This window comes from uncultured Algibacter sp., from assembly GCF_947495925.1.
Lineage (GTDB): Bacteria > Bacteroidota > Bacteroidia > Flavobacteriales > Flavobacteriaceae > Algibacter_E.
Genome location: NZ_CANMAU010000002.1, coordinates 1 through 230686, shown reverse-complemented (window position 1 = coordinate 230686; position 230686 = coordinate 1). Strand labels below are relative to the sequence as shown.

General features: G+C 33.4%; 200 protein-coding genes and 2 tRNA genes (1 of these 202 cut by a window edge). 83 read left to right on the top strand and 119 right to left on the bottom strand.

Going from position 1 to position 230686, the window contains the following annotated elements; genetic code table 11:
- From Q0857_RS04360 to Q0857_RS04345, 4 genes are all read left to right on the top strand, one after another.
- Positions 1 to 424 carry the final stretch of a porin gene (locus tag Q0857_RS04360; protein ID WP_298532556.1) on the top strand. It extends 779 nt beyond the left edge of the window, so 424 of the gene's 1203 nt are visible here — the last part of the coding sequence; the start codon falls outside the window, past its left edge; the stop codon is at positions 422 to 424.
- A 71-nt stretch (positions 425 to 495) separates the two neighbouring features.
- On the top strand, positions 496 to 2835 hold the full coding sequence (locus Q0857_RS04355; protein ID WP_298532555.1) for an inorganic phosphate transporter: 2340 nt from the start codon (positions 496 to 498) through the stop codon (positions 2833 to 2835).
- Between the two features lie 128 nt (positions 2836 to 2963).
- Entirely contained in the window at positions 2964 to 3245 is a 282-nt protein-coding gene (locus Q0857_RS04350; RefSeq protein ID WP_298532553.1) for a pyrimidine/purine nucleoside phosphorylase, read from the top strand.
- A gap of 85 nt (positions 3246 to 3330) precedes the next feature.
- A complete protein-coding gene (locus Q0857_RS04345) occupies positions 3331 to 4158 on the top strand; it encodes an OmpA family protein (RefSeq protein ID WP_298532551.1) in 828 nt (275 codons plus the stop codon).
- A gap of 81 nt (positions 4159 to 4239) precedes the next feature.
- On the opposite strand, the gene gdhA is transcribed toward Q0857_RS04345, so the two are convergent.
- Positions 4240 to 5583, bottom strand: a complete 1344-nt coding sequence (gene gdhA, locus Q0857_RS04340; RefSeq protein WP_298532550.1) for an NADP-specific glutamate dehydrogenase — start codon at positions 5581 to 5583, stop codon at positions 4240 to 4242.
- A gap of 202 nt (positions 5584 to 5785) precedes the next feature.
- Here gdhA and Q0857_RS04335 point away from each other — a divergent pair, with 202 nt between their 5' ends.
- Complete coding sequence (locus Q0857_RS04335; RefSeq protein WP_298532548.1) at positions 5786 to 6589, top strand: glutamate dehydrogenase; 804 nt, start codon at positions 5786 to 5788, stop codon at positions 6587 to 6589.
- A 207-nt stretch (positions 6590 to 6796) separates the two neighbouring features.
- Here the strand turns inward: Q0857_RS04335 and Q0857_RS04330 are convergent, their stop codons facing one another.
- A complete protein-coding gene (locus Q0857_RS04330) occupies positions 6797 to 7261 on the bottom strand; it encodes a DinB family protein (RefSeq protein WP_298532547.1) in 465 nt (154 codons plus the stop codon).
- Between the two features lie 58 nt (positions 7262 to 7319).
- Between Q0857_RS04330 and Q0857_RS04325 the strand changes: the two genes are divergently transcribed.
- The 4 genes from Q0857_RS04325 (at position 7320) to Q0857_RS04310 (ending at position 8704) form a co-directional block, all read left to right on the top strand.
- Positions 7320 to 7706, top strand: coding sequence for an arsenate reductase family protein (locus tag Q0857_RS04325; protein WP_298532545.1), 387 nt, complete (start codon positions 7320 to 7322; stop codon positions 7704 to 7706).
- Between the two features lie 77 nt (positions 7707 to 7783).
- Positions 7784 to 8152: a YtxH domain-containing protein gene (locus Q0857_RS04320; RefSeq protein ID WP_298532543.1), complete on the top strand. Its 369-nt coding sequence runs from the start codon at positions 7784 to 7786 to the stop codon at positions 8150 to 8152.
- Positions 8152 to 8514 (top strand): hypothetical protein, encoded by a 363-nt coding sequence (locus tag Q0857_RS04315; RefSeq protein WP_298532541.1) that lies wholly within the window; start codon positions 8152 to 8154, stop codon positions 8512 to 8514. Before Q0857_RS04320 ends, Q0857_RS04315 begins: the two co-directional genes overlap by 1 nt.
- Entirely contained in the window at positions 8501 to 8704 is a 204-nt protein-coding gene (locus Q0857_RS04310) for a hypothetical protein (RefSeq protein WP_298532539.1), read from the top strand. The genes Q0857_RS04315 and Q0857_RS04310 overlap by 14 nt, the downstream gene beginning before the upstream one ends.
- 89 nt (positions 8705 to 8793) lie before the next feature.
- Here the strand turns inward: Q0857_RS04310 and Q0857_RS04305 are convergent.
- A tRNA-Asn gene (locus Q0857_RS04305) sits at positions 8794 to 8867 on the bottom strand.
- 71 nt (positions 8868 to 8938) lie between these two features.
- Positions 8939 to 10285: an RIP metalloprotease RseP gene (gene rseP / locus Q0857_RS04300; protein ID WP_298533118.1), complete on the bottom strand. Its 1347-nt coding sequence runs from the start codon at positions 10283 to 10285 to the stop codon at positions 8939 to 8941.
- Between the two features lie 170 nt (positions 10286 to 10455).
- On the opposite strand from rseP, the gene Q0857_RS04295 reads away from it, so the two are divergent.
- The 3 genes from Q0857_RS04295 (at position 10456) to feoB (ending at position 13531) form a co-directional block, all read left to right on the top strand.
- On the top strand, positions 10456 to 11130 hold the full coding sequence (locus Q0857_RS04295; protein WP_298532537.1) for an SCO family protein: 675 nt from the start codon (positions 10456 to 10458) through the stop codon (positions 11128 to 11130).
- Positions 11131 to 11202: 72 nt separating this feature from the next.
- A complete protein-coding gene (locus Q0857_RS04290) occupies positions 11203 to 11439 on the top strand; it encodes a FeoA family protein (protein ID WP_298532535.1) in 237 nt (78 codons plus the stop codon).
- A complete protein-coding gene (feoB, locus tag Q0857_RS04285) occupies positions 11432 to 13531 on the top strand; it encodes a ferrous iron transport protein B (RefSeq protein ID WP_298532533.1) in 2100 nt (699 codons plus the stop codon). Before Q0857_RS04290 ends, feoB begins: the two co-directional genes overlap by 8 nt.
- Before the next feature lie 198 nt (positions 13532 to 13729).
- Here the strand turns inward: feoB and Q0857_RS04275 are convergent, their stop codons facing one another.
- Entirely contained in the window at positions 13730 to 14260 is a 531-nt protein-coding gene (locus Q0857_RS04275) for a DUF4251 domain-containing protein (RefSeq protein ID WP_298532530.1), read from the bottom strand.
- Between the two features lie 89 nt (positions 14261 to 14349).
- Between Q0857_RS04275 and Q0857_RS04270 the strand changes: the two genes are divergently transcribed.
- The 8 genes from Q0857_RS04270 (at position 14350) to Q0857_RS04235 (ending at position 22709) form a co-directional block, all read left to right on the top strand.
- A complete protein-coding gene (locus Q0857_RS04270) occupies positions 14350 to 15240 on the top strand; it encodes a family 16 glycoside hydrolase (protein ID WP_298532528.1) in 891 nt (296 codons plus the stop codon).
- Positions 15241 to 15362: 122 nt separating this feature from the next.
- Positions 15363 to 16022 carry a metal-dependent transcriptional regulator gene (locus Q0857_RS04265; protein WP_298532527.1) on the top strand — a complete coding sequence of 220 codons (660 nt, stop codon included), beginning with the start codon at positions 15363 to 15365 and terminating at the stop codon, positions 16020 to 16022.
- Positions 16009 to 18318, top strand: a complete 2310-nt coding sequence (locus Q0857_RS04260; RefSeq protein WP_298532525.1) for a TonB-dependent receptor — start codon at positions 16009 to 16011, stop codon at positions 18316 to 18318. The genes Q0857_RS04265 and Q0857_RS04260 overlap by 14 nt, the downstream gene beginning before the upstream one ends.
- 9 nt (positions 18319 to 18327) lie before the next feature.
- A complete protein-coding gene (locus Q0857_RS04255; RefSeq protein WP_298532523.1) occupies positions 18328 to 19233 on the top strand; it encodes a zinc ABC transporter substrate-binding protein in 906 nt (301 codons plus the stop codon).
- Positions 19234 to 19325: 92 nt separating this feature from the next.
- On the top strand, positions 19326 to 20063 hold the full coding sequence (locus Q0857_RS04250; protein WP_298532522.1) for a metal ABC transporter ATP-binding protein: 738 nt from the start codon (positions 19326 to 19328) through the stop codon (positions 20061 to 20063).
- A 3-nt stretch (positions 20064 to 20066) separates the two neighbouring features.
- Positions 20067 to 21194, top strand: a complete 1128-nt coding sequence (locus Q0857_RS04245) for a metal ABC transporter permease (RefSeq protein ID WP_298532520.1) — start codon at positions 20067 to 20069, stop codon at positions 21192 to 21194.
- Positions 21187 to 22347 carry a metal ABC transporter permease gene (locus Q0857_RS04240; protein ID WP_298533116.1) on the top strand — a complete coding sequence of 387 codons (1161 nt, stop codon included), beginning with the start codon at positions 21187 to 21189 and terminating at the stop codon, positions 22345 to 22347. The genes Q0857_RS04245 and Q0857_RS04240 overlap by 8 nt, the downstream gene beginning before the upstream one ends.
- Before the next feature lie 2 nt (positions 22348 to 22349).
- Positions 22350 to 22709 (top strand): YraN family protein, encoded by a 360-nt coding sequence (locus Q0857_RS04235; protein WP_298532518.1) that lies wholly within the window; start codon positions 22350 to 22352, stop codon positions 22707 to 22709.
- 5 nt (positions 22710 to 22714) lie between these two features.
- Here the strand turns inward: Q0857_RS04235 and Q0857_RS04230 are convergent, their stop codons facing one another.
- Both Q0857_RS04230 and mfd read right to left on the bottom strand, forming a co-directional pair.
- The gene (locus Q0857_RS04230; RefSeq protein ID WP_298532517.1) at positions 22715 to 24049 is read right to left on the bottom strand and encodes a TlpA disulfide reductase family protein; all 1335 of its coding nucleotides are present in this window, start codon (positions 24047 to 24049) and stop codon (positions 22715 to 22717) included.
- Between the two features lie 19 nt (positions 24050 to 24068).
- The gene (gene mfd, locus Q0857_RS04225) at positions 24069 to 27407 is read right to left on the bottom strand and encodes a transcription-repair coupling factor (RefSeq protein ID WP_298532515.1); all 3339 of its coding nucleotides are present in this window, start codon (positions 27405 to 27407) and stop codon (positions 24069 to 24071) included.
- Positions 27408 to 27736: 329 nt separating this feature from the next.
- On the opposite strand from mfd, the gene Q0857_RS04220 reads away from it, so the two are divergent.
- Together Q0857_RS04220 and Q0857_RS04215 are read left to right on the top strand one after the other, a co-directional pair.
- The gene (locus Q0857_RS04220) at positions 27737 to 28168 is read left to right on the top strand and encodes a TerB family tellurite resistance protein (RefSeq protein WP_298532513.1); all 432 of its coding nucleotides are present in this window, start codon (positions 27737 to 27739) and stop codon (positions 28166 to 28168) included.
- Positions 28169 to 28466: 298 nt separating this feature from the next.
- Positions 28467 to 30185, top strand: a complete 1719-nt coding sequence (locus Q0857_RS04215) for a DUF5597 domain-containing protein (RefSeq protein ID WP_298532511.1) — start codon at positions 28467 to 28469, stop codon at positions 30183 to 30185.
- 24 nt (positions 30186 to 30209) lie between these two features.
- Here the strand turns inward: Q0857_RS04215 and Q0857_RS04210 are convergent, their stop codons facing one another.
- The 9 genes from Q0857_RS04210 to metG form a co-directional block, all read right to left on the bottom strand.
- On the bottom strand, positions 30210 to 32327 hold the full coding sequence (locus Q0857_RS04210) for a Tex family protein (protein ID WP_298532509.1): 2118 nt from the start codon (positions 32325 to 32327) through the stop codon (positions 30210 to 30212).
- A 355-nt stretch (positions 32328 to 32682) separates the two neighbouring features.
- Complete coding sequence (locus tag Q0857_RS04205; protein ID WP_298532507.1) at positions 32683 to 33201, bottom strand: ferritin; 519 nt, start codon at positions 33199 to 33201, stop codon at positions 32683 to 32685.
- 114 nt (positions 33202 to 33315) lie between these two features.
- Entirely contained in the window at positions 33316 to 33702 is a 387-nt protein-coding gene (locus Q0857_RS04200; protein ID WP_298532505.1) for a cupredoxin domain-containing protein, read from the bottom strand.
- Positions 33703 to 33763: 61 nt separating this feature from the next.
- A complete protein-coding gene (locus Q0857_RS04195) occupies positions 33764 to 34312 on the bottom strand; it encodes a carboxymuconolactone decarboxylase family protein (RefSeq protein ID WP_298532503.1) in 549 nt (182 codons plus the stop codon).
- 109 nt (positions 34313 to 34421) lie between these two features.
- A complete protein-coding gene (locus Q0857_RS04190) occupies positions 34422 to 34598 on the bottom strand; it encodes a hypothetical protein (RefSeq protein ID WP_298532501.1) in 177 nt (58 codons plus the stop codon).
- A 94-nt stretch (positions 34599 to 34692) separates the two neighbouring features.
- The gene (locus tag Q0857_RS04185; protein WP_298532499.1) at positions 34693 to 35532 is read right to left on the bottom strand and encodes a helix-turn-helix domain-containing protein; all 840 of its coding nucleotides are present in this window, start codon (positions 35530 to 35532) and stop codon (positions 34693 to 34695) included.
- A gap of 110 nt (positions 35533 to 35642) precedes the next feature.
- Positions 35643 to 36344, bottom strand: coding sequence for an OmpA family protein (locus Q0857_RS04180; protein WP_298532497.1), 702 nt, complete (start codon positions 36342 to 36344; stop codon positions 35643 to 35645).
- Positions 36345 to 36381: 37 nt separating this feature from the next.
- On the bottom strand, positions 36382 to 36861 hold the full coding sequence (locus tag Q0857_RS04175; RefSeq protein WP_298532495.1) for a lipocalin family protein: 480 nt from the start codon (positions 36859 to 36861) through the stop codon (positions 36382 to 36384).
- 214 nt (positions 36862 to 37075) lie between these two features.
- Positions 37076 to 39142 (bottom strand): methionine--tRNA ligase, encoded by a 2067-nt coding sequence (metG, locus tag Q0857_RS04170; RefSeq protein WP_298532493.1) that lies wholly within the window; start codon positions 39140 to 39142, stop codon positions 37076 to 37078.
- 174 nt (positions 39143 to 39316) lie between these two features.
- Between metG and Q0857_RS04165 the strand changes: the two genes are divergently transcribed.
- Positions 39317 to 40336: an LD-carboxypeptidase gene (locus Q0857_RS04165; RefSeq protein ID WP_298532492.1), complete on the top strand. Its 1020-nt coding sequence runs from the start codon at positions 39317 to 39319 to the stop codon at positions 40334 to 40336.
- 69 nt (positions 40337 to 40405) lie between these two features.
- On the opposite strand, the gene Q0857_RS04160 is transcribed toward Q0857_RS04165, so the two are convergent.
- The 3 genes from Q0857_RS04160 to Q0857_RS04150 all read right to left on the bottom strand — a co-directional run bounded on the left by Q0857_RS04160 (position 40406) and on the right by Q0857_RS04150 (position 43132).
- Positions 40406 to 41680 carry an APC family permease gene (locus Q0857_RS04160; protein ID WP_298532490.1) on the bottom strand — a complete coding sequence of 425 codons (1275 nt, stop codon included), beginning with the start codon at positions 41678 to 41680 and terminating at the stop codon, positions 40406 to 40408.
- Positions 41681 to 42026: 346 nt separating this feature from the next.
- The gene (locus Q0857_RS04155) at positions 42027 to 42479 is read right to left on the bottom strand and encodes a DUF1569 domain-containing protein (RefSeq protein WP_298532488.1); all 453 of its coding nucleotides are present in this window, start codon (positions 42477 to 42479) and stop codon (positions 42027 to 42029) included.
- Between the two features lie 98 nt (positions 42480 to 42577).
- Entirely contained in the window at positions 42578 to 43132 is a 555-nt protein-coding gene (locus Q0857_RS04150) for a hypothetical protein (RefSeq protein ID WP_298532486.1), read from the bottom strand.
- Positions 43133 to 43255: 123 nt separating this feature from the next.
- On the opposite strand from Q0857_RS04150, the gene Q0857_RS04145 reads away from it, so the two are divergent.
- A complete protein-coding gene (locus Q0857_RS04145; protein WP_298532484.1) occupies positions 43256 to 44113 on the top strand; it encodes a helix-turn-helix domain-containing protein in 858 nt (285 codons plus the stop codon).
- Between the two features lie 132 nt (positions 44114 to 44245).
- On the opposite strand, the gene Q0857_RS04140 is transcribed toward Q0857_RS04145, so the two are convergent.
- On the bottom strand, positions 44246 to 44998 hold the full coding sequence (locus tag Q0857_RS04140; protein WP_298532482.1) for a TerB family tellurite resistance protein: 753 nt from the start codon (positions 44996 to 44998) through the stop codon (positions 44246 to 44248).
- A gap of 120 nt (positions 44999 to 45118) precedes the next feature.
- Between Q0857_RS04140 and Q0857_RS04135 the strand changes: the two genes are divergently transcribed.
- The 6 genes from Q0857_RS04135 to Q0857_RS04110 all read left to right on the top strand — a co-directional run bounded on the left by Q0857_RS04135 (position 45119) and on the right by Q0857_RS04110 (position 48834).
- Positions 45119 to 45529: a BrxA/BrxB family bacilliredoxin gene (locus Q0857_RS04135; RefSeq protein ID WP_298532481.1), complete on the top strand. Its 411-nt coding sequence runs from the start codon at positions 45119 to 45121 to the stop codon at positions 45527 to 45529.
- Positions 45530 to 45668: 139 nt separating this feature from the next.
- The gene (locus Q0857_RS04130; RefSeq protein WP_298532479.1) at positions 45669 to 46064 is read left to right on the top strand and encodes a hypothetical protein; all 396 of its coding nucleotides are present in this window, start codon (positions 45669 to 45671) and stop codon (positions 46062 to 46064) included.
- Between the two features lie 27 nt (positions 46065 to 46091).
- Positions 46092 to 46829 carry a 1-acyl-sn-glycerol-3-phosphate acyltransferase gene (locus tag Q0857_RS04125; protein ID WP_298532477.1) on the top strand — a complete coding sequence of 246 codons (738 nt, stop codon included), beginning with the start codon at positions 46092 to 46094 and terminating at the stop codon, positions 46827 to 46829.
- Positions 46830 to 46840: 11 nt separating this feature from the next.
- Positions 46841 to 47836, top strand: a complete 996-nt coding sequence (locus Q0857_RS04120; RefSeq protein ID WP_298532476.1) for an acyl-ACP desaturase — start codon at positions 46841 to 46843, stop codon at positions 47834 to 47836.
- Position 47837: 1 nt separating this feature from the next.
- Positions 47838 to 48176 (top strand): n-acetylglutamate synthase, encoded by a 339-nt coding sequence (locus Q0857_RS04115; RefSeq protein ID WP_298532474.1) that lies wholly within the window; start codon positions 47838 to 47840, stop codon positions 48174 to 48176.
- Between the two features lie 4 nt (positions 48177 to 48180).
- On the top strand, positions 48181 to 48834 hold the full coding sequence (locus Q0857_RS04110; protein WP_298532472.1) for an HD domain-containing protein: 654 nt from the start codon (positions 48181 to 48183) through the stop codon (positions 48832 to 48834).
- A 28-nt stretch (positions 48835 to 48862) separates the two neighbouring features.
- Here Q0857_RS04110 and Q0857_RS04105 read toward each other — a convergent pair whose 3' ends face one another.
- Positions 48863 to 49735, bottom strand: coding sequence for an AraC family transcriptional regulator (locus Q0857_RS04105; protein WP_298532470.1), 873 nt, complete (start codon positions 49733 to 49735; stop codon positions 48863 to 48865).
- Positions 49736 to 49938: 203 nt separating this feature from the next.
- On the opposite strand from Q0857_RS04105, the gene Q0857_RS04100 reads away from it, so the two are divergent.
- Together Q0857_RS04100 and Q0857_RS04095 are read left to right on the top strand one after the other, a co-directional pair.
- A complete protein-coding gene (locus Q0857_RS04100) occupies positions 49939 to 50532 on the top strand; it encodes a hypothetical protein (protein ID WP_298532468.1) in 594 nt (197 codons plus the stop codon).
- Positions 50533 to 50941: 409 nt separating this feature from the next.
- Positions 50942 to 51553, top strand: a complete 612-nt coding sequence (locus tag Q0857_RS04095; RefSeq protein WP_298532466.1) for a hypothetical protein — start codon at positions 50942 to 50944, stop codon at positions 51551 to 51553.
- 61 nt (positions 51554 to 51614) lie between these two features.
- On the opposite strand, the gene Q0857_RS04090 is transcribed toward Q0857_RS04095, so the two are convergent.
- Positions 51615 to 52688: a PA0069 family radical SAM protein gene (locus Q0857_RS04090; protein ID WP_298532463.1), complete on the bottom strand. Its 1074-nt coding sequence runs from the start codon at positions 52686 to 52688 to the stop codon at positions 51615 to 51617.
- Between the two features lie 220 nt (positions 52689 to 52908).
- Here Q0857_RS04090 and Q0857_RS04085 point away from each other — a divergent pair, with 220 nt between their 5' ends.
- Positions 52909 to 53883, top strand: coding sequence for a DUF4421 family protein (locus Q0857_RS04085; RefSeq protein WP_298532461.1), 975 nt, complete (start codon positions 52909 to 52911; stop codon positions 53881 to 53883).
- Positions 53884 to 53943: 60 nt separating this feature from the next.
- On the opposite strand, the gene Q0857_RS04080 is transcribed toward Q0857_RS04085, so the two are convergent.
- From Q0857_RS04080 to Q0857_RS04055, 6 genes are all read right to left on the bottom strand, one after another.
- On the bottom strand, positions 53944 to 54726 hold the full coding sequence (locus Q0857_RS04080) for an enoyl-CoA hydratase-related protein (protein WP_298532459.1): 783 nt from the start codon (positions 54724 to 54726) through the stop codon (positions 53944 to 53946).
- Positions 54727 to 54766: 40 nt separating this feature from the next.
- Positions 54767 to 56224, bottom strand: coding sequence for an ATP-binding protein (locus Q0857_RS04075; RefSeq protein ID WP_298532457.1), 1458 nt, complete (start codon positions 56222 to 56224; stop codon positions 54767 to 54769).
- Positions 56225 to 56476: 252 nt separating this feature from the next.
- Positions 56477 to 57025, bottom strand: coding sequence for a CopD family protein (locus tag Q0857_RS04070; RefSeq protein WP_298532455.1), 549 nt, complete (start codon positions 57023 to 57025; stop codon positions 56477 to 56479).
- Positions 57026 to 57028: 3 nt separating this feature from the next.
- The gene (gene hemH / locus Q0857_RS04065) at positions 57029 to 58063 is read right to left on the bottom strand and encodes a ferrochelatase (protein WP_298532453.1); all 1035 of its coding nucleotides are present in this window, start codon (positions 58061 to 58063) and stop codon (positions 57029 to 57031) included.
- Positions 58064 to 58127: 64 nt separating this feature from the next.
- Entirely contained in the window at positions 58128 to 58289 is a 162-nt protein-coding gene (locus Q0857_RS04060) for a hypothetical protein (protein WP_298532452.1), read from the bottom strand.
- 65 nt (positions 58290 to 58354) lie between these two features.
- Positions 58355 to 59254, bottom strand: coding sequence for an AraC family transcriptional regulator (locus Q0857_RS04055; RefSeq protein ID WP_298532450.1), 900 nt, complete (start codon positions 59252 to 59254; stop codon positions 58355 to 58357).
- Positions 59255 to 59442: 188 nt separating this feature from the next.
- Here Q0857_RS04055 and hemA point away from each other — a divergent pair, with 188 nt between their 5' ends.
- The 12 genes from hemA to Q0857_RS03995 all read left to right on the top strand — a co-directional run bounded on the left by hemA (position 59443) and on the right by Q0857_RS03995 (position 70216).
- Complete coding sequence (gene hemA / locus Q0857_RS04050) at positions 59443 to 60708, top strand: glutamyl-tRNA reductase (RefSeq protein ID WP_298532448.1); 1266 nt, start codon at positions 59443 to 59445, stop codon at positions 60706 to 60708.
- A 143-nt stretch (positions 60709 to 60851) separates the two neighbouring features.
- Positions 60852 to 62438, top strand: a complete 1587-nt coding sequence (hemC, locus tag Q0857_RS04045; RefSeq protein ID WP_298532446.1) for a hydroxymethylbilane synthase — start codon at positions 60852 to 60854, stop codon at positions 62436 to 62438.
- Positions 62439 to 62509: 71 nt separating this feature from the next.
- Entirely contained in the window at positions 62510 to 63535 is a 1026-nt protein-coding gene (gene hemE, locus Q0857_RS04040) for a uroporphyrinogen decarboxylase (protein WP_298532444.1), read from the top strand.
- 153 nt (positions 63536 to 63688) lie between these two features.
- On the top strand, positions 63689 to 64447 hold the full coding sequence (locus tag Q0857_RS04035) for an EI24 domain-containing protein (protein ID WP_298532442.1): 759 nt from the start codon (positions 63689 to 63691) through the stop codon (positions 64445 to 64447).
- A complete protein-coding gene (locus tag Q0857_RS04030; RefSeq protein ID WP_298532440.1) occupies positions 64437 to 64982 on the top strand; it encodes a GNAT family protein in 546 nt (181 codons plus the stop codon). The genes Q0857_RS04035 and Q0857_RS04030 overlap by 11 nt, the downstream gene beginning before the upstream one ends.
- Positions 64983 to 64986: 4 nt before the next feature.
- Positions 64987 to 65334, top strand: a complete 348-nt coding sequence (locus Q0857_RS04025) for a 5-carboxymethyl-2-hydroxymuconate Delta-isomerase (RefSeq protein WP_282122798.1) — start codon at positions 64987 to 64989, stop codon at positions 65332 to 65334.
- A gap of 3 nt (positions 65335 to 65337) precedes the next feature.
- Positions 65338 to 66240, top strand: coding sequence for an oxygen-dependent coproporphyrinogen oxidase (gene hemF, locus Q0857_RS04020; protein WP_298532438.1), 903 nt, complete (start codon positions 65338 to 65340; stop codon positions 66238 to 66240).
- A complete protein-coding gene (locus Q0857_RS04015) occupies positions 66231 to 67214 on the top strand; it encodes a DUF4421 domain-containing protein (RefSeq protein WP_298532436.1) in 984 nt (327 codons plus the stop codon). The genes hemF and Q0857_RS04015 overlap by 10 nt, the downstream gene beginning before the upstream one ends.
- Positions 67214 to 67600 (top strand): YchJ family metal-binding protein, encoded by a 387-nt coding sequence (locus Q0857_RS04010; RefSeq protein WP_298532435.1) that lies wholly within the window; start codon positions 67214 to 67216, stop codon positions 67598 to 67600. Before Q0857_RS04015 ends, Q0857_RS04010 begins: the two co-directional genes overlap by 1 nt.
- Before the next feature lie 8 nt (positions 67601 to 67608).
- Positions 67609 to 68598 carry a porphobilinogen synthase gene (gene hemB / locus Q0857_RS04005; RefSeq protein WP_298532433.1) on the top strand — a complete coding sequence of 330 codons (990 nt, stop codon included), beginning with the start codon at positions 67609 to 67611 and terminating at the stop codon, positions 68596 to 68598.
- A gap of 23 nt (positions 68599 to 68621) precedes the next feature.
- On the top strand, positions 68622 to 69743 hold the full coding sequence (locus tag Q0857_RS04000) for a CNNM domain-containing protein (protein ID WP_298532432.1): 1122 nt from the start codon (positions 68622 to 68624) through the stop codon (positions 69741 to 69743).
- Positions 69743 to 70216 carry a methylated-DNA--[protein]-cysteine S-methyltransferase gene (locus Q0857_RS03995; protein ID WP_298532430.1) on the top strand — a complete coding sequence of 158 codons (474 nt, stop codon included), beginning with the start codon at positions 69743 to 69745 and terminating at the stop codon, positions 70214 to 70216. Before Q0857_RS04000 ends, Q0857_RS03995 begins: the two co-directional genes overlap by 1 nt.
- Here the strand turns inward: Q0857_RS03995 and Q0857_RS03990 are convergent.
- Positions 70213 to 70647, bottom strand: a complete 435-nt coding sequence (locus Q0857_RS03990; protein WP_298532428.1) for a cupin domain-containing protein — start codon at positions 70645 to 70647, stop codon at positions 70213 to 70215. The genes Q0857_RS03995 and Q0857_RS03990 overlap by 4 nt on opposite strands.
- A 156-nt stretch (positions 70648 to 70803) precedes the next feature.
- On the opposite strand from Q0857_RS03990, the gene Q0857_RS03985 reads away from it, so the two are divergent.
- The 4 genes from Q0857_RS03985 (at position 70804) to Q0857_RS03970 (ending at position 74915) form a co-directional block, all read left to right on the top strand.
- Complete coding sequence (locus Q0857_RS03985; protein WP_298532426.1) at positions 70804 to 71316, top strand: TetR/AcrR family transcriptional regulator; 513 nt, start codon at positions 70804 to 70806, stop codon at positions 71314 to 71316.
- A 63-nt stretch (positions 71317 to 71379) separates the two neighbouring features.
- The gene (locus tag Q0857_RS03980) at positions 71380 to 72525 is read left to right on the top strand and encodes a serine hydrolase (protein ID WP_298532423.1); all 1146 of its coding nucleotides are present in this window, start codon (positions 71380 to 71382) and stop codon (positions 72523 to 72525) included.
- The gene (locus tag Q0857_RS03975) at positions 72522 to 73235 is read left to right on the top strand and encodes a 3'-5' exonuclease (RefSeq protein WP_298532421.1); all 714 of its coding nucleotides are present in this window, start codon (positions 72522 to 72524) and stop codon (positions 73233 to 73235) included. The genes Q0857_RS03980 and Q0857_RS03975 overlap by 4 nt, the downstream gene beginning before the upstream one ends.
- On the top strand, positions 73236 to 74915 hold the full coding sequence (locus tag Q0857_RS03970) for an ABC transporter ATP-binding protein (protein WP_298532419.1): 1680 nt from the start codon (positions 73236 to 73238) through the stop codon (positions 74913 to 74915). It abuts the gene before it with no gap.
- A gap of 373 nt (positions 74916 to 75288) precedes the next feature.
- Here the strand turns inward: Q0857_RS03970 and Q0857_RS03965 are convergent, their stop codons facing one another.
- From Q0857_RS03965 to Q0857_RS03930, 8 genes are all read right to left on the bottom strand, one after another.
- Positions 75289 to 75942, bottom strand: coding sequence for a 3-oxoacid CoA-transferase subunit B (locus Q0857_RS03965; protein ID WP_298532417.1), 654 nt, complete (start codon positions 75940 to 75942; stop codon positions 75289 to 75291).
- A gap of 97 nt (positions 75943 to 76039) precedes the next feature.
- Complete coding sequence (locus tag Q0857_RS03960) at positions 76040 to 76741, bottom strand: CoA transferase subunit A (RefSeq protein ID WP_298532415.1); 702 nt, start codon at positions 76739 to 76741, stop codon at positions 76040 to 76042.
- Between the two features lie 129 nt (positions 76742 to 76870).
- On the bottom strand, positions 76871 to 79216 hold the full coding sequence (locus tag Q0857_RS03955; protein WP_298532413.1) for a transglycosylase domain-containing protein: 2346 nt from the start codon (positions 79214 to 79216) through the stop codon (positions 76871 to 76873).
- Positions 79217 to 79277: 61 nt separating this feature from the next.
- Positions 79278 to 79772 carry a gliding motility lipoprotein GldH gene (locus Q0857_RS03950; RefSeq protein ID WP_298532411.1) on the bottom strand — a complete coding sequence of 165 codons (495 nt, stop codon included), beginning with the start codon at positions 79770 to 79772 and terminating at the stop codon, positions 79278 to 79280.
- Positions 79759 to 81024, bottom strand: a complete 1266-nt coding sequence (locus tag Q0857_RS03945) for a regulatory iron-sulfur-containing complex subunit RicT (protein WP_298532409.1) — start codon at positions 81022 to 81024, stop codon at positions 79759 to 79761. Before Q0857_RS03945 ends, Q0857_RS03950 begins: the two co-directional genes overlap by 14 nt.
- Before the next feature lie 117 nt (positions 81025 to 81141).
- Complete coding sequence (locus tag Q0857_RS03940; protein WP_298532407.1) at positions 81142 to 81372, bottom strand: ferredoxin; 231 nt, start codon at positions 81370 to 81372, stop codon at positions 81142 to 81144.
- A complete protein-coding gene (locus Q0857_RS03935) occupies positions 81372 to 82616 on the bottom strand; it encodes a peptidase U32 family protein (RefSeq protein ID WP_298532406.1) in 1245 nt (414 codons plus the stop codon). Before Q0857_RS03935 ends, Q0857_RS03940 begins: the two co-directional genes overlap by 1 nt.
- A 10-nt stretch (positions 82617 to 82626) precedes the next feature.
- On the bottom strand, positions 82627 to 83700 hold the full coding sequence (locus tag Q0857_RS03930; protein WP_298532404.1) for a rhodanese-related sulfurtransferase: 1074 nt from the start codon (positions 83698 to 83700) through the stop codon (positions 82627 to 82629).
- A gap of 367 nt (positions 83701 to 84067) precedes the next feature.
- Between Q0857_RS03930 and recA the strand changes: the two genes are divergently transcribed.
- The 3 genes from recA to Q0857_RS03915 all read left to right on the top strand — a co-directional run bounded on the left by recA (position 84068) and on the right by Q0857_RS03915 (position 87350).
- Complete coding sequence (recA, locus tag Q0857_RS03925; RefSeq protein ID WP_298532401.1) at positions 84068 to 85069, top strand: recombinase RecA; 1002 nt, start codon at positions 84068 to 84070, stop codon at positions 85067 to 85069.
- Between the two features lie 253 nt (positions 85070 to 85322).
- The gene (locus tag Q0857_RS03920) at positions 85323 to 85865 is read left to right on the top strand and encodes a sigma-70 family RNA polymerase sigma factor (protein WP_298533114.1); all 543 of its coding nucleotides are present in this window, start codon (positions 85323 to 85325) and stop codon (positions 85863 to 85865) included.
- Positions 85866 to 87350, top strand: coding sequence for a hypothetical protein (locus Q0857_RS03915; protein ID WP_298532399.1), 1485 nt, complete (start codon positions 85866 to 85868; stop codon positions 87348 to 87350).
- An 84-nt stretch (positions 87351 to 87434) separates the two neighbouring features.
- On the opposite strand, the gene Q0857_RS03910 is transcribed toward Q0857_RS03915, so the two are convergent.
- Entirely contained in the window at positions 87435 to 88172 is a 738-nt protein-coding gene (locus Q0857_RS03910) for a 1-acyl-sn-glycerol-3-phosphate acyltransferase (protein WP_298532397.1), read from the bottom strand.
- Positions 88173 to 88235: 63 nt separating this feature from the next.
- On the opposite strand from Q0857_RS03910, the gene Q0857_RS03905 reads away from it, so the two are divergent.
- From Q0857_RS03905 to Q0857_RS03895, 3 genes are all read left to right on the top strand, one after another.
- Positions 88236 to 88472 carry a GlsB/YeaQ/YmgE family stress response membrane protein gene (locus Q0857_RS03905; protein WP_298532395.1) on the top strand — a complete coding sequence of 79 codons (237 nt, stop codon included), beginning with the start codon at positions 88236 to 88238 and terminating at the stop codon, positions 88470 to 88472.
- Between the two features lie 85 nt (positions 88473 to 88557).
- Complete coding sequence (trpS, locus tag Q0857_RS03900; protein ID WP_298532393.1) at positions 88558 to 89526, top strand: tryptophan--tRNA ligase; 969 nt, start codon at positions 88558 to 88560, stop codon at positions 89524 to 89526.
- 14 nt (positions 89527 to 89540) lie between these two features.
- Positions 89541 to 91013 carry a hypothetical protein gene (locus Q0857_RS03895; protein ID WP_298532391.1) on the top strand — a complete coding sequence of 491 codons (1473 nt, stop codon included), beginning with the start codon at positions 89541 to 89543 and terminating at the stop codon, positions 91011 to 91013.
- Here the strand turns inward: Q0857_RS03895 and dprA are convergent.
- Entirely contained in the window at positions 91010 to 92113 is a 1104-nt protein-coding gene (gene dprA, locus Q0857_RS03890; protein WP_298532389.1) for a DNA-processing protein DprA, read from the bottom strand. The genes Q0857_RS03895 and dprA overlap by 4 nt on opposite strands.
- Positions 92114 to 92217: 104 nt before the next feature.
- Here dprA and Q0857_RS03885 point away from each other — a divergent pair, with 104 nt between their 5' ends.
- From Q0857_RS03885 to Q0857_RS03875, 3 genes are all read left to right on the top strand, one after another.
- Complete coding sequence (locus tag Q0857_RS03885) at positions 92218 to 93153, top strand: SPOR domain-containing protein (RefSeq protein ID WP_298532388.1); 936 nt, start codon at positions 92218 to 92220, stop codon at positions 93151 to 93153.
- A gap of 66 nt (positions 93154 to 93219) precedes the next feature.
- Entirely contained in the window at positions 93220 to 93729 is a 510-nt protein-coding gene (locus tag Q0857_RS03880; protein ID WP_298532386.1) for an acyl-CoA thioesterase, read from the top strand.
- A gap of 55 nt (positions 93730 to 93784) precedes the next feature.
- Positions 93785 to 93997, top strand: coding sequence for a hypothetical protein (locus tag Q0857_RS03875; RefSeq protein ID WP_298532385.1), 213 nt, complete (start codon positions 93785 to 93787; stop codon positions 93995 to 93997).
- A 159-nt stretch (positions 93998 to 94156) separates the two neighbouring features.
- Here Q0857_RS03875 and Q0857_RS03870 read toward each other — a convergent pair whose 3' ends face one another.
- The 25 genes from Q0857_RS03870 to Q0857_RS03755 all read right to left on the bottom strand — a co-directional run bounded on the left by Q0857_RS03870 (position 94157) and on the right by Q0857_RS03755 (position 115402).
- A complete protein-coding gene (locus Q0857_RS03870) occupies positions 94157 to 95386 on the bottom strand; it encodes a peptidoglycan DD-metalloendopeptidase family protein (RefSeq protein WP_298532384.1) in 1230 nt (409 codons plus the stop codon).
- Positions 95383 to 96153: a DUF4292 domain-containing protein gene (locus Q0857_RS03865; RefSeq protein ID WP_298532382.1), complete on the bottom strand. Its 771-nt coding sequence runs from the start codon at positions 96151 to 96153 to the stop codon at positions 95383 to 95385. Before Q0857_RS03865 ends, Q0857_RS03870 begins: the two co-directional genes overlap by 4 nt.
- Complete coding sequence (locus Q0857_RS03860) at positions 96153 to 97517, bottom strand: tetratricopeptide repeat protein (RefSeq protein WP_298532380.1); 1365 nt, start codon at positions 97515 to 97517, stop codon at positions 96153 to 96155. Before Q0857_RS03860 ends, Q0857_RS03865 begins: the two co-directional genes overlap by 1 nt.
- Complete coding sequence (locus Q0857_RS03855; protein WP_298532379.1) at positions 97510 to 97824, bottom strand: antibiotic biosynthesis monooxygenase; 315 nt, start codon at positions 97822 to 97824, stop codon at positions 97510 to 97512. Before Q0857_RS03855 ends, Q0857_RS03860 begins: the two co-directional genes overlap by 8 nt.
- Before the next feature lie 16 nt (positions 97825 to 97840).
- Positions 97841 to 98860, bottom strand: a complete 1020-nt coding sequence (locus Q0857_RS03850) for a sugar phosphate nucleotidyltransferase (RefSeq protein WP_298532377.1) — start codon at positions 98858 to 98860, stop codon at positions 97841 to 97843.
- Positions 98861 to 98904: 44 nt separating this feature from the next.
- Complete coding sequence (gene dut, locus Q0857_RS03845; protein WP_298532376.1) at positions 98905 to 99339, bottom strand: dUTP diphosphatase; 435 nt, start codon at positions 99337 to 99339, stop codon at positions 98905 to 98907.
- Positions 99336 to 100802: a polysaccharide biosynthesis C-terminal domain-containing protein gene (locus Q0857_RS03840; protein ID WP_298532374.1), complete on the bottom strand. Its 1467-nt coding sequence runs from the start codon at positions 100800 to 100802 to the stop codon at positions 99336 to 99338. Before Q0857_RS03840 ends, dut begins: the two co-directional genes overlap by 4 nt.
- Before the next feature lie 163 nt (positions 100803 to 100965).
- Positions 100966 to 101532, bottom strand: a complete 567-nt coding sequence (locus Q0857_RS03835; protein WP_298532372.1) for a hypothetical protein — start codon at positions 101530 to 101532, stop codon at positions 100966 to 100968.
- On the bottom strand, positions 101517 to 102008 hold the full coding sequence (locus Q0857_RS03830) for a sigma-70 family RNA polymerase sigma factor (protein WP_298532370.1): 492 nt from the start codon (positions 102006 to 102008) through the stop codon (positions 101517 to 101519). Before Q0857_RS03830 ends, Q0857_RS03835 begins: the two co-directional genes overlap by 16 nt.
- Before the next feature lie 4 nt (positions 102009 to 102012).
- A complete protein-coding gene (locus tag Q0857_RS03825) occupies positions 102013 to 102858 on the bottom strand; it encodes an alpha/beta hydrolase (protein WP_298532368.1) in 846 nt (281 codons plus the stop codon).
- A 136-nt stretch (positions 102859 to 102994) separates the two neighbouring features.
- Positions 102995 to 103855: an ATP synthase F1 subunit gamma gene (gene atpG / locus Q0857_RS03820; protein ID WP_298532367.1), complete on the bottom strand. Its 861-nt coding sequence runs from the start codon at positions 103853 to 103855 to the stop codon at positions 102995 to 102997.
- 46 nt (positions 103856 to 103901) lie between these two features.
- Positions 103902 to 105482, bottom strand: a complete 1581-nt coding sequence (gene atpA / locus Q0857_RS03815; protein ID WP_298532365.1) for a F0F1 ATP synthase subunit alpha — start codon at positions 105480 to 105482, stop codon at positions 103902 to 103904.
- A gap of 29 nt (positions 105483 to 105511) precedes the next feature.
- Positions 105512 to 106048, bottom strand: a complete 537-nt coding sequence (gene atpH / locus Q0857_RS03810; protein ID WP_298532363.1) for an ATP synthase F1 subunit delta — start codon at positions 106046 to 106048, stop codon at positions 105512 to 105514.
- Positions 106049 to 106052: 4 nt separating this feature from the next.
- Positions 106053 to 106553, bottom strand: a complete 501-nt coding sequence (locus Q0857_RS03805; protein ID WP_298532361.1) for a F0F1 ATP synthase subunit B — start codon at positions 106551 to 106553, stop codon at positions 106053 to 106055.
- Between the two features lie 76 nt (positions 106554 to 106629).
- Positions 106630 to 106821 (bottom strand): ATP synthase F0 subunit C, encoded by a 192-nt coding sequence (atpE, locus tag Q0857_RS03800; RefSeq protein ID WP_046746066.1) that lies wholly within the window; start codon positions 106819 to 106821, stop codon positions 106630 to 106632.
- A gap of 33 nt (positions 106822 to 106854) precedes the next feature.
- Positions 106855 to 107886: a F0F1 ATP synthase subunit A gene (gene atpB, locus Q0857_RS03795; RefSeq protein ID WP_298533112.1), complete on the bottom strand. Its 1032-nt coding sequence runs from the start codon at positions 107884 to 107886 to the stop codon at positions 106855 to 106857.
- 147 nt (positions 107887 to 108033) lie between these two features.
- Positions 108034 to 108402 (bottom strand): DUF6168 family protein, encoded by a 369-nt coding sequence (locus Q0857_RS16925; RefSeq protein WP_367278076.1) that lies wholly within the window; start codon positions 108400 to 108402, stop codon positions 108034 to 108036.
- A 26-nt stretch (positions 108403 to 108428) separates the two neighbouring features.
- Complete coding sequence (locus Q0857_RS03790) at positions 108429 to 108671, bottom strand: AtpZ/AtpI family protein (RefSeq protein ID WP_298532359.1); 243 nt, start codon at positions 108669 to 108671, stop codon at positions 108429 to 108431.
- Positions 108619 to 109053 carry a polymer-forming cytoskeletal protein gene (locus Q0857_RS03785; RefSeq protein ID WP_298532357.1) on the bottom strand — a complete coding sequence of 145 codons (435 nt, stop codon included), beginning with the start codon at positions 109051 to 109053 and terminating at the stop codon, positions 108619 to 108621. Before Q0857_RS03785 ends, Q0857_RS03790 begins: the two co-directional genes overlap by 53 nt.
- 18 nt (positions 109054 to 109071) lie before the next feature.
- Positions 109072 to 111627, bottom strand: coding sequence for a hypothetical protein (locus Q0857_RS03780; RefSeq protein WP_298532355.1), 2556 nt, complete (start codon positions 111625 to 111627; stop codon positions 109072 to 109074).
- Between the two features lie 282 nt (positions 111628 to 111909).
- Positions 111910 to 112605 (bottom strand): ABC transporter ATP-binding protein, encoded by a 696-nt coding sequence (locus tag Q0857_RS03775; RefSeq protein WP_298532353.1) that lies wholly within the window; start codon positions 112603 to 112605, stop codon positions 111910 to 111912.
- A gap of 24 nt (positions 112606 to 112629) precedes the next feature.
- The gene (locus Q0857_RS03770) at positions 112630 to 114102 is read right to left on the bottom strand and encodes a DUF5687 family protein (protein WP_298532351.1); all 1473 of its coding nucleotides are present in this window, start codon (positions 114100 to 114102) and stop codon (positions 112630 to 112632) included.
- A gap of 47 nt (positions 114103 to 114149) precedes the next feature.
- Positions 114150 to 114557 (bottom strand): DUF2059 domain-containing protein, encoded by a 408-nt coding sequence (locus Q0857_RS03765; protein ID WP_298532349.1) that lies wholly within the window; start codon positions 114555 to 114557, stop codon positions 114150 to 114152.
- A 249-nt stretch (positions 114558 to 114806) separates the two neighbouring features.
- Complete coding sequence (locus tag Q0857_RS03760) at positions 114807 to 115064, bottom strand: hypothetical protein (RefSeq protein ID WP_298532347.1); 258 nt, start codon at positions 115062 to 115064, stop codon at positions 114807 to 114809.
- Positions 115064 to 115402 (bottom strand): PadR family transcriptional regulator, encoded by a 339-nt coding sequence (locus Q0857_RS03755; protein WP_298532345.1) that lies wholly within the window; start codon positions 115400 to 115402, stop codon positions 115064 to 115066. The genes Q0857_RS03760 and Q0857_RS03755 overlap by 1 nt, the downstream gene beginning before the upstream one ends.
- Before the next feature lie 114 nt (positions 115403 to 115516).
- Here Q0857_RS03755 and Q0857_RS03750 point away from each other — a divergent pair, with 114 nt between their 5' ends.
- From Q0857_RS03750 to Q0857_RS03705, 10 genes are all read left to right on the top strand, one after another.
- Positions 115517 to 116572 carry a ferredoxin--NADP reductase gene (locus Q0857_RS03750; RefSeq protein WP_298532343.1) on the top strand — a complete coding sequence of 352 codons (1056 nt, stop codon included), beginning with the start codon at positions 115517 to 115519 and terminating at the stop codon, positions 116570 to 116572.
- Between the two features lie 423 nt (positions 116573 to 116995).
- Positions 116996 to 120064 carry a TonB-dependent receptor gene (locus Q0857_RS03745; protein ID WP_298532341.1) on the top strand — a complete coding sequence of 1023 codons (3069 nt, stop codon included), beginning with the start codon at positions 116996 to 116998 and terminating at the stop codon, positions 120062 to 120064.
- 13 nt (positions 120065 to 120077) lie between these two features.
- Positions 120078 to 121655, top strand: a complete 1578-nt coding sequence (locus Q0857_RS03740) for a RagB/SusD family nutrient uptake outer membrane protein (protein ID WP_298532340.1) — start codon at positions 120078 to 120080, stop codon at positions 121653 to 121655.
- A 129-nt stretch (positions 121656 to 121784) separates the two neighbouring features.
- Positions 121785 to 125048 (top strand): VCBS repeat-containing protein, encoded by a 3264-nt coding sequence (locus Q0857_RS03735; protein WP_298532338.1) that lies wholly within the window; start codon positions 121785 to 121787, stop codon positions 125046 to 125048.
- Positions 125049 to 125104: 56 nt separating this feature from the next.
- Positions 125105 to 129310, top strand: a complete 4206-nt coding sequence (locus tag Q0857_RS03730; RefSeq protein WP_298532336.1) for a two-component regulator propeller domain-containing protein — start codon at positions 125105 to 125107, stop codon at positions 129308 to 129310.
- Positions 129288 to 131615, top strand: a complete 2328-nt coding sequence (locus tag Q0857_RS03725; protein ID WP_298532335.1) for a sulfatase-like hydrolase/transferase — start codon at positions 129288 to 129290, stop codon at positions 131613 to 131615. The genes Q0857_RS03730 and Q0857_RS03725 overlap by 23 nt, the downstream gene beginning before the upstream one ends.
- A 587-nt stretch (positions 131616 to 132202) precedes the next feature.
- On the top strand, positions 132203 to 133840 hold the full coding sequence (locus Q0857_RS03720; protein WP_298532333.1) for a hypothetical protein: 1638 nt from the start codon (positions 132203 to 132205) through the stop codon (positions 133838 to 133840).
- 480 nt (positions 133841 to 134320) lie between these two features.
- Complete coding sequence (locus Q0857_RS03715) at positions 134321 to 137305, top strand: SusC/RagA family TonB-linked outer membrane protein (protein WP_298532329.1); 2985 nt, start codon at positions 134321 to 134323, stop codon at positions 137303 to 137305.
- A gap of 17 nt (positions 137306 to 137322) precedes the next feature.
- Positions 137323 to 138888 carry a RagB/SusD family nutrient uptake outer membrane protein gene (locus Q0857_RS03710; protein ID WP_298532328.1) on the top strand — a complete coding sequence of 522 codons (1566 nt, stop codon included), beginning with the start codon at positions 137323 to 137325 and terminating at the stop codon, positions 138886 to 138888.
- Between the two features lie 177 nt (positions 138889 to 139065).
- Positions 139066 to 142404: a VCBS repeat-containing protein gene (locus tag Q0857_RS03705; RefSeq protein ID WP_298532327.1), complete on the top strand. Its 3339-nt coding sequence runs from the start codon at positions 139066 to 139068 to the stop codon at positions 142402 to 142404.
- Positions 142405 to 142410: 6 nt separating this feature from the next.
- Here Q0857_RS03705 and Q0857_RS03700 read toward each other — a convergent pair whose 3' ends face one another.
- Entirely contained in the window at positions 142411 to 143445 is a 1035-nt protein-coding gene (locus Q0857_RS03700; RefSeq protein ID WP_298532326.1) for a glycosyltransferase family 9 protein, read from the bottom strand.
- Between the two features lie 46 nt (positions 143446 to 143491).
- A complete protein-coding gene (locus Q0857_RS03695; protein WP_298532325.1) occupies positions 143492 to 144097 on the bottom strand; it encodes a DUF4254 domain-containing protein in 606 nt (201 codons plus the stop codon).
- Between the two features lie 69 nt (positions 144098 to 144166).
- Here Q0857_RS03695 and upp point away from each other — a divergent pair, with 69 nt between their 5' ends.
- Entirely contained in the window at positions 144167 to 144826 is a 660-nt protein-coding gene (gene upp / locus Q0857_RS03690; protein WP_298532323.1) for a uracil phosphoribosyltransferase, read from the top strand.
- Here the strand turns inward: upp and Q0857_RS03685 are convergent.
- On the bottom strand, positions 144815 to 145738 hold the full coding sequence (locus Q0857_RS03685; protein WP_298532321.1) for a DUF6427 family protein: 924 nt from the start codon (positions 145736 to 145738) through the stop codon (positions 144815 to 144817). The two genes, upp and Q0857_RS03685, sit on opposite strands and share 12 nt — an antisense overlap.
- Before the next feature lie 72 nt (positions 145739 to 145810).
- Between Q0857_RS03685 and Q0857_RS03680 the strand changes: the two genes are divergently transcribed.
- Positions 145811 to 146038 carry a uracil phosphoribosyltransferase gene (locus Q0857_RS03680; protein WP_298532319.1) on the top strand — a complete coding sequence of 76 codons (228 nt, stop codon included), beginning with the start codon at positions 145811 to 145813 and terminating at the stop codon, positions 146036 to 146038.
- Here the strand turns inward: Q0857_RS03680 and purD are convergent.
- Positions 146033 to 147304: a phosphoribosylamine--glycine ligase gene (purD, locus tag Q0857_RS03675; protein WP_298532317.1), complete on the bottom strand. Its 1272-nt coding sequence runs from the start codon at positions 147302 to 147304 to the stop codon at positions 146033 to 146035. The two genes, Q0857_RS03680 and purD, sit on opposite strands and share 6 nt — an antisense overlap.
- Before the next feature lie 127 nt (positions 147305 to 147431).
- On the opposite strand from purD, the gene Q0857_RS03670 reads away from it, so the two are divergent.
- Positions 147432 to 148745, top strand: coding sequence for a phenylacetate--CoA ligase family protein (locus tag Q0857_RS03670; RefSeq protein WP_298532315.1), 1314 nt, complete (start codon positions 147432 to 147434; stop codon positions 148743 to 148745).
- Here the strand turns inward: Q0857_RS03670 and Q0857_RS03665 are convergent.
- The 18 genes from Q0857_RS03665 to Q0857_RS03580 form a co-directional block, all read right to left on the bottom strand.
- On the bottom strand, positions 148729 to 149508 hold the full coding sequence (locus tag Q0857_RS03665; RefSeq protein WP_298532313.1) for a glycosyltransferase family 2 protein: 780 nt from the start codon (positions 149506 to 149508) through the stop codon (positions 148729 to 148731). The two genes, Q0857_RS03670 and Q0857_RS03665, sit on opposite strands and share 17 nt — an antisense overlap.
- A gap of 2 nt (positions 149509 to 149510) precedes the next feature.
- Positions 149511 to 150920, bottom strand: a complete 1410-nt coding sequence (locus Q0857_RS03660; protein WP_298532311.1) for an exopolysaccharide biosynthesis polyprenyl glycosylphosphotransferase — start codon at positions 150918 to 150920, stop codon at positions 149511 to 149513.
- 79 nt (positions 150921 to 150999) lie between these two features.
- Positions 151000 to 152352: an undecaprenyl-phosphate glucose phosphotransferase gene (locus Q0857_RS03655; protein ID WP_298532309.1), complete on the bottom strand. Its 1353-nt coding sequence runs from the start codon at positions 152350 to 152352 to the stop codon at positions 151000 to 151002.
- Positions 152353 to 152551: 199 nt separating this feature from the next.
- Positions 152552 to 153244 carry a WecB/TagA/CpsF family glycosyltransferase gene (locus Q0857_RS03650; protein WP_298532308.1) on the bottom strand — a complete coding sequence of 231 codons (693 nt, stop codon included), beginning with the start codon at positions 153242 to 153244 and terminating at the stop codon, positions 152552 to 152554.
- The gene (locus tag Q0857_RS03645) at positions 153241 to 154389 is read right to left on the bottom strand and encodes an O-antigen ligase (RefSeq protein WP_298532307.1); all 1149 of its coding nucleotides are present in this window, start codon (positions 154387 to 154389) and stop codon (positions 153241 to 153243) included. Before Q0857_RS03645 ends, Q0857_RS03650 begins: the two co-directional genes overlap by 4 nt.
- Before the next feature lie 4 nt (positions 154390 to 154393).
- Complete coding sequence (locus tag Q0857_RS03640; RefSeq protein WP_298532305.1) at positions 154394 to 154987, bottom strand: hypothetical protein; 594 nt, start codon at positions 154985 to 154987, stop codon at positions 154394 to 154396.
- A gap of 638 nt (positions 154988 to 155625) precedes the next feature.
- Positions 155626 to 156495, bottom strand: a complete 870-nt coding sequence (locus Q0857_RS03635; protein ID WP_298532303.1) for a glycosyltransferase family 2 protein — start codon at positions 156493 to 156495, stop codon at positions 155626 to 155628.
- Positions 156485 to 157492 carry a nitroreductase family protein gene (locus tag Q0857_RS03630; RefSeq protein WP_298532302.1) on the bottom strand — a complete coding sequence of 336 codons (1008 nt, stop codon included), beginning with the start codon at positions 157490 to 157492 and terminating at the stop codon, positions 156485 to 156487. Before Q0857_RS03630 ends, Q0857_RS03635 begins: the two co-directional genes overlap by 11 nt.
- A complete protein-coding gene (locus Q0857_RS03625; protein WP_298532300.1) occupies positions 157485 to 158726 on the bottom strand; it encodes a hypothetical protein in 1242 nt (413 codons plus the stop codon). Before Q0857_RS03625 ends, Q0857_RS03630 begins: the two co-directional genes overlap by 8 nt.
- On the bottom strand, positions 158713 to 159795 hold the full coding sequence (locus tag Q0857_RS03620) for a polysaccharide pyruvyl transferase family protein (protein ID WP_298532299.1): 1083 nt from the start codon (positions 159793 to 159795) through the stop codon (positions 158713 to 158715). Before Q0857_RS03620 ends, Q0857_RS03625 begins: the two co-directional genes overlap by 14 nt.
- A 99-nt stretch (positions 159796 to 159894) precedes the next feature.
- Positions 159895 to 160683, bottom strand: a complete 789-nt coding sequence (gene rfbD / locus Q0857_RS03615; protein WP_298532297.1) for a dTDP-4-dehydrorhamnose reductase — start codon at positions 160681 to 160683, stop codon at positions 159895 to 159897.
- Positions 160673 to 161224 carry a dTDP-4-dehydrorhamnose 3,5-epimerase gene (rfbC, locus tag Q0857_RS03610; protein WP_298532296.1) on the bottom strand — a complete coding sequence of 184 codons (552 nt, stop codon included), beginning with the start codon at positions 161222 to 161224 and terminating at the stop codon, positions 160673 to 160675. The genes rfbD and rfbC overlap by 11 nt, the downstream gene beginning before the upstream one ends.
- Positions 161224 to 162090: a glucose-1-phosphate thymidylyltransferase RfbA gene (gene rfbA, locus Q0857_RS03605; protein WP_298532294.1), complete on the bottom strand. Its 867-nt coding sequence runs from the start codon at positions 162088 to 162090 to the stop codon at positions 161224 to 161226. The genes rfbC and rfbA overlap by 1 nt, the downstream gene beginning before the upstream one ends.
- A 10-nt stretch (positions 162091 to 162100) precedes the next feature.
- The gene (gene rfbB / locus Q0857_RS03600) at positions 162101 to 163150 is read right to left on the bottom strand and encodes a dTDP-glucose 4,6-dehydratase (protein WP_298533110.1); all 1050 of its coding nucleotides are present in this window, start codon (positions 163148 to 163150) and stop codon (positions 162101 to 162103) included.
- A gap of 1 nt (position 163151) precedes the next feature.
- Positions 163152 to 164201, bottom strand: a complete 1050-nt coding sequence (locus Q0857_RS03595) for a hypothetical protein (RefSeq protein WP_298532292.1) — start codon at positions 164199 to 164201, stop codon at positions 163152 to 163154.
- A gap of 8 nt (positions 164202 to 164209) precedes the next feature.
- Positions 164210 to 165898 (bottom strand): hypothetical protein, encoded by a 1689-nt coding sequence (locus Q0857_RS03590; RefSeq protein ID WP_298532290.1) that lies wholly within the window; start codon positions 165896 to 165898, stop codon positions 164210 to 164212.
- Between the two features lie 37 nt (positions 165899 to 165935).
- Positions 165936 to 167429 carry a GH3 auxin-responsive promoter family protein gene (locus tag Q0857_RS03585; protein WP_298532288.1) on the bottom strand — a complete coding sequence of 498 codons (1494 nt, stop codon included), beginning with the start codon at positions 167427 to 167429 and terminating at the stop codon, positions 165936 to 165938.
- A complete protein-coding gene (locus Q0857_RS03580; RefSeq protein WP_298532286.1) occupies positions 167430 to 168299 on the bottom strand; it encodes a M23 family metallopeptidase in 870 nt (289 codons plus the stop codon). It lies immediately after the preceding gene.
- Positions 168300 to 168472: 173 nt separating this feature from the next.
- On the opposite strand from Q0857_RS03580, the gene tatA reads away from it, so the two are divergent.
- The gene (gene tatA / locus Q0857_RS03575) at positions 168473 to 168655 is read left to right on the top strand and encodes a twin-arginine translocase TatA/TatE family subunit (protein ID WP_298532284.1); all 183 of its coding nucleotides are present in this window, start codon (positions 168473 to 168475) and stop codon (positions 168653 to 168655) included.
- 74 nt (positions 168656 to 168729) lie between these two features.
- Here tatA and Q0857_RS03570 read toward each other — a convergent pair whose 3' ends face one another.
- From Q0857_RS03570 to Q0857_RS03555, 4 genes are all read right to left on the bottom strand, one after another.
- Positions 168730 to 169707, bottom strand: coding sequence for a DUF4837 family protein (locus Q0857_RS03570; protein WP_298532282.1), 978 nt, complete (start codon positions 169705 to 169707; stop codon positions 168730 to 168732).
- Positions 169708 to 169730: 23 nt separating this feature from the next.
- The gene (locus Q0857_RS03565) at positions 169731 to 171326 is read right to left on the bottom strand and encodes a lytic transglycosylase domain-containing protein (RefSeq protein WP_298532281.1); all 1596 of its coding nucleotides are present in this window, start codon (positions 171324 to 171326) and stop codon (positions 169731 to 169733) included.
- A gap of 79 nt (positions 171327 to 171405) precedes the next feature.
- Entirely contained in the window at positions 171406 to 172593 is a 1188-nt protein-coding gene (gene pgk / locus Q0857_RS03560; protein WP_298532279.1) for a phosphoglycerate kinase, read from the bottom strand.
- 118 nt (positions 172594 to 172711) lie between these two features.
- Positions 172712 to 173779 carry a DUF2652 domain-containing protein gene (locus Q0857_RS03555; RefSeq protein ID WP_298532277.1) on the bottom strand — a complete coding sequence of 356 codons (1068 nt, stop codon included), beginning with the start codon at positions 173777 to 173779 and terminating at the stop codon, positions 172712 to 172714.
- A 237-nt stretch (positions 173780 to 174016) separates the two neighbouring features.
- Here Q0857_RS03555 and Q0857_RS03550 point away from each other — a divergent pair, with 237 nt between their 5' ends.
- Positions 174017 to 174883 (top strand): GNAT family N-acetyltransferase, encoded by an 867-nt coding sequence (locus tag Q0857_RS03550; protein WP_298532275.1) that lies wholly within the window; start codon positions 174017 to 174019, stop codon positions 174881 to 174883.
- 112 nt (positions 174884 to 174995) lie between these two features.
- Positions 174996 to 176150 carry a DNA polymerase III subunit delta' gene (locus tag Q0857_RS03545; RefSeq protein WP_298532273.1) on the top strand — a complete coding sequence of 385 codons (1155 nt, stop codon included), beginning with the start codon at positions 174996 to 174998 and terminating at the stop codon, positions 176148 to 176150.
- A gap of 42 nt (positions 176151 to 176192) precedes the next feature.
- Here the strand turns inward: Q0857_RS03545 and Q0857_RS03540 are convergent, their stop codons facing one another.
- The 3 genes from Q0857_RS03540 to Q0857_RS03530 form a co-directional block, all read right to left on the bottom strand.
- Positions 176193 to 177047, bottom strand: a complete 855-nt coding sequence (locus Q0857_RS03540) for a DUF4249 domain-containing protein (protein ID WP_298532271.1) — start codon at positions 177045 to 177047, stop codon at positions 176193 to 176195.
- A gap of 4 nt (positions 177048 to 177051) precedes the next feature.
- Entirely contained in the window at positions 177052 to 179427 is a 2376-nt protein-coding gene (locus Q0857_RS03535) for a TonB-dependent receptor (protein ID WP_298532269.1), read from the bottom strand.
- Positions 179428 to 179587: 160 nt separating this feature from the next.
- On the bottom strand, positions 179588 to 180490 hold the full coding sequence (locus Q0857_RS03530) for a LytTR family DNA-binding domain-containing protein (protein ID WP_298532267.1): 903 nt from the start codon (positions 180488 to 180490) through the stop codon (positions 179588 to 179590).
- A 122-nt stretch (positions 180491 to 180612) separates the two neighbouring features.
- Between Q0857_RS03530 and Q0857_RS03525 the strand changes: the two genes are divergently transcribed.
- Positions 180613 to 182412 carry an arylsulfatase gene (locus Q0857_RS03525; RefSeq protein ID WP_298532265.1) on the top strand — a complete coding sequence of 600 codons (1800 nt, stop codon included), beginning with the start codon at positions 180613 to 180615 and terminating at the stop codon, positions 182410 to 182412.
- Positions 182413 to 182531: 119 nt separating this feature from the next.
- Here Q0857_RS03525 and Q0857_RS03520 read toward each other — a convergent pair whose 3' ends face one another.
- The 5 genes from Q0857_RS03520 to Q0857_RS03500 all read right to left on the bottom strand — a co-directional run bounded on the left by Q0857_RS03520 (position 182532) and on the right by Q0857_RS03500 (position 190005).
- A complete protein-coding gene (locus Q0857_RS03520; RefSeq protein WP_298532263.1) occupies positions 182532 to 183053 on the bottom strand; it encodes an OmpH family outer membrane protein in 522 nt (173 codons plus the stop codon).
- Between the two features lie 226 nt (positions 183054 to 183279).
- Entirely contained in the window at positions 183280 to 184131 is an 852-nt protein-coding gene (locus Q0857_RS03515; protein WP_298532261.1) for a class I SAM-dependent methyltransferase, read from the bottom strand.
- A gap of 88 nt (positions 184132 to 184219) precedes the next feature.
- Complete coding sequence (gene mnmG, locus Q0857_RS03510; RefSeq protein WP_298532259.1) at positions 184220 to 186091, bottom strand: tRNA uridine-5-carboxymethylaminomethyl(34) synthesis enzyme MnmG; 1872 nt, start codon at positions 186089 to 186091, stop codon at positions 184220 to 184222.
- A gap of 76 nt (positions 186092 to 186167) precedes the next feature.
- A complete protein-coding gene (ybeY, locus tag Q0857_RS03505; RefSeq protein WP_298532257.1) occupies positions 186168 to 186584 on the bottom strand; it encodes an rRNA maturation RNase YbeY in 417 nt (138 codons plus the stop codon).
- Positions 186577 to 190005 carry a DUF4175 family protein gene (locus Q0857_RS03500; RefSeq protein ID WP_298532255.1) on the bottom strand — a complete coding sequence of 1143 codons (3429 nt, stop codon included), beginning with the start codon at positions 190003 to 190005 and terminating at the stop codon, positions 186577 to 186579. The genes ybeY and Q0857_RS03500 overlap by 8 nt, the downstream gene beginning before the upstream one ends.
- A gap of 107 nt (positions 190006 to 190112) precedes the next feature.
- Between Q0857_RS03500 and Q0857_RS03495 the strand changes: the two genes are divergently transcribed.
- From Q0857_RS03495 to Q0857_RS03475, 5 genes are all read left to right on the top strand, one after another.
- Positions 190113 to 190943 carry a hypothetical protein gene (locus Q0857_RS03495; protein ID WP_298532253.1) on the top strand — a complete coding sequence of 277 codons (831 nt, stop codon included), beginning with the start codon at positions 190113 to 190115 and terminating at the stop codon, positions 190941 to 190943.
- A gap of 113 nt (positions 190944 to 191056) precedes the next feature.
- A complete protein-coding gene (gene gltX / locus Q0857_RS03490) occupies positions 191057 to 192571 on the top strand; it encodes a glutamate--tRNA ligase (protein ID WP_298532250.1) in 1515 nt (504 codons plus the stop codon).
- Between the two features lie 124 nt (positions 192572 to 192695).
- Complete coding sequence (locus Q0857_RS03485; RefSeq protein WP_298532248.1) at positions 192696 to 193499, top strand: DUF2490 domain-containing protein; 804 nt, start codon at positions 192696 to 192698, stop codon at positions 193497 to 193499.
- A gap of 171 nt (positions 193500 to 193670) precedes the next feature.
- Positions 193671 to 194594 carry an SPFH domain-containing protein gene (locus Q0857_RS03480; protein ID WP_298532246.1) on the top strand — a complete coding sequence of 308 codons (924 nt, stop codon included), beginning with the start codon at positions 193671 to 193673 and terminating at the stop codon, positions 194592 to 194594.
- 35 nt (positions 194595 to 194629) lie between these two features.
- On the top strand, positions 194630 to 195475 hold the full coding sequence (locus Q0857_RS03475) for a hypothetical protein (protein ID WP_298532244.1): 846 nt from the start codon (positions 194630 to 194632) through the stop codon (positions 195473 to 195475).
- 52 nt (positions 195476 to 195527) lie between these two features.
- Here the strand turns inward: Q0857_RS03475 and Q0857_RS03470 are convergent, their stop codons facing one another.
- From Q0857_RS03470 to Q0857_RS03460, 3 genes are all read right to left on the bottom strand, one after another.
- Positions 195528 to 196688, bottom strand: a complete 1161-nt coding sequence (locus Q0857_RS03470; RefSeq protein ID WP_298532242.1) for a GNAT family N-acetyltransferase — start codon at positions 196686 to 196688, stop codon at positions 195528 to 195530.
- 64 nt (positions 196689 to 196752) lie between these two features.
- Positions 196753 to 197232 (bottom strand): DUF1761 domain-containing protein, encoded by a 480-nt coding sequence (locus Q0857_RS03465; RefSeq protein WP_298532241.1) that lies wholly within the window; start codon positions 197230 to 197232, stop codon positions 196753 to 196755.
- 79 nt (positions 197233 to 197311) lie between these two features.
- On the bottom strand, positions 197312 to 199312 hold the full coding sequence (locus tag Q0857_RS03460; protein WP_298532239.1) for a glutamine--tRNA ligase/YqeY domain fusion protein: 2001 nt from the start codon (positions 199310 to 199312) through the stop codon (positions 197312 to 197314).
- Positions 199313 to 199453: 141 nt separating this feature from the next.
- Here Q0857_RS03460 and Q0857_RS03455 point away from each other — a divergent pair, with 141 nt between their 5' ends.
- From Q0857_RS03455 to Q0857_RS03445, 3 genes are all read left to right on the top strand, one after another.
- On the top strand, positions 199454 to 199663 hold the full coding sequence (locus tag Q0857_RS03455) for a zinc ribbon domain-containing protein (RefSeq protein ID WP_298532237.1): 210 nt from the start codon (positions 199454 to 199456) through the stop codon (positions 199661 to 199663).
- Positions 199663 to 200025 carry a dihydroneopterin aldolase gene (folB, locus tag Q0857_RS03450; RefSeq protein ID WP_298532235.1) on the top strand — a complete coding sequence of 121 codons (363 nt, stop codon included), beginning with the start codon at positions 199663 to 199665 and terminating at the stop codon, positions 200023 to 200025. Before Q0857_RS03455 ends, folB begins: the two co-directional genes overlap by 1 nt.
- Positions 200026 to 200073: 48 nt before the next feature.
- A tRNA-Cys gene (locus Q0857_RS03445) sits at positions 200074 to 200144 on the top strand.
- Positions 200145 to 200177: 33 nt separating this feature from the next.
- Here the strand turns inward: Q0857_RS03445 and Q0857_RS03440 are convergent.
- The 18 genes from Q0857_RS03440 to Q0857_RS03355 form a co-directional block, all read right to left on the bottom strand.
- Positions 200178 to 200858, bottom strand: a complete 681-nt coding sequence (locus Q0857_RS03440; RefSeq protein WP_298532233.1) for a LysE family transporter — start codon at positions 200856 to 200858, stop codon at positions 200178 to 200180.
- Positions 200859 to 200986: 128 nt separating this feature from the next.
- Positions 200987 to 202465, bottom strand: coding sequence for a T9SS type A sorting domain-containing protein (locus Q0857_RS03435; RefSeq protein WP_298532231.1), 1479 nt, complete (start codon positions 202463 to 202465; stop codon positions 200987 to 200989).
- A 408-nt stretch (positions 202466 to 202873) separates the two neighbouring features.
- Positions 202874 to 203809, bottom strand: coding sequence for a glycosyl hydrolase family 17 protein (locus Q0857_RS03430; RefSeq protein WP_298532229.1), 936 nt, complete (start codon positions 203807 to 203809; stop codon positions 202874 to 202876).
- A gap of 26 nt (positions 203810 to 203835) precedes the next feature.
- The gene (locus Q0857_RS03425; RefSeq protein WP_298532227.1) at positions 203836 to 205398 is read right to left on the bottom strand and encodes an MFS transporter; all 1563 of its coding nucleotides are present in this window, start codon (positions 205396 to 205398) and stop codon (positions 203836 to 203838) included.
- A 16-nt stretch (positions 205399 to 205414) separates the two neighbouring features.
- Positions 205415 to 206917, bottom strand: a complete 1503-nt coding sequence (locus tag Q0857_RS03420) for a glycoside hydrolase family 30 protein (RefSeq protein ID WP_298532225.1) — start codon at positions 206915 to 206917, stop codon at positions 205415 to 205417.
- Between the two features lie 2 nt (positions 206918 to 206919).
- Positions 206920 to 207930, bottom strand: a complete 1011-nt coding sequence (locus tag Q0857_RS03415) for a glycoside hydrolase family 2 TIM barrel-domain containing protein (protein WP_298532223.1) — start codon at positions 207928 to 207930, stop codon at positions 206920 to 206922.
- A gap of 14 nt (positions 207931 to 207944) precedes the next feature.
- Positions 207945 to 209240, bottom strand: coding sequence for a glycosyl hydrolase family 17 (locus Q0857_RS03410; protein ID WP_298532221.1), 1296 nt, complete (start codon positions 209238 to 209240; stop codon positions 207945 to 207947).
- 6 nt (positions 209241 to 209246) lie between these two features.
- On the bottom strand, positions 209247 to 211085 hold the full coding sequence (locus tag Q0857_RS03405) for a glycoside hydrolase family 3 N-terminal domain-containing protein (RefSeq protein ID WP_298532218.1): 1839 nt from the start codon (positions 211083 to 211085) through the stop codon (positions 209247 to 209249).
- Between the two features lies 1 nt (position 211086).
- Complete coding sequence (locus tag Q0857_RS03400; protein ID WP_298532216.1) at positions 211087 to 214545, bottom strand: hypothetical protein; 3459 nt, start codon at positions 214543 to 214545, stop codon at positions 211087 to 211089.
- A 70-nt stretch (positions 214546 to 214615) separates the two neighbouring features.
- On the bottom strand, positions 214616 to 214978 hold the full coding sequence (locus Q0857_RS03395) for an MFS transporter (protein WP_298532213.1): 363 nt from the start codon (positions 214976 to 214978) through the stop codon (positions 214616 to 214618).
- A gap of 368 nt (positions 214979 to 215346) precedes the next feature.
- Positions 215347 to 217008: a family 16 glycosylhydrolase gene (locus tag Q0857_RS03390; protein ID WP_298532211.1), complete on the bottom strand. Its 1662-nt coding sequence runs from the start codon at positions 217006 to 217008 to the stop codon at positions 215347 to 215349.
- Positions 217009 to 217019: 11 nt separating this feature from the next.
- The gene (locus tag Q0857_RS03385; protein WP_298532208.1) at positions 217020 to 219077 is read right to left on the bottom strand and encodes a hypothetical protein; all 2058 of its coding nucleotides are present in this window, start codon (positions 219075 to 219077) and stop codon (positions 217020 to 217022) included.
- A gap of 19 nt (positions 219078 to 219096) precedes the next feature.
- Positions 219097 to 220584, bottom strand: a complete 1488-nt coding sequence (locus Q0857_RS03380; protein ID WP_298532205.1) for a RagB/SusD family nutrient uptake outer membrane protein — start codon at positions 220582 to 220584, stop codon at positions 219097 to 219099.
- A 14-nt stretch (positions 220585 to 220598) separates the two neighbouring features.
- Complete coding sequence (locus tag Q0857_RS03375; RefSeq protein ID WP_298532202.1) at positions 220599 to 223598, bottom strand: TonB-dependent receptor; 3000 nt, start codon at positions 223596 to 223598, stop codon at positions 220599 to 220601.
- Between the two features lie 231 nt (positions 223599 to 223829).
- Entirely contained in the window at positions 223830 to 226643 is a 2814-nt protein-coding gene (locus Q0857_RS03370; RefSeq protein ID WP_298532200.1) for a triple tyrosine motif-containing protein, read from the bottom strand.
- A gap of 168 nt (positions 226644 to 226811) precedes the next feature.
- The gene (locus Q0857_RS03365; protein ID WP_298532197.1) at positions 226812 to 227486 is read right to left on the bottom strand and encodes a head GIN domain-containing protein; all 675 of its coding nucleotides are present in this window, start codon (positions 227484 to 227486) and stop codon (positions 226812 to 226814) included.
- Positions 227487 to 227555: 69 nt separating this feature from the next.
- Positions 227556 to 229754 carry a ribonuclease R gene (gene rnr, locus Q0857_RS03360; protein ID WP_298532194.1) on the bottom strand — a complete coding sequence of 733 codons (2199 nt, stop codon included), beginning with the start codon at positions 229752 to 229754 and terminating at the stop codon, positions 227556 to 227558.
- Between the two features lie 194 nt (positions 229755 to 229948).
- Positions 229949 to 230686 (bottom strand): T9SS type A sorting domain-containing protein (locus Q0857_RS03355; protein ID WP_298532191.1); only part of this gene is annotated, 738 nt, incomplete at its 5' end.

Sequence of the window (230686 nt, the reverse complement as noted above, 5' to 3'; positions counted from 1 at the left end):
GCTTATTGATGATGAACAAGGGCTTTATCAAACTGACATTAATACTGTTTTTGTAGATGGCATGTTAAAATATAAAGGTAATTCTTTCATGTTTGAATACGCAAATAGGACAGCCGATGACCCTATAGTTAAAAATTCTGACGGAACAGAAACTGGTCAGTACGTTCGCATTGGACATTCAATTAACCTTCAAGCGGGACATTTATTCCCTTCTAATTGGGAAATTGCGGGACGTTATACTAACACCTATATGGAGTTCCCTATTTTAGCTAATGCCCATAACACCACAGACATGTATACCTTAGGTGTATCAAGGTTTATTGTTGGACATAAACTAAAAATACAATCTGATGTCAGTTATTTAGATATTTCACCTAACAGTGATAATATTATGGTTAGACTACAAATGGACATACATTTCTAAAAAATAACAATTACATAACACAATACTGAATTATGCTTAGGATATTTGCAAACTTATTTCAATTAAACACTATGGATAACATCTATTTGTATATGATTATTGCCTTGGCCATTTTAGCTATTGCTGATTTGGTTGTTGGTGTTAGTAATGACGCTGTTAACTTTTTGAATTCAGCTATAGGATCAAAGGCAATATCATTTAAAACCATAATGATTGTTGCAAGTATCGGAGTTGCTGTTGGCGCAGTATTTTCTAGTGGCATGATGGAAGTTGCTAGAAAAGGAATTTTCAACCCTGGAGAATTCATGTTTAATGAAATCATGATAATTTTCATGGCGGTTATGATTACAGATATTCTGCTATTAGATTTCTTTAATTCAGTAGGTATGCCAACATCTACAACAGTATCAATAGTTTTCGAATTATTAGGAGCCGCAGTGGCTATGGCTTTAATAAAAATAGGACATAATAGTGGGGATTTTAGTGATGTTATTAATTATATAAATACATCCAAAGCTTCTCAAATTATATTTGGCATATTGCTATCTGTAGTCGTCGCATTCTCTATAGGAGCAATTGTTCAATGGATTTCAAGAGTACTTTTATCTTACAATTTTGAAAAGAAAGCACATTGGGTAGGAGCCCTATTTGGTGGTTTTGCTTTGACTGCTATAACCTATTTCATTTTTATGAAAGGCTTAAAGGGGACATCTTACGCCAAAGAATCTTTTGATATTCTTGGAGGTGGCACCATGAAGGACTTTTTGGAAAGCCAGGTACTCTCTATTGTTGTAGTGTGTTCTTTATTTTGGTCACTATTATCTTATATTTTAATAGCTTTTGCAAAGACCAATATTTATAAACTAATTATAATTGTTGGAACCTTCGCATTAGCTCTGGCTTTTTCAGGTAATGATTTAGTGAACTTTATTGGAGTTCCTGTCGCTGCATATAACGCCTTTTTAGAGTGGACTGCTTCTGGGCTACCTGCAACTGAATTTTCAATGGAAGTCTTAGCAAAAAAGGTCCCTACTAACAATTGGTTATTATTGGCCGCAGGTATGATTATGGTCTTAACACTTTGGTTTTCTACAAAAGCAAAAAACGTTGTTAAAACATCATTAGATCTTTCAAGTCAAGGGGAAACAAAAGAAAGATTTCAACCTAACTTTCTATCTAGAGGTTTCGTAAGATCTGCTATGTTAATGTCTCAAATGACGAGTTTTATGTTACCTGATTCTTGGCAGAAAAAAATTGATAGACAATTTGAAACTCCTGCGATAGCTATAACTGCAACCAAGAAAATTGAACTACCCGCATTTGACATGGTGAGAGCTGCGGTAAATTTAATGGTAGCCGCTGTTTTAATTTCAATTGCAACATCTTACAAACTTCCACTTTCAACAACTTATGTGACTTTTATGGTTGCCATGGGAACATCATTAGCAGATCGAGCTTGGGGAGCAGAAAGTGCTGTATATAGAGTTGCTGGAGTAATAAATGTTATAGGAGGGTGGTTTTTTACTGCTATAAGTGCTTTCTCAGCAGCAGCTTTAGTGGCCTATTTACTTAATTTAAACATCCACGTGATGTTTCCCATCCTATTAGCTATAGCTTTCGCCTTATTAGTAAGAAGTACTATAGTTCATAACAAAAAATCTAAGGAAGTTAGAGCTAGTGATAGTCTCAAAAAAGCTGAAAGCAGCTCAATTCAAGGAGTTATTGTTGAAAGTGCAGGTAATATTGCTAATGTGGTTAAACGAGGAAACAAAATATATACGAACTCCATCAACGGTCTTGCTAAACAAGATTTAGCTCTACTCAAAAAGAATAATAAGCAAATTGTAAAGTTATCTCAAGAAGTTGAAGATTTAAGAGATAATATTTTCTATTTCATAAAAAACTTAGACGACTCAAGTGTAGGCGCAAGTAATTTTTATATTAATATTTTAGGCTACTTACAGGATATGACACAATCCTTAGAGTATATTTCTAAAGTAAGTCACAAACACGTCAACAACAACCACAAGAAACTTAAATTCAATCAAATAAAAGAATTAAAGGAAGTTGACGATGCTCTTGAGAAATTATTCAATGGGACTAAAGAATCTTTCGATACGCAGTCTTTCGAACAAATAGGTAGTATTTTGGGAAGCAAGGATAAGCTTTTTAGCTTAGTTACAGAAAAAATTCAAAAACAAGTGGAACGAACACGGACTGAAGAATCCAGTCCTAAAAACACTACACTTTATTTTGGAGTTCTGTTAGAAACGAAAGATTTATTGAATGCTACTATGAACTTATTAGAAGAATACCATGAAGCTCATGATAGTTCGGTAAAACCTGCGACAATTGAAGTTATAGAACCAACAACAGGGCAAGAAAACTCGCAAATCAAAAAAGAGGAATAACAAAGTTTATATATACTTTAAAAAGCTTATAGTTTTTAATAAAAGCTATAAGCTTTTTTATTTCACATAACCGTTAAACTAAAATTAAACGCTTAGACATACAACCTTATAAACAAAATTTAAAATTTATGATATCAACGAACGAATATTTTGAAGGCCATGTAAAATCTTTAGGTTACACTTCTGCTAAAGGAAAATCTACAATCGGTGTTATGGAACCAGGAACTTATGAATTTGGAACTTCAACACATGAAACCATGCAGGTAATAGAAGGCGAAATGACTGTTAAACTGCCTGGAAATTCTGAATGGAAGACTTTTGGACTAGGAGAATCTTATGAAATTAATGCAAATGAAAAGTTTCAAGTAAAAGTCTCAATACAGACAGCTTATTTGTGTCAATATAAATAATGACAGATATTTCATAAAAAAAAAGCCTCCCAAAATCTATCTACTCCTTTTTTACGTAAATGGTTTAAACCTAAAGTTATTAATTATGAAAAAAATTTCAATCTTATTGCTATCAGTTCTTGTGTTTTCATGTGTTTCAAAAAAGAAATATATGGCATTAGAACAAGAAAATGGAGAGATTAAAAGTGAGTTACAAAAAACACAAGTTGAAAAAGAAGACTTAGAAGCTAAATTTGCTGAGATAGAAAAGCGTGTTGACGCTTACAATGCAAAAATAAGCTCTCTTAAACAAGAAGGTGACGCTAAGTTAGAATCTAAAGATGGTGCTGTTATTTCAAACAACACTAAGGTAAAAATGCGTGAAACATTGAAAAATGTTGACCCAGCAAAACTTAGTCAAGCCAAAACTTTAAAAGATTCTATGAATTTAGCCGTAGCTTATAATCTTGAAAAGACCATAAGTGAAAGTAACATTAATGAGGATGAAGATTTTGCAGTAAATATTAACGAGACTGTTGTTATGATTTCAATTGCAGACAACATGTTATTTAATACAGGCAGCTACAGATTAAGCTCTAAAGCTGACCCATTATTGCAAAAATTAGCAGATGTAATTAATTCAGAAGAAAGTTTAGATGTTATGGTTGAAGGGCATACAGATGCAAGAACTATTAACACTGAATTTATTGCAGACAACTGGGATTTAAGTGTTTTAAGAGCGACTTCGGTAGTACGTAAACTACAAAGTAAATATAACGTAGCTCCTGAGAAATTGATTGCCGCTGGTAGAAGTAGTTACCAACCCCTAGCTGATAATGACACTAAAGAAAATAGAGCAAAAAACAGAAGAACTAGAATTATAATTCTTCCAAATATTGACAAGTTCTTTGCGTTAATGGCATCTGAAAATTAAAAATAATATATTTAGTTTTAATAAAAAAAGCTTCTCAAAATTTGAGAAGCTTTTTTATTAGCCATATTTAAACTGAACATTTTAGACAATACCTTGCGCTAGCATCGCATCGGCAACTTTAACGAAACCAGCAATATTTGCCCCCTTTACATAATCTACATAACCATCTTCATCTTTACCATATTCAAGACATGACTTATGTATATCGGACATGATATCTTTTAATTTATTGTCGACTTCCTCTCTTGACCATTTAAATCTTAAAGAATTTTGAGTCATTTCTAAGCCTGATGTTGCAACACCACCAGCATTTGATGCTTTTCCTGGAGCAAATAATATCTTAGCTTTTTGAAAAGCATTGATTGCTCCAATAGTAGATGGCATATTAGCACCTTCGCTAACACATATACATCCGTTTTTTATAAGTACTTCGGCATCATCTTTTTTAAGTTCATTCTGAGTGGCGCAAGGAAATGCAACATCGCATTTCACTTCCCAAGGTGTTTTGCCTTTTACAAATTTCGCATTAGGATATGTATTTAAATACGCTCTAATTCTACCTCTTTTTACATTTTTAAGTTCCATGACAAAAGCCAACTTCTCCTCATCTATACCTTCTTCATCATAAATATACCCAGAAGAGTCAGATAACGTTAAAACTTTTCCTCCTAACTGTAAGGTTTTTTCGGCTGCATATTGAGCTACATTTCCTGAACCCGATATAACAACATTTTTGCCTTGAATCGAATCTTCTTTTGTTTCCAACATCTTTTGCGCGAAATACACATTGCCATAACCAGTAGCTTCAGGTCTAATTAAAGAACCTCCCCAAGACATCCCTTTACCAGTCAAAACACCGGTAAATCCATTGCTTATCTTTTTATACATTCCAAACAGAAAGCCGATTTCACGTGCACCAACACCAATATCACCAGCGGGTACATCTGTGTTATGCCCAATATGCCTAAATAATTCTCCCATAAATGCATGACAGAATCTCATAATCTCATTATCGCTTTTCCCTTTAGGATCAAAATCGCTACCTCCTTTACCACCTCCCATGGGCAACGTAGTAAGACTATTTTTAAATACTTGCTCAAAAGCTAAAAATTTCAGTATACTAAGGTTCACTGTCGGGTGAAACCTAAGCCCTCCTTTATAAGGACCTATTGCAGAATTCATTTGTACTCGATAACCTCTATTAACTTGAATTTCCCCCTCATCATCTACCCAGCAAACTCTAAAGGATATAACACGTTCAGGCTCGACCATTCTTAATAAAATATTTTTACCGTAGTAAATATCATTATTTACTATATAAGGTATTACTGTCTCTGCAACTTCCTGAACAGCTTGCAAAAATTCTGGTTCTTGACCATTTCTTCCCTTTACGAGATCTAAAAATGCTTCAATATTATTTTTCATACATATAAATATTACATTATTATTTATTGAATACGTAATTTATTGATGCAAATATACATTATCTTCAAAATAATACGTGTTTTTTTCCCAATTTCATAATTAAATATTATTTAGAAATTCCATTAATATTTTAATATTTGTTTCTAATGTCAGTTTTTATATATTTGTTCGTAATTAATGCCTCCAAAAAAAACACCTTTTTATGCTAAAACTTAAACACTTAGTACTTGGTTTTTGCTTGTTAATATTTACGCAGATTTCCAATGCACAGTTTGGTTTATATCACGAAATTGGAGTAATAGCAGGTCCGGTACAGTTTAGATCAGATTACGGACAAAGTAACGACTCCAAAACTAATTTTGGTAATTCTGGTTTTGGTGTTGGTATTATTCATTATTTAAACTTTACATATGCAGATTCCAATATCTCTTCCTTTACTAATACGTATTTTAATGATCACTTTAAAGTAAGAAGTGAACTATCATATAATACGAGCAAATTGGAGCATTTTGGTGAATGGGTCGATCCTTCAAAAACAAGTGAAGACGCTAAAAGACTAAGAGGTCATACTGGAAAAGCTAACAACCTTGATATTGGTGCTCAACTTGAATTTTCTCCTCTAAACTTAAGTGAGTTTCAAGGATATGGGCACAAATTTTCACCATTTATTAGTTTAGGTTTACATTACACTTTTTCATCTGCCAGTGTAGCGACTACATATCAAAATCCTAATTCGCAAGCAATTGGTGACGTAAATGACCCAAGTAATTTTTATTCAGGATGGGAAGCAGGATCTGTAGATGTATCTAAGTCTAATTCATGGTCAATGGTTACCAGTGCTGGAATAAGCTACAAGCTTACAAGAGTTTCTGATTTAATGCTCGACTTCAGATTTCAATACTACTTTAATGATTGGGTTGATGGATTAAATCACCAATTACCGAGTAATAAAAATAATGATTGGCTAGTTTGGATTAATATTGGATACGTTCACTATTTAGATTAGGCATTACTTTACTAACATTACCTTATTATAAAAACCTTATTTGATAAGTAGATTTTAAACTTGTTAATTAAGTTTGGGAGTCTCCATTCTAAATTATTAATGAAATAGGAAACTATAGTCCTTTACAGCATATTTTTATTTATTCTCTTTGGAATTTCAAATTTCCTTTAATTGATAATTTACTACTCCTAAAAAATAAAATCGAATTTAGTTTTTAATGGCCTTTAATAAGGCTAAAACATAACCGTAATGAATACCTTCATGCGCAAGTATAAAATGCAAAGCCTCATCAATATTATTTAAGGTATTACCTGTTGTAGAAACGGTATATGTGTTATAACTCTTAAAAACACCTTTTTCATAGTCTTGTTTTGTTCTTTCAACGGTAGCTAATAATAATGATTTAATTTCATGCACTTCTTCTTCAGAAACAATCCCTTCAGGTTTAGAGTCTTTTTTATATTTATTAATCATCGTTTCAGAAAGATTTGTTTCTAAGCCAGATAACTTATACGCCAGTAACTGTTCTGAAACAACAACATGACCAATATTCCATATTATGTTATTATTAAACCCTGATGGTATTTTATTCAGAACTTCAGAAGAGTTCTCTTCAATAATTCTATTAAAAATTCCTCTAATATTTTTTAATACTTGAAATGTAAAATCCATTTTAATATATTTTTCGCTAAATATAGTTTTAATTTGTTTTTTCCAAACCATATTTATTATGAAAAAAATATATTATCTAAAAACATGCAATACTTGTTCAAGAATTATTAAGGAACTAAATATAAGCTCAGATTTTATCTTTCAAGAGATAAAGTCTGAACCAATAACTGTTGATCAATTAGAAGGATTAAAAACTATAGCTGGAAGCTATGAAGTACTATTTAGTAAACGCGCTAAGCTTTATAAAGAAATGGATTTAAAAAATCAAAAACTGGAAGAACGTGATTACAAACATTATATTTTAGAACATTATACTTTTTTAAGTAGACCTGTTGTAATTATTGAGGATAAAATTTTTATAGGTAACTCAAAAAAAACGATTGAAGCTCTCAGAGCTGTACTAATTGAAAAAAAGATTTCTAAAATTAATTCGAACCCCTTATAATATTTTACAGTTGGCCACTGACAAAAACTCAAATATTTTAAGTAAATTTAAAACAAAAAAAGGATTAATTATATATTATGAGCAATAATGGAGGTACTATTTTAGGATTATTGGCTGGCGGAGCTATTGGTGCCGCATTAGGATTATTATTTGCTCCTGATAAAGGAAGTAATACGCGAAAGAAAGTTTTGGATGAAGCTCTTTTGGCTAAACAAAAACTTTCTGAAACAGTAAACGAACTAAAGGATAAAATAGAATCTGAAACTCATTTTAAAAAAGAAACTCTGGAGGAACAATTTGGCTCTATTCTGACTAATGCTAGCTATAAAGCCGATGATATTATTTCAAGCTTAGAAAAAAAACTGGCGTTGCTAAAAGAACGAAATAAGGAATTCCAAAAAGAAACAATAGAAAACAAAACAATTAATGAAGAACCTGTAGGTTAATGGGAGTAATAGATTCAATAAACGAAACCAATAGAAAAGCTGCTGAAGTTGGCGAAAAGTTTTTAAATAAATCTTATGACTATTATAAACTAAAAATCTTTCAGCAAATTACTATTTCTGTGAGCATGGTTTTTAAAATTTTCGCTATTGGAGGTATCATATTTATTGGCCTAACTTTTCTCTCTATAGCCGCAGCATTTAAAATAAGTGACATCACGCATAGCAATACTATTGGATTCTTAATAATTGGAGTAGTATACCTCCTAATATCTCTTATCGTTTTTCTTTTGAGAAAACACATAAACAACTTCATTATTAAATCACTCTCTAAGCCTTTTTTCAGCCAAGATGAAAACATATAAAAACTTTGAAAGTATTGAACGTGACCTTAAAATTTTGAATTTAGAGCGTAAAATAGCTTTAGAAGAGATTAAACATTTAAAGCATGATTATGAAGACTGCTTAAAACTTCCCAATTGGATGCAATCAGGAATGGATATTCTTAACAAAATAAGCACATTGTTATTGTTTAAAAAGGCTATTAAAAAATAGCTTTATTTATAACAATATCGAATTAAACAAAACTGAAGCGATTAAATAAAAAAAGCCATTCAATTTCTTGAATGACTTTTCTAATTGTGCTCCTTCTCTAGGGCTCGAACCTAGGACCCTCTGATTAACAGTCAGATGCTCTAACCAACTGAGCTAAGAAGGAGTGTGCTTTTCACTTAGCGAGTGCAAATATATATTGTTTTTTACTTTATACAAATATTTTTCTTAAAAATTTTACTCAAAAATCGCTTTATAAATATCATTTCCATTTGCAAATAAAACCAAGGCTAATAAAATAAAGACTCCTACCATTTGTGCATACTCCATAAACTTGTCTCCTGGCTTTCTTCCAGATATCATTTCATATAACAGAAACATAACATGTCCACCATCTAGAGCAGGAATAGGTAGCAAGTTTAAAACCCCAAGCATGATAGACAAGAAGGCTGTTATACTCCAGAATACTTGCCAACTCCATGTACTTGGAAAAATATCATAAATAGCTTTAAAGCCTCCTACTCCCTTGTATGCCCCAGTACTCGGACTGAAAATAGCACCCAATTGGTCCCAATATGAAGATAATTTATCTTTTGCTTTGGTCAATCCAACCGGGATTGATTCAAAAAACCCATATTCCCTTACATCAAAATTATAATACCCTAGTGCTTCTAAAGTTTTCGACGTAGAACTCGCTGCATATACCAAACCTAATTTGCCATTATCGCTAATTTGTAAAGGCAAGGTTTTTTCTTGTTCATCCCTTAAAACTGTTGCAGAAACATTCTGCCCCTTAAATTTTTCTAAACCAAGTTTTATTTCATCAGCATATTTGCCTCTAAAATCATTCAAGCCTACAATAATATCTCCTTTCTTAATACCACTTGCTTTATTATGCGAACTATCTGGCACTTCCACAACTATAAAAGGTTCTCTAAGTTTAATAAAACCTTTTTCTTTCGAATCCATTAATTGCGATAAAAAATCCTCAGGCATATTAATTTTAGATTGACTGCCATCTCTTTCAATTAATATTTCTTTTCCAAATAATACTTTCTCAGATATTTCAGAAAACGTTTTAATTTTGTCACCATCAACAGCTAATATCTTATCTCCAGTTAATAACCCAGCCTTATTTGCCACTGCACTTTCAACTAAAAGTCCATCCTTAATATTTTCATTTGGTAAAAATGTGTCACCATAAAAGTAGCTCATCCCAATATAAATTAAGATAGCAAGTACAAAGTTCACGGTAACGCCACCAAGCATTATAATTAAACGTTGCCATGCTGGTTTCGACCTAAATTCCCATGGTTGAGGCTCTTGCGCCATTTGCTCTGTATCCATGCTTTCATCAATCATACCTGAAATCTTAACGTAACCACCTAAAGGCAGCCATCCAATTCCGTACACAGTATCTCCAATTTTCTTTTTAAATAAGGAAAACTTAACATCAAAAAATAAGTAAAACTTTTCTACTCTAGTTTTAAATGCCTTTGCCGGAATAAAATGTCCTAATTCATGTAAAATAATTAGCAACGACAGGCTTAATAGAAACTGAGATATTTTTATAACAAACTCCATAAATGAAAGAATCTTTTTTGTAATCGCACAAAAGTAAGGTTTTAAACCAACTTGGGGAAAACAAATAACCAATGCACTAAGATTTAACATCTTTTTAAGCTTCAATATCAATATTCAAGTCTAATATTCATTGTATTTTTGCACTAAATTCTTTTTAAGAAAACCACGATATGCTTTCATTTTTCAAGGATTACAAGATTTTCGCCATTGTTTTTGGAGTTATTTCTATAATAATTATCTGCCTTATTTATAGCACTCTAAATGTTTACAAGCCACTTCCTATATACCAACCTGCTATGGTAAGTACGGAATTAGTAGATAGTACCATTCAACATCAAAAAAAATATCATAAAATAGCCGATTTCTCATTAGTAAATCAAAATGGCCAGACCATAACGCAAAAGGACTACCAAGATAAAATCTATATCGCCGATTTCTTTTTTACAACCTGCCAAACCATTTGTCCTATTATGACGAATCACATGGCCATAATTCAGAAAGAAATAATTAGCGATGATGATATCCTTTTACTTTCACATTCTGTAACTCCTGAAATTGATTCCGTAGATCAACTAAAACGTTATGCTTTAAAAAAAGGAGTAAATGACAAAAAATGGAACTTGGTTACTGGAGACAAAAAAGAAATTTACAAGCTTGCAAGAAAAAGCTATTTAGCGGTAAAAGACAATGGTGACGGTGGCTCTTTTGATATGATTCATACTGAAAATTTTATGCTTATTGATAAAAAAAGACAAATTAGAGGCTTTTATGATGGCACTAATCCTGAGGAAATAGGCCGCTTATTAGATGATATTAAAATCCTAAAACGCGAGTACAAAAAATAGTTTTGTCTGAACTATTTTTTTAGGGATATTTTTTATATTATTTTTGGTTCTTTAAAATCAATCTAAATAAGCTTGCAGGATACTTTAGCAGAATTAAAACGGGGAGAAAAGGCTATAATTACTGATGTTTCTTCTTTTCATATCCCATTAAAACTCCTAGAAATGGGTTGTTTACCTGGCACCCCAGTAAAACTTGTTCAATTGGCACCTTTTCAAGACCCCATGTACTTAAATATTAATGGGTCTCATTTAGCAATCAGAAAAGAAACCGCTGCTCACATATTAATTGAAAAAGTAACTAATGAGTAAACAGATCAATGTAGCGCTTATTGGGAATCCCAATACAGGAAAAACCTCAGTCTTTAATGCACTTACTGGGTTAAACCAAAAAGTAGGGAACTACCCAGGGATAACCGTTGAAAAAAAAGAAGGTGTTTGTAAATTACCTAGGGGCGTTAAAGCTCATATTATTGATTTACCAGGAACCTACAGTTTAAATGCCTCTTCGCTAGATGAAAATGTTGTCATCGAATTATTATTAAATCAAAATGACAAAGACTTCCCAGATATTGCTGTGGTTATCACTGACGTAGAAAACTTAAAACGAAACTTACTTCTTTTTACACAGATAAAAGATTTACAAATCCCAACACTGTTAGTCATTAACATGGCTGACCGCATGAGCTACAAAGGCATTTCACTAGATATTGAACACTTAGAGGAACAGCTACATACCAAAATAGCTTTGATAAGCACACGAAAGAACGAGGGTATTGACAAGTTAAAACAGCTAATTACAAATTATAAGGATATTTCTGTAAAAGCGTGTTTAGACATAAAATCCATTGACACTAACTATTTTGAAAACCTGCATAAAGCCTTTCCTAACCAACTACTATACAAACTTTGGCTAGTAATTACCCAAGATGTAAATTTTGGAAAAACCAGCAGGAATGAATTTGATGCGGTATCCGATTTTAAAACTAAAAGTTCCACAGATTTAAAGCGTTTACAGCAAAAAGAAACCATAAAACGCTATCAGTATATTAATAATGTTCTCAAAGCTGGACAAACTATTGACGCATCGAAAGCCAAAGATTTAAGATCAAAACTAGATCGGGTTTTAACGCATAAGTTCTGGGGATATGTTATATTCTTTTTTATTTTACTCACCATATTTCAAGCGATTTATGATTGGGCTAACGTACCAATGGATTTGATTGATAGTGCATTTGCCTCGCTGAGTGAATGGACTAAAAATATGTTACCGCCAGGAGCGTTTACAAATTTGATTTCTGAAGGTATTATCCCTGGGCTTGGTGGGATTGTTATTTTTATTCCACAGATAGCCTTTCTATTTTTGTTTATAGCAGTGCTAGAAGAAAGTGGCTATATGAGTCGCGTCGTTTTCTTAATGGATAGAATCATGCGCCGATTTGGCTTAAGCGGAAAAAGTGTTGTACCCCTTATATCTGGAACCGCATGCGCTATACCAGCCATTATGGCCACACGAAATATTGAAAGTTGGAAAGAACGTTTAATTACTATTTTAGTCACGCCTTTTACCACATGTTCCGCAAGGTTACCTGTTTATTTAATTATTATTTCATTAGTAATTCCTGAGGGCCGATTTTTTGGATTAGGGTATCAGGCATTAACCCTAATGCTCTTGTATTTGCTAGGGTTTGGAACAGCCGTATTATCGGCTTATGTCCTAAACAAAGTCCTTAAAATTAAAAGCAAGTCCTTCTTTGTTATTGAAATGCCTAATTACAAACTTCCCTTATTCAAAAATGTAGCGTTAACAGTCATTGAAAAGACTAAGGCCTTTGTTTTTGGTGCTGGTAAAATCATTTTAGCAATTTCAATAATTCTTTGGTTTTTGGCTTCTTATGGCCCAGGGGAAGCGTTTAATAATGCAGAAGAAATAATTAGGACTGAATACGCTTCAGAACACTTAGAAGAGGCTGAAATACAAAAGAAAATTGCATCTCACAAATTAGAACATTCTTATATTGGTATTACTGGGCGAGCTATTGAGCCTTCCATTAGACCCTTGGGTTATGATTGGAAAATAGGCATTGCGATTGTAAGTTCATTTGCAGCACGCGAGGTATTTGTAGGTACTTTAGCAACCATATACAGTGTTGGAAATGATGATGAAGAGACAATAAAGAATAGAATGGCCGCAGAAACAAACCCCACCTTAGGAGGACCGCTATTCACATTTGCTTCGGGTATCTCGCTTTTGTTATTTTATGCATTCGCCATGCAATGTATGAGTACTCTAGCTATTGTTAAAAGAGAGACAAATAGCTGGAAATGGCCTGTTTTACAATTAATTATAATGACAGTTTTTGCTTATATTGTAGCACTGATAGCGTTTCAGTTTTTAAAATAAGTATTATTAATATCAGACTAAGTGCCTATGAATACTATAATTCAAAACATACTTGTCTTCGCAGCTATAGCTGCTGCTATCGCTTTTCTGATGAAAAAATTTATATGGAAAAAAAGCACTGCTAAAAAAGCTTGTGGTAAAGATGACTGTGGATGTCATTAATGGGCAGTGATAGGCTTTAAAATAAACAGCAAAAATTTATAAACCCTTGGATATATCTCCATTATAGGTCATTAAACTCTTTCTGTTACTCATTATGGTTAAGGTTGAATTCCCTGCTGTTCCGGTTATATTAATTTCATAAGTATCATTACTATCTTTAACCACAACCTGTATTTTATATTTACCTTTTGTTTTATCAATATTGTATTTTTCGGGCTTGCCTTTGAATGTTAATCCAACATCAGCACTCCCATAGTGTCCTGCCCCAGTAGATTCACCAAAAAAGGGCATACTACTATCCACGAGTTCAGGACTAAACTTTAAATAATTTTGATTCGTAGTAAGATCTATTGACCTACCTCTGCTCGATATAGCTCTACGTCCAACAAACACAAAGGTTTTACTTTCTACTAAAGCTGAAAACTCCTTTTCCTGTTCAACTTTCTTTTGCTGTTTCAATTCTTTTTTAGTCAACTCTTGAGCAAACCCATTATAAGATAGTAGTCCCACCATAATCAACAATACAACTGTCTTTAAACAAAGGATTTCACTTTTAAATGTCTTCATTACCATAATTGTTTTTATTAAGAGATAAACTTACTTAAACTTACAATTTTTTCAGTTAAATTTGGAAGTATTCATAAAAAAATGAACTAATGATACTATATCCTAAACCCTTAATTATACTTTTTTCACTGGTTATGACCTCTGTTGTTGCTCAAAAAAAAGCAACTACTATTAATTTATTAGATGCTAATCTCAGTCATTTTGAAAAATTTATAGGTGTTCCGCATGAAACGGTTATAGGGCTTTCCAAAGACACACCAAAATCAGAAGATGTAACTAAAGGTGTTCCTCTAGGAATCAATAATGACTTAAAAAACGTTTTCACAACCACCAATATTCACGGAGAAACTATTCTCAATATTAGTGGAGAAATATATGGATGCATTACTACTAAAGACAACTATAGTAATTATCATTTTAGCACGATGTTTAAATGGGGTAACAAAAAATGGGAACCAAGGCTTAAACAAAAAAAAGACTCTGGTATTTTATATCATAGTTATGGCGATCATGGCAGGTTCTGGAATACATGGAAAACCTGTTTAGAGTTTCAGGTTCAGGAAACAGATCTAGGAGATTTTATTTCATTACCTGCGAATTCAATTAAACCAAACCCTGGGGGCCCAATAGTTCAAATTAGAGGGAACACCAATTCTGAAAAAAAGCAGTACGACCCAAATTTTGATACTTATTTTGAGGGTAAAGGGTATATACACGCCTATCTGGAACCTCAAACACCTCATGGAAACTGGAATCATTTAGAGCTTTATGTTGTTGGCAATAATGCTGTACATGTCGTTAACGGCAAAGTAGTCATGGTTGTTGAAAATGCGATTAACCCGGAAACGAAAAAACCGCTAACCGAAGGACAAATACAAATTCAATCGGAAGCTGCCGAGTGCTATTATAAAAATATGACACTAACACCGATAACCAAATTCCCCAAGTTTATACGCGAAGACGTTAAGTTTAAACTTTAATTCATTTTAAAATAAATCTTTTTAAAGGTTCTGTTTTTTATAAAAAAAAGCAGAACCTTTATTTTTTTAGTTACATTTGTAAAATATTTAAGCAAGCTTAAATATTAATTAAAGCGAAACGAATGTCAACTGCAATTGAAAACTTTGTTAAGGCCATTTACAAAAATGGCAAAAGAGATAATAACGACACCAAACCGGGTAATATAGCCAAGGAACTCGGTATTTCAAATGCCGCTGCCACGGATATGGCAAAAAAACTTTCTGCCAAAGACTTATTACATTACAAGAAATACCAAGAACTTAAATTAACTGATAAGGGCACTAAAATGGCCCTTAATGTTGTACGAAAGCATCGTTTATGGGAAGCCTTACTTTTCAAATTATTTGATTTATCATTACATGATATCCATAAGGAGGCCGAACTTCTTGAACACCAAACATCAGATTTATTAGCCAATAAAATCAGTGCCTATTTAGGTCATCCTAAATTTGACCCGCATGGTGACCCTATTCCTAATGAACATGGTGAAATCACAACGATTGATACGTCTATAGCATTATCACAAGCTGAAGAAGGCAAGACTTACATTATTTCGCGCTTAATGAGCGACGATAAAGAGTTTTTCGAGTTCTGCGCACTCAATGAACTTAAGTATAGCAATACTGTTTTTGTATCCAAACAATTCAGTAATAATAAAATGACCCAGATTTTAGTAAAAAACAATACCATTTTACTAAATCAAGATTTCAGTTCTATAATCTATGTTAATGAAAATAATTAAAAACACCCTTTGTTTTTTAATGGTGTCATGTGGTTTGCATGGCCAGACAATTAAAGGTAGAACAACATCTGATGGTATGCCGCTGCCTTATGTCAATATATTTCTTAAGAATACAACCAAAGGCAGTTCAAGTAATGACAACGGGAACTTCAGCATAACAAATGTGCCAAATGGTTCTTATACTATAGTTGCCTCTTTCACTGGTTTCAAAAATGTTGAAAAACAAATTTCAATAGCAGCTGGAAAAACCAATACGGTAAATTTTGAACTTCAAGAATCAGAAAGTCTAAATGAAGTAATAGTGACAGGGACATTAAAAGCCGTGTCTCGCCTTGAAAGTCCTGTACCTGTAGAGGTATATACCCCTGCCTTTTTCAAAAAAAATCCCACGCCAAATATTTTTGAAGCCTTACAAAATGTTAACGGCGTTAGACCTCAACTTAATTGCAATGTCTGTAATACGGGCGACATTCATATCAATGGCCTTGAGGGGCCTTACACCCTTGTTTTAATTGACGGTATGCCTATTGTTAGTGGGTTATCTACCGTATACGGTTTATCTGGAATTCCAAATTCTCTTATAGATCAAGTGGAAATTGTAAAAGGTCCAGCATCCTCGCTTTATGGCAGTGAAGCGGTTGGAGGATTAATTAATATTATCACTAAACTACCTGAACACGCACCCATGTTCTTTGGAGACACGTTTATTAGCGGTTGGGGCGAGTTAAATGTGGACTTAGGTTTTAAAGCTAATGTTGGGAAAAAGGCTAATTTACTCATGGGAGTAAATTATTTCAATTATTCTAATCCCATTGACAACAACCAGGACAACTTCACTGATGTCACCTTGCAAGATCGTATTTCAATTTTTCAGAAATGGAGTTTTAAACGTAAAAGCAACAAACTATTCTCTCTGGCAGGTCGCTATTTTTATGAAGACAGATGGGGCGGAGAAATGCAATGGAATAAAAGTTTTAGAGGTGGTGACGCCGTTTATGGAGAAAGCATTTACACCTCCCGCTATGAGCTTATTGGTAATTACCAACTACCCGTTGAAGAAAATATGATCTTCCAATTTTCATATTCAGATCACGATCAGAATTCTGTATATGGTGACACACCTTATTTAGCAAAACAACGTATTGGTTTCGGTCAACTCATTTGGGATAAACCACTAAAACACCACGACTTTCTTTTTGGTATGGCTGGAAGATATAATTATTACGATGATAATACTCCCGCTACAGTAAATGCTGATGAAGTTGTTATCCCTTCTCTTTTTGCTCAAGATGAAATCACCCTGAGCCCAAAACAGCGGCTACTTTTGGGAACGCGATATGATTATGATAGCAGACATGGTTCCATTTTCACACCACGTATAGCCTATAGATTTAAACCAACTGAAGATGATATTATAAGACTTAATGCCGGTACGGGATTTAGAGTGGTTAATCTATTTACTGAAGAACACGCCGCATTAACGGGCGCCAGAGATGTTATTATTGAAGGCGAATTAGAACCTGAGCAATCTTATAATGTTACCCTCAATTACCTCAAGAAGCTTTATATTAAAAACGGCATGTTGTTTACCTTTGATGCCTCTGCATTCTATACCTATTTCACGAATGCCATAATCCCAGATTATGACACCGACCCAAATAAAATATTTTACAGAAACCTAGATGGTTTTTCAACTACAAAAGGTATTAGCGTTAATATTGACGCTGTTTTTGGCAGTGGTATTAGAGGATCTATAGGCGGGACAATACAAGACGTTTCTAAGGAAGAAGATGGTATAAAAACCAAACAAATACTAACCGAAAGTTATTCCGCTGTTTGGTCCTTATCATATAGACACTACCCTACTAACATAACGGTAGACTATACGGGAAATCTTTATGGGCCCATGCGTTTACCACTATTAGGCGAATTAGATCCACGTCAAGAATACTCACCCACTTGGAGTATTCAAAATATTCAATTTACCTACAATGGCTTTAATAATTTTGAAATATATGCTGGGATAAAAAACCTACTTAATTGGACGCCAAATGAAGGGAATCCTTTTATTATTGCGCGATCAGAAGACCCTTTTGATAAAGAAGTAGATTTTAATGAAACAGACCAACCTGTCTCAGCCACTAGCCCGGCTACCGGACAAACCATAATTGTACAACCAGGTGGTGTACTACCAACTGATAACAACCCATATGCTTTAACCTTTGACCCCTCATATGTTTATGCTCCAAACCAGGGCAGACGCCTATTTTTCGGATTAAGATTTACATTAAATTAACTATAACACATGAAACATATTCTCTTCTTATTAATTCTTCCGCTAGCCTTTTTCAATTGTAAAAACGAAAAAAATGCCAATGGAAAACTTAATGTTGTTACGACTACCTCAATGATTACTGATTTAGTAAAAAACATTGCAGGAGACCACACTAACCTTCAAGGTTTAATGGGCAGTGGTGTAGATCCGCACTTATATAAAGCCAGTGAAGGCGATGTCACAAAATTAGCGAATGCAGATATCATTTTTTACAATGGCCTTCACCTAGAAGGGAAATTAGTCGAGGTTTTCGAGAAAATGAAACAGATAAAAACCATTGCCATTTCTGATGCCTTAGATAAAAGCACATTGATTGGTTCAGAATACTTTGCCTCCAATTATGATCCGCACATATGGTTTAATACAGATTATTGGATTCAAGCAACACAGTTTGTTGTACAGAAGCTAGCTGAAGCTATTCCGGAGCAAGAACAGGTTTTCAAAGCAAATGGTGCCAAATACATAAAACAATTGGAAGCTTTAAAATTGGAGATACAAACTGCGGTTAGCACACTTCCTAAAGAAAAACGTATTTTAGTAACAGCACATGACGCCTTTAACTATTTTGGAAAAGCATATGGATTTGAAGTTGTTGGTCTGCAAGGATTATCAACAGCTACAGAAGCCGGAGTTCAAGACGTTCAAAAACTATCAAATTTTATAATTGAGAACCATGTAAAGGCCATATTTATTGAAAGTTCGGTGCCAAAGCGTACTATAGAAGCTTTGCAAGCTGCCGTAAATTCAAAGGGACATAACGTTACAATTGGAGGATCTTTATATTCTGATGCTTTAGGTAATTCAGGAACCATTGAAGGCACTTATATTGGCATGTTTAGTTATAACGTAAATACAATAGTCAATGCTTTAAAGTAAAAATATTTGAAGCTTTTTCCTGCTATCGGCTGTATCTTTTTCTCGTACCTCAAAAAAGGATGCCGCTTCTATCAGGGCTAAAACAAAATTTTATGAGTAAAAATATAGCCGTAAAAGTTGATGATTTAACAGTAGCTTATAACTACAAACCAGTATTATGGGATATTGACTTAGAAATACCAGAAGGCGTGCTTATGGCTATTGTTGGCCCAAATGGTGCCGGCAAATCTACACTTATAAAATCTATTTTAGGCATTTTAAAACCCATAGCAGGAAGTGTTGAAATTTTTGGAATGAGCTATGCTAAACAACGCCATTTGGTCGCTTATGTACCGCAAAAAGGAAGTGTTGACTGGGATTTTCCAACCACTGCTCTTGATGTGGTAATGATGGGTACCTACGGGAGTTTAGGTTGGATAAAACGTCCAGGGCAAAAAGAAAAAAAAGAAGCTTTAGAAGCTTTAGAAAAAGTAGGCATGTTGGCTTTTAAAAACCGGCAAATTAGTCAGCTTTCAGGCGGACAACAACAGCGTATATTCCTAGCCCGCGCTTTAGTGCAAAACGCGTCAATCTATTTCATGGATGAACCGTTTCAAGGGGTTGACGCTACAACAGAAATTGCAATCATCAACATTTTAAAAGAACTCCGAAAAGCAGGAAAAACGGTTATTGTAGTTCATCATGACTTACAAACGGTTCCCGAATACTTTGATTGGGTCACCTTTTTAAATGTTAAGAAAATAGCAACGGGACCTGTAAAAGACATCTTCAATGATGATAACCTCACAAAAACCTATGGAATAAATTATAAAGTAAGTATTCAGGAATAATTCATGGACATAGCAGAATACATAAGACTTGTCTTTTCAGACTATACCTTAAGAACCATTACCCTTGGAACCGCCATTTTAGGAGCGGTAACAGGTATGCTAGGTAGTTTTGCAGTCTTGCGAAAACAAAGTCTTTTGGGTGATGCTATTTCACATGCAGCGCTTCCTGGCATTGCCATTGCCTTTTTAATTACAGGTGCTAAGGACAGTAATATTTTATTATTAGGGGCTTTAGTTAGTGGCCTTATTGGAACTTTTTGGATTCGGGGCATAATTAGTAAAACACATTTAAAATCAGATACAGCGCTAGGCCTCATTCTTTCCTTATTTTTTGGGTTTGGAATGCTCTTACTTACCTTCATACAAAAACAACCTAACGCCAATCAAGCTGGGCTTGATAAATATTTATTTGGCCAAGCAGCCACTTTAGTAGAAAGTGATGTTTGGATGATGACCATAGTAACTGGTGCCTGCCTACTAGTCCTTTTATTATTTTGGAAAGAATTCAAAATACTCCTCTTCGATGCAGATTATACCAAAACCTTAGGATTCAACACAAAATTTATAGACATACTAATAACAACCTTTATCGTACTAGCTACAGTATTAGGCCTACAAACCGTAGGTGTTGTTTTAATGAGTGCCATGCTATTAGCTCCTGCGGCAGCAGCGAGACAATGGACCAATAGCCTTGGTATGATGGTATTTTTAGCCGCTATTTTCGGAGCTCTTTCAGGGGTTTTTGGAACAGCAATCAGCGCCACTCAAAACAACCTTTCAACAGGCCCCGTAATTGTCATTATAGCAGGAATATTTGTGTTGTTTTCATTTATTTTTTCACCAAGTCGAGGATTACTTTTTAAACAGATACGTTTTATTAAAAACCGTCGTGATCTTCAATTACACAAAACACTTACGTTCATGTTTAGAATTGCTGAAACGCATGAGAATATTAGTCATCCGCACACCGTTAAAATATTAAACAATTTCCAGGGTTTTACTAAAAGAACACTTCAAAAATTAGTTAGAAAAAATTATGTTAAACTAGATGGCAATATGTGGAGTTTAACTGAAGAAGGCTTTAAAACCGCAACAAACTTATATAACCAACAAAATTCGAATGATGAGTAGCGCCCAATTTGAAATACAACTTATCGCCAGTTTGGTTGCCATTGCCTGCGCTATTCCAGGCACCTTTTTAGTTCTCCGAAAAATGGCGATGATTAGTGACGCCATTAGTCATTCCATATTACCTGGTATTGTTATTGGTTTTTTTATAACTCAAGATCTAAATTCACCCTTATTAATATTACTAGCAGCGCTTACCGGAATTCTAACGGTGGTTTTGGTAGAATACATTCAGAAAACAGGGCTCGTTAAAGAAGATACCGCCATTGGTTTAGTTTTCCCTATTTTGTTTAGTATTGGAGTAATTTTAATTGCCAAAAACGCCAACGATGTGCATTTAGATGTCGATGCCGTATTATTAGGAGAATTAGCCTTCGCCCCTTTTGACAGACTTATTATTTCTGGAGTGGATGTTGGACCAAAATCGCTATGGGTTATTGGCATTATATTAATAGTTACCATAGGCCTCCTTATTGCCTTTTTTAAAGAATTAAAAGTGAGTACTTTTGATGCGGGTTTAGCAGCTTCATTAGGGTTTTCTCCAGCAGTAATTCATTACGGACTCATGTCAGTATCGTCAATCACAACCGTTGGAGCTTTTGATGCAGTAGGTGCCATACTTGTAGTTGCCTTAATGATTGCTCCAGCAGCAACCGCTTATTTATTAACCAATAATTTAAAACGCATGTTACTTTACGCCATAGGCTTTGGTGTGTTTTGCGCGATTTCAGGATACTGGCTAGCACATGGTTTAGACGCCTCTATTGCTGGATCGATTACCACCATGTTGGGGATAGTATTCTTATTTGTTTATTTATTTGCTCATAACAAAGGAGTTATTGCTGTTTTATATAGAGAGAAACAACAACGTACTGAAGTGTCGCTCCTGACCTTTTTGTTACACCTAAAAAATCATTCTGAAGAAAGCGAACGCCATGTAAACCATCTTAATGAACATATAAATTGGCAAAAGGTGCGTTCTAAAACCATTTTAGATTTAGCTCTTAAAAACAATATGATTCAATTTGATAAGAACATTGTCTCGTTAACAGAAAAAGGTGAAGATTTCACCACTCAAGCCATTGACTATATTATCACTAACGAAGACGGTAAAATAGAACATATGAAGGATGATTTCTTTTTGTTTAGAGGGTAATTATGGCACAACACAACGAACTAGGCAAAAAAGGAGAACAGCTTGCAGTAGATTTTCTTCTTAAAAACAACTACATTATTATTGAGCAAAATTATCGCTTTGATAAAGCTGAAGTTGATATTATTGCTAAAAAAGATGAGATTCTAGCCATAATTGAAGTAAAAACCCGTTCCACAGCTGATTTTGGAAATCCACAAGATTTTGTAAAACCAAAACAAATAAAAAACTTAGTGAAAGCTGTAGATAAATATATTACTGAGAATAATTTAGATGTTGAAGTACGCTTTGATATTGTTGCTATTGTAAAAGAGGGAAATGATTTTAATATTGAGCATTTAAAAAACGCCTTTTATCACTTCTAACATATCTATTCTTCTTTTTTGCTATCCTCAAAAAATGCCTGAACCCCTTCAAAATTTTCGGGTTTAGCAATAATCTCTTTGTTTTTATTTAAAACGAAATAGGTTGGCGTGGAAGTAATACCATAGTCATCCCCAATTTTATTGTCCCATTTACCTTCACCATAAACATGAATAAACTCAGAGTATGTTTCACTTAATTCGTTCCACTTACTAGGTTCATCTTCCAAGGCAACAGCTATAACTTTTATTTCATTTTTTGATTTCATGAATTCCTGAAGTTGAGGCACTTCATCTAAACAATGTGAGCATCCAGTACTCCAAAATACAAGCACGTAAGTTTTAGCTAAATTTATATCTAGTAAATTCTTCCCATCTATATTCTTCTGTTCCTGATGCCCTAAAGCAAAATCTGGTGCTTCGCTACCATTTGAAAGATCTTTGTAAAGAATTAAAGTATGTAAAAGCTCTTGATCATTCAATGCCACAGCAATATCCATTAAGTATTTTTCTGAAATATAATTAGCTACTGATTCTATTTTCAAATCCACCATTTGTTGCCATAAGTCATATAACAAAATACGCTTAACTTCATTTGGTGCATCTTTCATTTCATTACAAACAACATCAATATTGGCCTTATAATTCTCCGTATCGTCCAATGATTTGGTTGTCATTCCAAAAACATAATTCAACATTTTTTCATCCAGAAAACTAGAACTTTGAAGTATTGAATTATTAAAATCTACATGATCAAAATAGTGTTTTTTTAATTGACTTACATAACTTTTCACATCTAAAGCCTTCTTAGGGGTGAACGGTTTATTGGCCTTTATAAACTCAAGCGCAATAGTTCCTTCTGCCGCTTCTTCATAGCTTAACTGTGTTTCTTTTTGAGTTTTAAAAATTGAACTTAAAGCAAGTGTATCACCACTATTCTGCCTAAAATAATTACCAATACTTTGCGTAACCATAGACATACTAGTGGTATATGAACTCAATAACTTATTTTCAACAGATTGACTATACGATACTCCTGTCTCAGAATTAAAACTTAGTTCAATATCCTCTTTTGCATTGTAAAGTATATCAAAATTATAATCTTCCTGAGGTACCGCATAAACTAATCGGAACACTCCTTTTGTTATAGTTGAGTCTAACTTAAATTCAAAACTTCCGTCAGGCTGTATTTCAGCATTTGCAACATATTCAGATATTATTGGCGTAACTTTATATAATAGTGCAATATTATATTCCTTAGCAGGAGTAAAAACACCTTTAATAGTATGTTGGGCTATTAGAAGTCCAGGAATTAAAAACACAATAAAAATTAGACGTTTCATATTTCTTTCAAAACAATTATTAAGCCACAATAGGCTGTAAAGCATTTAAGGCTTGTTTTACAGATTTTATATTTTCAAAAGTTAATAACAGCCTTAAGCCGTTTCTAGTTTGCTTTTCTTTCATTTTACATACCGCTGCATTCGTTTGCACAAACTTTAAAACCTTTGTAAAACTTTGGCTTTGATAAAAACTACTTTGCTTATCATTAATAAAATAACCTATTAACTTACCTTGTTTCATTATCATTCTTTCAAACCCAATTTTACTTGCCAACCACTTAATTTGGACACTGTTTAATAAATCGGTCACTTGCTCTGGCAACTCCCCAAATCGATCAATCAATTCTTTTTCAAAGATATGTAATTCATCTTCCGATTTTAAATTATTAAGTTGCGTATAAAGATTCAATCTTTCTGCAATATTATTCACATAACCATCTGGGAATAATAGCTCAAAATCAGTATCAATAGTAACATCTTTAACATAAACCTTATCTTCCTCAGGTTCATTATATAGATCTTTAAACTCGTTTTCTTTAAGTTCCTCGATGGCTTCATTCAATATTTTCTGGTACGTATCAAAACCTATTTCATTTATAAAACCGCTTTGTTCACCACCTAACAAATCTCCTGCTCCTCGAATTTCAAGATCTTTCATAGCGATATTAAAACCACTACCTAACTCTGTAAACTGTTCAAGTGCTGTAATACGCTTTCTGGCATCATCTGTCATTGCAGAATACTCCGGCGTAATAAAATAGCAAAATGCTTTTTTGTTACTACGTCCTACACGACCTCTCATTTGATGCAAATCACTTAATCCAAAGTTATTTGCATTATTAATAAATATCGTATTCGCATTAGGCACATCTAGACCACTTTCTACAATTGTCGTACTTACCAAAACATCAAAAGCTCCATCCATAAAAGCCAACATAAGTTGCTCTAGCTTCTTTCCATCCATTTGCCCATGGCCAATTCCTATTTTGGCATCAGGCACCAGCCTTTGAATCATTCCAGCAACTTCCTTTATGTTTTCAATTCTGTTATGAATAAAGAATATTTGCCCGCCACGTTCAATCTCATAACTTACAGCATCCCTTATAGACTCTTCATTAAATCGGATAACATGGCTTTCAATTGGATATCGATTAGGCGGCGGTGTTGTTATAACCGATAAATCTCGTGCTGCCATTAAGCTAAACTGCAAAGTTCTAGGAATTGGTGTAGCGGTTAACGTCAATACATCAACATTATCTTTAATCGTTTTTAATTTTTCCTTTACCGCAACTCCAAATTTTTGCTCCTCATCAACTATTAAAAGACCTAAGTTTTTAAACTTAACATTTTTATTGACGAGTTGATGCGTTCCAATAATAATATCAACTTTACCTTGCTCTAAACCTTCTAGAGTTTCACGTTTTTCTTTGGCGGTTCTAAACCTATTTACATAATCTACGGTAACAGGGAAATCTTTTAAACGCTGCCTAAACGTTCTTGCATGTTGATACGCCAGTATGGTTGTTGGAACTAACACAGCGACCTGCTTGCCATTATCAACAGCTTTAAATGCCGCGCGAATAGCCACCTCTGTTTTACCAAAACCAACATCGCCACATACTAAACGATCCATGGGGCGTTCGCTTTCCATATCGGCTTTAATATCGGCAGTTGCCGAACTCTGATCTGGTGTATCTTCATAAATAAATGAAGCTTCCAACTCATGTTGCATATAACTATCCGGGTTATACTGATAACCTTTTTCGGTTTTACGCTTAGCGTAAAGTTTTATTAAATTAAAAGCCACATGCTTAACACGTGCCTTTGTTTTTTGTTTTAAGGTTTTCCAAGCGTTGCTTCCTAGTTTATAAATTTTAGGAGGTTTACCGTCTTTACTGTTAAACTTGGTGATTTTATGCAGTGAATGAATACTTAAGTACAACACGTCACGCTCACCGTAAACCAGTTTTATAGCTTCTTGCTTCTTCCCTTCTACATCAATTTTCTGTAACCCTCCAAAACGCCCAATACCATGATCTATATGCGTTACATAATCTCCAATATCTAAATTGGTTAACTCTTTTAGCGTAATCGCTTGCTTTTTGGCATAGCCATTTTTTAACTGAAACTTATGGTATCGCTCAAAAATTTGATGATCTGTATAACACAAAATTTTAGCATCATGATCTATAAATCCCTGATGTAAAGATTGCACGATGGTTTGATAAGATACCTCCTCTTCAACATCATCAAAAATATCGTGAAAACGCTTTGCTTGCTGCTCACTCACACAAGCTATATAGTTAATATAACCTTTATTATGATTGACGTTTAAGTCTTCTATTAAAAGATTGAATTGTTTATTAAAAGATGGCTGAGGCGTGGTGTTAAATTCAATACTTGTAGTTGTATCAAATACATGAGAGGCCCCAAATTCAATAATTGAAAAATCCAGTAATTGCTTTTTCAGCAACTCGGCATTACAAAACAATTCATTAGGTTCAGCATGCTTAATATCTGAAGAAAGTGTTTTAAAAGCGCCTTCAGCTTTAGCATAAAAACCATCTATTCTTGAAAAAAGAAAATCGGCGTTTTTTAAACAAATGACCGTTTTTTGCGCAATATATTTCAGAAAACTTTGTCGGCTTTCTTGAACCATTTTATTGGCCACATTAGGAATAATACTGATTTTTTTGATTTGCTCAACAGACAACTGTGTCTCAACATCAAAGGTTCTAATACTATCTACCTCATCACCAAAAAACTCAATCCGATAAGGTTCATCGTGAGAAAATGAAAACACATCTACTATACCACCACGCACAGAAAACTCACCGGGTTCTGTAACAAAATCTACACGTTTAAATTGATATTCAAACAATACCTCGTTTACAAAATCGATAGATAGATTATCGTTAATTCCAACTTTAAGGGTATTACGCTCTAGCTCCTTTCGTGTCACTACCTTTTCAAATAAGGCATCAGGATACGTTACAATTACCGCAGGCTTTTTCTGAGAATTTATACGATTTAAAACCTCGGCACGTAGCAAGACATTAGCATTATCTGTTTCTTCAATATCATACGGACGCCTATAGCTTCCAGGATAAAATAAAACATTTTTATCGTTAAGCAGCTGCTCTAAATCGTTTAAATAATGTGCAGCTTCCTCTTTATCATTAAAAACTAAAAGAAATGGCTTATTCGCTTCTTTAAAAATACTCGAAATAATAAAAGAAAAAGATGACCCTACTAAACCTTTTAAATGGATTTTACTTTCGGTTTTGGCAATAGTATTTTGCAGATTTTGCGTTTGCAAAGCCTGTTTATAGGTTTGAGAGAGGGCAGATGTACTCACCTAAATTTTTTTTTGAAATGCAAATATAAGGTTTGATTTGATTATTTTTAAGTTTAATTTATTAGGAACTTAATTATTCTTTTTTATTGCGAATTTATCTTAAGGTTTGTAGTAAGATCCATCGTTGTGAAAACGTATCATTTCTTAAAAGAAGAACCATTGTACAAGCAATTGACTTCATGAGATTCTGAAACAAGTTCAGCAAAGAAAAAGGATAACACAAAGCCTAGTCATAACTAGGTAAAGTACTGCCCAAAAAATAATAAGTGGAATACTATAAAAAATGAAAAAAATATGTACGTTTGTGTCAATATAAAAAGATAAAATATATGTCGTTTTCGAAATTATTTGATGGAGGTTTTAAGAAGCGAAATGAAAGCCATTTTGCGGCTATTGTACGTGTAGCTATGGATGATGGAGTTATTACCCCTGACGAACAAGCGTTTTTAGATCGATTAGCGCAAAATCTAAATATTGGTGAGGAAAAATATAAACAGATTTTAAAAGACTACAAATCTCACCCAATTAACCCGCCAGTATCTTATGATAAACGTTTGGAGCGTTTATACGATTTAGTAAGAATGGTGCATGTTGATAAAATTAAGGACGACTCTGAATTATCACTTTTGAAAAAGATTGCTGTTGGACTTGGTTTTCATGCTGTAAATGTAAAATATATTGTAGATAAGGCATTAACATTAGTAAGTAATGGTACTGATTTGGATGACTTTGTGGACCAAATAAAGAATATGAATAGATAAAAATATTAAAAATCTATAAGCTTCAAAGCGTTCAATTTCTTGGACGCTTTTTTTATGAAAAAAAGAAGGTTTTTTGACATTTTAAATTTGCTATAAGCAAAAGCATATGAAGCTAAAAACACTTTGAAAATGCCTATTCTAAAGAAGTTGCCTTCTCTAAAATTAGAAAGCATTAACACGTTCGGATCAATATTGCTAAAAAGTTGCGCTTCAACTTCCGCTGTCCAAGTAGTTCCAAATTATTATAACTCCATAAAGTTCATTAATTTTAACGAAACCTTTTTAATTTCCAATTGCTATGAACTTGCATCTATCTAGATTGTTACTAAAACTTGTCATCTTTTTCTCGATATTTATTTACAATCTATCAGCGGTTGCGCAATCATTACCTCACCTTAAAAGAACCAACAATAAAACTCAATTCATAGTAGATGGTAAACCTTTTTTAATGTTAGCAGGAGAATTATCAAATTCCGCGAGCGGTAGTGTGATGCATATGCTTAATGGAGAAAATCCAATTCCAAGAAAACAATATAAAATGCTGAATGGGAGTCTCGGGAACGACAGTAGTCTGAATATGGATTATAAAGGTTCTGTATGGCAACAAATGGTTGATTTAAATGTAAATACAGTTTTAGCTGCTATTTCATGGGAAATGATTGAACCCGAAGAAGGTAAATTCGATTTCTCTATGGTCGATGCCATGATTAAAGGGGCTAGAGAAAAAAATATTAAGCTTATACCGCTTTGGTTTGGGTCATGGAAAAACGGGATGTCTAGCTATGCTCCTCTGTGGGTAAAACAAAATTACAAACGATTTCCGAGAACAAAAATACAGGATGAAGGAAGTATTGAAGTTTTATCAACTTTTAGTGAAAACAACCTCAAGGCAGATGCCAAAGCGTTTACAGCTTTAATGAAACACATTAAGGAAGTTGATAGCGCCTATAGAACTGTAATTATGGTTCAAGTGGAAAACGAAGTAGGTATTCTTGGAGATTCTAGAGACCGATCGGAAATTGCTGAAATTGCTTTTAATAGTAATGTTCCTGAACAATTAATGCGCTATCTCGATAAAAACAAAGGTAAACTTATGCCGCAACTAGATGCATTGTGGTCTTCTAATGGATACAAAAAAAACGGAACATGGAGTGATGTTTTTGGTTCTAGTGCATGGACTGATCTGTTATTTATGTCTTGGCAATATGCCACCTATATGAACCATGTAACCCAAAAAGGTAAAACCGAATATAATTTACCCATGTTTGTTAATGCTTGGTTAGAATATTCTAGTAATCCTAACCCAGGAGAGTTTCCTACCGGTGGTCCGCTTCCTAGGGTGATGGATATCTGGAAAGCTGCTGCTCCAGATATTGATTTTATGAGTCCAGATATTTATGGTACAAATTTCACAGAATGGTGCGATCTGTATACAAGCCAAGGAGATCCGCTATTTATTCCTGAAACTTGGTGGAATAAACCAAAATATGTAAACTATATGTTGTACGCAATTGGCCATTATAATACGCTTGGTGTTGCACCTTTTGGAATAGATCGATTAAATCCAGAAGAATACCAACCCGTATCCGAAATGTATAAAGCAGTGAAGTTTTTAGCTCCTAAAATTCTGGAGTATCAAGGTGACAAAAATAAAATGAGAGCATTTCTAATTGATCGAGATAAACCTAGTACAGAATTTGAAATGGATAATTATTACGTAAAAGCTACGCTTTACAAAAGAAGAGGCGAGTATAAAGTAGATAATGCTCATGGTATAATCCTAAAAACTGGAACGAATGAATTTACGATACTAGGAGGAAATGCCGTTATAAGTTTTAGACCAAAAACACCAGATTTTAAAACTGGAATTGGCCCCGTTGATGAATACATTTGTTTAGACGATAAGTGGCAAAAAGGCAGAAGACTTGGGGGCGATGAAACCAATAGAGGTCAAGGTGTTTTTCTTCCCGTAGAAGGCTTAGGAATTCAAAAAGTTAGTGTTTATAATTACAAATAAAACTGTTTTCTTTTTCTTGAAAACTCATTTATGTAGCTTTAATTGAATACGCTTTCGCGGAACATCAACCTGCAAAACTTTCACAATAATTTGCTGATGTAAATGTACATGCTCATTCACATCTTTCACGAAATTATCCGATAAATTTGAAACATGAACCAATCCGCTTTCTTTAATACCAATATCCACAAAACAACCAAAATTGGTAATATTATTAACTATACCTGGAAGTAGCTGCCCCTCTCTTAAATTGCTAATCGTCTTAATGTTTTGATTAAATGTAAATACTTTGGCTTGTTCTCGAATGTCCAAACCTGGTTTTTCGAGTTCTTTTATGATGTCCTCAAGCGTTAGTAATCCAACTGAATCTGTACAATACGATTTTAAATTTAGCCTTTGAAGTAATTCTTTGTTTCCTATTAGGTCTTCAACCGACTTCCCCAAATCTTTTGCCATTTTTGTAATGATAGGGTAGCTTTCTGGATGAACAGCCGAATCATCCAATGGGTTTATAGCCTCTTTAATTCTTAAAAATGCAGCACCCTGTTCAAAAGCTTTCCCCCCTAATCGTGGTACGTTTCTGATTTCTCTTCTCGATGTAAAAACACCGTTTTCATTTCTGTAATTAAAAATATTCTCAGCTAGCTTTGGACCTATTCCTGACACGTAACTTAAAAGTGATTTACTTGCGGTATTGATATTAACCCCAACTGAGTTTACACAATTTTCTACTACCACATCCAATTCTTTTTGAAGTTTTGTTTGGTCTACGTCATGTTGATACTGTCCAACACCAATAGACTTTGCATTAATTTTTACGAGTTCTGCCAATGGGTCTTGTAATCGTCGTCCAATAGATACTGAACCACGAACTGTAACATCATAATTCGGAAATTCTTCTCGTGCTATTTTTGATGCCGAATAAATACTTGCTCCCGCTTCGCTTACCACAAAAACCTGAACGTCGTTTTTAAAATGTACTTTTCTTATTAGCGCTTCTGTTTCTCTTGATGCCGTTCCGTTTCCTATAGCAATAGCCTCAATTTTATAGGCATCGGCTAAAGAACTTATTTTTTTCATTGCGCCAACACTATCATTTTTTGGTGGATGCGGATAAATGGTTTCGTTATATTTTAATTTCCCTTGAGCATCTAAACATACCACTTTACAACCGGTTCTAAATCCTGGGTCTATAGCTAAAACACATTTTTCACCTAAAGGAGAACCTAGTAACAGTTGCCTGAGGTTTTTTGCAAAAACACGTATTGCAGATTCGTCTGCTTTATTTTTGGCAATATGCAAAGCTTCATTACTTAAGGATGGCAGTAAAAGTCGTTTATAAGCATCATTAATTGCTATTTTAATGTGTTCGGCACAAGCATTATCGCTTTTAATAATGCGCCGTTCCATATTGTCTAAAGCTCTATCGTTATCAATTTCAATTTTTACGCGAATAAACCCTTCTTTCTCTGCTCTTAAAATAGCCAAAAGTCGATGCGACGGAATTCTGCTAAGGGATTCTTCCCAATCAAAATAATCTCTAAATTTTTGAGCGTTTTCATCATCTACCTTCGTTTTTATTTTTTTGGTCGAAATTTTCGCAAAACGTTCTAATTGACCACGAATATTATTCCGAATGTCGGTACGCTCATTAATCCACTCTGCAATAATGTGTCTAGCGCCTTCCAAAGCTTCGTTAATAGAATTAATCTGGCCTTTTACATATGTATAGGCAATAGATTCAATATCATTTGCATTTTGAGACATCATGATTTTAGCCAAAGACTCTAATCCATCTTGCCTTGCCTTTTCCGCTTTTGTTTTTCGGCTTTTCTTAAAGGGCAAGTATATATCTTCTAACGATGTTAAATCTTGTGCTGATTCAATTTTTTGTTTTAACTCTTTAGAGAGAACACCTTGTTCTTCTAAAGCTTTTAAAATAGCTTTTTTACGTTTTTCTAAAGTTTCAAACCGTTCTTTAAACTTTACAATATCTCCTATTTGAACTTCATTCAAATTTCCGGTCCGCTCTTTTCTATATCTTGATATAAAAGGAATAGTGCAATCTTCATTAAGGAGCTGGATGGTACTTTTTATTGAATTTTCAGGAAGCTGTGTTTGCTGAACTATATATTTAATCATATTTGTTTTGACCTTCTAAATTTCACCAAATCTAATTAATTTCAGATTTATTTTAACTAAAAAGACCTGCTAGGTTTAAACTTAGCAGGTCTATATTTTATGTATATATGAAAGTAACTATGCCACCTTCTTAATCAAATCAAAACAAGGACATTTTTTGCAGCGCTTATTTTCTCCTTTTTTAAATTTTTTACAGCAACTCGACTTTACTTTATCAGGAAGATCAACTCCTAACTTTCGTAACTTCTTAATTGCTTTTTTTTGTTTTTTCTTGCCCACAAAAAATTATGATATTCAAATTTGTCGACAAAAATAAATTATTTTTATTAAATCTAAATAAGATTAAATGTTAAAATTATTCTGGAGCGTTTGTAGCTGCGGTTGTTACTGTAAGATTTTCAATATCCCGATCAAATAAATACAATCCGCCTTTGTCATCTCCAATCATATTAATCTTATCTAAAATGTTTCTTGCAACGGCTTCTTCTTCTATTTGCTCTGCCACATACCACTGTAAAAAGTTATGTGTAGCATAATCTTTTTCTTGAAGGCTTATATGTACTAATTCATTAATACTTTGTGATACAAATACTTCATGCTCAAACAATTTTTTAAACATTTCCTTAAAGGACTTAAACGTAACATTAGGCGCTTTTAATTCTGAAATTTGCGCATGCCCACCGCGCTCATTAACAAATTTTACCAATTTTAGCATGTGCTCACGTTCTTCATCGCTTTGCGCATACATAAAATTTGCAACACCTTCTAAACCTTTTACCTCTGCCCAGCATGCCATGGCCAAATATATTTGAGAAGATTCTGCTTCAATTTTTATTTGACTATTTAGTGCGTCCTGTATATTTTTCGATAACATATTATTCTGTTTTTTGTAAAGTTAAAGATTTCCAGAGCATCTTTTGGGGGAGTTCAATAAAAAAAGGTTATTCTTTTATAGAATAACCTTTTTTTATTGAACAACTTAAACGAACTACTCTACCGTTAAGGTATACTGTGGCGTTGGGTTTAATGGACAGAAATATACATACTCGCCTTTTGCTAATGTTGTAGCATTCGATTTTTGCGTTTCACCGTCTTTGGCAACAGCTGTAACATAGGCTGTTTTAATATGATTTTCTGCTTTACTGGCATCTTTACCTTTTTGCACTAATACTAAACCAACTTCTTTAGCTGCATGGTTGTTTGATACTTCAAACACATAGGTACCTTCACTTACTGTTAATGCTTTTTGAACAAATTCTCCTTTAGTTTGTTCTAAAGAAATCGTTTTTACACCTTTGTCCGTCATTTTATCCTGAGCATTAGAGTTTAATACGAATGCTAATGCGATTACTAAAATTGAAATTACTTTTTTCATTGTTTTACTTTTTTGTGAGCTTTTTGCTCGAATTATTGATTTGATTATTATATATTGATTTTTATACTGTTGCAACTTCCAATGGTTGCGCTATCGGAAAATCTACAGGTACTTGAGTTGTATTATGTATATAGTTAGAAATTGTTTTATCTCCTACCAAAGAAATTACATCTATTAAACTTCCTTTTGTATACCCTTCATTAAAAAAGTTTTCTAAAACATCTGCATCCGTTCTACCTCTATTTTCTGTAACGTTTTTCGCTAATCTTGCTAAGGCGTTCAATTTGCTATCAAATGAAGCTTCTCCCGCTCTTAATTCTAAAATTTGCTCTTCAGAAAAACCATTCATTTTTCCAATACCTGTATGTGCAGACAAGCAGTAAATACAGTTATTAACTTGACTTACAGCTAAGTTCACTACTTCTTTCTCTTTAGCTGACAAAGATGTTTTTGCATTCGCGAAATTTAAATAGTTCTCTAAAGCCGTATCGCTGTTTGCATACGTTGCATATAAGTTAGGAACGAAGCCTAAAGCTTTGTTTAAATTATCGAAAATAGCTTGATTATTTTCGCTTACTTGATCTCTTGTTGGTACATTAAATGTGCTCATAATTTTGTTTTATTTTGAATTTTATTGTTTGTAATTCTTGGTACAAAGGTGCAACCGTTATAATGGTTACACCATGTAGTTTATTCCTTTTAACTTGTCAATTTTTCCTTTACTGATTTAAACCTATCGCATCAGAAGCTACATATGGTCTTTCAGCATCACAATAGAAATCTGAAATATGATTTTGTTCGCAATGTGTTTTTGGTGTAATGGTATGTAACACCTCTTTTCTTTTTCCTCTAAATATTTCAATTAAATTGAATATTGATATGTGTTTTAAATCCATGACTTTGTTGTTTTAATTATACAATGCAAAGATGAATTAGAAAAGGATGCTATAAAATGGTAAGACTGCCTTAGGGCTTGTCAATTTTTCCCTATTATGTTTTTTTGAGCTGTTTTTTGAAGTCTGAAGGTGATAATGACGTATGTTTTTTGAATAATCTACTTAAGTGAGAGGCATCTTCAAACCCAACCTCATAAGCAATTTCTTTGGCGGTTTTATCCGTATAAATTAATAAGCGCTTTGCTTCAAGAATAATACGCTCATGAATAATTTGCAGCGGGCTCGTATTTAATTTAGCAAAGTTATTTGATAAGGTTTTAGGAGATTTAAATAGTTTATCGGCATAAAAAGATACGCTATGATCTGTCTTAAAATACGATTCTACTAACATATTAAACTCCCGAAGTAAATCTATTTTTGAGTTTTTAACCGTTTCAATAAAACCTTCTTTAGATTTTAGTAAACGTGTACTTATAATAATGAAACGCGCCATAAGCATACGTAACATTTCTGCTTGAATAGTATCTTCAGTTTCTAGTTCGTCCAAAAATACTTCATGAAGAATATGTAGTTTTCGGTTTTCTTTTTCATTCAATTCAATAATAGGAATATGTACGTTTCCAAAGAATAATAAGCCCGCACAACTTACTTCTTGATCATGATCTTTAATACAATAAAACTCACGGTTAAATTGATACACCACTAAATCTTTTCCTAAAATAAATTGAAAATATTGCACCACTGTTAATGCCAAAACACTATGAGGCTCAATAGTATATGGCATGCTATCAACTACAATTTCTGCTCTAGAATTAGTGGTTCTAATAAAAGTATATAACTCAGGTTGTTTTGACGTTTTATAGGGCTCAAGAAGTTCTTCATCTCCAATTTTGAGAATGGCATTGGTGGAAAACTCGGTAAATGTTTTTTGCATGTGGGGTTAGTCTTTAGGTTTAAAAAAACATTACAAACTTATTTAACCCTAAATAAAACAAAAAAGCCCTGTTTTAAAAACAAGGCTTTTTCCTATTTATTAATTAGATGTCATTCTCCCGCTTGTTTTTTTGCATCATTAATCATTTCGTCGTTAGGCAAAATAACAATATTTACACGTCTATTTTTTGAACGCCCAGCTTCAGTAGCATTATTAGCAATAGGTTGCTCTTCTCCGTACCATTTAGTTATTAATCTGGATGAATTGATCCCGTTTTGCTTTAAAAAACTTGATACTGAATTAGCCCTATTCTTTGAAAGTGTCATATTATATGATGCATCTCCGCTACTATCTGTATGCCCTACTACTAATATTTTAGTATCGGCATTTTCTTTAAAAATAGATACTAGTTTTAACAAGGTTGTTTGAGACGGATCGTTAATATTGTACTTGTTTGTTGCGAAATAAACACCGCTTCCATCTTCAAAAGTAACTACAATACCTTGATCAACACGTTCTACTTGAGCTCCTGGCACTTCTTCTTCTATTTGTTGCGCTTGCTTATCCATTTTATCACCAATAAGTACTCCTGCTCCTCCGCCTATTACACCACCTATTACAGCACCTAATGCAGCATTTCCTCCACCTATATTATTTCCAATGATCGCTCCTAAAAGAGCTCCCCCAGCAGCTCCAATAGCACCTCCTTTTTGTTTATTATTTGCATTTTGAACAGATTTACAATTTACCATGCTTAAGGCCATTATTAGAGTAAATACTATTATTGATGATTTTTTTATATGCGTTTTCATTATTATGATTTTAAGTTTAAAATACGATTCGTTCTTATTACTCAACGTTTATTTTAGAAAAATTCATTGTAATTACAAAAGGCTTTCCATCAACTGATGTTGTTTGCTGCCATTGCATATCTGATTCAGATAACGAAGCTAGTTTTAATCTAAAACCTTTATTCGTTTCAGATTTGCCTTTAGCATCGGTTGGCTTTAAAAGAAAATCATATAAACCTGTTGCTTCATCAATCTCAGCAATAGTAAATATGAAATAGCGATCCCCACTACTACAACCTACACCATTAATAGAATATGTCCCTGTATTATTGTTAGGTATAAACTTCCATGTACTTCCTTCAAAACACTCTTTATTTTCATCATTTAGCAGGGTTAATTTATAAGGTCCCTCTTCACTAAAAGTAATATTGGTAAGTGTCCAATCTCCTTTCATGACTTTTTTAGATGTTCTCACGCCTTTTGATCCACCGCAAGCCATAAGGCTCAAAGTGAATACTAACAGTACTATTTTTTTCATGGATATTTGATTTTTTAAGTTAGATAAATGTACTACATACTTATGACACTTACATTAATAAAATGTCACTTTTTGTACGTTAATTCTTTAACTTATTTACGAAAGGCAAAGTGCATCTGGATTATGAATTTAATAAAAAATTAAACTCATTATACTAACCCTTTAATCCAAAGCAAATTGTAATTATTTAAACCAGAGAAAACATCTCAAATCCTTAACTTATCTGCAGTCCATTCGCCACATTAGCATCATCAGGGTTTACAAATACCAAGTTGCCATCGGCGCTTTCAGTCATTAAAATCATGCCTTCACTTTCCACACCTCGTAAAGCTCTTGGTGCCAAGTTTACCAAAACCGTTACACGTTTGCCAACTACCTCCTCAGCTTTAAAACTCTCAGCAATTCCAGAAACAATAGTTCTCACATCAATTCCTGTATCAACTTTTAAAACTAAAAGCTTTTTAGCTTTTGGCATTTTTTCGGCTTCAATAATAGTCCCAACACGCAAATCTAGTTTGGTAAAATCATCAAAAGTTATGGTGTCTTTTTGAGGTTCTGTAACTTTATTAGCAGCTTCGTTTGCCTTCTTGCTCGCTTCTAATTTATCTAATTGCGTCTGAATTGTTGCATCTTCAATTTTTGAGAATAATAATTCTGCTTTTCCAATTTGGTGTTCTGCCGGAAGCAATTCTTTCTTAGTTGAAACCTCATTCCAAGACGTCTCCAATTCGCTTGAAGATATTTTTAGAATATTTTTCAATTTGGCAGATGTGAATGGCAAAAATGGTTCACTCAAGGTTGCTAGAGCAGAAGCTATTTGAAGCGCCACATACATAATGGTTTTAGTACGATCTTCATCTACCTTTATTACTTTCCAAGGTTCGGCATCTGCTAAATATTTATTCCCTAAACGCGCCAAATTCATGAGTTCTTGTCCAGCTTCCCTGAATCTATAACGTTCAATAGAACTTGCAATAACATCCGGATAGGCTTTTACAACAGCCAAAGCATCTAAATCTTCTTGAGAAAATGCACCTGGCGCAGGAACGATACCTTCGTAGTATTTATTGGTAAGAACTACTACGCGATTAATAAAGTTTCCAAATATGGCTACCAACTCATTATTGTTTCTAGCTTGAAAATCCTTCCAAGTAAAATCGTTATCCTTAGTTTCTGGTGCATTTGCTGTTAACACATAACGTAAAACATCCTGCTGACCAGGAAAATCCTTCAAATACTCCGGCAACCAAACAGCCCAGTTTTTTGAAGTTGATAATTTATTCCCTTCTAAGTTTAAAAACTCATTGGCTGGTACATTCTCCGGCAAAATATAAGACCCCTCTGCTTTCAGCATCGATGGGAAAATAATACAATGAAATACAATATTATCCTTCCCTATAAAATGCACCAATTTTGTGTCTTTATCTTTCCAGTACAACTCCCAATCTTTACCTTCTCGCTCCGCCCATTCTTTAGTAGATGAGATATAGCCAATAGGGGCATCAAACCAAACATAAAGTACTTTGCCTTCGCCACCTTCAACTGGAACTGGAATACCCCAATCTAAATCTCGGGTAACCGCACGTGGACGCAAACCATCATCAATCCAAGATTTTACTTGACCATATACATTGGGTTTCCAATCTTTTTTATGCCCTTCTAATATCCATTCTTTTAAAAACGCTTCATGCTTATCTAAAGGTAAAAACCAGTGCTTAGTCTTTTTTAAAGTGGGTACATTTCCTGTTATAGCAGATTTTGGACTTATTAAATCTGTGGCGTTATGACTGGTTCCGCAATTTTCACATTGGTCGCCATAACTTTCTTCATAACCACAGTTTGGACAAGCCCCAACCACAAAGCGATCAGCTAAAAACTGATTAGCTTCAGCATCGTACAACTGCTCTGTAGATTCTTCAATAAACTCTCCTTTTTCATATAAGGTTCTGAAAAAATCAGAAGCTGTATCATGATGAATAGGCGCTGTTGTTCTAGAATAATTGTCATAAGTAATCCCAAAATCTTCAAACGACTTTTTTATGATAGCATGATATTTATCAACGATATCTTGTGGAGAAACCCCTTCGTTTTTCGCTTTTATAGTAATTGGTACACCGTGTTCATCACTTCCTCCAATAAAGGCCACATCATTTCCTGTTAATCGCAAATAACGCACATAAATATCGGCAGGTACATAAACCCCTGCTAAATGGCCAATATGAATGGGGCCGTTGGTATAAGGCAATGCAGTTGTAATGGTATATCTTTTAGGCTTACTCATCAAATTCTATCTTTGTATTTTAACTTCATTACGAAAAAAGCACGACTACAGTAACCTCAATAATAGCAACTTAATTTTACAGGCTTCCGTGCTTCGCTCTGAATAACGCTTATTTTAAAGTCGTAAAAGTACACATTTTGAATCCTATTTAGAAAAAAAATGTACATTTACCTTATGTCAAAAACACTACTAACTTTAAGCCTATTTAGCGTTCTTTTTTTCTTCGGAAAGCAAAACGTTAACACACAAAATTCAGAGCTTCAAAAACATCATAAGACCTTGAAACAACCACCATATTTAAAAGCAGGAGACACAGTAGCTATAGTTGCGCCTTCAGGAATTTTAAAAAATAAAGCTGGAGAAATAGATCAGGCAAAAAAACTTTTAAAAAGTTGGGGGCTTTTCCCTGTTGTTGGCAAACATGTATTTAGCCAAGGAAATCATTTTGCTGGAACAGATGACGAACGTTGCGAAGATTTTCAAAAAATGCTCGATGATCCAAAAATTAAAGCTATTTGGTGTGCAAGAGGCGGATATGGCTCTGTGAGGATTTTAGACAAATTGAATTGGCAAAAATTCAAAAAAAAACCAAAATGGGTGATTGGGTATTCTGATATAACAGCCATCCACAACCAGATACACAATAAAGGTGTGGAAAGCTTGCATGCTATGATGTGTGTTAGTTTAACAAAAGATTTATCTGATATTGAAACTACAATTTCGACATTCAAAAACACTGTTTTCGGGCAACCACTCAAATACACTTTAACAGGCTCGACTTACAATAGAACAGGGCATAGTGAAGGGCAATTAGTTGGGGGAAACTTAACTATGCTTCACACCATGTTGGGTTCAAAATCTAGTATGGACACCAACGGAAAAATTCTTTTTATTGAAGAAATTGGAGAGTACAAATATCATATCGATCGTATGTTACAAAGTATGAAACGTGCTGGTTATTTTGACAACTGCAATGGTGTTATTGTAGGCGATATGACAAGACTTAGAAAAAACACAACACTTTGGGGAACTTCCATAGAACAACTTATTTTAGATGCCCTATCGGAGTATAATTTTCCTATTGCCTTTAATATGCCCGCAGGTCATGAAAAAGACAACAGGGCTTTAATTTTAGGAAGAATCGTTGAGTTAACCGTTGAAAAAAACAAAACTACTTTAGATTTTTCTGATTAACGCTTAAAGCATATTAAATACAAGTCCAAACCTTTGTGTTTAGTGCTTTTCGCCTATTCTTTATATATATTATTCGTCTCCGTTTTTTTTGTATATCCACTCTATTATAAAACATAGTCCAACGATTGACATTGCAATAATTACCCCAGTTTTATTAGTTGTCATTTGCTGGCTTACCAGAATACCAAGAGCTATCAAACAAAGCAAAAATCCTAAAAATGAAATAATTTTATTTCCTTTTATTTCATTACTTAATTTAAATCCTGTTAAGTTAACGATTGCAAAAATCAATAAGAAGCCTACACTTCCAGCAGTCGAAATACTTTCAAGTTTTAAAAGATTTGCAATGATTAAAGTAGCTATGGCTGTTATCATAAGCCCTATTGGTTGATTCCATAATTTACTCGTTAAATGGTGAGGGAGTTCATCATCTTCAGATATTTCATAACTTACCCTACTCCCTCCATAAAGTGAAGCATTTATAGCTGAGAATGTCGAAATTAACGCAGCTATTGTAATAATAGTAAATCCAACTTTTCCTAATATGGGTTTCGCAGCTTCAGCCAAAACATAATCTTCGGCTGTCGCTATTTCTTTAAAAGGTAGAGAGCCAACAGTAACAGTAGCAATAATAATGTAAAGCATAATCACAAAAATTACAGAATAGTAATAAGCTCTTGGGATATTTTTTGCTGGATTCTCAATATCAGGAGCTGCATTTGCAATTAACTCGAATCCCTCATAAGCAACAAAAATAACCATCCCTCCTGTTAATAGTTTTATTGGAGCTTCCCAATTGGCAATTGAAAGTTGTGAAAGGTTTGGGTTTCCAATTAATCCATAAATTCCGACAACAATAAACGAAAGAAGAATAACAAGCTTAATAATAACCGCATAAGATTCAATCATACCCACAACCTTTATACTGTAATAATTAATTGCAGTAGCTAAAATGATAATAAAGCTTGCATAAAAATGAAAATCGGTTGATTTGTCGATCATAGAAAGGAGGTTTGGCGCATAAGAACCAAATGCTGAAGCATATAATGAGAGCATAATAATATAACTAATCCAAAGTAAATTATTTATCCCTCCACTAAAAAGTGATTTTCCAAATCCTTGGTTTACAAATTTAACAGTTCCCCCTCTGTCTGGAAAGGTTATTGATAGTTTCACATAGCTATAAGACGTAATTAAAGCTAAAACTCCTGCAAATAAAAAGGCAATTGGCGTCCCGCCTTGAGCAAGTGAAACGGCTAACCCCAATACAGCAAAAATTCCGCCACCAACCATTCCGCCAATTCCAATGGCCATAGCTTCTTTAAGCCCTATTTTTTTAGTCATATAAGTTGATTTTTAATGGCAGCCAAGATTTTGTAATAAAGATTAGTAATAAGACTCCCTTACTAACGCCAAGCTTTTACTTATTTCTTTTTTTTGTCCTTGCCAATCTAAAAATACCCAAGAAAGTAAGGGCGTTCCAACAAGTAGCCTTAAAATTTGAATAAACCTATAGAAAATCCACATCAATTTGAGACGTCTTAAGTTTACTATTCACTAAATTTAAGTCATAATCGTAAAGAACAAAAGAGCTTAATAAAAATGTGGAAGATATCGCAAAAATTTTAAAAATGATAATTCAATAAATATCGTTAACATTCACGGAGTTGGTTATAATCTTGACAGTAATCTAAACACCAAACTGGCTTAAATGATGATCTAAATGTTTGTAAAACATATTATTCCATTCATTAATGCTTAAATCCCCAAATGAGTGCGATGCTCTACCGTCAAAATAATCAGCTCCTAAACTTTGCGTTTTCTTTAAATAATCTGTTAATCTTGCTTTTTCTTCAACAAAATTCTTAGCATCTGTAATCAAAAACTGTGGAGCTGTTCTACTATTCTTTTTATAAAGTTTATCATTTACAACGGTAGGTTTCACAAATAACTTCAACATGAACTTTGTAAAACTATTTGGCTTAGCATGTTTATCTTCATATGCCATTTCATAAGTTACGTTACAATGTGCCAACATTTGATCAACGCTCATTTTACCCCATAATGGCTTTGTGGTAGATTCAAGTTTATTTATCCTTTCTATAACGGCATCCGTTTCTTTTGAGTCAAAAATATTTTTCATACTTAAACATTAGTAAAGCCCTAATTTACAAAATATTTTAGGTTCTTCATGGGTAAGGTGTGACTCTAAAACCAATTTAATCTTCTACTAAGAATAAGCTAGCAATTATCTAACTTACTATGAACAATAACTTCAAACTCTATAGGGTCGGACGTAATATCTATGATGTTATAAGTTGATTTATTTATATGAATCTTGGAGAAAAAAATCTGTTTTTTGGTATTTGAATCTAGATTTAACATAAACTCAATTGGGCTGGCAATGTTATTAATAGTCAAGTTAGCTTTTACATAAATACTATTTGCGCTCGTTGCTCTAAATTCAATAAACTCAATTTTGGTTAGTGACGATTGCAACATATTTGTGGGTTCTTTGATTTTCAAATTCCAAATTAACACTTGTGTAAGTTCAACGTTCTTATTGTTGGATTTACTTAAATTAATTTGATAAGGACCAACAAGAGAGATACAATTAGACTCTACTTTTTGATCGCCTAAAAAAACTAAGGTCTCATAATGTTTATTATATTTAAACATATTAGAACCTGTCCATTTAAGGGCATTAGTAGAAGTGCTAATTTTTATTGCGTTTTGAGACTTTACAATAAATGTCACAGAAAGCATAATTCCGAAAAGTATTTTAATTTTTTTCATGTTGTAAAAAGTTTTGATTAAAATTAGAAAAGCAATGATCTATTGATGTGAAAAAAGTGTAAAACAAATGTGAAACGGATTTAAAAAGACCGATAATTCATTTTATTTGTGTTTTCTGTTATTATGAAGCTAAAAGCAATCCATATTATTTTTGCCACCATTATTTGCATGTTTTACGCTTGTGATACGACTCACTCGCAAGATTATTTCTCAGAAAAGGCAAAAGTTGCATTAAGAGATGTTGGACATAATTTACTATTGTTAAATAATGATTCGCATTCTCTAATTTTACCTATTAGCCAAATAGACCAAAATAAATTTGAGATTACTTTTGAAAACACCCTAGAGATCACACCAGACAGTCTAGTTAACACGATTAGCACCATTTTAAAGAACGCAAAACTCCCTAAACGTTATGTGGTAGAGGTATTAGATTGCAAGACCAAAGAGGTTTCTTATAGTTTTAAAATCTCAGGTATTCAAGAAGAAAGTATTGTTCCTTGTTCGGGACGAACCTTACCTAATAATTGCTACAAAATAAGCGTTTTATTCCTTGAAAACGAATCATTTTTTTATACGAATTCTCCCTATATTTTACTCACTTTAGTACTAATTGTTTTGAGCTTAGTAATAGGTTTTATTTATAAACATAGAATTCTAAAAAACTCAAAAAAAATAGAATCTCCATTTTTGAAAATTGGTGCATACAAATTTTTCAAAGAACAAAACAAAATTATAACAGATACCGTAGAAATAAATCTTTCAAAGAAAGAATGTGAGTTAATTGCAATTTTAAGCACCAATCAAAATAGGGTAGTGAAACGCGAAATTTTGGTAAAGGAAATATGGGAAGACCATGGTGTTTTTGTCGATAGAAGTTTAGATACGTTCATCTCAAAACTCCGTAAAAAATTCAAAGACGACCCAACAATTAACATAGTAAACATTCATGGGGTTGGCTATAAACTTGAAGTTAATTAACATGGGAAAACAAACCACTTGCTCAATGAGCTTTAGATGAAATTGTTGATGTCCATGAACGCTATAAAAAATTTGCTGTTTTAATCCAGCAGGAAGTCATTGATTTTATTGGCTCAAACTATAAAGCATGACTTAAAATCCACGCTCTTTCTGAATCTGTTCGTAAGCAGCTTGAACCTGTCTAAACTTCTCCTCAGCTCCTTTTTGATGCTCTTTTCCTAAATGCACTAATTTATCAGGATGGTACTTTTTAACCATTTTTCGGTAGGCCTTTTTTATATCATTAACAGATGCTCCTTTATCTACCTCTAAAACTTTATAAGCATTATCACTGCTGTTATAAAACATGGCCTTTATACTATCGTAATCCCTATGGTTTATTCCTAAATACCCCGATATACTATAAATTTGTTTAACCTCATCTTCAGTAACAATACCATCTGCCTTAGCTATACCAAATAAGAAATGTAATAACTGCAAACGTGAGGCATGATCCATCATTTGACGAATCTGCAAACATACTGGGCGCACAGAAATTTGTTGCTTATTGATATTCTTAAAAAGCTTGAAAGCATGATTTGCTCGCTCTTTACCATACATGTGCATAAATTGCTGGCGCACATAATCTAGCTCCCGCTGGTCTTGCTTACCGTCTGCCTTAATTACTACCGATGCTAAAATGAGCAAACTCACTTCAAAATCGCCAGACTGCGTTTGTGGTTTTTGCCTAGTGCGTCCTCCTCTATAAGGTTCATCTCCTTCAAAAACAGCAGTGCCATTTGTCACGGAGTCAATAAGACTTCCTATTGCAACTCCAATTATTGCCCCTATAGGGCCTCCAAAAGACCAACCTAAAGCACCACCAATCCATTTTGAAAAACTCATGTAAGTATAAATTTTGTTTATCGTCAAATATAATATTTGTTAGTTGATTGCATCACGGTTTTGTTACACAATTGGTATCTTTGCAATCTTAAAAAATGTTAATTATTAAAATTTAAAAATATGTATCCAGCAGAATTAGTAAAACCAATGCGTGAAGACTTAACAAAAGTTGGTTTTGAAGAATTACATACTGCCGAGGCTGTTGATGCTGCTTTAGCCAAATCAGGAACGACTTTAGTGGTTGTAAATTCAGTTTGTGGTTGTGCAGCTGCAAATGCACGCCCTGGGGCAAGAATGAGCCTAGATAATGCAAAAAAACCTGACAATATCGTTACTGTTTTTGCAGGTGTCGATAAAGAAGCTGTTGATGCTGCTCGTGGCCATATGGTTCCATTTCCTCCAAGTTCGCCTAGTATGGCACTTTTTAAAGATGGAGAATTAGTTCATATGCTTGAGCGTCATCACATTGAAGGACGTCCTGCAGAATTAATTGCAGAAAACCTTATTGATGCGTATAACGCAAATTGTTAAAAACCACATTTAAGATAAGAAATTAGTAAAAACTTATTTCGTAATATAACCCAAACCACGATAAAACTATCGTGGTTTTTTGATTTATTGCGCAACCTTTTGCCAGCATATTCATCTTAAAACTAACCCCTAAAACAAAATGAAAAGGACTCTATTACCATTTCTATTTATAGCTTGTATATTATCAGTTACTTTTAGTTGTAATGATGATGACACAAATATCACTCAGGAAGATGAGCGTGCTCAATTAAACGAATTAAAGGCTGAAATTGAGAAATTAGCAAGTACATCTGTTTGTAACGATAGGCATTCATGCAATTATATTGGCTTAGGAAGCAAAGCTTGTGGAGGTCCTTGGGAGTATTTAGTGTATTCCACATCAATTGACACTCAAAATTTAGAAGAATTAGTTGAAGATTATAACAAACAAGAAAAAAACTTCAATACAAAATGGGGTGTTATTTCAGATTGTGCAATCACGAACCCGCCATCAAGTTTAAAATGCGAAAATAACATCTGTATTGCCGTATATTAAAACTAAGTTTTTTACTAATTTTGGCGCATGTTAAAATTAGTATCATACATTATATCGCCTCTATACGTAATTGCGTTTTTTTTAACCTTAATCATATTTCATCCCATTCAATGGATTTGCTTTAATGTTTTTGGATACAAGGCTCATAAAAAGAGTGCCGATTACATGAATATTTGCCTCATGCGCTGTCTTCATATTTTAGGAACACGTTTTACTTTTGAAAATCCTTATGAAATTGAAAAAGGCCGTCCATTAATTATAGTCGCCAATCATCAAAGTATGTATGATATTTCACCTTTATCAGTATTCTTCAGAAAATATCATCCAAAATTTATTAGCAAAATTGAACTAGGCAAGGGCATTCCAAGTGTTTCTTATAATTTACGCCACGGAGGGGCCGCTCTAATAGACCGTAAAAACCCACGACAATCCTTACCAGCCCTAATGAAGTTTGGTGAATACATTGAAACTAATAATCGATCAGCCGTTATTTTTCCTGAGGGCACAAGAAGTATAGATGGTACCCCAAAACGATTTCAAACTAAAGGGCTTGAAGTTTTATTTAAAAAAATTCCTTCAGCTTTAATTGTTCCTGTGACCATTAATAACTCTTGGAAAATGATGTGTTACGGGAAATTCCCTTTAGGATTGGGCAATCACCTAAAATTTACTGTGCATAAACCTTTAGAATTAGCTACCTTTGTTGACAAGCAAGCACTTTTAAATAGTATTGAAACTACTATCACAAAGCATATAAAACCTTAATACATATAAAGATGTCGTTGAAGAATAAGAGATTTGAAGTCATGAAGTTTTTGGAAAAAGACGTTGATGCATTAATGGAAAAATATTTAATCCCGATAGATAGTATATGGCAGCCTACTGATTTTTTACCTGATTCTGAAGCCACAACAGCTAGTTTTTTTGAAGAAGTAACAGAAATTAGAGAATTGGCTAAAGAATTGCCTTATGATTTCTGGGTCGTTCTTGTTGGGGATATGATTACTGAAGAAGCCTTGCCAACTTACGAATCATGGCTAATGGATGTTGAGGGTGTAGACCAAGTACATGGCCAAAATGGTTGGTCTAAATGGGTACGCCAATGGACAGCAGAAGAAAACCGACATGGAGATGTACTTAATAAATACCTTTACCTTTCTGGTAGAGTAAACATGAAAGAGATTGAAATAACTACTCAGCATTTAATTGCTGATGGTTTTGATATTGGAACCGATAGAGATCCCTATAAAAACTTCGTATATACTAGTTTTCAAGAGTTAGCAACTTACGTTTCTCATAATCGTGTAGCTAAAATAGCCAAGGATGTTGGTAATAAACGTTTATCTAAAATGTGTAAAATTATTGCTGGTGATGAAATGCGCCACCACCATGCTTACTCAGAATTTGTGGAACGTATTTTTCAGGTAGATCCTAGTCAAATGATGATGGCTTTTCATTATATGATGAAACAGAAAATTACTATGCCGGCCCACTTTTTAAGAGAAACTGGTAACCAAATCGGGACTGCTTTTGAAGAATTTTCTAATACGGCCCAACGAATTGGAGTTTACACCTCTACTGATTATGTTGATATATTACAGAAGCTTATCACGAGATGGGAAATTGATAAAATTACGGGGCTTAACGATGAAGCCGAAAAAGCAAGAGATTACCTTATGAAACTTCCGGCTAGAATGTATCGTTTGTCTGAACGCATGAAAATTCCAGAAAACTCATTCCAGTTTAAATGGGTTGAACCAGCCATAAAATAATTTGATTAATTATAACAATAAACGCTTTAAGCTGCTATCATCATCAGATAATAGCGAAGTATCTACATCCATTATATTTAATTACAAACAAGATAATAACCTATTAACTTGTAATTATAGTGGAGATCAAATCCTATCTGGACACCTTATGGGTATTGTTGAAAGTAATGGTCATATTAATATGAGGTATCATCAAGTAAACAAAAAAAATGTACTAATGACAGGTATATGTTATTCAAAACCAGAGATCATGGCATCAGGAAAAATACGCCTTCATGAAAATTGGCAATGGACTTCTGGCGATTTATCTAAAGGTGAGTCTGTCCTAGAAGAAATTTAGTGTTATGACTTCTGAAAACCTTATCAATAAAACAAAACAATTTGTAAAAGAGACTTTAGTTGATGCGGAAGGTGGTCATGATTGGTTTCACACCTTACGTGTTTATAATAACGCCCTGCTAATTGCAAAAAACGAAACTGTTGATACCTTAATTATAGCTTTAGGTGCCTTATTACATGATATTGCCGATAGCAAGTTTTATAATGGAGATGAAACTATTGGCCCCAGGAAAGCTCGTGAGTTTTTATTTAAACTAAATGTAGATTCCAAAATCATTGAGCATGTTGTAAATATTATTGAAAACATCTCTTTTAAAGGCGGTAATGAAGCCCAGAAATTTAAGTCACCAGAGCTAGATGTTATTCAAGATGCCGATAGATTAGATGCTATAGGCGCTATAGGAATAGCACGTTGCTTTAATTATGGTGGTTTTAAAAACAGAGGGCTTTATGATCCTGATGTAAAACCTAATCTTAACATGAGCAAAGAAGAATACAAAGCTTCCAACGCACCAACCATAAATCATTTCTACGAAAAGCTTTTACTTTTAAAAGACCGCATGAACACAAAAACAGGTGAAAAAATAGCTGTACAGCGCCATAATTATATGGTAGGCTATCTTGAGCAATTTTATGCTGAGTGGAATGGTAAGGTTTAAAACCATTTTTTCTTTTACAAAAAAACGCTTATTGAATCATCATTTTAATTTCTTTGCGATAACTTGATGCTGTCTTACCTGTAATATCATTAAACGTTTTGTTGAAATGCGAGAAATTATTAAACCCACATTCAAAACAAACATCTGTAACACTCATATCGCTTTCAGATAGTAGCTTTGTTGCGTGCACCACACGATACTCGTTAACGACCTGTGTAAACGTTTTACCCGTAGATTTTTTAAAATAACGACAAAAGGCAGGCACCGTCATACTAACTTTATCGGCTATTTCATCCAAAGGTATATGGTGTTCAAAATTTTCACGCACGTATTTAAATATAGTACCAATCTTAGCACTGTCTTGCGCTTCCGTCTCAAACGCAAATCCGTCAGCATTCAATAACATATAATCATCTGTTTTTGCCAAATGATTTAAAATGTCCAAAAATTTTAAAACGCGTTTCAATCCTTTATGCTCTAAAAGTTTCTCAATTTTAAGACCTAGCTTCTTTTTGGTATCAACTTTAAAACGAATTCCCTTTTTAGCTCTTTCGAATAGAGCTACTATATTAGCCATCTCGGGCACACTAAGAAAATCATGCCCTAAAAACTCAGCCTTAAACTGTATTATAGTTTCTGTACCGTTAGCTGTTAGCCTATCTGAAAAGCCATTATGCGGTAAGTTAGATCCTATTAATATTAATTGACTATTATTAAAATAAGATAAATGATTCCCAATGTGCGTCTTTCCTTGACCTTTATTCACATAAACCAGTTCAAGTTCTGGATGAAAATGCCAAAAGGCTTTATTTTTATCAACGCTCTCTCTGTGCTGCTTTATAAGTATTGAACTTCCAAAACTTGGGGTAAGCTTTTCTAAAGTAGGTTTCTTTTTAATCATACGTGATTAATTTATAGCAAATTTAATACATATTATGCGTACATTATATATACTATTACCCAAATTATATGCTATATTAACTTTACAGTAAGTTAACAATCATTTAACAGATAAAATAGCATATAAATTAGCTAAAATTGATGTTTTCTCCTTCACACCTTCCCTATACCTTTGTACCGTTGGACATTGTAAAACCCACGATTATGAAAAACATATTTAAAAACACAAAAAAAGGAATCTTAATGTTAGCCCTATTAGCTACGATTTCAGGATTCGCAAGTGAAGCAAAAATTTTAGTTAATAAAGATTCTAAAAAAACTGCTTTAGTATTAAATGATGTAAAAAAGGGAAATCAAATTTCCATTAAGGATAGTAATGGTCTTATTCTTTATAAAGAAATGGTAGAAACTACCGGTGTTTATAAAAAAGGATTTGATTTAAACGCATTGCCTGATGGTAACTATGTATTTGAAGTTGAAAAAGATTTAGAAATTAATACGATTCCTTTTACAGTAAATGCAAAAGAGGTTTTATTTGATAAAGGCAACGAAGAAACTTTCTACAAGCCTTATACAAGACAAGAGGGTGATTTAGTTTATTTAACAAAGCTTTCTCCAAATAATAAACCTATAAATGTTAGCATATACGCAAATCGTAATGACGATTTCGAATTAGTGCACTCTGAAAAAATCGAAAACACTAAAGTACTAGAGCGTATTTACAAAATAGAAACAGGAAATTACAAAATAGTCATAAACTCCGATAGTAAGGAGTATACAACATTCGTTAATAATTAGTTTAATGTCTTATTTAGTTTAGTTTAGTTGGTAAAGTGGGCTGTGGTGGCCCACTTTATATTTTTTAATATCATTTCCTCTAAAAAAAAGAACATAAAGTAATTATAAAATACAAAAGCATTCGTTAAATAATTTATTTAATGTCTTATTTAGTTTAGTTTAGTTTTAAAGCGGGTTGTGGTGGCCCGCTTTTCTATGACATGTTTTAACGAACTTCTATAAGACGAAACATTACCATTCTTTTCCAAAACAAAATATGCTGATTTATCTCGACTATATGCTATCTTGATTTAACATAAAATTGATGTAATAATAACGGATAAAATTCCATATAAATTAGTCAATATCAATGTTTTACAATTATTAAAGCTAACCTACCTTTGAAGTGTTAAACGTTAAAACCCAAATTATGAAAAACACATTCAAACATTCAAAAAAAGGATTCTTAATGGTAACACTGTTTGCTACCTTGTTAAGTTTCGCCAATGACGCATCATTTTATAGTATTAAAAATGATGTAGCCAGAACCGCTCTAACTTTAAAACATGTTAAAGAAGGAAATCTATTATCTATTAAGGATAATAATGGAGTAATATTATATAAAGAATCTATTCAGAAATCTGGAATTTACACCAAAGGATTTGATTTAACATCTCTTCCAGATGGTTTTTATCTATTTGAACTTGAAAAAGATCTTGAAATTAAAACCATTCCGTTTTCTGTAAAATCTAGCGAGGTTATATTTGAAAAGGAAAAAGAAAAAAGCTTTTTCAAACCTTATACCAGAGTTAAAGGCGATCTATTATTAGTCTCTCAGCTTTCATTAAACGAGGCTCCGCTTGAGATTAATATTTACTTTTCAAATGATATTCATTCTAATGATTTAGAACTTATTCATTCAGAAAAAATAGCAAACACCAAAACCATCCAAAAAATTTTCAAACTATCTGGTTTTGAAAAAGGAAGTTATAAAGTGATTTGTAGCTCGCAAGGAAGAGAATTTGTAAAAATAATTGATTAAAAATCTAGCTCCTTATTTTATTAATTGAGAAGGGTGAGTTGTTAAGGCTCACCCTTTTTAATTAAAACAATTTTAACTGTCCATTTTTAAAGGGTTCATGCAAATCACAATTTAAACGAATCATTTCTTTTTCGCTAAAATATTTTCGTTTCGCCAGTTTTATTAAACTATTGATTTGTTCTGCTATTTGACCTTCACCTCGCATACGCACACCAAACCTCGACTCATTTAAGGTCCCTCCATGGCAAGCTTCTATTTGACTTAGCACCTTTTTCACCTTGTTTGGCATTGCTTTTTCAATCCAATCCGTAAATAAACTTCCTATTGCACCGTTAAGCCTTACAATAGTATGCCCAATTGAGGATGCGCCATAGTCTGATGCCACCTTAGCTAAGGGAAGTATTTCGTGACTATTAATAGATGGAATAATTGGTGCCAACATAACATTAACAGGTATTCCATTTTCGGTAAGTGTTTTTACAGTTTCCAATCTTTTTTTGGTGGTAGTAGTTCTAGGTTCTAAAACACGTCTTGTCTCTTCAGACAAAGATGTGATCGATATATGAATGGCTATTAAATCGTATTTTGCCAGTTCCCGTAAAATATCTAAATCTTTTAAAACCAAAGCATTTTTTGTAATGATACCTACCGGATGTTTATACTTCAAAAACACTTGCAAGCATTGACGGGTAATTTGAAATTGTTTCTCAGCTGGCTGATAACAATCGGTATTCCCAGACATTACAATTGTTTGCGCCTTCCAACTCTTTTTCTTTAATAAATCTTCAAGAAGTTTTGGCGCGTTCTTTTTCACCAAAACATTACGTTCAAAATCTAAACCAGCACCATAGCCCCAGTACTCATGGGTGTTCCTAGCATAACAATAAACACATCCATGTTCACAACCCTGATACGGATTTAAACTATAAACCATACCCACATCTGGACTACTTACTTTATTTACAATGGTTTTTGGAAATACTTGACTATAGTTAGTTATATTTTTATCATACAACTCACCTTCTTTATAACAATACTCCAAAAAATCATCACGCATTTCATGACTTAGGTCAAAAAACTGATTGGGTATATGACGTTGGGCACCACGTCCTTTTAGGATTGATTTGGGATTCATAATAATTAATTTAGGATAAAAATATGTCGCCTTATAAAATTAGCTATAATTGCTTTTCAAAAATGTTAAAGAAAAAACAGGTTATTAACAAACATGAAAAATTGATCATTTACACACTAATCCTTTTCTTATAAAAAACAACATTGTTCTTAAAATAAGTATTTTTACAAAAAACATCCAAGAACAATTTAGATTTCATTTGGTGTCAAGAATTGAATAAATGATGCATCTTACTAAAAATTTCGTGGTTTTTCTTTTCGTCTCCTTTTTTTGTAATAGCACTCATGCTCAAGACAGTACTTACATTAAGGATTATTCAAACAAACTTCTATTAAGAGTATATACCATTACTAAATTCAACTCATTAAGTATTGAAAACAAAGCTCAAGATTTAGAATTAATCCTTTTACCAAATGGTAACACCAATTTAGGTTTAGGATTCAACTATAAAAAAATCGGTCTAGGCATAGCATTTGGTCTGCCTCCTTCTGATGAAAATCAGAGGAAATATGGAAAAACCCAACGCCTAGATTTACAGGGCAGCATGTATAATAGAAAAATTGGAGCAGATGGATTCTTTCAGGCTTACAAAGGCTATTATAACTCTAACCCTGAAGATTTTGTTGATTGGACTAGTGATTTCTTTCCTCAAATTGGAAATATGAAAATACTGTCTGCCGGTGTAATTGGCTTTTATTTATTCAATGCACACAAATATTCCTATCGCGCCGCCTTTGTGCGTGATGAAATTCAAACTAAAAGTGCAGGTAGTTTTCTTCTAGGTGTTTTTGGAAATTATGACGAGGCCACAACTGATAATGGATTTGTCCCTTCTGAATTTCCAGATGAAGTTAGTAAAGGTTTTAATATTAAAGCCTTTAGCAATGTAGCCTTAGGAGTCTCTGTCGGGTATGCCTACAACTTAGTTGTAAAGGATAAGTTTGTTTTAGGTGCTGCTGTTATTCCTGGTTTTGGCTACCAACATGTTAGCACTAGAAACTTAGAAAACAAGGTTGAAAGTAATGACCAACCTGCTGCACAAATTTTAAACCGGTTAGCATTAGGCTATGAACATCGTCTATTTTTTATAAACCTTACTGGATCACTTAATTATAGAACCATTGACTTAAAGCCTTATGATTTTAACTTATCTACAGGGCAACTTCGCTTCATTATTGGAAAGCGCTTCAATTAATTTAATATCTGTATGAATTTTAGAATCGAATTCGCTTCTCCTTCAATGAAAATAAAAGATCTATTTACCAGGAAAATCAGCCTTTCTTTTTTCTAAAAAAGCAGAAGTACCTTCTTCAAAATCGTCCGTTCCAAAACTACGTCCAAACTCATTAATCTCTACACTAAATCCATCCACTTCATTTTTAAAATTTGAATTTACTGCTTTTATCGCAGCCTCTATGGCCACTGGTGAATTACGAGATATTTTTATCGCAATTTTTTGGCACGTAGAAAGCAATTCTTCCTGAATTACAACATGGTTTACCAAACCATATTCAAGTGCCTTATTGGCATCGATCATACCGGCTGTCATAATCATTTCCATAGCCCTGCCTTTTCCTACTAACTGAGGCAAGCGTTGTGTACCACCATAACCAGGAATAAGCCCTAGGGACACTTCTGGCAATCCTAATTTGGCATTATCGCTTGCTAACCTAAAATGACACGCCATTGCTAATTCAAGCCCACCTCCAAGGGCAAAACCATTTACCGCAGCAATAACTGGAGTTGAAAGGTTTTCCACAAAATCAAATAGGTGTTTTTGTCCTTCTGCTGCTAATGCCTTTCCCTCGTCTACATCAAAATCTGCAAACTCACTAATATCTGCTCCAGCTACAAAGGCTTTTTCTCCGCTACCTGTTACAAGTATTACTTTGGTATCAGCATCATTATCAGCAGCATAAAAAGCCTCATGCAACTCGCTAATCGTCTCTTTATTCAGCGCATTTAGTTTTTTTGGTCTGTTAATAGTAATCGTTGTTATTCCCGTATTATATGCTACAAGTAAATTATTATATTTCATAACTTTAATTCTAAAAAATTCCTGCTTTCGCAGGAATATGTTACTCTTTTGGAAATGTGACTTTAAATATGGTCCCTTTATCTTTTTCAGAAACAAAAGTAATACTGCCTTTATAGGTTTCTAAAATATTCTTAACCATAGCCAATCCTAAGCCCATACCACTCGATTTTGTGGTAAACTTAGGTTCAAAGACTTTTTCTTTATTTTCCTCTGCTACCCCTGAGCCATTATCAGATACTGTTATAACAACATGCTCTTTAATTTCACCCACATGGATTTCTATTTTTGGTGTTTTATGTTCCGGTATAGACTGAACCCCGTTTTTAACTAAATTGGTGACTACTCGTATAAGTTGTGTTCTATCAAATTTTGCAATAATCTCTTCAGCATCCGTTTTAAAAACAATATAATCTTCATTAAAAATATCTAAAGCCAATTTAATAATTTTCACCACATTTAGAGTCTCATTCTGCTGTGCTGGCATTTTAGCAAAATTCGAAAATGCCGATGCAATGGAACTCATAGTATCAATTTGCTGAATTAGTGTTTTACTATATTCATCAACTTTAAAATGAATTTTATCATCTTCAGGGTTGAACTTTCGTTGAAAATTTTGCACCGTTAATCGCATAGGGGTTAGTGGGTTTTTAATTTCGTGGGCCACTTGTTTTGCCATTTCTCTCCAAGCTTGCTCGCGCTCACTTTTTGCTAATTGTACCGCGCTTTCTTCTAGTTCATCTATCATACTGTTGTATGAGTTTACCAAAGTTGAAATTTCTTCACTGGTGTCATTTACCTCAATTTTTTCATTTAACCGTTCTAATCTTGTTGAATTAATTTTATCACTAATCGTTTTTAAAGACTTAGTAATATATTTTGAAAGTAAAAAGGCTATACCTATGGCCATAAATAATACCAAAATAAAAGCAAAACCAATACGAGTTAAAAACTCTTCGAGCTCCTTACTTAAAAAGTCATCTTTTTCTAAATATGGAATATTAAGAATAGCTATAGATTTTGATTTTTGATCTGTTATAAACGTATATGAAGATTGAAATGTTTCTCCATTTTCCTTATGTTTATCAACATATCTGTGTATGGCGGTATTGGAAATGGCATTCAATACCTCAGCATTTAAACACTTATCTGCATTATTATTTTGAAACCCTGCTTTTGATGTAATTAACAGGTTACCCTCTAAATCATATAAATTAATTTGTAATTTATGGATATCGGCAATATTGTAAATCTCTTCTTTAAATATGAGCGGAATATTTTCGGTTTTTACTTCCCAGGTGTTTTGGCGCGCATTTAGAACCCGCTTTAGGTGCGCCTGAATATTTTCTTCTTTACGTTCTAAACGTCCTTTATGATAATCTGAACTCTGCTCTTTATACTGATAAATGGCCACTGCAGAAATAAGCACTGACCCTAAAAGTACTAAAAGAATCATAGCAATAAATATACGTGTACGTAAGGATAAGGTTTTTAATTTCAACAGACCTATTTTGAAGTTTTAACAGGTAATAAATATAACAATAATCACACCAAACACAGTATATACTTAGCGATAAACTGAAAGAACGCAAACAAACTGCGTTAGGGATTGAAGCGGCATCCTTTTTTGTTTAAAAGCATGTTTCGTAAAAGCACTAATTACTAATGCAAGCAACACAATGAAATATTACAATACGTTTATTACAAAAAAGATATAGTGGAAAGCCCGACCTTAAGGTAACGCCCAAATAATCTAAGCATCAGGATTTTTGTCTCTGAAATTCTTGTACATTTTAAATCCGAGCATAATGAGTATGCCTAGAATAAAAATGCCGATAATACCCCAAATCCAATTAATGGCACTTTTAAGTATAACCAAAAATATAACAGCGAACAATATGAAGGTGGCGCCTTCATTCCAGATACGCATAAAGCTTGATGTTTTTTGTACATCATCAACCTGTAATTGCTTGTAATATTTGTGCGTTATAAGATGGTAAATGAATAGTAGAAGGATGAAACCAATTTTTACTTGCATCCAATCTTGATAAACAAGTGTAGGGTTTATATAAAATAGTATAAGACCAAATAATAGCGCTAAAATTGCAGAAGGCCATGTGATTATAAACCACAATCGCATAGCCATAAGTTTGAGCTGCTTTCCTAAAATTTCTTTGTCTGGTGAGGGTTTATGAAACGCTTCTATTTGATATACAAACAAACGCGGAATATAAAATAAACCAGCAAACCACGTAATAACAAAAATTAAATGAAAGGCCTTAAAATAGAAGTAATAATCCATAAACTAAACAATTTTAACTGGTGCTATTGCCCATTCATTTATCCATTTAGACAATAAATCTACAAAGTCTTTATCGTCATTTAAACAAGGGATGGTGGTAAAATTTTTTCCTCCCATTTCATGGAATATTTCTTGACCCTCCATAGCTATTTCTTCAAGAGTTTCAAGGCAATCACTTACAAAAGCAGGTGTTACTATCGCCATGTTTTTCACTCCTTTTTTTCCTAAACGTTCAATAGTTCTATCTGTATAAGGTTGTAACCAAGGGTCGAAACCTAAACGAGATTGAAAAGAAGTAGAATATATGTCTGGTTCAAATTGTAATTTTTCAGCCACCAAACGGGTTACCTCTTTACATTGGTGCCTGTAGCAAAACTCATGCGCTTTACTCGCTGTTTCGCAACAAGATCCATCAATTTTACAATGCGATTTAGTAACATCACTTTTTCTTATATGACGTTCTGGAACACCGTGATATGAAAATAGAAGATAATCGTAACTTTTTCCTTTTAAATGCTCTTTTATTGAATTTGCTAGAACTTCAATATAATCGGGCTTATTATAAAAGGCTGGAACAGATTCAATTTTTAAATTTGGAAAATGTAACTGACGAAGTTTTTCGGCTAAAACTGTTATGGTCTCTGTAGTTGCCATTGCAAATTGCGGATAAAGCGGGAATAACAACACCTCTTCAACCCCCTTATCTACCAGCTCTTGTAGTCCTTTTAAAATAGACATACTCCCATAGCGCATGGCCAATGCAACTGGATAGTCTACTTGTTTCTGTATTTTATTTTGAAGTCTTTCTGATAAGACTATTAAAGGAGAGCCTTCTTTCCACCATATTTTCTTGTAAGCTGCAGCCGAAGCTTTAGGTCTTGTTTTTAATATAATACCTCTTACTAATAAGGCTCTGGCAGCATAGGGAATATCAATAACCCGCTCATCCATTAAAAATTCTCCTAAGTACTTTTTGACATCTTTTGGCTCTGGACTATCTGGAGACCCCAGATTTACTAGCAAAATTCCTTTTTTCATTTACAACTTTAATTATTGCAAAAATACAACACAAATTACAATGATTAGATGAAGCAACAAATAATTACCGTTTTGGTCTTTCTACGAATTGCTGATGATATAGCTTAGGGCGTTCTTCATTATAATCACAATCTTGAAAAATACCACAGGAAATATTGGTACGTGCAAGTGACTTGTTGTTTATTCCTTTATAAAATGCTGCGATTTCTGGGGTTAAGTATTTCATAACATTTGCTTTTACATTAAGTTTAGTAGGATAAATTTAAACATAATTACACTTTTAGAAGGTATTTAACTTAAAGACATCACATACTTCTTAGGTGTGGTACCATACTTCTTTTTAAACGCTGCTATAAAATGACTTGAGGTACTGTAACCAACTTTATGCCCCACTTCATTAACATTATCTTCGCCAGCCTCCAACAATTTCCTAGCCACTTCCATTTTATAATCGAACAAAAAGCTAAACACTGAATCGCCATAAATTTGTTTAAAACCCTCTTTAAGTTTCTTTAAACTTAGTTCTATTTCATCTGCTAATTCTTGCAAACTTGGTGGTTCTGCCATTCGGGAAACAATAATATCTTTTGCCTTTTTAATTTTAATAACATTGGTTTCATCAACTAAAAAAGGACATTGTTCAATATCGGCATCTTCATTTCTATTAAAATACAAACTCAATAACTCATAAGCTTTCCCCTTAAAATATAAAGGCTTAATAGATTGATTTAAATTATAATTGATCAATTGATTCAGAACAATGGCCATTGATGGGGAAATAACACCATCTTTATAATACTTTTTATCTCTATTATCCCCACTCAAAAAAGTGATATAATCTGCTTCATGAGAAAAGAATCCATGAAATTTTTTAATCGATATTAAAATCGAAACCATCCAAGAATGCGGATTAATCTCTAAATCGATAGGAAGGTCACGTTGCGGATTATAGAGAAGCAGCGAGTTTTCCTCTAGGATATTTAGGCGATACCTTCCTTGATTGAATACGAACTGGCTAGAGCCTTTTACACAAAAATGAAACTGAATAAAATCACTATCTATTTCTTTTGCAACAGATTGCACTTCATTTGCTTCATTCTTGTAAGCTAAAACAATAACACCATCTTCGATCCTAGTTTCATCAAAAGAACTTTTAGCGATACTTTTTCCAGTATTTAAATCCTCACTCATTATCTTTTTATTTAGATTCGTTCTAAATTAAACATGCAAAAACTGCCTAATTCACTACAAAAATATGACATTTATCATGTTTTTAAAAAAAACAACCTTAAAAAACTCAAAACGATATTAAAAGTTCTTTTAGCGTTACTTTTTTATAGATCATCCATATATTTTTGCTTCACAATTTCAGGTATAGCATGCAGAAGTATAACATTTCACGTAGTAACTACTTTTATGCCATTGGTTTAAGTTATAAAAAAGCTGATGCAGATATTAGAGGTCGTTTTAGTTTAGATGACGAATCTAAGCAAGCGTTACTTACACAAGCTAAGGCTAACGATATTGAAAGCTTAGTAGTTACTTCTACCTGCAACAGAACTGAAATCTATGGTTTTGCGCAGCACCCTTATCAACTTATTCAATTACTCTGCGATAACACGAATGGAACTGTTGAAGAGTTTCGTGACGTAGCCTATATCTACAAAAATAAAGATGCTATAGCTCACATGTTTCGAGTAGGTTCTGGTTTAGACAGTCAAATTTTAGGTGATTTTGAAATTATTAGTCAACTGAAATCAAGTACCAAACTATCCAGAAAACACGGCCTATTAAATCACTTTACCGAGCGTTTAGTTAATGCTGTAATACAAGCAAGTAAACGTATTAAAACCGAAACTAATATTTCTTCTGGAGCCACATCGGTTTCTTTTGCTTCGGTTCAGTACATTTTCAATAATGTCCTAGATGTTTCAAGTAAAAATATTTTATTATTCGGAACAGGTAAAATTGGAAGAAATACTTGTGAAAACTTAGTAAAGCATACTCAAAATGAGCACATCACACTTATAAATAGAACAAAAACTAAAGCGGAACAGGTTGCTGGAAAGTTTAATTTAATAGTAAAAGACTATGCTAATTTACAAGAAGAAGTTAGCACGTGTGATATTTTGATTGTAGCAACTGGTGCACAACGCCCAACTATTGATAAACATATTATTCAGACTAAAAAGCCGCTTTTAATTTTAGATTTATCAATTCCGAAAAACGTAAATGAAAATGTTAAGGAATTAGATAATGTATCTTTAATACATTTAGATCATCTTTCTAAAATTACAGATGAAACATTAGAGGCCCGAAAAGCACATATTCCTTCTGCTGAAGCTATTATAGAAGATGTTAAAGCCGAATTTAACAGTTGGTTAGAAACTAGAAAATTCGCCCCTACTATAAAAGCATTAAAACATAAACTGACTGATTTTGCTACCGCTGAACTCGATACGCAACGTAAAAAAATGTCTGATTTTAATGAAGAGCAAGCCGAAGTAATCAGCAATAAAATTATTCAAAAAATCACCAATCATTTTGCGCATCATTTAAAAGATGATAACGTATCTACGGATGATAGTCTGGAGCTTATTAAAAAAGTATTTCAGTTAGAAGAATCCCAGAAAACCAATGTGTAATTCCCATTAAACCTGCAAATGACGAATATAAATCGTTTCTTTTTCGCTTACTCGTCTTTAAAAAACAAAACCATATCTAAGGCTATGCTTATTTTTTTTGCCTTGATTAATCAAAGAATAACTCAATTTATTTATCCTTCATTTTGAACTCAAACGGGAATAAAACCATAAGAATTGGCACGCGCGATAGTGAATTAGCACTTTGGCAAGCTAACATTGTAAAAAAATTACTTGAAGAAGCGGGTCATAAAACAGAGTTAGTACCAGTAAAATCAACTGGCGACTTAGTATTAGATAAACCGCTTTACGAATTAGGGATTACCGGTATTTTTACGCGTACTCTAGATATTGCCATGCTAAATCATGATATTGATATTGCGGTACACTCCTTAAAAGATGTCCCCACGGTATTACCAAAAGGCATTGTGCAAGCAGCAGTTTTAAAACGCGGTAATGTCAACGACACTCTCGTTTTTAAAGACAATGAAGAATTCCTTGGCGCTAAAGAGGCTGTTATTGCAACAGGTAGTTTACGTAGACGCGCGCAATGGTTAAATCGTTTTCCAACACATACCATTACAGATTTAAGAGGTAATGTAAATTCACGTTTACAAAAACTTGAAGATAATGATTGGAACGGAGCTATTTTTGCTGCAGCGGGTATTGGCAGAATAGGAATACGCCCTGAAGAAGCAATAAATTTAGATTGGATGATTCCTGCTCCTGCCCAAGGCGCTATAATGATTACTGCTTTGGAAGAAGATGATTTTGTAAAAGAAGCTTGTGCCGCATTAAATCATGAAGAAACTGAAATTTGCACAACTATTGAACGTGAATTCTTAAATAAATTAGAAGGGGGTTGTACAGCTCCCATTGGGGCTTTGGCCTATATAAAAAACGAAGAAATTAATTTTAAAGGCGTTCTACTAAGTGAAGACGGCTCTAAAAGAATCGATGTTACCCGAGTTAAAAAATTAGGAGAGCATAATGATATGGCTCAGTTTTGTGCCGATTTTGTTATTGAGCGTGGTGGTAAACGATTAATGGACAAGATTAAAAATTCGGATAAAAAAACAAATGTGTTTTCAACCAAGTCTTTTACAGAAGATCAGCGCTTGTTATTTCATGAAAAAGTGGTTGCTAAAAGTTCAGATTTTATTAAAATAAGTTTGAATCGTATTCATCCACGTTTCTTAAAAAATGAAATCCAGAATGTTGTAATTACTAGTAAAAATGCTGTAGAATCATTAACGAATAACTATTCGGCTGCTGAATTGCAATTCAAAAACATCTATTGCGTAGGCAGAAGAACCAAACGGTTAGTTGAAAACAAGATTGGAAAAGTAACACACACCGAAAAAAACGCTCAAAAACTAGCTGAGTATTTAGTTGAATATATTGAAGGCTCTGAAGTTACGTATTTCTGTAGCGACATCAGACTAGATGCTTTGCCAACAATTTTAACCGAAAACAATATAAAAGTTAACGAAGTTGAAGCTTATGAAACTAAATATGATGGTTTTAAAATTGATGACTCTGTTGAGAGCGTTATGTTCTACAGCCCTTCAACAGTTGAAAGTTTTGTAAGAAGCAACAAAAGTGATGTCATTGCTTTTTGTATTGGAGAAACTACAACAAAAGAAGCGCGGAAACATTTTAAGGATGTTAGAGTTGCTAAAGTACCAACTGTAGAAAGTGTTATTGAATTAGTAAACGAACATTATATATAATTGGTTATTGGTTACTGGTTGTTGGTTAATAGAACCGATAACTAACAACCATTAACTAACAACTAATAACCATGATAAAAAACGATTTATTTTTAAGAGCATTAAAAGGAGAAACTGTAAATCGTCCACCAGTTTGGATGATGCGTCAAGCTGGGCGTTACTTACCAGAATTCATGGAAATTAAGGCGAAGTATGATTTCTTTACACGTTGCCAGACCCCAGAATTAGCGAGTGAGATTACCGTCCAACCGATCCGTCGTTACGGCATGGATGCTGCTATTTTATTCAGTGACATTTTGGTTATTCCCCAAGCCATGAATATTGAGGTGCAAATGAAACCCAATTTTGGACCTTATTTACCAAATCCTGTTCGCTCTCAACAAGACGTTGATAATGTTATTGTACCAGATGTTACGCAAGCATTAGACTATGTATATCAAGCCATAAAAGCAACCAAAGAAAAACTAAATGATGAAATTCCTTTAATAGGTTTCGCAGGTTCTCCTTGGACAATTTTATGCTATTGCGTACAAGGACAAGGCAGTAAAAATTTCGATAAAGCCAAAGAATTTTGCTTTACAAACCCCGTTGCAGCGCATCAATTATTACAAAAAATCACCGATACAACCATCGCTTATCTTAAAGAAAAAGTAAAAGCAGGTTGTAATGCGGTTCAGGTTTTCGATTCTTGGGGAGGCATGCTCTCACCAGTCGATTATCAAGAATTTTCATGGCAATATATTCAGCAAATCATCAACGCGTTAAAAAATGATACTCCTGTAATTGCTTTTGGAAAAGGCTGCTGGTTTGCACTCGGTGAAATGGCAAAGTCTGGTGCTTCTGCCTTGGGAGTAGATTGGACGTGTTCTGCTCAAAACGCCCGTTATTTAACTGGCGGCAATATTACGCTTCAAGGAAATTTCGACCCAACACGCCTGTTTTCACCACCTACCGAAATCAAAAAACAAGTACACCAAATGATTAACGATTTTGGTAAAGATAAATACATCGTAAACCTTGGTCACGGTATTTTACCAAACATAGGTCTAGATAATGCCAAGGCGTTTATTGATGCTGTAAAAGAGTACGGAAATTAAAATAATTTGGGCGTTACCTACTTTTTTGTGTAACATTAGGCACTAAACACCAACATATCGTTGTAAAAAAGTATGTCGGGCTTTCCGCTATATCTTTTTTGAAGAAAAATAAAAAAAGGATGCCGCTGCAATCCCTAACGCATAACCAACGTTATGATTAAAAATATTATTTCAGGAATTAAAGCATACTTCGGTGCATTTAGTTTAATATCAAAACTAAAACTCTGGAAGTATTTCGCTATTCCCATGCTAATAAGTTTCATAACGGCAATAGTTGTTTTTGGTTCTGCCTACGGATTATCAGATAATATTGGCGGATTCATTTCAAAAATCTGGATTTGGGACTGGGGAAAAGATACCTTCTCATCCATAAGTAATGTCATCGGAGGATTAATTGTGGTCGTAATTGGCCTCATCCTTTTTAAGCACATTATAATGGCGCTGTCCGCACCATTTATGAGTCCGGTTTCAGAAAAAATAGAAGCATATTTCACTGGCAATCCAGCACATTCGCATAGAGACACTACCTTCATACAACAATTGATGCGTGGTGTTAAAATTAATGGTAGAAACCTGATAATGGAACTGCTATTAACCATTCCAATTCTATTGTTAAAATTTATACCTGTAGTCAACATATTTTCGACCATATTACTTTTTATGGTGCAAGCCTATTATGCGGGTTTTGGTAATATGGATTTCACTTTAGAACGTCATTTTCAATACAAACATAGTATTCAGTTTGTACGTAAACATCGTGGATTAGCCATTGGTAATGGTATTGTGTTTATCCTATTTTTATTAATTCCAATAATTGGCGTTATTTTAGTTTTACCTTTATCGGTAACCGCAGCTTCAACAAGAACCGTAAAAGCGCTTCAACTAAAAACAAATTCTGTAAATGCAGCTTAATTTAGGATCATATTATATTTCACCTATACATCCAAAAGATGGGTGGAGCGTTTGCAATTTTGCTGTTGCCAATGAAGATCGATTAAAACGGTATTTTCCTAAAACATTGGAACAGAATTTAACACCAGATTTATCAAATATTTTTGTTGAAAAGAAGGTGAAACAATTTAGTACTAAAGAAGAATTTTTATTCACCATAAAACAAAACGAAAGCCATAACATAGTTGGTTTAGTTTACATCAAAGAAGTTGACAAGGCTAAAAAACAAGGTGAGTTTGCCTATGCTATTGATTATACTGTTGAAGGCAAAGGCCTAATGACAAAATCGATAGAAGCACTATCAGATTATGCTTTTGAATCAATAGGATTAGAAACCCTTCAAATCATTGTTCACAAAAGCAATATAGGAAGCCTAAAAGTTGCAGAAAAAAATAATTTCACTTGGATAGCAACACTTCACAACAAGTTTACGCCTCCCGGGGAAGACCCATTAAATATGGAATTATACGAATTATATCATAAAATAGAATCTTAAGACTATGCCACATTTTGTAATTGATTGCTCAGAAAGCATTTTAAAAATGCAACGGCCAGAACATATCATACTTGAGGTACACCAAACAGCTACGGCTTCCAATTTATTTGATGAAGACGATATTAAAGTACGTTTAAACCCTTTTTCAGAACATTATTTAGTTGGTGGTATTCAAGGAGACTTTATTCATGTGTTCGCAAATATTATGCAAGGTAGAACAACCCTCCAAAAAGCTAAACTTTCTAAAAGCATTGTTAGTAAATTGAAAGGCATGTTTCCCTCTGTAGATTTTATAGCAATGAATATTAATGATTTCGAAAAAGCTACTTATTGTAACAAATCAATGGTATAAATTATGAAAAACGCATTCTATCAATACATACAAGAATTACAAGATCGTATTACATCTAAACTAGAGCACCTTGACGGAAAGACTAAGTTTCAAGAAGATATTTGGAAACGACCGGAAGGCGGCGGCGGACGCACCCGTGTCATAGAAAACGGAAACGTTTTTGAAAAAGGTGGTGTTAATATTTCTGGTGTTCATGGCGAATTACCAAAATCTATGCAAGCCTACTTTAAAGTAGGAGATGTTGATTTTTTTGCCTGTGGCTTGAGCCTAGTATTACATCCTAAAAACCCTATGGTTCCAACCGTTCATGCTAACTGGCGTTATTTTGAAATGTATGACGAAGATGGTAGTATCATAGATAGCTGGTTTGGAGGCGGACAAGATTTAACGCCTTATTATTTATTTGAAGAAGACGCAACACATTTTCATCAAATTTGTAAAACAGCTTGCGACAAACATAATCCGGACTTTTATCCAACATATAAAAAACGCTGTGATGAATATTTTTATAATGCCCACAGAAATGAAGGCAGAGGCATTGGTGGCTTATTTTTCGATTATTGCAAGGCATCAAACAACATGACTATGAAAAACTGGTATAACTTTGTCACAGAAGTGGGTGATAGTTTTTTAGAGGCTTATGTGCCTATTGTCGAAAAAAGAAAAGATTTACCTTATTCTGACGCCCAGCGTAACTGGCAAGAAATAAGAAGAGGTCGTTATGTAGAATTTAATTTAGTTCATGATAAGGGCACGCTTTTCGGACTAAAAACCAATGGCCGCATAGAAAGTATTCTAATGAGTTTACCACCTCATGTGCAGTGGGTATATGACCATCATCCTGAATCAGGAAGTGAAGAAGAGAAACTCCTTAAAGTATTGGCATCCCCAAAATCATGGGTTTAACAAAAAAAATATTTTTAATTCTAATTACATTTCTAGGGAATCTGTCCTGGTCACAAGACAGCATACCCGCTTTGGTATCATCAGATTCCATAAAATACAAAGTTCAGTTTTCAGATAAAATTACGGGACGATTATTTTTTGTTAACACTTCTAACTCTGTAAATGTACAAAGTAGAAACCAAGATGTTGATTACAATTTAATACCGAACAAACAGGATCGTTTAGGCGCATCCATTGCATTTCGTGCAATTGCATTGTCCTTTTCCTTTGCGCCTAGCTTTTTGTCTGAGAATAAAGACAATGAAGATTCTAGATTATTTAACCTTCGCTTAAAAGGGTTTTTCGGACAGTGGTTGCAAACTTTTAATCTATATGAGCAAAAAGGGTTTTTTATTGAAATACCAGAATTAGGTATAGACAGTTACCTACCAAAAGTAAAATCATTAAAGATAGGTGGCAGCACGTCATATATCTTTAATGAAAATTTCTCTTATCGCGCCATAGTATCACAAGACGAAAAGCAATTAGTTAGCGCCGGAACCTTCATGCCTACCATAGTGTATTATTACACAAAATATGACCTTATAGACGATACTATAGATGAAGACTTCCATTCATACGATTTGGCCTTTGCGCCCTCATACACCTACAATTGGGTGCCAAGTAAGAACTTCTTAATTTCGGCAGGAGGCTCAGTGGGTATTGGTGTCAATTATAGTAAAACGGAAACTGAATCGCTTACCTCAATTTTAACAGAGTTGAATTTTAGAGCCTCTATTGTTTACGACAAGAATAATCTATATTTGGGCGGCCATTATAGCTATTTAGTATTAAACCATAATGCAGATCGCACAACATATATTAAAGACAATATTCCTTATTTCGAACTATTTATCGGGTACCGCTTTAAAGCTCCTAAAAAATTAGTAGCAAAGGCCAATACTATTGACGAAAAACTACACTTAAAAAAGTAATGAATTGTTATTGTGGTAACTTAAAAGACTATGTGAATTGTTGTGAAAAAATTCATAAAGATTTGACTAATGCCATCACTGCAGAACAACTTATGCGTTCTAGATACTCTGCTTTTGTTTTAGCAAATGGTGATTTCTTGATGAAAAGCCATCACAGTAAAACGCGACCAACATCAGAAAAAAAAGCTATTGTAGCTTGGGCAAAATCCGTAAATTGGATTAAACTAGAAATAATAGATACTACCATGGGTCTTGAAAACGACACCAATGGAACTGTGACATTTAATGCCTATTTTTACCAGCATGGAAAAGTGGATGTAATCCATGAAAAATCGGCATTTAAAAAAGAAAACAAACACTGGAAATACTTAGGATTGAGTAAATAAAAAATAATATGTTCCCATTACGAAGAAATAGAAGACTAAGAGCCAATGAAGCCATACGATCATTAGTTCGAGAAACCATAATTACCCCAAACGATTTTCTAGTACCGCTCTTTGTAGTTGAAGGCAAAGGAATTAAAGATGAAATTCCATCCATGCCCAATTACTTTCGATATAGTTTAGATCTGCTTGAAGGCGAGGTGAAAGAACTTTGGAATCTGGGTTTAAAATCGGTTTTACTTTTTGTGAAAGTACCCGACAATTTAAAAGATAACAAAGGTGCTGAAGCTTTAAATCCAGACGGCTTAATGCAACGCGCTATTAAAACGGTTAAAAATGTGTGTCCGGATATGTTGGTCATGACCGATGTGGCTTTAGACCCATATTCTGCTTATGGCCATGATGGTATTATTGAAAATGGACAAATAGTAAACGACCCTACCGCAGAGTTTTTAGCAGAAATGAGTATTTCCCATGCTGAGGCAGGGGCCAATTTTGTAGCACCAAGTGATATGATGGATGGGCGTATTTTAACCATTCGTGAAGCTTTAGAAGATGAAGGTTTCATAAATACAGGTATCATGAGCTATTCAGCTAAATATGCTTCGGCCTTTTACGGCCCTTTTCGTGATGCTCTAGATTCTGCTCCAGTAGATCTGGCAGATATTCCTAAAGATAAAAAAACCTATCAAATGGATTTTAGTAATCGCTTTGAAGCCATTAGAGAAACCGAAATGGATATTGATGAAGGGGCAGACATTGTTATGGTTAAACCAGGTATTTCATATCTTGATATTCTAAGAGAAATAAAAAACGAAGTAGATGTTCCTGTGGCTGTATATCAAGTATCAGGAGAATATGCTATGATTAAAGCGGCTGCTGAAAAAGGTTGGTTAGATCATGATCAAATTATGATGGAAACAACCATAGCATTTAAAAGAGCTGGCGCAGATATTATTGCTTCTTATTTTGCTAAAGATGTTGTGAAATTGATTTCGTAAATTAGCTCTAAACAAAACAATTAATGGCACTACTTTTATTCTACGGAATCATTTCCATTTTCTTTTCATTCTTATGTTCAATTCTTGAAGCTGTTTTATTAAGTGTAACACCCACATTTATAAACGTTAAAAAAAAAGAAAACAAAGCTTATGCGATAGAACTCGAAGCTTTAAAAAAGGATGTAGACCGTCCGTTAATCGCCATATTAACGCTTAATACTATTGCCCATACTGTTGGTGCAATTTTGGTAGGTGTGCAGGCCAAAGTAGCCTATGTAGAGTTATATGGTTCGCAAACTACAAGTTTTTTAGGGGTTGAGTTTACAGAAGAAATTATGGTAGGTGTGGTCTCCTCAATCATGACCATACTTATTTTAGTTGCTTCAGAAATCATTCCAAAAACAATAGGCGCAACCTATTGGAAAGGTTTAGCAAATTTTACCACAACCGCATTAAAAATTTTAATATTTCCACTTAAGTGGACTGGTATTTTATGGCTATTACAATTAACCACAAAGTTAATTGGTGGTAAAGGCCATCATGGAAGCGTTTTAAGTAGAGAAGATTTTCATGTAATGACAGATATGGCTCATGAGGAAGGTGTATTTCAAGAGAATGAAAGTAAAATCATTAAAAACCTACTCACGTTTAAAGATGTTTTTGCCAAAGACGTGATGACGCCCAGAACAGTTATGAAAACTGAAGATGAAACAACGACGGTTGAAAACTTTTTTAAACAAAATTTAAACCTTCGTTTCTCAAGAATACCCGTTTATAAAAATGATTCCGATAATATTACTGGTCTTGTTTTAAAAGATGAGATTTTCAAAGAAATGGCTTTAGATAACAACTCTAAAAAACTTTCCGAACTTAAACGTGATATTATTGTTGTTGATAGAGATTTACCGATTCCCGTTTTATTCGAAAAATTGGTAGAAACGCGTAATCATATGGCTTTGGTTGTTGATGAATACGGCTCTGTAAGTGGCTTACTTACCATGGAAGATGTTATTGAAACCCTACTTGGCCTTGAAATTATGGACGAGAGCGATAATGTCTCAGATTTGCAGCATTTGGCTAGAAAAAGCTGGGAAGCACGAGCAAAAAAACTAGGAATATTAGAAAGCGATAAACCAAAACAATAATGGAAAGCTGTATCATTAATTCGCCTTTAGGATGTACTAAAATTATTGGTGATAACGATGGCATAAATTCGGTTATCGTTCTTAATTCTGAAGAAAAAATTACAGATATTATTCCTACTGAATTAGAAGATTGTGCAATTCAACTCAACGAATATTTTGAAGGGGCTCGTAAGGAATTCAACTTAAAATTAAATCCACAAGGCACTGATTTTCAAAAAAAAGTCTGGAAACAATTGGAATGTATACCATTTGGCAAAACAATATCTTATCTTAAATTATCACAACAATTAGGAGATGTAAAAGCAATTAGAGCCGTAGCAAATGCCAATGGTAAAAATCCGCTTTGGATTATAACTCCTTGCCACCGTGTGATTGGAAGTGACGGATCACTAACAGGGTACGCTGGAGGACTGTACCGTAAACAATGGTTATTGGAGCATGAAAGCCCCTATAAACAACAGTCTTTGTTTTAAGTTTTAATCTGCATATCATAATTTGAGGCTGTCATTATAACTTCGTTAATAATACTTTCTGAAACGGATTTAGCTTGCGCATTTTCAACATGGGCCTCAATACCAACATTTTCAAAAAAACGCCTAAAGCCTTTTGGACTATGAATATTCACCCATTTACAAGGCCTGTCGCTAACGTTGCTAAAGGTATGAACAGTATTTTCAGGCAAATCAACAGTCTCACCTGCCTTGACGACTTTTACCTCTCCTGAAACCATAAATTGCATTTCCCCTTCTGTGATTAAAAAACTCTCTTTTAAACTTGTATGAACATGCGGTGGTGGCCCTGGAACCCCTGCTGGTGTTTCGCCAAAAGCTAAATCATAATCACCAGAAGTATCATGTAATGTTACTTTGTGCCCCAAAACCCATTTTGTAATTGTATTTTTCATTTTATGAGATTTTTGTCTCACAAATATAAAATTTGTTTTTGAGTTTTCAAATATTTATAAGACATTTGTCTCATGAATAAATTCTCTTTAGAAAGCGGGCGTATAAAACAAAAACAACAAACACGACAAATCATACTAAAAACAACTCAACAATTATTGAAAAGCCCTCAGTTATTAAGTTTAGACGAAATTGCCAAAGCAGCAGGTATTTCAAGAGCAACTATCTACAGGTATTTCTCAAATATTGATGTACTTTGCTCAGAAGCCAGCTTAGATTTAATAACACAATCAACTGAATCTATTTTCGATGACATTGAACACCTCCCCATTATTGATCGCATATTACACATACAATCTTACTTTAATGATTTGGCACTTCAAAATGAAACAGCCTTTCGCAAATATTTAAGCATTTACCTTAAAGACTCTAACACTACAAAAAAATCCACTCGTGGTTCTAGACGTACCGCTGCGCTGAAGCTCGCACTTAGCCCATACAGGAATCAAATGGATCCTCAAGATTATAAACATCTAATCACCTCGGCAACCGCTTTAATGGGTATTGAATCTGTAATCGTCTCTAAAGATGTGTGCCGACTATCTAATAAAGACACTGAAAAGCATTTACATTGGGGGTTACGCAAAATTCTCGAATCGGTCTTTAATTAATAGCAACTCAAATCTTACTTTAAGCTTATAATTATTATATTTATTACAACTAAATTAATTGTAATGAATTTCCTTAAAAAACTATTTAAATGGTTGGCTATTGGTATAGGTCTAATCATCCTTTTGCTTTATATTTTTGATTATAGCTATATTCTTAGAGGAATTAAGGTGGTGTATTTTACCGGGCATAAAACAGCTTTTATTGATGACTACCCCTATTTTGAAAATGACACTATTAAAAAAGGAAGCCAGACAGATTCATGGCCTTTTCATATAGATTATAACACGGTAAAAGAAACAAAAAAACTAGAACAAGTTAATAAGGACTGGGGCACAGTAGCATATCTTATTATCAAAAACGATAGTATTTGGTTTGAGAAATACTTTGATGGATTTAACGAATCGTCCAAAACTAATTCATTCTCAATGGCAAAAAGCATTACCTCTGCCATGTTAGGTAAAGCGATAATGGATGGGTATATTGAAAATTTGGACCAGCCTATTAGTGATTTTTATCCACAGTATGAGTATGCAAAAACCACTGTTGGCGATTTATCATCAATGGCATCTGGTTTAAATTGGGTTGAGCACTATACAAGTCCCTTTTCTTTAACTGCTCGAGCAAATTACGATGATGATTTAGCGGAAACCATGTTAGAGCAAAAAGTAGTTAAAACTCCCGGAAAAGCCTTTGAATATTTAAGCGGAAGCACGCAATTATTAGGCATGATTATTCAAAAAGCTACAGGTAAAACTCTTGCTAAATATTTATCTGAAAGTTTTTGGGAACCCATGGGAGCTTCTGACGACGCGCTTTGGCAATTAGATGACGACAAGAATAGATTGGCAAAAACATTTTGTTGTATCTCGAGCAATGCAAGAGATTTTGCCCGCTTTGGAAAGCTCTATAAAGATTATGGTAAATGGAATGGCGAACAGTTATTAGATTCGGCCTTTGTGGCAAAAAGTGTTACTCCAAGATTTAAAGAAAACCCCGTTTACGGTTATGGTTGGTGGCTAAAGGAAATAAACAACAAGAATTTTTTTATGATGCGTGGTCACCTAGGGCAATATGTTTTAGTGGAACCAGACGACAATATTATTGTCGTACGTTTAGGCCATAGAAAATCACCAGATGAAGGTATTGGTCAATTTACTGAGGATATTTCTATTTACATAGAAGAAGCTTATAAAATGCTTGAAAAATGATTAGCAGACTAAATCTTGAAAACATTTTATTTCTAGATATTGAAACGGTTCCTGAAACTCAATACTTCTCTGATTTAGACGAAACCAAACAAGCCTTGTGGGATCATAAATCAAAGTATCAGCGAAAAGAAGATTATACAGCTGAAGAATTTTATGATCGTGCTGGTATTTGGGCTGAATTCGGGAAAATAGTTTGTATATCCGTTGGTTATTTTAATATCCAAGGTGATTTAAGAAAATTTAGAACAACCTCTTTCTTTGGTGATGAAATTAAAATTTTAAAAGATTTTAAAAACCTTTTAGAAACGCATTTTAATCAGACTAAACATTTACTTTGTGCTCACAATGGTAAAGAATTTGACTTTCCTTACATTGCACGCCGAATTTTAATTCATAATATTGAGTTGCCTTATAAGCTAAACCTCTTTGGCAAAAAACCTTGGGAAGTACCACATTTAGACACCTTAGAATTATGGAAATTTGGAGATTACAAAACCTATACCTCTTTAAAATTAATGACTAATGTTTTGGGAATTCCATCTCCTAAAGACGATATTGATGGCAGTGAAGTCTGTCGCGTATTTTATGAAGACCAAGATATTGATAGAATTGTAATTTATTGTGAAAAAGACACGATTGCTGTAGCTCAAATTTTTTTACGACTACGTGGTGATACTATTTTATCAGATGACGAAATTATACATATTTAAATGCCAGAAACGCCCATTTTAAAAGTTGAAAATCTTACCATTTCATTTGGTAAAAATGAAGTTATCCATAATATTTCATACATTTTAAAACAAAATGAAATTCTGGGCATTGTTGGAGAATCAGGCTCTGGGAAATCGGTATCTTCTTTAGCTATTTTGGGACTTCTTCCAAAACATATTTCAAAAATAAATTCTGGAAACATCACTTATAATCAACATGATTTAACAAAACTTTCTTCAAAATTATTTCAAAGCATTAGGGGCAATAAAATTGCAATGATTTTTCAAGAACCCATGAGTTCTTTAAACCCTTCGATGACTTGCGGGAAACAAGTACAAGAAATACTTGTCCAACACACTAACCTATCTAAAAAAAATATTCAGGAAGAAACAATTTTGCTTTTTGAAAAAGTAAAACTTCCCAACCCTAAACGTATGTTTAGCGCTTATCCGCACGAAATATCTGGTGGGCAAAAGCAACGGGTTATGATTGCCATAGCTATTGCCTGTAAACCCGATATTTTAATAGCCGATGAACCAACTACCGCTTTAGATGTTACGGTTCAAAAAGAGATTGTAAGCCTACTGAAAGAGTTACAAGTTGAAACTAAAATGAGTATTATTTTCATCACGCACGATCTTGCACTCATTTCTGAAATTGCCAATAGAGTTTTGGTTATGTACAAAGGTAATATTGTTGAACAAGGCTTAGCCACAGAAATATTCGAAAATCCAAAACACAATTATACAAAAGCATTAATAAACTCTAGACCTTCTCTAGATACAAGATTAAAAAAATTACCTACGATACAAGATTTTTTGGATCATCAGATTTCCACTGAAATTATTTCAAAAGATCAACGCCATAAAAATCACGAAAAACTTTATAGTAATCCACCATTATTAGAAGTTATAAATGTTGAGAAAGAATACGTTTCAAAATCTGGCTTATTTACTAAACCCGCATCATTCAAAGCGGTTAACAACGTTAGTTTTAAACTGTATGAAGGTGAAACTTTGGGACTGGTAGGTGAATCTGGCTGCGGAAAATCAACTTTGGGTAATGCTATTTTACAATTAGATAAAGCTACCGCAGGTAAAATTATTTATAAGGGTATTGATATTACTAAATTATCGAAAACGGAGACAAGGACACTTAGAAAGGATATTCAAATCATCTTTCAAGACCCTTATTCATCTTTAAACCCAAGAACTCCTATTGGACAAGCAATCATGGAGCCCATGCAGGTTCATAACCTCTATGCTACTAATTCTGAGAGAAAGGAAAAAGTTATTGATATATTAAAAAGAGTTGGACTCTCTGAAGACTATTTTAACCGTTACCCACATGAATTTTCTGGCGGACAAAGGCAGCGCATTGGTATAGCAAGAACTATTGCTTTGCAACCCAAATTAATTGTTTGCGACGAATCGGTCTCTGCATTAGATATATCGGTTCAAGCCCAAGTTTTAAACCTTTTAAATGAACTTAAAGAAGATTTTGGCTTTACTTATATCTTTATTTCGCATGATCTGGCGGTTGTAAAATATATGTCTGATCAACTATTAGTTATGAATCAGGGTAAAATCGAAGAATTAGATGATGCCGATGTTATTTATTATAACCCTAAAAAAGAATACACTAAAAAATTAATTGAGGCGATCCCAAAAGGGCTTTAATAAAAAAAAGCCTTACTCAAGTAAACCTCAGTAACGCTTTTATATTTTTAAACTGTGCTATTACTAGACAAGCATAAAAATCTTCTTTGTTAAATAAAGCAAGCTTTTTAAAAACTGCATATTTTCTTTAACAGTTTCTTTGAATTTGCTTTCTTCATTAGTAGGTAGTTCAGGTAGATTTGTTGCAATATTCATATGTATTAAATTTTCTTGAAGATTTACAGGGAAATCTAAGGTTATCTGGTTATTTTTTGGACTACTAATATCTAATTTATTTTCAAAATATTCGGTTAAAACCAAATAAAATCGACAAAATGCAATTTTATTTAACTTTTTATCGATAATGAGTAGGTTTATTCTTAGAATTGTATTTCTAGATATTCATTTCAGGAATCTCTCCATCTACAATCAACACCCCTTCAGTAGCATTTTTAATATCTTCTACAGAAACTCCAGGCGCACGTTCTAAGAGTTTAAAACCAGATTCATTTACCTCAAGAACAGCAAGATTTGTCACCACTTTTCTTACGCAACCTACTCCCGTTAAAGGCAAATTACACTTTTTAAGCAATTTAGACTCACCTCGCTTATTAGTGTGCATCATGGCCACAATAATATTTTCAGCGCTCGCCACTAAATCCATTGCTCCCCCCATTCCTTTAACCATTTTTCCAGGTATTTTCCAATTGGCTATATCCCCATTCTCCGCAACTTCCATAGCCCCCAAAATGGTTAAGTCTACATGCTGACCTCTAATCATAGAAAAACTCAGCGCTGAATCAAAAAAGCTTGCTCCAGGCAGGGTTGTTATTGTCTGTTTCCCAGCATTTATAACGTCGGCATCCTCATCACCCTCAAATGGAAATGGTCCCATACCTAATACTCCATTTTCACTTTGAAATTCAACTTCTATATCATGTCTAACATAATTAGCCACAAGAGTTGGTATGCCAATCCCCAGATTTACATAATATCCATCTTGTACCTCTTTTGCAATACGCTTAGCTATTCCGTTTTTATCTAACATGTTTTACTTTTAGGTTTCTAAAACTTTAAGCACTTAAGGTTGAAAATTACTACAGGTACCTTTTAAATTTACTGTATTGCGAGTACTTATATTTTTACTAACTCCTTTGTCTTACCGTTCGTTGCTCAATGCGTTTCTCATATACTTCTCCTTGAAAAATACGTTGCACAAAAATTCCAGGAATATGTATTTGATTGGGATCTAAAGTTCCCAAAGGAACCAATTCCTCTACCTCGGCAACAGTAACTTTTGCGGCACCGCACATATTAGGATTAAAATTTCTTGCTGTCCCTTTAAATATTAAATTCCCGGCCTCATCGCCTTTCCATGCTTTTACAAAGGCAAAATCAGCTTTAAAAGCATGCTCTAAAACATACATCTTGCCATCAAATTCTCTTGTTTCCTTGCCGTTGGCAACTTCAGTACCATAACCTGCCGGTGTATACACAGCCGGAAAACCAGCTTGAGCAGCGCGACACCTTTCAGCCAAAGTTCCTTGTGGAATAAGTTCTACATCTAACTCTCCCGAAAGCATTTGTCTTTCAAATTCATCATTTTCCCCGACATAAGAAGATACCATTTTTTTTATTTGCTTTTTTTGAAGTAATAATCCTAAACCAAAATCGTCTACGCCTGCATTGTTAGAAATACAAGTCAGTCCACTCACTCCAAGTTTAACCAATTCTGAAATGGCATTTTCAGGAATACCGCTTAATCCAAATCCACCAAGCATAAGCGTCATACCATTTGAAACCCCTTGAAGTGCTTCCAGGACATTTTCGACTTTTTTATTAATCATTCTTAAGCATTTTTTGCTTCCTAAATTTACAAATAAATGCATAAAAAGTTGAAAATAATATCAAATAAAAAACCATCCTATATCAGAATGGTTTTTTAATCTATTTTGTATCAAAAAAGTCTATATAAACTAAAAATCCAAATCATCAGGTGTCTCTTCTTCTTGATCTTCTTTTGCATCACTATAATCAATTTGAGAACAGTCTACTCGAATTGATAAGTTTTTAGGTTCTACAAAATCGGCTTTAGAAATATTAAGTTCTTCATCGGCATAACAACTCTTCATATATATCCCCCAAATAGGTAAAGCCATAGCTGCACCTTGACCATAAGTAATAGATTTAAAGTGCACTGACCTTTCTTCTCCTCCAACCCAAACTCCTGTAACTAAATTTGGCACCATACCCATAAACCAACCATCACTTTGATTTTGTGTTGTTCCTGTTTTACCAGCAATAGGGTTTGTAAATTCATAAGGGTACCCAGTGATGACTTCTCTATAATCTGCTCGATAAGCATCACGACCTTTACCCCTTAATCTTGCACCATTTCCTGACTGGGTTACCCCCTCCATTAGTTTTACTGAAACATAAGCTGTTTCAGCACTTAAAACATCTCTTGTTTCTGGTTTAAACTGATACAATAATGTGCCATTTTTATCTTCAATACTAGTTACCATAACTGGTTTGGTATACACCCCTTGATTTGCAAATGTTGAATATGCCCCAACCATTTCATAGACGCTAATTTCAGCCACGCCTAAAGCTATGGCTGGCACAGGAAGTAATTCAGATTCAACACCTAATTTCTCAACTAAATCCACAACTGTTTGAGGGCCTACTTTATCTACCAATCTAGCAGTTATCGTATTTACAGAATTTGCTAAAGCATTTTTTAAAGTTCTTGTTCCTCCATAATCATTTTCACCATTTGAATTTCTAGGGCACCATTCCTCAGGGTTTCCAAATTTATTTTTCTCTATACAAAACGGAGTATCAGGAAATTCATCGCAAGGTGAGTAATGTAATTGATCTATGGCCGCTGTATACACAAATGGTTTAAAAGTTGAGCCCACCTGTCGTTTACCTTGTTTAACCATATCGTACTGAAAGTGTCTGTAATTCATACCTCCAACCCAGGCTTTAACATGTCCTGTTTGTGGGTCCATAGACATCATCCCTGTTCGTAAAAAGGTCTTATAATATCTCATAGAATCAATAGGCTTCATGATGGTGTCAATTTCAGAAGGTTTTCCATCTTTCCATGCGAAGACAGACATTTGAGTTGGCTTTTGAAATGATTCTTCTATCTCTTCATTAGATTTTTTCAAATCATATTTCATATGTCTCCAGCGCTCTGATTGCCTCATGGAGCGCTTCATCAAACCATTAATTTCGCTTTGATCTAAGTCTAAAAAGGGAGCCGTAGGGTTTCTTTGTGGTGTATTTTGATTAAAAAATTCCGCTTGCAACCTAGGCATATGCTGTTGCACAGCATCTTCGGCATAAGTTTGCATACGTGAATCGATAGTCGTATAAATTTTTAAACCATCGTTATATAAATTATATTTTGTTCCATCTGGTTTTGGGTTTTTCTTAATCCAATCTTTCATAAAACCATCTAGATAACCTCTAAAATAGGTTGCAATTCCTTCGCGATGCGATTCTGGTGAATAGTCTAAATCTAATTCTGTTTTTTGAAGCGAATCTTTTAATTTCTCATCTATATAATCATACTTATACATTTGACCCAAAACAACATTCCTCCTATTTTTTACTCCAACCGGATTTCTATGAGGTCTAGGGTTATAAAAAGAAGAATTCTGACACATACCAACCAACATAGCCGATTCCTTTATGTCAAGTTCTATTGGTTCTTTTCCAAAATATATTCTCGATGCACTCCTTATCCCATCCGCATTATTACCAAAATCATAAATATTAAAATATTGTGCTATTATTTCCTCTTTGGTATATTGACGCTCTAAACGAATAGCAATAATCCATTCTTTCATTTTTTGAAGAACTCTCTTAACAATATTACCAGATGCTTTTTCTGTAAAAAGCAACTTTGCTAATTGTTGAGAAATAGTACTTGCTCCACCTCTTGTACCTAAAAAAGCAAAAGCTCTTAATGTTCCTATCCCATCAATTCCTGAATGCTCATGAAAACGAGCATCTTCAGTAGCAATTAAAGCATCCACTAAATTCTGTGGTAATTGATCATAACTTACTGGCGTTCGGTTATCTTTAAGATAAAATTTACCCAAGGTGTTTCCGTCTGAAGAAATAATTTCAGTAGCTAAATGCGTTTTAGGGTTTTCAAGCACCGTATGATCTGGTAAGTCTCCAAATATTGATGTCAATAAAAACGCTAATATTAAAGAAGCAAAACCTCCTATAAATAACATCCAAAACCATCGGATGTATTTTGAAAAATCTTGAACTGCTTTTGTTTGTTTTTTTGCTTTTGCCATGTACTATTTATTAATACATCTTGATACTATTCCGCCAAAGCGCAATCACTCGATGTGACATTTATTTATTTAAAATATTTTCAACTCTAAAACCAATATCTGTTATACCTTCCAACTCAACAATACCATTTACTTTTCCATTTTCTCTCATGGCGTGTTGAATATTTACAGTATATTCTCCTGATTCTTGAAATACCACCTGTTCTTTATACCACAGTTTATTTTCTTTTACATCTGTATACCCCGTGCCTAAAAGTTTTCCACTAGGTTCGGCCATGCGATATTCCAAAGTATCTTTTACCGTTTTACCATGGGGAAAAACCATTTCAACGATTAAGTACAAATTATTAAATTTATAACTGTTTGTATTTCTTAAATTAACGAACAAATTATAAGCATTTGTTGAATCTGGAGGATTGACTTTAAAGGTAATAACAGAATCCTTATGCCACTTGTTTGGTACAGATTTATACTTATCGAATACCTGATTTGAGTCACAACCCATAAAAACAAAACAAATCATCAAAAAAACTAATACGATTCTATTTTGTGGCATTTTTACTGTTTTGAGGTTTTCTTCTATTGTTTTTGTTTCTAGGCTTCTGGTTAGGATTTTTACTGGAACCCGTATTTTTTGATCCTGAACTCTTATTAGATGCCGTGTTTTTACTTCCTTGATTTCCCTTCCTTCTATTATTTCTACGTTTTTTATTACGTTTTGGACCATCAAAACGCGTTAAACTATCTTGACCTACAACGTTCTCAAATTCTGTTTTAGTATCTTCTACAAGGTCTGATGCATATTCTTCAAGACTGGCAATCTTTTTCTTAGTCTTATTTATTTCTATAATTTCATTAGCCTGAACTGTAGTGATTTTGTGCCAGTTCATCCACTCTCCTTCGTAGGCATACCACATATGTCCCTTAAAAATATCGGTTTTCTGGCAGACTGCTGCTCCTTTTTCAGTATAAAGTTTAGTATCTGTTTTTGGGAAACTTTTTAAGGCATCTAAATAGGTGTCTAACTCATAATTTAAACAGCATTTTAATTTACCACATTGCCCTGCAAGCTTTTGAGGGTTTAATGATAATTGCTGATAGCGTGCAGCAGATGTACTTACTGAACGAAAATCTGTTAACCATGTAGAGCAACATAATTCGCGACCACAGGAACCAATACCTCCAAGTCTAGCGGCTTCTTGACGAAAGCCTACTTGTTTCATTTCAATACGTGTTCTAAACTCCCGAGCAAAAACTTTTATGAGTTCTCTAAAGTCAACACGTTCTTCAGCGGTATAATAAAATGTGGCTTTACTAGCATCCCCTTGAAATTCAATATCTGAAATTTTCATTGAAAGTTTCAAATCAATTGCAAATTGGCGTGCTTTCACTTTCATAGCCTCTTCCTTATCCCGAGCCTTTTGCCAAATATCAATATCTTTCTGTGATGCTTTTCTGTAGATTTTAAGCGCTTCTTCTATATTTTCGGCTATGTTTTTACGCTTCATTTGAACACGTACTAACTCCCCTGTTAAGGTAATCATACCGATATCATGACCTGCCTTAGCTTGTGTTGCAACGATATCACCAATACTTAAGGTTAAATTTTCTGTATTGTGGTAATACTCTTTTCTACCGTTCTTATAACGAACTTCTACCCAATTAAAAGGTTTTTCTCCGTTTGGAAGAGACATGTTTGATAACCAATCAAATACGGTTAATTTATTACAACTGTCCGTCCCACAAGTACCATTATTTTTGCAACCCTTTGGAGAGCCGTCTTTAGTCGAGCAACTTGCGCAAGCCATATTTTATATATTGAATTCGTTAATAATTTAGATTATTACGAATGGAAGTTCATACCTGTTTTCTAATCTGTAAATATATGATTATTCTCAGGACTTAAAAAGGAAGATGACAACAAGTTAGACCTGTTTTACAGATATAATTTTTACTGGACATGCCTTAGCAGCATTATCAGACGCTTCGAAAATTAATTCATCATGAGATTTTAAAGTAAAAAACCCTTTTTTGTCGTTAGAATGAAGCAACACGGACTTACCATCTTTCTTTGACATTTGAAATTGATCTGGCGCCAACTCTACACAATAATTACAGCCAATACATTTTTTACGTTGTAATGTGATGACTACCATTAAGCTTCAACTTTATGTTCTACTATTTTATATAGTTTATCAGACTGCCGAATTCTAAAAGGCAGCTTCATGGTTATCATATCGCCTTTTGTGCCTTCACTTAATTTTTGATCGTTTACTAATAATTCTTCAACAACCAATTCTTGTGCTCCGGTAGTTGGACCTGTTATTAAAATAGTATCGCCAACATTAATATTATAAGCTTCAATTTTAAATTCTCCAACTTGAGCTTTAGGAAAAAAATGAGTCCCCTTACCAATGTAGACTTTCTTCTGTGTTGCATGAGACCCAGAACCTTTACTCCACTCACCCAATTTTTGGCCTAGGTAGTAACCACTCCAAAAACCTCTGTTATAAACTGTTTCTAAGGTCTGCATCCAAGAAACAACTTCTTCTTTGCTATATGTACCATTCTCAATACTATCTATCGCTTCGCGATAGCACTTAATAACCTTAGCAACATACTCTGGTGCACGACCCCGACCTTCAATTTTTAAAACCTTGATTCCAGCATCTACGACCTCATCTAAAAAGTCAATAGTACATAAATCTTTGGGAGACATGATATACTCATTATCTAGCTCCATTTCAAAACCAGTTTCTTGGTCTATAACCGTATATTTTTTTCTGCAATTTTGCTTACAAGCTCCTCGATTAGCTGACGAATTTTGCGAATGCAAACTCATATAACACTTACCCGAAACAGCCATACATAAAGCACCATGACCAAAAATTTCTATTTCAACTAAATTCCCAGAAGGTCCTGTGATTTGTTCTTTTTCAATCTGTTCTGTTATCTTTTTAACCTGACGTAAACTCAATTCTCTACTTAACACCATAGTGTCGGCAAACATGGCATAAAACTTAACAGTTTCAATGTTCGTTACATTAATTTGAGTAGAAATATGAACCTCCATTTGCGCTTCTCTTGCCATGGCAATTACCGCTTGATCCATAGCTATTACCGCCGTAATATTTGCTTCCTTTGCTTTATTTACTAAGGTTTTTACAATAGATAAATCGTGGTCGTAAACTATCGTGTTAAGCGTTAAATAACTCCTTACACCTTTTAATTCACAGCGTTTTGCAATTTCTGGTAAATCATCTAAAGTGAAATTTATAGACGCTCTGGCTCGCATATTTAATTGCTCTACTCCAAAATAAACCGAATCTGCTCCATTATCTAAAGCGGCCTGCAATGATTCAAAGTTACCAGCAGGTGCCATTAATTCTATCTTTTGCATAATTTCAGATTTATTTTTTATCCCCCTTTAGAGTTTCAAAAATATTTCGCAAATCTTTCTTATATGTTAAATGGTCTGCTCGTCCTTTCTTGAAAATATCATTACTATTGCCCTGCCCTTTGCGAAGTTCTTTTTGCTCTTCAAAAGGCAAAGCATGAATCTCTTTACAATTCGTAGAGCAGCAATTATTCATCTCTGCTTTACAAGTATCACACTGAATAAATAATAAATGACAAGCATCATTAGCACAATTGGTATGTACATCAAAAGGAGTACCGCATTGATGACAATTTGCAATTACGTCATCACTTATTTTTTCAGCTCGACGTTCATCAAAAACAAAATTTTTACCTATAAATTTGTTTTCAAGACTTTTATCCTTTATTTGCCTTGTGTATTCAATTATCCCTCCTTCCAACTGATATACATTTTTAAAACCTTTGTGTTTAAAATATGCGCTGGCCTTTTCGCACCGGATACCTCCCGTGCAATACATCACTAAATTTTTATCCTCCTTATGGTCTTTTAAATCATCTTCAATAATATCTAAAGATTCTCTAAATGTATCCACATCGGGTGTAACCGCATTTTTAAAATGCCCTATTTCACTTTCGTAATGGTTTCGCATATCTACCAATACTGTTTTATCGTCCTCAATAAGTTCATTGAATGCATCAGCATCAACATGAACACCTTTATTGGTAACGTCAAACGTATCATCATTCAATCCATCGGCTACAATTTTATTTCTCACCTTAACCTTTAATTTTAAAAAGGACATATTATCTTGCTCAACAGCTATATTAAGTCTAATGTCTTTTAGAAAATCTATGGTGTCTAAATGCGTTTTAAATTCATTAAAACGTTCGGCTGGCAATGACAACTGACCATTAATGCCCTCGGTAGCCACATAAATACGACCCAAAACATCTAGTTTATCCCAGACAATAAATAACTGATCTCTAAATTCTTGCGGATTGCCAATTTTGGCATATTGATAAAAAGAAAGTGTTAATCGATCTTTCCCTGCTTTTTCGATTAATTCTACTCTTTCTTTTGCGCTTAACTTATTGTACAGTTGCATGCTATACTAATTTTTAAGGTTATTGCCGCACAACGCGACATAAAGAAATATTTTAAGTTGCAAAAATACACATTTAATAAGATGTTACAATTGCTTGTATAAAAAAAAGCACCTAAATCTCTTTAAGTGCCTTTTCAAGTTAGTTTGAGTTAGTCGTTGTTATTTCTTTGGTAAATTTATAGCAACAATTCTCCTTAGTTTATTAACTAGATACAGAATACTAATAAAGGTTGCGTCTTGAATTTGATTTATTTTTTTAAGTGGTTCAAAAGCTGAATTATTTTGCCAATATATGTTGACAACTATTATTGTTAGATGACAAAAGATATAGTATTTTAGCATGAATAATTCAGAAAAAAATAGATAAATGAGCAGTGAAAAAGACGCTAAATTAAAAGCACTTAAACTTACATTAGATAAACTAGATAAAGCATACGGAAAGGGAACAGTAATGAAAATGAGCGATGCCGCTATACAAGATGTAGAGGCGATATCTTCAGGCTCTTTGGGTTTAGATATTGCTTTGGGCGTTGGTGGTTATCCAAGAGGTAGAGTCATCGAAATTTATGGGCCTGAGTCATCAGGAAAAACCACATTAACATTACATGCCATAGCCGAAGCTCAAAAATCTGGTGGTATTGCTGCTTTTATAGATGCAGAACATGCATTTGACAGGTTTTATGCAGAGAAATTAGGTGTGGACATTGAGAATTTAATCATATCACAACCTGATAATGGAGAGCAGGCTTTAGAAATTGCCGATAACCTAATTCGATCTGGTGCTATTGATATTGTTGTGGTCGATTCAGTTGCAGCTTTAACCCCTAAGAGTGAAATAGAAGGTGAAATGGGAGACTCAAAAATGGGGCTTCATGCGCGTTTAATGTCTCAAGCTCTTAGAAAACTAACAGCATCAATTAGCAAAACCAATTGTACCGTGATTTTCATTAATCAGTTGCGCGAAAAAATTGGTGTGATGTTTGGAAACCCAGAAACTACTACAGGTGGTAACGCTCTTAAATTTTACGCGTCTGTTAGGTTAGACATAAGACGTTCTACACAAATAAAAAGTACAGACGGAGGAGTTATGGGTAATAAAACCCGAGTTAAAGTAGTTAAAAATAAGGTTGCACCTCCATTTAAAATGGCCGAATTTGATATCATGTATGGTGAGGGCGTATCAAAAGTTGGTGAAATTTTAGATCTAGCTGTAGACTTTGAAGTGGTTAAAAAAAGTGGCTCTTGGTTTAGTTATGACGAAACAAAATTAGGCCAAGGTAGAGATGCTGTTAAGGCGCTTATAAAAGACAACCCTGAACTCATGGATGAATTAGAATCCAAAGTCAGGGCACTTGTGTCAGAAAAGTAATTTAAAATCCCGTTAATTCGGGATTTTTTTTGCCTTTCACGCAACCTTTTTAAACCTTCAACATCTTTATCTTACAAGCATGTATTTGCGTTTTACTCTCAGCTTGTTTTTAGTGAAAAAATTATTGTAATTTGCTAGAGACTTGATAATAAGACAATTTAACGGTTTCATATTTAAACCGTTTATGTAAATCTATTTTGATGTTATGAGAGTATTCATGATTGAATAAATTATTAATTAATACATGTTTAATTTGGGTTTAGAACAACTCATAGAAAATTGTAAGAAGCAAAATACTAAAGCACAAGGAGAACTCTACAAGCTATTTTCTAGCAAGTTATTCACCATATGCCTTAAGTATTCCAGAAATCGTGTTGAAGCAGAAGATAATCTGCAAGACGCTTTTTTAACAATTTTCAAAAAAATTGAACAATATAAGAACAAAGGCTCATTTGAAGGCTGGATAAAGCGAATAACGGTAAACACTGTATTACAACGCTATAGGAATGAAAAAGTTTTTGATCTTGTAAATGAAAATAGTATTGAAGATACGACTGTAGAAATTGAAGAAGACTCCATTTCCATTGATTATCTTCTTGAAATTATTCAAGAATTACCAGACAGATATCGATTGGTTTTTAATCTTTATGTTTTGGATGGTTATTCGCATAAGGACATAGCAGATATGTTAAGTATAAATATTGGAACCTCAAAATCAAATTTAGCTCGTGCTAGGCAAATTTTGAGACAAACTATTGAGCATTATAAAACAGTGCAGCAATCGCAATCATTATAAATGAGTGAAAAGAAACATATAGACAGAATATTTCAGGAAAGCTTTAAGGACTTTGAAGTTTCGCCAAGTGATACGGTATGGACAAAAATTGAAGCAGAGCTAGAAGCCAAGAAGAAAAAGCGTCGCATAATTCCTATTTGGTGGCGCTATGCTGGTGTTGCTGCTTTACTATTATTGTTTTTATCTATAGGAGGGATGTATTTGAATAACCCTGAGGAAGGCTCAAATAATATTATAGTTGATAGTAATGTAGAAACAAATACTATCCCAGGTAATAACTCTTCTAGTAATCATTCATCAAATAAAATAAGTGAATCAGAAGTAAATGATACCGCGCCTCATGGAAGTCATTTTTCAGAGCCTAAAGAAAATTTGCCTATAGCACAACCCAAAACTTCTACTATTGCAAGTTCAAACTCAAAAGTTAATACCGAAACCTTAGTTTCAATAAACAATAACAAAGATAAATCTGAACTTGCCAAAAATCATTCTTCCGAAGAAGCAATGGCTCCTAAAAAATCTTTAGGTAAAAACAGGTCGGGCGTTATCGTTAATAATAATGAAAACAATATTTTAAATAATAATGTTTCTCATGATAAGAGCTTACAAGAAAGTATGATTCCTGAGAATTCTTTAAATAACATAGCTTTAGCTGAAGATAAAGACAAAATTCAAGAGAATAAGATTGAAAACAACCCTGAGTCTGCCGTTAGCGCTTTGACTATTGAAGAAGCCATGGATAAAAACAAAGACCTTATTCAAGGTGATAAACCTGAAAATCGCTGGAGCGTTGCGCCAAATATAGCTCCTGTTTATTTTAACACGCTTAATGAAGGTTCGTCTATAGATGGACAATTCAATTCTAATTCCAAAACTGGAGATGTAAACATGAGTTATGGTATCTCTACAAGTTACGCTTTAAACAAAAAGCTTAAAGTAAGGTCTGGTATTAACAAAGTAAATTTGGGCTACAATACGAATGACGTTATTACTTTTCGGTCCACCGCAAGAAGCAGTAGTTCACTTAAAAACGTTGATGCGGCGAATAATGGTTTAGCCGTTGCAAGCGATCAATCTCAAGAAAGTAACATAGCGTTTTCAAATAATGCTGCTGTGGGAACAAATTCTACTATTAACCAATCCTTTGGATACATTGAAGTTCCGCTTGAAATCCAGTATACATTTGTTGACAAAAGATTAGGGGTCAATGTTATTGGCGGGTTTAGTTCTTTCTTTTTAGATAGTAATGAAATTTATTCTGAAAGAGAAAACGGAGCTAGGACCTTTTTAGGTGAAGCTAATAATATCAATGACGTAAGTTATAGTGCTAATTTAGGTTTAGGTTTAAATTATAAGTTCTCTAAAAAAATTGATTTAAATTTAGAACCTACTTTTAAATACCAATTCAATACATTTAATAATACATCTGGTAATTTTACCCCGTTTTTTATTGGAGTATATACCGGATTTGCAATAAAATTCTAGGTTTTTGGTTAGATCTAGATATTGATTTTCATTTAAGCTCGAAAGTCAATATCAAAAAATTGCTTGTTCTCTCAAGCAGTTTTTTTATGTCTTAAAAGTTTGTAGTTGATCAGCTATTATTTTTCTGGATGTATCATTTAAATACTTTGTGTCTTCGGTTGTTAATCCTTTAGTTGAAATAAACTCATGTACTTTTACACGCATTTTTCCAGGCCCTCCACTAAAAAAAGTATACGATAAACGTTTTTTATTATCACCAAATGTAATAGGTACAATAGGGATTTGATGATTAATAGCTAACCTAAACGCACCATCCTTAAATTCATCCAACTCAATATCCTCTTCTGGAACACCTCCCTCAGGAAAAATACAAATGCTCAACCCTGATTGCAGCCTGCGCTGTGCTCTTAAAAATACAGCCTGCCTACTTTTAGGCGAACTTCGGTCAACTAAAATACACGTTCGCTTATAAAAGAATCCAAAAAGAGGGATTTTTGCCAATTCAGCCTTTCCAACAAAAACAAACGGGTTTTTTACCGTAACCAGCATCAGCATTATATCGGCCATAGACGTATGGTTAGCAATAAACATATAGCTTTCATTTCTTTTAGGAGTTTCATCACGCTTAATACGATATGCAAACCCCATACCAATAAGAATAAATTTAGCCCATAAGCGTGCTAGTCTAAAAAAGAAAGGATACCAAGACTCTCGCGAAATTGAAATTAATAAAATAGGAAATAAAATGAGTATAGGCAAAGTCACCAAAACGTAAAACCAAATACGATAAAGTGTCCAAAATATATATTTTAAAATTTTCATGAGCCCTAAAAGTACTATTATAAATTGATTATCTTTAAATCACATAACTTAAAATATTGAATTATGATTTATGCATTAATAATTGGAACTATTGCAGGTTGGCTAGCAGGAAAGCTAATGAAAGGTGGCGGTTTCGGGCTACTATTAAATATTGTTATTGGTATTGTTGGGGGTATTGTTGGCAACTGGTTATTTTCAACACTTGGCATTAGTTTAATGAGCGGGTTAATTGGTGATATTTTAACAGGAGTTATTGGTGCATGTGCCGTTTTATTTATTGCTGGTTTGTTTAAAAAGTAAAGAATTGTAAATTTTAATAAAAGTGAGTAAGGTACTCTTTTTTATTGCATAACTTATATTTAAATTAGCGGCTTATTGAAAAACTATGGCGCGTATACTTACAGGTATTCAAAGTACAGGAACACCACATTTAGGAAACATTTTAGGAGCAATACTTCCAGCTATCAAAATGGCTGAAAATCCGCAAAATGACTCTTATTTATTCATTGCAAACTTGCACACCTTAACTCAAATTAAGGATGCAAACACGCTGCGTGAAAACACGTATTCTACTGCCGCTACTTGGTTAGCTTTTGGATTGGACGTAAATAAAACAGTGTTTTACAGACAAAGCGACATTCCACAAGTAACAGAATTATCATGGTATTTAAGTTGCTTTTTTCCATATCAACGTTTAACCTTGGCGCATAGTTTTAAAGACAAAGCGGACCGGTTGGAAGATGTAAATTCAGGTTTATTTACGTATCCTATGCTTATGGCAGCGGATATATTGCTTTATGACGCCGAAATTATACCTGTAGGGAAAGACCAGTTACAACATATTGAAATGACCCGTGACGTCGCCTCTCGCTTTCATGCTAAAGTTGGCGAAACTTTTGTAATGCCAGAGGGCAAAATACAAGAAAACACGATGCTTATCCCCGGAACGGATGGCGAAAAAATGAGTAAAAGTAGAAATAACACCATCAATATCTTTCTCGCCGACAAAAAGCTACGCAAACAAATTATGGGCATTCAAACGGACAGCACACCACTTGAAGATCCTAAAGATTGGAAAACCTGCAATTGCTTTGCGATTTATAGTTTATTGGCCAATGATGCTCAAATAGAAACTATGAAAGCTAATTATGAAAATGGCAATTTTGGTTACGGTCATGCCAAACAAGAACTTTATGAGCTCATAATAGAAAAATTTGCTATTGAGCGAGAAAAATACAATTACTACATGAGCAACCTTCCAGAAATTGATAAGGCTTTAGCAGTTGGTGCTGAAAAAGCAACCTTAGTTGCTAATGATGTCTTAAAACGGGTTAGAGAAAAAGTTGGGTATTAATTAAACCGAAAATTATGTTTAAGAAAGCTTTCTTATTGTCTTTATTAGCTATCTGTAATTTTCATGCCCAAAACGGTTTATCATTTTCCTCGAATAAAAAAATCTATATAAAAGGCCACTCCACATTAATAGGAAATAATATTGTAAGTACACACTCAACTAAAACATACAAAGGCAGCTCATTCAATGACGTTTTAAATTTAAAATATATAGATGTTGATAAGAATAAAAACACATTTAGTTCTAGTCAAGCCACTTTAACAATAGATCTTAAAAAACCCAAAATAGCATATGCAGCATTGTACTGGAGTGCTATATACAGATATGATAAAGGACGTACTATTACAAAAAATTTAACGGGACATAATAAGAATATTAAACAAATGTTTTATGAGGGGGATGAAGTGCGCTCAACCGATGTAAATAACGTTTTGTTTAAAACCCCAAACAATGAGTATCGTACTATTAAAGGCAATATTATTTATGATAGTTTCAATAGAGAACATGCCTTTCCAGAAACCAAGCCATACGTTTGTTATGCCGATGTAACTTCCATATTACAAAATTTAAAACAAATTAATGGAGATTATACGGTAGCCAATATAAAAGCAACACAAGGGATGCTCTCTGGCGGCGCTGCTGGAGGATGGTTATTATACGTTATATATGAAGATGAACATACTACGCCAAAGTACTTCACAGCATACAACGGTTTTATAAATGTTTTTAAAAAGCCTGTAGACATTGTTTTTGAGGACTTTAAAGCTCCCGAAATAGGTCAAATAAAAACAGCTCTTTTACTTGGAGCCCTAGAGGGTGATAAAAAATTTAAAACCGATTTTTGTTCTTTTCTAGATTACAAAAGCGAAACATACATCCCGCTTTTTAATAAACTTAGGCCAAGATTGAACTTTTTTAATGGTAGTATTACCATAAACGACAACCTTTATAGTAATAGACTACCCAATAATGAAAACACTTTAGGGTTTGATTTATTAAAAATTCAAATCCCTAATTCTGACAATAGCATTATATCAAACAATATGAGACATGCTCAGGTAAGTTTTAACTCAAAAGCGGATCAATTCTATTTGTTTTTTGTTGCTTTTGAAACGGAAATAAATCCTATTTTCTTAGAAAGTAAAACTAATACTGAATCTATTTTAGTTATTGAAAAAAATAAAATACCTGTAATAGACCAAGACCTTGAAAAAATTAAAAACCTTACGCCAATATCTATACCTTCCATTGAAAAAGGATATTATTTAGTAACTAATGTATTTTCTTCTAAAAGTAATGCCTTAAAATGGATGGCCAATTTAAAAGAGAAAGGCTTCGACACCAAATCTTATATTAATCCTGAAAATAATTGGACCTACGTTTATTTAGATCGAGATGAAGACCCTGTTCTAATTTATGAAAGACAGAACGAGCTTTCAAAACTAGATTATTTCGAAGATATCTGGATTTTAAAAATCAATTTTTAAACCACTTCAAATAATTTACCCGGAAGCGGTCTAACTACACCCTTTAGCTCCAGATTAAGTAAAATACCAGCCACTTTAAAAATAGGCAGATCACAATTAATCGCAATAACATCCAATTGCTGTTTCTCATTTGCTTTTAAGTAATTATAAATTACTTTTTCTGTAGCACTTAATTCAACAAAAAGCTGTTTCTGAATTATTGGTTGCTTATCATCTTCCAATTTCCATCCCAAAATATATGGAATATCAAGTGGTGTTGTCAACATATGTGCTCTTTGCTGCTTTATTAAATTATTACATCCTACGCTTTGATTATCTGCAATTCTACCTGGTACGGCAAAAATATCCCTATTGTAAGAACTCGCTATATCGGCTGTTACCAAACTTCCGCCTTTTTCAGCAGATTCTATTACAATAGTTGCTTCACTTAAGCCTGCAATAATTCTATTCCGTTTTAAAAAATTATTCTTATCAAATGTATCTGTACTCCAAAAATCAGAGAAAAACCCACCATTCTTCTCCATATCCACCATATATTTTTTATGAACTTTAGGGTAAATTTGATTCAATCCATGGGCTAAACATGCTATAGTTTGCAAATTGTTCTTCATTGCAGCTTTATGCGCTGTAATATCCGTTCCATAGGCAAACCCAGAAACAATAATTGGATTATAGGGTGTCAACTTTTCAATTAAGTTTTCACAAAATGAAACCCCGTTGGTGGTTATTTTTCGGGCTCCAACAATGCTTATAATATGTTGTTGTTTTAAACCAATTTTTCCTGTTTGAAATAGTAAAATTGGTCCATCAATGCAATGCTTGAGTTTTTCGGGGTAATCATTATCTTGAAAATAAGACACTTCAATGCCATTACCCTTTATAAACTCTAATTCTTTTTCAGCTTCTTTTAAATGATTAGCTTTAATAAGCTCATTCACACTTATACTCCCAATACCGTCTATTTTTAGTAGGTTTTGCTTCTTTTCCTTTAACACGGCTTCGGCCGAACCACAGTGCCCAATAAGGCGTTTTGCAGTAATATCGCCAATATTATGTACATGTTGAAGCGCTAATGTGTAAAGCAAATCATTTTCTGTCATGCTACCTCGTTGATTATAAAGTTACAATAAAAGGATTTTTGCAGTGTTAATAAATAGTAATGACTTAATTTTTAATAAAAATATTTTTTTTTAACTTTGAGCTCATGCAACTAGAAACCTACATAAGCGATTTACTCTATAGATATGAGTGTGTTACCATCCCAGATTTTGGATCATTTTTAACACAACGCGTATCGGCGACTATTGTGCACGACTCAAATACATTTTACGCACCCAAAAAGGTATTGTCGTTTAATGAACAAATTCAACAAAACGATGGTTTATTAGCACATTATATTGCAGACGTAGAAAAAATACCCTTTGAAGTTGCCAACAGAAAAATTGCAAAACGTGTTGAAATACTAAAGTCCTATTTAACTCAAGGCGAAACCCTTACCTTCAAAAACATTGGTGAAATTATTTTTAATAACGAAGGTAAAATTTTATTTGAACCAGCCTATCATATTAATTACCTAACAGATGCGTTTGGTCTTTCTCAATTTTCAACACCAGTAGTAACTCGAGAAGTTCTCAAAAAAGAAGCTGAAAAAGTTGAACGTGTTATTCCTATTGCTGTAACACCAGAAAAACGTAAATCAAGACCTTATCTTAAATATGCAGCTGTGGCTTTAATAGCTTTAACGTTGGGAGGACTTGGTGCTTCTAAGTTTTATGTAGAACAAATTGAAACGCATAACCAAATAGCGCAAGAAGAGGCCAAAAAGATGCTCGATGCTAAAATTCAGCAAGCTACATTTAGTCTAAACACACTTCCTGAAATTACACTAAATATTACCAAACAAAAGGGTAAATACCATATTGTAGCTGGTGCATTTAGAATAGAAGAAAATTGCGATAAAAAAGTAGAACAACTTAGGTCTGAAGGTTTTAACGCTCGCAAAATTGGCACAAATAAATACGGCTTACATGTTGTAGCTTATAATAGCTATGAAGATAGATTAGACGCTTTAAAAGCGCTAAAAACTATTAAGAAAACGCATAATAAAGATGCTTGGCTAGATGTTAAAAAGCTAGATTAGTTTATCCAACAATACACCTATATTTTCCTGCTTTAATACGTAACTTTGCTGCATCAAAAAAATGCCATGAAAGCAAAAACTCCAGAACAATCTAGAACTATAATGACTGATTTGGTTTTACCAAGTGAAACCAACCCTTTAAATAATTTATTTGGAGGCGAACTATTAGCACGTATGGATCGTGCGGCTAGTATTGCGGCAAGACGCCATTCTAGGCGTATTGTGGTTACGGCATCAGTAAATCATGTAGCCTTTAACAGAGCTGTTCCCTTAGGAAGTGTGGTTACTGTTGAGGCTAAGGTGTCTAGAGCATTTAAAACCTCCATGGAGGTTTATATTGATGTTTGGATTGAAGACAGAGAATCTGGAGAACGCACCAAAGCCAATGAAGCCATATATACATTTGTTGCTGTTGATGAAACAGGAAGACCTATTGCAGTACCAGAGGTTACTCCTGAAACCGATATAGAAAAAGAACGTTTTAATGCTGCCTTAAGACGAAAGCAATTAAGCCTGCTATTAGCAGGGAAAATTAAACCTCAACAGGCAAGCGAATTAAAAGCTTTGTTTGAATAATTAAACCTTTTACAATTATAAATGTCTTAATAGCAGAACCAAATCTTAAAATGCTATGAGACTTATTTTTTTATTAATTGCCTTATTTACCCTGTTAAGCACATCATCATGTGCAACGCATGTACGTACCAGACCAAACCAAGTTACGGTAATAAAAACACCACCTAAGCACTATAAAGTCGTTCGGGTTAAAGGCAAACGTTATTATGTATGGAATGGTAAGCACTATCGTAAAACAAGAAGCGGCTATGTGTTTGTAAAAGTATAAACTTTGAGCGTTACCTAAAGGTCGGGCTTTCACAAGTCGCTCTCTACGAGGAGCTCCAACAATGGTTCAATCCCTAACGCAAAAAACTTCAAAAGGATAGTTGTTGTAATTCATATGAATTAGAAGTTCTTGAAAACAACCACAAGATCACGCTTTAAGTTACATTTTGTAAATCCAACTTCCTGGATTTTCAGTTGTAAAGCCTTTAGATATAGTAAAACTTAATATAGTTTCGCCATTACTTGGATTTGTGAAAACTTCTCCTATTTCTTGTTTTGTAGTTACTTTATCTCCCTTTTTCACATATACGGAAGCCAAATTTTTATAAATGGTTAAATAATTTCCATGGCGAATCATTATAATGGGGTTTACATTTTTTAGCTTCAATATTTCACTGACTTCACCATTAAAAACAGCTCGTGCCTTGGCCCCTTTTGAAGTAGCGATGCGCACCCCATTACTTTTAATAGTTAAAGATCTATCTATGGGATGCCTTTGGTTACCATAACCAAGCCGCACAACACCTCTTTCAACAGGCCATGGTAGCTTACCTTTATTCGATATAAAATTTGAAGCTAAAACTCTTTCTTCAGAGGTTAAAGCAAAACTTTTTGAAGTGGCTTTTTTACCCGCCTTTTTATTCGATTTAACAATGGCTGCCTTTATAATCTTATCAATTTCACGATCAATTTTAGCAGCTTCTCTTTGTTTCTGTTTAATCTGGGAAGTGTATAATGATAAATTCTTTTTAATGGAAGCCATCATAACTTGATGCTGCTTCCGCTCCGACTCTAAGGATTTTTGAACAACTCTATTTTCAGCTATCAGTTTATTTTTATCTTCCTGCTGTTTCAATAACTTAATATTAGTCTCTTGTAATTCAGCCGTTTTATTCTTAATAATTTCTCCCTGTTGCTTTTGATGATCGGAATACTGCTTCATATACTGCATCCGTTTATAGGCCTGCTTAAAATCATTAGAAGACAATAAAAACATAATCTTACTTTGTTGATTTTTACTCTTGTAAGACTTAACAATCATTGCGGCATAATCCGCCTTTAACTGCTTTAACTCATCCCTTAAATTTGAAATCTTCTTTTGGTTAGAAGTAATTTCACGAGTTAACAAATTAGCCTGCTGATTCGTAACTTTTATTAAATTGGAAAGTACGTTAATTTTATAATTAAAATCCTCAATTAACGATAGCTGAGATTTTTCTTTAGACTTGTTTTCAGCCCGTAATGCATTGATTTTTTGAATTTCTCTGCGTAATTCTTGCCGGCGAGACTCTAACTGTTTTTGCTTATTGTTCTGAGCATAACCAAAAGCTCCCGAAAGCAATAATAGCATCAAAAAAACGAACTTATATGTTGGTTTTATAGCTATCATTCCAGTTCAATTTTTTTAAACCCAGATGGTATCTTAAATGGAAATCGCAATTCTTCATTGAGCATAACATTTTTATACTCTAATCCAATAATAGTTTCTTCATTCTCTTCAACCGCAATAACTTTTATGCGCTCTGGTATTATTTGTTCTTCAACTTCTTGATACGAAGAATAGTCAATTTGCAAATGCCTAAATTCTTGTGCCTGAGAAATTTGTTGAGACTTTACCTTAAAATTAGTAGGGTACAACAAAAAGAGTATTTCAAATAATTCTTGTTGCGATTTGGGCTGCACAATGTATGAGTCCTTATCCACACTAGCTGTGTAGTCATTAGTTTTTAATGTATACAAAGTCTCTCCAAATAACAAATTTTGAACCTTTTGAAAATCCAATTCAGTTCCCAACAAATCACTTAAATATTTAAAATCACCATCAAAATAAGTGTTATCTAACTTATTATAAAAACTAACCTTTTCTGGCGTAACCATGGCTCTTATTATCGAAAAGGAAGCGCTTATCCATAATACCTTATCTTTTTCAGCTCTAAAATTAACAGCATGTGTTTGCGATTTTCCTTTTTGTTGAAATGTTATTTTAAGTTTCGCCTGCAAAGTTTTAAATTGAGCAGCCTGCTTTGTGTTTTCTTTTATAAGTTGGCGCGTGGATAAATTTAAATTAGCCTCTCCGCTACTTATTGTTTTTGCCGATTTACAACCAACAATCAATAACAAAACAGCACTAATTATTACAGATGAATATTTACTCATTAATTTGACGATTCTATTTGTTTTGCCTTATCACTAAACGTTTTTGCTTTGGTGGTATTGTTTAATAATGTATACGCTTTACTAAGTTGTTTGTAAAAATCTGCTTCCATATTAACATCATCAATAATATAATCTAAACCTATTTCTAATGCATCTATGGCTTTTTGAGGTTGATTTAGCTCATTTTGAGATACTCCATTTATCAAATAAAGTATAGGTTGCGACGGATATTTTTCAAGAGCTTCATTGCTTACGCTTTGGGCTAAGTCAAATTTATCTAAATCTATATAAAGCAACATCACATTTTTTAAGACATTGAAGTTATTTGGTTCTAACTGCAATCCTTCTTCAAAATATTCTAAAGCCTTGACCTTATCATCTTTAGCTAAATAATATTGACCTAATTCAATAACTGTTTTACTATCATTTATAGTGCTCACCATAGCCGTGGCTTCAACCAAATCTGATTCATATTCTGGATGTTCTCCAACAAACTTTACGAAATCGGTGAGTACCTTAAGCTTAGCTTCAGGCTTTATCTCTGGACTTTTAACCACTATTTTCATAGATTCAATAGCTTTTTTTGCTTCATTATCATCTAAATAAAACTTGTATAAAGCCAAGTGAACTAACTGAGAATTTGGATTAATCTTTAGAAGTTCTTTCGCCGTTTCAAAAGCTTTTTTCTTTTCATTGTTCTCGCTATAGCGAAAAATAAGAGCTAAATAATTGGACTCTTTTTCTGGATTATTCTCAACACGCTCCTGTAAGTTTTTAATTTGATCTTTCTTCCTTCCTGTCTTTTCATAAATACGATTCCTCATAATGTCTCTACTTACGGAAACACCATGCTCAGCGTCCATTTCATCCAAAATCATTAAGGCATCGTCATATTTTTCTGTTCTTACATAAAGTGCTGCTAAATCTTCCTTATAATCTGGATGATATTTTACAAGTTGCTTTACTGTTTGAAGTGCTTTTTCATGTTCATTTTGTGAAGCATAAAAACCATACAACTCATCTAAGAACCATTCATTATCAGGGTCTTTGTTAACCGCTTTTTTTAAAGCATCTTCAGCCAATCCAAAGTCGTTTAGCTTAAAATAGCTTTTACCCAGCTCAAAATATAATACTGGAATTGACTTATCTAAGGCAATACACTTCAAAAATGCTTGTGCAGCTCGATCATAGTTTTCAATACTTTTTTGTTTTAATCCTTCATAAAAAAGTTCTTGAAATTCATCATCATTATCACCTAAATCATCATCAGGCGTTTTATTAAAATCTACCTGTGCATAATTCATCTTAGGAACCAAAACAATTCCTAAAAGAAAAACCAGTATGCAAAAACGATTTTTAATCATATAATTTATCTGCAAGCAAATCTTCAACGACTTCAGATTTACTTACAACTTCTATTTTATTACAAGATGATCGCATTAAATCTCTATACTCATTGGCCTTTTCTGGTAAGTTATCTCCAGAATTTTCAAATTTATCTTTACTTGGCCATTGCGCATAAGCCATAAACTCTAAAGGTTTCTTTTTATGTAATCGAGACCCCAAACTTCCTTCATGCTTATATATTAAAGCCGTTAAACCTTTCCAACCATTAATAAAGTTTTCTTCTTGATTAGGTTTTAACTCAAAAGAATAAAGAACAACATACATAATAAGAATAATATTTCTACTCTAAAACCGAATAATCACCAATGCTAATGCTATTAAAATCACCATTATACTTAACATTATTACCAATCATAGCATTGTTTAACTTAGCATTCTTAATTTCAGAATTCGTTTGTATTAAACTGTTTTCTATAGTTGAATTTTCAATAACTGTGTCACTTCCAACCGATACAAAAGGACCTATAGTTGTATTTTTAAGTACCACGTTTTCGCCAATAAAACAAGGCTCAATAATATTAGAATTTTCTTGTTTAGCAGAAGAGGCTATAAGCTGTTCTTCTCCATCAGCCTTTAAAAACCCTAACATGCGCTTATTAGTTTCAATAGTAATTTCTTTATTTCCGCAATCCATCCACTCATCTACAGTTCCTGTTTTGAACACCTTGCCATCAGTCATCATACGTTTAATACCATCATTTATTTGATATTCACCGCCATTCATAATATTTTCATCTAAGATTTCCTGCAATTTTCTCTTTAAAACAGCAACATCTTTGAAGTAATATATTCCAATTACAGCTTGGTCAGAAACAAACGTTTCAGGTTTTTCAACAAGCTCCATTATTTCATCGTTCGAGTTTAATTTTACAACACCATAAGCTTCTGGATTCTCTACTTGTTTAGTCCAAATCACACTATCTGCAGTAGGATCTAAATCAAACTCAGCTCGAATCAATGTATCTGCATAAGCAATTACAGCAGGTCCAGATAAAGACGGTTTCGCACACATTATGGCATGCCCAGTTCCTAAGGGTTTATCTTGACGATAAATAGACGCTTTAGCTCCTAAACTTGTTGCAAGATGTTCTAAACTAGAAACCACATCATTACCAAACCAAGCCGGGTCTCCCAAAACAAAAGCTATTTCTTCAATAGGTTGTTTTAAAACTTTCGCAATGTCTTTTACTAAACGGTGAACAATAGGTTGTCCGGCCACAGGTATTAAAGGTTTTGGTACGGTTAAACTGTGTGGACGTAATCGAGATCCTCGACCAGCCATTGGGACTATAATTTTCATTTTCCTAATTACTTTTTATTATTAATAGCTATATTTTCAATTTTTTATTTTGTTCCTGTGCTTCCAAAACCACCTTCTCCTCTATCGGTTTCAGAAAGTTCTTCTACCTGATTCCATTCAGCTCGTTCATGTTTTGCAATAACCAATTGTGCAATACGCTCTCCATTTTGAATAGTAAAATCTTCGCTTGAAAGGTTTACCAGAATCACACCTATTTCCCCTCTGTAATCGGCATCAATAGTTCCTGGCGCATTGAGTACAGTAATACCTTTCTTTGCCGCTAAACCACTTCGTGGGCGCACCTGTGCCTCAATACCAACGGGTAACTCTATAAACAAGCCCGTACCCACAATACTTCGTTCTAAAGGCTTTAATACTCTATCTTCTGACAAACTAGCACGTAAATCCATTCCTGCGGATGCAATGGTCTCATAGTGAGGTAAATCGTGATTAGACTTGTTTATTATTTTAATTTTCATGCTTTCTTATTTAAAAGTTGCTTAATTTCCTGTCGTTCTGAAAAATATACGATCCCCAAAAATACAATTAACATAGATACACCTACCAAATAATTACCTCTATATTGATAGAAAGATACTATTGAAAATGTTATACTAAGCAGCATATACAAACCTATTTTTTTTAAATTATAAGGAATGGGGTAGTATTTCCGCCCAAAATAAAATGATAACAGCATCATGGTTGAATAGGCTGCCAATGTTGCTATGGCCGACCCTTTATAGCTCATTATGGGAATCAACCAAAAGTTTAGAATTAGAGTTAAAACGGCTCCAAAAACAGAAATATATGCACCAAACTTTGTTCTATCGGTTATTTTATACCAAACGGATAAATTATGATATATGCCTAAACAGAAATTTGCCAATAATAAAATAGGTACAATCCACATAGCGGACCAGTAATCTTCATCTCCAATAAGAATGACTTTTAACACATCGGCAAAAACAACAACACCGAGCATAATTAATGACCCGAAAATGATAAAGAACTCTAATATTTTAGCATAGTTTTTTTGTGGATTTTCCGCTTTAGCATGACTAAAAAAGAAGGGTTCTATTCCTAGTCTATAAGCTGTGGCAAATAAAGTCATAAACAAAGCCAATTTATAACAAGCAGAATACATACCAATTTGAGTTTCTGCAATATTTTCGGGTAATATTTTATCAAGTAAAATACGATCAAAAGTTTCATTTACCGAAAAGGCTAGTCCGGCAACAAAAATAGGCAAGGCATAATGCATCATCTTTTTCCAAAGTTGCTTGCTGAAAGTATAGTTTACTTTAAAGTAAAGTGGCAACATGATTAAAAGCGTTACAGCACTAGCAATCAAGTTTGCAATTAGAATATAATTAATTTCGAAATTTGGCTTGTAAATGGTATCAAAAAATGAAGATTCAAGTGCTAGATCATCCAACCAAATAAGAAAAAACAGATTTAAACCTAAATTTATAACAACGTTTAATATTTTAATTACTGCATACCTTGTGGGTTGCTCATTAGCCCTTAACCAAGCAAAAGGCATAATTACCAAAGCATCGAATAATAAAATCCAAATAACGAGATTAATGTACTCCACTTTAATATCTACCAAACTTGAGATTTGATTTCTGAAGATAATTGCAGAAAAGAAAAATGCTAAAGATGTGAATATTAATGATACTACCGAAGTCCCTATAACTTTGCCTTTATCATCCTCTTTATTATAAAACCTGAAGAACGCGGTTTCCATCCCGTAGGCCAAAATAATATTAAATAAAACAAAATAGGAATAAATAATAGATACGCTACCATAGTCTGCAACTGTTTTTAATACTTCATCATCTGTATGGAGTCTTACCAATAAGAAGCTCAACATTCTAGGTAAAACTGTAGCCAACCCATAAATAAATGTTTGCTTAAATAATGACTTAAGTGCGCTCAATAGTTGTTTTTTATGCCGCTAAAAGTACGTTTTTCGCCAATGCCAACCAAAGATAAGTTATCTCATGAGTGTATCTGTTTTATTGAAGACTTTTAATCCTTTTTAAACCAAATAAAAATGCCTCATAAATGAGGCATTTTTATTTCAAGCAAAGTTTATAATATCAACTTTGTAGCTGTTTTAAAAGGTTTATTTCATTTAAGACTTGTTTTCTAATAAAAATACCCATAACGATTAAAAATACGAATCCAGATACTAGGATATAATAATAAAACCCTACAGATAAACCTTCCTTAAAAAATGGTAATAGCAACGCAAAACCTACAATATATGAAGCAAATACTATGGGGGTAATTATATAGTGCGTTTTGATACGTTGTTTATAATAATTAGTTATTATATTTTTAAACTTACTGGCCTTAACAGAAAGATTAACTTGCTTAAGTTTTTCAATACTAAAACGCTCTATTATTATTCTGGTTAACAAAGAACCTATCATTAACCCTAACGCTAAAGCTACTGTTACATTATTATAGGCTGCGATATAAAAAAAGAATCCTACTAAAACAACTGTTGTAATACCTAGTACGATATTAGTTATACGTTGCTTCTTTTTTAGTAAATCTGTTTTTTCAACAATCAATTCGGCACCATTATGAGGTACTGTTATGTTTAGCTGCATTTTCCATTGGGATTTTAAATCATCAAAATTTATCATTTTTTTACGCATTTAGTTAATTTTTCTTTTATTCTGTGAATTCTCACTCGAATGGCTTCATGGCTTATCCCCATAACATCTGCTATTTCTTTTTGTGGCAAGCCCTCTAGTTCAAGTAGAATAATACTTTTGCCATCACTGTTAAGGGTATTAATACAGTTATATAATTGTTTTAGTTGTATTGACTTATTTTCCTCTTGAAATGAATCATCTGTACTTTCCATTACATTAAGAAGGTTTGAAATTTCAACAGGTTTCTTTTTCCGAAGACTCATTAAACAAGTATTTACGGTAATTCTATAAATCCATGTTGACACACTTGATTCGTTTCTAAAAGTTCCAATATGTTCCCAAATTTTTATAAAAACTTCCTGTGCCAAATCTGCAGACAGCATCTCGTCGCCATTTGTATAACCCATGCATAAACGATGTACCTTAGCATAATTGGATTTATATATTTTGTCGAATTTAGACTCCAACGTTTTCATAAATTTATTTTAATTCAGCTTTAATCGAACTTAATAACCATTCTGGTTGATCGTACATGATAAAATGTGCTGAACCTTTGGCGTATTTAATAGTATAGTTATCAAGATTGGTATATTGTGCATCGAAGTTCTTTTTAACATTTTCCTCACCATAAGGTTCAGTAGCTGCTAAAATAGACACAGGAGCCTTTATAGAAGCTATAGTTTCACGTAAATCCAATTTCATTAAATCTGTATAACCATAAACATAAGTCTCTCTATCGGCCTTTAAAATCCAATCTTTAATAAGTACTTGCTTATCTTCTTTTGAGGTCATACCAGACGCCATTTGGGTAGCCATGGCGCCAAAAGCCTCTGCATTCATTTCTAATGATTGCTTGTTATAGGGGTTATCATATTTTACATTTTCACTTTTAAAATTAGGCATCATTAAGGCTCCAATAGAGGGTAAGGCATCTATAACAATAACTTTTTTGAATTTAGCATCTTCATCAGAAGCCAACCAAAGTCCAAGAGAACCTCCTAAACTATGCCCAATTATTGTTGCCTCTTCCAAATGCTCATTAGAAATATAAGAAGCCACACCTTCTTTAACTTTTGGTAACCATGGTTTTTCTATAGGTGCTACATCACCAAATCCAGCAAAAGTAAAAATATGGCATTCATTTGTTTTTGATAAGTCTTCTACAACCTCATTCCAAACATCTCCAGTACAAGCAAAACCAGGAAATAACAATATAGGATCACCGTTTCCAACAACGTCTACTTTAAAAGATGGATTTGTTTCAGCATTTGAAAAAAAACTGAAAGACATAACTACTAAAAATACTAGGTTTTTAATTAATTTCATGATATACATTTTAAATTGATTTTCCCTTTAGATTCAAAATCAAAAAAATGTTACATAAAATTTTAAAAAAATAAAAGCCCCACTAAAAAGTGAGGCTTTATTTTGTGAAGATTCTTCACTATTTTAAAGAATTGTTCTAATTATTTAAAGCTTCAGCTCCACCAACAATTTCTAAAATCTCATTAGTAATTGCCGCTTGACGTGCTTTATTATAAGTTAATTTCAATTGATCTCTTAACTCTGTAGCATTATCTGTTGCTTTATGCATTGCTGTCATACGTGCACCATGCTCTGAAGCAAAAGAATCTCTAATACCTTTATACAATTGTGTTTTTAAAGACTTAGGAATAAGCTCTTCAACAATTTCTAGTTTTGATGGTTCAAAAATGTAATCTGCATTAACATTAGCATCACCTTCAACTGGAACAATTGGTAAAAACTGCTCAGTCATCACTATTTGAGTTGCTGCGTTTTTGAATTTGTTATAAACTATTTCAATTTTATCAAACTCACCCGCAACAAACTTATCCATTAAAAGTTGAGCGATTTCGGCAACATTATCAAATGTTAAATCATCAAAAACTTCACTCTTATTAGCAATAACATTATTGGTCTTTTTAAAAGCATCATTTGCCTTTTTACCTATAGCTAAATAAGAAACCTCTTGATTAGCATAAGTTTCAGTAGTTAATTTATTAACCTCTTTAATGATGTTTGAATTAAAAGCTCCTGCTAAACCTCTATTAGATGTAATAGGCACTATAAGCACTTTCTTTAACTCACGCTCTTCAGAATAAGCACTGCCAGAATCTGCATCTAAAGTCGCACTTAAGCTTTGTAAAAGCTCAGTTAACTTATCTGCATAAGGACGCATTGCTGTAATAGCATCTTGTGCCTTCTTTAACTTAGCGGCCGATACCATTTTCATGGCACTGGTAATCTGCATCGTTGAAGATACTGATGATATTCTGTTACGTATTTCCTTTAAATTTGCCATATTTTAAAATATGAAATAGGATTCCCACTTTCGTGGGAATCATAAATTATGCTATATATTTTCCTGATAAATCTTTTGCTACAGCTGTTAATGTATCTGTAACCTCATCAGTTAATTTTCCTGCTTTTAATGTGCTTAATACACCTGCATGCTTAGCTCTTAAGAATTCAATGAAATCTCTTTCAAATTCTTTAACTTTCTCTACAGGAACATCTTTTAACAAGTTTTTTGAACCTGCGTAAATAATTGCGACTTGATCTTCAACTGTAAATGGATCGTTTTGAGCTTGTTTTAAAATCTCAACGTTACGTTTACCTTTTTCAATTACATTTAAAGTAACAGCATCTAAATCTGAACCAAACTTCGCGAAAGCTTCTAATTCACGGAATTGTGCTTGGTCTAACTTTAATGTACCCGATACTTTCTTCATGGACTTAATCTGTGCGTTACCTCCAACACGAGATACCGAGATACCAACGTTAATTGCAGGACGAACACCAGAGTTAAATAAATCTCCATCTAAGAAAATTTGCCCATCTGTAATAGAAATTACGTTTGTTGGGATATATGCAGAAACGTCACCTGCTTGAGTTTCAATAATTGGTAAAGCTGTTAAAGACCCTCCACCTTTCACTAATGGTTTTAATGAATCTGGTAAATCGTTCATGTCTTTAGCAATACTGTCATCATTGATCACTTTTGCAGAACGCTCTAATAATCTAGAGTGTAAGTAGAAAACGTCACCTGGATACGCTTCACGTCCCGGTGGTCTTCTTAATAATAAAGATACCTCACGGTAAGCAACAGCTTGTTTAGATAAATCATCATAGATGATTAATGCTGGGCGACCAGTATCTCTAAAGTACTCACCAATTGCAGCACCCGCCATTGGCGCGTATACTTGCATTGGAGCAGGATCAGAAGCATTTGCAGCTACAATGGTTGTATATGCAAGTGCACCTCTTTCTTCTAATACTTTAGCAATATTCGCTACTGTAGATGCTTTTTGACCTACAGCAACATATATACAATATACAGGCTCACCTGCATCGTAAAATTCTTTTTGATTTAAGATGGTATCAATACAAACTGTTGTTTTACCAGTTTGACGGTCACCAATAACCAACTCACGTTGTCCACGACCTACAGGAATCATCGCATCGATAGATTTGATACCTGTTTGTAATGGTTCAGTTACAGGCTCACGGAAAATAACTCCAGGCGCTTTACGCTCTAAAGGCATTTCATAAGTTTTACCAGAAATTGGTCCTTTTCCATCAATAGGATTTCCTAATGTATCAACAACACGACCAACTATACCTTCACCAACATTAATCGAAGCAATACGTCTTGTACGTTTTACTGTAGATCCTTCTTTTACACCTACTGATCCACCTAATAATACAATACCAACGTTATCTTCTTCAAGGTTTAGTACAATACCTTCAAGTCCGCCTTCGAATTCAACTAACTCACCATATTGAGCGTTTGATAATCCGTAAGCACGTACAATACCATCACCTACAGTTAATACAGTTCCAACTTCATCTAATGAAGCGCTAGCCTCAAAACCTGAAAGTTGTTTTTTTAAGATTGCTGATATTTCAGCTGGTTTTACTTCTGCCATCTTATTATTTATTTAGATATATAAATATCTTAGTTTAATGTAAATTCTCTTTTTAAATTGTTAAGTTGATTTGCAACACTAGCATTATATTGCACATCACCAACTCGTAAAATGAAACCACCTAAAATGCTTTCATCAATAATATTTTCTACTTCAACATTTTTACCTGTCAGTTCTTTAGCCTTTGCTAAAACTTCCTTCTTTAATGCTGGCGTTAACGCCACAGCTGTTGTAACAGTAGCTAATTGAATACCTTTAGACTCATCATACAGGGCATTGTATTTTGATGCTACGTTACCTAAAATATCAATTCGGTTATTGGTATCTAAAATATCAATTAAGCTTAATGTTATTTTATTAGATTTTTTAAAAACATCTAATAAAACCGCTTTCTTGTTAGAAGAAGGCACTACAGGACTTTGAAGCATGCTGCTTAACTCTTTACTATCTGCAATAGTATCAGCAATTAACTTCATATCTTTATTTACAGCATCTGCTGCTTTTTGATCTGATGCTAAGCTCAATACTGCTTTTGCATAACGGATTGCTGCTCTTGCTCCTGCCATGTCCTTATTTTGAAGTTTTTTCAGCCAACATAGTTTCAACCAACGCTAATTGTTTGTCTTTGTTAGATAATTCAGTACGCACTACTTTTTCAGCAATCTCTAGAGATAAGCCTGCTACGTGATTTTTAAGTTCAGCCATCGCTGATTTCTTTTCACTTTCAATAGCAGCTTGTGCTTGCTCTATAATTTTATTAGCTTGTTCTTGAGCTTCACCTTTAGCGTCTTCAATCGTTTTATTTTTAATATCACGCGCTTCTTTTAACATCGCTTCACGTTCTGCTCTAGCTTCTTTCAATAACTTCTCGTTATCAGCCTGAAGATTCGTCATTTCTAATTTTGCTTTTTCAGCAGAATCTAACGCATCTTGAATACCATCTTCACGCTTTTCAACAGCATCAAGAATAGGTTTCCAAGCAAATTTTCTTAAAAGTAAAACTAACCCTATGAACAATACTAATTGCCAAAAGAATAATCCTATTGAAAACTCATTAATTAACTTTTCCATTTATCTATATAGATTTTAAACTGTACTAATTTTTAAAAAACAGCTTTAACCAACCGTTAAAGCTGTTTTCGTTTTTTTAAGCTGCAAATAAAGCAGCAAATCCAATACCTTCAATAAGTGCTGCTGCAATAAGCATAGCTGTTTGGATTTTTCCAGAAGCTTCTGGTTGACGTGCAATGGCATCCATTGCAGATCCACCAATTTTACCGATACCTAAACCAGCACCAATAACGATTAAACCTGCTCCTACAATGTTTGGAATTGTCATAATGTATATATATTAAAAATTAAACATTCTTTTTTAGTGGTCGTCATGATGTTCTTCAACAGCCGACCCGAAATATAAAGCAGATAACATGGTAAAGATATATGCTTGTAATGCAGCTACTAAAAGTTCTAACAATGATAAAGCAAATGCTAAACCAAATGATAATGAACTTCCTAGCCAGTTTTTAAATATGAACATTAAACCAATTATACTCATTAATACAATGTGACCCGCTGTGATATTTGCATACAAACGAATCATTAATGAAAATGGTTTAATAATAGTACCTAACAACTCAATTGGTGCTAAAATTATTTTCATAGGTGTTGGCACCCCTGGCATCCAGAAAATGTGACCCCAGTAATTTTTATTAGCTGTAAAAGTTGTCAAGAAATATGTGATTAGTGCTAAAGCTAATGTTACCGCAATATTGTTTGTAACATTTACCCCTAGCGGTGTTAATCCTAGTAAGTTAATAATCCAAATAAAGAAGAATACAGTTAACAAATAAGGCATATACCTTTTGTATTTCTTTTCTCCAATATTGGGAACAGCAATATCATCTCTTATATAAAGAATAATTGGCTCTAAGAATCTACCCATTCCCTTAGGGATACTAGATGTTTTATATCTTTTAGCCATTCTGCTAAACATAACAAACATGAGTAGTCCAACTAAAAATATGGTAAATACATTCTTAGTAATAGAAAAGTCTATTGGTTTTACATTTGTTGGGTGATGATGCTCATCAAGATCGATAGTTCCAGCAGCATCCGTTTTGTATACCTTATTATGAAATAATGTGTAGTAATCTCCGTTTACCTCAGCAACAGATTCTCCATGATGAAATTTTGAAGAAGAAAATACTTTTAATCCATTGTCCCATAAAATAACTGGTAAAGGAAAACCAACATATTTATGCTCTCCAGCATCTGTAGTGTAAGATGTTAGGCTAAAATCATGCGTATCAAGTAAGTGATGATTTATATATTCTTTTATTTCAGTTTTTATATCTCCCTCTCCTTCATGTTTTTCTTCTTTAGCAAAAGAAAACGCTGTTATCATTAAGAAGAATAAACAAATCGTTTTTCTAGAAATAATATTTTGCATATCACTTATTATAAATAGTGGCTTAAAAATCGGTGCAAAGGTATGTTTTTATCTGAAAAGCCAAAAACAAATTTTAATATTATTTATTTACTTCAATTTTAACTATTTATAATTGTCCAAACTGTTGAGAAACTTGGACAAAATAACACTTTCGACTATGAGACAAACTACATATGGAATGAAGAAAGTTAAAAACTCTGAGCGTGTTAAATCGCCATCTGCATTATACTCTGGGTAGAAAAGAATAAAAAAGAAAACGAATTTTAACATGCTTGCGAACATAAAGATAAACCCCAGTTGATCTCTTAATCGTTTTTTTAATAAAAACAGAAGCACAATAACTCCACAAGCCAGCAAAATATTAATGCTATAAGAGTATACTAATTGATTAACTTCTACTGCGATTTCAAATAAAGAATTAACAAGAAAATGAAAAGCAAAAGCTATAACAGCAATAAAAACTACCGTCAAGCAGTTTATAACAAGTTTTCTTAAAGTCAAGGGTTTAACTTCTTTATTTGTTTAAGTACGGCATACAATGAAATGGCGACGCCTGCGAGGGTGCATATCACCAAAAAAGCTTTGGAGTTATCTGTAAATTTGGCATCTAACCATTTACCCAATATTACAAAAAGGTAAATGGTAACACCCATTTGTATTGCAATTCCAGATAAAGCAGCAATTTGCTTAAGCTGTTTTGCCTGCTTCTGGTTTTCTTTGTTCTTGTGGTTGTGCGCCATTACCGTTATTCATTGCTTTTACAGTGCCTTTCATTACACAAGTCACATTAAAAGTAGCTCCGGGTTCTACAGCTAGTTTGCCAACAACAACTTCGCCTTCAATATGTGCAGAAGATTTTAAAGTTAAAGTACCTGATAAAGCTAATTTTCCAGAAAACTTCCCTTCAAAATAAGCATCGGTGCCATTTAAAGTACCTTTTATTAAACCTGCTTTTCCAACAACCACTTTTCCTGTAGTTTTAATATTTCCTTCTATAGTACCATCGATTCTAAAATCGCCTTCACTATTGAAGTCGCCAATCATTTTTGTGCCTTGGGCTACAATATTCTGGCTTGCTGAACCTTCTGTCATTTGTCTTTCTTTTTTGTTTTCAGAGAACATAATAATTATTTGTTAGGGTTAGTTATTATAGAGATTCAAATATGCATCCAAGTTTTTATGAATCTGCATAATTTGATAGTTTGTAGATGAAACTACAAAATAGGGGGCTTTTATTTTTTTCTTATCTTCTTTAATTATCAATTGATCAAATGTTTCAGCAACCTGTTTCGATTTTATACCGTGCACAATAACGAAAGTTGTTTTAGGATCATAAACATCTACAGACGACTTTAACTTATAATACCTAACATGTTTTAGAACCGTATCTAAAGTGGTTTTAAAACCTGAAATAGTTTCTTGTTTTGGTTCTTTAAATTGAAACACAACCTTATGTCCAACCCTAATACTGTCATTAGATTCAACAAAATCGGTGCTAGCTAATTTAGGCAAAATATTTGATTCGATATTTTGAGCCTGTTTCCCCTCGGGAGTATTCGCATAAGTAACTGCCAAATAATTAATATCTTTTTTATAAGCTTCGTAGCCGTATAAACGCCCGTTGGCGGTGGCTTTTAGCAATTCAAATTTTGGTACAATGGCGTCACCATCAAACCTATTGATATAATCTTCACTTTTTGAAATCACAGCCGCGTATTCCTGGTTTTCATGCTGAATATATAAAGCTTCGTATAAGCTTTGCGGACTATTTTCATCTCTTCCAGATACGAGTTCAGGGTTTTTTAAAATAGTAGTATATCTAGAATCGGGATATGTATTTATAATATTGTTTTTTGCAATTAAAGCTTCGTCACTTTCACCTAATAATTCGTAAATTTTATACAAGTTATATTCAGAAGGTAATATGAGCCTTTCTTCAGGGTTGCTTTTTAATAAATTTTGAAATTTACTTTTTGCTAATTCGTATTCCTTAAACTTCTCTTTATAAATAAGCCCTAATTGATAGTATGCATAATTTCTATCTTTTGAAATACTATCTATTTCTTTTTCGTCTGTTGGTATTTTTGAAATATAATACTCAGGGTCAAACTTTTCTTCGTTTGAAATTGTTGCTAAAGCATCAAATGCTGGGTTGCTCGTAGCTAAACCTGAAAACCCTTTGCTCGATAGCCTCCAATCGTCCTCTAATTGCCTATCTCCCCAGATTTTAACAAATTCATTTTTGCCATAAGCCACTGTGGTGGGGTTATAAAAGTAAAACAATGGTGCTTTATCAACTGCGCCTATGCTTGATCGACCTCCAATTTGGTTATTAACAGTTACAAGTCCATTATTACGCTCTGCTGCCTCGGCACGTTCTTTTTCGAGTTCTGCCTTAAATTTTAACTCCTTAACATATTCATTAAAATACAAAGCACGCTCTCCATCAGGCATATTGATTAACCTTAAAACACTATCATTAACTTTAGCAATACCTTCGTAGTAAATAACATCGTTCAAGTTATCTCGTTTTCTTTTAATAACACGATATGGTTTAGAATTTAATGGGAGACTACTCATTGTACTATCATAGTACTCACCAGCATCTGCATACAGAGAACTATCAAAGTACATATCGCCAAGAGTTTCATAATTCTTAGCTTTCAAATGATTATCTCTGGTATCCGTTCTTAAGGAATAATTATAATAAGCGATAGCTAAAGAATCTGAACCTAAATTTCGGTAAAACTCGGCGGTTTGATGGTATATTTTATCTAAAAACGGTCTATTTTCTCTATTTTCTTCTAATTCTCGCAATAATTCGGCTATTTCAAACCGATCATCATGCTCAACATCAAAATTCTTAACTTTTTCCAGATGCGCTGCAATCATATAGATTCTAGGTATCTTTCTATTTAGTTCAATCACTTTATCAAAAACAATGTTAGCACTATCCTTGTAACCTAATTTATTATACAATTGTCCCTGAATAAAACGGTATCTCCCTCGTTCGTCATGATTTTTTGTAGCATGAGACGCAATTTCTAATTGGGTAATGGCCGTATCAATAACTTGGGTATTTAAATAGGCTTGTGCTAAAGTTGATGTAGCATCGGCCAAATCTTGACCTTCAATATCTTCTTGTCGCAATAGTCGTTTAAGATTCTTAATAGCCAGCTCATTATTATCTAAACGCATATTTGTTTTCTCGCGCCAAATTTTTGCTTGATTTATCTTATCACTAGCAGCATATTTGTATAAGATATAATTGAAAGCTTCCAAAGCTGGAATAAAGCGCTCATCAAAATACCTAGATTTACCTAAAAGTATATAGGCTTCATCCATTTGAGGGTTTTTTTCTTTGCCCTCAATATTCATACTATGCTTTTGAATAGCTTTTATAGCCTTCTCTTCTGCTCTTGTGAAGTTTTCGTTTTTTGATTGCCCCGGCAACACAATTTCTTCGGTAAGCTGCATGCGCTCAACTGGTAAAACTTCCCAATAATTATCAAAATACGAAGCATTCAGACTTTCCTTTCCTTGCTCTAAAGCTATTTGACCATTATACAAAATATTATATTCTGTACTTAGGGCATGCATATTCCTACTAATAAACTTATCCTTTTTTCTGGAGCAGCTAAACGCAAGTAACGCACAAAAAACAAAGGTTAGTATAGCTTTAAAAGATGTTTTCATTGACTTTAGAATTTTTACTCCGCCTGGAATAAAATAAAAATTTTGTTCTTAAATCAACCGCTTTGTTTTGTTCGAAAAAATCACATTTCTTTAAATTAATCAACAGAATAATTTCTAAGAACTCATTTCAAGGCAGGTATTTTTAGTCTAAAATAATAACTATTATACGTTGTTATTATTATATAGCTGGGTAAAAATAAACATCTTTTTGAATTATCGGCAGATATCTGTAGAAATTACCATAATTAGTACTCTAACTAAAAGGATTATGGCAACTAGAGATTAACCAGCAAAATGGGCCTCTAACTCCTTTAAAGTAGCCTCGCTCGTAGCCAAATCTTTTACAACTTCACCTTTTTCTAACACTACAATACGCTCACAAACCTCTGTAACATGCATTAAATCATGACTAGAAATTAAAACGGTAACTCCCTTTGCTTTGGCTAAATTCTTTATAATTTCTTTTAATCTGATTTGAGTTGTTGGGTCTAAATTGGCAAAAGGCTCATCTAGGATAACAACTTCAGGATTTCCAATAAGCGCTGCCACAATTCCAGCTTTCTTTTGATTTCCTTTACTCAAATCTCGTAAATACTTTTTTTGCCCTAATATTTCTCCATGAAAAAAGTTTGAAAACTGAGCAACAAGGGCATCAACATCTGCCTTGTTTTGCCCTCGTAATTCACCAATAAAATAAAAATATTCTTCTGCTGTTAGATATCCAATCAAAAAGCTTTCGTCAATAAAAGCAGATGTAAAAGGTTTCCAATCTTCACTTTCATTTACCAAAATATCGTTATTTATAATAGCACCCGTAGTCGGTTGAATTAAGTCTAATAACAAACTAAAATACGTCGTTTTTCCAGCACCGTTATTACCAACTAAGCCAAAACTCTGCCCTTTAGGAATCTCTAAAGCCTCTATATTTAGAACTTCATTTTCATTGTATTTTTTTGAAAGATTCGATGTTGTAATCATGATTTGAATAAAATTTTAAAATCCTTATTTTTTTTCAGCAAAAGCGGCAACGGTTTTATACTTTCCTTTTTGATAAATTGTTTCAATTTTATTTAAAAAGAAATTTCTAAAAACAATACCTAAAACGCCACTAAGAGCCAGAACTAATAATCCTACTTGAAAGTTTACTATTTTATAAGGAATATAAAAAAGTAACATTGGCAACACTAATTTGGGTATTGCAATTAACATTTGCGTTGGGTTAAACCCATTCGTATTACTAAACGCTTTGGCTTTTACATTAAGTTCTACAGGTACCCTATTTAAAGCACCGCCAAATAGTGTAATAAATGAGTTTAGTCCTATATTAAAAAGCGCCCCTGCTCCTATCATACCAAAAATATCCCACCCAAAATATAAATAAGGTGTGCTCAGTATAAAAGATACGGACACAGCAACAACCATTAAGTACCATTTGGACTCTAAATACTTTTTATACGGAATATTCTGGCTCATTAATAATTTATAGTATTCGCTATCCCAAGATGGAACTAATTGACCAAATGTCATTAAAAAACCACCAGTTACAAACATTGAAGCAAAGGCCAAAAACGCCGGCATATCTTTATAGGCATCTTGTGTATAAAAAATTAATCCATAAAACAGAAATAGACCCGACATCATTAAAACCTGTTTTGGTCGCGCATTTCTTAAAATTAAACGCACATCATTCTTCAAAAATATAGCAAGGCTTCCAAACCGATTCATCCAATTTAATTCTAAACTATCAACTTTATCGGCTTTTTTAGAAATTGCACCATCCAAATAAAACCCTTTTCTGATATCTGAAAAATTCTTTTTATACAATGCAAAAAGTAAAAGGAATGGTAAAACAATTAAATAAGGCTGATCGTATAGCGCGTTAAAAGCCAAACCAATAGGTTCTGATATTTTAAAGACATTATAAACTTCTAGCCCTATAAAAAGAAATAGCACACTTGTGATACTATAGAAAAATGTATTGTTTTTATTAATTAAAAAATTAGTAAAATTAATACATAGAGAAAAAGCCATAACCGACAAAAACCAGCAAATAACATGAATAAAGGAGTAACCCTGAACTAGTAAAACTATGCTGAAAGGCAAAAAAATAAAAAACGGAATAAAGTTAAAAAACGAAATAGTAGTTTTTCCAAGTAAATAATGAATAATGGCCTCTCGTTTTATTGGAACAACCATAAACGGCTTTATATTCATGACTGGTAATTGCTGCAAAAAGAATCGAACTGCCAGTTCCAATACATACCAGTATATTAAAAAGTTATTAATAACCGTAATGGGATCCATATTTGGCATAATTTTTTTGGAAATAAAAAATAAACCGACACCAATCATTATAGCGGCCCCACCAAAATAGATTGCAGCAAAAATCAGCATTATTTTAATAGCTACTCCCTTTTGAAAATAAGAGGCTCTAGTAAACTGTTTCCACTCTAAATTTAAAAACAATCGAATCATTTGTCAGTTTAAATTAATTCTAAGATTATTACCAAAAAGTCCTTAGTTTATTGCATGTGTTTTTGAGCAACTTCTTGAACTTTTGCTCCCCAAGTTTGTCCAAAAGAAATGGCTTTTTGGGTAAGTCCCAATTGTTTTTCTGCCAATTTCTTTCCTAAATCTGTTTTATAAAAAACGATTAGCTCCTTAACTTCATCATGAGTAAATTCACTCATATAAAGTTCAGCAAGTTTATTGTATAGACCGCCTAAGGTACCCTGAGCTTCCTTTATGTAAGCCGCTCTGTTTATTTCCGGCACCATAGTTCCAATTTGCGTAATAGCATTTTCAAAAGCAGCTCCCGCACCTGTCATTTTTAAAAACTCAATAGTTTCGTTTTTATAATTGGAATTCTCTTGAGCTTGAGTAAAGTTTACTACTGATACAAACAGGCATGCGAATAAGATTTTTTTCATTTTGATAAATTATATTGATGGTTAAAGTTTCTTGTAAGTATACAAACAAGATATAATGTTACACAATTTTAAAAGAATTGTATTCTGGGTACTTTTGATTTAGTTTTTCTTCTAATTGTTTTGGAATAATAATCATTGAAATCCATGTAAGTAATATGTATATCACAATAAGTGTTGCAACAATTAATTCTGTAGTATTTGTCCACTGTCTATCTGGTTTAAATAAAGTTTGAATCCAAATTCCAATATTTAAAACATGTAATAAACCTCCGGCCTGAATAGTACACTTATCAAATAGCCTTTTTTTACCCGTTTATTCAGTTTCCTCTTAATTTCAATCTTAAATTTTGAAACATCTAAAGGTTTATTAGGTGTTATTTTCCACTGGTTTTCAATGCCATTAGCTAAATGATCTACAAGTTCTACTTGAACTTTATACCGTTCAACATACCTGTTTTTGGTAAAGTCGAAAATGTGGGATATTTCGTCTTCCGTTAACGTTTTCATTAATCAAATCGAAATTTCGGATTTACTAAAGCACGCATCGTCTTAATATAGTTTTCGAGTTCTGCAAGTTTACTCACCGTTTCTTGGGTACCTAACTCCGTTAAACTATAATATTTACGCATCCTGTTACCAATTTTCATAATATCAACTTCCAAAAGTCCTTCAGCCTCCAATTTATGTAATGAGGGATATAATGCCCCTTCTGTTAATTTTAGTTCGCCTTTAGTAATATCTTTAACTTTTTGCGTAATTTCATAACCGTACATTTTATCATTTTCGTTCAAGAGCTTTAAAATAATGGTTGTCAGACTACCTTTATACAATTGAGAGTTTTTCATAATTTTGCTAATATACATAATGTTCTTATGCATAATAATATTATGTGTTACTTTTTTACTAAAAATGCCACTATTTTTTACAGGCTTCACTATTTTTGTGCAAAAATTTAACACATGTCTTCATTTCATAAACTTTCAGTTAAGAATATAACCAGAGAAACTGATAAAGCCATTAGCATTTCTTTTAATATTCCAGAAAATCTTAAGGATACTTTCGCCTTTAAATCTGGTCAGTATGTTACACTGAAAACGAATATCAATAACAACGAAGTAAGACGTGACTATTCTCTATGCGTTTCACCAAAAAGTGGTGAACTTAAAGTAGCCATAAAAGAAGTTAAAGATGGTACATTTTCGGCTTACGCAAATAACACTTTAAAAGTTGGTGACACCATTGAAGTCGCTCCTCCAAAAGGACGTTTTATTTTTGAACCTAATGACTCTAAAACTAAAAATATAGCATTATTTGCAGCAGGAAGTGGCATTACTCCAGTTTTGAGCATTATTAAATGTGCTTTAGAAGAAGAGGTTTACAGTAAGGTAATTCTTGTTTATGGAAATAAAACAACCAAAGACACTATGTTTTTGCAAGAACTTTTAGATTTACAACATAACTATAAAGATCGTTTTTCCGTTCAGTTTGTGTTTAGTCAACAAGACGAAGAAGATGCTATTTTTGGTCGAATTGAAAAAAGTACCGTTAATTATGTTATGAAGAATGAGCATAAACATGTTGAAGTTGATGCTTATTACTTATGTGGACCCGAAGGTATGATTCATACTGTTAAAGACGTTTTAACAGAGCACAATATTGATGAAAGCAGAATTCATTTCGAACTTTTTAAAGCTGCAAAACCAGCCGAGGTAAAGGAAGTCGCTGTTACATCGGGAAGCACTAATATCTCAATCACCGTTGATGATGAGACTTCGACTTTTAAAATGTCTCAAAAACAAACGATTTTAGAAGCCGCTTTAGACGAAGATATCGATGCACCATACTCGTGTCAAGGCGGTATTTGTAGCAGTTGTTTAGCTAAAATTACTGAAGGCGCAGCTACCATGCGCCAAAATAATATATTAACGACAAGTGAAGTAGCTGAAGGATTGATTCTAACCTGCCAAGCGCATCCTACCACACCCACACTTGCAATTGATTTTGATGACGTCTAGGTTTAAACATTTTAATAAGACAGAATAATTTCATTCCTTTTCATTATGATTTACCTTCCTGTTGAAAAACACTAACAGGTTAATAAATGAACAATAATTTTAGGTAATCAAGACTCCGAAAACCCTTTCTTTTCTATCTGATTTTTTAGTGCGAATTTCTTCCTAAAAAACAACCTCTTTAGAAAACCACAAACTTAAGCTTTTCTTATTCATTTTAAGAAAACACCAACAAACCAATAGGTTTAATGTGTTTACTTAAAATAATGTGTGTAAATAATTACAATTCTTTAAAAACACCCGTCATTCCTTGACATTTATTTATATGTTACATGGTTTTGACGATATGTTGTATCGTCGAACTCATATCCATGCTATGTTTGTCTTAATATTATTTATTAACTAAACTAAAATTATTTTAAGCTTATGAAATCAACAAAATTACTCAAGCTAAAATTTCAACATCCATTCCTGATGTTGTTAATAGCATTGCTAGCAGGGACCGCTCTAGCAAGTGCTCAAGACTTATCAATTAGCGGTACCGTTTCCGATCAGAATAATCAACCATTAGCTGGAGCTAACGTATTGGTTAAAGACTCATCCAATGGGGCGCAAACAGACTTCGATGGTAATTTTACAATTCAGGCATCTAGTGATGCCATATTAGTTGTGAGTTATCTTGGGTTTGTTTCTCAAGAAATTCCAGTTAATGGACAAACAACGATAACAGCAGTTCTTGTTGAAGATGCAAGTCAACTTGATGAAGTCGTTGTTATTGGATATGGAAAACAAAAGAAGTCTGATTTAACGGGTGCTGTTGCTCAAGTTGGATCAAAAGAAATAGAAAAATATACTTATAGTGATGCCACACAGGCACTACAAGGAAGAATGGCTGGTGTAAATGTCTCCCAACAGGGTGGAGCACCAGGTGCCAGTTCAATTATAACAATTAGAGGTACAGGTACATTCTCAAACAACGGGCCTTTATTTGTTATTGATGGTATGATTACGGGCAGTATGGATTCGGTTAATCCAAATGACATTGAAAGTGTTTCTGTTCTAAAAGATGCATCTGCAACTGCTATTTACGGATCTCGTGCTGCCAACGGTGTAGTAATAGTTACCACCAAAAAAGGTAAAAAAGGACAAATAAGTATTGAGCTTGATGCCAATTATGGCTTTGAAAATGTTATAAACGAGGTGAATTGGGCAAACGCAAGACAATATGCAGATATTGTAAACCGAGCAAATGATAATGACGGTGTTGCAAGAAAACCAGCAAACGATACAGAGTTCGACCCTAATTATACCAGTAATTTATATGATGATTCATTTCAAACTGCTGGCGTTTCAAATACTAACCTTAGAATGTCAGGTGGGGGCGAACACAGTGTCTTTACACTATCATTAAGTCATTTAGATAGAGAAGGTATTGTAAAGTTCTCTGAGTTTAAAAGAACCACCGCTAGGCTTAATGCTGGGTTGGATAAAGGCAAATTCAAAATGGAGACTAACATTGGTCTTACAAGAACAGTTGACGATCCGAACGTTTATTTCAATAAAGAAAGAAATCTTTTACCAACCATTAGGTTAAGAAATGATGCAGGGGAATGGAGCTCTGATGACAGAGCCGACAGAGGAATTACAACGGCATACGGAGCTTTCTATGGTCAAGGTACAATCACCAATGAATTGGCACTAGCAAACTTAGAGGAAAGAACCATTAAAAACAATAGACTAGTAGGGAATATTGCTGGCTCTTTCGAAATAATTGAAGGCTTAACTTATAAACTTAATTTAGGTATTGAAACTTCAGCAAGAAATAATTTTAGGTTTAGTCCGGATGAACAAGTTATTTATAATGGTAGTAATAAGGCCACTTCAGAATTTTTCGAAGAAAACAGTAATACTTTAAATACGCTAATCGAAAACACGCTTAACTATAATAAAACATTTAACAAACATAAAGTTGATGTATTAGCAGGTTTTACAGAACAAAAAAATAACAGAAGATATCTTGGAGTGAACGCTATTAATGCCACTAATGGCATTAGTGTAGGGCGAGCTTTCTCAAAAGAAAACCTACAATCATCTACAGGTGAAGATATCACATCTTCAATTCAATCATACTTTGGTAGATTAAATTATACTTATGATGATAGATATTTACTTACTGCAAGTATTCGACGTGATGGTTCTTCATTCTTTAAAGAAGACCTTAGATGGGGGGAATTCCCTTCTTTCGCAATTGGTTGGAATTTAAGCAACGAACAATTTATGCAAAATTTCAATGCACTGACTAACATTAAGTTTAGAGCAGGATATGGAGAAATTGGTTCCAACAATGTAAATGCTTATGTTATTGAGCCTTCTATAAACCTATTTAGTACTTATGTTACATCAGACCCAAACTCAAGAGAAACTGGATATGCCGTTACTAGAGGAGTTAATCCAAATATATTCTGGGAAACAACAAAAACAACAAATATTGGTCTAGAGTTTAATGCATTTCAAAGCAAACTTAGTGTAACATTAGATTACTTTATTAAAAAATCTGAAGATATATTAGTGGATATTCAATTACCTTTATATACCGGTTTTTCTAATAGAATTCCATTTAATAGAGGAAGTATAGAGAATAAAGGTTTTGAATTTTTAGCAACCTATGCAGATTCGTTTGGCGACTTTAACTTTAGCGTAACTGGTAACTTCTCCACCTTGGATAATAAGGTAACTTCATTAGGAGGTCAAACTCCAATAGTTGGTGGTGGCTTTACATCAAACGGGTTACAAGGAACAAGAACTGATATTGGAGAACCAATTGGATCATTTTATGGTTGGGTAACAGATGGAATTTATGCAACCGATGCAGAAGCGGCTGCCGCTAATGATCAATCAGGAAATCCTCAACAAGGTGATTTAAAATTTAAAGATTTTGAAGGAAATGGTTTAGACGAAGATGATAGAAGATATTTGGGAAGTCCAATTCCTAATTTCGAATATGGCCTAAATATTTCAGCCGACTACAAGAATTTTGATCTAAGTCTTTTCTTCAACGGTGTATCTGGCAATAAAATATTAAACTCAACTATATATAGAGGTTATTTTGACTTCAACGGTAATTATTTAGCTGATGCCGCAAATGCCTGGACACCTTCAAACACAAATACCAGTGTGCCTAGAAACACGCAAGTAGATCCTGGTTTTAACCGTAGAATGTCTGATTTCTATCTTGAGAATGGAGCATACTTTCGTTTAAGAAATGCTCAAATTGGCTATACACTGCCAAGTGATGTCATGGAAAAAATTAAATTACAAAAAATAAGGTTATATCTTTCAGGAACTAATGTATTTACCATTTCGGACTATTCTGGTTATTACCCAGAGATTGGAAGAAACTCAAGAGGAGGAACTAATCAGTTCAATAATGGTGTAGATGAAGGGGCTTATCCAGTGCCAAGAACAATTCAACTAGGAGTACAAGTTTCTTTTTAAAAAAATGAAAAACATGAAAAATACAAACAGAATAAAAACTATTATAAAGGGGTTACTAGCGCTGATAGTATTATTTGCCCTTAACACGAACTGTTCAGATGATGTACTAAATCAAAATAACCCAAATGTACTGTCACCAACGTTATTTTGGAAAACCGCTGATGACGCTAACAAAGGTATAATTGGTGCCTATAGTCCCTTTGTTGCTATCACCTATTACTCCAGATTTGAAATATTTCTTTCCGATTATAGAGATGACGTAGTTAATGGATTTAATACTTCTGATAGAACCGCAGCAGGGGCCTTTAATGCTACTGCAGATAGAAATGCACCCAAATGGATGTGGGAGGCTCAATTTAGAGGAGTATCTAGAGCAAATGATGTTCTATTCAATGTTCCTAACATAGAAATGGATGCCTCTCAAAAGGACTATATTTTGGGGGAAGCCTACTTTATTAGAGCATATAATTACTTTCAGTTGCTAAACAATTTTTTAAATGTGCCCTTACTAACATCGCCTGTTAGCGAAATAGAAGCACCAGACTTAATACCTCAAGCTCCGCCTGCAGATATTTGGGCGCAAATTGAAGAAGATTTAAAAATGGCTCAAAGCAAACTGCCTCCATCATGGCCTGCAGATGAGTTAGGTAGAGCTACAGAGGGAGCCGCAACTGGAATGTTAGGAAAAGTATTTCTATATCAAGAGAAATATGCTGAGGCCAAAGCTGAGTTTTCAAAAGTTATGGATGGTCGCTATAAACTAATGGATGACTATGCACACAACTTCACCGAAGAATTCGAAAATAATCAAGAATCTTTATTTGAAATACAAATGGTTGCCGATGGCAATCAAGGCTGGGGAGCAGACAATGCCAATAGCGGTTCTGGTTCAGCATATCAGCCAGATTTAGCTCCTGTAGGATACACTAATCAAAACACAATGCGTGTAAACCAATGGGCACTTGACTTATTTTTAGATGAGCAAACCATTAATGGAGAGGTAGACCCAAGAACTTATACAACTTTTTTCTGGAACTATCAGGATTCAACCCAATACGAAGGAAAATACTTAAAATCTAGAACTTATCTTAACACGTCGTATGTTGATGCTTATTCTTCAACAGACACTAATATTTATGGAAATAAATATGCAGATTGGGCTTTTAATGGCAAAGAACAATCTTTAGATGGCGGTTGGCATGGAGCTGCCAATAACTTAAGAATTCTTAGATATGCCGATATATTACTGATGTTTGCTGAAGCAGAATTTATGCTAAATGGCTCTACCAGTGTGGCCCTTGATGCTATTAATAGAGTAAGAGCAAGAGTTGATTTAGAACCTCACGCCTCAATTACAATGCAAGACATTGACGATGAACGTGTTAAAGAACTTACTTTTGAACGTACAAGATATTTTGATTTACTTAGATGGGGTAGAGTAAAATCAAGAATAGTTGACAATCCAGAATTAAAATCTGAAAGTGGAGGAACAGGATCTTACAAACCTGGTAGAGAATACCTTGCTATTCCTCTAACTGAAATTGATGGCAATAACAACGAGGAAGGTTTCAAACAAAACCCGGGTTATTAATATTATCATTTAATCTAGAGTTTGTTTAATAAGCCATCAATCCATAGTTTTGGATTGATGGCTAATTTGTAATTTGGTAATAAAATGCTGAGACCTAACTTAATTATACTTTTTTTATATTTTTTATTAATGTCTTCATGTGAGCAGAAAGAAAAACCCGCTACGCAAACCATATCTTTTAGAGAACTAAGTTCTGAAAGCTCAACAATAACCTTTTCAAACAGTATTATTGAAAACGATACTCTAAATTATTTTAACTTCCCTTTCTTATATCTTGGCAGCGGTGTTTCAGCTGGAGATATTAATAATGATGGTCTTACCGACTTGTATTTTACAGGGAATCTTGTCTCCAATAAACTATACCTAAACAAAGGCAACCTAAAATTTGAAGATATTACTGAATCTGCTGGAATAACAGGTGATTCAAGATGGTATTCTGGAACAACTATGGCCGATGTAAATAATGATGGCTATCTGGATATTTATTTAAGTGTTTCAGGAAAATCAGGGAATAGTACTAATCAATTATATATAAATAATAAAAATAACACCTTCACCGAGCAAGCTGCCAAATATGGTATAGCCGATTCAAGTAAATCTATTCAATCTACTTTTTTTGACTATAACAATGATGGGCTACTAGATCTATTTGTTGCCAATTACCCTAATGTTTTAGTTAGCCAAGGCAACATGTATTATAAAAGGTTTATGGATCTCAATAAGTTTGAAGATTCAGGTCACTTGTACAGAAATAACGGAGATAACACGTTTTCAGATGTTACCACCGATGCTGGTGTTCAAAACTTCGGTTTAACTCTTGGTCTTATCGCTTCTGATTTTAATAATGATGGCAATACAGATTTGTATTTATCAAACGATTTTAATGTTCCTGATTATTTTTACCTAAATAATGGTGATGGAACTTTTTCAGAAGTATCAGGAGAAACATCAAGACAAACGTCTATGTTTGGTATGGGAATAGATGCTTCGGACTTCAACAATGACGGGCTAACTGATTTTCTTCAAGTTGACATGACACCAGGGGATTATAAACGCTCAAAAACAAATATGGCCAGCATGAGCCCAAGTGCTTTTTATCAGGCTATTAAATTAGGTTTTAATCACCAATACATGCAAAACTCGTTACAACTTAATAACGGTATTTCTAATAAAAACCTCCCCTTATTTAGTAATATTGCTAGATACGCTGGAATGGCAACCACAGATTGGAGCTGGGGTGCTTTATTTGCTGATTTCGATAACGATGGTTTCAAAGATGTTTTTATTTCCAATGGGGTAAAACGCGATGTTAATAATAACGATGTAAACGAAGCTTATAAAGCTGAAGCTTTCTTTGGTGCTAAAAAAAACAAGGATTTCACCAAAATGCCTAGCACACCCATTTCCAATTATGCCTTTAAAAACAATGGCGATTTCTCGTTTACAAAAACTACTGAAAAATGGGGGCTAGATAAAAAAGGGTTTTCGAATGGATTTTCAACTTCTGATCTGGATAACGATGGTGATTTAGATTTGATAGTAAATAATATGGATGCAGTGGCTTCCATATATATTAATGAATCAAATAGCAAAGAAAACAACTATCTGAGAATAAAATTAACGGGTAACAAATTGAATCCTTCTGGGTTGGGTTCAAAAGTCACTATAAAAACAGATAACACCCTACAGACACAAGAACTTACACTGACAAGAGGATATCAATCTAGCGTTGAACCCATAATTCATTTTGGTCTTGGTAATTCCTACTTAATAAACGAAATCAATATTACTTGGCCTGATGGATATACTCAAACATTGTCTAATATAAAAGCAAATCAACTCCTAGAAATTGACTATAACAACGCTACTTTGCCAAAACATGATGCCGAAAGCTATTTTCGTAAATTTCAAGATATAACTGATCTTTCCGGAATTAAATTTACGCATAAAGAGGATGTTTACGATGATTTTGAACACGAACCCCTACTCCCCCATAAATATTCTACCATAGGCCCAGGAATTGCTGTTGGCGATGTTAACAATGATGGTTTAGAGGATTTCTTTATTGGTAACGCTTCTGGAAGTTCAGGGGCTTTATACATACAAAAAAACGATAAAACATTTGAGCTAACTCCAGGCCCTTGGGAACAAGATTCCATACATGAAGACACAGGAGCAAAATTCTTCGATGCTGACAATGATGGCGATTTAGATTTATACGTGGTAAGCGGTGGTAATTTTTTAGATAAGCCGCAAACTATTTATAAAGACCGCCTGTATTTAAATACTAAAAATGGTTTTGTTAAGTCCGAAGGCGTTTTACCCGAAAACTATACCAGTGGAAAAGTTGTTATTACATCTGATTATGATAATGACGGAGATCTAGATTTATTTACAGGAGGTAGAATTATTCCTGGAAGATATCCACATGCGCCTAAAAGCACCATTTTAAGGAATGATGGCGGTAAAAACTTGAATTTGAAATTCACTGATGTGACCACTGAAATTGCTCCTGAATTAGAATTCCCAGGATTGGTAACCTCAGCATTGTGGGACGACTATAACAAAGACGGAAAAATAGACCTTATTGTCACTGGTGAATGGATGCCTATTAGATTCTTTAAAAACGCTGGCAACCATTTTGAAGAGGAAACTGATAATATCGGGTTCGAAAACCAATCAGGGTGGTGGTATAGTTTGAAAAAAGTTGATATGGACGGGGACGGAGACTTAGATTACCTTGCTGGGAATTTAGGACTGAATTACAAATATAAAGCGAGTAAAAACGCTCCTTTCGAGGTATACTCCAATGATTTTGATGAAAACGGCTCTTCTGATATTGTATTGAGTTATAAAAAAAATGGCGCAAAACTACCGCTAAGAGGACGCGAGTGTTCTTCACAACAAATTCCAGCAATTGCTAAGCGATTTAAAACCTATGAGTCCTTTGCAAATGCAGATTTAATTGATATTTATGGTGAAGGCATGTTAAGCAAGTCGTTACACTACACAGCCAATACTTTTGCACATTATTGGATTGAAAATGAAGGAAACGGGAATTTTAAAGCTCATAAACTTTCTGATTACTTACAGTTTTCATCAATAAATGATTTCGCTATTTTTGATTATAATGGAGATGCTTTTTCTGATGTAATAGTTGGTGGCAATTTATATAATTCAGAAGTTGAAACACCTAGAAATGACGCAAGTTTAGGAGCTCTTGTTATAGGAAATAAAAAAGGGGGAGAAATTTTACCTTCAAATGAATCAAAATTCTTTATTACAGGAGAAATTAAAGGTATTTCAATTATCCATATTGGCAAACACCGTGAGCAAGCTATTCTTGCTGCTAGAAATAATGACAGTTTAAAACTAATAAAAATCATACGGTAGTAATGATTATAAACGATAACAAATACTATCCTTTATTTTACAATTCAAAAAAAATATTGAAGCTATTTTTATACTCATTACTGTTTTGTTATACCCTGACAAATCTAGCTCAAAACGAAGACTATTTTGAACGTTTAACTACAGATGATGGTTTATCGCAAAGCGATATTAATGTCATTCATCAGGATCGAGATGGTTTTATGTGGTTTGGAACTCATGATGGATTAAACAGATATGATGGTTACAGTTTTAAAGTATTTAGTCCAGACAACAACAAGCCCAATAGTATTTCAAATAATTTAATATTCAACATTGAAGAAGATTTTAATGGAAATTTTTGGATTGGAACAACAGGTGGAGGGCTCATTTTTTTTGATAAACTCACTGAAAAATTCAAAACATATAAGTATGATAAAAATGACCCTAAAAGCATAAATAGTGATTATGTTGCAGAAATATATGCCGATAGAGAGAATAGGTTATGGATTGGAACAAGTAAAGGAATAAACCTTATTAATCTTGAAAAAAACGTTGATAGTATTAAATTTCAAAGCTTTAATGCGCATGTAGAGCCTTTTATGCCGCAAATAAACATTAGCAGTGTTAATAGTATTTATCAAGATTCAAGAGGCCAAATATGGACGGGAGGATTTGGAGGTTTATATAAACTCTCAAGAGAGTCAAGCGGTGATTTCTATTTCAAATTTCAAAACAAAGAATTAGGCCTTCCAAATTTAGCCGTAGCGGATATTACGGAAGATAAAGAGGGGCGACTAATACTTGCTACAAGTTTTGGTATTTATTATCAAACCATAAATGATAAAACGTTCACTTTCAAAAAAGTAATTGAAGGTAATTTTAGCAGTATTTTAATAGATAATAATAATGTCTGGGCTGGAAGTGACAATGGACTTAAATGGATGAAAGTCCAACCAAGAAAAGGATTCCCTGTATTGCATAAAAGTTTTAAATACGATCCAACCAATCCCAATAGCATCAGTAAAAACATTATTACATCACTGTATAAAGATGATACTGGAATTATCTGGATAGGTACTAATGGAGGAGGGCTTAACAAGTTCGATCCAGCCAGAAATGAGTTCCTTCATATTAGAAAAACACCTAACCCTGAAAGTCTTAGCTACGATAAAATACGTTCTTTTTTTGAAGATAGCTACGGAAATCTTTGGGTTGGAACTGAAGGTGGTGGAATAAATTTTCAATCAAAAGAAGACCATGCCAATGAATTTTTCAAATTCAATAGTATTCCTAATGTTTTTGCAATCGAAGAAATTCAAGTAGGGTCAAGAAAAAAACTTTTACTTGGGGGTAAAAACTCTATAAGCCTGTACGAGTTAGATATTACTAATCCGAAGAACATAAAAAGCAACAAATTTAAACCTATTAGAGAAGTAACTGGGGCGGTATTCTCAATTCTTTCAGACAGTAATAATACACTTTGGTTTGGAACATACGCCAATGGCGTATATCGTTGGACTCTTAACAAAGACGGCACTAATTACGATAAAGAAGTATTCACTGAAAACCCAAATGACCCAAGAAGTCTTTCGAATAATATAATAAGGAACATTTACGAAGATAGCAAGGGTAATATTTGGTTTGCAACCGGTAATGGTTTAAGTAGGCTTTCGAAAACAGAAGCTTCAAAAAAATATCCAAAATTTGATGTATACAAAAATATTCCTGGGGACTTAAGTAGTTTAAGTCATAATTATATTTTACCAATATTTGAAAGTACTAAAGGTGATCTCTGGATTGGTACATTTGGTGGTGGTTTAAACAAATTTATCCCAAAAACTAAAGCTCAACCTGATCATTTTAAATCATATAACGATAAAGATGGATTGCCAAATGGTGTTATAAAAGGCATTTTAGAAGATGAAAATAGTAATCTTTGGATTTCTACCAATAAAGGCCTATCCATGTTTAATCCAAATACAGAAATATTCAAAAATTACGATGTTAATAATGGATTACAAAGTAATGAGTTTCAAGAATTAGCGTGCCTCAAAAAAAGTACAGGCGAAATGCTTTTTGGAGGAATAAATGGCTTTAATAGGTTTTTTCCAAAAGAGCTTAAAGAAAACACCTATAAGCCTAAAACAGTATTTACCAATCTTTTTGTTTTAGGCAAACAAGTTGTGCCCGGACAAATTTTAAATAAAAAAGTTCTGCTCTCTAACACCATAAATAATACAAAAAGTATTGAACTTAATTATTTTGAAAACAATATTGCACTTGAGTTTTCCGCCTTACACTATGCCGCTCCTAATAAAAACAAGTTTGCTTACATGTTAGAAGGTTTTGATAAGGATTGGATATATACCACAGCCCAAAATAGATTGGCATCCTACACGAACTTAGAACATGGGAATTATACTTTTTTAGTAAAATCGTCGAATAGTGATGGTTTATGGGATGATACACCATCAAAAATTGAAATTAATATTACCCCTCCTTTCTGGCATACAACTCTTGCCTATCTCATTTATTTCATAATCTTTATTATTCTTTTAATTAGTTTTAGAAATTATGCATTAATTACTGTAACTAAAAAACATCAGTTAGAGTTAGAACACGTAGAGAAAGAAAAAGGTGAAGAACTACAACAATCCAAACTGGAGTTTTTTACAAATATTTCGCATGAGTTACGCACACCTTTAACTTTAATTAAAGGTCCGCTTGAATATTTGCAGCAGTCCTATGATAGTTTGGATAGAAAAATGGTTTTTCAACAATTTAGTGTTATGCACAAAAACACTGACCTTTTATTAAGATTAGTTAATCAATTATTAGGTTTTAGAAAAATTGAAAAAGGTAAAATGGATTTGGTCCTATTTAAAAAAGATATTATCGGCTTTATAAAAGAACTTACCGAACCATTTCAATTTCTCAGTCATAAAAAAGAAATCAATTTTACCATTGAATCTTCTGAAGACACTTTAGTTACTTGGTTCGATTTAAATGCTATTGAAAAAATTATGAATAATTTATTATCGAATGCTTTCAAATTTACACCAAATAAAGGAAGTATTACTATTAAATTATTTCGACAAGAAATCCCTGAAATAAATGAGCCATACAATAATTACATAACCATACAAGTTGATGATTCGGGCCCTGGTATTTCTTCAGATAAGGCCAATTATATTTTTGAGCGTTTTTATGCCGAAAAGGAAAGTAAGCAAGAAAGCACAGAAGGTGTTGGTATTGGGCTGTATTATACCAAAAAATTGGTTGAGTTACACAAAGGTCTCATTCAGGCAAGTGGCAGCACATTTACGGTTAGTATTCCTATAGATGAGGAAACCTATCAGAACGATACCAATGTTACGCTTAACTATAATGAAACCATTTATAACTCCATATTCCCATCACTTTCCGAAACTTATGAAAGGGATGAACATGACGAAAGTATTGATAATGTTTTATTAAAAACCAGATCAAAACTACCCATACTTTTAGTCGTAGATGACAATACAGATATAAGAAATTTTATTGCTCAAATGTTAAATGAAGATTATACCATTTATCAAGCTGAAAATGGTCAAGAAGGACTTGAAATGGCAAAAAGTGTACAGCCCAATATAATTATTTCTGATGTATTGATGCCAGTAATGAATGGATTCGAATTTTGTGAAAACCTTAAAACTAAACCAGAGACCAGCCATATTCCAATCATAATGTTAACTGCAAAATCATCTGACGAAAGTGAATTAGAAGGTCTTAAGTTAGGAGCTGATAGTTATATAAGAAAACCATTTAAGATTGATTTTCTAAAAACAAAACTAACAAATATTATTAATGAGCGAGATAATTTGAGAAAGCGATTCAATAGGAAAATTGTTCTCAAACCAAAAGAAGTAACCGTAACTTCAACTGATGAAAAATTCTTAAATCAGGCTATTGAAATTGTTGAAAAGCATATGTCAAATACGAGCTTTAATGTTGAAACTTTAGTTCAAGAAATGAACTTTAGCCGTTCTAATATTTATATGAAATTTAAAGAATTAACAGGTTTATCTTCTAGCGAATTTATAAGAAATATTAGATTAAAGCGAGCTATGCAGCTTTTAGATACAAGTGGTTTAACCGTAAAAGAAATAATGTATATGACTGGTTTTAACACAGGATCTTATTTTTCAAAATGTTTTAAAAACCAGTATGGCGTCCTTCCAAGTGAATATCTCAAAAAGGTCAAGCCACATGATAAAAAAAATGAAATCAACCTCGATAAATAAACGAAAAAAAGGAATTCTTGTCGCTCTTAAAACACTCTTTTTAATTTCCTTCTTCTTAGCGTACACAAATTGCGAACCAAGTGCAAAAATACCTGTCGAAAAACCCAACATCATACTTATTATGCTTGATGATTTGGGTTACGAATGCATTGAATCTTATGGAGGAACCACATATAAAACACCCAATATAAATAAGCTATCAGCAAGTGGAATGCAATTCAATCAAGCTTACGCTCAACCACTTTGCACTAATACTCGGGTAAAACTAATGACCGGGAAATACAATTACCGAAATTGGACTTCATTTGGTATCCTTGATCCCAATCAAAAAACATTTGGACACCTGATGCAAGATGCAGGGTATTCTACATGTATCGTTGGGAAATGGCAACTACAAAGCTATGACCCCATTAACTATGCGGGCTCAGAATACAGAAGAGGCACAGGTATGAAAGCTGATGATGCAGGCTTTGACGAATACTGTCTATGGCATACAGGACATACAGAAGATAAAGGCTCCAGATATGTAAGTCCAAAAATTCATCAAAACGGTAAATTTTTGCAGTATAATAATGAGGATTACGGACCTGATATTTTTTCAAAATACCTAAATGACTATGTAAGTAAGAAACATAATAAACCCTTTTTTATCTACTACCCTATGGTTTTAACACATGATCCTTTTTCTCCAACACCAAATAGCGATATATGGAAAAACCCAGAAAAAAGGTCTGAAAATAATACTTCGTATTACAAACATATGGTGGAGTATGCAGATAAAATTGTAGGAGATATTATAAACAACTTAGAGAAAAGAGGAATAAGAGATAATACACTTATTCTACTCTATTCTGATAATGGCACACATCAAACCATATACTCTAAAAAAGGTAAGGAAATTATTCAAGGAGGGAAAGGTTTAACCACAGATGCAGGAATAAGAGTTCCGCTAATAGCCAATTGGCCTGCACAACTAAAAGAGAATAAAACTACCGATGAATTTATTGATGCTATAGATTTTTTACCTACTATTCTGGAAGCTGCAGGGACGAAAATTCCAGATAACTATTTTAGCGATGGAGAAAGTTTCCTGCCTTTAATAAAAGGAGAAACCGTAAATAGAAGGGATTGGGTTTATATGAGTTATAACCCAAAACCTGGCGCAGGAAAAGACCATTTAAACCCAGCTGAATTTGTATTTAATAAAAAATATAAATTATACGGCGATGGCAGGTTTTATGATATAGAAAAGGATAAGTTAGAACTGAAGCCATTGGATACTACTAAATTTGGTAATAACAAAAATCAAATAAAAAATAGATTTACAGTTATTATGGATTCTTTAAAAAAGTATCCAACCTACGGATGGGTTGAACGCTTAGATCCAGGTCTCGACACAATAATTTCAAAACATGCTCGAATAGATTTAGTAGCTGAAGGCTTTAATTGGTCTGAAGGCCCCGTTTGGCTACCACATAAGAAAACTTTATTGTTTACTGATGTGCCAGAAAATAAGGTTTATCAATGGAATGATATAAAGGGATTAAGCCTTTATCTAGAGCCATCAGGTTATACAGGACCTCAAATTGACCCTTGGACTAGGGGTGGAAAAGGTGCAAATGGCCTAAGTTTAGATTTACAGGGCAATTTAATTCTCTGCCAACAAGGTGATCGAGTTATTAGCAAGTTAGTTAGCTTAAAAGATTCTTTAAATCCAGAATTCAAACCCATTGTAACTAACTATAAAGGGAAAAAATTTAATTCACCCAATGATTTAACTTTTGACAAAGAAGGTAATATGTATTTCACTGATCCGACATATGGATTGAAAAATGCTAAAAGTGATTTAGGCTTTAGCGGTTTATTTTTTTATCCGAAAGACGGAGGAGATGTTATCTTATTAGATAAGTCCATAAAATTCCCTAATGGTGTTGCCATATCTCATGACAACAAAACACTTTACATTGGAGATTCAAACACGGAGTACCCAAAAATATTTGCGTACGATATACTTTCGCCAGGGAAAATTAGTAATAGAAGATTACTTTTTGATGTGACTGAACTTAGAGAAAAAAGTATTAGCAAACAATGTCCCGATGGCATAAAACTGGATAAGCATGGGAATTTATTTTTTGCAGGTCCTGATGGTGTTTTAATTATTACTCCCGAAGGTAAACACCTAGGTACGATAAGAACAGACATTGCTGCTGGTAATTGCGAATTCACTGATGATGGCAGATATCTATTTATTGTTGCAGATGATTTACTACTGAGAGTTAATTTAAGACCTTATGCAAAAAGTTAAAAACACATTAAAGTTCGTCCGGTCGTTAACAATATAATAATACTTCATATTAAGCTTGTAACAAATCAAAAACGTCTGTTCATAAATAAAACAATCCTGCAAAGTAAACTAAAAATTGCAGGATTGAATTGACTAAAAACTCAACTAACTTTATGAAAAAACTATAATTACTCAACATTAGGAACAACTATCGTTTCATTTAAATCTTTAGAAATCAATATTTGATACCCCATGTTAATACTTTAAAAGTAAAAAAAAAAACTGGGAGCTTATAAAACATATGTAAACATTTGTATCACTTTTGGCTTTTTTAACTTCATTTTGATCCAAAAATACTTACTCACAACTTCTGTTCTATGAACATTTCTAATTTAAGTTTATAAATTATACTCCAATTAATTTTTAACAATCAATTTAAATTTCTTCTTATATCTAATTCCACAAAAAATAGTTCGAACACAAAATCCTATATATAATGGTATATGAAATAATATTCCTACCATAAAACAAGAAGTAAAACTAAATACTAATGTTTTTTATGAAATTTTTAAAATAATGAATTAATTTTATCAAATTAAATCTATTCCATGATAAGAATTAAACATTTCGCTAATGTAATCTGCACGGTCATCCTTCTATCTCCTTGCTTCATTAGTGCTATAAATATTCAAAAAGATTCTACTGATATCCTTTTAAGCGCCGAATTAAAAAAAGTCAGAAAGACTGGTTATAAAAATTCAGAACAGACTATTGAGCTATACAAGGCCAATCATAAAAAGCAATTAAAACAAGGTGACACGATTCAAGCCATCATATCATTAATGGTAATTAGCGATGTTTATGGAAATATTGCCAATTATGCTAAAGCCTACGATAATCATTGGGCAGCGTTAATTTTATGTGAGGACATTAAAAATGACTTATTAAAATCGAACTTATATTTAAGTTTAGGAAGGATGTATAGCTTTTATAAGCGCAAAGTGGATGCTTTTAAATACTTCAACACGTCCTTACAGATTAAAAAAGATTTATTAGCCAAAAACAAACTAGACAGGGTTGATTTACTTAAAACATATTATACCTTTGCGAGTACTTACCGAGAATTTGACGATGTAAAAAATGCACGTACTTACTTAGACAGTTGTTTTATTACTTATACGAAAAACGACTCAAACAACTATGCTTTCCTAAGATTTGAAGAAGCCTATGTACTTACTCAAGAAAATAAAACTCATGAGGCTCGTAAAATAATGCGAGAGATCGAGCCGTGGTTCTTCAAAAACGAACCATCTTATCTTACATTGGTTTATACCTATTGGGGAGATATCCATAAAAAGTTGTCAAATTTTGAAGAGTGCATTAGTTTTTACAACAAAGCTTTAGAAGTCTCTAAAACTTATAATAGTCACATCGACTTTTCCATACTAATTTATGAGAAATTAACCGCGGTCTATTTAACCCGTAACAATTACAAAAAAGCATACGAAAACCATAAAATAGCCCAGGACTTAAATACACAATTATTTGATAGTAGAAGTGAAAATAATTGGTCAGTCTTAGAGATTAAGGATGAAGTACGCTTGGAAAAAGAAAGACAAACTCAATTGATTCAGAATCAAAAATTAGATAAATTGAATCAAGAAAGTAAAATTCAGTTTTTACAACGCATTCTCTTAGTAGGTGCCATTATTTTCATTATCATCTTTGGTTTAACCTACTTAAGACAAGTTAGGTCCAAACATAAACATGAAAAAGAATTAATTCAAAAAAATAAGGAAATTGAAGTTCAAAAAGCTAAAGATGAAATTGAACTTAAAAACAAAGAGTTAGCAGCAAGTGCGCTTCAACTGGTTCAGAAAAACGAATTTATTAAAGATATAAAAACGAGACTACGTCAACTAGGCGGAAATATAAAAGCTTCAGAAATGAATAAAATTCTTAAGTCGGCCTCAATTGAAAATAATGCAAACAACTGGGAAGAGTTTAAATTGAGATTTACTTCTATTAACGATGATTTTTATCAAAAACTAAACACCGATTACCCAAAATTAAGTCAAAACGATAAGCGTATTTGTGCCCTAATCAAATTAAATTTTTCTAGTAAAGATATCGCAAAACTTTTAGGTATTTCTGTAGAATCTGTGCATACAAATAGATATAGACTCAGAAAAAAGATGAACATTTCCAAAGGGGAAAATCTTGAAAACTTCATTTCTTCCATATAATTTATGTTAAAATTTTGTAATGAGTGTCACACTCTTAAAATTAAATCTGTCTAGTCGATGTCAATGAAAAAAATCTGTCTTTTTCCTATTTAATCATTAATCAAAAAAAATAGATTACTGACTCATCAGGGGAAGCAACAACAAATAATGAAGTAATACCCTCATTAAATACATACTCAAACCACTGTATATCAAATATTTAAAAACTTACCTGCAAATCATGATCTAAATTCAAGCTTTATTTGAACCCTTATGTCTTACATGAATGCCGTTCCAAAATCAAGGAATATCTATTCAGATTTTTTTCACCCTCTAAAGCCCTGCATAACACAAAATAACCGTCCTGTCTAGTTTTAATCGAGTATCAAAATCTTAAACCGAGCATCACTTTAACATATATTGGGAGTTTTTAGAGGAATTTCATCTTTATTCCCTAAATTGAAGAACTACTAAATTATACTTTTAACTAAACAATTAATTATGAAAAAACAAATTGTAAATTTGATGAGAACAGGCGTGCTATCGTGTTTGCTTCTCATATTATCGGGCTTTTACGAAGTTAATGCCCAACAGACCATAACTGGTACTGTATCTGATGAAAGTAGTATCCCTATAGCAGGAGCTAATGTTTTGGTGCAGGGAACAACTACCGGAACCGTTACTGACTTTGATGGTAATTTCTCCATTAAGGCGTCTTCTAGTGATGTTCTTCTAGTATCATACCTTGGTTATGTTACCCAAAATGTAACTATAGGTAATCAAACTTCTTTAAATATTATCTTGGTTGAAGACGCTGCTCAGCTTGATGAAGTGGTTGTAATTGGGTATGGTACTGCCAAAAGAAGTGAACTAACAGAATCTGTTTCTCAAGTATCAGCCAAGAGTTTTGAGCAACAACCAGTAGTAAGAGTTGAACAAGCTCTTCAAGGTAGAAGTGCTGGTGTTACAGTTGCTAGAGCAAACGGGTCTCCGGGAGCAGGTGCCAAAATTAGGATTCGAGGTGTGAATTCCATTACAGGTAACAATTCACCATTAGTTGTATTAGATGGTTTCATTGGAGGAGACTTACGTACTCTGAATCCTGCGGATATAGAATCTTTTCAAGTCTTAAAAGATGCTTCCGCAACAGCTATATATGGGTCTCGTGGTGCAAACGGGGTGATCTTAGTTACAACTAAAACCGGAAAAGGAAAACCTAAATTATCTTTTGACACTTTCTTATCTGTTTCTGAATTAGCAAGAACTTATGACAACAGAGTTGATGCAGTTCAGTTTGCAAGGGATAATCCTAACTTTTATGATAATGCGTATATAGCAGATTTGATCGCCAACCCAGTGGCTGATAGAGAAAGTGAATTATTTAGAACTGCATTTGCGAGAAACCATCAATTATCAATATCTGGAGGCTCAGACAATGTTAATTACTTTGTCTCAGGAAATTATTTAAATCAAGATGGTATTATGGTTGCTAACAACTATGAGCGATTCTCTTTAAGAGCAAATGTTGAGACCAAAATAAATGATAAACTAAAGATTGGTGTAAGGACATTTTTTAACCGTGAAATTGATAGTAATAACCCAGACGCTACCAAAAGAATATTTGGAGGGCCTGTGGTACGAACTTTAACTTTTGACCCTTCATTTAGAATGTTTAATGAAGATGGAAGTTACAATTTCGAGAAGCCTCTTACTGGAAATACAGATGCTACCTATTTTGTAACTAACCTTTTAAGAAGCTCTAATGTAAGAAGAGCGAATAGATTTAATGCAAATTTTAATTTGAATTATGAAATTGTTCCAAATTTAACGTACACCTTAATTGCTGGAGCTTCAATAACAAATCAGACAACAGAATCCTTAAGATTTGAATCACCAGATGATGTTGATAATACTTTAGCTAGAGACGATCAGGGTTCAGTAAACTCAAATGAGTTTTCAACTTATCAAATTTCTAATATATTAAACTGGAATAAAACTTTTAATGAAAAGCATAATATCGACCTTACAGGTGTTTATGAATTTACCAAAAACGAAAATAGAACGAATAGGTTGTTTAGACGATCTATTCCTACTTACCTGAGAAATATTACCGATATTGGCAGGTTTGAGGTAGGACCTGGTGAAGAGCAACCAGAATCTATTGATGGAGACCCAAGAGTAGACAGAAGATTTTTAGAAATTGGTGCTGGCTATGGGCAGTCTGCAATTGTTTCCTTTTTAGCTAGAGCTAAATATACTTATAATGAAAGTCTGTCTTTATCAGCTTCTTACAGACGAGATGAAACAACTGCCTTTTTACCAGATAACCGTGTTGGTAACTTTATGAGTTTTTCTGCAGGTTATAGTTTCAAAAAAATGGCATTTATTGAAAATAGTGATGTCCTAGATAACTTAAGACTGAGAGCATCATGGGGTGAAACTGGTAATCAAAATGCTCCTAGATCAGCATTTGAAGACACATTTACAGTGAGAAAAATTGTAACTCCTGATGGAACTATTGAAATTCCAAAACAAACTCGAAGAGGAAACCCTGATTTGACTTGGGAAACAACAGAACAGGCGAATATTGGTTTGGACATTAGCTTCTTAAAGAGTAGAATAAATCTTACAATTGATGCCTATGAAAAGAAAACTAGAGATTTAATTGTTACTACATTAGTAGATCAAAATGTTCCAGATAATGTTATTACTGAAAATATTGGTGATGTTAAAAACACGGGTATTGATGTTGTTTTTGATGCTGACATCATTAGATCAGATGATTTTACATGGAATACTGTTTTAGCTTATTCATTTTTGAAAAATGAAGTAGTAAGAATTTCTGACAGAATAGATTCTGGATTTGTTGTTGGTAACTTTAGAGATGTTGGCTTTAGACAACAATTAAACGTTATAAAAGAGGGAGAGCCTTTAGGTGCATTCTGGGGAACTAAATACCTTGGTGTTGACGCAAACGGACAAGCCATTATCGATCCTTCGGGCGTACAGGTTATAGGTAATGGACTACCAGCTCACACTTGGGGGCTTAATAATACCTTTAATTATAAAAATTGGGACTTTAACTTATTTGTTCAAGGATCTCATGATTTTCAAGTCTATAACCAAGTGGAGGCTGCCTTAGCTGGAGGAGAACCAAACTTCAGGTCATTCTTAAAAACGGATAAGGAACAAGTTCAAAATTCTGGATTAAATTCTTCAAGATACGTTGAAGACGGAGATTTCATTAGAGTAAGTAATCTTTCAATCGGGTACACCTTTAATAACTTAAAAGGTATAGATTTTGTAAAGGTTTATGGTAGTGGTCAAAACCTATTTCTAATTACAGATTATAGTGGCTACGACCCAGAGATATCTTCTTCTCAATCAAATGGACAAGCTAATAATGCAGATGTAAGTGCAGGTATAGACGCGGGAGCAATCCCTAATCCAAGAACTTTTACTTTTGGAGCAAAAATAGGTTTTTAAAAAAAAAAAAAGAAATTATGTTTAAAATACGAAATAAAATAAAAAATATAAAATACTGGTATGTAATAGCCCTTGCCGCACTTTGCTTTGTGGGGTGTGTGGATATTGATGAAATTTCAGATTTAACTGACGTATCAGTACAAGGTGGAACGGCAGAATCGCCATTTACGGTTAAACTATTAAATGATTTTACACTTTTAGTGTATTCTGATTATTGGCCAATGTTATTCTTAAATGGATATAATGTTCCTGGCTGGGGTGGAGATGATATTACAACAAGTGCTGGTGGTTCTAAAGAAGAGTTTAGACAATTTGACATCAGAGAATTAGTTGCAGCCAACCCAAGAACTGAAAAGTATTGGAGAGACACTAACGTTATACTAGCAAGTGCAGGACGAGCTGTTGTATTTGCAGAAGGCTTTTTATCTACAGTACCAGATAGTGACAAAGACGTCGATTCTATTGTTAGAACAAATGAGCTATTGGGAGAGCTATTATTTCTAAGATCGGTATCTTTTCACCAAACGTTAAGAATTTTTGGAAAAGCAGCACTTACGGTTACGCAAGAAACGCCAGCTACAGAGCTAAGTGGTCCTGAAGAAGTTTATACTCAAATTGAACAGGATTTACTTACCGCCATAGAAAATCTTCCGGATATTCAAGAAGGTGTGCAAGGAGCGCAAAGACCCAATAAGGGATCTGCTAGAGCTTTATTAGCAAGAGTATACATGGATTGGGCAGGTTTCCCATTAAAAGATTCATCAAAATATGCATTAGCAGCAGAACAAGCCCGCTTAGTTATTGAAAATAAAGCAGCACATGGTTTTGACTTAATGCCACATTTTGCGGATTTATGGCGCGAAGCTAATAGATTTAATGAAGAAAGTTGTTTCTTATTTGCTTTCGATAAAGCTTCCGGTCAAGATAATCGTAAGTACGGGCAGGCAGGATTTCCTGCAGGACCTCCTTTTAATGGTTGGGATGAAACCTTTGCAGAAATCAGATTTTTTGAAGACTTTCCAGAAGGACCTAGAAAAGAAGGAACATTTAGAACTGAAATTGACTGGGAAAATTTACAAACTCAAGCTAGCCCAGTTTATGCAAAAGTTGCAGGACCAGAAGGTGACTTAGCTTTTGGTGCTTTCTCTACAGAAAGGAGTGATTTTTGGATTCGCTATGCAGACGTTTTACTTATGTATGCCGAAGCTTCAGCAAGGTCAGGACAAATTACACCATTATCATGGGAGTCTTTAAACCAAGTGCGTCGTAGAGCAGCTGACTTACCTTTTAACACGCCAGATGCCTCAGTTGATATAACTTCTGGAGATTTAGCACAACTAGCAGTGACCGAACGTAAGTGGGAGTTAGCTGGTGAATGGTTACGTTGGTTTGATTTAGTAAGATTAGAACTTGTTGCAGAAGCATTAGCGACTCCAGCAAGAACACCTCAAAGTTCAACTAATAGTGACGGTGAACTTTTACCACTTCACAACCCTGCCACTGGTGATTTATCTAACGCCAATTATTTCTCTAAAATTCCACCAGCAATTTTGGATGAAAACCCCGGTTTTGTAGATGAATAGGAACCATTTTATAACATAAGCAACTAAATATATTTTACTTGCTTTTTTATAACGGCAAGTCACCAGAGTGACTTGCCGTTATTTTTTTATTTCTAATTAAATAAACTGTTCTATATCAACCTATTTTCATACTTTTAAAGATCCTTTTTTATAAACTTATAAAAGCCTTATTCTCCCATGCAAATCGTTAAGTCATACGCCTTGATTTTACTTATTTTTTTGACGTTTACGACGTTAAATTCTTGTAAGGATTCTAAAAATAACTCAGAAAAAATCGAAGAACTAAACTCAAAAGAAGATGTTCCCAAATTATTCTCAAAACTGACTCCCGAAAAAACTAATATTTTATTTCAGAATGAATTAACTGAAAATATAGATTTTAATTATTATCAATACATGTATAGCTATATTGGAGCTGGTGTAGCCTCTGGTGATTTTAATAATGATGGGCTTATCGATCTTTTTTTTACAAGTAATACAAGTGCATGTAAACTTTACAAAAATGAAGGCAACTTAGTTTTTCAAGATGTTAGTGCTTTAACCAGCATTAATCCTTTAGAAGGATTTAATACTGGAATTACACTCGTTGATATTAATCAAGATGGTCTTTTAGATATTTATTTAGTTCGCGGCGGGCTAGACAAAACAGAGGGTAGATTTGAAAACCTATTATACATTAATGAAGGTGATTTTCAGTTTTCAGAACAAGGAGCGGCATACGGATTAAATGATTCAAATAGAGGAATTCAAGCTACTTTTTTTGACATGGATAATGATAATGATTTAGATCTATTCATTTCCAATACTCCAGATATTGATGGAAAAACAAAGGATGTTATAGACTTAAACAAAAAACAAAAAGATCCAGAATCACAAAAACTGTTAGGTAGTGATAAGCTTTATAAAAATGCGGGAAATGGACGTTTTGTGGATGTTTCATTTGATTCTGGAATTCATTATGATATTGGGTTTGGGCTTAACCCTCAAGTAGGTGATCTAAATGGAGATGGGTTTTTAGACATTTATGTTTGTAACGATTTTAAAGTACCCGATTTTGCATATATAAATAATGGTGATGGTACGTTTAAAGATCAACGCGACACCTTTTTTAAACATATTTCCTACAACAGCATGGGTAGTGATATTGCAGACTTTAATAACGATGGAGAGTTTGATATTGCAACCTTAGATATGAACCCTGAAGATTATATCCGTTCCAAAACCACAATGGCCATGACTTCAATTCCTAAGTTTGAACAAATGGTAGAAAATAATTATCACTATCAATTTATGCATAACATGTTGCAAATCAATAATGGGAATAGTACGTTTAGTGATATTGGAAATATGTCTGGAATATCAAACACAGATTGGAGTTGGGCCATATTATCTGCAGATTTAGATTTAGATGGTTATCAGGACCTCTATATCACTAATGGTGTATTTAGAGATGTTATAGACCAAGATAAGACAAGGGAGATATTAAAAACAATAAGAGCAAAAGGTAAAAAGCCAACAAAGGAAGATTTTTTGAAATATGCTCAAATGTTTCCACAACAAAAGTTAAAAAATTATTTCTATAAAAATAATGGTGATCTGACTTTTGAAGATGTCACTAATAAATGGACTAATATTTCACCAACCTTTTCAAATGGGGCCATATACGTGGATTTGGACAATGACGGAGATTTGGAAGTAGTGACAAATAATATTAATGAATCGGCAACTGTCTTAAAAAATAATGCCTTAGAACAGGGCATCGGGAATTATGTTTCTTTCAATCTTATGGGACCTGAAGGCAATAAAAATGGTCTCGGAACAAAAATTGTTTTAGAAACAGAAAACGGACTAAAACTAACACGGCAATTAATTAACTCCAGAGGTTTTCTTTCTTCTGTCTCTAATTCCCTGCATTTTGGAATTCCCAAAACAGACAAAGTAAAGCAAGTTTTCGTAAAATGGTTAGATGGTAAAGAACAATTACTAGAAGGGCTAACTATCAATTCTGAGTACACCATTAGCTACCAAGATGCAACAATCTCGAAGAATACAAATAATAAGGAATTGGAAGGCGTTTTTAAAGCAGAACCATTCCCTTATGGTCATAAAGACCCTTATCATAATGATTATAAACTTCAATTATTATTGCCTTATAAATATTCTCACTTAGGTCCAGCTACTGCCATTGGAGATATTAATAATGATGGATTAGAAGATGTATTCATTGGTGGTGCTTTTGATAATACGTCTGAGCTACTTTTAGGTGATAAAACTGGGCGCTTCATAAAAAAAACATCAAAAGCTTTACAAGACGATAGTCGTTTTGAGGATATCTCAGCTACTTTCTTTGATGCGGATAATGATGGTGATCAAGATTTATATGTAGGCTCTGGAAGCTATGAGTTTTCGCCCAATTCTAGAGGTCAGCAAGACAGACTATATCTTAATGATGGTAATGGTAACTTTACAAAAAGTGAAAATTTATTGCCGCAATTTACCGTAGTATCTACAGTTGTTAAGGCTGCCGATTTTGACAACGACGGAGATCAAGACCTATTTATTGGAGGCGGCGTATTACCTGGAAAGTATCCAAAATCGGGAGGCAGCTACTTGTTGGAAAATAAAGCCGGTGTATTCAGTATTGCGAATACAGATTTTAAACTACCAGAACTGGGAATGGTTAAAGATGCGCTTTGGGAAGACATTGATGACAACGGAACATTAGATTTAATAGTTACGGGTGAATGGATGGGTATTGAAGTACTCCTAAATCGTAATGACCATTTTGAAAAAAGCAAACAGTATACCTCTTTATCAAATTCCAAAGGCTGGTGGAATAAGCTGCTTATTGAAGATATTGATGATGATGGAGATCTTGATATTGTTGCGGGTAACTTAGGATTAAACATGAAGTTTCATGCATCTAATGAAAAACCTTTTCATGTATACTCCAAAGATTTTGATTCTAATGGAGTTGAAGATATTATACTTAGTAAAGAATACAAGGGAAAACTTGTTCCCGTAAGAGGTAGAACATGTACTTCGCAGCAGATGCCACATATAGCAAAAAAAATTCCAACTTTTGAGGAGTTTGCTAATCTAGGCGTTGAAGGTATTCTTGGAGAGGAGATAAATTCTGCTTTGCATTATGAGGTGAATGAATTTCGCTCAGGAATTTTCGTTAACCAGAATGGAAAATTTGAATTTCACCCTTTTTCGAATGAAACTCAAGCTTCTTTGATTAATAGTATCATTTACCACGACTTTGATCAAGATGGGCAAAAAGATTTACTTCTTGCAGGAAACAATTATCAATTTGAAGTAGAAACAACTAGATCTGACGCAGGAATTGGTGTGTTTTTAAAGGGTAAAGATGGTGGAAAATTTGATTATATACCCAATAAGATCTCTGGTTTTTACACTGATGGTGATGTACGCCACCTAATAAACTTGCCAAATCAGAAGAAAGTAATTGTAACCGTAAATGATGGCAAATATTTATCTTTTAATTACTAATTAATCTTATGTTAAAACCTCATTGAGAGCCTCGTTCACTTTACTAACGACCTTCTCGACAGAAATGTTTCCAGCTACAGACTCATAAGTTGCAGGATATGTATTCCCATATACTGATGTTGGTATTAAGGGGAAATCATTTCTATTAGGCGTAAGCGCATAATCATCAGGTTGATTAAATGGAGAAAAACCGGCATATGGATGTGTTACCCCCCAAATAGTAATAACCTTTATACCAAGCATGGCAGCAACATGCGCATTGCCGGAATCCATTGAAATCATAACATCTAAATTAGAAATAATATCCAACTGTTCGTCAAGAGTAATTTTTTCAGATAAATTCGTTGTATTTTGAAACTGCCTTTCTAGACTATTAAGGGTTTCTGTCTCAGTTTCTCCTCCTCCAAATAGAAGCACTTTGTTTGTTTTTGAAAGCTGTTCTATAACCTCTTTCATAAGATTTAGTGGATAGACCTTGCCTTTATAAGCGGCAAAAGGTGCAATTCCAATAGTCTTTTGAGTATTTATACCCATAAAACCTTTAAGCTCTGAATTTAAATTAACAGGTTCTGGAAAGTTAAGCTTTGAAAAATCCAACTTATAACCTAAGCTTTGAAAAACCTCAGCATAACGCATGTGGGTAGTTTTAAGCTGCTTGAATATTTTGCCCGAAGTTAATGCCCTTTTTTCCTTACGGCCTTTATCTAATTTAGCAAATTTCAGATCTTTGAGAAACAACTTTAATAAATTGGTTCTCAATACATTATGTAGATCGGCAAAAGTAGTAAAACCGCATTTGTTTAGAGTCCTACTAAGTTTATAAATTCCTAAAACACCTTTATGCTCTCCTTTTAAATTAGGAGAAACAACATCAACCTCAGATAGGTCTCTAAAGAAAGGTTTAAAAAAGGAACGTGTTAGAACCGAAATTTTAACTTCGGGATATTGTGCTCTAAAAACCCTTAAAACAGGAATAATCATAGCAACGTCTCCCATTGCTGAGAGACGTACAACTAAAATATGCTCATGTTTTTTCGACATAAATTATTTCAACGGACATTTATTGATAAGTCGAAATAGAATAAAATCATTTTTGAGAACGAAGAACTGGATTTAACTCATCGTCATTATACATTTTCATTTGTTTGTAAACTTTCATGTATTTATCTCCCTTTTCAATATCGCTTAAAAGTGTATCAATGGCAGTAGACAAATCAACCCGTTGTTCTAATAAAACGTTCAATTTTGCTTGGCAAGCAGACCTATGAGACTCTGAGGCGTCTTCTCTGGTTGCTTCTTCATTCATATGGTAAACCTTGAGCGCCAAAATGGAAAGTCTATCTACGCCCCATGCAGGACTTTCTGTGTTGATGGTCGCACCTTCTTTAGCAGAAACGTCTTTATATTTTTCTAAAAAATAACTATCAATATACTCAACCATATCGGTTCTATCTTGGTTTGATGCATCAATCTGACGCTTTAAAGTCAACGCCGCAACTGGATCAATTTGAGGATCGCGAATAATATCTTCATAATGCCACTGCACGGTATCAATCCAACATTTTCTATATAATAAATGTTCTAATAAATCACTTTTATCATACGGGTTTTTAAAAGGCTGATCTACCGTATTAACGATGTGATATTGTTCAATAACGTCTTGAAATATTTTATTTGCTTTAGTTGTAAACATAGTGTTATATTTAAAACACAAAGATACTTATATTTGATTAACTTTATGTTGATAAACCAACAAGAGCTTATGCACATTCATAACATTTCTGAGCAAAATTCAGTTTTAAATACATTTCTATCTGAGATAAGAGACATACGTATTCAAAAGGATAGAATGCGATTTAGAAAAAACATAGAACGCATTGGCGAAATTTTAGGCTATGAAATGAGTAAAAGCTTGTGTTACCAAAAAAAATCGATTAAAACGCCTCTTGGTAATAGTTCGATAAACCTATTAACTGACGATCTTGTTATCTGTTCCATTTTAAGAGCTGGTGTTCCTCTACATAATGGTTTATTAAATTGTTTTGACAAAGCCGAAAATGCGTTTATCTCAGCTTATAGACACCACAAAACTAATTCTGAAAGTTTTGAAATCATTGTTGAATATTTAGCTTGTCCGGATTTAGAAAACAAAACCTTAATTTTAGCCGATCCTATGCTCGCCACTGGCCAATCAATACTTTCTACATTTGAAGCTCTTAAACCATACGGTATACCTAAGGAGGTGCATTTGGTTAGTGTTATTGGAGCCCAAGAGGGCATTAACTTTATAAGCAAACAATTTAACAGTGAGGCTCATTTATGGATTGCGGCTATAGACAAAACACTAAATAACAATGGGTATATTATTCCGGGAATTGGAGACGCCGGTGATTTGGCTTTTGGAGGAAAACTACAGCAATAGTAAAATAAATGGCACAACAATAAGAATAGACAAAAACACTTCTTTAAACCATTTATCTTGAATTATTTCAATATAATTAGCAATTACAATAGATAATGGTGCATACAAAAAAAGAAACTCTGCTCCATTTTTATCTGGCACTTGTATGACTATAAAAAACCCAATAAACATGGCTATTATAATGGTTTTAAAGGATACTCGATAAACCTTTTTTTTCTTCTTAATATTCTGCAAGTAAAAAATGGAAGACCAGACTCCAAAAGATAAAAGTACCGTAATCGCTATTAAATATTTAAGAGAATTATAGGCCTCAAATTCATAACTCATCTCTGGAGGTAAATCAAATATTTCGAAAAAGTTATCATACAAAACTATTGATAGGGCTGAAGTTATTAAAAAAACGGAAAGAATGCCTAAAAATGGTAATATCCAATGTCTTAAATTCTTATCGGTATAAAGCACTAATGACGCAATTATCAAGGCAAAAAACAAAATAGACCAGAAATAAAATAAAGCAGCAATACCAATCCAAAAGGCAGCATCGAAAAGCTTTTTTTTAGTATCCTTTTCAGTATGTAAACTAATTATTCGTCTTAACCCCAATAACACAAAAAAATTAGACAATAAAATATCGGAACTCGCTGTAGTAAGAGGTATAAATAGTAAGAATAAACTAAAAAGTAATAATTCAAAATTACTATTATGAGTTAAACTATTCTTAGTTGCTATGAAATTAAGCAATAAAATAGAAGATAAAATTACAAACAATAAGGTCGATTGTTTAATTAGAAACTCACCTGATATACCACCACAAATTATAGGAATTCTTGCAATTATAAAAGCTAAAAGAGTAACAGCAAAAACAATGAGAAAGTTTGTTGGCCTAGATTTATTAAAAAAACTTGTTATCATTAAGGGTTTTTGTATTTTTGCTCTGTAAATATACTAACTAAAAAACGGTTGGTAATTAATAAACAAACACAAATGACTGATTTCTTTTACGCTATACAAGACTTATTTGTAAATGTTCTTTTCGCTCCTATGGATGCTTTAAGAGCTTTAGAACTTGAAAGCTGGTTTACTGCAAACTTAATCTCATGGATTTTTATAGTTGTTGGTTTTGTTGCCATGGTATATTGGATGATCCAATTAAAAGGTTTCAATGACAATAACGAAGAAGATAAGAGTATTTCTTCTCATTCGTTTTTATAAATCGAAACCAATATCCTTACGATATTTCATCTTATCAAAATGTAGTTTTTCTATGTTTTGGTAAGATTTTTTTATGGCCTCTTGATACGTATTCCCATATGATGTAATAGCCATTACACGTCCGCCGGAAGTTACTATATCACCATCCTTTATTACTGCTCCAGCATGAAAAGCAAGAGAGTCTTCAATGGTATCAACACCAGAAATCACTTTACCTTTTTCATAAGCTTCAGGATAACCACCAGACACTAACATTATTGTTGTAGCAGCGCGTTCGTCAATTTCAATATTAATTTCATCTAAAGTTCCATTAGCCATAGCCTGTAGTACCTCAACTAAATCATTTCTTAGCCTTGGAAAAACAACTTCTGTCTCAGGGTCACCCATTCTAACGTTATATTCAATCACTTTAGGCTCATCACCTACTTTTATAAGTCCAATAAAAACAAACCCAACATAAGGTAAATTATCTTTCTTAAATCCTGAAATTGTCGGTTTTACAATACGTTCTTCTATTTTATTTAAAAATTCATCTGTTGCAAACGGTACAGGAGAAACTGCTCCCATACCACCGGTATTCAATCCAGTATCGCCTTCTCCAATACGCTTATAGTCTTTAGCAGTTGGTAATATTTTATAATTTTCTCCATCTGTTAGAACAAAGCAACTTAATTCTATCCCATCAAGAAACTCTTCAATAACAACTTTCGTACTAGCCTGTCCAAACTTAGCATCAACAAGCATACTTTTTAATTCGGCTTTAGCCTCTTCTAAATTGTTTAAAATAACAACGCCTTTTCCCGCAGCTAAACCATCTGCTTTCAACACATATGGCGCATTTAAAGTCTCAAGAAATCTGTATCCTTTTTCAACAGTTTCCTTTGTAAAACTTTCATAAGCAGCCGTTGGAATGTTATGCCTAAATAAAAACTCCTTAGCAAATTCTTTACTTCCCTCTAATTCTGCAGCTTTTTTTTGAGGACCAATAACCGATACATGTTTGATAGCATCATCATTTAAAAAGAAATCATGAACACCTTGCACAAGAGGATCTTCCGGTCCAACAACAACCATATCAATCTTTTTCTCTAATACCAAAGCTTTTATGGCAGCAAAATCTGTCACACTTAAATTTACATTGGTCCCAACTTTATCTGTTCCTGAGTTACCAGGAGCTACATATAGTTGATCACATTTAGGGCTTTGTGCTATTTTCCAAGCAAATGTATGTTCTCTCCCACCAGATCCAAGAATTAAGATATTCATTGTTACGTTTTTTAATGAGTTGCAAAAATAATGGGTTTTTATAATAAGCCGCGAATAAGTCTTCTATTTTTTAATAATTTTTAAACAAAAACGGGAATTATATTTAGCTTTGTTTTTTGTTTGAACTATGAATTTATTTAATCTTTCTCTAAAACTAAATGGCTTTCCTATTAAGAAAGCTTTAGCTCATTTAAAGTCCATTCAAGCTAAAAATGAAACAGAGTTTAGGGTATACCTAGAGACCAAAAAGAAGGAAATCGTAGATTATCATTTAAAGCATAATACTTTCTATAAATCTTTTTGTACTAACATTGATATTGATTCCTCGGATTGGAATAGTATACCTGTAATGACAAAAAAAGATTTACAGCAACCATTGTCAAACCGTCTGTCAGATGGATTTACAAAAAGTAATAGCTACATAAATAAAACTTCAGGCTCATCTGGTGATCCTTTTATTTTTGCAAAAGATAAGTTTTGCCATGCGTTAACTTGGGCTAATTTTATTGATCGATATTCATGGTTTAACATCAACCCTAATTCATCTAAACAAGCACGTTTTTATGGCATCCCTTTAGACAAAAAAGGGTATTATAAAGAACGGCTAAAAGATTTTTTTAGCAATCGGTTTCGTTTTTCAGTATTCGATTTAAGTGATGAACAAATGGAAAGAAATCTGGATAAATTCAAATCGACTACATTTGATTATATCAATGGTTATACCAGTTCTATAGTACAACTTGCTAAGTATTTAAAGCGAAAGTCTACTGTATTAAAAACACTGAGCACTTCTCTTAAAGCTTGTATTGTAACTTCTGAAATGCTATTCGAATCTGACAAATTATTATTAGAATCTCAATTAGGAATTCCCATTATTAACGAATATGGTGCAGCTGAACTTGGATTAATTGCCTTTCAGAACAAAAAAGATCAATGGCTTGTTAATAGTGAGGATCTATTTATTGAAATTCTAGACGAAAACGGCAAGATTTTACCTTACGGTGAAGAAGGACGCATAGTTATTACATCACTTTACAATAAAGCCCATCCTATGATTAGGTATGATTTGGGCGATATTGGAATCTTATCAAAATCAAGTTCCACCCGAAAACCAATACTTGACAAATTAATTGGCAGAACTAATGATATTGTTAAATTACCTAGTGGTAAAAAAGCCGCTGGTCTAACATTTTATTATGTTACTAAAACAGTTATAGAAGAAAAAAGTAATGTAAAGGAATTTGTAATTGAACAGTTAAAATTAGATACCTTTAAAATAACTTACGTTAGCTCGAATCTCCTTAATGATGAAAACATAGATGGCATTAAAAAGGCTGTCTCTAAGTATTTAGAACCTAATTTAAATTTAATTTTTAAAAGAAAAGAAAAACTAGATCGTTCTAATCGAGGTAAATTAAAGCAGTTTAAATCTCATTTGTAGTTACTACTTGCTTAGACTTAACAAAAAAGTGTTCTTTTAAGAAAACTATCATACTAAAAACAGACTTCATAGTAGAATACCCCAATCCTTTCCTATAAACCCAATAATTATATTTTAAAAGGTCAAGTTTGTTCGAAGATATAGAATTATCTCTAACTCTATAGTAAGCAAGTGGTTCTTGAATCCCTTTCGCTGGCTTACCAGACTTTTCGATAGCCAACAGCCATAACAACCAATCCTGCCTTTTTCTTAAATTAGGAGTTGTAATTCGGTTTAAAGATTTAACACTATACATTCCCGTAAGATTACCTATATAATTACTTTTTAAAAGCTTTTTATAAGTTAAAAGCTCCAATGCCCTTACTTTTTTATTTAATAATTCCCCAACCTCATTAATCTGTTCATAACTACTGAAGCTAACATCAAAATCATCAGGGCCCATATATTGAAGTTGCACTTCTAGTTTATTTGGTTTCCATAAATCATCTGCATCAAGAAATGCAATAAAATCGCCATTCGCAGCCTCTATCCCTTTATTTCTAGAAATTGCAGCACCCGAATTCTTTTTGTTTTTTAAAAGTATAATATTGTTAAATTCTTCAAGAAAAGGTTGAACTATTTTAAGTGTATTGTCTGTCGAACAATCATCAACTAATAATAGTTCCCAATTTTTATATGATTGATTAACAACACTGTTTATAGTTTCTGATATAAAAACTTCAGAATTATACATGGGTGTTATTATAGATACAAGTGAGCTCAAAATTAATATGCTTTATCTTCCCCTCTTAAGGCATTAATAATGGTCTGAAATATTATTTTTAAATCTAGAAGTAAAGACCAATTTTCAATATAAAAAATATCATACTTCACTCTATTGATTATATCAATGTCGGTTTCCACCTCACCTCTATACCCTTTTATTTGAGCAAGACCGGTAATGCCGGGTTTAACGTGGTGCCTAAAAATAAAATTATACTTATCGATTTTTTTTGAATAATCATCTGTATATGATAGCATATGTGGTCTTGGTCCAACTACACTCATATCTCCTTTTAATACGTTTATAAATTGAGGTAATTCATCCAGACTTGTTTTACGTAAAAAACTACCAACTTTTGTAAGCCTTATGTCATCTTGCTTAACATAAGTCCCTTCAAATTCTTTAGTTACGGTTAATGACCTAAACTTATAACAATAAAACTCTTTATAATTTATTCCGTTTCTTTTATGCCTATAGAATAATGGACCTTTAGATTCCATTTTTATAAGAATAAATAGAATAATCGAAACCCATGGAAGTATAAAAACTAAAACAATTAGGGAAAAACATATATCGAACCCTCTTTTAACAAATTTATTTACATCTGTATTCAATGACACTTGTTGAATAGACATTACTGGGAGATAGTTATAATAATCTGTATGAAGTCTCTTGGTAATAAGCTTTGAGGTATTTGAAATAAACTTAATATTACAATGATTAATATTCGAATATTTCACGAATTCATTAATTTGCTTTTCTGTTAACTCATCAATGGCACAATACATTTCATCAATGCCATTAGACTCTTTTAAATAAGTTAAACTGTCATTAATCGTTCCATTTATGTTATCTCCTTTAATATCGCTAAACGCTGCCACTATTTTATAACCCAATTCTTTTTCATTATTAAAAATAGATTTAAGCTCTTGAATTCCTTTCCCACTGCCGATAACTATTACATTTCTTAAATTCCCTTTTAAATAAATTCTAATTTTTTTTAAAGCATAATAGCTCAATATTTTCACTAAACCAATTAATATGAAACTATAGAGCACATACTTTAATACCGTAAAAACTTCTAAATTAATACTTCGAAATACACCAATAAAAGCAAACACTATTAAAGCAAATGCTAAAAACTGCTTAACTAGTAGAGATAAGATATTGAGAAACGAAGTATACCTATATACTCCATAAAACTTCAATAAATGCGTAGATAAAAGCCACAATGTTATAGAATAAATGACGTAAAGAATATTCTTATTATTAAAGAATTCTGAAGAAAAGAAATATAAATTCTCTTCATTTAAACTCAATAAATAAAATGCAAAGAAATTTATAACTAATAGATCGTAAACGATTAATGCAGGTCTTAATAACCACGAATATCTTCCGCGTTTATATTCCATTAGTTTTTATTTTTTTATAATAACAATTTTTGAAAATAAGATCTAAATGTAATTACCCTTAGCTGAGTCAAACATCTATCTAGTAGGCCTTATCTTCCCCCATAATAGCATTTACAAAGGTTTGAAAAATAATTTTCAAATCTAGTAACAAAGACCAATTCTCAATATAAAAGATATCATACTTCACCCTGTTTATAATATCTTTATCTGTCTCAACCTCTCCTCTAAATCCACTTATCTGAGCAAGTCCTGTGATTCCAGGTTTTACAAAATGCCTCACCATAAACTTATCTATTCTTTGAGCATACATATCAGTGTGACTTACCATATGTGGTCTAGGACCAACAACTGACATGTCCCCGAATAGAACATTAAAAAATTGAGGCAATTCGTCGATACTTGTTTTACGAATAAAAGCTCCTACTTTGGTTATTCTTAAGTCTCCTTTAGTTGCTTGATGTAAATGAGCGTTTGTATTCGGAGTCATAGATCTAAACTTATAACAATCAAATTCATAATAATTAAAACCATTTCTAGACTGTTTAAAAAATACAGGTCCTTTAGATTCCAACTTTATAATTATAGCTAATAATGGCGTTAACCATGATAAAAGGAATACAATAATAAAAATCGAAAACAAAATATCAAAAAGGCGCTTGATAAATTTATTAAATGGCTCTTGAAGAGGTATAGACCTTATTGATAGTATTGGAATATAATCATAATACTCATATTTTAATTTTTTCGAATAGATATCTTTATTATCGGGAATAAACTTTAATTCTCTTAAATTGTTATCTGCGAAATCTATTAACTTATTAATTTGTTTGTTTGAGAGCTCAGAAACTGAAAAATATATTTCATCAATACTATTTTCAATTATATACTTAAAGCATTTATCTAAACTAAAAAAATCGTCATTACTACTAAATTGAGCTTTGAATTTATAACCAAAATCTAACCTCGTATTAAAAGTATTTATTAACTGTCTAACTTTTTCGTTTTCACCAATAACAATAACATTTCTAGTATTTCCGCTTAAGATTGTTCTATACTTTTTTAATAAAAAAAATGTCAGAAGCTTAAATGCCAAAATAAATAGTGATGAATATATAAAATAGTAGCCTAAAGCCAATCTGCTTATATGTGGTTGCTTAAAAACTCCAATAAATGCATACAAGACAAGAGCAAAAAAAAGCATTTGCCTAATCAAAAGAGGAATAATTTGAATTACTCGTGTGTGCCTCTGAACTTCATAAAAGTGGTTTTTGACCGCAATAATTAACCATGTTAAAGAAATATATAAAGCAAAAACAAACGTGTTGTTTAGATTTGTCTCAAACAACAGAACTGTCAAATTGATTACCAATAAGTCTATTAAACCAAAAAGAGGTTTGATTAAACTTGAATATCTACCTTTCTTATAGTGCACTTACTTTTTCATAAATTAATACATCAGTTACTCGAATTGCAAAACCAATCAAAACCTGACTTTGTTCTCTATTCAACCTAAGTTTTCAATTTTACTTTAATATTCTAATTTTTGCAATAAAGAACTAAAAAACTAATATAATCTTCTTATAAATTCTATTTTTCAAAATTCAAATTTAAAGACAATTTTGATTGATTATTCAATTATTACGAATATAATCTAAAAAAAAAAGCATAACCGATTTAGGATAATTTATAAGATACCTTTTAATAAGCTTAGGCTCATCAATAATTCTATATAACCATCTCAAATTATACCTATTGTAAAAGTTTGGATAATATCTAGTGCCCTTAGCTGTTTGATGTATAAAACCTCCGCAAGTATAACCCATTCCAGACCATCCTTTGTTTTTTAAATCAATCAAAAACTGTTCCTGTAAAGGTGTTCCCATACCAACAATAATAATTTCAGGGTTTAAACGAACTATGTTGTTTAAACTTTTTTCCTTTTCCAACTCATCACTGAAAAAACCATTTCTAAAGCCTATTATATTTATCCCTTTAAAACAAGACTTTATTACTTCTATAAAACTATTTATTGATTCTCTGCTTGAACCTATGAAGTAAACGGAATTTTTACCCGCGATAGCACTTTCAAATACGATTGGTGCCAATGATGTCATATCGAAACTACATCTAGAAGTCTTCACCCCTATGAGTCTAAGTAAATATATGAGAGCAATTCCATCAATCAATAAATAATCGAATTGTCTATAAAGCTCCAAATCTTTTCTTAAAAAAAGATAACTAAAAGGGTTAATAAAAGTTGTTAAACTATTTTCAACTATTTCTTCTCCTTTTTGTTTATTTTTTAACAAATCTATTGCACTCATTTTAATTTATCTCTATGCATATCCAAAATAATAAGTGTTATGAAAAAAGCAAAAAACATTCGACCATGGTGTCTCTGTTCAAAAGACTCAATAAGGTATATATACCCTAAAATGACAGTAAATCCATTTGCAAATAAATTCTGATTTAATTTCCGGTCTTTTATGTTAATATATAAAAGAGGAAAAAGAGAAAGAATCAAATATATAGCACCTCCTCCCAATAAATATTCGAAATACTGATTATGAGCGTTATAACTGTTTTTGTATTCCCAAGATTTTTTACTCCGGGCTTCCTGCATAATATATAGCTCATTTCCAATGCCATAGCCATATATGGGTGATTTAGATATTAACGCCCTATTTACTCCAAAATTTCGAACCCTAGATCTCTCTCCCTCAATTTCGTGCATAAATTCTTTCCCATATGAAGTTGATAATGCGCAAAGTATTAAAACAGGTCCTAATAAAATAAGTAAATAGATTTTTTTATAGTATGATAAAAAGTAATTATAGGAAATATATAAAGTGCAGAGCAAAGCAAAAATAAACATATTACTCACAGATCCTGTAAAAAGCAATAATACTATTATAAATGGAATTAAAAACAATATAGATCTAAACGATACTTGTTTTTTTAAAAATAGATAAATTAGCATTAAGAATGAAAGGTTTACAAAAGAGCCATAATAAATTTTGTGTATATCAAAAATAGAGAAATCCTTCCAGGCGTTGAATATTGAAAAATTTCTTGTTTCAAATAGAAAGCTTAAAAGGTTTACAATTCCAACAAAAAAAACTCCAAAGGTGAAAAAAAAAGTAACTATTTTTAAATTAATAAACTTATAATTGGTTTGAAATATTAATAAATAAAACAAAATGCATAATCCTAATGTGGCTAAGTTAGAAAAATGTATTGTAGATAATCTGTTCATGTTGATAAGAACATAAACCAAAGTAATAAGCAAAATGAAAAGATATTCTTTTTTCAAAAATAAACGATTAAAATCGAGAGTAAATAGCCCAATAATAATCATAAAAACCAAACTTTTACTACTCCAATCTGGATCAAAACTAATTGAGAATACAAAAATGCAAATACCAAGCAAAGCTTTTTTATTCTTTATAAAATCTAAGATAACACTCATTATTTTAAACTAAGTTTTTGCTGTAATCAGCGTGTTTTTTTACAATGAGAAAAAACATAATTCCAAGAGCAAAATATACGCTATTAAAGGAAGATACTGAAATACCATTAATAAATACTATACCCAAAACAATAAGACCGTTTGTTCTAGAAAACCCTGATCTGATAATTATTGAATAAACAAAATAACATATAAATAACAGCCCAATAAATCCATGGTCAAAAATAACTCTAAATATATAAGAATGTAATACGACCGAATAACAACTTCCATCTCCCGAATAACTAAACAAGCTTTGCCAATACCCTAACCTTCGACAAGCATTTTCAGATAAAGGTGTTATCCTTGACGCCCCAAATAAATAATTTAGGAAAGTCCAATTTTCAATTTCTTTAAGAAAAACTGTTAAAAATTGGAAACGCGTATTCTTACTAAAATCTAACTCTCCACCAAGTCTATCTTTTAAAACATAAACAACAGACACCCCTAGTAATAAAATACTCGGAATTATAATATATATTTTTTTTAATATGTGCTTTACGTTAATCATTCCTAAAACAAACAAGAGTATTAAGAGTCCAGAAATTGATTTAGACATCAAAAAGATGAGACTTACAAATAACTGGTGCCTAACTGAAACACTCCCTTTCAAAATATAATATAAATAGAATATTAAAGAAAGCATCATTAACTCAAAATTGTTTTCAAAAAACAATGTTGGTCTTAAGCTTTGAAATAAACTAATTAAGATATACTTTATTCCAAAAACAGTAAGTAAAAATTTATAAAAAGAAAAAAAGTCATTCTCTGATAGGATTTGTTTCTTAAAAAGAAATGATAGTAGAATAGCATAAATAAAGAATTTATAAATTAGCAAAAAATCTAAAATGTTCCGATCGGCAACAAAATAAACGAATAATAAACTTGAAACAAAATACAATACTGAAACACTAAAAAGAAAAAAAACTTTTTTGTGAATGTTCGCAATATTCAAAAAAACCAAAAAAATGAGAAAACACTCAAAAATATTATTAAAAAAAGTGGAACTGGCATTATGATGCTTAAAAAGAGCCCAAATGGAAATTATATAAAGTAATGAAATAAACTTACGACTTAACATAGCTTTTATTAACTAAAATTTTAATATTGCTTACCAATACTAAGAAAAAAGGAGAATTACTCTTAATAATAAACCTACTTAAAATTAATCCTATTTTCTTTATTAATCATCATTATTTATTTCAATACTCCCTTTATAGTACGTTTTAACTTAGGGTATATTCTCGAATAATCATTTATCCTCAAATTAACTAAACCATGAAAAAGATTAATAACAGCTTTTCCGTAGCGCTTTTCAGCTAAAAGTCTGGAAGTAAGATTAAATATTTGAAAGCCACTAAACCCACTATCACTAAAGTAAACTTTCATTTCATTGGCCCACGACCTTGAATATTCATATGATTCTCCTTTTGAAAGATTTACCTTTAATGCGCTTTTATAGGTTACTAATTCTTCTGGAATAAATTGAAATTTAACCCCTTTATGATATGCTCTTAATACAAAATCGTAGTCTTGATGTCTTTTAAAATGCTCTTGAAATAATACCTCCTTTGCTATATTTGAACCACAAAAAATACTACTAGTTTGAATAAAACCGTCTTCAAGAAATAAATATTCTGAAATATGAACTTTAGAATTAAAACCCTTAGGTCTTGAAAAATTTGAGAGCCCATTAACATCAATATTTACTTTAGAAAAAAAGAGTCTTTCTAATCCATACTTATTTACAAATTGAATCATTCTTTGTGTCTTATTGGGCATCCAAGTGTCATCTGCATCTAAAAAGGCAATGATATCACCTCTTGAGTTCATTATGCCTCTATTTCTCGAATAAGCACCATTCTTGTTTTGGTTATTTCTTAAAAGCCTCAGAGGCAAAATTGACTTATAATCAGATATGGCATTTTCTACTTCTTTTTCATTATTTGAAAAATCGTCCACAATAATTACTTCATAAACGGAATGAGACTGCTGAGCTAAAGATTCTAATGTTTCCCCGATTGTCTCATAGTCATTGTAAAAAGGAATTATTACACTAATATTCATCACGCAATCTTAAAATGTTAGCATTTGTCTTTTTAACGGAGACAGGAGATTTAATTCCAATAGGAGTTCCGATAGCTATTAAACAAACTACAGTTTTTGACAAATCATACCCCAAATATTTAATTGCTTCTCTATCTTCTTTCCAATTAGGTACCCAATTACAAATACAAGAACCCAGACCAACAGTAACGAGAGAATTAACAAAATTTGAAACAAATAAGCCCGAGTCGAAATATATTAAATGACGATCTCTAGTAAACCTAAAACTATTTGCATGACCAACAACTACTCCCAATGTTGTGACGCCCTCAATCCATCCTGCAGTGCCTGGGGCCATATCTCCAATCTTCCTAATATCCTTTATATTTGTTAAAAGTTCTATATGATATGGCTGTCTATTACATGCTGTTGGAGCACTCTTAGCTATTTCAACACATTGAACTATTTTTTCAACGTTTGCTTTTTCCGATTTAAAAAACCGAACACTTTTTCTTTTATTTAAAGTATTCTTGAAATTTAGAAATTCCTGAGATTCATTGCTCTCAAGTTTATTTTTTATTGTCTTATGGGATAATTCAATTTTAGCTATGTCAATAATGGATTTAACCTCTTCAGGAGTATATGAGAAAGGGGTGTATGCCTTTAATGTAGCTATTAGCCAATGTAATTCATTACACTCCATGTTGCGTATATCATACTTGCTCATTTCATTCATTAACTCAGCAAAAACATCTTTACCAAATTTCTTTCTGGGTTCTGCATGAAATAATCCTTTTTCTATTCGATGGATACCTCTTCTAATGTTTGCGTTTGAATTACTGTATGAATATTTATGAGTCAACGCGTCATACCGTCCTTTTAGTGTAAACTCAAATTCTCTATCGAAATCGCCTGTTACTAGAAAAAATAATCTTCCTAAAAATCGATTTTTACTTGATATTTTAACAGAAATATTTCTTATCCTTCTTAATATATTTTTTATCCTTTTTTTAAACATGACATAGTTTTTTTAACAGCTTATAAGTTGATTTCATCCTTGAAGAATAAATTGTAAATGGAACAATAGAACATACTAAGTAATAAACTAAAAGACTTATAACGATCCACATTCCATGATTAGCTAAAAAATAAACACATATCATGGTAAATAAGAATCCAAAAGTATAACTAATGGGAGATGCTATAAGGTTTTCGTTTAAAACGATTTCTCTACTAATCCAAATCCTCACAAAACTTAATACTGTAACGCCAATAATAATTGGCAATAAAAGAAAATAATTTTCAATAGTAATGTCTTTAAATTTCGAATATAAATAAAGAACAACAAATAAAGCTGGAGAAGCTATAATTGAAGACAAAAGACAATTAGTTAGCATTTTATACCTTAGTTCTTCCTGGACTAATATATCATATTGTTTATTTATGATTTTTTTAAAAAAACTGGCACATATATTATTTGGAATGAACATAAGACCTTCCACCAGTCTAAGAAAAATGTAATAAAACGCTGAAAACCTATATGGCACTAACACATTGATTATCAAATATAACAAACGAGACCCTCCAATCTGCAAAAAAGAAGAACTCCAGATAAAAATACCATGCCGAATCAGCTTATAAACTTGTTTAAAATAAACTATTTTAACTCCTTCTCTTGTGGAGTCTTTATTTACATGTGTAAGCAGGAAAAAAGCTAGAGGAAATAACCCTTCAATTGTTAAAAAATAATAAAGTAATTCTACATTTATTTTGATTAATGTAAACTTAAGTGCTAATGAAAAAACAGATAATATGGCCTTTAAAACAAAATATTGCTTATATCGTTTTAGAGACATTAGCTCAACGTATATATCTGCAAAACTCCAAACACTACCTAAAAGTGTTAAAAAAACCACAAGTGGTGATATTTGATTAAGCAGATTAAACTGCTCAATTAATATTGTTGCGAAAAGAACAAATCCAATTTTCAACAATATAATATGTAAAACAACTGAGTTTCTTTGTTTATTCGGGGTATCTAGTAACGGTTTTATAATATTAGCGCCAAAGCCAAAGGACATAAAAGATGCTGTCATTTGAATGATGGCCAAAGTCGTAAATATCCTGTTTACTTGCTCTTCTTCCAACATAAAGCCGACTAGAAACACAAAAGAAATCAAGGTTAAATTATAAATCAACCTTGACAAAGCTGTTATATTCAAAAAAATAGGAGTTATTCTACTCAAAGACATTCGCCCACATTTGCATTACTTCTGATTGAACTAAATCTAATTCTTCTTTGTATTCTTCGGAAAAAAATAATGATGCATATTCATTGCTCAAAATTTTATCAAGTTCTTTTTCATTTACTTTTGATAGATTAAATTTAGGTAAATTAAACCGAGATATAGCATCATTGTACTTAAAAGACCAGCCATAACAGGCTACGGGAATTTGTTGACTCAAAGCACTTATCAATCCATGATACCTCGAAGTTATAACTAATTCAGAACTTGCAATTTCTCTCTTAGCTTCAATACCATTTACCGGATTTAATATCTCAAGTCTCGTTTTTACATCAACAAAAATTTTATCTCTAATTTCTTCACAAATTATCTGATCCTTTACCCCTTCATGATTCAGAAGTTTTACTTCACTTTTTTCCGATTTTAGAATATATTTTATAATCGAAGTTAAATTTTCAATATACGATTTCCCTTCCCTCTTCTGAACCTGAAAATTAGGAATAATTAAAACCCCCTGATTCTTTTCATTAAATTTATCAACCTTTAAATTAAAAGTGATATCTGGGCAGTACTTTACTTTTTGCCCCGTTGCTTCCTCAAAATATTCTCGACCACTAAATTCTCTTGAATAAATAGAATTTGCCTTTTTTGCTAACTTTCTAGCAACTTTAATTGAATTCTTTTGAGTAAAAGGGCCTAGTGACTGAGGCAGCAAAACAATTTTTGCAGAAGTGTTTTCGGATAAGATTCTAGATTTGGCAAGAGAAATAGACCAATCATCTCCATATGCGAAACCAGAAGCGTCCAATATTAAATCCACTTGACTAGGTTTTACAAAACCTAACCTATTGGTAATATAAGAAGGAAGAAAATTCAAAGGAAATAACAAATTAAGACCCCACTTATATATACTTGTTTTAGTAGCTATTGGGTAATTTATTTTGTAACTAAATGGACTGTAGGGCTCCATACATACAGTCATATCGTAAGGCTTGATTTGCTCCAAAGTAGCACAAAGTAACAACTCGGCTCCTTTGTTAGGAAACCCAATACCCTTAATCTCTACATATTTCATAGTCGTGTTTATTTGGAGTTTTTCTTTGAAACATCTCTCCTATTACTCTTAATTATTGAAAAAATTACCATACTCACAACGTCCAAAATATCTTGACTTTCAACTTCCTTTTAAAACCGTATATCTTGGTCTTCTGGCAAAAGTAACATAATTGCTAGCTCTAACAAGTTTAGTTTTATTAATTAAATTGGTTTCCTCTAAAATCCGCTTAGCAAAATCGAACCAAGTCAAAACTTCTTTGTCACAAAAATGATATACACCAAACCTTTCATTTTTTTGAAGGATCAAATCAACAACAAATTTAGATAAATTAATCGTATCTGTTGGGCAACCAATTTGATCAGTTGTTATAGATAATTCTTTTTCTGTCTTTGATTTAGATACTATAGTCTTATAAAAATTATGTCCATAGTTTTTACTATATAACCAAGACGTTCTAACTATGAAGTAATCTGTTGAAATGTCTTGTATGTACTTTTCCCCTTGTAACTTAGATTTGCCGTAAATATTTATTGGATTTGTTACATCATCAGTCGTATAGGGCTCTCTCTTTTCACCATCAAAAACATAGTCTGTTGAAATATGCACAAGAATAGTATCGTTTTCCTTGCAAGCTTCTGCTAAATATTTTACAGATTTTCCGTTAATTTGATAGGCAATTTCAGGTGTTTTCTCTGCCTGTTCGACATTAGTATATGCGGCGCAATTAATGCAATAATTAAATTTATTAGTTTTAAAAAAATCCTTTAATACATCATTATTTGAAATATCTAAGTCTTTCTTAGTAACAAAAACAAAATCTAAGCCTTGATTATTATCTTTATACAACTCTTCTATGGTTTTTCCTAGTTGTCCACCAGCTCCCGTAACTAAGACTTTAGTATTCATCAATAAATTTTTTTAGGGTCAGTAATTTTTGATCCTTATCCGTTATTATTATATCACCTGAAGAAATTCTCCAATCAATATTTAAAGTTTCATCATTATATAAAATACCAGATTCAGATTCTTTATTATAAAAATTGTCACATTTATATGAAAACAACGCTGTCTCACTTAAAACGACGAAACCATGAGCAAATCCTCTAGGCACAAAAAATTGTTTTTTATTTTCTCCAGATAACTCTATGGCCACGTGTTGTCCAAAAGTTGTAGAACCTTTTCTGAGATCAACAGCAACATCCAAAACACACCCTTTAATAACTCTAACTAGTTTTGCTTGTGCGTATTCGCCTTTTTGAAAATGTAACCCTCTTAAAACTCCTTTAGAAGAATAAGACTCATTATCTTGAACAAAATTGATATTATTCCCAGTTAATTGATTAAATATTTTCTGATTATAAGTTTCTAAAAAATAGCCTCTTTTATCATCAAAAACTCTAGGTTCTAATATATAGCACCCTTCTAATTTAGTTTCTTTTACTATCATTATTTCTTTTTCAGTAAACCTAACAAGTTTTTACCATACCCGCTTTTAAGTAACGGTTCTGCAAGTGCCTTAAATTGAGCTTCATTGATGTACCCCATTTCAAAAGCAGCAGCTTCAATAGCCCCAATTTTCAGACCTTGCCTTTCCTCAATAACTTCAACAAATTGTGAAGCCTGCATTAATGATTGAAACGTTCCTGTATCTAACCAAGCCGTACCTCTATCTAAAATACTTACATTAAGTTTTCCTTGAGACAAATAATCCTTATTAACATCAGTTATTTCCAACTCTCCCCTAGGACTAGGTTTTATATTTTTTGCAATTTCAACTACAGAATTATCATAAAAATATATGCCTGGAACCGCATAATTAGATTTCGGTTGATTTGGTTTTTCTTCAATTGAAATAGCTTTATTCTTGCTGTCAAATTCTACAACACCATAGCGTTCAGGGTCGTGAACTCTATAAGCATAAATAACACCACCATCTGGATTATTATTAGCTTGTAATAATTTTGCTAATCCCGTACCATAAAAAATGTTATCTCCTAAAATTAGCGCCACCTTATTATTTCCTATAAATTCTTCTCCAATGATAAAAGCTTCTGCCAAACCATTAGGAGATTCTTGAATAGCATATTCAAATGAACATCCGTACTTTTTACCATCCCCTAGTAGGTCTTTGAAAAGTGGTAAATCTTTTGGGGTTGAGATAATTAAGACCTCCTTAATTCCAGCATACATTAAAGTAGACAATGGGTAATATATCATGGGTTTATCGTAAATAGGCATGAGCTGTTTACTTACCGATAATGTTAAGGGGTGCAATCGTGTTCCAGATCCGCCCGCCAAGATAATTCCCTTCATTGTTCTTTATTTAATTGTTATAGTGATTTTCATAATAAGATTGATATTGCCCACTTGTAACATTGTTCAACCAAACTTTATTATCTAAATACCATTCAATTGTTTTTTCCAAACCTTCCTCAAAAGTAACCGACGGTTCCCAGCCTAGTTTATCCTTAATTTTAGAAGCATCTATAGCATATCTTAAATCATGTCCAGGACGGTCTTTTACATATGTTATTAAATCTTCCGAACTTCCTTCCTTTCTAAAAAGCTTAGTATCCATTTGTTTACATAATAATTTTACCAAGTCTATATTCTTCCATTCATTAAAACCTCCTATATTGTAAGTTTCCGCATTAACACCTTTATGATAAACCAAATCTATGGCTACAGCATGATCTTGAACATATAACCAATCTCTTGTATAATTTCCATCTCCATAAACAGGTAAAGGTTTATTATGAATGATATTATTTATAAACAAAGGAATTAACTTTTCAGGAAACTGATTTTCTCCATAGTTATTAGAACAATTCGTAATAACATATGGTAAGTTATAAGTTTCACCATAGGCTCTTACAAAATGATCTGAACTTGCTTTAGAAGCAGAATATGGTGAGTTAGGGTCATAAGGTGTCGTTTCTGAAAACAAACCTGTTTGACCTAATGTTCCATAAACCTCATCTGTACTTATATGATAAAAACGTTTATTTTCAAAATCGTCATTCCAAGAATTCTTACAGGCATTTAAAAGATTTATCGTGCCTATTACATTGGTTTTAACAAAAGCTAAAGGATCTTTAATAGATCGGTCTACATGTGATTCTGCTGCCAAATGAATTACACCATCAAACTTATATCTTTGGAAAAGTTTATCAATAAACAACGCATCATTTACATCGCCTTTTATAAAAGTATAATTAGGTCTTGCTTCTATGTCTCTAAGGTTTTCTAAATTGCCTGCATAAGTCAAATTATCCAAATTAATAATTTCATAATCCAAATATTTTTCAACAAACAACCGGATTACATGCGAGCCAATAAAACCTGCCCCTCCTGTGATTAAGACAGTCATAATTTTACTCGCTTTTATAGTTTTTCAAATAACTATTTAAGGATAGTAGTCCAAAAATCAAAAATGTTAAAGATAATAGTAAAAAAGGTATTCTAAACTTATAACTATTAATTAAACCTTTTATTTCAACTCCTTTTCTAGGGAAGTCAGAAATAACATTCAAAATACTGGATTTATTAGCACGCTCTTCGTTAAGTTCAACTAAACTTATTTTTAATTCTTCCATCTTATTAATTAATGAAAGTTCTTTATTATCACTACCTGAACTTTCCGCGAGATTAATACTAGTAGCTCCTTCCGGTTTATCAGCTTCTTTAAGCATCAACTTTTTATAAAACACCTGTAACGAATCTATTTCGTCTATTTGCTTTTTATAAAGACTGTCTTGTAGTTTGATATTGATATCACTAATATCTTTCTGAAGATTAAAATAATCATTCCTCGAAATAGAATTGATGATTGAAGGTTGAATTTTCTTGGCAATACCATTGTCAGTGGCAACCACATGTACCGTATGGAAACGGGCATCCAAAGAATTAAAGTTCTCCAAATAGGCTTTAATATCAATGGCTTTTTGAGTTGTTGTATCTAGACTACGCACAAATTTATCAAACAACTGCACTTTTTGATTTTCATCGGAATACGATTCAACTCCAAACTCCTTCATAGTAGCAGCCTCTCTTATGGTAATATCCAAAGCTTCTGCCAATGCCGTTGAATCATTAGATTCGGCTAATTCATTATAAAAATTAATATTGTTATATAACTGCTGGACACTATTAAAATTTGGCTCTAGTACCATGGAAGAAATAAACCTAGGCTCTTTTTTTATATCCGCGTAAAACCCAATGGCAAAGCCTAAAACGGTAACCACAGCTAGCTTTAAAAAGTGCTTTCGAACAAAAAGCAAAAAAGTAATAATCAATTGAAAAACACCTCTAAAGATACTTCCAATAAATTTAAAAAATCGATTAAAAGCATTACCTATAAGTTTAAATAGTTGTCCCAAATCTACTTCTTCAGATGGTTGAGGTTGCGGTAAATCTTTACTCATAATATTTGTTAGTTAAGTATTTGTTGTAATATCGTTTTTGTAATTAAATATGTTGGTCTTACACCAGAGGTTCCTAATCCCCCAGATGCTAAAGTGGCTCCCGTTTCTAAGGGATTATCACTCGCGTAATATGCATATCGAACTTTAACGTCTCTCCTGATGCTTCCACGTACCTTTGATGCTGCTTGAATTGCTTTTTGATAATGCGCTCCTTCCATCTCTAAGCCTATAACTTTCCAAGTAGAATTATAAAAGAATTTTAAAATATCTTTATTTTGCAGAGAAGTTCCCAAAACCGTTATCATAGATCCCTCAAACACATCAACACCTTTACCTTCTAGGTCCTCTTTTCTTAATTCATTTTTAAAAGGATAGTTATCTGCTGTACCCTCAAATAAATGAGCGGAAGGAATCATTATATCTCCTTTTCCTCCTTCTAATATTCCAGCTTTTCCCATGATAGAAACAGACTCAACATTCAAATAAATCTTTTCCCCTTTTACAACATAAGGTTTCAACAACTCATCGATAGTTTCATAAGCCTGTTCTCCAAAGGCATAATCCATAACCAAAATAACTGGCTTTACTTCTTTTAGAACACTTCCTGAAACCTCAAGATTAATCTTAGAAACATCCATTTTAGCGGTATCAAAAAGTTGAACATCAATATTGGCTCTTGAGTCATCTTTAATATATGTCATGCCGTTTTGCAACGCATCCTTAGTCACTTTATTACGCAAAGCCTCATTTTCCTTTTTACTCAAAGCTTCATAAACATCAACAATGTCTTTGTTCGATGTTTTTGATTTCAATGAATTTCCCGCAAAAAGGGTATTCATTACACTATGCATGTTAGCGCTTATTATATGAATAGGTCGATTAATTAAACCTTTATTATAAAGAATCTCCTTTATTGAATCTGCCCATATTTCACCATGTATATGATGCCCAATACGTTCTCTTAAAACGGGGCTAAATGTTATCGTTCTTTTGTTATTATGGACCAATTCTTCAATAGCCAACTTGCCCAACCAATAAACAATATGTAAAAACCTTTCTGGTTGAGATGGTGATGAAAAAGATTTATAAACAGTACCTATTTCATTAAAAGTTCTTCCCAAAATATTAGCAGCATGGGTTATTGCAACTTCTCGTTGATCTTGCGATAGTTTCTTTTTTGAAAGCACAACCTTTTCAAGCTTAACCCAATCTCTAGTGGTAGAACCCTCTTCATCAATTAAAACACGATTTCCAATTTTATGAGACTCAACAAAAAGAAAAGTTAAATGCGTTAGAATATCATAAATTTCTGAACGCCCTCTGGTAACTTCAATATTCATCTGCTCAGCATCAATTCTGTAGCAGTTACGACGCCTTTTTTCAGGAATTATAGGTTTGAAATGAGAATTTGAATAACCCTCATCACTCGTTAAATTAATGAAAGAGCACTCCTCAATACCCTGAGGTAATCTATCAGTCACATACAATAATCCTTCCAATTCCGCTTTTTCTTCGCCAATAGAACCATATATTTCCGGACGCAAAAGAAGTAACGCTTGTCTTAAAGTTTCTCCAGAAATACCCATGGGCTTATAGAAGCCACGATTGAATAAATGCCGCATAGTAATATACATCCGCTCAATAGCATTTGAGCTCTCCTGAGCCCGCGTTCGTGCATGATGTTTTTTACTTGCCATAGTTTAATTTGATGGGCCAAAGATAGTACTATTTGCGTTAATTTACATACGCTAGACCGTCTACTATTTTCCTATCATTAGACAATCTAGGAATTTTATTTTGACCACCAAGTTTCCCAACAGATTTCATATAGTCTTGAAATCCATCTTTTTTTACTTTCGTGACTTTTAAGGGGCGTAAAACCTTACCTTGAATCAAATCGAAGTAATACGTATTTTGCTTCTGCAGTGATTCATCTATTTTCTTTTCCAAAGCAGAAAGATCTTTTGGTTCATTTTCAAATTCTACAAACCATTCGTGATAAGGTAACCCCTCATCTGGATTTATTTGTGGGGCTACAGTAAATTCTGAAACGCGAACGTCTGAGGCTAAAACAGCATCTTGCATGGCCTGTTCTACTTCTTTTCCTATAACATGCTCTCCAAATGCTGAAATAAAATGCTTTATACGCCCAGAAACTATAACTCGATATGGTTTTGTTGAAGTAAACTCCACCGTATCTCCAATATTATAACTCCACAACCCCGCGTTTGTTGAAATTATCATGACATAATTAACGCCAACCTCAACATCCTTAATAGTAATTCGTTTGGGGTTATCATTGAAAAACTCGTCTGCCTTTACAAATTCATAAAAAATACCAGAATTAAGTTGGAGCAACATACCCTTTTCATTTTGCTTATCTTGATATGCAAAAAAGCCTTCGCTTGCAGGATATAACTCGATACTATCAACTTTTCTCCCTATTAAATTTTCGAATTTAGCGCGATAAGGCTCATAATTAACACCTCCAAAAATGAACAAATTAAAATTCTTAAAAATATCGCCAACTTTTTTCCCTGTTTTCTGCTGAAGTTTTTCAAAATACATCTGAACCCAAGATGGGATTCCTGAAATTACGGTCATGTTTTCAGGTAAAGTTTCCTCAACAATAGCATCCACTTTTGTTTCCCAATCTTCAATGCAATTCGTTTCCCATGAAGGCAATCTGTTTTTTTGAAGATATTTTGGAACATAATGAGCAACAATTCCTGAAAGTCTACCTAACTGAATCCCATTTTGTTCATTAAGTATTGGGCTCCCTTGTAAAAAAATCATTTTACCTTTTACAAATTGGCTTTTCCCTGTTTCATGAATGTATAATAAGATAGCATTTCTTGCCGCCTCTACATGACTAGGCATACTCTCTTTGGTAATAGGAATATATTTTGAACCTGATGTTGTTCCAGATGTTTTTGCAAAATAAAGAGGCTTCCCTTTCCAGAGAACATCTTCTTCTCCAGCCACAACCTTTTCAACATAAGACTTTAACCCTTCGTAATCTCTAATGGGAACACGTTTTACAAAATCATCGTAATTATTAATACTTACAAAGTCATGATCTTTTCCAAAAGCGGTTCTCGTAGCTTCAGCTATTAAATCTTGAAAAACCAGTTTTTGAGTTTCTACAGGGTTTTTAGCCCATTTTTGAACCTTTTTAAACACTCGTCTTGCAAATGGTTTTGCTAAAGCAGATTTTAATGAAATCATTTACTTAAAATCTATAAAATTAGTTGGGTTTATAGGATATCCATCGTTCCACAATTCAAAGTGCAAATGAGGTCCTGTTGTTAATTCACCAGTATTTCCAGCAGTTGCAATAACTTCTCCAGATTTAACCAAATCTCCTTGTTCTTTGGTTAATGAAGCACAATGCTTATAAATTGAAATCAAGCCATAACTATGTTCTACAATAATAACATAACCTGTACTGGCAGTCCATTCAGCAAAAATAACTATACCATCTGCGGTAGCCTTTATAGGCGTATTTTTTGCCACAACAATATCAACGGCATAATGTTTTTCTTTAGCATTATATGGCTCACTTATTTCTCCATTTACAGGAGGAAACAACACAAAATTTGTTGCGGAGGTAGCAGACTCGAATAAATTGTACTTGTCTTCTTTATCTACTTTCTGACGTAGTAGTGAATCTTCAGCTGTAGGAGCTAAATCAACCTCATTTGCTTCAATTTTTACCGCTTCTATTATAGAATCTTTATTAAAATCAACAGCACTTACATCTCCTGTTAATACTTTTTTTATGGACTTATAATACCTGTCATTCATTAAAAGAACTTGTTGTAAAGAATCCGTTTTATAAGTAAGTTCTGTGGCCTTCTTTTTTAATGCTGTTGATGAGTACCCTGGTATATATTCCCTAAGTGGGGTAAATGCAATAATAAGATAGGTTAATGAAATAAAAAAAACCGCCATTAAAGACCCCATAACAAAAACATTAAGCCTCGTCAATTTAAAAGAAAGACGTTCTTCGAATGTGTTTTCATTAAGTATAACCAACCTATACTTGTCAAGCAGTTTACGTCTTAATCTTTTAGGTTTCTTTTTCTTATTTGCCATTAAAACAAAAATAAAGAGAATTTATGAAATAGCAGGATGTTTAAAACAAAGTCCTGATTTAATTTTTAATAGTAATCATGTGATTTTAGCAATGATAATCAATACACTAAAGTTATATATAAAACGATATTATTAAACTATAATTATTAACTTTGTCTTTTAAAATTTTATTTATGAGCTTATACATGTTACCATTGGCTATTGGACCTTGGCAAATTGCATTAATTGTTGTGGTTGTTTTATTATTGTTTGGAGGTAAAAAGATACCAGAATTAATGCGTGGGTTAGGAAGCGGTATTAAAGAGTTTAAAGATGCTAGCAAGGAAGAAGACTCTAGTGAAGAAAATAAAAAATAGTAATTAATTTATTGATAATAAAAAAGACCAACACAATTTATGTGTTGGTCTTTTTTATACAATCTATATTAGTCTTATTTTATTTTAACCGATTTTATAATCGATTCTAACTCCAACATATAATTTCTTTTTTCAACTGAAGGCGCAAAGGCAAAACCCTCAATAACTACCCAGCGATTATTGATTTTATCTTCAATAGCATAGTTAATAAAAGGCCCGCCCATAAATGCATTTTTCACATCCCAAATACCTTTAGTTTCAAACGTAGGCTTGTTATCCAAAATAGTTTCACCAATAAAAGGTGCGTATGCATTTTCAGTAACCATATACGAATCCTCAACAGGTCCCTCAATATAAGTTTTTCCAATAGAATCTCTTATTTTTATAATTTGATTAACCACGCTGTCATTTCTTTTTATAGCATCAAATGGTAATTCATAAATCATTAAGTTATTGGTGCCTGTAGTAATATCTTTTCTTATCCAGAAAAAATCATCGGTTTGTTTTGCTATGCGGTATACAGAAGCAAAATCAAGAGTCAATCCTAATTTTTCCTTAATAATTGTAAACGTATGAGGCGACTTTGCCATTTGTCGTTGTCTTTCAGCCAACTCCTCATTTCTAAACGTTTCTATAATTTTAGATTCGTTTTCTTTAATCACTTTTACAATGGCTTCTCTACTCTTACCAGTAACTACAATCACTTTTTGAGGTGTGGCATAAACATCTTCTAAAATTTCAATACCAGCCTCTTTATTGGTTTCAATTTTTAAAACGGTTCTGTTTTTTGTTACAAAGCCCGAAAACACTGAAGTTGGAATCTGACTTATCGTAAACGTAGGTTCATCTTGAGGTAAACCATAAATTGGCTTTGCTAGTACTGCTCTTATAGCATCTCCAATACGGCCATCCCAAAGCTCATTTTCCGTTACAACAGACACACTGTTTATTGCCCCTGAGGCGTCTGGAAGAAATTTTTCGTTCGTTTTTTTCTTGCTATTACAAGACATTAAAAGCATCAGTGTTAAGACAGAATAAAGAATATGCTTCATTTTAATTACATGTTTTTTGAAATTTAGCCTTTAGAAATCTTAAGCTTCATTCCTGGTTTTAATTTACTACCACTAATACCGTTCCAATCTTTAATGTTTTGAACAGAAACTCCTGGAAATTTTTGTGATATACTCCAAAGAGAATCGCCATTTTTAACTGTATACGAAATGACTTCACCAGAAATTGGTGTTGGTTTTGTATTTGTATTTACAACCTTTTTTGGAGTCACATAGGGTTTTCTAGGATATATAGTCAGACGTTGTCCTACTTTTAAATTATTACTTCGTAAGCCATTCCACCTTTTAATATCGCTTACCCTTACACCATACATTCTCGAGATTTTACCTAAATAATCTCCAGATCTTACACGATACCTCACTCTATCGCTTGCCTTAGAAAATTGAGGCAAGGGTTTTTCACGCTTATCGAACTCTGCTTTTGCGAAAGCATATATTTTTTCTTCATTATTTACAAAGTTCCCGATAACATTTATTGGTAGTCGCAAAACATAATTTTCTTCTTTTAGAAAAGGAATAATATCCAATTTGTAGGACGGGTTTAAAAATTGAAGTTCTTCAATAGGCGTTCCTGTAACTTCTGACACTTGATCTAAGGTAATCATTTGTTTTACCTTTATCGTATCGGTTTCAAAATAGGCAAATTCAGGCTTAGAGTTCACTACAAAATCGTGTTCTTTAGCATATTCAAATATGTACATATTTGCTAAAAATGCAGGTAAATACCCGGCTGTTTCTCTTGGTAAATTATGACGAATATTCCAATAATTTTGATAGCCTCCAGAACGTCTAATGGCTTTAGAAACATTTCCTGGTCCAGAATTATAGGCTGCCAAAGCCAAATCCCAGTCTCCAAAAATTTCATATAACTTTGATAAGTATTTAGCGGCTGCTTCTGTAGACATAATGGGGTCGCTGCGCTCATCAACATAACTACTTACATTAAGCCCATACATTTTACCGGTACCATACATGAATTGCCATAATCCTGTAGCTCCAACTCTCGATTTTGCTCTTGGCTTAAGTGCCGATTCAACAATAGCTAGATATTTAATTTCAAGAGGAATATCGTGCTTATCTAATTCTGCTTCAAACATTGGAAAATAAAAGGCACTTAAAGTCATTAACTTCTGCAAATACTTTCTTCTGTTTTTTAAATAGGACTTGATAACTCTTTCCAATGATGGATTATATTCCACATTAAAAGGGGTTTTAGCATCTAACGCTTTTAACCGAGATTTTAGCGTATCGGTAGGAAGTTCAGGGTATTCAACAGGTTCAAAATCTAACTCTGTAACTATTTTATATATGGTATCGAATGAAACATTATTATAAAGTTCTTCATACCATTTTTCATCATAATTAGCCGCAATTTCAAGGTCTTGTAAGTTTTTAACAGAAAGACTATCGATAGAAGCATGAAGATCATCAATTTTCTTTGAAGCCTGATTATTAAATAAAGAATCCTTAATATGAACATTGGGAACAGCAACAGAGTCTTTTGAAAGATTACTATCCTGCACTAAACGAGAGTCTTGTACCTGCGAAAAACAAGTACTTATATTGACAAGTAATATGATTATAAAAAATCGCAAAGCCATAAAATCAATTCAGTTGGTTATTGAACGAGATTATGGCGAAAATCGTATTTTTTAAGCTAATTTGAAAGAATATAGCTTATTATTCTAAAATAGCAGCGATTCCTGGAAGGGTTTTACCTTCTAAGCTTTCTAGCATAGCTCCTCCTCCAGTACTTACATAACTTACCTTATTTTCAAAACCAAATTGCTTCACTGCTGCAACAGAATCACCTCCACCTACTAATGAGAATGCTCCATTTTTGGTTGCTTCAGCAATTGAATTTCCTAGCTCGATGGTACCGTTTGCGAAACTTTCCATTTCAAAAACACCTAATGGTCCATTCCAAAGAATCGTTTTTGATTGCATAACCACATCATGAAATTGAGCTCTTGACTTAGGTCCCGCATCAACACCCTCCCAACCATCAGGGATTTCATTAATCTCTACAATTTGAGTATTTGCATCGTTGCTAAAATCATCAGCAGCAACTGTATCAACAGGAATATGAATTTGTACGTTCTTTGCTTTCGCTTGTTTTAAAATATCAAGGGCTAATTCCATTTTATCGTCCTCACATATAGAATTACCAATTTTTCCGCCTTGAGCTTTAACAAAAGTAAAAGCCATTCCTCCGCCAATAATTAGGTGATCAACTTTATCAAGAATATTTTCAATAATAGTAATTTTCGAAGAAACCTTTGCACCTCCAAGAATGGCAAGTACTGGTTTTTCTCCTGTTTCCATTACTTTTTTAATACTATCAATTTCTTGAGCTAATAAACTACCGAAGCATTTTTTACCTTCAAAAAATTGAGCAACAATAGTTGTTGAGGCATGTGCTCTGTGAGCTGTTCCGAAAGCATCGTTTACATAAACATCACCTAATTTTGATAATTTCTTAGCAAACCCAACATCTCCAGCAGTCTCTTCTTTATAAAAACGTAAATTTTCTAATAATAAAATTTCTCCAGACTCTAAACTTGCAGCAGCAGCCTCAACATCTGCCCCAATACAATCTGAAACAAATTTTACGTTTACGCCTAAAACATCTTCAACTTTAGCAGCAATATGCTTTAATGAAAACTCATCCTGAAATCCCTTTGGACGCCCAAGGTGCGACATTAAAATACAACTTCCGCCATCCTCTAAAATTTTAGTAATTGTTGGTTTAGCAGATACAATTCTAGTAGCATCGGTAACTTCAAAATTTTCATTTAAAGGCACGTTAAAATCCACACGAATAAGTGCTTTTTTATTTTCAAAATTAAAATCGTTAAGGGTTTTCATTATTATATATTTTGTCTTTTAAGTAATTGAAACACAAATGTAACTAATTAAAAGCCTATATAAAATGTCTTTTTTTACGAAAACGTTTGAAGTATAAAAGATTTTAAAAAAACTAAACCTAATCAGGATAATTAGGGCTAAAACCAGAATCAATAAGTAATACGAGTTCCTTAATGTTTTCAGAAATAGCACGTTTTAAAGTTCTTTTTAATAGGGGTTTAAAAATCACACCGAAGGGTTTAAAGTCTGCAAAAATCTGAATATTCATTTTGGTATAACCGTCTTTGGTTTCTTCCAAAACAAAATAATTATTAAACAATTTAGTAAAAGGCACATTGGTGGTAGATTCGCCGTAAACTAACTGGTTTTTATTTACCGTTTTGGTAACTGTTGTCTGTATTACATCATCATTTTTATTAAACAGACACTTATGCTTTTCGCCAGCGCGATTTACTTTGTTTTTTTCATATTCCATTTTATCTACACCTTTTGTCCAAAGTAATCTATAATCAAAGTTACTTATCACCTCATATAAATCATTTACAGCCATTTTTATAGTTTCTGTTTCGTCGTACAATTTATACTTGGGAATATTCTCAGGAATAGGATCTATTTCTGGCACCTTACTTTTTAAATGTTGCAAGGGGTTATACTGAAAACTTATATTACCAAAATCATACTTAGTAACCAAACTATTTTCGCTTTCTGTATTTACAGGTAAAACCGCGTCAGTAAAAAGAGTATACTCATCTAAGGGCACTTCATTTTTAAGAAGTCTATGCACTTTTATAACATTGCTACCATATGGTTTTTTAGAATCTTTAACACTTATAAACTCAATTTCTCCATAATGCACCACAAATTTCAACTTAAGATTATATGCAGAAGAGCAGGCACCACAACTGCAAATGCGCTGAAGTTCGTAACGTTTTAAATGGGTATGAAATGCTACATACATAGCTTCAATTTGATTTTCTAAAGTCGAAATATCAACCGCTTCGCTCAGCTTATATAAAAACAAAGCGTCCCCTTCAATTTCGGCAAGTTCTAAGCCCATTTGGTTACTATCTATAAGAAGCTCCAGAAGCTCAGCAACAATATGCTTACTATGTGCAATAGCGGTATGCTGCACAAACTCTGTAAAACCAGAAATATCGGGAATAAATAAAATCGCTTTTTGCGACATAGCGTGGTTTTATATTTAATTGAACTTATAAAAATAGGTCGATTTATTTTTAATTTGTTACAACATCTTGTTAAAATACACTATTTGACATAACGCTTTATTGTTAGTATAAGCCAACTTGACTTTACCGGAAAAAAATGATAAATTCGTTTAACGCGTTATAAAAAGCTTTAAGACAACTTTTTATCAGAGACATTGTAACCAAATATTGGAAAGTAAAATAAATAACACCAATTTGTGGAGATAAACTTAGAACACTTCGAGTTAAAAAAACTTAACAGAGAAGACTTAAAAATTTTGATTGAATGGGCAAATAATGAAGGCTGGAATCCGGGGGAAAACGATTTTGACGTATTTTGGAAAACCGACACAGACGGATATTATGGATTCTATCATGAAAACAAATTAATCGCTGGAGGTGCCATCATTTCATATAATCAAGTTTTCGGATTTATGGGATTGTTCATTGTTCATCCAGAATTCCGAGGTCACAAAATTGGAAAAAGGCTATGGTATTTAAGAAGAGACCTTTTACTCAAAAGGCTTAAGAAAGGGGCAACTATTGGTATGGACGGCGTGGTCGAAATGCAAGCATTTTATGAAAAAGGAGGATTTAAGACTGCTTATAGAGAAGAAAGGTTTGAAGGTATAGGTCAAGAAGCCACCTTAAGCAGAGATGTGTCTAGTATAGAAATAGAAGATTTTGAAAAAATAGCTAATTATGACTTCAAGTGTTTAGGTTATAAGAGGAAGGTGTTTTTAAAAAACTGGATTACGATTCCCAATAGCAAGGGTTTCAAATTCACACAAATAGATGAGCTTACAGGCTATGTTGTTCTCCGAAAAGTTAATTCTGGGTATAAAATAGGGCCTCTATTTGCAAATAGTTACGAAGTTGCGGAAGAATTATATAAAGCCTGCCTAAACTCAGCAGTAGGAAAGCCAGTGTATCTGGATATTCCCGTTATAAATAAAGGAGCTGTTAACCTCATGAAGAAATATAAAGCTAAATATACTTTTGAATGTGCTAGAATGTACTATGGAGACTCTCCGAAAATGGCTATTGATAAAATATTCGGTATAACAACATTCGAACTAGGATAAAAACTGGTTACAACTAAGCGGAAAGAAACGTCTTAACCTTAGCAGGGAAACACCCAAATAATGAACTCGTTTAAGCTTTTCTATTTGCTAAAAAATAATTTACATTTGTTCGATGCTATTTTCGGAAGTTTTAGGGCAAAATCACATAAAAAATCACCTTACCCAAAGTGTTGATAATGGACGAATACCACATGCGCAATTATTTGTTGGTAATGAAGGTTCCGGTACTTTACCCATGGCTTTGGCTTATGCTCAGTACATTTTATGTTCTAATTCTGGAGCAGAAAACAATACGGGCAATGAAGCTTGTAACCTTAAGTTTAAAAGTTTTTCACATCCCGATTTACATTTTGCATTCCCTGTTACGACTAGTAGTAAGGTAAAAAGTAAACCTGTTTCCAATTTTTATTTAGAAGAATGGCGGCAGTTATTAAATGAGCAGCCTTATGGAAACCTTTTTGATTGGTACAAACTACTTGGTGTTGACAATAAACAAGGACAAATTGGTGTTGATGAGGCTCATGAAATTGTAAAGTCGCTTACTTTAAAATCGTATGAAGGGGGTTATAAAGTGATGCTCATTTGGATGGCAGAAAAAATGAATACGGCCTGTGCCAATAAGCTTTTAAAGCTAATTGAAGAACCTCCAAACAAAACTATTTTTTTACTGATTGCTGAAGATGAGGAACAGATTATAAATACCATTAGGTCGCGATGTCAAATATTACATTTTCCGCCATTAGCCGAAGATGTTATTAAAGCCTCCCTAGTAAAACAATACAATTTAGAACTTTCGGTAGCTACTAAAATAGCACATCAGGCAAACGGGAATTACAACAAGGCTTGCGACATGGTGTATCATGATTCTGAAGACACGCAGTTTGAAACCTGGTTTATATTCTGGATTCGTAGTGCATTTAAGGCAAAAGGCAATAAAGCTGCTATTCACGATCTCATTTCGTGGAGTGAAGATATAGCAAAAACTGGGCGAGAAACCCAGAAGCAGTTTCTCAATTTTTGTTTAGATTTTTTCCGTCAAGCACTTTTATTAAATTATAATGCCACCGATTTAGTGTTTTTTGAACCTAAAACAGATAAATTCAAGTTAGAGAATTTTGCGCCTTTTGTTCATGGCAATAACATTATGGATATTAGTAATGAGCTGCAAGATGCTATTTACCATATTGAGCGTAATGGAAACTCTAAAATTATTTTAACTGACTTATCCATTAAATTGACCAGATTATTGCATAAGAAAGCAGAATAAAAACCCAGCTAAAATGTTAATTTAGCTGGGTACACTGCAAACCTATTCCTGCTCTACAAACGTATAATTCACTGTATCAAATTCTGAAAGCCTAAAATAACCATGTGCATAATTATCAGGGTTATCTAGGTTAATACAATTACCTTTTAGCTTTACTGGAATTGTGGTAAACGGATCACCTCCGCTATAATACTGTTCAATTAATAGCCTTACGTAATTAAAATACTCTTCAGAAACACCGTACAAAGAAATATCTACCACATCTCCTGGGTTAAACTCGGCTTCGGGGTCGTCATCATCTCTTTCTTTTTCAAAAAACTCGTCAAGCTCGTTTCCATTTACAAACTCATCCGGAAAATCTTCCAATACTGGTAAAAGGTCGCCTTCTTCAATAAACCGTATCATATAATAATTCTCTTCATCTACAGGGTCATCCCAAAAAATATAGACATCTAAAATATCATCATAAAAACCACCCTCAAGTGTTTGTTCTACTTTTTTAATTGGAGAAACAGATCTCAATGTTTCGGTTGCATAATAAGTTTCATTATTATAAACAATTTCTAAAGTATACGAATCATTAATTATAGGTTCAAAATTTGAAATATTGTAAGATCCATTGTTTTGATCTGCGAAAACATATTCAACTCCACTGTTTACATTCGTTACTTTTACGCTAGCTCCAGATAAAGGGACAAATTTGTTGGTATCAAAATATGGTGTTGAGGTACTTAAAGTAATGGTTTGATTGTTTCCCGGTGTTCCTTTTTGCCAATCTAATGAGGCTTCAATAACTAACCTTGGTTCTGCACTAGGAACAGTTACTTCTATAACATCTTCACACGATGTTATGCTTATCAGTACTAAAAATAAAAGTGATTTTATATAGAATTTCATAATCTTAAAATTTAAAGTTATAGGTTACAGAAGGGATGACACCAAAAATGGCAATTCTAGTAGCTTCATTATTTCCAGTATCTTGATTTTGATTGAATGAAATTGAAGCTGCATTTTTTCTATTATAAACATTGTAAATACCAAATACCCACTCGCCTTTCCAACGTCTATTTTTTTTGTTTTTTGGAGTAAGTATGGCTGAAACATCTAATCGGTGATATGCTGGCAACCTGCTTTCATTTCTATCGGAATAACTTCCTATAGATAAGCCTTCATATTGATATTGTCCATCTGGGTACGTAATAGGTCTACCGGTTTGATATACTAAATTCGAACTAAATCGCCACTTATCATTAAATTTATATGACCCTGTAATAGAAATATCGTGGGTTCTATCATAAGGTGTATTGTACCATTTCCCTCCATTTATTCCGGGCCCACCAGCATTTCCTCCAAGTGTTCTTTGTTCAGATTTTGATAGCGTATAGGCAAACCAACCTGTAAAGTTTCCTTTATTTTTTCGAAATAAAAGCTCTACACCATAAGCTCTAGCCTCTCCATTTAATATTTCAGTTTCAATGGTATTGGTTCCTATTAAATCTGAGCCATCTACGTAATCGATTCGGTTATCAATGGTTTTATAATAGGTTTCTAACTCCATTGAAAACATATTGTTTTTAAAGTTTTTGTAGTATCCTAAGGCATACTGATTTGATAATTGTGGTTTTATATATTTACCACTGGGTGTCCAAACATCAACAGGCGTAACTGCTGCTGTATTTGAAAGCAAATGCATGTATTGCGAAGATTTTGTATAGCTTCCCTTAACAGATGACGTTTCGTTTAATTGATAAGCTAGACCTAGCCGAGGTTCAAAATTATTAAAAGAGGCAATACTTTCACTTTTACCGTAATAAGTCTCTCCAGAAGCTTCACCCTCTTCATAAATATCAAGCTTATTATTATAAACTACCGGTTGATTATTTACATAATCTGTTACAAATTGGCCGCCTAATCTATTAAATCGGCTATAACGCAATCCATATTGAGCCGTGAGTTTATTTGTTAACTGATGTTCGGCACTTACATATAAACCGCTTTCAAAAGCTCTTTTCTGTTCTAATTTTAAATAATTGATTGGGGAGGTATTTGAGGTTGGTTTGACCTCTCCAGGATTCAAGTTATAAAGTATCCCGCTGGCACCAAAATCTATTCGAATTTTGTCATTAAGATAATACCCAAAATCATACTTTAAGTTATAATTTTTAATATCTGCAATCCAATCTAACTCCGCAAACTTGAGTTCAATTTGATAGTCATATTTACTATAGATTAACGATAAGTTTGAAAACAGTTTGTCATTAAAAACATGATTCCATCTTAAATTTCCAGAGGCATTCCCGTACTGATTTTTAACAATATTATTTAAATCGAAGATGTCTCTTCCAAAATACCCAGAAAGAAATACTCTATTGTTCTTATTTAAGTGATAATTTGTTTTAAGGTTTAAATCGTAAAAGAAAATTTTATCATTTTTCAAGTCTTCAATACCCTTCATAAGTAAATGCGCGTAAGATGTTCTTCCTGCAATTAAAAAAGAACCTTTATCACTAAACACGGGTCCTTCTAGGGCTAATCTGCTTGTAATCGTACCAATACCACCGGTAGCAGCAAAGCGTTTACTATTACCATCTTTTTGATGCACATCTAGAACAGACGATACTCTACCTCCAAATTTGGCAGGAATATCACCTTTATATAGTTTGACATCCTTTATTGCATCTGTATTAAATACAGAAAAGAATCCGAAAAAATGCGACGTATTATAAATAATAGCTTCATCTAGTAAAACTAAGTTCTGATCAACGGCTCCACCCCTCACATTAAAACCTCCTGTACCTTCTCCATTATTGGTAACCCCCGGAAGCATTTGAATAGATTTAATAACATCAACTTCTCCAAGAACAGCTGGCATTTGTTTAATAGTCCCTGCCTTAAGTTTAGAAACTCCAGTTTCAGGACTTTTAATACTAACCCGCTCAGACTCCTCTGCAACTATGACAACCTCCTCTAACTGTTCTGTTGATTCTTCTACTTCGAAATCAATAAGCTGATCTTTATTTAAAACAACTTCTTGGGTTGTTTCTTCATACCCCATATAAGATACAACTAAGGTATACGTGCCTTCTTCCGCAGTTAGCGAATAAAAACCATAGGCATTTGTAATGGTTCCAATAGTCGTACCTTTTAAATAAACGGTGGCTCCAAGCAGGGTTTCTCCATTTTTAAAATCTTTTACTGTGCCCCTGACGCTATGCGTATTTTGGGCGGTTAGTGTAATACCCAATAATAGGCATAATCCTAATACAATTTTCTTCATTTTGATGTGTTCGGTTTTTGATTGTTAATACTAATAGACAACCCAAACTTTAAAGGGTTGCATGAAAAACAACAACGCAAAGAAAATTTTAATATTTACTCAAAGTGTAGTAAACATTGAGGTTTGGAGTGAAATACTAATTTTTGGAGTGAAATAAAATCTAGAATGCCTTTTCAGGTAATACTTCGTTACTAATTATACTTAAATACGATTTTGATATGGGTACTTTTAAGGACGCTATTTTAGAATTAATCAAAAAATCCTTGCCCTGTTCTTTAGCTTTACGATCAACATTTAATAAGTTTACCGCATAAGATCGATGGCACTGCTTTATTGGGAAATTCTCTGTTTGAATTAAAAAGCTTTTCATTCTATTTCTAGTAATATGCTTTTTAACTTTTTCTTCTTTTAGATAATGAATTAATATATATTGATTGCTTGATTCAGCATATAGAAAATTCTTTAATTCTACCGAAAAATCTATATTGTCATTTTCATCTTTAATCTCTAAAAGCTCTGTTTCCTGAGTCATATCGAAATTACTTTTGAAAACACTTAATTGCTCTCCTAACTCGCTTATTTCATAGTTTAGATTCTGAATTAAAACATAAATAATACTACCAACAAAAGGGAATACCAGAACAACAATAACCTTAAAAAATATTTTGAGCTGAAAAACTAAATTGAGTTCCTTTTCAAAATCATTTCCTAAATCAGGAACGATAAAAGAAAAACCAAAGCTCACTAAAGTCAGCCCTAAGGCCTCAAAAATATACCAGGTTACATACTTTTTAATAGACACATTTTCAAAACCAAACCATTTTCGAGCAAAAAATTGAGAAAATGAAAGCGTTAGAAACGTACTTAAAGCTACAGATAAAAAGAATAGTACTAGATTAATTAATGTATTCTCAGGATTAGAAACTTCTTCCGATAGCCCATAAGGTTGAAACAAAACTAAAAAGGTAATGGCAAAAGCCGTGGCGCCAATAACATAAATCCATTTGTTTTTATTTGAATCGAAATAGTCAAACGGCTGTTTTAAAAAAACTTTAATTTTCATGGTTGTTAAAAAAAGATGAAAATACTAAAACGACTAAAGGCGAACCTGTATTTTTTTGTTAAATGATAAAACGCTTTAATTCGTTCCTTATTATGTATTTTTAGTGTATCAAATCTAACGCAATGAGTTTTAAAAAACTAGTTTTAATCTGGATGCTTTTAGTAAGCTATAATTACACTTTTGCTCAGAGTAAAACGCAAGAAGTACGCAAACCCAATGTTATTTTAGTTTTAACCGATGATCAAGGCATTGGCGATATAGGTTGCCATGGTAACCCTTGGCTTAATACCCCGAACCTCGACAAATTCTATAAAAATGCTGTACGCATGACCGATTTTCATGTTAGTCCAGTATGTACCCCAACTCGAGGAGCGATTATGACTGGGAGGTACCCTATTAATAATGGAGCGTGGGCTACCTATAAAGGACGTGATGCATTATCCACAAATAACCAGACCATGGCCGATATTTTTAAAGTAAATGGCTATGTAACAGGAATTTTTGGTAAGTGGCATCTGGGTGACAACTACCCGGTAAGACCAACGGATTGCGGCTTTGATGTTGCCATCCATCATAAATCTGGTGGCGTAGGTGAATTGTCAGATTATTGGGGAAATACTTATTTTGATGATGTTTACTGGGTAAATAACGAACCAAAACAATTTGAAGGATATTGTACTGATGTTTGGTTTAATGAAACTATTAAGTTTATTGATAAAAATAAAGATAAACCATTCTTTATTTACTTACCTACCAACGCTCCTCATGATCCGCACTATGTTGCCGAAAAATATGCAAAGCCATACAGGTCTTTAGTAGGCAAAGAAATATTTAATGCTGAATTTTATGGCATGATTTCGAACATTGATGAGAACTTTGGTAAGTTAGAAGCTTACTTAAAGAAAGTAAACTTAACAGACAATACTATCCTAATCTTTATGACAGATAATGGCACGCAATACGGATATAGTGCTGATGGAAAACTAGGATATAATAATGGGTTTCAAGGTAGAAAAGGAGAGCGGTTTGAGGGAAGTCATCGTGTTCCCTTTTTTATCAGGTGGAAAGACGGTAAGATTAAAGGGGGTAAAGACATTGATGCGGAGACAGCACATGTAGATCTCATACCAACTTTGGCTGAGCTGTGCGAACTTTCAATTCCAGATGATAAAAAATTAGACGGTGTAGATTTTTCAGGGTTACTCACGAATAAGCATGAAAAGTTAGCTGATAGAACCATCTTTGTTCATAACCGACAAGATTGGCGCCCACCCACAAGCGTAACTAATACGTGTATAATTAAAAATGACTGGCGTTTGATTAACGGTAAAAATCTATTCGATATTGAAAAAGACAGGTTGCAAAAAAATGATGTATCCAAGGAGTTTCCAGAAATAACCAAGGAATTACTTAAGTCTAATTCTAAATTTATTAAAACCTCTAAAACCTATCCGGAATATAATGAGCTTCCTGTGAGCATCGTTGGAAATGAAAATCAGCTGGAAATCACCCTAACCATTCAACATGCCATTGGAGAAAGTACTGGTATATGGAAAGCTGAACATGTTGCAGAAGGCAAAAAAAACTCAAATAACACCCACGCCATTGAAGTTGAAAAAGATGGTATTTACCAAATAGAGTGCAGAAGGTGGCCCAAAGAATGTCCGGGATCTATATGGGGAGTTCCTGAAAACAACCCAAAGAATTTTTATAAATACAAAACCATCAAGCCAGAAAAAGTAAGGATCCGAATAGCTAATCAAATTCTTGAAAAACCAATTGATGGTACTAGTGATGCAGTCATTTTTAATTTAAAGCTTTCAAAAGGGAAAACTTTACTGCTTAATGATTTTATTGAAGGGGATGAAACGTACGGTGTGTACTATACTTATATCAAACATGTGTCAGGAAAAACATTATAGTCGTTACACATCTATTCGAAATTTAAAAGCCCAGACACAAAATTGTATCAGGGCTTTTAAATAAGTGTTTTCTAACCTCTGATAATCAATTAAGTAATTGATTATCAGTAAGTTAAATATCATTTTTCGTATTCTGCGTTAAGAGCTTCCAATACGGTTTGTGTTAAATCATTCTCATCCTTACCATACATAACAGAAGCAGCAGCTTCACTTGTTCCTAAAATATAAGTGTAGCCATTCTTCTTTCCATAGTCCTTAACATAATCTTTCACCTTAACGATTAACGTATCTATTTCCGTTTGGAATTCTTGAGTTAATTGTTGTTGCTCAAACTGCATTTGTTGTTGTAGCATTTGCTGTTTTTGCTGCAATCCGCCCATGAGCTCCTCAGCCTTTTTTCGATTGGTTGAAGCTAATTTCTGTGCTTCTGCCTGAGTATTTTGAGCTTCCATCTGAAAAGCTTGACTAATACTATCTGCTCTTTTTCTAAAAGATTCTTCTCGCTCTTGAAATTTAGCTTCTACATCTTTCTTCTCTTGATAATCGTTAATTATCGTTCCATTATCTACAAAGCCTATTTTTTGATTTTGACATGAGAAAACAGAAATAGCAATTATAGCTACATAAAAAATATTTTTCATTGGTTTGTTTTTAAATCCGAACAAATGTAACAAAGTATGTTAAAATTGATTCTTTAATTAGTTGGATTTTAACATATAAGAATAATTTATAACAAACATGTTATTCGATTATAATTAACTATTAAAACTGAATTGATATAAAGGCATGTAAAGCCCTTTTAAAAAACGCAGTAGTATTTATCCATTTCAAAGCAAGAGCGTTTAAATAACGTTGCTAAAATGAGAATTAGATGTTTTTTATAATATATATAAGAGATGAAGCCTCTTTTGAGGAGCACGCCTTAAGATTTGACAGCAAGCCAATAAAAAATCCTTTAATGGGTTTCATTTTACCAGACTTGTATTTTTCAGAAAGTAGACTTACATAAAATGCATCAAACCACATAGGTTTTACTTTTTCTACTTCAAAATCTTGCGTTACCATTAATTTTGAAATAGATTCTTGATTAAAGTGCCAAAGATGTCTGGGCACATCATAAGCGGCCCAAAATTCTTTATAATGTTTTGCATCATAACTATTATAGTTAGGAACCGCAATAACTAATCTGCCCTTGGGCTTTAATAACTTCTTAAAGCTAACTATTTGACTTTCTAAATCTGGCAAATGCTCTAAAACATGCCAAAGTGTAATGACATCAAAACTCTTCTTTTTAAAGCTTGATAGTTGAGAGGTATCAAAAACTGTAGCATTCGTTTTTGAATTCGCTATGACCCTTGCCTCACTATTAGGCTCAATTCCCGAAATAGTCCAGCCGTTACTTTGAGCAATTTGCAAAAAATCTCCAGTTCCACAGCCAATATCAAGCAAGTGTTTTTCTTCAGACAGAAATGAATTAATTAAACTTAGCTTCTTTTTTAAGGAAAATGTCCGTACCAAATGATACACCTTTTCAAATAGATTTCGCTTAGAATCTGTATGCGAAATATAGTCTTCGCTTTCGTAGTAAGTGGGTAACTTTTCTAAAGAGGGTTGAGGTGTGGTTTCTAAAAAACCATACTCGCTATTTTGAATCAACTTAAATTCCTCACCCGAAACCGAATGGTCTTTTACGCTTAAAAAAATAGATTTGTTTTTCATTTGAAACGGATTCTGAAACAGATATTCAGCAAAAAAAAAGAAGATTTACATTATATGTTCCACGTGGAACGTTGTTTTTCGTTGAGAATTACCTACCCATATAAACCAATAGAACAGAAATATCATTAGGTGAAACACCACTAATTCTTGAGGCTTGTGAAACTGTTGTTGGCTGAATTTTTTTAAGCTTTTCTCGTGCCTCAAAACTCATAGATTTTATCTGCGAATAATCAAATCCTTCCGGGATTTTCACATATTCTAATCGTGTTAATTTATCAGCATTATTTTTTTCCTTGGCAATATACCCAGCGTATTTTACTTGAATTTCTGCTTGTTCAATAATTTCCCTATCCAAATTATTATCCTGAATATAAGCTTCTACACTGTCCACTTTTCTCACATCATCCATCTCAATGTTTGGCCTCGCAAATACTTTAAACAACTTTCCAGATTGCTTTACAACCGCAGATTTTTTACTTTCTAAAATAGGATTAATCACTTCAGGCTTCACACTTGTCTTTTCAAAGAAGCTAACAAATTGTTCTGCCGCTTCATGCTTTTCTTCCATACGTCTTAAACGTTTTTCAGACGCTAATCCCAATTCAAAACCCTTAGGCGTTAAACGTAAATCGGCATTATCCTGACGCAATAACGTTCTATACTCCGCCCGGGAAGTGAACATTCGATAAGGCTCTTCCGTTCCTTTAGTAATTAAATCATCTACCAAAACCCCTATATAAGCCTCATCCCTTTTCAACATAAACGGGTCTTTTTCCTTAACCTTAAGGCTTGCATTTATACCTGCAATTAAACCTTGAGATGCCGCTTCCTCATATCCCGTTGTTCCATTAATTTGTCCAGCAAAATACAAGCCATCAACCAACTTTGTTTCCAAAGTATGCTTTAATTGTGTAGGTGGAAAATAATCATATTCTATAGCATAACCCGGCCTAAAGAACTTAACATTTTCAAAACCAACTACAGATCGCAGCGCTTTAAATTGCACATCTTCCGGTAATGATGTAGAAAATCCATTTACATAAACCTCACAAGTACTCCAGCCTTCAGGTTCTATAAACAACTGATGCCTATCTTTATCAGCAAATCGATTAATTTTATCCTCAATGGAGGGACAATATCGCGGCCCTAAACTTTTAATCCTGCCATTAAACATAGGCGACCTATCGAAACCTTCTCGAAGTAAATCATGCACTTCTACACTAGTATAAGTCATGTGACAAGCACGTTGATTTTTTAATGGTTTTGTACTATCCAGATAAGAAAATTTTTCAGGGTTTTCATCTCCAGGCTGTTCCAACATTTTAGAAAAATCCAAGCTTCTACCATCAACTCTTGGAGGTGTTCCAGTTTTCATTCTTCCCGAATCAAAACCCAAATCAACCAACTGCTCTGTAATCCCTGTAGCCGCTCTTTCCCCAGCTCTTCCTCCACCAAAATTCTTATCTCCAATATGAATTAAGCCATTTAAAAAAGTGCCGTTTGTAAGCACAACCGATCTCCCTTTTATTTCAATCCCTAAAGAGGTTTTAACACCTACAACTTTATCTTTCTCAACAATCAACCCAGACACCATTTCCTGATAAAAATCTAGATTTGGAGTTCCTTCCAGTAACATCCTCCAATCTTCCGCAAACCGCATCCTGTCACTTTGTACCCTCGGACTCCACATAGCAGGTCCTTTAGATTTGTTAAGCATTTTAAACTGGATAGCAGAAGTATCAGACACAATTCCACTGTAACCGCCTAAAGCATCAATTTCTCTCACAATTTGCCCTTTCGCAATCCCACCCATTGCAGGATTACAAGACATTTGAGCGATGTTCTGCAAGTTCATGGTTACTAATAGCGTCTTACTACCCATATTTGCAGCAGCAGCAGCAGCTTCGCTTCCAGCGTGACCTGCTCCTACAACAATAACATCATAAACCTCATTAAACATACATACTGCTTTTTACAATTCATGTTCCACGTGGAACATGGCATTCATTTTGGTTTGCAAATATACGCTGAAATCTTTAATTCTCTATAAGTCGTTGTAGGTAGTAATCTTCCTTTGCACGCATAACTTTAGCATCTGCATCAGTCTTATCCTTATACCCACAATAATGAAGAATACCATGAATAATAACTCGATGTAGCTCATCAGAAAAATCCACACCAAAATCTTTTGCATTATCCGCAACACGTTCTACAGAAATAAAGATATCGCCTTGTACAACTTTTCCGATAGAGTAATCGAAGCTTATAATATCCGTAAGCGTATCATGATTAAGAAATTCAAGGTTAAGCTTATGCAAATATTCGTCATCACAAAACACATAATTAACTTCTTCAATCTTATGCTGTTCTTCACGTATGCAATTTGTAATCCAAGTAGAAATCAATTCTTCTGAAGGCAAATTAAACTCCGTTTCGTAATTAAAATTAATCATTACTTCCCTTAAAATATTCTTGGACCTTCTTCTTATAAATTTGCTGCAAAGGTAAAGCTTGTCTGTTTAATATTTCAGTAGTTTTAAAATATTGTTTCGCTGTAGGAAGCTGACTATTTGAACTATTAAAGAACTCGTTTTTATTGGATTCAGATTCACGTTTGTTATCCTCGCCCTGTTGTATAGCGGCATTCTCTAATTTTAACAATTGATGTTCCAAAACCATCATTTTTTGAAGCGTTTGCTTGGTAAAACCTTTATTTAGCAACTCCAATTCTATATTTTCCATTCGCCTAACCAACGCATTCCCACTCCCCCTTATTCCATCCTTAGCCAACCGTTTCTGAAGTGCCTCACGTAATTGTTGCTGCCTTTGGTAAATTTCATAAAGCAATTCCTCTTGCCCATTTCCTAAACCTTCACCTCCTTCACCGTTCATATCAGATTCATTACCAGATTTATTTTTTCCATCTTTACTTCCTTTTTTGCCGTCTTCACCTTTATTACCAGACTTATACCCATCTCCTTTTTGCTTTCCTTCTCCTTCTTTAGGTTTGCCACTTTCCCCCTTTTTCATACCATCCTCCATCATTTTATTTAATTCTTCCTGACTCATAATAATGTCAGGCAATTGCATATCCCCCTGTCCTCCCTTACCAGCTGACATACTCATACTTTCTTGCATACCATCTAACACATCACTTAAAAAATCAGACAAATTATTTGCCGCAGTAACGGCAAACTGTTGCTTAGACACACCTTGATACAACTGATTTTCTGCCATTAAGCTTAAGGCATTATCAATATTATAATACACATCGGCAATCTCCTTATTTACTTGCTCAGACAATTTAGGTTGCCTCAATGACAAAGCGAATAAACTATCATCAATATGCTCAAAATGTTCACGTAGATTTCTTTGTTTTTTAAGATAAGACGCAAACTTGTTATGATTTACTTCAATGGATTTAAAACGGCCCATCAATTTTTCTTGGTCGAACGAAAACAGTACCAAATTATCAAGTATTTGTCTTATCATATCGGCATCCTCTTCCATCTGCTCACCACCACTAGCCCGCATCGCGCTCTCCATTTGCTTACTCATTTTTTTCATTTTTTGAGCAGCCTTCTTTTGGCTTTTCCGAGCATTGTTCATATTCTGATTTGGCTCCTCTTTTGACCCACCTGGCTCGTTTTCTGAATCCTTTTGTTGTTCTTCTTTATCTAATGCTTCCGAAGCGTTTTTCTGCTCCTTTTCAACTTCCTTTTCATCTAACTTATCTCTTGGAATATCCATAGGCTTCTTCAACGCATTACTATCCTTTTCTAAATCATCCAATTCCTTTTTATAGTTATCGAACTCCTTATTTAGTTCCTCCTGCTTCTCCTTAGTGTTTTTTTCTTCAGATTTATTAGACAACTTCTCTTGCTCCTCAGCTAATTTTTTTAAATCATCGTTGAGCTTCTCCAGCTTCTTTTCAACATAAAAACGTTTTGTTAATTCCAAAAGCTGTTCCAAACTTCGTCTCTTATTTTTATTTTGTTTGGCAAGTTCATCCAACTTTTGAGTCAACTCTTCTTTGTTAATTTTATCTTGAAGTTTCTTTATTTCCTCTAAAAGCTTCTCATCTTTCTCCAATTTTTCCTCATTATCCTTTAATCGTTCTCTCAAATCTTCCCTAAACTCATCTTTTTCTTCATTTTCTTTATTAAACTGTTCAAGATTATTCTTTAACTTTTTATTGAAGTTTTTCATCATTTCATCCTGCTGTTTCTGACGCTTCAAAAAAGATTCTAATCTTTTCTTATCATTAAAATTTAAAGTAGACTTCTCTTTTTGGGTTTTCGATAATTCCTCTAGTTTCTTTTCCTGCTCTTCAAATTTCTCCAAAGATTTATTTAAATTTTTTATACCGTCACTCTGCTCTTTCAGTTTCTTTTTTTCTTCTTCTGCTACGGTTCTTTTTCTATATGTAAAAACACTACTTTTAACAGTTTTATACCCGTTAACTTCATCATTATCAGATACTTGAAAGTATAATTGATATGAAATTCCTGCTTCTATTTGATAATTATTCGGAAATGCACTTATGAATTCGTGAATGTTCGAACCAGATATCGGTGTCTTTACAAAAACTTTGTTACTCTCATCGTCTGCAGGGTAATACACTAACTCCAGTTTTGTAAAACCATAATCATCGCTAATTTGACCAAAGAAATATAGCGACTGCAAATCCAAACTATCCTTTTCTACCTTTAAATTAATTTCTGGATATTCATCTTTTACAACATCAATATTGAAACCCAAACTTTCATAATTCTTTAGTGCGGCATTACTAGTACTTAGGGTATAACTATAATCTGAAAACACCTTTTTTGTGCATTCAAATATTCCATCGTCCAGTGCTTCTAATTTAGTCGTATCCGCAGCATAAATATTAACCTCATCTGTGCTCTTAGTGCTCAACCTCCATTTAATATTTGTGCCCTCGGGAACAATGGCATTGCCAGTACTCTTAAAAATCTCATCTCTCTTTCCTGTGTAACTAGGATAATCGAGAACCATTTCAAAACTTAATAATGACGGTGTTTTAATAAGGTTTAATTTATACGGTTTCGATGTTACATCATTTGCAGACAACTGAAAAGTAATAGGTTCTTTAGGTTCCGTAAAAACATATTCAAATTCCCCAACAGCTTTTTGTTGTAAAAAGTACGTCTCATTATTATATATAATATGTACGCTCTCTGGAGTAACTTCCCCGGCTGTTTTAACTAATAATTTGAAATCTTCGTTTTCTACGCCATTTAAATTTTCATTGACCACAAAAAACTGAAAAGGAGCAGGTGGCTCATAAGCAGTTTTAAAATCAATAACCCGCTTATAACTACTACTAAACCAGTCTATATTTCCTGTAAAAAAAGTGAAAAGCAAAATAATAACCGGTATTGCAGCATACTTCAAATACTCTAAATTTTTTCTAAAATTAATAGCTAGTTTAAAAGGAACCGGCTTCAACTCAGCTGATTTTTGTTCTATACTTGCAAGAAATAATTCAGATTGTGAATTTGCGTTGCGCAACTGAAGTACATTTAACAGTTTATCATTAACACTAGGAAAATGACGACCAATAATCTTTGAAGCCATTTCGTAATCAATACCTTTCTGAAGCTTCAATAACTTAGATAAGGGAATACATATAAACTTAACTAAAAGGCCAAATTCAACGGCAATAAACAACCAAAATAACAGTGTTCTAAACCCTGTACTTAACCATAATACATGTTCAATAAAAAGTGTAAACAAAAAATAGAGTAAGCCAATTGCAAAAAATAAAATAGCCCCTTTAAGCAACTCATTAGCATAATATCTTCTAATAAATCCTTCTAGCTTACTTTGTATGGTATTAAAATTTGTCATCTAGACGATAAAAATAAAGCATTTCTTAAAAACAAAAGTCCAAATATATGTTAAACCCAGTGTAAGGTAGAACAAATGAGAACCACTAAGTTTTAAAAATTGCTATTATGAAGAACTTTATTACCTCTTTCGTTATTCTTTTCTCTTTTAATGTATTTGCACAAGGTGCTTGGACTCAAAAAAAAGGAGAAGCCTATACTCAGTTATCCTTTTCTTCTATAGGTAAATACAACAGTATTTATGGAAACCCAAACTACTCAACAGAACGAGAAATTACAGATAACACGATTCAACTTTATGGAGAATATGGCTTGAATGATAAGACAACATTAATTCTAAACATTCCCTTAAAGCTTATTGAAACAGGAAATTTAGTAAGTACTACAACTCCATTGACCGTGGCGACATCAAACACAAATTTAGGGAATATTGAACTGGGTATTAAAAGACGTTTTTATAACCAGAAATGGATTATTTCAGGACAATTTAACCTGGAAGCTAATAGCGGTTCTTTTGATAACGCTTCAGGTATAAGAACAGGAATCGATGCGTGGTCTTTAACCCCAACAATAAATGCTGGAAGAAGCTTTAAGTGGTTCTACGCACAAGCTTTTACTGGTGTTGCACTACGAACAAACAATTATAGTAGTAGTTTCAAAATTGGAGGCGAAATAGGTGTTCGCCCCATTAATCGCATAATGATTATTGGTTTGATTGACATTGTTAAATCTTTTGAGAATGGCGATGTCATATTACCAGCCACCAACCTATTAACAGGGCTCTATGTGAACGACCAAGAATACGCAGCTTATAGTCTAAAATTTGTTGGAGAAATCACCAAAAAACTGGGTGTGAATGTTGGAATAGGTGGCGCGTTTTCAGGTAATAATGTTGCCAGAAGACAAGCACTAACTTTTGGAGCTTATCATAAGTTCTAAAGGCTTTAATTGGTTCCATGAAATGAGTTAAACACCCTTCTTAAAATCAATTACGCTTAAACGTTCCTAATTCTTAAATAACGTTTTATCTTTGCAGTCATAATTTGAAAAACATGACTAAAAATGTTCGTGTGCGTTTCGCACCCAGCCCAACAGGACCTTTACATATAGGAGGCGTAAGAACCGCCCTTTTTAACTATTTATTTGCTAAAAAACATAATGGTGAATTTATTTTAAGAATAGAAGATACCGATCAGAATAGATATGTTGAAGGCGCTGAGCAATATATTATTGCCGCGTTAAATTGGTGTAACATGACTTTTGATGAAGGACCAGGGAAAAATGAAAAGTTTGGGCCATATAGACAAAGCGAACGCAAACATTTATACAAACAATATGCTAATGATTTGATTGCATCGGGTAATGCCTATTACGCTTTTGATACTTCTGAAATCTTAGATTTTCATAGAAAGGATCATGAAGCTAAAGGGAAAACGTTTATATACAATTGGCATAATAGATTAAAACTTACCAATTCGTTATCGCTTAGCGCGGAAGAAGTAAAAGCTAAATTAGAGGCAGGCGAAGACTATGTAATTCGCTTTAAATCTCCTCAAGATGAAACTTTAAACCTTAAAGATATTATTCGTGGAGATATTAAAATAGACACGAACATCTTGGATGATAAAGTACTGTTTAAAAGTGATGGCATGCCAACTTATCATTTGGCTAATATTGTTGATGATCATCTTATGGAAATTACTCACGTGATTCGTGGTGAAGAATGGTTACCATCTTTAGCCTTACACTATCAATTATATAAAGCCTTTGGTTGGGAAGCTCCTCAATTTGCACATTTGCCTCTTATTTTAAAACCAACCGGCAAAGGTAAACTTAGCAAACGTGATGGCGATAAACTTGGTTTCCCTGTGTTTCCTCTAGAATGGAAAGACCCTAAAACAGGAGATGTGTCTAGAGGTTATAAAGAGGATGGTTATTTCCCCGAAGCTATGGTTAATTTCTTAGCATTTTTAGGATGGAATCCTGGAACTGAGCAAGAAATTTTTAACCTTGATGAATTAATAAATGCATTTGAATTAGAGCGTGTTAATAAATCTGGAGCACGTTTTGATCCTGATAAGACCAAATGGTTTAACCACCATTATATGCAAGAGCAAGATAATGAAGTGTTGGCTGAAGCATTTAAAAAAGAGCGTACTGAACTTTCTGAAATTGATGTCAATTACATTGCCATGGTAATCAATTTAGTAAAAGAACGCGCAACCTTTGTCTCAGACTTTTGGGGATTAAGTCATTTCTTTTTTAACTCACCAACATCCTTTGATGAAAAAGCATCTAAAAAAGCTTTAAAAGAAGGTACAACAGACTTAATGAACCAGCTGATTAATATCATAAATGCAAATACTGATTTTACGGTTGAAACCCTTCAAACTGAAATAAAAGGTTGGATAACAAGTAACGAAATTAGTTTTGGTAAAGTGATGATGCCACTACGTTTGGCTTTAGTTGGTGCTTTACAAGGTCCTGATGTGTTTGATATTATATATATGATTGGAAAAAATGAAACTATTAAGCGTATTGAAAAGATCATAAAATCTATTTCTTAAATAGTTTATTGATTTTATTTAAATAAAGACCTTCATATTAATTGAGGGTCTTAGTTTTTTACCATTATCTAAAATGTTATTAACTTAGAGGCATAGCAGCTTCCATATAGATGGTAACTTTCAAATGAAATCATATTATTATATACTTTTTATACTGTTGTTCTTCACTTTTAGAGTTGCCTCACAGGACCAAACTGAAGACGATGTTAAAGTTAATGCTCAATTATGGCTCGACTATAATATTCAAAGTCATTTTGGGGAATCCAAATCCCTTAACAGTTATGTAGGCTATAGAAGTATCACACCCAATATTTATAATAATTTTTTAGTAGTTTCAACATACAATATTGCCAATAAGAAGAGCTTAAAACTCTTAAAACGCGATAAACCATTTATCAACTCCTATCACCTTGGTGCCAGAGCAAATTATATCGCCAACAAAGATAAAAAGGATGACTTTGAATTTAGACTTATGCAAGGATTCAAATTTTATCTCCCTTCCATCAAAGAAGTACCTTTAATGAATTATATACGCTTAGAAGAACGATTTCAAAAAACCTTCAATACTTCGGGTTGGGATATAGGTTTTAGGTTTCGATATAAAGTTTCAACCGTTATTGACTTAGACAAGCATATATTTAATTTTACTTCAGGCTTCTATATTCCTCTAAACGTGGAGTTTTTTTTTAATTTGAAAAAAGTAGATCGTTTTAATGATGTTATTAGAGTTTCCCCTGGTATTGGTTATAAATTAAATGACGATTGGAAATTTGAATTTTATGTGTCCTATCAGAACACTCAGAACACCTCTGAAAACGAAAGTACATCAAACGATTTTGTTTTTAGATTACGTATTTTTAAATTAAATAGAAAAAAGAATAAAACCAAGCAAAGCAAAGATGAGCAAATAAAAGAATTAATGGAATAATTAATTATTTTACATTAGTACCCCTCCTCCAAACCCAAATTTTTGTAACAAACCTATGGAAATAGCTACTAATAAATAAAACTAGTTTAGCATATAAATTTGACCCTATAGGTCGCTAAATTGGGTGCAATTTTGTATTTTAATTTTTTCTAACCTTTTAAAAAAACTGTTATGAGTTTCTTCTCTATTCCATTTATCATCCTTGGACTCTTTGTTCTAATTTCTTCATTTTTCATTGTAAAACAGCAAACTGCGGCCATTATTGAACGCTTTGGACGCTACACAAGCATTCGTCAATCTGGACTACAAATGAAAATACCTCTAGTAGATCGAGTTGCAGGCCGTTTAAGTTTAAAAATTCAACAATTAGACGTTATAATTGAAACGAAAACATTAGATGATGTGTTTGTTCGCTTAAAGGTTTCTGTACAATATAAAGTGATTAAAGACAAGGTATATGATGCCTTCTATAAACTAGATTATCCGCACGATCAAATTACATCTTATGTTTTTGACGTAGTTCGTGCCGAAGTCCCTAAAATGAAATTAGATGATGTATTTGTCAGAAAAGATGATATCGCTATAGCTGTGAAGTCCGAACTAAATGATGCAATGATTGAATATGGTTACGACATTATTAAAACACTAGTTACAGATATTGATCCAGATGCCCAAGTAAAAGAGGCTATGAATAGAATAAACGCTTCTGAACGTGAAAAAATAGCAGCGCAGTTTGAAGGTGACGCACAACGTATTTTAATTGTTGAAAAGGCAAAAGCAGAGGCAGAAAGCAAGCGCTTACAAGGTCAAGGTATCGCAGATCAACGTAGAGAAATTGCTCGTGGTTTAGAGGAGTCTGTTGAAGTTTTAAACCGAGTGGGTATAAACAGTCAAGAAGCTTCTGCCCTAATTGTAGTTACCCAACACTATGACACTCTACAGTCGCTAGGAGAAGAGACTAATAGTAACCTTATTTTACTACCTAATGCACCACAAGCAGGTAGTAATATGCTAAATGATATGGTGGCTAGTTTTGCCGCCAGTAATCAAATAGGAGAAGCCATGAAAGAGGCTAAAAAGAAAGACAATAAGTAGAATGAACGATTTAGAAGCTCAAACCATTTTAAATAATGTCTTTGAAAAGAATAACTTTAGTAGTAACAGCTCTCTTTGTTTTAGTTGTATTTGTTTTAGTCGCAAAGAATCCCTTATTAATTAAAAGCATAAAATCAAAATATAAATCCACTGATCAATTTATTGCTTTTAAATCAGATTCTAGAATTAAGTATGAAATAGGTATGGAAGACAAAGCATCCCTGATTTACAACATACTTGAGAACAAAAAAACTTATGTTGAACAAGTTGTGGGTTCTTCGTTCAAAGAGCCTATAAATATATATATATGTGGAAGTCAAGAACGGTTTAATGAATATGTATATTTATCCAAAAACGTAAAGGGCGCGGTATTCTGGGGGAAACTTTTTCTTTCTCCAGGTGCCTTTAATTCAGCTAGGACTGAAAAATTACTCACTCATGAATTAACTCATTTTCTTTTTTACTCGCATCTAGGCGAATCGGAGCATATTAAAAACATACCATTATGGTTTAGAGAGGGTTATGCAGATTTTGTTGCAAATGGCGGTAAATATTATACCAAAAAAACAAAAGTTTCGGGATTAATGACCTCCGATGAACAAGAATTATTTTTATCAGGAAAAGTAGATTATTGGTTTAATACAAACAACCCAAGAGATGCCGTTAATAATGGTGTTATAAATTGGAAAAACTATAGAATAGGTACTCTATTTGTTAGTTTTATGTATGATTTAAGTCCTACTAAATTCAACATTCTAATTAATAAAATATTAGCTGGTCAGAATTTTAAAACTGCATTTGAAACCATTTATAGCACAAGGACAAATAAAATGTTAAGTCATTTTAGAGACTATATAAACTCTGAAAAAAATAGTTCATAAAAACAATCATAACAATTAGTACAAAACGTGCATTAATGAGTAACTTTTCTATTTAACGCCTTTTAAACGGGTGCCTTTCCTCCCACTCTTGTTTTGGGTTCATAAGTCCAAAAACAGGTTTTAAAATAACATTAAGAACACTATTAGTGTGTTTCAAATACATTTCCATGTTGTAAGGCTTTGCACCCACCGAACTTTTAATAGCCATCGCTGTTCGAGCATAAACAATAGAAGAAAACCGATGCTCTATTCCAAATATCAACATATCATATAACATGTTTAAATAAAGTTGATTTTTGTATTGATGTTCGGAATCATATCCCAAAAAATAAGTCTCCAAATGTACACCATTCAAAATTAAGGTATAAAACCCTACCAACTTATCTTCCAAATAATATCCATAAACTCTAAAATCATCTCCCAAATTACGTTTCATGACATAAAAATGATCTTTTGGTAAGATAAAACTATTAAACTTGGCGTTATTACATACGTTTAAATATAACTTATGAAGCAATGCTGTGTTTGCGCTAATGGTTTCAATATCGAACTCAAAAGCACGAATGCTGCCCAATTTTTTTCTAGCGCGCTTGTACCTATCCCTATATTTCTTTTTTAAGTCTGAGGAATAATCTCCAAATTGTTTCCAATTTGAGTACATATTCAAAATCATGTTGGGTTGCACAGACACCCTATGCAGGTACAACTTTTCAAATTCCTCCTTACCATTAAACTTCTCATTATGAACAAAGAAATCTTTGACTAAAATCATTCGAATGACCTTACCTTGTTTGCTTTTAATTTCTTTTTTTAAAAACTGTAAAGCATTAAAAACCAAGTTTAAATATTCTGGATATGTTATTTGATTCTTATTAAAATATATCCCGTGCTGACCCGTTTGCATTAAATTGCCCACCACTAGAATATTTCCTTTTAACACCTTAGACACTATATTTTGAAGAAATTCCTTTAAGCAAGACACTTGAGTCTTTCTAAACATGTCTTTTAAATATAATTTTACGCGCTGAATTATGGCAACACCAACAAGCGCATTATTACTAAAAACACCTATATAAAAGAGTTCTATGTTTTCAGGAGCTCCGTTTTCAATAGCCTTTAAATATTTAGACTGTAAAAACATGTCATGTCCTACCAAATCATCCCATGATACAGGTAATTCCTTACTAGAATAATAAATTTGATAAGTTTTCAATAGAAAATAAAAAAGACTGAAAATTACAATTCTCAGTCTTTAAATATGTTAAAAGTTTACAAAATTATCTCCAACCACAAATAATGGCTCCCATTACACCCATGGTAACAATCCAATATCCACTATTAATAAGTATGTATTTAGCACTTTTTCGTTCAAATAAAGCATTAGTGCCTAGAATTGGTAATGCTATAAATATCCCTCCTATTATACCATGAAATGCACCATGTTTAAAGGTTCTAAACTCATTAGCATAATCATTCATAAAAGCCTCATAAGAAGGTAACAACCCTAGTTCGCCTTGAGCAAGACTAAATGCGCCCATTTGATGAATTGTCATTGACATTAAAGACATGGCTAATAATACTGCAAAAATAAAAGCCATAACAAAAATCTTTGCCATATTAGCGCCATTCATTTTCTCTTCAGTCATATTGGCTTCTTTCATCCATGCTGAACCAAATACTTTTGGATTATACCAAATAAAACCAACTACAAGTGCAGAAAAAGCGGCAGCAACAACTGCTAAAAAATTAATTTCCATGATAAATATTAGTTTAGTTAATAGTTAAATATAATTAAAAATACTTATAACTAAATATTATTTAACTGTTCTAATGTCCTTAAAGCGCTTGTGCCTCAACAACTAACAACTCATTTTTATCATCTAGAGCTTTTGATATAAATGTGTTGATCTCATCATTCTTTGCTTGTCCATTTTCTAATAAAACCCCTAAAACAAGTGCTACAGCAATTCGAGTACCTACCTTTTTTACAGCTGTATTAAATAACGGTTGTAACTCTTCATAGTTTACATTTTTAGCCAATTCTAAAATCTCAGATTTTACTTTTAATTGCTTAGCCTCCGGTAAGTTTATGTATTTTTTTCCTAATTGTTGAATAACATCAATAGGTTTACGCTGTGATTTTTGCTGATTTTGGTTATTATTTTGTTTGACTTGCTGAGGTTGTTTCGGCTTTTGCTTTGCCCAAGAATCGCGCAAACCAACTGTTTTATTAAATACCAATTTATCTGCTAACGAATCGTTATCAACATTAAAATAACCTAAACGCTGAAATTGAAATCGGTCTCCAATTTTGGCTTCTTTTAAATTAGGTTCAACAAAAGCTTCAATTGTTTTTAATGAGTTCGGGTTAACAAAATCCATAAAATCTCTATCCTCATGACTATCTGGAGCTTCATCATTAAATAATCTATCATATTCCCTAACTTCTGCTTTTATAGCATGTGCTATTGACACCCAATGCAACGTTCCTTTAACACGCCTAGCGGTATCTTCAGAATATGTACAATGAATTTCAGTAACATCTCCTTTGGAATCTTTAACAACACTTTCTGCCTTTATAATATAAGCACTCTTTAATCTTACCTCTCCCCCAAGTTTTAATCTGAAAAACTTGTTGCCGGCCTCTTCTTTAAAATCTGTTTTTTCAATATATAATTCTCTTGTAAAAGGCACTTTTCTAAAACCAGCACTTTCATCTTCTTGATTATTCTCAGTTTCAAGCCATTCAACTTTATCCTCAGGATAATTAGTAATTACAACTTTAACTGGGTTTAAAACGGCCATCACACGACGGGCTGTTTTATTTAAATCTTCTCGAATACAAAACTCTAAAAGGGATACATCAATAATATTATCGCGTTTAGCTACTCCAACAGTCTCAACAAACTTTCGTATGGCTGCCGGTGTATACCCTCTCCTTCTTAAACCAGAAATTGTAGGCATTCTGGGGTCATCCCATCCCTTTACTATACCATCTTCAACCAATTTGAGCAACTTTCGTTTACTCATAATGGTATAACTTAAATTTAAGCGCGCAAATTCACGTTGCTTAGGCCTTAACTTAGCACTATCAACTATTTGATCTAAAAACCAATCATATAGCTCTCTGTGTGGTTTAAATTCTAAAGAACATAAGGAATGAGATATTTGCTCGAGGTAATCGCTTTCTCCATGCGTCCAATCATACATCGGATAAATACACCAAGTATCAGCCGTTCTATGGTGGTCCTTCTTTAAAATACGGTACATAATAGGGTCCCGCATTAGCATATTAACGTGTTGCATATCTATTTTAGCACGTAATATATGCGCGCCCTCATCAAATTCTCCCGTTTTCATGCGCTCAAACAGATCCAAATTTTCAGCAATACTCCTATTTCTAAATGGGCCATCAACTCCTGCCTGTGTTGGTGTTCCTTTTTGCTCAGCCATAGCTTCGCTAGACTGAGAATCGACATAGGCTTTTCCTTCTTTTATCAAATACACCGCCCAATCATAAAGCTGTTGGAAATAATCTGAAGAAAACAGTTCCTTATCCCATTTATAACCTAACCAAGCTACGTCCCTTTTTATCGCATCTACATATTCCTGCTCTTCTTTAGCTGGATTCGTATCATCAAAACGTAAATTTACAGGTGCATTATAATACTCACCTAGACCAAAACTAATTCCAATGGCCTTTGTATGGCCTATATGTAAATAACCATTTGGTTCTGGCGGAAACCTAAAACGTAAACTGTTTTTAGACATTCCATTCGCTAAATCTTCCTCTATAATTTGCTCAATAAAATTGAGAGATTTTCTTTCTTCAGACATGTTCTGATGTATTTCAACTAAATAAGCGTCAAAATTACGGAAATTCAAGTTATTTTAGCCTAGTTTATCTATTAAGCGTAACAAACTTTTAATTCATTATACTTATAGAGCAAAGCCTATTAATTATAATGAATTAGAATCATGAAAAACTTAAATTACACATGTCCTAAATGTGATCATAAAGGTTATGACATTGGACAGATGCGAGCAACTGGAGGAACTTTTTCCAAGATTTTTGATATCCAAAATCAAAAGTTCACTTCGGTAATATGTAAACGTTGCACTTATACAGAATTTTACAAAACTAAAACTAGTGCATTAAGTAACGTTTTTGATTTTTTTACAAACTAATGGGAATAATTAAAGTAGAAAATATTCGTGTATTTGCATTCCACGGATGTTTAAAAGAAGAAACCAAAATTGGTAGCGATTATAGTGTAAGTTTAAAGGTGAAAGCTGATTTACAAACCTCGGCTAAAAGTGATAAGCTAAATGATACGGTCGACTATGTTTTTTTAAACCGAATTATTAAGGAAGAAATGGCTACCCCATCTGCTCTGCTCGAAACCGTTGCAAAACGTATATTAAATAGAATCTTTAATGAAGATAAACTGGTAACAAAAGCAACCGTATGGGTTAGTAAACTAAACCCTCCCATTGGCGGCGATGTTGAGCTAGTAACTATAAAAATGACTGAAAGACGTAAAAAGTAACTTTATGTGATGTAAAATGACTTTTTTTTTTACATTTGCAGCATTAATGGCGTCATGGCCGAGTGGCTAGGCAGAGGTCTGCAAAACCTTCTACAGCGGTTCGAATCCGCTTGACGCCTCAAAAAAAAGCTTTCAGTGTTCTGGAAGCTTTTTTAGTTTATAGGACTAATGTGTTCTAATTTCTCTCTATTCTTCTCATAAGCCTCTGGAAACAAGCCTTGAACAAACAATAAAATACCAAACCCTAAAATAACTACAGCAATCACCTTTTTTGTTTTAAAAATAATTCGCGGCGTTAATTTAGCTTTGAGCCGTTTTGCAATTAAAATTTTAAAAATATCCGATATAAAATAAGAAAGTAGCATGGATACGATAAATACAATATCGCCATTTTCTGATGAGGTTAATGAATCTCCAAGCACAATAAAACCAAGCCAGCCTAATAAAACACCAATATTTATGAAATTGAGTAAAAACCCTTTAATAAAGAGTTTCCCATAATCTTTTTGAATTTCAACTTTATGATATTCTTTAACAATGGAACGAAAAGATTTTGAGGTTTTAAGAAAAGAAATAACGCCATAAACAATAAGTAAAACACCTCCAAAGATTAAAAAGCTAGGGTCATTACCTATTTTTCCTCTTAAATTATTGGTGCTATAAAAAGCAATGACAATAAAAATAATATCGGCAAAAATAACCCCCAAGTCGAATATTAAAGCGCTTCTAAACCCTTTTGTGGCACCTGTTTCTAATAGAACAAAAAAAACGGGACCTATAGTGAAGGCAAGTATAATACCGAAAGGAATAGCCGTTAAAATATCATCTATCATAAACTAATAAAGCTTTCTACAAAGAAAAGAAATATTTCAAACTATTAGTTTTCAATTCATGTTGATTTTAAACAAAAAAAGGGCGAGATTAATAAACCTCACCCCATATAAACTACTAAATAAACTAATTAGTTTTTAATAAGTTTTATGCTTTTAATTCCTAAATTCGTTTTTATTTGCGCGAAGTATAATCCAGATTTTAAGTTCGTAGCATCAATATTCACTTCTTTAGCATTCGCTGCCATAGATAAAACATTTTTACCCAAAACATCATACAAGGTAATAGATGTTATACTTTGTTCTGCTGACTTGACTTTCCAAATGTTCTGTGTAGGATTTGGTGAAACTCTAAATATAGATTTATCAAAAGCATCTAAACTTAATGTATTCGTTTTACTGAAATATACATTGTCAAAATATACTGTACCATTTCCATCAAATTTCCATTGAAAAATATCATCTAAATCATATGTAAAACCTGTTGATGGGTAATCTAAGAAATGTTGCAGTGGTATAAATATACTATTCCATTGCCCTGGAACAAATGTTTCGTCTCCTCCCGTTGTCGCAAAAGCATACCTAGGCTCTGCAGGGTTACCACCAGGAATTCCGGCCGTCATATCAATTAAATAAAAATTAAAAGCTGTTGACGTTGTTGCGTAATAATCTAAATGTACATAAGTATATGCATTAATATCTACTGCATCCCATTGTGCACCGTAAAAACTTAGATTCTCCATTTTACCACTTAAATTACCATTGGATTCAATATCCACAGTAGTATATGCACCACCACCGGCAAATGCATTAAAATTGAAATTTGCGATGGTATTTGTCATATATGTATCACTAAAAACAGATAACACATTACTCTCATCAATGGCAGGAGATTCAGCAGACGCAACGGGCTCGGTTATACAAGCATCACATACAGAGCCACCGCAGTCTATACCGGTTTCGTCTTGATTTTGAATTCCATCACTACATGTTGGTACAGGTGGATCCGTTAATTTATTCGCTCCCCAAGTAATATTATCAACTAATAATTCTATATCTCCTGGTCTTGCAGGCTCCCCATCACATCTCCAATCTATAAAGATTACAATTTGATCCACATTTACATTGTCACCACTTGCTGCTGCAGCTGAAATATCCCATGTTAAAGTTTCCCATGTATTAGCAGCAGAAACCGCACCTTGATTATCCGTAATTTGCAATACAGTACCGTCTGTGGCATTAGCAAATTTAATTCCAATATTACCATTAGTAGTACTTCTATATACGTCCATACTCAAAGTTAAGTTACTAGTAACAGCTCCATCAAATTGCCATGTTCCTAATGTATTATGGAAATTAATTGCACCTGCATAACAAGCAGAAGCTTCTGCTAAATTCAACTTCAAAACTTGAGTTGTAGCACTTGTATTCACACCATTTGGCGTTGGATTTATAACGACGTCTAAACCAGGGCTTGGGTTCTCAAAAGTTGCCCAATTGCCAACCACCGTACTTGGTGTACCCGACTCAAAATCTAAAAGATATTGCTGCTGTTGTGCATTTAATACAGCACCAACAAGAATAAAAAGTAATAATGTAATTTTTTTCATAATAATAATTTTAATTAATACTCAATTTAGTGTTTGGTAAATCTAACCCCTCGCCTTTTATATATCCCTATTTATTACCTATACAAAAAACATACATCGCAAAAAAACTTAGTCATTATTGAGATTTTATCAAAACTAGCACGTCTTTACTAAGCTAACACGCTTGGGCATATTTCAGAATAAAAACTCTATGTTGTGGTCTTGTTGTGGTAAAAAAATAGCTTGTTGCAATTAAAAGCATCCATCCTTTTTTTTGATTTCTGGTTTTTAACTTTAAACATTACAAAATGCTCTAATTTGTGTCATATTGTGATCAAAACAACCTTGATAAAATCAAAAAGCCTAGGGAATTATCCCTAGGCTTTTTGATTTTTTAATGACCTAAACCTATCTTATTTCCTTTAACATTTATCCAAAATTAAATAGACCTCTTCGTAGTTTTTTAAATGTATTTTCAATAAACTTAATGTTTTCATCCTTATCCCATAACCCCCAATAAGCACCAACGTCTCCCTCTGCTCCAACTTTCCATGATTCATCAAACGATGAAAAATAGAACATATTTATATCATCTTCATTGGACCAATTTTGTGAATTTACAAAGTACTTAATAGCATTTTCAAATGAAGGTAATGCACCGTGAAGCCCTTCTCCCTCACTAGGCCAGCCTGTTTCAGTTATAATAACTTTCTTTCCATTTGCGGCTTTTGTGGCTTGCGCAAACATATCTTTCATATATAATAAAGAATACTCTAAACTACAACCTTCCCAATACGGATAACAGTTAGCTAGCACAACGTCGCATGCTTCTGTTATCCTTGGTCTCTCGCTAAATTCGTAATAAGCGTCCACATAACCCATAGGAGTTTCAGGGATAGCAGCTTTTACTTCCCCCATGAAATCAAGTAGTTCATCTTCAGTAAGATCACCTCTATACATCACTTCATTTCCTACAGCAGCAATATCAACACACCCATCTTTAGACAACTTAATTAGTCCAGCTATTTCTCGCTTATTAATTTCAGCATCACTACCTAACCATGCACCCACTAAGGTTTTTATACCATATTCTTTCGCAATTCTTGGAATGGCTTCATTTCCATCAGTACATGAAAATGAACGAATCCATTTTGTATATGGCTTTATAATTTCCATACGTCTTCTTATTTGCGTTTCAGATATTTGTGCCCCAGGTTCTTGCCCCTCTTCATAAGGGCTAAAACATAAACCATGCATACCTCTTTTTAAAACTTTCCCAAATACATATTGTAACCCTTTTGTGGTTTTATTATCGAGGTTCCTTCCTGATAGTGACATTATTTTATGATTTCTTCCACTTGACATAACTATAAATATTTATCTTTTATTTACTATAATTCGCCTCTACGGGCTACTAATTGTTCTTTTATTTCGCGCGCTCTTGTTTCGCTTAAACTATACTTATACATAATCCATATTGCTAAACCAGCTGTTAACGACGGAATGAGTATATCAGCAATTCTTAAACTATTCATGGTTTCAGGGCTTTGAGTTGGAGCATCTGAAATAAAACCAACTAACTTTAAAACTAAACCGCCTAAAAATAAGGCTATAGACTGTCCAATTTTAACCATCAACCAATAAATAGCTCCAAAAGTACCTTCCTTTCTCGGCATCCCATTATTAAGTTCGTCTAAATCGCATACATCGGCCGTCATACTCATCATAAGCGTAAATAAACCACCTAACCCAAAGGCAATAAATGGTATGGGCATAAAGATTAACCAAGGTGACCCTTGACTGGTATCAATGCTAAACCAAGTCATTCCAATACTTTCTAAAAAGGGATTTAACCATTCAAAAACTGAAGCTACCCCGCTATTTAATGATTGACCAAAACCAGTGCTATTAAAGCTTGCATTTAGTTCAGTGTTAAAGCCCCACCATTTTAATATATACCCAATAATGGAAATCACTGTTGAAATTATAAACGCTCTTCGCTTACCCCATTTATTAGCCATTTTGGAAATAATAGGGATTACAAGAAAAGCTGTAGTCACTGCCGTTATCGTTGAAAACCATGCTGGCCATGTTCCTGCACTTGCATAACTACCATTATACATATAAAAAACGATGATGTAAACACTGAAGGCTGCAACCAATTGAAACCCATTAAAGACTAAAAAAGTGGCACCGCAAAGTTTCATAAAAGGTTTGTTTTTTGACACTTGCCCAATCCCTCTCCATAGATCTGTTAAATTAGATGCCATAGTTTTTAATGTGATTTTTTTTCTGTTTTCCATGTGTGAAGAATCAATTCCTCTACAGAAAATGGCGGGAAACAAACCTAAAACACCGCATAAACAGCCTACCACTATAGATAAATGCCTTACACCTGCAGCTTGCGTTTCATAAATAGTAGGATCTGCTATAATTACCCAAAACCATGGCACAATCATCCAAGCTATTTGACCCATGGTATTTGAAAAAGCCATTAACCTTGTTCGCTCGTTATAATCAGAAGTCATTTCATATCCTAACCCCACTAAAGGCGTTGCATACATGGTATTACCAGCTAAAAACAATATAGTTAAAATCAAGAAATACCAAAAATTATACATCTGAGAATTCTCTGGAGACATTTGCCAGGTTAAAGCAAATAATATCCCACTTAAGATGGCTCCCACAAAAATGTAAGGCCTTCTGCGCCCCCACCTCGATTTTGTATTATCTGAAATAAAACCCATTATTGGATCAGATACGGCATCAAATAATCTTGGAAGCGCTCCTAAAATACCAGCGTAAAGAGGATCCATGCCAAATGCTGTTAACAGAAAAAACATAAAGAACCCTAAAGCTCCTGGTAATAGATTAAGAACAAAATGGCCTGCTCCGAATGCGGCTTTTTGACCAATAGGCACCCTATCTTTTGTAGTCGTTTTTACAGTTGGCATATCGTTTTGGTTTTAATTAATTTGAAATCATAATAGTTTGAATAGCCTGCGCATCTATTGTGAATTCCATTGTCTTTTTATTTATTGCGAGGTAAATACCTTTTGGGGTTTCAGTTTCATTAAAAATTACAACGGCAATTGTACCATCAGTGTTTTTTGCTGCCGTAACCTTCAGTTCCATATCTGAATTTTCAAGTTCAATAACCTTTGCATCAGGTCTTATATATTTACTAAAATGAGCCATGGTATAGTACAACGGCGTAAAATAGACCTCATCCTTATCAGGATCAACAATTACCGGTGCAACGCACCAATTTTCAAACCAATTTGGACCTCCATTAGTATCCAAAACCATGTTCCAATCTACCCATCCATCAACCCAATTGTTTAAGCAACCAATAATATCTCTCGCATATCTATTAACTGGAGCATACTTTGGATGAAAGTGTTTGCGCTCATCAGATGCCCAATCATAACCCCAATCCGTAGCTTCTTTTCTCCAATACCAATCATCATCTTGCCATTTTGGAATCTCCGAATCCACACAGGCCTCTGTTTGAATTAAAAGCTTATTAGGTGCTTTATTGTGAGCATCTTGTAATTCTTCTGGAAAAATTTCAAACGTACTATCATACCAATGAATAGCAGTTCCATCAAAGAACTCTGAGGTTTCTTCAGTTTTATACATGGAGTCCACCCAGTCTTTTAAATGAGCTCGATTTTGATCAAATCCTAAAATTTTTAGATCACCCTTGCCATCTGCTTTCAATTTTGGTCCTAAATAATTTTGAACAAAATTGGTCATTTCATCAGGTGTATAATGCATGCTTTCCCAATTATTACCATTACCCATAGGCTCATTTTCAACAGTAAACCCCCATATATCAATACCTTGATTCTTATAAGCATCAGCATATTTTGAGAAGAAAAGCGCCCAAGTATCATAATACTCAGGAAGAAGTTTACCACCAACCCAGCTATTATTATCTTTCATCCACGGTGCTGCTGTCCAAGGGGATCCAAAAATTTTAAATCCATCTTCTGAAACCGCCATGGCACCCTTAATCATAGGAATTAAATCGTCCATATCTTCTTCAATGCTAAAATGTTCTAGTGTTTTATCTCCTTCAACTGGTGTGTACGAGTAATTAGAAATAGAAAAATCGCAAGAATTCATGTGGGTTCTAGTCAATGAATATCTAGCACCATCTTTAGCGAAATAAGCTTTTAAAATAGTATCTTTGTTAGCCTTACTTAATTGGTTTAGAAGATAAGCCGATGCCTCTGTAAAAGCCCCACCGAAACCCGTAATAGTTTGTAATGTTAATTGTGGTTTTAATGTAATAGAAACTACACTATCAGTTTTTTGGAAACTAGTTACCTTGCTAAGTTTATTCCCTTTTCTAGATGTTTCAAAGACTTCAAAACTCACCATATTATCTTTATTTTCTTTTTTCTTATCACAACTACTAACCAAAAACATGATCATAATCACTACGATGTAAGTTCTTTTCTTCATAATTAATTCTTTAACTGTTTGTACTTTGCTTTAATAACATCAAAAGTTTCTTTCTTATTCCTTTCAATATCCACCATACCCCAATACTCTTCATTTGGTGCTCCGTCATAAGGCACCCCGCTACTATTTGGTGCCCAACCACCAGGGTCTTGCCTATCCAAATTCCCTGCTTTCCACCAACCATCGGTAAAAGAAAACATGGTGACTCCAGAACATATATCCTGATTTTCAAATACATTATGCAGAATATTTGCATTGGCATCAGCCTGTGCTTTTTGATTTACCCCGGCTTCATAACCTTGTTTAGCAATTGTCATAAAACTATCTCCTCCTGCTTCAGATAAGTACATGGGTTTGTCACTTACTTTTTTCCACTCAACAAAAATGTTAGTTGGGTTATCCCAACGGTATACATTCATTCCCCATACATCAATATTAGGAGAAGAACTCAACGCCAAACTATCTGGCAACTCACCATGCGCAGTAGTTACTGGATGATTTAAATCATTATCGTGAATACGTTTAGCCCCATCATTCATGGCTTTATACCAATTATTTAAATCGCCTTCAAACCATTCTGGGTGATAATTAAATTCATTTCCGAGTTCCCACATTAATATGGCGGGATGCTCCTTATACTTATTCACATAATCAATAAAAGACCCTGAAAGAATGTCGAAATGCCCACCTTGATTGTATCCAAAACCAATAACAACTTTTAAACCGGCATTATGGATCGCATCAAGCACCTCTTTATCATCGATAGGAGCATATACCCGAATGGTATTAATACCAGCCTCTAGCATGAGGTCAAGATCTTCGCTTAAGGTATCAAAACTTCGCTCTTTAAAACCTTTTGGTACGGGATGATAGCAGATACCTTTTATAATAAAAGGCTGCTTATTCACCAATATAGATCGCCCAGACACCCTAATCTCATTTGATATATTTGGTCCTCCGCATGATAACAGGCCTGCAAGTATTGAGAAAACAAGTATTCTTTTTAAAATCATCAGTATTGATATTATTAGTGTTGCGTTACTAAGCCATATTCTGACGGTGGAACTAAAACATCTTTTAAAAGTGCTTCTTTATCTCCGCTATAGGTCTTCTTAATTTGTTGTCCGTCACGCGTTAAACCATTAAACGTACCTTTATCTACTAAATTCCAAAGCGCGTATTTTGCCTCTCCTTTGAGGTTTATTAATCCAAAATGATTCTCAGATCCAAGGACATTTTCAGCATCTTTCCATTGTTCGTCAAAAGCCTCAAAATAAAAACAGGAAACACTTTCTTTATTACTCCATTCGCGCATAAGTTGATAATATCTACTAGACTTAAACTCATCTGCAGCTCTTGAACCTGATAGACCATAGTGACCGTTTGATATAGTAGCCCAACCGGTTTCACCAATATGAACAGGTTTGTTAACCCCTAAGGTTTTCATATAATTACAAACTTCATGATATTGGTTAACAGCAAAGTCTCTTGCTCTTAACATTGCCGATTCAATTTTATCTTGTTCTGAAAAATGTTCTTCATTTTTTGGAGCTACCCAAAAAGCCGGATTATAGTGAGAATTATGCATAGGGTAAGTATGCATAGATATATAGTCTACAGCCCTAATTAAAGCTTCTAAATCTGGTGTATGGTAACTTGGATCTCCACCGCCCCATGATGAAAAATCATCAGAACTTGTAATCCATAAGTCTTTAGATAATTTCCCTAACTCCTTTAATTCTTGTAAGTGATTGACCCATTTTAAAATCACATTTGGTCTCACAAAATAACTGGTAGCCCAACGTACCATCGCTTCGTTTCCAACGGCGATAATCTTTACTATTTCTGGGTATTTATTGGCTAAAGCTACAGCCCTATCTATTTCGGCTGCGTTATTTTTGGATTCTATATCATGATCAATAGGGTTATCTGTCCATGCATTCTTGCAGTCTATCCATGCACCTAACATCACATACATTTCAAAACCAGAATCCTCATTTTTTAATTGGCGAATAGCTTCCAGAATGTTTGACGCATGCGGATGCTCTTCTTGAACATTATAAGTACGAATTACCTTAATATTCATAGCAGAAAGGATTTTTAAATCATCTTTAAGCTGTGGTATTGAAGGTTGGCTATCTCGCGATTTTTCTCGATACCCCCCATATGAAATAGCTTGGTAATCAGGATTCCCTAAAATATCAGCTGCTGTTACATGTTTTTCTTCAATCACTTTTTCTGTTTGTTTTTTTCCTTTGTTTGCGCATCCTAAGACTGCAATTAAAGAGGTTAGTAGACAAATTCTTTTTATATTAATTTTCATATTGTTTTAATTTACTTTGACTATGGCTTCATAATTTAGGCCATATCCAAAATCAAACAATGGTTTTATAGTATCATCCCAAAAATTTGGACCAAATCGCCCTTGGAAATCATTCACAGATTCCGGCCAAGAGTGGGGTAGTTTACCCGAAAAGTTATATGCTCCAAAAAGCACCTCAGCAATACCATCACCTTCAGACCCTGGCAACCATGCCGCTACAAAAGCATCGGACTGCTTTAGTTGATTGCTTATTACTAATGGTCTACCTGAGATTAGAACTACTACTGTTGACACATCGGCTTCTGTATAAGCTTTAATATAATCCTGATGCGATTTGCTTAGCGTAAGCGTAAACCCTGTATTGTTGTTCACATCTCCAAAAAATTCAGCATAAGGTTTTTCGCCAACAACTATAATGGCTACCTGAGCATCAAAATGCTTTCCTGTCCCATTTTTATCATAAACAATTTTAGAAGATGATATTTTCTTAACCCCTTCTAAAATTGTGGTCGCCCCTTTATAGTTTTCAGGTTTTCCTTGCCATGAAATTGTCCATCCACCAGATTGAAGCCCAGAGTTATTGGCATGTTCACCCACAACCACTATTTTACCAGCTTCTTTATTAATTGGTAAAACACTATTCTCATTTTTTAAAAGTACCAAAGACTCTCTCACAGCTTGCTTAGCAACATTTCTATGATCTGAACTTCCTATTTTTGAAACCAGAGTAGCATCTGGAAACGGATGCTCAAACAATCCAAGTCTGTACTTCTGTCGTAGTATTCTTTTAACAGCATCATCTATTCTGTCTTGAGACACAGAATCTTGTTCAACGCCCTTTTTTAGCCCTTGCTGAAACAATTCTAAATCACCATCAACCGCCATTACCATATCAATACCTGCATTAATTATATCATTCTTCCCATACTTAGAATATCCCTTCCAGTCGGTAAGTACGATACCATCAAAACCCATTTTTGTTTTGAGTGTATCCGTTATTAATGCCTTATGGGCATGCAATGCTTGATTATTAAGTGTATTAAAAGACGCCATAATTGAACCCACTCCCATAGTAACTGCATCGCGATAGGGTGGAAGTAGCCTCTCGGTAATCTCATTATCTGTAAGAGTGGTGTTGCCACCTTCCACACCAAAATCAGTGGACCCATCACCAATATAATGCTTGGCCGTAGCCATAACGGTCGTTCTATCTAAAAGGTAACCTTGGTGCCCTTTAATAGAAGCTTTAGTCATAGCTCGAGTAAGTTCAGTACTTTCGGAAAATGCTTCATATACACGACCCCACTTTTCGTTATATGGAATTGCAACACAAGGTGAAAACACCCAATTAAACCCAGTAGCTTGGGCCTCTATAGCTGTTATACGTGCTGCTTTTTGGACCAAATCGGGGTTTCCAGTAGCTCCCAATCCAATATTATGGGGAAATATAGTTGCTCCTGAAAACGTGTTTTGACCATGTACAGCGTCTACACCAAATAAAAGCGGAATACCTAATCGTGTAGATAAAGCTTCTTTTTGTAATTCTACAAATTTTGCTTGCCATCCTAAAGCATCTTCTCCTGGCAAAGGCCCATCAGTATGAATGACTGACCCAATATATTTAGAAGCCACATCCCCCTTTTGAATATCAGAAAAATGCCTAACCTGAGTCATCTGTCCAATTTTCTCCTCTAGGGTCATTAAGTCTAATAAGGAGTCCACTTTTCGTTCAATAATGATGCTGGACCCTTCTAACTTTGGAGATGTGTTTTGACAACTTAAAAGCATCACAAACCCAATTGTGAATAAAAATGAACAATATGATATGTTTTGATGCTTTCTCATTTTATTTTTTAATCGATACAATGATTTGATTTATATCACCAGTTCTTTTGAAAATCATATTAGAAGTATGATCATCTAAACGTAATGAGTCACTCACACTATGTTCACCGCTACTAGCGATAACTGTTAAACTTTCTGAATCGCCTGACTTATAAATTATAGGAACTTGGCAATAGGTAAAGCCCAAAGAACCGCTGTCTAACTCAATACTTTGTTCACCTCCTTTTACGTCTGTGTAATTAAATACAGTTGGTGTAGTCAAAAACTCCTTTGATTGCAACAATCTCGGGTTAAATTCCATTGTTCCGTTTTTAACAAAAACACCTAATTCACCAAATCGGCTTAAAATATCCTCCTTTACTTGCCCAGTCATTCCAGGCTGTTGAGCGCCTTTAGTTGCTGGTGTATGCGAATAAGGATCTGTTGGAAAAGCACCATACAATTCTGGCGATTTATGAACACCAATACCTGCATTAATTTCATAGTAATGGTCCAGAAGTCTATCTATAACCTCATCACTTTCATTCATATTAACTGCCAGTAAACAGTTTTCTTGAACAGCTAGTAATAACTTGGACACCATGTGCCAATATATAGAACCAAGCCCTTCATAACCAAAGAAAGTACCTGAACGACCTGTAAAAGATTTATGATCAAAAATGTTTTCAAAAATTGTTAATAATAGATTCGTGTCTTTTTCAATTAAAGATTCATATTTATCTTTTGGCAAATTATTTAATGCTTCTTTCAAGCTGTCCGCGTTATTAAACCCGCCGTTAAAATGATATTTTCCTAAAACATCTTTCTCAATAATTTGAGTATTCCCTTCTTTTACTAATTGCTTTAAAAGTTCACATTGTTCTACTTTTTCTACTGGAATATTATTCTTTTTATCAAATCTTGGTAAGTCTTTATTAGGGTATAAAATATAACTGTATTGATCTGCTCTAAATAAAGCGCTGTTTTTAAGGCCATCTAATAAAGCTAGAGCTTCTTTTGGTGATAGATATCCAGAACTCAATGCTGCTACTTGGCCTTCTAACATTTCCGATAGGTAAGAAATAGACACCTCTTTTTCATTTTCAAGAGTCATCAAATTATACGCATGATACATATTATCACTGCGCTTATTAGCTTCTATAGTATGATGCAAATAGTTCTGAGCTGTTTCTATGAACTCCAAAATATCGGATTTGCTTATAGAAGATTTTCGCCCTGTAAAATCAGATTCGTAAATGGTGCTTCTATATTCGCTTCCTGCTTCACCCAATCCGTCTAAAACCAATTTTCTATCTGTACTAGATATTGGATTAGACAGTATATTTTTATGCTGGTTTAATGTACCGAGAACTGTGCTAAAGAAAGTAACTAATTCTTCAGAAAGTTCAATTTTTTCGGTTTGTGATTTTGAAATAATACCATTAAAGAAATTCAAAAAACGATTTAGGTAATATAGGGTGACCATTGAAACACCGTTACCCACTAAAGCATTATTTGCATCATTCCATTCTGGCCTTTGTGTATTAAGCCAAATGCCACCCTCAGGAATGAAATTAGAAACTTTAGAAAGTATGGTTGCCAATAATTTTTCAATAAGGTTTACTTTATAAATGGTGTCATTCTGATCTCTGAGAAGTGCTCCATCTGCACCTATTTCATTTCTTTTTTTATTAATATCTGCATCCAATTGATAATCAAAATCAATAGTGTCTTTAGGATTACACAAAATGTCTTGATAGCTCTTTATTTTATAGGGTACATTCGCATAAACAAAAATGTCTTTTGTAAATGTAGATTCTAATCGGCTAGGGTAGTGGTTCTCAATAAACTCTAAGAACTTCAATAGATATATTATTTGATGATCGCCCCAATAACCTATATATGACCACGGATCATCCTCTTCAATCACTTCCCAATCGAAACCGTCTTTTGTTACTCTATAAGGGTTATAACCATCAAATGTTGTGGCATTCAAAAACTTATGGATCATACTTTCTATAAACTCAGGGTAGGAGTGGGCCAAAGCCTCCCAGTTTTGGAAAATATCTCGCCAATTTCCTTCATAATCCAAAATTTTTGAACCATCTATCTCGCTTCTTGTGTTTATTGAAAATTTGTTCCAAGGCCTACTTGGATCGCCATGCCTTCTACTGAATTTAAGTGGTAAATATTCAAAACAAAGTCTTTTAAAATCGCTATCAGAATCGTTAGATATAATGTTTTGGATATGATGTAAAGTAAATTCCTTTGGGAGGTTTTCCAAAACTTCATTTTTGTTTTCAAAGACCAACTTGTTTGCCTTTGATATGTACTTTACAAAATCTCCTTTTTCAATAACATAATTGTTATCAAAAATTCCCCCGCGCATAATATTGAATAAAGTATTTGCGAAATGCCTCGTATTTGTTAATGGGTCTTCAGTTATTTGCAAACCATCAGAAGCACCGGTTAGTTCAACTAAATTTTTTGTACCTGCATCAATATCCTTCTGTAGCAACTCCTCTAAATCATCTTCATTTCTTATCAATTCAGAGATGTAAGTTATACCTGAAATGGATTGATTAACATTAGTTACAAACAACCAATTTTCTTCTGATATTGGGTCTATTTCCATTGAGGTAGAAACAAAATAAGCGCCTTTTTCAGCTTTCATATCTTCTTCTTGAAAAACGCTTCCTCCATTTCTAAAGGTATCTAATTGTTGTGATGAGATGAGGTATGTCGGATTATCAATACCAAGAGACCAAACTATATTAGATTTTAATGCCTCACTAGGCTCCGCCTTATCAACTATTATAGCGCTTAACGCATAAACACCTAATCCAACATTTGGCAACAACTCACTTTTTTTATAAGCATCAACCAGGTTGCTTCTGCTATTTTGTAAATCGGTAGTAACACCTGACGGTAAAATATTTTGTAAACCATCTAAAACAGTAATATTAATTGAATCGCGGTTATTATTGATGAGTGTCACGTTTTTTATAAACCCAAATTGATTACTTGAGCTCCATTTATATCTAAATGTTAAACCTAAGTCCTCATTTATTTCTTCAAAAACCACCTTATTCCCATAAATGTTTTTGTATAAATTTCTTCTAGTAATATATTGCCCCATTTGTCTTTGTGAAAATGGTTCCCAAACCTTCACCTCTCCATTTACATAAACCTGAAGTATAGTTTTACTCCCCGTTATATCAGCAGACTCAGTAATCTTATCATCTGTATAATATGGAAATATTGAAGATTCACTATTTTTTCTGCCAGCTGTTAACCCTCCATTGCTTGAAATAAACATCCAATGGTTCGAATCGCTTACTATGCTCATAAAAAAAGGTCTCATAGTATCGCTGTTAGAAATCTTGTAATATTTCTCGTTATCAAAATCCACTAAACTCCCCTTGACTCTAATGTCCTCTGATGAGGTTTCTTTATATTTAGTTGATACAGTTTGATTCATTTTCTTATTTATTATCATTTTTAAGTGCTGAAAAAACCTAAATAAAAATGTTCTCTGCAGCTTTTATATTTTAACTCTTTACTAGTAATTGCTCAACTACTTCTAATGTTTTCCCTTTTGTTTCAATAACAAACTTGTGCACAAATAACACGGCACTCAATGATAACACCCCATAAATAACGAAGGTGTTAGTCGGCCTTAAATTTGACAATTCCCATGAGAATATTTGAGTCACAGAACAGCTTATAAGTGAATTGAAAAAACCTAAGCCAAGCATTTCATTTGTCTTATCAAAACACATTGTAATGCCTTCTATAGCCTCGGAAATAACAGCACTATTAAAACCAAACAAAAAACCACCTAAAGCCACAATAAAGCTTATTAAGAAAGTATATGGTTTATTCCATTTGCTATTGTCTCCGTTATTCTGCATATTTTGTTTACTAGAAAAATTTTGTTTTAGACCTAATGCGCAGCACACTCAAGATTGTATATGTCTTAATTACAAGATCATACTGCAACCAATGACCATTTAGAGTTTTACTGCATAAAATTACCTTATACTAACAGTTTGAAGCTTCTGTTTTGACTGATTGAAAGATTCTCATACTAGTTAAAACAAGAAGTTCTTAACTAAACATTTATAACAAAAGGTTTATTTTAAACAATCTCATCTGCTACTGATGTTAATTTAAAAACAATAAAAGCTAACTTTTGTTTAAGTATTTACTATTATCCCTATAATGTTTAAATAAAAAAGGCCGGCTATAGGGTAACCGACCCTTTTTAATACTAAACAAACTATTGATAAACTCTTATATAATCAATTTCCATAGTGTCTGAAGTGAAATTTGGATCTACCGTTCCACCTAAAGTACCACCCATGGCAAGATTCAATATCATAAACATATCTGCATTGTAAGGTATATCTGAATTATTATCAAAAGAGAAAAAGAATTCATCATCAACTGACATTTTAATCGATTCTGCCGTCCATTCCACAGTATAGTTATGAAATTCGGAAGTGGCATCTTCAACATCTATTCTACCAACAATAGCATCACCACCGGAGTTACCTGGGAAGTGCAAAGCACCTGAAGTTTCAGTCTTATTTTGTCCTGTTTGTTCCATGATATCAATTTCACCACAGTTAGGCCATCCTACATCAGCAAAGTTTGCACCTAACATCCAGATTGCCGGCCAAGTACCTTGAGAGGCGGGTAACTTGGCACGACATTCAATCTTCCCATAGGTATATTCTTGAAGACCTTCTGTTTTAATTCTAGCAGAAGTATAACCGCCGTTTCCGTCAGCCAAGGCATTAATTTTAAGAATTCCGTTTTCAATGATTACATTCTCAGGATTGTCGGTATAGGTCTGTAATTCCTGATTACCCCAACCACCAGCACCTAGATCATAGGTCCAATTAGCTGCATTAGGCGCACCATCAACATCAAACTCATCTGACCATACTAGCGTTTCAAACCCACCTCCAGATTCATTAGGGTTTTGTGTCTGGAATGTACAATACCATGCTAAACCTGGATCTACACCATCAACCACCCTAACTTTTAGGGTGCTATTAGTAACTGTAATAATTTCAAAAAGACTATTAACACAATACCAACTCATAAAACCGTCGTCTGATAAAAAGATACTAGTCCCTCGATAACTTGGGTCCTGTGCATCTTCAGTAGCAATAGACGATGACGGAATTAAAGCCACATTGCTAACCATTCCCAATGATGGCGCTACATCAATTCCGTGACAAGTATCACCATCAACCCCTAAAGCACCGGCAACTGTTCCTGGAACGTAGGCTTGCCCAACCACTTGTTGAAATGTTAAGTTTCCATCTCCATCTTGAGTAAATACTAATTCAGCATCGTACATACATAATTTATCTGGATGAAAAGGATCAGAATTAAAGAATGTAGGAAAGGTATGATCTCCAGGATTTGGAGAATCTTTTACATTACTTCCTAAAGCTATATTGGCAGGTTTATCAGCGGCCCAGTACCAAGTTTTACTGTTTCCAGAACCACCACTTAAGAAATCTTTAGCTTCGATATCTTCAAAATCACTGCGCACGGTTACATTCATAGATGTACTAGATTGTACTCCGCCAGTACCCACTGCATTTACAACAACGGTATAAGTATTAACCCCTACACTTGTAAAACGGTGCGTTACTTTACCTGTTTGATTGGTTTCAGTAAAACCATCACCAAAATCAAATTTATATGCAAGGGCTCCGCTAGAGGTGGCTTCAATATTTACCAAGCCACTACCATCTCCATCTGCATCATTACAATCTTCACAGATTACATCTGCAGTAAGTGCAATATTAGTTGGGATTTTAACTTCGCCAAAAGTTTGATCATCATCTTGACAACTCGCAAAAACCAGTGCCAAAGCTAGGAATAAACCTAAGCCATAATATTTATACTTTATATTTCTCATAATTAGTTTTTTTAGATTTTCACAAGTTTATATTGCCAATAAGTACCTCCACCTACATCAATGCTAACATTTATTGTGTTAGGATCTGCAAAAGTGACATTGTATACCACAGCATCTGGTGCGGCATTTGGATCAGACAGTTCAGAACCATTCACTGCTTTTGGCAAACCAATATAAGATCCTTTGCCATTCAGGGTAAATGTTCCGGCTCCACCATCATAGGAATATGTTGCAGGAATTGAACCATCATGAGGTGCTACAGGAGCTCCACAAGCATCTCCTCCGCCTTGCCATCCTTCAATCCAAGTTTCAGTACCTGGAACATTTTGAAACGATCCATCAGTCCCAAACACATATAAATCATCATAATAACAAGCTCTATCTGTTACACAAGCAGGATCACAATTCCACCAGCTAACATCGCCTATACTAGGTCCCACACCTAGAGCTCCACCTTCATTAGCAAATTGCCAAGTTCCAGTTAGAGGTGTTGCTACAACTCCAGCTCTAATTAGTTTAAACTGCCAAAATGTGCCTCCACCAACATCAATATTAACGGCTATAGTATCATTATCTAAAAATTCAAGACTATAAGTTATTGACGCAGGAGCATCCCCAGGACTCGATAATTCTCCACCATTATAAGCTTTTGCTAAACCTATAAAAGCCCCAACACCACTTAAAGTAACAGTTCCTGCTCCCTCATCATATACATAGGTAGCTGGGTTAGACCCATCATGAGGTGCAACTGGAGTTCCACAAGAGTCTCCTCCTCCTTGCCAGCCTTCTGTCCAAGTGTCTGCGCCAAGGTCATTTTGGAAAGAACCATCTTCTCCAAAAATATAAACATCGTCATAATAACAAGCTCTAGCTGCCACACAATCAGCATCACAATTCCACCAGCTAACATCGCCTACAGCAGGGCCAACTCCTAAAGCACCAGCTTCTGGAGCCAATACCCATTGTCCTGGTAATCCGGTTGCACCACTTGAAGGGATTGTTTGATTAATATCATCTATATAGAATGTCCAATCTGATCCTCCAGTACCTACTGTACCAAAATCAAAGAAGAATACTAATTTTTGATACGATTGAGACTCATCAATATCTGAAAAGTCAAACACAACTTCTTCCCAAGCGCTATTGCCTTCAAGTGTTGCTTCTTTTTCAATAAAAATTCCTCCATCGTCAAGGTTTTCTATTTTTAATAATAATTTACCTCCTGCTTTAGGTGACCACACCTTCATTTTCATAGCTTTTTTCAAGCTGAAATCAATTGGAGAAGACATTGTAATTACATTACCGGCCCATACTTCTGGACCTCCTTTCACAATTTCACCCACTTTGCTAGACATATTACCATTGGTGTCTGGGTTGTCTATAACCGCCGCAGAAGCCCCTCCAAATCCAATAAACGCAGAAGCATCAAAAACTTCAAAATCTACAGGGAATACTACCGGAGCAGAAATTGTTATCACCTGTTCTGACTCACTAGACTCAACACCACCACTTAAAGCAACAACCTTAATATTATAATCACCAACACCAGGGTATTCGTTGCTAACAGTTCCATCCAATTCTAAAGGTGTTCCTTCTTCATCAGGATTCGTAGTATCAAAAAACACGATAAAGCTTGATGCAAAGTCAGCAGTTGCGGACACATTCAATAAGAAAGGATTTGCTCCATCAATTGCAGTATTTATTACAATGTTCTCAGGAGCTCTAAATGACACATTCACTGTTTGTGTTCCTGTGGCAGATTTACCATTAATTCCTGTAGCTCTTATAGTAGCTTCATAAGTTCCTTCGGCATACATATGCTCAGTGTACTCTCCAGGAGCTAAAGATTCTGAGATCTCAGATCCATCTCCAAAGTCCACGATAAAACTTGCTACGCCATCACCTGTAGGGGTAATTTGTGTAAGTCCGGTATTATCAGGAATTACATTTACGCCTGCAGAAATATTAGTTGGTGCTGCAACGTTTTTAATAAAATCGACATTTTCATCCTTATCACAGCCAAAAACCATCAGCAAAACGATAAAGCAAAAACTAGTTATATATTTCATTGTTTTCATAATCTTTCTTTTAATTATAGTTAGGGTTTTGATCCCAATTTCCATTAGCAAACTGCATTTCTTCAATTGGAATTGGAAACAAATTATGCTTTCCTTCTTCGAACCCAGGAATTCTTGATCCATCACCTGTTCTTACTAAGTCAAAGAACCGGTGTCCCTCACCCATAAGTTCTAAACGTCTTTCTCTTGCTATAGCGCTCGTTAGATTACTCCCTGAGTCAGTAATGTCAACAGAATTATCATCAACGCCATAAGCTCGTCTTCTCACTCTATTAAGATATTCCTGAGCTTTAGTATCGCTTATACCACCAGTATTATAAGCTTCAGCGGCCATTAACAATACATCGGCAAAACGGATTGCTCTGTAATTTCCAGGATTTGTTAAGTTTAAATCACCAGCTGCCTCATCGCTTCTCTTTCTAGGAATATACTTTCTGTTAAAAAAACCAGTATGCTCATATCCAGTTCCAAAAGTTGCTCCTTCTTGTGCTGCCCAAGCGTTTATGTCAAGAATAGCTATGTCTTTTCTTAAATCAGAGTCTTCAAATGCATCATATGATTCTTGAGTAGGTACATTAAAACTAAACCCTGAAGAAAATAAAGGTCCTGTGTAGTTTCTAATACCACTAAAACCAATGGCAACATTACCTTCAACACATTGTAAACAATCAAAACTCGCTCCTTCTACATCTGTATATTGAACTTCAAATACAGATTCTACACTGTTTTCTCCTTCTGCCTCCCAAAGCATTTCGTAATCTTCAACTAAATCATATGGTCCCATTTCAATTAAATCATCTAAAACAGATGTCGCTTCATTATATTTCTTTTGATACAAATACGCTTTTCCTAAAAGTGCTTGTGCAGAACCCTTCGTAGCTCTACCCACTTGAGGAGCTATATAAGTTAAATTATCAATGGCATACTTTAAGTCTTTTTCGATTAGAGCATATACGTCTGTAACTGGAGAACGTGGTATTGATGTCTCATCACCAATTACAAATCGAGATTCTTTTAAGGGAACCGCTCCAAACCATTTAACCAACTCAAAATAATAATAAGCTCTTAAAAATCTAGTTTCAGCAATGAGCGCTTCTCTACCTTCAAAATCTGTTTTATCTTGAAATTCCATAATGAAATTTGTTCGACTCACGCCTGCATACATCCAATTCCATATATCTCTTAGATTACTATTCACTGGGGTATGAGACATATCATCAATTTGTTGCCACCCTATGACATCAGTGGCGCTTTCACCACCACAAAGGGTATTATCTGAAGCAATTTCTCCAAGTAGTGCATTTTGATATGTTGATTGAAGTAAATCATAAGCCCCTACTACGGCATCATAATAATCTGATTCCGAATTAAAGTAATTCTCTGAGTCAATATTATATACTTGAACATCTTCTAAGTACGCATCGCCACAAGAATGAGCTCCAATCACAACCAATATCATGGCTAAAGCTTTTGTTATTTTGTTTATATATTTTTTCATCTTGTATATTGTTTTTAGATTGATAGATTTAAACCAATAATAAATTGTCTAGCAATAGGGTAGAAACCATAATCAATGCCTCCACCAATAGCTGCACCGTTTGTTGCTGCTGGATCATAACCATTATATTCTGTAAGTGTAAAAGGGTTATTTACCAAGGCATAAATTCGGAACTTGTTAATCCCTAACTTCTCAATTACATCATCACTTAAGGAATAACCTAATTGAATATTCTGAACTCTTAAGAACGAAGAGTCTTCAACAAAAAAGTCAGAAAATAATCTATTTGTTGTTCCTGCATTAGTAACTCTTGGAACAGAATTACTTGTTCCAGGACCTGTCCATCTATCTAAATACAATTTCAATCTGTTTACGTTGGATTGGTCGCGTTCGTAGTTTCTAACAGTTTCCTTTCCTAACTCTGCATACATATAGGCTCCAAAATCCCAGTTTTTATAATCAAAACTTAAATTAAGACCCATAATATAATCAGCCTGAGGTTTTCCTAATTTAGTTCTATCTGCATCTGTAATTTCACCGTCAGGAACAATATCTACAAAACGAATATCTCCAGGAGAAGCGTCTGGTTGTGCAGAAGCATCAACTTCTGCTTGCGTTTGAAAAATCCCATCAGTTTTATACCCCAAAAAGTATCCTACGGGTTGTCCTGGTTCTAAAACCGCTATTTGAGGTTGTCCAACACTAAAATCACCTCCTCTAGAAGGAATGTTGTCTCTTACCTCTAATACTTCACCCTTAATCTTGGTAACATTATAATTTATGGCAAAAGATGCATTGTCATTAATTTGCTTCTTGTAACCTATAGCTAATTCAATACCTGTATTTCTGGTTGTACCAGCATTAACTGTTGGCAATCCAGCTCCTGGCGCAAAACCACCAAGAATTCCTGAAACAGGGAAATCTGATATTAACAAATCTTCTCTATCTTCAATGAAATAATCTGCAACTATGGTTAACTTGTTATCAAACATGTTTAAATCTAAACCAACATCGAATTTTTTAGCCGTTTCCCAAGTTGCATCTGGGTTAGGTATTCTACCACTAGCTCTACCGTTAGTAATAGCACCATCTAAAACATAAGTAGCTTCACCATCTAATAGTGCTCTGTATAAATCTGCACCTGTATTATTACCCAGAGTACCAAAACTACCTCTTAACTTCAAAAAATTAATAGTTTCAGAATCTTCTAAGAACGGTTCATCAGAGATTTTCCAACCTGCAGTTACAGATGAGAAATAATCTATTCTATTATCTGGGGCAAAATCTGAAGATCCATCACGACGAATCATTGCAGAAAGTAAATATTTACCTTTATAATCATATTGCACTCTTGCAAAATATGATGACAGTCTACTGTCATATGTAAAGGAATTAGCATTTTTGGTTTCGCTTATACCATTTGCCAACTGTATTTCAGCAAAATCCCATGAGTTATTTGGCACATCAAAACCTGTTCCGCTTAAATTATCACCCCAATCTCTAATGGCACTTGTACCAAGTGTAAAAGTCGTATTGTGATTTTCAGCAAAAGTTTTTTGGTAGGTTGCGAATGTCTCCCAAGTATAAGAATTGTTAGTATTTCGATATTGATTTACACTGCTACGTGGGTTGTTAAACACCTTTCCAGCTCCATACTCAACTTGCGGACTAAATGTTTTTCCTTTATCATTGTACGATCTAATACCAAGACGAGACGTAATTGATAAGCCTTCAATAGGTGTATACACCAATTGAAAAGTCCCTTCAATAGCATTTCCCGTATAGTCATTATACGTATTTCCTATTTGCGTTAATGGGTTTATTACTTCATTTCCTAAAAACCCAGAAGGGTCTCCTTCATCAATACCATAAGTTGGAGCATAGTTAAGCGCGTTAAATAATGGCGTCCCTAAAGCATTCTCACCAATAGTTTGTCGGTTTGAATTAAAATAGTTTGCCGATGTAGTGAATTTTAGCTTCTTACCAATATCAAACCCTAATTTGATTTTAACGTTAGCTCTTCTAAAATTTGATTTTTCAGGGGAAATAATACCCTTTTGATCTATATAAGATCCACCAAAATAATACGTGCTTGTTTCACCACCACCAGAAGCACTAATATTGTGATTCATTATTGGTGCTGTAGTAAACACTTCATCTTGCCAATTCGTTCCAACACCTAAACCACTAACATCTGGATATGGTAATGCCTCCCCATTTGCCGCATGACTTTCGTTTAATAAAAGTGCATACTCTGTAGCGTTTAAGTATGGAAGCTTACGCGTTGTTTGTTGAACCCCAGTAAACCCGTTATAGTTAATTTTTAAAGATTGATTCTTTTTACCACTTTTAGTGGTTACCAATACCACCCCGTTTGCACCTTCAATACCATAAATGGCCGCTTGCGCATCTTTAAGAATGGAAAAGGATTCAATATCACTAGGGTTAATCGTATTTAAATCTCCTTTGTAACCATCGACAATAACCAAAGGACCATTATCTCCATTTGAACTTACACCTCTAATTAAGATGTTAAATCCTCCACCTGGTGAACCTGATGGTGCTGTTACAGCAACTCCTGCTGAGGTTCCTTGTAATGCTTGAGCGGCATCTACAGGCTTTAAGTCGTCAATAGTTTTGGAATCCACTATGGCAACTGCACCAGTTACATCTTTCTTCTTTTGTGAACCATAACCAATTACTACAACCTCATCTAATTGAGCTAAGTCTTCCTGTAACTGAATTGTCAATGCTTCACTACTTGTAATAACAATTTCTTTAGTTACATACCCGATGTAGCTAATGGTAATTGTTGACCCTGTTTCAACCTCATTTAAAGTAAAATTACCATCAAAGTCTGTAGTAGTTCCTTTGCTAGTATCTTTTACGATAATATTTGCCCCAGGAATTGGAAATCCTGTTTCATCTTGAACAACTCCACTTATGTCCACATTTTGTGCACTGGAATATGCTATAAAGAATAAGGTTAAAATTTTGAATAGCGTGTGTCTCATAAAATTGTTAGTTTTTGTTTGAAGTAAAATTATTGAATCAAATTATTGATTTAATAAATAACACCGCTACAAAAAACATACAATTCAAAAAAACACATACTTTTTTATAAAAACCTCAACAAAAATAAGGTTTTACTGCTATTTCAAGGTGTTGTTTAAATAATGAAGAATGCGTAAAACCTCAACAATGTTGTGGTAATGTATAGGTAGTGAAGATGTGTGTTGTGGTTATTATGTTTCTAAAATATAGTCTGTAAGACTAGATTCGTGAGGTAAACCCATTTTCTTTCTTAGCCTGTAACGCTTAACTTCCACACTTCGTGGAGAAATATTTAGGAGCGGGGCTATCTCTTTTGATGATAAATTTAAACGTAAATATGCGCAAAGGCGAAGGTCATTTGATGTGAGTATTGGATGAACACTTTTTATTTTTTTTAGAAAATCTTTATCCGCATTATTAAATGCTTCTTGAAACAGATTCCAATCGTCATTGTTATTTAAGTTTCTATCAATAATTTTAAGAACTTGTTTTATGCTATTTGTATCTTCTGCTTTTTCAAGTTCTCCTTTTATTAAACTTAAAAATTCATTTTTCTTAATTAAATTCATAGTAGAGACTCCTAATTCCCTATTTTTATTATCAATATCTTCTTTGAGTTTATCGTTTTTAAAACGCATTAATTGTTGCTTATTCTCTGATTCCTTCAACTCAAATTCTCTAGTCTTTCTTTGTATTAAGCGTTCCCTTTGTTTTCTATAATAGCGCTTGTAAACATTATGCATAAACAATGAAAAAAGCAATACGCCTAAAACATAGACCCCTAAAGCAAGATTAGTTAAAAACCATGGTCTCTCAATTTGAAATGAATACGTAGCTTTATTTAATGTGCTTTGATTACCTACTCTACCGTCAACTAAGAAGGTATAATTACCATGTGGTAAATTTTCAAATAGCACACTACCATTTGTCGTCCAATCACTCCAATTATCATACATACCTTCTAATTTATAACGATACTCTGGTTGCTGGGTTTTAAGGAACTCAGAAATACTATATGATAATTTAATGTTGTTTTCACTATTTTTTAATTCTGATCTTTTGGTTTTATCCATTAATTTTACGCTGTCGTTGTCAGATATTGTATTTACAGCTACTTGATTAATTTTAATTACGTGTTCATTATCAATAATTTTGTTCAAATCTAAAATCACATAACCTGTAGTAGAACCTAACAAATATTGTTGGTCTTTTATTTGCGTAACACTCTCATAACCCACAACGTCTTTTCTAATGCTTTCAGGGAACGGAACAGTAAATACCTTTTGTTCACCACTTAGATTTGAAGTCGCTAAATAATGTACTCCTCTACTAGAAAAACTCCATAATATGTTTGTGCCTATTTCAGATATTAATTTAGCAGAAGTAAACGTCTTATCATTTATTAATACACTATATAAACTATCTTTTTTAAAAGTATTGTTCTCAAGGTTATATAAGAAAACCCCTTTTCTATTTGAGTATAAGAGTCTATTTTTATGTTTTATAAGGCTGGAATTAAGCCCTTTATCCAATAACGTGTCTTGCTTAAAAGAAATTACATTTGATAAATCGCTACTTAATTGTAACTCATAAACGCCTTTATATTCATGACTAACAAAAATTTTATTCTTTCTAGAGAATTCAAAAAATCTACTAGAAATATCAAAACCATTGATTTTATTCCTTAATTGCCATTGTCCATTTTTTTTATGTAAAATATGTAATCCATCGTAATTTCCTTGAATTAATTCAGTTGAAATATTTGGAATCTGCTTTATCTGCCATGTTCCCGGAACGTTCGATATTTTTACTGCTTTTTCTTCATTAATTATAAATGTTCCATTGTTATGCCCACAAAACAATGAATTATCTATAACTTTTAAAAACCATACTTGACCTTGAGTTGCCTCAATAAATTGAAAATCATCATTACTGTTTAAAGACCTACAAAATAAGCCTTGATTTGTACCTAAATACAACTTATTATTGTAAACAGCTGAAGTATATACACTTCCTATTCTTCCTGTTTTATCAAAGTAAACACTATAGGGAGAATTTAGATTTATACAATTAATACCGTTATCTAGGCCTAACCAAATATTATTATCTAGATCTTCATAAATAGATAGCACCGTATTATTGCTTAACCCATTTGCTTGAGCGATTTTACGTTTTACATCACCCTCTGGAGAAAGGTGAATTATACCATCTGATATTGTTCCTAGTACGTAGCTATTATCTCTTAACTTAATACTACTAAAAACACTTACGTTTTGTAATATGTCTTTTGCCGAGATATTCCAAGACGTTGGACCGCCTTTATCCAATGTATAAAACCCATTATCCTGGGTTAATATTAATAAGATCCCATCATAATCATAAATCTTAACAATTTTATTCTCCTTGAATAAGACATTATCTGATACTAATTTAGCTCCTCCTCTTTCAATTCTAAACAAACCATTGTTTAAGCTTTGAAAATAGAAATTTGAGCCCGACTTAAACATACCTGTAATTTTGTGTTCAAAAGACACCAAATTATAAGCTTTAGTTTTTTTATCATAAATATGAATACGATCTAGGGATTGAAAAATTATTGAGTTATCTAAAGCAAGAATACTCCAAAACTCTTCATCTTCTAAAAAATTAACTTCCAATTTTTGAGCAAGTGAAGTATAATTTAAAACACCAAAATTATCCTTCTTCCAAAACCCAAAATCATGATAACCTCCTGTATATATTAAATCATCTATTACCTGAACAACACGAATTTTAGCCTCATTCGGCGATTCGTATAAATTCCACTTCGCGCCATTATACTCCAGCAAACCTTTGTTATTGGCGGCGTATATATATCTGTTTTCTGATTGGGAAATAGACCAATTTTGAGAAGCAGCACTATAATCTACTGGAGAAAAAATATTAATAGGTGGTCTTTCTTGCGCTACTAATTCAAGAAACAGACTATACATTAAAACTAGTAAAAGATACTTGTAGTTTTTCACATGTTTTAGTTTGGTTGGGGACTTAAGGTAGTAAAAACAATGATTATAAACAACTTTGTATAGTTGCCTGTATAGTGCTTAACAAATAATATCTATAAAAAAACAAAAAAGACTATTGAAAAAAATAGTCTTTTTTATAATATATTTCATTGAAATATATTCTTGCATTTATTTCACACGCTCTACTCTTCCACCTAAAACATTACTTTCATTTACAGTTTCTGGGTTTCCATAAATATATACATCACCTCCAGCTCTTACTTTAACATCAACCAATTTAGTAGCATTTACATATGCCTTTCCAGCTGCATTAATTGATACATCTGTATTCTCAGTAACTAACTCCTCTCCCTTATATACACCTCCTGTTAATAAAGATATTTTTTGATTTTTTGATTGACCTTTGGTTTCAATTACACCGCCGGTAACTGCTTTTGCGCTTACATAAGTAGCATCAACTGGTATATGAATCATTCCCCCTTCCTGAGCATTTAGTTCTATTTCAAACTGTTTAATAGTCTCACTAGACTGAACAGAAGCACCTTCATTTACATCAATAATATCAACCGTTGTATAATACAATTTCACACTTGTTTTTGATCCATCATAAGATGATTCAATATTCATTCTAATTTTTAAAGTACCATTCTTATTAACTATAACAACCTCTTCAGACTTATCCCCATTAATAACCACTTTATTCTCATCAGATTTTATTAACTCTACTTTAATCAAATCATAAACTTTTAGTTTACTAAATTCCCCAACTGTTTTCTGTATAGCTTCTTGAGATATACCGCTAAAAGAAATGAGAAGTGTTACTAAAACTATTACTTTTTTCATAATATTATTCTTTATATTCTTCTATTAAATTTAACAATAATTATTCCATTTTAAATTATCTACTTAAATTTAATTTTCTGCTTTACCTATTAAATTGAAATCCAGATGTTTTTTAACTAAATCTGTATTCTTGACTTTTACTAAAACTTCATCTCCTAATTGATACATGATTTTTGTATTTCTGCCCACCATAGCATACTGATCTTGATCAAAAGCATAATGATCGTCTTTCATATCGCGAACGCTCACCATACCTTCACATTTATTTGAAATAATTTCAACATATACACCCCAATCTGTAACTCCTGAAATAACACCAAGAAACTCTTGATCTTTATGGTCTTCCATAAAACGAATTTGCATGTATTTAATAGAATCGCGTTCTGCTCTGGTTGCTAACCCTTCCATGTTACTAGAATGATTGCATTTCTCTTCATAAAGCTCTTCATTAACAGATTTTCCTCCGTCTAAATAATGTTGAAGTAAACGATGTGCCATGACGTCTGGATATCTTCGTATTGGTGAAGTAAAATGACTATAATAACTAAAAGCCAAACCATAATGACCAATGTTATGGGTGGTGTATTCTGCTTTACTCATACTCCTTATTGCCAAGGTATCCACTAAATTTTGTTCTTTTTTACCAGCAACTTCTTTTAATAAGTTATTTAATGAAGCTGTTGTACTTTTTCGGTCTTTAAAATTAAGTTTATATCCAAATCGTCCAACAACATTCTGTAATGCAGATAATTTACTTTCATCGGGCTCGTCATGTACACGATATACAAAAGTCTTCTTAGGTGACTGCTTTCCTATATATTCAGAAACTTTTCTATTTGCCAGAAGCATAAATTCCTCAATAAGCTTATTAGCATCCTTGCTTGTTTTAAAAAATACGCCAGCTGGATTATTTTCTTTATCTAAATTAAACTTTACTTCCACTTTATCAAAAGAAATAGCACCATCTTTCATGCGCTTTCTTCGCATAATTTTAGCAAGCTCATCCATTTTTAAAACAGCCTCTGTTATTTCATTAGAAGCTCTATAAGCTTTCCCTGTTAAAGATACTTCTTGTGGTATTTCAGATGTTCTAGACTCAATAATCGCTTGGGCTTCCTCATAAGCAAAACGTGCATCGCTGTAAGTTACTGTTCTACCAAACCATTCGTTTTTAATTTCAGCATTATTATCAATTTGAAAGACTGCCGAAAATGTATACTTCTCTTCATGTGGGCGTAACGAACAAGCGTTATTTGAAAGTACTTCCGGAAGCATAGGCACCACCCGATCTACTAAATAAACAGAGGTTGCACGCTCATAGGCTTCATCGTCTAAAACCGTACCTTCTTGTAAATAATGAGATACATCGGCAATATGAATTCCAACTTCATACAACCCACTATCTAATACTTTAAAAGACAGGGCATCATCAAAATCTTTAGCATCTTTAGGATCTATGGTAAAGGTTAAATCTTTACGCATATCGCGTCGTTTTGCAATTTCTTCTGTAGTAATAGACGTGTCTAATTGATTAGCAAACTGCTCAACTTCATAAGGAAATTCATGTGGCAAACCATATTCTGCTAAAATTGCATGGATTTCAGTATGATGTTCCCCAGGTTTACCCAGTACTTGTATCACTTTACCATAAGGTGAATCTGCCTTTTCTGGCCATTCTTCAAGTTTTACTAATACCTTATCACCATCTTCAGCCTTATATATTTTATTAATAGGTACAAAAATATCTTTGTACATTTTATTACTATCTGCTACAACAAAGGCATAATTATTATTCGGATGAATTTGAATAACACCTACGTATTCGTTTTTAGCACGTTCAATTATCGATGTAATTTCACCTTCTATTTTACCACGTTTTCTACGCTTATACACATAAAATTCAACGATATCGCCATGCAAGGCCTTATTAATATTGTTGGACGCTATAAATACATCATCATCAAAATCGTCACATATAATATAACCGTTTCCTTTAGCTGCCAAATCCAGTTTACCGGTATGATATTCCGTATTTACAACCGCTTTAAACTTACCGCGTTCAACTTGTTGAATTTCTTCTTTAGCCGCTAATTTAGCTAAGGTTTTAATAATTTGATTTCTGCTACTGGCATCATTTACACCAAGTTTTGCAGCTATTTGTTTATAATTAAAACTTTGATTTCTTTCTTTTTTTAAAATACTAAGAATTGTATTTGTTAGGTTGGAAATTCCTTTTTTTCTGGACTTTCCCTTTCTTTTTTTACTCATGTAATTTTTGTAATCTTTTTATTTCCTAAGATACTGGAAATTGTGTTATCAAATAGCACGGTTTTAGGAGAAGATTGGCTATTTGTTTTTACAAAGTTAGGGTTTATAAATTAAACAGAAGTTTCGATAAGGTTAATTCATAAATAAGGCTTACAAATTAAAGCAAGCCTTTATCTATAATTCTTATATTATTTTTACTCAATCACTATCTTTTTAGTCGATTTACCCTCATTAGTTATCACCTCAACAAAATATATCCCTCCTGGTAAACTCCTTACATCTATTTTTGAAGTTTTTACTGAATACAAATACTGGTTTTGAATGTTGTAGATATTGACTTGTTTTAACTCTAATCCTTGATTTAACTTTAGGTTTAAAATATTTTTTACTGGGTTGGGGTAGTAGGTAAAATAATCTTGTTCAAAACTTTGGGCAGATAGTACGGCTGTTAAATCGTAAACTCTTACATGGCCTGAATTTATTCCATTTTCAGCATTATTTGGTGCTCCAATAGCTATTGTACTTCCATCTGAGGATAAACTTACACTACTACCTGATCTATCACCTTGAGTTTCTCCATCTATATCTGAACCTATTTGAGTCCAAATATCTCCTATATTTCTATATATTCGAACATGACCTGAATCAGAACCATTTATCCCATCATAATTAATAGCTCCAATAGCTACTATACTTCCATCTGAGGATAAACTTACACTACTTCCCGAGGCATCACCTTGAGTTTCTCCATCTATATCTGAACCTATTTGAGTCCAAACATCTCCTATATTTCTATAAATACGCACATGACCTGAGGAATAACCATTTAGTCCGTCATTATTAATAGCTCCAATGGCTACTATACTTCCATCTGAGGATAAACTTACACTACTTCCCGAGGCATCACCTTGAGTTTCTCCATCTATATCTGA

Excerpts from the sequence above, each read along its gene's own strand:
- Q0857_RS04355 (WP_298532555.1), top strand. The coding sequence starts at position 496 with ATGGATAACATCTATTTGTATATGATTATTGCCTTGGCCATTTTAGCT.
- Q0857_RS04350 (WP_298532553.1), top strand. The coding sequence starts at position 2,964 with ATGATATCAACGAACGAATATTTTGAAGGCCATGTAAAATCTTTAGGT.
- Q0857_RS04345 (WP_298532551.1), top strand. The coding sequence starts at position 3,331 with ATGAAAAAAATTTCAATCTTATTGCTATCAGTTCTTGTGTTTTCATGT.
- gdhA (WP_298532550.1), bottom strand. The coding sequence starts at position 5,583 with ATGAAAAATAATATTGAAGCATTTTTAGATCTCGTAAAGGGAAGAAAT.
- Q0857_RS04335 (WP_298532548.1), top strand. The coding sequence starts at position 5,786 with ATGCTAAAACTTAAACACTTAGTACTTGGTTTTTGCTTGTTAATATTT.
- Q0857_RS04330 (WP_298532547.1), bottom strand. The coding sequence starts at position 7,261 with ATGGATTTTACATTTCAAGTATTAAAAAATATTAGAGGAATTTTTAAT.
- Q0857_RS04325 (WP_298532545.1), top strand. The coding sequence starts at position 7,320 with ATGAAAAAAATATATTATCTAAAAACATGCAATACTTGTTCAAGAATT.
- Q0857_RS04320 (WP_298532543.1), top strand. The coding sequence starts at position 7,784 with ATGAGCAATAATGGAGGTACTATTTTAGGATTATTGGCTGGCGGAGCT.
- Q0857_RS04315 (WP_298532541.1), top strand. The coding sequence starts at position 8,152 with ATGGGAGTAATAGATTCAATAAACGAAACCAATAGAAAAGCTGCTGAA.
- Q0857_RS04310 (WP_298532539.1), top strand. The coding sequence starts at position 8,501 with ATGAAAACATATAAAAACTTTGAAAGTATTGAACGTGACCTTAAAATT.
- rseP (WP_298533118.1), bottom strand. The coding sequence starts at position 10,285 with ATGGAGTTTGTTATAAAAATATCTCAGTTTCTATTAAGCCTGTCGTTG.
- Q0857_RS04295 (WP_298532537.1), top strand. The coding sequence starts at position 10,456 with ATGCTTTCATTTTTCAAGGATTACAAGATTTTCGCCATTGTTTTTGGA.
- feoB (WP_298532533.1), top strand. The coding sequence starts at position 11,432 with ATGAGTAAACAGATCAATGTAGCGCTTATTGGGAATCCCAATACAGGA.
- Q0857_RS04275 (WP_298532530.1), bottom strand. The coding sequence starts at position 14,260 with ATGAAGACATTTAAAAGTGAAATCCTTTGTTTAAAGACAGTTGTATTG.
- Q0857_RS04270 (WP_298532528.1), top strand. The coding sequence starts at position 14,350 with ATGATACTATATCCTAAACCCTTAATTATACTTTTTTCACTGGTTATG.
- Q0857_RS04265 (WP_298532527.1), top strand. The coding sequence starts at position 15,363 with ATGTCAACTGCAATTGAAAACTTTGTTAAGGCCATTTACAAAAATGGC.
- Q0857_RS04260 (WP_298532525.1), top strand. The coding sequence starts at position 16,009 with ATGAAAATAATTAAAAACACCCTTTGTTTTTTAATGGTGTCATGTGGT.
- Q0857_RS04255 (WP_298532523.1), top strand. The coding sequence starts at position 18,328 with ATGAAACATATTCTCTTCTTATTAATTCTTCCGCTAGCCTTTTTCAAT.
- Q0857_RS04250 (WP_298532522.1), top strand. The coding sequence starts at position 19,326 with ATGAGTAAAAATATAGCCGTAAAAGTTGATGATTTAACAGTAGCTTAT.
- Q0857_RS04245 (WP_298532520.1), top strand. The coding sequence starts at position 20,067 with ATGGACATAGCAGAATACATAAGACTTGTCTTTTCAGACTATACCTTA.
- Q0857_RS04240 (WP_298533116.1), top strand. The coding sequence starts at position 21,187 with ATGAGTAGCGCCCAATTTGAAATACAACTTATCGCCAGTTTGGTTGCC.
- Q0857_RS04235 (WP_298532518.1), top strand. The coding sequence starts at position 22,350 with ATGGCACAACACAACGAACTAGGCAAAAAAGGAGAACAGCTTGCAGTA.
- Q0857_RS04230 (WP_298532517.1), bottom strand. The coding sequence starts at position 24,049 with ATGAAACGTCTAATTTTTATTGTGTTTTTAATTCCTGGACTTCTAATA.
- Q0857_RS04220 (WP_298532513.1), top strand. The coding sequence starts at position 27,737 with ATGTCGTTTTCGAAATTATTTGATGGAGGTTTTAAGAAGCGAAATGAA.
- Q0857_RS04215 (WP_298532511.1), top strand. The coding sequence starts at position 28,467 with ATGAACTTGCATCTATCTAGATTGTTACTAAAACTTGTCATCTTTTTC.
- Q0857_RS04210 (WP_298532509.1), bottom strand. The coding sequence starts at position 32,327 with ATGATTAAATATATAGTTCAGCAAACACAGCTTCCTGAAAATTCAATA.
- Q0857_RS04205 (WP_298532507.1), bottom strand. The coding sequence starts at position 33,201 with ATGTTATCGAAAAATATACAGGACGCACTAAATAGTCAAATAAAAATT.
- Q0857_RS04200 (WP_298532505.1), bottom strand. The coding sequence starts at position 33,702 with ATGAAAAAAGTAATTTCAATTTTAGTAATCGCATTAGCATTCGTATTA.
- Q0857_RS04195 (WP_298532503.1), bottom strand. The coding sequence starts at position 34,312 with ATGAGCACATTTAATGTACCAACAAGAGATCAAGTAAGCGAAAATAAT.
- Q0857_RS04190 (WP_298532501.1), bottom strand. The coding sequence starts at position 34,598 with ATGGATTTAAAACACATATCAATATTCAATTTAATTGAAATATTTAGA.
- Q0857_RS04185 (WP_298532499.1), bottom strand. The coding sequence starts at position 35,532 with ATGCAAAAAACATTTACCGAGTTTTCCACCAATGCCATTCTCAAAATT.
- Q0857_RS04180 (WP_298532497.1), bottom strand. The coding sequence starts at position 36,344 with ATGAAAACGCATATAAAAAAATCATCAATAATAGTATTTACTCTAATA.
- Q0857_RS04175 (WP_298532495.1), bottom strand. The coding sequence starts at position 36,861 with ATGAAAAAAATAGTACTGTTAGTATTCACTTTGAGCCTTATGGCTTGC.
- metG (WP_298532493.1), bottom strand. The coding sequence starts at position 39,142 with ATGAGTAAGCCTAAAAGATATACCATTACAACTGCATTGCCTTATACC.
- Q0857_RS04165 (WP_298532492.1), top strand. The coding sequence starts at position 39,317 with ATGTCAAAAACACTACTAACTTTAAGCCTATTTAGCGTTCTTTTTTTC.
- Q0857_RS04160 (WP_298532490.1), bottom strand. The coding sequence starts at position 41,680 with ATGACTAAAAAAATAGGGCTTAAAGAAGCTATGGCCATTGGAATTGGC.
- Q0857_RS04155 (WP_298532488.1), bottom strand. The coding sequence starts at position 42,479 with ATGAAAAATATTTTTGACTCAAAAGAAACGGATGCCGTTATAGAAAGG.
- Q0857_RS04150 (WP_298532486.1), bottom strand. The coding sequence starts at position 43,132 with ATGAAAAAAATTAAAATACTTTTCGGAATTATGCTTTCTGTGACATTT.
- Q0857_RS04145 (WP_298532484.1), top strand. The coding sequence starts at position 43,256 with ATGAAGCTAAAAGCAATCCATATTATTTTTGCCACCATTATTTGCATG.
- Q0857_RS04140 (WP_298532482.1), bottom strand. The coding sequence starts at position 44,998 with ATGAGTTTTTCAAAATGGATTGGTGGTGCTTTAGGTTGGTCTTTTGGA.
- Q0857_RS04135 (WP_298532481.1), top strand. The coding sequence starts at position 45,119 with ATGTATCCAGCAGAATTAGTAAAACCAATGCGTGAAGACTTAACAAAA.
- Q0857_RS04130 (WP_298532479.1), top strand. The coding sequence starts at position 45,669 with ATGAAAAGGACTCTATTACCATTTCTATTTATAGCTTGTATATTATCA.
- Q0857_RS04125 (WP_298532477.1), top strand. The coding sequence starts at position 46,092 with ATGTTAAAATTAGTATCATACATTATATCGCCTCTATACGTAATTGCG.
- Q0857_RS04120 (WP_298532476.1), top strand. The coding sequence starts at position 46,841 with ATGTCGTTGAAGAATAAGAGATTTGAAGTCATGAAGTTTTTGGAAAAA.
- Q0857_RS04110 (WP_298532472.1), top strand. The coding sequence starts at position 48,181 with ATGACTTCTGAAAACCTTATCAATAAAACAAAACAATTTGTAAAAGAG.
- Q0857_RS04105 (WP_298532470.1), bottom strand. The coding sequence starts at position 49,735 with ATGATTAAAAAGAAACCTACTTTAGAAAAGCTTACCCCAAGTTTTGGA.
- Q0857_RS04100 (WP_298532468.1), top strand. The coding sequence starts at position 49,939 with ATGAAAAACATATTTAAAAACACAAAAAAAGGAATCTTAATGTTAGCC.
- Q0857_RS04095 (WP_298532466.1), top strand. The coding sequence starts at position 50,942 with ATGAAAAACACATTCAAACATTCAAAAAAAGGATTCTTAATGGTAACA.
- Q0857_RS04090 (WP_298532463.1), bottom strand. The coding sequence starts at position 52,688 with ATGAATCCCAAATCAATCCTAAAAGGACGTGGTGCCCAACGTCATATA.
- Q0857_RS04085 (WP_298532461.1), top strand. The coding sequence starts at position 52,909 with ATGATGCATCTTACTAAAAATTTCGTGGTTTTTCTTTTCGTCTCCTTT.
- Q0857_RS04080 (WP_298532459.1), bottom strand. The coding sequence starts at position 54,726 with ATGAAATATAATAATTTACTTGTAGCATATAATACGGGAATAACAACG.
- Q0857_RS04070 (WP_298532455.1), bottom strand. The coding sequence starts at position 57,025 with ATGGATTATTACTTCTATTTTAAGGCCTTTCATTTAATTTTTGTTATT.
- hemH (WP_298532453.1), bottom strand. The coding sequence starts at position 58,063 with ATGAAAAAAGGAATTTTGCTAGTAAATCTGGGGTCTCCAGATAGTCCA.
- Q0857_RS04060 (WP_298532452.1), bottom strand. The coding sequence starts at position 58,289 with ATGAAATACTTAACCCCAGAAATCGCAGCATTTTATAAAGGAATAAAC.
- Q0857_RS04055 (WP_298532450.1), bottom strand. The coding sequence starts at position 59,254 with ATGAGTGAGGATTTAAATACTGGAAAAAGTATCGCTAAAAGTTCTTTT.
- hemA (WP_298532448.1), top strand. The coding sequence starts at position 59,443 with ATGCAGAAGTATAACATTTCACGTAGTAACTACTTTTATGCCATTGGT.
- hemE (WP_298532444.1), top strand. The coding sequence starts at position 62,510 with ATGATAAAAAACGATTTATTTTTAAGAGCATTAAAAGGAGAAACTGTA.
- Q0857_RS04035 (WP_298532442.1), top strand. The coding sequence starts at position 63,689 with ATGATTAAAAATATTATTTCAGGAATTAAAGCATACTTCGGTGCATTT.
- Q0857_RS04030 (WP_298532440.1), top strand. The coding sequence starts at position 64,437 with ATGCAGCTTAATTTAGGATCATATTATATTTCACCTATACATCCAAAA.
- Q0857_RS04025 (WP_282122798.1), top strand. The coding sequence starts at position 64,987 with ATGCCACATTTTGTAATTGATTGCTCAGAAAGCATTTTAAAAATGCAA.
- hemF (WP_298532438.1), top strand. The coding sequence starts at position 65,338 with ATGAAAAACGCATTCTATCAATACATACAAGAATTACAAGATCGTATT.
- Q0857_RS04015 (WP_298532436.1), top strand. The coding sequence starts at position 66,231 with ATGGGTTTAACAAAAAAAATATTTTTAATTCTAATTACATTTCTAGGG.
- Q0857_RS04010 (WP_298532435.1), top strand. The coding sequence starts at position 67,214 with ATGAATTGTTATTGTGGTAACTTAAAAGACTATGTGAATTGTTGTGAA.
- hemB (WP_298532433.1), top strand. The coding sequence starts at position 67,609 with ATGTTCCCATTACGAAGAAATAGAAGACTAAGAGCCAATGAAGCCATA.
- Q0857_RS04000 (WP_298532432.1), top strand. The coding sequence starts at position 68,622 with ATGGCACTACTTTTATTCTACGGAATCATTTCCATTTTCTTTTCATTC.
- Q0857_RS03995 (WP_298532430.1), top strand. The coding sequence starts at position 69,743 with ATGGAAAGCTGTATCATTAATTCGCCTTTAGGATGTACTAAAATTATT.
- Q0857_RS03990 (WP_298532428.1), bottom strand. The coding sequence starts at position 70,647 with ATGAAAAATACAATTACAAAATGGGTTTTGGGGCACAAAGTAACATTA.
- Q0857_RS03980 (WP_298532423.1), top strand. The coding sequence starts at position 71,380 with ATGAATTTCCTTAAAAAACTATTTAAATGGTTGGCTATTGGTATAGGT.
- Q0857_RS03975 (WP_298532421.1), top strand. The coding sequence starts at position 72,522 with ATGATTAGCAGACTAAATCTTGAAAACATTTTATTTCTAGATATTGAA.
- Q0857_RS03970 (WP_298532419.1), top strand. The coding sequence starts at position 73,236 with ATGCCAGAAACGCCCATTTTAAAAGTTGAAAATCTTACCATTTCATTT.
- Q0857_RS03965 (WP_298532417.1), bottom strand. The coding sequence starts at position 75,942 with ATGTTAGATAAAAACGGAATAGCTAAGCGTATTGCAAAAGAGGTACAA.
- Q0857_RS03960 (WP_298532415.1), bottom strand. The coding sequence starts at position 76,741 with ATGATTAATAAAAAAGTCGAAAATGTCCTGGAAGCACTTCAAGGGGTT.
- Q0857_RS03955 (WP_298532413.1), bottom strand. The coding sequence starts at position 79,216 with ATGGCAAAAGCAAAAAAACAAACAAAAGCAGTTCAAGATTTTTCAAAA.
- Q0857_RS03950 (WP_298532411.1), bottom strand. The coding sequence starts at position 79,772 with ATGCCACAAAATAGAATCGTATTAGTTTTTTTGATGATTTGTTTTGTT.
- Q0857_RS03945 (WP_298532409.1), bottom strand. The coding sequence starts at position 81,024 with ATGGCTTGCGCAAGTTGCTCGACTAAAGACGGCTCTCCAAAGGGTTGC.
- Q0857_RS03940 (WP_298532407.1), bottom strand. The coding sequence starts at position 81,372 with ATGGTAGTCATCACATTACAACGTAAAAAATGTATTGGCTGTAATTAT.
- Q0857_RS03935 (WP_298532406.1), bottom strand. The coding sequence starts at position 82,616 with ATGCAAAAGATAGAATTAATGGCACCTGCTGGTAACTTTGAATCATTG.
- Q0857_RS03930 (WP_298532404.1), bottom strand. The coding sequence starts at position 83,700 with ATGCAACTGTACAATAAGTTAAGCGCAAAAGAAAGAGTAGAATTAATC.
- recA (WP_298532401.1), top strand. The coding sequence starts at position 84,068 with ATGAGCAGTGAAAAAGACGCTAAATTAAAAGCACTTAAACTTACATTA.
- Q0857_RS03915 (WP_298532399.1), top strand. The coding sequence starts at position 85,866 with ATGAGTGAAAAGAAACATATAGACAGAATATTTCAGGAAAGCTTTAAG.
- Q0857_RS03910 (WP_298532397.1), bottom strand. The coding sequence starts at position 88,172 with ATGAAAATTTTAAAATATATATTTTGGACACTTTATCGTATTTGGTTT.
- Q0857_RS03905 (WP_298532395.1), top strand. The coding sequence starts at position 88,236 with ATGATTTATGCATTAATAATTGGAACTATTGCAGGTTGGCTAGCAGGA.
- trpS (WP_298532393.1), top strand. The coding sequence starts at position 88,558 with ATGGCGCGTATACTTACAGGTATTCAAAGTACAGGAACACCACATTTA.
- Q0857_RS03895 (WP_298532391.1), top strand. The coding sequence starts at position 89,541 with ATGTTTAAGAAAGCTTTCTTATTGTCTTTATTAGCTATCTGTAATTTT.
- dprA (WP_298532389.1), bottom strand. The coding sequence starts at position 92,113 with ATGACAGAAAATGATTTGCTTTACACATTAGCGCTTCAACATGTACAT.
- Q0857_RS03885 (WP_298532388.1), top strand. The coding sequence starts at position 92,218 with ATGCAACTAGAAACCTACATAAGCGATTTACTCTATAGATATGAGTGT.
- Q0857_RS03880 (WP_298532386.1), top strand. The coding sequence starts at position 93,220 with ATGAAAGCAAAAACTCCAGAACAATCTAGAACTATAATGACTGATTTG.
- Q0857_RS03875 (WP_298532385.1), top strand. The coding sequence starts at position 93,785 with ATGAGACTTATTTTTTTATTAATTGCCTTATTTACCCTGTTAAGCACA.
- Q0857_RS03870 (WP_298532384.1), bottom strand. The coding sequence starts at position 95,386 with ATGATAGCTATAAAACCAACATATAAGTTCGTTTTTTTGATGCTATTA.
- Q0857_RS03865 (WP_298532382.1), bottom strand. The coding sequence starts at position 96,153 with ATGAGTAAATATTCATCTGTAATAATTAGTGCTGTTTTGTTATTGATT.
- Q0857_RS03860 (WP_298532380.1), bottom strand. The coding sequence starts at position 97,517 with ATGATTAAAAATCGTTTTTGCATACTGGTTTTTCTTTTAGGAATTGTT.
- Q0857_RS03855 (WP_298532379.1), bottom strand. The coding sequence starts at position 97,824 with ATGTATGTTGTTCTTTATTCTTTTGAGTTAAAACCTAATCAAGAAGAA.
- Q0857_RS03850 (WP_298532377.1), bottom strand. The coding sequence starts at position 98,860 with ATGAAAATTATAGTCCCAATGGCTGGTCGAGGATCTCGATTACGTCCA.
- dut (WP_298532376.1), bottom strand. The coding sequence starts at position 99,339 with ATGAAAATTAAAATAATAAACAAGTCTAATCACGATTTACCTCACTAT.
- Q0857_RS03835 (WP_298532372.1), bottom strand. The coding sequence starts at position 101,532 with ATGCGTAAAAAAATGATAAATTTTGATGATTTAAAATCCCAATGGAAA.
- Q0857_RS03830 (WP_298532370.1), bottom strand. The coding sequence starts at position 102,008 with ATGAAAACGTTGGAGTCTAAATTCGACAAAATATATAAATCCAATTAT.
- Q0857_RS03825 (WP_298532368.1), bottom strand. The coding sequence starts at position 102,858 with ATGAAATTAATTAAAAACCTAGTATTTTTAGTAGTTATGTCTTTCAGT.
- atpG (WP_298532367.1), bottom strand. The coding sequence starts at position 103,855 with ATGGCAAATTTAAAGGAAATACGTAACAGAATATCATCAGTATCTTCA.
- atpA (WP_298532365.1), bottom strand. The coding sequence starts at position 105,482 with ATGGCAGAAGTAAAACCAGCTGAAATATCAGCAATCTTAAAAAAACAA.
- atpH (WP_298532363.1), bottom strand. The coding sequence starts at position 106,048 with ATGGCAGGAGCAAGAGCAGCAATCCGTTATGCAAAAGCAGTATTGAGC.
- Q0857_RS03805 (WP_298532361.1), bottom strand. The coding sequence starts at position 106,553 with ATGGAAAAGTTAATTAATGAGTTTTCAATAGGATTATTCTTTTGGCAA.
- atpE (WP_046746066.1), bottom strand. The coding sequence starts at position 106,821 with ATGACAATTCCAAACATTGTAGGAGCAGGTTTAATCGTTATTGGTGCT.
- atpB (WP_298533112.1), bottom strand. The coding sequence starts at position 107,886 with ATGATAACAGCGTTTTCTTTTGCTAAAGAAGAAAAACATGAAGGAGAG.
- Q0857_RS03790 (WP_298532359.1), bottom strand. The coding sequence starts at position 108,671 with ATGGCGCACAACCACAAGAACAAAGAAAACCAGAAGCAGGCAAAACAG.
- Q0857_RS03785 (WP_298532357.1), bottom strand. The coding sequence starts at position 109,053 with ATGTTCTCTGAAAACAAAAAAGAAAGACAAATGACAGAAGGTTCAGCA.
- Q0857_RS03780 (WP_298532355.1), bottom strand. The coding sequence starts at position 111,627 with ATGAAAACATCTTTTAAAGCTATACTAACCTTTGTTTTTTGTGCGTTA.
- Q0857_RS03775 (WP_298532353.1), bottom strand. The coding sequence starts at position 112,605 with ATGATTACAACATCGAATCTTTCAAAAAAATACAATGAAAATGAAGTT.
- Q0857_RS03770 (WP_298532351.1), bottom strand. The coding sequence starts at position 114,102 with ATGATTCGATTGTTTTTAAATTTAGAGTGGAAACAGTTTACTAGAGCC.
- Q0857_RS03765 (WP_298532349.1), bottom strand. The coding sequence starts at position 114,557 with ATGAAAAAAATCTTATTCGCATGCCTGTTTGTATCAGTAGTAAACTTT.
- Q0857_RS03760 (WP_298532347.1), bottom strand. The coding sequence starts at position 115,064 with ATGAAAACGTTAACGGAAGACGAAATATCCCACATTTTCGACTTTACC.
- Q0857_RS03755 (WP_298532345.1), bottom strand. The coding sequence starts at position 115,402 with ATGAAAAACTCTCAATTGTATAAAGGTAGTCTGACAACCATTATTTTA.
- Q0857_RS03750 (WP_298532343.1), top strand. The coding sequence starts at position 115,517 with ATGTCTTCATTTCATAAACTTTCAGTTAAGAATATAACCAGAGAAACT.
- Q0857_RS03745 (WP_298532341.1), top strand. The coding sequence starts at position 116,996 with ATGAAATCAACAAAATTACTCAAGCTAAAATTTCAACATCCATTCCTG.
- Q0857_RS03740 (WP_298532340.1), top strand. The coding sequence starts at position 120,078 with ATGAAAAATACAAACAGAATAAAAACTATTATAAAGGGGTTACTAGCG.
- Q0857_RS03735 (WP_298532338.1), top strand. The coding sequence starts at position 121,785 with ATGTCTTCATGTGAGCAGAAAGAAAAACCCGCTACGCAAACCATATCT.
- Q0857_RS03725 (WP_298532335.1), top strand. The coding sequence starts at position 129,288 with ATGAAATCAACCTCGATAAATAAACGAAAAAAAGGAATTCTTGTCGCT.
- Q0857_RS03720 (WP_298532333.1), top strand. The coding sequence starts at position 132,203 with ATGATAAGAATTAAACATTTCGCTAATGTAATCTGCACGGTCATCCTT.
- Q0857_RS03715 (WP_298532329.1), top strand. The coding sequence starts at position 134,321 with ATGAAAAAACAAATTGTAAATTTGATGAGAACAGGCGTGCTATCGTGT.
- Q0857_RS03710 (WP_298532328.1), top strand. The coding sequence starts at position 137,323 with ATGTTTAAAATACGAAATAAAATAAAAAATATAAAATACTGGTATGTA.
- Q0857_RS03705 (WP_298532327.1), top strand. The coding sequence starts at position 139,066 with ATGCAAATCGTTAAGTCATACGCCTTGATTTTACTTATTTTTTTGACG.
- Q0857_RS03700 (WP_298532326.1), bottom strand. The coding sequence starts at position 143,445 with ATGTCGAAAAAACATGAGCATATTTTAGTTGTACGTCTCTCAGCAATG.
- Q0857_RS03695 (WP_298532325.1), bottom strand. The coding sequence starts at position 144,097 with ATGTTTACAACTAAAGCAAATAAAATATTTCAAGACGTTATTGAACAA.
- upp (WP_298532323.1), top strand. The coding sequence starts at position 144,167 with ATGCACATTCATAACATTTCTGAGCAAAATTCAGTTTTAAATACATTT.
- Q0857_RS03685 (WP_298532321.1), bottom strand. The coding sequence starts at position 145,738 with ATGATAACAAGTTTTTTTAATAAATCTAGGCCAACAAACTTTCTCATT.
- Q0857_RS03680 (WP_298532319.1), top strand. The coding sequence starts at position 145,811 with ATGACTGATTTCTTTTACGCTATACAAGACTTATTTGTAAATGTTCTT.
- purD (WP_298532317.1), bottom strand. The coding sequence starts at position 147,304 with ATGAATATCTTAATTCTTGGATCTGGTGGGAGAGAACATACATTTGCT.
- Q0857_RS03670 (WP_298532315.1), top strand. The coding sequence starts at position 147,432 with ATGAATTTATTTAATCTTTCTCTAAAACTAAATGGCTTTCCTATTAAG.
- Q0857_RS03660 (WP_298532311.1), bottom strand. The coding sequence starts at position 150,920 with ATGGAATATAAACGCGGAAGATATTCGTGGTTATTAAGACCTGCATTA.
- Q0857_RS03650 (WP_298532308.1), bottom strand. The coding sequence starts at position 153,244 with ATGAGTGCAATAGATTTGTTAAAAAATAAACAAAAAGGAGAAGAAATA.
- Q0857_RS03645 (WP_298532307.1), bottom strand. The coding sequence starts at position 154,389 with ATGAGTGTTATCTTAGATTTTATAAAGAATAAAAAAGCTTTGCTTGGT.
- Q0857_RS03640 (WP_298532305.1), bottom strand. The coding sequence starts at position 154,987 with ATGTCTAAATCAATTTCTGGACTCTTAATACTCTTGTTTGTTTTAGGA.
- Q0857_RS03635 (WP_298532303.1), bottom strand. The coding sequence starts at position 156,495 with ATGAATATTAGTGTAATAATTCCTTTTTACAATGACTATGAGACAATC.
- Q0857_RS03630 (WP_298532302.1), bottom strand. The coding sequence starts at position 157,492 with ATGTTTAAAAAAAGGATAAAAAATATATTAAGAAGGATAAGAAATATT.
- Q0857_RS03625 (WP_298532300.1), bottom strand. The coding sequence starts at position 158,726 with ATGTCTTTGAGTAGAATAACTCCTATTTTTTTGAATATAACAGCTTTG.
- Q0857_RS03620 (WP_298532299.1), bottom strand. The coding sequence starts at position 159,795 with ATGAAATATGTAGAGATTAAGGGTATTGGGTTTCCTAACAAAGGAGCC.
- rfbD (WP_298532297.1), bottom strand. The coding sequence starts at position 160,683 with ATGAATACTAAAGTCTTAGTTACGGGAGCTGGTGGACAACTAGGAAAA.
- rfbC (WP_298532296.1), bottom strand. The coding sequence starts at position 161,224 with ATGATAGTAAAAGAAACTAAATTAGAAGGGTGCTATATATTAGAACCT.
- rfbA (WP_298532294.1), bottom strand. The coding sequence starts at position 162,090 with ATGAAGGGAATTATCTTGGCGGGCGGATCTGGAACACGATTGCACCCC.
- Q0857_RS03595 (WP_298532292.1), bottom strand. The coding sequence starts at position 164,201 with ATGAGTAAAGATTTACCGCAACCTCAACCATCTGAAGAAGTAGATTTG.
- Q0857_RS03590 (WP_298532290.1), bottom strand. The coding sequence starts at position 165,898 with ATGGCAAGTAAAAAACATCATGCACGAACGCGGGCTCAGGAGAGCTCA.
- Q0857_RS03585 (WP_298532288.1), bottom strand. The coding sequence starts at position 167,429 with ATGATTTCATTAAAATCTGCTTTAGCAAAACCATTTGCAAGACGAGTG.
- Q0857_RS03580 (WP_298532286.1), bottom strand. The coding sequence starts at position 168,299 with ATGGCAAATAAGAAAAAGAAACCTAAAAGATTAAGACGTAAACTGCTT.
- tatA (WP_298532284.1), top strand. The coding sequence starts at position 168,473 with ATGAGCTTATACATGTTACCATTGGCTATTGGACCTTGGCAAATTGCA.
- Q0857_RS03570 (WP_298532282.1), bottom strand. The coding sequence starts at position 169,707 with ATGAAGCATATTCTTTATTCTGTCTTAACACTGATGCTTTTAATGTCT.
- Q0857_RS03565 (WP_298532281.1), bottom strand. The coding sequence starts at position 171,326 with ATGGCTTTGCGATTTTTTATAATCATATTACTTGTCAATATAAGTACT.
- pgk (WP_298532279.1), bottom strand. The coding sequence starts at position 172,593 with ATGAAAACCCTTAACGATTTTAATTTTGAAAATAAAAAAGCACTTATT.
- Q0857_RS03555 (WP_298532277.1), bottom strand. The coding sequence starts at position 173,779 with ATGTCGCAAAAAGCGATTTTATTTATTCCCGATATTTCTGGTTTTACA.
- Q0857_RS03545 (WP_298532273.1), top strand. The coding sequence starts at position 174,996 with ATGCTATTTTCGGAAGTTTTAGGGCAAAATCACATAAAAAATCACCTT.
- Q0857_RS03540 (WP_298532271.1), bottom strand. The coding sequence starts at position 177,047 with ATGAAATTCTATATAAAATCACTTTTATTTTTAGTACTGATAAGCATA.
- Q0857_RS03535 (WP_298532269.1), bottom strand. The coding sequence starts at position 179,427 with ATGAAGAAAATTGTATTAGGATTATGCCTATTATTGGGTATTACACTA.
- Q0857_RS03530 (WP_298532267.1), bottom strand. The coding sequence starts at position 180,490 with ATGAAAATTAAAGTTTTTTTAAAACAGCCGTTTGACTATTTCGATTCA.
- Q0857_RS03525 (WP_298532265.1), top strand. The coding sequence starts at position 180,613 with ATGAGTTTTAAAAAACTAGTTTTAATCTGGATGCTTTTAGTAAGCTAT.
- Q0857_RS03520 (WP_298532263.1), bottom strand. The coding sequence starts at position 183,053 with ATGAAAAATATTTTTTATGTAGCTATAATTGCTATTTCTGTTTTCTCA.
- Q0857_RS03515 (WP_298532261.1), bottom strand. The coding sequence starts at position 184,131 with ATGAAAAACAAATCTATTTTTTTAAGCGTAAAAGACCATTCGGTTTCG.
- mnmG (WP_298532259.1), bottom strand. The coding sequence starts at position 186,091 with ATGTTTAATGAGGTTTATGATGTTATTGTTGTAGGAGCAGGTCACGCT.
- ybeY (WP_298532257.1), bottom strand. The coding sequence starts at position 186,584 with ATGATTAATTTTAATTACGAAACGGAGTTTAATTTGCCTTCAGAAGAA.
- Q0857_RS03500 (WP_298532255.1), bottom strand. The coding sequence starts at position 190,005 with ATGACAAATTTTAATACCATACAAAGTAAGCTAGAAGGATTTATTAGA.
- Q0857_RS03495 (WP_298532253.1), top strand. The coding sequence starts at position 190,113 with ATGAAGAACTTTATTACCTCTTTCGTTATTCTTTTCTCTTTTAATGTA.
- gltX (WP_298532250.1), top strand. The coding sequence starts at position 191,057 with ATGACTAAAAATGTTCGTGTGCGTTTCGCACCCAGCCCAACAGGACCT.
- Q0857_RS03485 (WP_298532248.1), top strand. The coding sequence starts at position 192,696 with ATGAAATCATATTATTATATACTTTTTATACTGTTGTTCTTCACTTTT.
- Q0857_RS03480 (WP_298532246.1), top strand. The coding sequence starts at position 193,671 with ATGAGTTTCTTCTCTATTCCATTTATCATCCTTGGACTCTTTGTTCTA.
- Q0857_RS03475 (WP_298532244.1), top strand. The coding sequence starts at position 194,630 with ATGTCTTTGAAAAGAATAACTTTAGTAGTAACAGCTCTCTTTGTTTTA.
- Q0857_RS03465 (WP_298532241.1), bottom strand. The coding sequence starts at position 197,232 with ATGGAAATTAATTTTTTAGCAGTTGTTGCTGCCGCTTTTTCTGCACTT.
- Q0857_RS03460 (WP_298532239.1), bottom strand. The coding sequence starts at position 199,312 with ATGTCTGAAGAAAGAAAATCTCTCAATTTTATTGAGCAAATTATAGAG.
- Q0857_RS03455 (WP_298532237.1), top strand. The coding sequence starts at position 199,454 with ATGAAAAACTTAAATTACACATGTCCTAAATGTGATCATAAAGGTTAT.
- folB (WP_298532235.1), top strand. The coding sequence starts at position 199,663 with ATGGGAATAATTAAAGTAGAAAATATTCGTGTATTTGCATTCCACGGA.
- Q0857_RS03440 (WP_298532233.1), bottom strand. The coding sequence starts at position 200,858 with ATGATAGATGATATTTTAACGGCTATTCCTTTCGGTATTATACTTGCC.
- Q0857_RS03435 (WP_298532231.1), bottom strand. The coding sequence starts at position 202,465 with ATGAAAAAAATTACATTATTACTTTTTATTCTTGTTGGTGCTGTATTA.
- Q0857_RS03430 (WP_298532229.1), bottom strand. The coding sequence starts at position 203,809 with ATGTCAAGTGGAAGAAATCATAAAATAATGTCACTATCAGGAAGGAAC.
- Q0857_RS03425 (WP_298532227.1), bottom strand. The coding sequence starts at position 205,398 with ATGCCAACTGTAAAAACGACTACAAAAGATAGGGTGCCTATTGGTCAA.
- Q0857_RS03420 (WP_298532225.1), bottom strand. The coding sequence starts at position 206,917 with ATGAAGAAAAGAACTTACATCGTAGTGATTATGATCATGTTTTTGGTT.
- Q0857_RS03415 (WP_298532223.1), bottom strand. The coding sequence starts at position 207,930 with ATGATTTTAAAAAGAATACTTGTTTTCTCAATACTTGCAGGCCTGTTA.
- Q0857_RS03410 (WP_298532221.1), bottom strand. The coding sequence starts at position 209,240 with ATGAAAATTAATATAAAAAGAATTTGTCTACTAACCTCTTTAATTGCA.
- Q0857_RS03405 (WP_298532218.1), bottom strand. The coding sequence starts at position 211,085 with ATGAGAAAGCATCAAAACATATCATATTGTTCATTTTTATTCACAATT.
- Q0857_RS03400 (WP_298532216.1), bottom strand. The coding sequence starts at position 214,545 with ATGAATCAAACTGTATCAACTAAATATAAAGAAACCTCATCAGAGGAC.
- Q0857_RS03395 (WP_298532213.1), bottom strand. The coding sequence starts at position 214,978 with ATGCAGAATAACGGAGACAATAGCAAATGGAATAAACCATATACTTTC.
- Q0857_RS03390 (WP_298532211.1), bottom strand. The coding sequence starts at position 217,008 with ATGAGAAATATAAAGTATAAATATTATGGCTTAGGTTTATTCCTAGCT.
- Q0857_RS03385 (WP_298532208.1), bottom strand. The coding sequence starts at position 219,077 with ATGAAATATATAACTAGTTTTTGCTTTATCGTTTTGCTGATGGTTTTT.
- Q0857_RS03380 (WP_298532205.1), bottom strand. The coding sequence starts at position 220,584 with ATGAAAAAATATATAAACAAAATAACAAAAGCTTTAGCCATGATATTG.
- Q0857_RS03375 (WP_298532202.1), bottom strand. The coding sequence starts at position 223,598 with ATGAGACACACGCTATTCAAAATTTTAACCTTATTCTTTATAGCATAT.
- Q0857_RS03365 (WP_298532197.1), bottom strand. The coding sequence starts at position 227,486 with ATGAAAAAAGTAATAGTTTTAGTAACACTTCTCATTTCTTTTAGCGGT.
- rnr (WP_298532194.1), bottom strand. The coding sequence starts at position 229,754 with ATGAGTAAAAAAAGAAAGGGAAAGTCCAGAAAAAAAGGAATTTCCAAC.